The organism is Chryseobacterium sp. MMS23-Vi53 (genome assembly GCF_047651245.1).
In the GTDB taxonomy this organism is placed as follows: domain Bacteria; phylum Bacteroidota; class Bacteroidia; order Flavobacteriales; family Weeksellaceae; genus Chryseobacterium.
Genome location: NZ_CP180265.1, coordinates 921,970 through 1,152,655, shown reverse-complemented (window position 1 = coordinate 1,152,655; position 230,686 = coordinate 921,970). Strand labels below are relative to the sequence as shown.

Annotated in this window: 183 protein-coding genes and 1 tRNA gene (1 of these 184 cut by a window edge); 159 read left to right on the top strand and 25 right to left on the bottom strand. The window is 35.6% G+C overall.

Features of this window, described 5'->3' with window-relative positions; translation table 11 throughout:
* The first annotated feature begins 171 nt into the window (after window positions 1-171).
* From fucP to ACKX2A_RS05060, 9 genes are all read left to right on the top strand, one after another.
* The gene (gene fucP / locus ACKX2A_RS05100; protein ID WP_415328027.1) at window positions 172-1,452 is read left to right on the top strand and encodes an L-fucose:H+ symporter permease; all 1,281 of its coding nucleotides are present in this window, start codon (window positions 172-174) and stop codon (window positions 1,450-1,452) included.
* A gap of 124 nt (window positions 1,453-1,576) precedes the next feature.
* Entirely contained in the window at window positions 1,577-3,217 is a 1,641-nt protein-coding gene (locus ACKX2A_RS05095; protein WP_415328025.1) for a UxaA family hydrolase, read from the top strand.
* A gap of 204 nt (window positions 3,218-3,421) precedes the next feature.
* Entirely contained in the window at window positions 3,422-4,186 is a 765-nt protein-coding gene (locus ACKX2A_RS05090; RefSeq protein WP_415328023.1) for an SDR family NAD(P)-dependent oxidoreductase, read from the top strand.
* A 236-nt stretch (window positions 4,187-4,422) separates the two neighbouring features.
* A complete protein-coding gene (locus tag ACKX2A_RS05085; protein ID WP_415328021.1) occupies window positions 4,423-5,274 on the top strand; it encodes a fumarylacetoacetate hydrolase family protein in 852 nt (283 codons plus the stop codon).
* Window positions 5,271-5,600 (top strand): L-rhamnose mutarotase, encoded by a 330-nt coding sequence (locus tag ACKX2A_RS05080; RefSeq protein WP_415328019.1) that lies wholly within the window; start codon window positions 5,271-5,273, stop codon window positions 5,598-5,600. The genes ACKX2A_RS05085 and ACKX2A_RS05080 overlap by 4 nt, the downstream gene beginning before the upstream one ends.
* 27 nt (window positions 5,601-5,627) lie before the next feature.
* On the top strand, window positions 5,628-6,452 hold the full coding sequence (locus tag ACKX2A_RS05075; RefSeq protein ID WP_415328017.1) for an amidohydrolase family protein: 825 nt from the start codon (window positions 5,628-5,630) through the stop codon (window positions 6,450-6,452).
* A gap of 236 nt (window positions 6,453-6,688) precedes the next feature.
* Entirely contained in the window at window positions 6,689-7,471 is a 783-nt protein-coding gene (locus ACKX2A_RS05070) for an SDR family oxidoreductase (RefSeq protein WP_415328015.1), read from the top strand.
* A gap of 513 nt (window positions 7,472-7,984) precedes the next feature.
* Window positions 7,985-9,163 carry a hypothetical protein gene (locus ACKX2A_RS05065; RefSeq protein ID WP_415328013.1) on the top strand — a complete coding sequence of 393 codons (1,179 nt, stop codon included), beginning with the start codon at window positions 7,985-7,987 and terminating at the stop codon, window positions 9,161-9,163.
* An 18-nt stretch (window positions 9,164-9,181) separates the two neighbouring features.
* Entirely contained in the window at window positions 9,182-12,385 is a 3,204-nt protein-coding gene (locus ACKX2A_RS05060; protein WP_415328011.1) for a T9SS type A sorting domain-containing protein, read from the top strand.
* 137 nt (window positions 12,386-12,522) lie between these two features.
* On the opposite strand, the gene ACKX2A_RS05055 is transcribed toward ACKX2A_RS05060, so the two are convergent.
* Window positions 12,523-13,965, bottom strand: a complete 1,443-nt coding sequence (locus tag ACKX2A_RS05055; RefSeq protein WP_415328010.1) for a contractile injection system tape measure protein — start codon at window positions 13,963-13,965, stop codon at window positions 12,523-12,525.
* A 45-nt stretch (window positions 13,966-14,010) separates the two neighbouring features.
* On the bottom strand, window positions 14,011-14,253 hold the full coding sequence (locus ACKX2A_RS05050) for a hypothetical protein (protein ID WP_415328008.1): 243 nt from the start codon (window positions 14,251-14,253) through the stop codon (window positions 14,011-14,013).
* Window positions 14,254-14,887: 634 nt separating this feature from the next.
* Here ACKX2A_RS05050 and ACKX2A_RS05045 point away from each other — a divergent pair.
* The 17 genes from ACKX2A_RS05045 (at window position 14,888) to ACKX2A_RS04965 (ending at window position 38,411) form a co-directional block, all read left to right on the top strand.
* Window positions 14,888-15,475 (top strand): DUF4255 domain-containing protein, encoded by a 588-nt coding sequence (locus ACKX2A_RS05045; protein ID WP_415328007.1) that lies wholly within the window; start codon window positions 14,888-14,890, stop codon window positions 15,473-15,475.
* Window positions 15,476-15,528: 53 nt separating this feature from the next.
* Window positions 15,529-17,304 carry a phage tail sheath family protein gene (locus ACKX2A_RS05040; RefSeq protein ID WP_415328005.1) on the top strand — a complete coding sequence of 592 codons (1,776 nt, stop codon included), beginning with the start codon at window positions 15,529-15,531 and terminating at the stop codon, window positions 17,302-17,304.
* 78 nt (window positions 17,305-17,382) lie between these two features.
* Complete coding sequence (locus ACKX2A_RS05035; RefSeq protein ID WP_415328003.1) at window positions 17,383-19,119, top strand: phage tail sheath family protein; 1,737 nt, start codon at window positions 17,383-17,385, stop codon at window positions 19,117-19,119.
* A gap of 40 nt (window positions 19,120-19,159) precedes the next feature.
* A complete protein-coding gene (locus ACKX2A_RS05030; RefSeq protein ID WP_415327999.1) occupies window positions 19,160-19,591 on the top strand; it encodes a phage tail protein in 432 nt (143 codons plus the stop codon).
* A gap of 25 nt (window positions 19,592-19,616) precedes the next feature.
* Entirely contained in the window at window positions 19,617-20,957 is a 1,341-nt protein-coding gene (locus ACKX2A_RS05025) for a phage tail sheath family protein (protein WP_415328001.1), read from the top strand.
* Between the two features lie 40 nt (window positions 20,958-20,997).
* On the top strand, window positions 20,998-21,429 hold the full coding sequence (locus tag ACKX2A_RS05020; RefSeq protein ID WP_415327999.1) for a phage tail protein: 432 nt from the start codon (window positions 20,998-21,000) through the stop codon (window positions 21,427-21,429).
* A gap of 2 nt (window positions 21,430-21,431) precedes the next feature.
* Window positions 21,432-21,899 carry a phage tail protein gene (locus tag ACKX2A_RS05015; protein ID WP_415327997.1) on the top strand — a complete coding sequence of 156 codons (468 nt, stop codon included), beginning with the start codon at window positions 21,432-21,434 and terminating at the stop codon, window positions 21,897-21,899.
* A gap of 202 nt (window positions 21,900-22,101) precedes the next feature.
* On the top strand, window positions 22,102-22,263 hold the full coding sequence (locus ACKX2A_RS05010) for a DUF5908 family protein (protein ID WP_415327995.1): 162 nt from the start codon (window positions 22,102-22,104) through the stop codon (window positions 22,261-22,263).
* Window positions 22,263-22,976, top strand: coding sequence for a CIS tube protein (locus ACKX2A_RS05005; protein ID WP_415327993.1), 714 nt, complete (start codon window positions 22,263-22,265; stop codon window positions 22,974-22,976). Before ACKX2A_RS05010 ends, ACKX2A_RS05005 begins: the two co-directional genes overlap by 1 nt.
* Window position 22,977: 1 nt before the next feature.
* A complete protein-coding gene (gene vgrG / locus ACKX2A_RS05000) occupies window positions 22,978-24,723 on the top strand; it encodes a type VI secretion system tip protein VgrG (RefSeq protein ID WP_415327992.1) in 1,746 nt (581 codons plus the stop codon).
* 1 nt (window position 24,724) lies between these two features.
* Window positions 24,725-25,015 carry a PAAR domain-containing protein gene (locus tag ACKX2A_RS04995; RefSeq protein WP_415327990.1) on the top strand — a complete coding sequence of 97 codons (291 nt, stop codon included), beginning with the start codon at window positions 24,725-24,727 and terminating at the stop codon, window positions 25,013-25,015.
* A 156-nt stretch (window positions 25,016-25,171) separates the two neighbouring features.
* A complete protein-coding gene (locus tag ACKX2A_RS04990) occupies window positions 25,172-25,582 on the top strand; it encodes a GPW/gp25 family protein (RefSeq protein ID WP_415327988.1) in 411 nt (136 codons plus the stop codon).
* An 89-nt stretch (window positions 25,583-25,671) separates the two neighbouring features.
* Window positions 25,672-28,719: a baseplate J/gp47 family protein gene (locus tag ACKX2A_RS04985; RefSeq protein WP_415327986.1), complete on the top strand. Its 3,048-nt coding sequence runs from the start codon at window positions 25,672-25,674 to the stop codon at window positions 28,717-28,719.
* Window positions 28,720-28,744: 25 nt separating this feature from the next.
* Entirely contained in the window at window positions 28,745-31,591 is a 2,847-nt protein-coding gene (locus ACKX2A_RS04980; protein WP_415327985.1) for a hypothetical protein, read from the top strand.
* Between the two features lie 13 nt (window positions 31,592-31,604).
* The gene (locus ACKX2A_RS04975; RefSeq protein WP_415327983.1) at window positions 31,605-34,568 is read left to right on the top strand and encodes a PKD domain-containing protein; all 2,964 of its coding nucleotides are present in this window, start codon (window positions 31,605-31,607) and stop codon (window positions 34,566-34,568) included.
* A 101-nt stretch (window positions 34,569-34,669) separates the two neighbouring features.
* Entirely contained in the window at window positions 34,670-37,681 is a 3,012-nt protein-coding gene (locus ACKX2A_RS04970; RefSeq protein ID WP_415327981.1) for a PKD domain-containing protein, read from the top strand.
* Between the two features lie 49 nt (window positions 37,682-37,730).
* Entirely contained in the window at window positions 37,731-38,411 is a 681-nt protein-coding gene (locus tag ACKX2A_RS04965; protein ID WP_415327979.1) for a hypothetical protein, read from the top strand.
* Window positions 38,412-38,524: 113 nt separating this feature from the next.
* Here the strand turns inward: ACKX2A_RS04965 and ACKX2A_RS04960 are convergent, their stop codons facing one another.
* Window positions 38,525-39,187 (bottom strand): S24 family peptidase, encoded by a 663-nt coding sequence (locus ACKX2A_RS04960; protein ID WP_415327977.1) that lies wholly within the window; start codon window positions 39,185-39,187, stop codon window positions 38,525-38,527.
* Between the two features lie 840 nt (window positions 39,188-40,027).
* Between ACKX2A_RS04960 and ACKX2A_RS04955 the strand changes: the two genes are divergently transcribed.
* The 26 genes from ACKX2A_RS04955 (at window position 40,028) to ACKX2A_RS04830 (ending at window position 66,258) form a co-directional block, all read left to right on the top strand.
* On the top strand, window positions 40,028-40,186 hold the full coding sequence (locus ACKX2A_RS04955; RefSeq protein ID WP_415327975.1) for a hypothetical protein: 159 nt from the start codon (window positions 40,028-40,030) through the stop codon (window positions 40,184-40,186).
* Between the two features lie 339 nt (window positions 40,187-40,525).
* Window positions 40,526-40,693 (top strand): hypothetical protein, encoded by a 168-nt coding sequence (locus ACKX2A_RS04950; protein ID WP_415327974.1) that lies wholly within the window; start codon window positions 40,526-40,528, stop codon window positions 40,691-40,693.
* A gap of 58 nt (window positions 40,694-40,751) precedes the next feature.
* Window positions 40,752-41,138, top strand: coding sequence for a hypothetical protein (locus ACKX2A_RS04945; RefSeq protein WP_415327972.1), 387 nt, complete (start codon window positions 40,752-40,754; stop codon window positions 41,136-41,138).
* Between the two features lie 317 nt (window positions 41,139-41,455).
* The gene (locus ACKX2A_RS04940) at window positions 41,456-44,794 is read left to right on the top strand and encodes a hypothetical protein (protein ID WP_415327970.1); all 3,339 of its coding nucleotides are present in this window, start codon (window positions 41,456-41,458) and stop codon (window positions 44,792-44,794) included.
* 19 nt (window positions 44,795-44,813) lie between these two features.
* Window positions 44,814-45,140, top strand: coding sequence for a hypothetical protein (locus tag ACKX2A_RS04935; protein WP_415327969.1), 327 nt, complete (start codon window positions 44,814-44,816; stop codon window positions 45,138-45,140).
* Between the two features lie 203 nt (window positions 45,141-45,343).
* Window positions 45,344-45,967, top strand: a complete 624-nt coding sequence (locus ACKX2A_RS04930) for a hypothetical protein (protein WP_415327967.1) — start codon at window positions 45,344-45,346, stop codon at window positions 45,965-45,967.
* A gap of 91 nt (window positions 45,968-46,058) precedes the next feature.
* Complete coding sequence (locus tag ACKX2A_RS04925) at window positions 46,059-46,295, top strand: hypothetical protein (protein WP_415327966.1); 237 nt, start codon at window positions 46,059-46,061, stop codon at window positions 46,293-46,295.
* An 82-nt stretch (window positions 46,296-46,377) separates the two neighbouring features.
* Complete coding sequence (locus ACKX2A_RS04920; protein ID WP_415327964.1) at window positions 46,378-46,815, top strand: hypothetical protein; 438 nt, start codon at window positions 46,378-46,380, stop codon at window positions 46,813-46,815.
* Window positions 46,816-46,912: 97 nt separating this feature from the next.
* Complete coding sequence (locus tag ACKX2A_RS04915) at window positions 46,913-47,575, top strand: hypothetical protein (protein WP_415327963.1); 663 nt, start codon at window positions 46,913-46,915, stop codon at window positions 47,573-47,575.
* Between the two features lie 630 nt (window positions 47,576-48,205).
* Complete coding sequence (locus tag ACKX2A_RS04910) at window positions 48,206-50,989, top strand: hypothetical protein (protein ID WP_415327961.1); 2,784 nt, start codon at window positions 48,206-48,208, stop codon at window positions 50,987-50,989.
* Window position 50,990: 1 nt separating this feature from the next.
* Entirely contained in the window at window positions 50,991-51,551 is a 561-nt protein-coding gene (locus tag ACKX2A_RS04905) for a pentapeptide repeat-containing protein (protein WP_415327959.1), read from the top strand.
* A gap of 552 nt (window positions 51,552-52,103) precedes the next feature.
* The gene (locus ACKX2A_RS04900; protein WP_415327957.1) at window positions 52,104-52,448 is read left to right on the top strand and encodes a hypothetical protein; all 345 of its coding nucleotides are present in this window, start codon (window positions 52,104-52,106) and stop codon (window positions 52,446-52,448) included.
* 228 nt (window positions 52,449-52,676) lie between these two features.
* Window positions 52,677-53,447, top strand: coding sequence for a hypothetical protein (locus ACKX2A_RS04895; RefSeq protein WP_415327956.1), 771 nt, complete (start codon window positions 52,677-52,679; stop codon window positions 53,445-53,447).
* Window positions 53,448-53,728: 281 nt separating this feature from the next.
* Complete coding sequence (locus ACKX2A_RS04890; protein WP_415327955.1) at window positions 53,729-54,139, top strand: 5-fold beta-flower protein; 411 nt, start codon at window positions 53,729-53,731, stop codon at window positions 54,137-54,139.
* 289 nt (window positions 54,140-54,428) lie between these two features.
* Window positions 54,429-55,787: a hypothetical protein gene (locus ACKX2A_RS04885; protein ID WP_415327953.1), complete on the top strand. Its 1,359-nt coding sequence runs from the start codon at window positions 54,429-54,431 to the stop codon at window positions 55,785-55,787.
* Window positions 55,788-56,177: 390 nt separating this feature from the next.
* Window positions 56,178-57,023: a hypothetical protein gene (locus tag ACKX2A_RS04880; RefSeq protein ID WP_415327951.1), complete on the top strand. Its 846-nt coding sequence runs from the start codon at window positions 56,178-56,180 to the stop codon at window positions 57,021-57,023.
* A 228-nt stretch (window positions 57,024-57,251) separates the two neighbouring features.
* Window positions 57,252-59,471, top strand: a complete 2,220-nt coding sequence (locus ACKX2A_RS04875; protein ID WP_415327950.1) for a hypothetical protein — start codon at window positions 57,252-57,254, stop codon at window positions 59,469-59,471.
* Window positions 59,464-59,793, top strand: coding sequence for a hypothetical protein (locus ACKX2A_RS04870; RefSeq protein ID WP_415327948.1), 330 nt, complete (start codon window positions 59,464-59,466; stop codon window positions 59,791-59,793). The genes ACKX2A_RS04875 and ACKX2A_RS04870 overlap by 8 nt, the downstream gene beginning before the upstream one ends.
* Before the next feature lie 35 nt (window positions 59,794-59,828).
* The gene (locus ACKX2A_RS04865; RefSeq protein ID WP_415327946.1) at window positions 59,829-61,145 is read left to right on the top strand and encodes an ATP-binding protein; all 1,317 of its coding nucleotides are present in this window, start codon (window positions 59,829-59,831) and stop codon (window positions 61,143-61,145) included.
* Between the two features lie 92 nt (window positions 61,146-61,237).
* The gene (locus ACKX2A_RS04860; RefSeq protein WP_415327944.1) at window positions 61,238-61,801 is read left to right on the top strand and encodes a hypothetical protein; all 564 of its coding nucleotides are present in this window, start codon (window positions 61,238-61,240) and stop codon (window positions 61,799-61,801) included.
* Window positions 61,798-62,238, top strand: coding sequence for a lysozyme (locus tag ACKX2A_RS04855; protein WP_415327942.1), 441 nt, complete (start codon window positions 61,798-61,800; stop codon window positions 62,236-62,238). Before ACKX2A_RS04860 ends, ACKX2A_RS04855 begins: the two co-directional genes overlap by 4 nt.
* An 84-nt stretch (window positions 62,239-62,322) precedes the next feature.
* Entirely contained in the window at window positions 62,323-62,949 is a 627-nt protein-coding gene (locus ACKX2A_RS04850) for a leucine-rich repeat domain-containing protein (protein ID WP_415327940.1), read from the top strand.
* 12 nt (window positions 62,950-62,961) lie between these two features.
* A complete protein-coding gene (locus ACKX2A_RS04845) occupies window positions 62,962-63,591 on the top strand; it encodes a leucine-rich repeat domain-containing protein (RefSeq protein ID WP_415327938.1) in 630 nt (209 codons plus the stop codon).
* A gap of 12 nt (window positions 63,592-63,603) precedes the next feature.
* Window positions 63,604-64,236, top strand: coding sequence for a leucine-rich repeat domain-containing protein (locus ACKX2A_RS04840; RefSeq protein ID WP_415327937.1), 633 nt, complete (start codon window positions 63,604-63,606; stop codon window positions 64,234-64,236).
* An 11-nt stretch (window positions 64,237-64,247) separates the two neighbouring features.
* Window positions 64,248-64,889: a leucine-rich repeat domain-containing protein gene (locus ACKX2A_RS04835; RefSeq protein WP_415327935.1), complete on the top strand. Its 642-nt coding sequence runs from the start codon at window positions 64,248-64,250 to the stop codon at window positions 64,887-64,889.
* Between the two features lie 118 nt (window positions 64,890-65,007).
* A complete protein-coding gene (locus ACKX2A_RS04830) occupies window positions 65,008-66,258 on the top strand; it encodes a hypothetical protein (protein ID WP_415327934.1) in 1,251 nt (416 codons plus the stop codon).
* A 296-nt stretch (window positions 66,259-66,554) separates the two neighbouring features.
* On the opposite strand, the gene ACKX2A_RS04825 is transcribed toward ACKX2A_RS04830, so the two are convergent.
* The 4 genes from ACKX2A_RS04825 to ACKX2A_RS04810 all read right to left on the bottom strand — a co-directional run bounded on the left by ACKX2A_RS04825 (window position 66,555) and on the right by ACKX2A_RS04810 (window position 71,972).
* Entirely contained in the window at window positions 66,555-68,951 is a 2,397-nt protein-coding gene (locus tag ACKX2A_RS04825) for a hypothetical protein (protein WP_415327932.1), read from the bottom strand.
* A gap of 174 nt (window positions 68,952-69,125) precedes the next feature.
* Entirely contained in the window at window positions 69,126-69,398 is a 273-nt protein-coding gene (locus tag ACKX2A_RS04820) for a hypothetical protein (protein ID WP_415327930.1), read from the bottom strand.
* Between the two features lie 404 nt (window positions 69,399-69,802).
* Entirely contained in the window at window positions 69,803-70,345 is a 543-nt protein-coding gene (locus tag ACKX2A_RS04815) for a hypothetical protein (RefSeq protein WP_415327928.1), read from the bottom strand.
* A 118-nt stretch (window positions 70,346-70,463) separates the two neighbouring features.
* The gene (locus tag ACKX2A_RS04810) at window positions 70,464-71,972 is read right to left on the bottom strand and encodes a serine hydrolase (protein ID WP_415327926.1); all 1,509 of its coding nucleotides are present in this window, start codon (window positions 71,970-71,972) and stop codon (window positions 70,464-70,466) included.
* 196 nt (window positions 71,973-72,168) lie between these two features.
* Between ACKX2A_RS04810 and ACKX2A_RS04805 the strand changes: the two genes are divergently transcribed.
* The 30 genes from ACKX2A_RS04805 to ACKX2A_RS04660 all read left to right on the top strand — a co-directional run bounded on the left by ACKX2A_RS04805 (window position 72,169) and on the right by ACKX2A_RS04660 (window position 126,030).
* On the top strand, window positions 72,169-72,840 hold the full coding sequence (locus ACKX2A_RS04805) for a hypothetical protein (protein WP_415327924.1): 672 nt from the start codon (window positions 72,169-72,171) through the stop codon (window positions 72,838-72,840).
* A 217-nt stretch (window positions 72,841-73,057) separates the two neighbouring features.
* A complete protein-coding gene (locus ACKX2A_RS04800; RefSeq protein ID WP_415327922.1) occupies window positions 73,058-74,683 on the top strand; it encodes a DUF6119 family protein in 1,626 nt (541 codons plus the stop codon).
* 269 nt (window positions 74,684-74,952) lie between these two features.
* Complete coding sequence (locus ACKX2A_RS04795) at window positions 74,953-77,448, top strand: PIG-L family deacetylase (protein ID WP_415327920.1); 2,496 nt, start codon at window positions 74,953-74,955, stop codon at window positions 77,446-77,448.
* Between the two features lie 100 nt (window positions 77,449-77,548).
* Window positions 77,549-79,237, top strand: a complete 1,689-nt coding sequence (locus ACKX2A_RS04790; protein ID WP_415327919.1) for a sodium:solute symporter — start codon at window positions 77,549-77,551, stop codon at window positions 79,235-79,237.
* Between the two features lie 37 nt (window positions 79,238-79,274).
* A complete protein-coding gene (locus ACKX2A_RS04785; protein WP_415327918.1) occupies window positions 79,275-79,793 on the top strand; it encodes a DUF2911 domain-containing protein in 519 nt (172 codons plus the stop codon).
* 754 nt (window positions 79,794-80,547) lie between these two features.
* Window positions 80,548-81,264: an NUDIX hydrolase gene (locus tag ACKX2A_RS04780; RefSeq protein ID WP_415327916.1), complete on the top strand. Its 717-nt coding sequence runs from the start codon at window positions 80,548-80,550 to the stop codon at window positions 81,262-81,264.
* Window positions 81,265-81,280: 16 nt separating this feature from the next.
* Window positions 81,281-82,765 (top strand): xylulokinase, encoded by a 1,485-nt coding sequence (locus tag ACKX2A_RS04775; RefSeq protein ID WP_415327914.1) that lies wholly within the window; start codon window positions 81,281-81,283, stop codon window positions 82,763-82,765.
* Between the two features lie 111 nt (window positions 82,766-82,876).
* Window positions 82,877-84,205, top strand: a complete 1,329-nt coding sequence (gene xylA, locus ACKX2A_RS04770) for a xylose isomerase (protein ID WP_415327912.1) — start codon at window positions 82,877-82,879, stop codon at window positions 84,203-84,205.
* A gap of 95 nt (window positions 84,206-84,300) precedes the next feature.
* The gene (locus ACKX2A_RS04765) at window positions 84,301-87,210 is read left to right on the top strand and encodes a SusC/RagA family TonB-linked outer membrane protein (RefSeq protein ID WP_415327911.1); all 2,910 of its coding nucleotides are present in this window, start codon (window positions 84,301-84,303) and stop codon (window positions 87,208-87,210) included.
* A gap of 12 nt (window positions 87,211-87,222) precedes the next feature.
* The gene (locus ACKX2A_RS04760; protein WP_415327910.1) at window positions 87,223-89,178 is read left to right on the top strand and encodes a RagB/SusD family nutrient uptake outer membrane protein; all 1,956 of its coding nucleotides are present in this window, start codon (window positions 87,223-87,225) and stop codon (window positions 89,176-89,178) included.
* 85 nt (window positions 89,179-89,263) lie between these two features.
* The gene (gene uxuA / locus ACKX2A_RS04755) at window positions 89,264-90,433 is read left to right on the top strand and encodes a mannonate dehydratase (RefSeq protein WP_415327908.1); all 1,170 of its coding nucleotides are present in this window, start codon (window positions 89,264-89,266) and stop codon (window positions 90,431-90,433) included.
* Window positions 90,434-90,551: 118 nt separating this feature from the next.
* Window positions 90,552-91,367 (top strand): SDR family oxidoreductase, encoded by an 816-nt coding sequence (locus ACKX2A_RS04750; protein ID WP_415327906.1) that lies wholly within the window; start codon window positions 90,552-90,554, stop codon window positions 91,365-91,367.
* A gap of 139 nt (window positions 91,368-91,506) precedes the next feature.
* Entirely contained in the window at window positions 91,507-93,225 is a 1,719-nt protein-coding gene (locus ACKX2A_RS04745) for a glycoside hydrolase family 43 protein (protein ID WP_415327905.1), read from the top strand.
* A 117-nt stretch (window positions 93,226-93,342) separates the two neighbouring features.
* Window positions 93,343-94,959, top strand: a complete 1,617-nt coding sequence (locus tag ACKX2A_RS04740; protein ID WP_415327904.1) for a glycoside hydrolase 43 family protein — start codon at window positions 93,343-93,345, stop codon at window positions 94,957-94,959.
* Window positions 94,960-95,044: 85 nt separating this feature from the next.
* A complete protein-coding gene (locus tag ACKX2A_RS04735; protein ID WP_415327903.1) occupies window positions 95,045-96,970 on the top strand; it encodes an alpha/beta hydrolase-fold protein in 1,926 nt (641 codons plus the stop codon).
* A gap of 53 nt (window positions 96,971-97,023) precedes the next feature.
* The gene (locus ACKX2A_RS04730; RefSeq protein WP_415327902.1) at window positions 97,024-99,468 is read left to right on the top strand and encodes a TIM-barrel domain-containing protein; all 2,445 of its coding nucleotides are present in this window, start codon (window positions 97,024-97,026) and stop codon (window positions 99,466-99,468) included.
* A 16-nt stretch (window positions 99,469-99,484) separates the two neighbouring features.
* Window positions 99,485-100,852, top strand: coding sequence for a glycoside hydrolase family 43 protein (locus tag ACKX2A_RS04725; protein WP_415327900.1), 1,368 nt, complete (start codon window positions 99,485-99,487; stop codon window positions 100,850-100,852).
* 17 nt (window positions 100,853-100,869) lie between these two features.
* On the top strand, window positions 100,870-102,894 hold the full coding sequence (locus ACKX2A_RS04720) for an NPCBM/NEW2 domain-containing protein (protein ID WP_415327899.1): 2,025 nt from the start codon (window positions 100,870-100,872) through the stop codon (window positions 102,892-102,894).
* Between the two features lie 6 nt (window positions 102,895-102,900).
* Window positions 102,901-104,307 (top strand): glycoside hydrolase family 43 protein, encoded by a 1,407-nt coding sequence (locus tag ACKX2A_RS04715; protein ID WP_415327897.1) that lies wholly within the window; start codon window positions 102,901-102,903, stop codon window positions 104,305-104,307.
* A 123-nt stretch (window positions 104,308-104,430) separates the two neighbouring features.
* Window positions 104,431-105,798 carry a glycoside hydrolase family 43 protein gene (locus ACKX2A_RS04710; RefSeq protein ID WP_415327895.1) on the top strand — a complete coding sequence of 456 codons (1,368 nt, stop codon included), beginning with the start codon at window positions 104,431-104,433 and terminating at the stop codon, window positions 105,796-105,798.
* Between the two features lie 2 nt (window positions 105,799-105,800).
* On the top strand, window positions 105,801-107,744 hold the full coding sequence (locus ACKX2A_RS04705; RefSeq protein WP_415327893.1) for a glycoside hydrolase family 97 catalytic domain-containing protein: 1,944 nt from the start codon (window positions 105,801-105,803) through the stop codon (window positions 107,742-107,744).
* Window positions 107,745-107,960: 216 nt separating this feature from the next.
* Window positions 107,961-110,483, top strand: a complete 2,523-nt coding sequence (locus tag ACKX2A_RS04700; RefSeq protein ID WP_415327891.1) for a glycosyl hydrolase 115 family protein — start codon at window positions 107,961-107,963, stop codon at window positions 110,481-110,483.
* A 258-nt stretch (window positions 110,484-110,741) separates the two neighbouring features.
* Complete coding sequence (locus ACKX2A_RS04695; protein ID WP_415327890.1) at window positions 110,742-113,486, top strand: T9SS type A sorting domain-containing protein; 2,745 nt, start codon at window positions 110,742-110,744, stop codon at window positions 113,484-113,486.
* A 189-nt stretch (window positions 113,487-113,675) separates the two neighbouring features.
* The gene (locus ACKX2A_RS04690) at window positions 113,676-116,303 is read left to right on the top strand and encodes a beta-glucosidase H (RefSeq protein WP_415327889.1); all 2,628 of its coding nucleotides are present in this window, start codon (window positions 113,676-113,678) and stop codon (window positions 116,301-116,303) included.
* 218 nt (window positions 116,304-116,521) lie between these two features.
* Window positions 116,522-118,504 carry an alpha-L-arabinofuranosidase C-terminal domain-containing protein gene (locus ACKX2A_RS04685; RefSeq protein WP_415327887.1) on the top strand — a complete coding sequence of 661 codons (1,983 nt, stop codon included), beginning with the start codon at window positions 116,522-116,524 and terminating at the stop codon, window positions 118,502-118,504.
* Window positions 118,505-118,722: 218 nt separating this feature from the next.
* Window positions 118,723-120,420 (top strand): ribulokinase, encoded by a 1,698-nt coding sequence (locus ACKX2A_RS04680; RefSeq protein WP_415327885.1) that lies wholly within the window; start codon window positions 118,723-118,725, stop codon window positions 120,418-120,420.
* Window positions 120,421-120,770: 350 nt separating this feature from the next.
* Window positions 120,771-121,469, top strand: coding sequence for an L-ribulose-5-phosphate 4-epimerase (locus ACKX2A_RS04675; RefSeq protein ID WP_415329413.1), 699 nt, complete (start codon window positions 120,771-120,773; stop codon window positions 121,467-121,469).
* A gap of 152 nt (window positions 121,470-121,621) precedes the next feature.
* Window positions 121,622-123,118, top strand: a complete 1,497-nt coding sequence (gene araA, locus ACKX2A_RS04670; RefSeq protein ID WP_415327883.1) for an L-arabinose isomerase — start codon at window positions 121,622-121,624, stop codon at window positions 123,116-123,118.
* A 20-nt stretch (window positions 123,119-123,138) separates the two neighbouring features.
* Window positions 123,139-124,299: an aldose epimerase family protein gene (locus ACKX2A_RS04665; protein WP_415327881.1), complete on the top strand. Its 1,161-nt coding sequence runs from the start codon at window positions 123,139-123,141 to the stop codon at window positions 124,297-124,299.
* Between the two features lie 3 nt (window positions 124,300-124,302).
* Window positions 124,303-126,030: a sodium:solute symporter family transporter gene (locus ACKX2A_RS04660; protein WP_415327880.1), complete on the top strand. Its 1,728-nt coding sequence runs from the start codon at window positions 124,303-124,305 to the stop codon at window positions 126,028-126,030.
* Window positions 126,031-126,102: 72 nt separating this feature from the next.
* Here ACKX2A_RS04660 and ACKX2A_RS04655 read toward each other — a convergent pair whose 3' ends face one another.
* Window positions 126,103-126,789: an NUDIX hydrolase gene (locus tag ACKX2A_RS04655; protein WP_415327879.1), complete on the bottom strand. Its 687-nt coding sequence runs from the start codon at window positions 126,787-126,789 to the stop codon at window positions 126,103-126,105.
* Between the two features lie 540 nt (window positions 126,790-127,329).
* Here ACKX2A_RS04655 and ACKX2A_RS04650 point away from each other — a divergent pair.
* From ACKX2A_RS04650 to ACKX2A_RS04610, 9 genes are all read left to right on the top strand, one after another.
* On the top strand, window positions 127,330-129,699 hold the full coding sequence (locus tag ACKX2A_RS04650) for a beta-L-arabinofuranosidase domain-containing protein (protein WP_415327877.1): 2,370 nt from the start codon (window positions 127,330-127,332) through the stop codon (window positions 129,697-129,699).
* Window positions 129,700-129,706: 7 nt separating this feature from the next.
* Window positions 129,707-131,617, top strand: coding sequence for a sialate O-acetylesterase (locus tag ACKX2A_RS04645; RefSeq protein WP_415327876.1), 1,911 nt, complete (start codon window positions 129,707-129,709; stop codon window positions 131,615-131,617).
* Window positions 131,618-131,836: 219 nt separating this feature from the next.
* Entirely contained in the window at window positions 131,837-133,291 is a 1,455-nt protein-coding gene (locus tag ACKX2A_RS04640) for an MFS transporter (RefSeq protein WP_415327874.1), read from the top strand.
* A gap of 243 nt (window positions 133,292-133,534) precedes the next feature.
* Window positions 133,535-134,656, top strand: coding sequence for an endo-1,4-beta-xylanase (locus ACKX2A_RS04635; protein ID WP_415327872.1), 1,122 nt, complete (start codon window positions 133,535-133,537; stop codon window positions 134,654-134,656).
* Between the two features lie 185 nt (window positions 134,657-134,841).
* Window positions 134,842-135,816 carry a glycoside hydrolase family 43 protein gene (locus ACKX2A_RS04630; protein WP_415327871.1) on the top strand — a complete coding sequence of 325 codons (975 nt, stop codon included), beginning with the start codon at window positions 134,842-134,844 and terminating at the stop codon, window positions 135,814-135,816.
* 175 nt (window positions 135,817-135,991) lie between these two features.
* A complete protein-coding gene (locus ACKX2A_RS04625; protein WP_415327869.1) occupies window positions 135,992-138,022 on the top strand; it encodes an alpha-glucuronidase in 2,031 nt (676 codons plus the stop codon).
* A 112-nt stretch (window positions 138,023-138,134) separates the two neighbouring features.
* On the top strand, window positions 138,135-138,788 hold the full coding sequence (fsa, locus tag ACKX2A_RS04620) for a fructose-6-phosphate aldolase (RefSeq protein ID WP_415327867.1): 654 nt from the start codon (window positions 138,135-138,137) through the stop codon (window positions 138,786-138,788).
* 4 nt (window positions 138,789-138,792) lie between these two features.
* On the top strand, window positions 138,793-139,638 hold the full coding sequence (locus ACKX2A_RS04615; RefSeq protein WP_415327866.1) for a transketolase: 846 nt from the start codon (window positions 138,793-138,795) through the stop codon (window positions 139,636-139,638).
* 273 nt (window positions 139,639-139,911) lie between these two features.
* Window positions 139,912-140,865, top strand: coding sequence for a transketolase family protein (locus tag ACKX2A_RS04610; RefSeq protein WP_415327864.1), 954 nt, complete (start codon window positions 139,912-139,914; stop codon window positions 140,863-140,865).
* Window positions 140,866-141,266: 401 nt separating this feature from the next.
* On the opposite strand, the gene ACKX2A_RS04605 is transcribed toward ACKX2A_RS04610, so the two are convergent.
* The 8 genes from ACKX2A_RS04605 to ACKX2A_RS04570 form a co-directional block, all read right to left on the bottom strand.
* A complete protein-coding gene (locus ACKX2A_RS04605; RefSeq protein ID WP_415327863.1) occupies window positions 141,267-141,914 on the bottom strand; it encodes a MarR family winged helix-turn-helix transcriptional regulator in 648 nt (215 codons plus the stop codon).
* Window positions 141,915-141,938: 24 nt separating this feature from the next.
* Window positions 141,939-142,637 carry an SDR family NAD(P)-dependent oxidoreductase gene (locus ACKX2A_RS04600; RefSeq protein ID WP_415327861.1) on the bottom strand — a complete coding sequence of 233 codons (699 nt, stop codon included), beginning with the start codon at window positions 142,635-142,637 and terminating at the stop codon, window positions 141,939-141,941.
* A 100-nt stretch (window positions 142,638-142,737) separates the two neighbouring features.
* A complete protein-coding gene (locus ACKX2A_RS04595) occupies window positions 142,738-143,019 on the bottom strand; it encodes a TIGR03643 family protein (RefSeq protein WP_415327859.1) in 282 nt (93 codons plus the stop codon).
* A 113-nt stretch (window positions 143,020-143,132) separates the two neighbouring features.
* Window positions 143,133-144,614 (bottom strand): cryptochrome/photolyase family protein, encoded by a 1,482-nt coding sequence (locus ACKX2A_RS04590; RefSeq protein WP_415327857.1) that lies wholly within the window; start codon window positions 144,612-144,614, stop codon window positions 143,133-143,135.
* On the bottom strand, window positions 144,599-145,897 hold the full coding sequence (locus ACKX2A_RS04585) for a DASH family cryptochrome (RefSeq protein WP_415327855.1): 1,299 nt from the start codon (window positions 145,895-145,897) through the stop codon (window positions 144,599-144,601). Before ACKX2A_RS04585 ends, ACKX2A_RS04590 begins: the two co-directional genes overlap by 16 nt.
* Window positions 145,849-146,004, bottom strand: a complete 156-nt coding sequence (locus ACKX2A_RS04580) for a DUF2256 domain-containing protein (RefSeq protein WP_415327854.1) — start codon at window positions 146,002-146,004, stop codon at window positions 145,849-145,851. Before ACKX2A_RS04580 ends, ACKX2A_RS04585 begins: the two co-directional genes overlap by 49 nt.
* A gap of 286 nt (window positions 146,005-146,290) precedes the next feature.
* Window positions 146,291-147,607, bottom strand: coding sequence for an ABC1 kinase family protein (locus ACKX2A_RS04575; protein ID WP_415327852.1), 1,317 nt, complete (start codon window positions 147,605-147,607; stop codon window positions 146,291-146,293).
* 2 nt (window positions 147,608-147,609) lie between these two features.
* On the bottom strand, window positions 147,610-148,269 hold the full coding sequence (locus tag ACKX2A_RS04570) for a TetR family transcriptional regulator C-terminal domain-containing protein (protein WP_415327851.1): 660 nt from the start codon (window positions 148,267-148,269) through the stop codon (window positions 147,610-147,612).
* A 97-nt stretch (window positions 148,270-148,366) separates the two neighbouring features.
* Here ACKX2A_RS04570 and ribA point away from each other — a divergent pair, with 97 nt between their 5' ends.
* From ribA to ACKX2A_RS04465, 21 genes are all read left to right on the top strand, one after another.
* Window positions 148,367-148,957, top strand: coding sequence for a GTP cyclohydrolase II (ribA, locus tag ACKX2A_RS04565; protein ID WP_415327850.1), 591 nt, complete (start codon window positions 148,367-148,369; stop codon window positions 148,955-148,957).
* A 46-nt stretch (window positions 148,958-149,003) separates the two neighbouring features.
* The gene (locus tag ACKX2A_RS04560; RefSeq protein WP_415327849.1) at window positions 149,004-150,434 is read left to right on the top strand and encodes an SDR family oxidoreductase; all 1,431 of its coding nucleotides are present in this window, start codon (window positions 149,004-149,006) and stop codon (window positions 150,432-150,434) included.
* A 219-nt stretch (window positions 150,435-150,653) separates the two neighbouring features.
* On the top strand, window positions 150,654-151,043 hold the full coding sequence (locus ACKX2A_RS04555; RefSeq protein WP_415327848.1) for a hypothetical protein: 390 nt from the start codon (window positions 150,654-150,656) through the stop codon (window positions 151,041-151,043).
* A 67-nt stretch (window positions 151,044-151,110) separates the two neighbouring features.
* On the top strand, window positions 151,111-151,557 hold the full coding sequence (locus ACKX2A_RS04550; RefSeq protein WP_415327847.1) for a thioredoxin family protein: 447 nt from the start codon (window positions 151,111-151,113) through the stop codon (window positions 151,555-151,557).
* Between the two features lie 6 nt (window positions 151,558-151,563).
* Window positions 151,564-152,490 carry an FAD:protein FMN transferase gene (locus ACKX2A_RS04545; protein WP_415327846.1) on the top strand — a complete coding sequence of 309 codons (927 nt, stop codon included), beginning with the start codon at window positions 151,564-151,566 and terminating at the stop codon, window positions 152,488-152,490.
* A 26-nt stretch (window positions 152,491-152,516) separates the two neighbouring features.
* On the top strand, window positions 152,517-152,720 hold the full coding sequence (locus tag ACKX2A_RS04540) for a DUF4266 domain-containing protein (protein ID WP_415329411.1): 204 nt from the start codon (window positions 152,517-152,519) through the stop codon (window positions 152,718-152,720).
* Between the two features lie 35 nt (window positions 152,721-152,755).
* The gene (locus ACKX2A_RS04535) at window positions 152,756-153,946 is read left to right on the top strand and encodes a DUF3570 domain-containing protein (RefSeq protein WP_415327845.1); all 1,191 of its coding nucleotides are present in this window, start codon (window positions 152,756-152,758) and stop codon (window positions 153,944-153,946) included.
* Window positions 153,947-154,012: 66 nt separating this feature from the next.
* On the top strand, window positions 154,013-154,708 hold the full coding sequence (locus ACKX2A_RS04530) for a VIT1/CCC1 transporter family protein (RefSeq protein ID WP_415327844.1): 696 nt from the start codon (window positions 154,013-154,015) through the stop codon (window positions 154,706-154,708).
* Window positions 154,709-155,270: 562 nt separating this feature from the next.
* Window positions 155,271-156,092, top strand: coding sequence for an alpha/beta fold hydrolase (locus ACKX2A_RS04525; protein ID WP_415327843.1), 822 nt, complete (start codon window positions 155,271-155,273; stop codon window positions 156,090-156,092).
* A 25-nt stretch (window positions 156,093-156,117) separates the two neighbouring features.
* Window positions 156,118-156,603 (top strand): MaoC family dehydratase, encoded by a 486-nt coding sequence (locus ACKX2A_RS04520; RefSeq protein ID WP_415327842.1) that lies wholly within the window; start codon window positions 156,118-156,120, stop codon window positions 156,601-156,603.
* 118 nt (window positions 156,604-156,721) lie between these two features.
* The gene (locus ACKX2A_RS04515) at window positions 156,722-157,633 is read left to right on the top strand and encodes an alpha/beta fold hydrolase (RefSeq protein WP_415327841.1); all 912 of its coding nucleotides are present in this window, start codon (window positions 156,722-156,724) and stop codon (window positions 157,631-157,633) included.
* A gap of 42 nt (window positions 157,634-157,675) precedes the next feature.
* Window positions 157,676-158,308 carry a hydrolase gene (locus tag ACKX2A_RS04510; protein ID WP_415327840.1) on the top strand — a complete coding sequence of 211 codons (633 nt, stop codon included), beginning with the start codon at window positions 157,676-157,678 and terminating at the stop codon, window positions 158,306-158,308.
* 61 nt (window positions 158,309-158,369) lie between these two features.
* Window positions 158,370-159,710: an alginate export family protein gene (locus tag ACKX2A_RS04505; protein WP_415327839.1), complete on the top strand. Its 1,341-nt coding sequence runs from the start codon at window positions 158,370-158,372 to the stop codon at window positions 159,708-159,710.
* A gap of 21 nt (window positions 159,711-159,731) precedes the next feature.
* The gene (locus ACKX2A_RS04500; RefSeq protein WP_415327838.1) at window positions 159,732-160,481 is read left to right on the top strand and encodes a M17 family peptidase N-terminal domain-containing protein; all 750 of its coding nucleotides are present in this window, start codon (window positions 159,732-159,734) and stop codon (window positions 160,479-160,481) included.
* A 6-nt stretch (window positions 160,482-160,487) separates the two neighbouring features.
* Window positions 160,488-162,377: an amidohydrolase gene (locus ACKX2A_RS04495; protein WP_415327837.1), complete on the top strand. Its 1,890-nt coding sequence runs from the start codon at window positions 160,488-160,490 to the stop codon at window positions 162,375-162,377.
* A gap of 11 nt (window positions 162,378-162,388) precedes the next feature.
* On the top strand, window positions 162,389-162,814 hold the full coding sequence (locus ACKX2A_RS04490) for a DoxX family protein (protein WP_415327836.1): 426 nt from the start codon (window positions 162,389-162,391) through the stop codon (window positions 162,812-162,814).
* Window position 162,815: 1 nt separating this feature from the next.
* The gene (locus ACKX2A_RS04485) at window positions 162,816-163,289 is read left to right on the top strand and encodes a Dps family protein (RefSeq protein WP_415327835.1); all 474 of its coding nucleotides are present in this window, start codon (window positions 162,816-162,818) and stop codon (window positions 163,287-163,289) included.
* Between the two features lie 4 nt (window positions 163,290-163,293).
* Complete coding sequence (locus ACKX2A_RS04480) at window positions 163,294-163,959, top strand: YoaK family protein (protein ID WP_415327834.1); 666 nt, start codon at window positions 163,294-163,296, stop codon at window positions 163,957-163,959.
* A gap of 42 nt (window positions 163,960-164,001) precedes the next feature.
* Window positions 164,002-166,263: a histidine kinase dimerization/phosphoacceptor domain -containing protein gene (locus tag ACKX2A_RS04475; RefSeq protein WP_415327833.1), complete on the top strand. Its 2,262-nt coding sequence runs from the start codon at window positions 164,002-164,004 to the stop codon at window positions 166,261-166,263.
* Between the two features lie 22 nt (window positions 166,264-166,285).
* Window positions 166,286-167,641: a sigma-54-dependent transcriptional regulator gene (locus ACKX2A_RS04470; protein WP_415327832.1), complete on the top strand. Its 1,356-nt coding sequence runs from the start codon at window positions 166,286-166,288 to the stop codon at window positions 167,639-167,641.
* A 5-nt stretch (window positions 167,642-167,646) separates the two neighbouring features.
* Window positions 167,647-168,279, top strand: a complete 633-nt coding sequence (locus ACKX2A_RS04465; RefSeq protein ID WP_415327831.1) for a TMEM175 family protein — start codon at window positions 167,647-167,649, stop codon at window positions 168,277-168,279.
* An 11-nt stretch (window positions 168,280-168,290) separates the two neighbouring features.
* Here the strand turns inward: ACKX2A_RS04465 and ACKX2A_RS04460 are convergent, their stop codons facing one another.
* Window positions 168,291-169,859 (bottom strand): sigma-54 interaction domain-containing protein, encoded by a 1,569-nt coding sequence (locus ACKX2A_RS04460; protein WP_415327830.1) that lies wholly within the window; start codon window positions 169,857-169,859, stop codon window positions 168,291-168,293.
* A 479-nt stretch (window positions 169,860-170,338) separates the two neighbouring features.
* Between ACKX2A_RS04460 and ACKX2A_RS04455 the strand changes: the two genes are divergently transcribed.
* From ACKX2A_RS04455 to ACKX2A_RS04375, 17 genes are all read left to right on the top strand, one after another.
* Window positions 170,339-171,265: an SDR family oxidoreductase gene (locus ACKX2A_RS04455; RefSeq protein WP_415327829.1), complete on the top strand. Its 927-nt coding sequence runs from the start codon at window positions 170,339-170,341 to the stop codon at window positions 171,263-171,265.
* 61 nt (window positions 171,266-171,326) lie between these two features.
* Complete coding sequence (locus ACKX2A_RS04450; protein WP_415327828.1) at window positions 171,327-171,683, top strand: hypothetical protein; 357 nt, start codon at window positions 171,327-171,329, stop codon at window positions 171,681-171,683.
* A 13-nt stretch (window positions 171,684-171,696) separates the two neighbouring features.
* Window positions 171,697-172,602, top strand: coding sequence for a helix-turn-helix domain-containing protein (locus tag ACKX2A_RS04445; protein ID WP_415327827.1), 906 nt, complete (start codon window positions 171,697-171,699; stop codon window positions 172,600-172,602).
* A gap of 122 nt (window positions 172,603-172,724) precedes the next feature.
* On the top strand, window positions 172,725-173,483 hold the full coding sequence (locus ACKX2A_RS04440; protein ID WP_415327826.1) for an SDR family oxidoreductase: 759 nt from the start codon (window positions 172,725-172,727) through the stop codon (window positions 173,481-173,483).
* 20 nt (window positions 173,484-173,503) lie between these two features.
* Window positions 173,504-174,421: a helix-turn-helix domain-containing protein gene (locus tag ACKX2A_RS04435; protein WP_415327825.1), complete on the top strand. Its 918-nt coding sequence runs from the start codon at window positions 173,504-173,506 to the stop codon at window positions 174,419-174,421.
* A gap of 42 nt (window positions 174,422-174,463) precedes the next feature.
* The gene (locus ACKX2A_RS04430; protein ID WP_415327824.1) at window positions 174,464-174,997 is read left to right on the top strand and encodes a dihydrofolate reductase family protein; all 534 of its coding nucleotides are present in this window, start codon (window positions 174,464-174,466) and stop codon (window positions 174,995-174,997) included.
* Window positions 174,998-175,083: 86 nt separating this feature from the next.
* Window positions 175,084-176,661 carry a Na+/H+ antiporter gene (locus ACKX2A_RS04425; RefSeq protein ID WP_415327823.1) on the top strand — a complete coding sequence of 526 codons (1,578 nt, stop codon included), beginning with the start codon at window positions 175,084-175,086 and terminating at the stop codon, window positions 176,659-176,661.
* Between the two features lie 112 nt (window positions 176,662-176,773).
* On the top strand, window positions 176,774-176,950 hold the full coding sequence (locus ACKX2A_RS04420; protein ID WP_415327822.1) for a hypothetical protein: 177 nt from the start codon (window positions 176,774-176,776) through the stop codon (window positions 176,948-176,950).
* A 172-nt stretch (window positions 176,951-177,122) separates the two neighbouring features.
* Window positions 177,123-181,034, top strand: a complete 3,912-nt coding sequence (locus ACKX2A_RS04415) for a response regulator (RefSeq protein ID WP_415327821.1) — start codon at window positions 177,123-177,125, stop codon at window positions 181,032-181,034.
* 494 nt (window positions 181,035-181,528) lie between these two features.
* Window positions 181,529-182,071 (top strand): peptidoglycan-binding protein LysM, encoded by a 543-nt coding sequence (locus ACKX2A_RS04410; RefSeq protein ID WP_415327820.1) that lies wholly within the window; start codon window positions 181,529-181,531, stop codon window positions 182,069-182,071.
* A 202-nt stretch (window positions 182,072-182,273) separates the two neighbouring features.
* Window positions 182,274-182,819, top strand: a complete 546-nt coding sequence (locus ACKX2A_RS04405) for a peptidoglycan-binding protein LysM (RefSeq protein WP_415327819.1) — start codon at window positions 182,274-182,276, stop codon at window positions 182,817-182,819.
* Between the two features lie 393 nt (window positions 182,820-183,212).
* Complete coding sequence (locus ACKX2A_RS04400; protein ID WP_415327818.1) at window positions 183,213-183,758, top strand: peptidoglycan-binding protein LysM; 546 nt, start codon at window positions 183,213-183,215, stop codon at window positions 183,756-183,758.
* An 80-nt stretch (window positions 183,759-183,838) separates the two neighbouring features.
* Window positions 183,839-184,639 (top strand): Fn3-like domain-containing protein, encoded by an 801-nt coding sequence (locus ACKX2A_RS04395; protein ID WP_228420551.1) that lies wholly within the window; start codon window positions 183,839-183,841, stop codon window positions 184,637-184,639.
* A 10-nt stretch (window positions 184,640-184,649) separates the two neighbouring features.
* Window positions 184,650-187,451: a hypothetical protein gene (locus ACKX2A_RS04390; protein WP_415327817.1), complete on the top strand. Its 2,802-nt coding sequence runs from the start codon at window positions 184,650-184,652 to the stop codon at window positions 187,449-187,451.
* A 10-nt stretch (window positions 187,452-187,461) separates the two neighbouring features.
* Complete coding sequence (locus tag ACKX2A_RS04385; protein WP_415327816.1) at window positions 187,462-188,895, top strand: hypothetical protein; 1,434 nt, start codon at window positions 187,462-187,464, stop codon at window positions 188,893-188,895.
* Between the two features lie 456 nt (window positions 188,896-189,351).
* Complete coding sequence (locus ACKX2A_RS04380; protein WP_415327815.1) at window positions 189,352-190,086, top strand: sensor histidine kinase; 735 nt, start codon at window positions 189,352-189,354, stop codon at window positions 190,084-190,086.
* Entirely contained in the window at window positions 190,086-190,730 is a 645-nt protein-coding gene (locus tag ACKX2A_RS04375) for a response regulator (RefSeq protein WP_415327814.1), read from the top strand. Before ACKX2A_RS04380 ends, ACKX2A_RS04375 begins: the two co-directional genes overlap by 1 nt.
* A 40-nt stretch (window positions 190,731-190,770) precedes the next feature.
* Here the strand turns inward: ACKX2A_RS04375 and ACKX2A_RS04370 are convergent, their stop codons facing one another.
* Window positions 190,771-190,914, bottom strand: a complete 144-nt coding sequence (locus ACKX2A_RS04370; RefSeq protein ID WP_415329528.1) for a hypothetical protein — start codon at window positions 190,912-190,914, stop codon at window positions 190,771-190,773.
* A gap of 583 nt (window positions 190,915-191,497) precedes the next feature.
* Here ACKX2A_RS04370 and ACKX2A_RS04365 point away from each other — a divergent pair.
* The gene (locus ACKX2A_RS04365) at window positions 191,498-191,728 is read left to right on the top strand and encodes a hypothetical protein (protein WP_415327813.1); all 231 of its coding nucleotides are present in this window, start codon (window positions 191,498-191,500) and stop codon (window positions 191,726-191,728) included.
* Window positions 191,729-191,806: 78 nt separating this feature from the next.
* Here the strand turns inward: ACKX2A_RS04365 and ACKX2A_RS04360 are convergent.
* Window positions 191,807-191,883 (bottom strand) — tRNA-Arg (locus ACKX2A_RS04360).
* Between the two features lie 158 nt (window positions 191,884-192,041).
* Between ACKX2A_RS04360 and ACKX2A_RS04355 the strand changes: the two genes are divergently transcribed.
* The 3 genes from ACKX2A_RS04355 to ACKX2A_RS04345 are packed head-to-tail and all read left to right on the top strand — an operon-like array spanning window position 192,042 to window position 195,721.
* Complete coding sequence (locus tag ACKX2A_RS04355; protein ID WP_415327812.1) at window positions 192,042-192,989, top strand: ABC transporter substrate-binding protein; 948 nt, start codon at window positions 192,042-192,044, stop codon at window positions 192,987-192,989.
* A 43-nt stretch (window positions 192,990-193,032) separates the two neighbouring features.
* The gene (gene mtgA / locus ACKX2A_RS04350; RefSeq protein WP_415327811.1) at window positions 193,033-193,677 is read left to right on the top strand and encodes a monofunctional biosynthetic peptidoglycan transglycosylase; all 645 of its coding nucleotides are present in this window, start codon (window positions 193,033-193,035) and stop codon (window positions 193,675-193,677) included.
* Between the two features lie 13 nt (window positions 193,678-193,690).
* Complete coding sequence (locus ACKX2A_RS04345) at window positions 193,691-195,721, top strand: recombinase (RefSeq protein WP_415327810.1); 2,031 nt, start codon at window positions 193,691-193,693, stop codon at window positions 195,719-195,721.
* A gap of 38 nt (window positions 195,722-195,759) precedes the next feature.
* Here ACKX2A_RS04345 and ACKX2A_RS04340 read toward each other — a convergent pair whose 3' ends face one another.
* The 4 genes from ACKX2A_RS04340 to ACKX2A_RS04325 form a co-directional block, all read right to left on the bottom strand.
* Window positions 195,760-195,921: a bacteriocin-like protein gene (locus ACKX2A_RS04340; RefSeq protein ID WP_415327809.1), complete on the bottom strand. Its 162-nt coding sequence runs from the start codon at window positions 195,919-195,921 to the stop codon at window positions 195,760-195,762.
* Window positions 195,922-195,999: 78 nt separating this feature from the next.
* A complete protein-coding gene (locus tag ACKX2A_RS04335) occupies window positions 196,000-196,296 on the bottom strand; it encodes a hypothetical protein (RefSeq protein WP_415327808.1) in 297 nt (98 codons plus the stop codon).
* 1 nt (window position 196,297) lies between these two features.
* The gene (gene recF / locus ACKX2A_RS04330; protein ID WP_415327807.1) at window positions 196,298-197,377 is read right to left on the bottom strand and encodes a DNA replication/repair protein RecF; all 1,080 of its coding nucleotides are present in this window, start codon (window positions 197,375-197,377) and stop codon (window positions 196,298-196,300) included.
* A gap of 3 nt (window positions 197,378-197,380) precedes the next feature.
* Complete coding sequence (locus ACKX2A_RS04325) at window positions 197,381-198,136, bottom strand: hypothetical protein (RefSeq protein WP_415327806.1); 756 nt, start codon at window positions 198,134-198,136, stop codon at window positions 197,381-197,383.
* 19 nt (window positions 198,137-198,155) lie between these two features.
* On the opposite strand from ACKX2A_RS04325, the gene ACKX2A_RS04320 reads away from it, so the two are divergent.
* The 18 genes from ACKX2A_RS04320 (at window position 198,156) to ACKX2A_RS04235 (ending at window position 217,305) form a co-directional block, all read left to right on the top strand.
* Entirely contained in the window at window positions 198,156-204,062 is a 5,907-nt protein-coding gene (locus tag ACKX2A_RS04320; RefSeq protein WP_415327805.1) for an alpha-2-macroglobulin family protein, read from the top strand.
* Window positions 204,063-204,104: 42 nt separating this feature from the next.
* A complete protein-coding gene (gene eco, locus ACKX2A_RS04315; RefSeq protein ID WP_415327804.1) occupies window positions 204,105-204,590 on the top strand; it encodes a serine protease inhibitor ecotin in 486 nt (161 codons plus the stop codon).
* Window positions 204,591-204,856: 266 nt separating this feature from the next.
* Entirely contained in the window at window positions 204,857-205,312 is a 456-nt protein-coding gene (locus ACKX2A_RS04310) for a DUF1569 domain-containing protein (RefSeq protein WP_415327803.1), read from the top strand.
* A gap of 28 nt (window positions 205,313-205,340) precedes the next feature.
* Window positions 205,341-205,811 carry a hypothetical protein gene (locus tag ACKX2A_RS04305; RefSeq protein ID WP_415327802.1) on the top strand — a complete coding sequence of 157 codons (471 nt, stop codon included), beginning with the start codon at window positions 205,341-205,343 and terminating at the stop codon, window positions 205,809-205,811.
* Window positions 205,812-205,813: 2 nt separating this feature from the next.
* Window positions 205,814-206,119, top strand: a complete 306-nt coding sequence (locus tag ACKX2A_RS04300) for a hypothetical protein (RefSeq protein ID WP_415327801.1) — start codon at window positions 205,814-205,816, stop codon at window positions 206,117-206,119.
* Window positions 206,120-206,213: 94 nt separating this feature from the next.
* A complete protein-coding gene (locus tag ACKX2A_RS04295) occupies window positions 206,214-206,585 on the top strand; it encodes a VOC family protein (protein ID WP_415327800.1) in 372 nt (123 codons plus the stop codon).
* A gap of 17 nt (window positions 206,586-206,602) precedes the next feature.
* The gene (locus tag ACKX2A_RS04290; RefSeq protein WP_415327799.1) at window positions 206,603-207,145 is read left to right on the top strand and encodes an SRPBCC family protein; all 543 of its coding nucleotides are present in this window, start codon (window positions 206,603-206,605) and stop codon (window positions 207,143-207,145) included.
* A 41-nt stretch (window positions 207,146-207,186) separates the two neighbouring features.
* Complete coding sequence (locus tag ACKX2A_RS04285) at window positions 207,187-207,633, top strand: VOC family protein (protein ID WP_415327798.1); 447 nt, start codon at window positions 207,187-207,189, stop codon at window positions 207,631-207,633.
* 379 nt (window positions 207,634-208,012) lie between these two features.
* Window positions 208,013-208,690, top strand: a complete 678-nt coding sequence (locus ACKX2A_RS04280) for a DUF2490 domain-containing protein (RefSeq protein WP_415327797.1) — start codon at window positions 208,013-208,015, stop codon at window positions 208,688-208,690.
* Between the two features lie 120 nt (window positions 208,691-208,810).
* Window positions 208,811-209,815: a bestrophin family protein gene (locus ACKX2A_RS04275; protein WP_415327796.1), complete on the top strand. Its 1,005-nt coding sequence runs from the start codon at window positions 208,811-208,813 to the stop codon at window positions 209,813-209,815.
* Between the two features lie 164 nt (window positions 209,816-209,979).
* Window positions 209,980-211,593, top strand: coding sequence for a Na+/H+ antiporter (locus ACKX2A_RS04270; RefSeq protein ID WP_415327795.1), 1,614 nt, complete (start codon window positions 209,980-209,982; stop codon window positions 211,591-211,593).
* A 234-nt stretch (window positions 211,594-211,827) separates the two neighbouring features.
* Window positions 211,828-212,259: an SRPBCC family protein gene (locus ACKX2A_RS04265; protein WP_415327794.1), complete on the top strand. Its 432-nt coding sequence runs from the start codon at window positions 211,828-211,830 to the stop codon at window positions 212,257-212,259.
* Window positions 212,260-212,433: 174 nt separating this feature from the next.
* Complete coding sequence (locus ACKX2A_RS04260) at window positions 212,434-212,820, top strand: VOC family protein (RefSeq protein WP_415327793.1); 387 nt, start codon at window positions 212,434-212,436, stop codon at window positions 212,818-212,820.
* Window positions 212,821-212,856: 36 nt separating this feature from the next.
* Window positions 212,857-213,879, top strand: a complete 1,023-nt coding sequence (locus tag ACKX2A_RS04255; RefSeq protein ID WP_415327792.1) for a glutaminyl-peptide cyclotransferase — start codon at window positions 212,857-212,859, stop codon at window positions 213,877-213,879.
* Between the two features lie 257 nt (window positions 213,880-214,136).
* On the top strand, window positions 214,137-215,162 hold the full coding sequence (locus tag ACKX2A_RS04250; RefSeq protein ID WP_415327791.1) for a glutaminyl-peptide cyclotransferase: 1,026 nt from the start codon (window positions 214,137-214,139) through the stop codon (window positions 215,160-215,162).
* A gap of 153 nt (window positions 215,163-215,315) precedes the next feature.
* Window positions 215,316-216,215: a hypothetical protein gene (locus ACKX2A_RS04245; protein ID WP_415327790.1), complete on the top strand. Its 900-nt coding sequence runs from the start codon at window positions 215,316-215,318 to the stop codon at window positions 216,213-216,215.
* A gap of 36 nt (window positions 216,216-216,251) precedes the next feature.
* Window positions 216,252-216,866: a deoxynucleoside kinase gene (locus ACKX2A_RS04240; RefSeq protein WP_415327789.1), complete on the top strand. Its 615-nt coding sequence runs from the start codon at window positions 216,252-216,254 to the stop codon at window positions 216,864-216,866.
* Window positions 216,867-216,954: 88 nt separating this feature from the next.
* On the top strand, window positions 216,955-217,305 hold the full coding sequence (locus ACKX2A_RS04235) for an ArsC/Spx/MgsR family protein (protein ID WP_415327788.1): 351 nt from the start codon (window positions 216,955-216,957) through the stop codon (window positions 217,303-217,305).
* Window positions 217,306-217,370: 65 nt separating this feature from the next.
* On the opposite strand, the gene ACKX2A_RS04230 is transcribed toward ACKX2A_RS04235, so the two are convergent.
* Both ACKX2A_RS04230 and ACKX2A_RS04225 read right to left on the bottom strand, forming a co-directional pair.
* Complete coding sequence (locus ACKX2A_RS04230; protein WP_415327787.1) at window positions 217,371-217,676, bottom strand: DUF493 family protein; 306 nt, start codon at window positions 217,674-217,676, stop codon at window positions 217,371-217,373.
* 42 nt (window positions 217,677-217,718) lie between these two features.
* Complete coding sequence (locus ACKX2A_RS04225) at window positions 217,719-218,396, bottom strand: DUF4197 family protein (RefSeq protein ID WP_415327786.1); 678 nt, start codon at window positions 218,394-218,396, stop codon at window positions 217,719-217,721.
* A 377-nt stretch (window positions 218,397-218,773) separates the two neighbouring features.
* On the opposite strand from ACKX2A_RS04225, the gene ACKX2A_RS04220 reads away from it, so the two are divergent.
* The 8 genes from ACKX2A_RS04220 to ACKX2A_RS04185 all read left to right on the top strand — a co-directional run.
* Window positions 218,774-221,617, top strand: a complete 2,844-nt coding sequence (locus ACKX2A_RS04220) for a SusC/RagA family TonB-linked outer membrane protein (RefSeq protein WP_415327785.1) — start codon at window positions 218,774-218,776, stop codon at window positions 221,615-221,617.
* A gap of 4 nt (window positions 221,618-221,621) precedes the next feature.
* On the top strand, window positions 221,622-223,073 hold the full coding sequence (locus ACKX2A_RS04215; RefSeq protein ID WP_415327784.1) for a RagB/SusD family nutrient uptake outer membrane protein: 1,452 nt from the start codon (window positions 221,622-221,624) through the stop codon (window positions 223,071-223,073).
* Between the two features lie 79 nt (window positions 223,074-223,152).
* On the top strand, window positions 223,153-224,541 hold the full coding sequence (locus tag ACKX2A_RS04210; protein ID WP_415327783.1) for a glucoamylase family protein: 1,389 nt from the start codon (window positions 223,153-223,155) through the stop codon (window positions 224,539-224,541).
* Window positions 224,542-224,822: 281 nt separating this feature from the next.
* Window positions 224,823-225,530 (top strand): prolyl oligopeptidase family serine peptidase, encoded by a 708-nt coding sequence (locus tag ACKX2A_RS04205; protein WP_415327782.1) that lies wholly within the window; start codon window positions 224,823-224,825, stop codon window positions 225,528-225,530.
* 178 nt (window positions 225,531-225,708) lie between these two features.
* Window positions 225,709-228,036: a beta-glucosidase BglX gene (bglX, locus tag ACKX2A_RS04200; RefSeq protein ID WP_415327781.1), complete on the top strand. Its 2,328-nt coding sequence runs from the start codon at window positions 225,709-225,711 to the stop codon at window positions 228,034-228,036.
* Between the two features lie 116 nt (window positions 228,037-228,152).
* Entirely contained in the window at window positions 228,153-228,554 is a 402-nt protein-coding gene (locus tag ACKX2A_RS04195; RefSeq protein WP_415327780.1) for a hypothetical protein, read from the top strand.
* Window positions 228,555-228,867: 313 nt separating this feature from the next.
* Window positions 228,868-230,295, top strand: coding sequence for an adenylosuccinate lyase (gene purB, locus ACKX2A_RS04190; protein ID WP_415327779.1), 1,428 nt, complete (start codon window positions 228,868-228,870; stop codon window positions 230,293-230,295).
* Window positions 230,296-230,354: 59 nt separating this feature from the next.
* Window positions 230,355-230,686, top strand: the 5' portion of a protein-coding gene (locus ACKX2A_RS04185; protein ID WP_415327778.1) for a WG repeat-containing protein. 625 nt of this gene lie beyond the right edge of the window; only the first 332 of its 957 coding nucleotides appear in the window; it begins with the start codon at window positions 230,355-230,357; its stop codon lies off the right edge, out of view.

The following is a 230,686-nucleotide window of genomic DNA, read 5'->3' as shown; positions in this document are numbered from 1 at the left end:
ACACCCGGTTTTTATTTTGTAATTTTTTTATACATTTAAAAAATCAGAAAACGTTTGAATTTTAAGGAAGAATTGGTGAAATGTTGAGTTTAAAAAATTCATTGTACAATCGATTAACCTTTTTAATTTAAGCTAAGAAAAGGATAGTAATTTATAAAATAAACCAGATCAATGAATAATGCCCAAACTGAAAGCTCATTTTCTTCTGTTTCAAAAAAGAAAAACTATGGTCTTCCGCTCATTCTTATCACAAGTCTGTTCTTCTTTTGGGGATTCATCCATAATCTTGACCCTATTTTAATTAAACATTTAAGAAGTGCTTTCCAATTAAGTCATTTTCAGGCTTCACTGGTTGATTCATCGGTTTTTGCGGCGTACTTTTTACTTGCAATTCCCGCCGGAATCATTATTCAAAAATACGGTTACAAAACCGGAATTTTAACGGGTTTATTCTTTTTTGCAGCGGGTTGTTTTTTATTCATTCCCGCCGCGAATACAATCAGTTATCCGTTTTTTCTGGGAGCCTTGTTTGTGCTATCGTGCGGTTTGGCGATTTTGGAAACTGCAGCAAATCCTTATATTACGATTTTAGGCGAACCTGAAAAAGCAGCACAAAGATTAAATTTCGCTCAGTCTTTCAACGGTTTGGCAGCCTCTGTTGCTCCCATCATTGGCGGGATTTTTATTCTGGGCGAAGAACCAAAATCTCAGGAAGAACTTTCTACGCTTTCCGAATCTGCAAAATTAGCTTATATCCAAGCGGAAACATCTTTGGTAAAAGGACCTTACTTGATTTTAGGATTAATTCTTTTATTGGTAATGATTTTATTTCTCTTCATAAAACTTCCGGAAGTATCGGAAAATAAAGAAAAATCAACCAAGAATTTCTTACAGGTTCTGGGCGTAAAAAATGTCGGATGGGGAGTTTTGGCTCAGTTTTTTTACATTGGAGCACAAATTTATGTCTTCAGCTTTCTTTTGGTTTTCGCAGAAGATGCGGTCAATATGAAAGGTCAGGAAGCCAAATATTATGCAGGAGTCGCAGGATTGTTATTTATGATTGGACGTTTCGCAGGAACGTTTTTCATGAAATATATTTCGCCACAAAAATTATTGGGAATTTATAGTGTAATCAGCACTTTTTTAACCATTTGGATCGTTATAGGATCGGGAGTTTCAACGTTGTATGCACTTGTTGCACTAACATTTTTTATGTCGATCATGTTCCCGACAATTTTTGCTTTAGGAATCGAAGGAGCCGGTTCAGAAACAAAATCCGCATCAAGTTTATTAATTATGTCGATTGTGGGAGGTGCAATCATTCCGCCAATAGCAAGTAAAATCACTGATATTTCAGGAAATATTCATTTATCATATGTTGTTCCTGTCATCTGTTTTATCATCGTATTTCTGTTTTCATTAAGATTCAGAAATACAAATTCATCATCATAATTAATAGAAATACAATCGTTTTATGTCTTTGCTGAGCGAAGCGTCTTTGCGAACGAAAAGTATGCATAATAACATTAAAGAAGAATCTTTGCGCACTTTGCGTTTAAAGAAAATAAAGTTTAAAATGAGCAATTTAATTTTAAAAATAAATCAAAAAGACAATGTTTTGGTCGTTTTGCAGGATATTCCCGCAGAAACCGAAATCATTTTCGAAGGTGAAATATACAAGACTTTAGAAGCTATTCCTGCCAAGCATAAATTCTTCATGAACGACATGAAGCAAGGTGATGAAATCTTTATGTATGGCGTTTTGGTTGGTAAAGTTCAGTATGATTTGGGAGCAGGAACCCGAATGACTACAGATAACACAAAACACGCTGCCGAACCTTATTATTACCGTGAAGTCGATTATCACTGGACAAAACCTGATGTGAGCAGATTTCTACATAAAACTTTCAAAGGATATCACCGTTCAAATGGCGATGTCGGAACGGCCAATTACTGGCTTTTTATTCCAACCGTTTTTTGTGAAAACCGTAATTTGGATATCATCAAAGAATCCCTTTACAACGAACTCGGATATTCTGTTGATGCAAAATATAAAAGCTACACTCACCAATTGGTAGAAGCCATTTCAAAAGGAGAAAATTTGGATGATATTGATTTTTCACCATCCAATATTCCCTCCAAAGAAAGAATTTTTAAAAACGTTGACGGAATCAAATTTCTCAATCACACGGGCGGTTGCGGTGGAACAAGACAAGATGCAGATACACTCAGCAAATTGTTGGCTTCTTATGCCGATCATCCCAATGTTGCAGGGGTCACATTGCTAAGCTTGGGTTGTCAGCATCTTCAAATTGATAACTTTAAAAGAGATTTATACAACAGAAATCCTGACTTTGATAAACCTTTATTGATTTTTGAACAACAAAAAGCCGAAAGTGAAGAAACAATGCTTAAAAATGCAATTTTCGGAACATTAAAAGGACTTCTCGAAATTAATAAAATCGAACGTGAAGATGCACCGCTCAGCCAACTTTGTGTTGGCGTAAAATGTGGAGGAAGTGATGGTTTCAGCGGCATTTCAGCCAATCCAGCGGTTGGCCATCTTGCAGATATGCTTTCTGTTTTAGGAGCTAAAGTCTTACTCGCAGAATTCCCAGAATTATGTGGGGTTGAGCAGGAATTAATCGACCGTTCTGTAGATAAGGAAACTGCTGAAAAATTCATCAAATTAATGACGGAATATGATGAACTCGCTCATGCAGTCGGCTCAGGGTTTTACATGAATCCGTCACCGGGAAATATCAAAGACGGATTGATTACCGATGCCATAAAATCTGCTGGAGCAGCCAAGAAAGGAGGTTCATCACCTGTTGTCGATGTTTTGGATTACACAGAACCGGCAACTAAGCCAGGACTGAGTTTAGTTTGCACACCGGGAAATGATGTGGAAGCAACCACTGGAAAAGCAGCATCAGGAGCAACTTTAATTTTATTCACCACAGGTCTTGGAACACCAACAGGAAATCCGGTTTGTCCGGTTATCAAAGTGGCTACCAATACAGCGTTGGCAACAAAAATGTCCGATATTATTGATATTGATACCGGTGCAGTTGTCCGTGGTGAAAAAACGATTCAGGAAATGGGTGAAGATATTTTAGATTTCTGCATTGAAGTCGCAAGCGGAAATATTATTCCTAAAGCGGTCGCATTGAATCAGGATGATTTTATCCCGTGGAAAAGAGGAGTGAGTCTTTGATAGAAGAGCCAAGTAAAAAGAACCAAGGTAAAAGTAAAAAGAGCCAAGTTTGTTGGACTTCACATTAAGTTTGAAGAAAAAAAACAAAATCTAAGAGTAAGCCTTAGCTGAGTGAAACGCCTTTGCGAACGAAAAATATTCAGAACTATATTAAAAAGAAATCTTTGCGCACTTTGCGTTAAAAATTAAAAAATAATTACAAAAATGTTTTCATTAAAAAATAAAAAAGTCGTCGTGACAGGCGGAGGAAGCGGAATTGGACAAGCCATTGCCGTTCAGCTTGCCGCAAATGGCGCGGAAGTTCATATTCTCGAAATTACAGAACAAAACGGACAGGAAACTCTGCAAAAAATACAATCTGCCGGAGGAAATGTAAAAGTTTATGCCTGTGACGTTTCAAAACAGAAAGATGTTTTAGCTGTTTTCGAGCAAATTGGAGCGATTCATATTTTGATTAATAATGCCGGAATTGCACACATCGGAAAAGCGGACACCACCTCAGAAGAAGATTTCGATAAATTGTATAATGTCAATATCAAAGGTGTTTACAATTGTCTGTTTGCGGGAATTCCGCAGATGAGAAAATCTAATGGAGGTGTGATTATCAATATGGCTTCCATTGCAGCATTGGTTGGAATTCCTGACCGATTTGCGTACAGTACGGCAAAAGGTGCGGTAAAAGCAATGACGATGAGTGTTGCGAAAGATTATATCAATGAAAATATTCGTTGCAATTCTATTTCTCCGGCTCGTGTTCATACGCCTTTTGTTGATGGATTTTTACAAAAAAATTATCCGGATAATATCGACGAAATGTTTAAAAAATTATCTAAAACCCAACCGATTGGTAGAATGGCTCAACCGGAGGAAGTGGCTTCTTTGGCATTGTATTTATGCAGTGATGAAGCGTCATTCATTACGGGTGTAGATTATCCTATTGATGGTGGTTTTACAACTTTGAATAATTAAAAAATTATCTAAGAATTACTTTCTTTAACGCAATGCTCGCAAAGATCATAATTAAAACTGACAAAAAAATACGTTCGCAAAGGCACTTCGTTCAGCAAATGATAACAATTTGTCTTCGCTGAGTGAAACGCCTTTGCGAACGAAAAATATGCAGAATGATAATACAAAAATCTTAGCGTCATTTGCGTTAAAATAATTTTAGGCAAAAACAAAAATCAAATTAATATAATTTAAAAATGAAATTAATAAAATTCGGAAAACAGGGACAGGAAAAACCAGGAGTCATTATCGGTGAAAAAAGATATGACGTTTCTCATCTGATAAAAGATTACGATGAAAACTTCTTTTCCGGTGATGCCATTGAAAGATTAAAATCTGAAATACACACGCATAATTTACCCGAAATTTCTTCAGAAGAAAGATTGGGAGCCCCTTTGGCAAGACCTTCTAAAATTATTTGTGTAGGTTTAAATTATAAAGATCATGCTGCAGAAACTAACGCTCCGATTCCGCAGGAACCTATCCTATTTTTCAAGGCGACTTCTGCGATTGTCGGTCCGAATGATGATTTAATCATTCCTAAAAACAGTACAAAAACCGATTGGGAGGTTGAATTAGCCGTTGTGATTGGTAAAAAAGCGAGTTATGTTTCGGAAGAAAATGCACTTGAGCACGTTGCAGGATACGTTTTGCACAACGATTATAGCGAAAGAGCCTTTCAAATCGAGCGAAACGGACAATGGGTAAAAGGAAAAAGCTGCGATACGTTTGCACCAATCGGTCCTTTTATTGCGACGCCTGACGAAATTCAAGATGTTCATAATTTACGTCTTTGGCTGAAAGTGAACGGACAAATCTTACAGGATGGAAACACTTCTAATTTGATTTTCAACATCCCTTTTGTTGTGAGCTACATCAGCCAGTTTATGACGTTGCTTCCAGGAGATGTGATCACAACAGGAACGCCTGCTGGTGTAGGTTTGGGGCAAAAACCAGAACCTTGGTATTTGAAGCCGGGAGATGTTGTTGAATTAGGAATTGACGGTTTAGGAAGCAGTACACAGCAAGTAAAATCTTACGAAGGATGAAAAAATATTGTTTAGCCCTTGATATGGTTGATGATCCTGAATTGATCGCAGAGTACGAAAAATATCATCAAGATGTCTGGCCGGAGATCAAGCAAAGTATTTGGGATTCGGGAATTACCAATATGGAAATTTATCGTGTTCAAAATCGATTGATAATGATTATTGAGACCAATGAAAATTTTTCTTTCGAAACTAAAAATGAATTAGATAATAATAATCCAAAAGTTCAGGAATGGGAAGGGCTGATGTCCAAATTTCAACAGCAGTTGCCCAATTCGAAGCCGGGAGAGAAGTGGAAATTGATGGATAAAGTATTTTCGTTGTAGATTTTATTTTAGTTAAAATTAATTCAAATGATTATTGATTCTCACGTACATTTTTGGAAGTTTAATCCGATTCGTGATGCCTGGATTACAAATGAAATGGCTGCAATTCAGACAGATTTTCTGCCGGAAAACTTTTCGTTTTATGTCAATGAAAATCATGTTGAAGGTTGTGTTGCGGTTCAGGCAGATCAAAGTGATGAAGAAACTTCTTTTTTGTTGAATTTGGCTAAAGAAAATCCTTTTATTAAAGGAATTGTCGGTTGGATTGATTTGACCTCTGAAAAACTGGAAGAATCACTTCAAAATTATCAATCTGAAAAATTAATTAAAGGTTTCAGACATATTGCTGAAGGCGAAGAAGCAGGATTTTTATTGAAGGAAAGTATACTTAATGGAATCAGGAAACTTCATCAATTTAATTATACTTTTGATATTTTGTTAAGACAAAATCAGCTTTTTGATGCGGTAAAACTTTCTGAAAAATTACCAGACCAGCCTTTCATTTTAGATCATTGCGGAAAACCAAATTTAAAAATGAATGATTTAAAAGATTGGAAATCAAACCTATCAGAATTGGCTGAAAATCCGAATATGTATTGTAAAATTTCAGGACTTCTAACACAAGGAGATTGGAATTTATTTGACGAAAAATCAATTTTTAAGGCTTTGGATTTTGTTTTTGATCAATTTGGAATTGAGCGATTGGTTTTCGGAAGCGATTGGCCTGTCATGCTATTGGGCGGAAATTATGCATTGTGGCTGGAATTGGTTTCTAAATATGTCAATCAGTTTTCAAAGGAAGAACAGGAGCTTTTTTTCTCTGGAAATGCTATAAAGTTTTACAATTTATAATTTTTTTTCACCACAAAATTCACAAAAGATTTTAGTTAAATACTTTGAGAATATCTAGAACACCTAAGTTTTAAAAATCGAAGTTTTTTTCGGTGTGGTAAAACTATTATAAAACTTTTTAATCTTTGCTGAGTGAAATCGAAGATTCGACGTAGTCAAACGACTTTGCGGACGAAAAAATATGCATAACAATTTTAAAAAGAAAACTTTGCGCGCTTTGCGTTTAAAATAACACTATGAATTTAAATTTAGATCATAAAATAATCATCGTAAGCGGCGGTGCAAAAGGCATCGGAAACGGTATTGCCAAAATTTTAGCCGAGGAAAAAGCTTTTCCAATCATCATCGGAAGAAATGAAGAGGACAATAAAAAAGCCATTCAGGAAATCATCGAAAACGGTGGAAAAGCTGATTTTGTAACAGCTGAACTTTCTCAACCCGAAGAATGCAAAAAATCAATTGATGAAGTCATAAAAAAATATGGCAAAATTGATGGAATTGTGAATAACGCTGGAGTAAATGATGGTGTTGGTTTGGAAAATGGTTCTTATGAAGGATTTATGGCATCTTATCATAAGAATGTGGTGCATTATTACCTTTTGGTGCATCGCGCGCTTCCTTATCTTAAAGAAAGTAAAGGCTCAATCGTGAATATTGGTAGTAAAACTGCAGAAACTGGACAAGGTGGAACTTCCGGCTACGCTGCTGCGAATGGTGCCAGAAATGCGTTAACTAGAGAATGGGCGGTCGAACTTTTACCTTACGGTATTCGTGTAAATGCGGTTATTGTTGCCGAAGCATGGACTCCACTTTACCAATCTTGGATTTCTACTTTTGAAAATCCGGAGGAAAAATTGAAAACTATTACCTCAAAAATTCCATTAGAAAACAGAATGACAACTTCGGAAGAAATTGCGAATATGGTTGCATTTTTATTATCAGAAAAATCATCACATACAACAGGACAATTGATTCATGTGGATGGTGGATATGTACATTTGGATAGGAGCTTGGGATAGTTTTTTCAAAAATTTAAGATATGATAAAAATTTACCGTTGCCTAGATTATGGTGACGGTATTTAGTTATAATATAATCTCTTTTTGCTTCAAAAGGTAGATTATATAATTCTGAAAATTTACAGATACCACATGAAAAATTAAATCGCTGTTATTTTTTTCAACTATTTGATGATCTGTAAGAAAAACTATACTTTTGCATTCCGCAATATAAATCGTAAGTGATAAAATATTGTTAAAAAAACTAAAACCTATTTAAACCAAAACCATGAAAATCAAAAAAAATATCAGACATCTCATTAGTTCATCAAAACTAATTATTTCCTACAATTTAAAATAACATTGAATCTTTAATTTTCTTTAAAGATTTATGCACTATGAAAACGTTCTAAATTGGATCTATTCGTTGATGTAGACCCATATTTATTTTTAATTGTAAAATTTTTGTGTTCAGATCTAAAAAACAGATATCTAAAACCAAAGATATATTAAACCATTTAATCTTTTTACTATTATGACAAAAAAACTAGTGACCATTGCCTTGACAGGTCTATGCAGTACTATGGCTTTTGCAGCCGATCTTTATGTTAGAAATAACGGAGCAGGCGGAGCTTATTCTACCGTGAGTGCAGCCATTACGGCCGCTTCAGACGGAGATAGGATCATCATTCAACCCAAAACGAATGGAACTGCTTATGTAGAAAACATTACCATCAATAAATCCCTGACTTTTCTTTCTGAAACTATTTATAATAAATATTTTATTCAGGGAACTATTACGATCAATCCTGCAGCAGGAAGAGTGGTGAATATCAGTAGTTTGAGCTCAGGAGACTATAGTATTTATAATATAACAGCAAACGGACCTACAACGGGTGGAAGAACGACTATCAACCTGTATAACTGCTATCTGAATAATGTTTTTACTAATAAAACAAATACAACGACCAATATTTCAGGATCTATCGTTAGAGGAAGTTTGGTTTTTTCTCATGGAAGAATTACAGCTAATAAAGCACAGTCTATAGTTGCTAATACTATTGAGACAGATACCACTCCTGCAACGACAGATATAGAAGTCTATGGAAATAAATCTGATATTAGTATAGAGAACTCTCAGCCTAATTATAATTTCAAATTCTACAATAATTTTTGCTCCGGATTTTATGTGTTCTCCCTTAAACCGGGCAGTTCGAACGAAATTGTTAACAATACAGTCTACAAGCCGAATGCGGGTGATGTTGCTCCGTTTTTTATCAATTTGAACATTGCAAATTCTGGAAATATTAATATTATGAATAATGCAGCTTCCTTTGTGGTAGGTCAAACCAATGTCTGTATTCAAAATAATAGCAGCACTGCTAATGTGACAGCTACTTATAATGTATTTACCAACGCGTTTGTAACACAGGGTACAATGACGCAAAGCAACAATACAGGATCTGTAAATATGAATTTCAACAATACAGATTACACAATAAGCGGGATGAATGCAAATGCCGGAAATCCTGACGTGAATTACACCGATTTAGATTTAACAAGAAACGATGCGGGACACTATGGGGGTTCAAACAGCTGGTCAAATTACTGGCCGGCAGATAGCGGAGGTAAGCCTCAGGTAAATTATTTGCTAACACCAAGAACCATTAGCAGTGGTACCTTGAATATCACCGGATCTGGTTTTTCTAAATAATTATTAATTATAAGACAGATGAATAAATATATCTATAGTATCATCGCTTTGCTTATGATAATATTGTGCCCTGCACAAATGTTCGTAAGCCAGGCCGAGTATTTTTGGGACACCGACCCCGGCGCAGGAAACGGAACTTCTGTATCAGCTACAGACGGAAGCTTCAACAGTGCTTTTGAACAATTAACCAAAACAGGGATTGCTGCTCCTGGTAATGGTTTGCATAAACTATGTATTCGTATAAAAGACAACACAGGTGTTTGGGGACCTGTTTTTACCAATATTATTAATGTACAGCAGACTCCAACATCTACCATAATGGCTCTTGCACAAGCCGAATACTTTTGGGATACCGATCCGGGAGTAGGAAGTGGAACTCCTGTATTAGCTGCTGACGGAAATTTTGATAGTTCTTTTGAGCAATTAACCAAAACAGGAATCGCTTTACCAGCTCCTGGCTTACACATCTTTAATGTTCGTGTAAAAGATAACACAGGTGTATGGGGGCCTGTTTTTAAAAATGTAATTAATGTACAGAATCCAACATCTACAGGTTGCTGGGAAACTCTCAGTGCAGGTATTAGTCATTCAATAGGAATAAAAACAGACGGAACATTATGGGCATGGGGAGATAATTCTAGAGGACAGCTCGGAGACGGAACCATTGTGTCGACTAATGTTCCAACTCAAATCGGAACAGCGAATAATTGGTTAAAAGTATTTGCAGGAACTTACAATACCTTTGCTCTTAAAACAGATGGAACTTTATGGGCATGGGGACTTAATGAATACGGGCAATTGGGTGATGGAACTAAAATTGATAAACTTACACCCACTCAAATCGGAACAGCTGCAAACTGGAAAAATATTGCACCAGGCCAGTATCACACGGTAGCCCTAAGAAATGACGGAACACTTTGGAGTTGGGGGTATAATAGCTCCGGGCAATTAGGTATTGGTACAACTGTAGATAAACTTGTACCTACACAAATCGGAACAGAAACGAGCTGGCAAACTGTTACAGCAGGCTGGACTCATAGTGTTGCCATTAAAACAAACGGAACGCTTTGGGAATGGGGGTATAATGCCTATGCTCAGCCAATGGGTGTTGGTGTACCGTTAAAAACTAATCCAGTTCAAGTGGGAACAGCTACGAATTGGAAAAATGTAACTTCTGGCCGTGAGCATATTATTGGCATGAGAACAGACGGAACATTATGGGGTTGGGGATACAATGGATACGGACAATTGGGCGACGGAACAACAACAGATAGATATACTCCAGTTCAAATAGGAACGGATACCAATTGGCAAAATATATCTGCCGGAAGCGTTTTTACCTTTGCAATAAAAACAAACGGAACACTTTGGTCATGGGGCAATAGCTATTATGGGCAATTGGGTAATGGTACAAGTGGATCTACGCTTACTACAATACCTACTCAGGTGGGATCATCATCAGATAATGTTTTAATTTCTGCGGGAGGTTCTCATACGCTTCAAAAAAATGTCGATGGCTTTTTAAAAGTTTCTGGAGGAAATGAATTTGGTCAGCTGGGTGATGATACAAATATTCAGAAAACAGTGTTTAATTCTATTGCTTGTCCTTCAAGCTGTACTCCTCCGGCACAATTTTCAACAAGTAACATTACCTCTTCAACGGCTACTCTTAACTGGGCAACATCACAATCGGCAAATGGAGGTTATATGTATTTTTATAGTACAAATCCAATCGTTGGAGGTATCAATGGAACTTCCTTATCTAATACGGTAAATTTATCCAATTTATTACCGAATACCACTTATTATTGGTGGGTGGCTTCTGATTGTGGAACGAGCCAAGGAAATTGGATATCGGGAGGTACTTTTACTACACTTCCTTCATCTACAACAGGCTGCTGGCAAAGTGTAAGTGCCGGATATATTCATTCTGTAGGTCTAAAAGCAGACGGTACAATATGGGCATGGGGGAATAATAATTACGGACAATTGGGAATTGGATCTTTAAGTTCAAAAAGAATCCCGACACAGATTGGAACCGATAATAACTGGATAAAAATAGCAACTGGAAATTATCACTCTGTTGCATTAAAGGCTAATGGAACAATATGGACATGGGGACAAAATCTATATGGGCAACTAGGAGATGGAACGACAGCTAATAAAACGGCTCCGGTTCAGATCGGAACAGGAACCGACTGGGTAAGTGTTGCTAGTGGCGATAATTATATAGTAGCTTTGAAATCAAACGGAACTCTTTGGGCTTGGGGACGTAATTTACGCGGTCAGCTTGGTGACGGAACGACGATAGACAAATCTGCTCCAGTTCAAATAGGAACAGCAAATAACTGGAAAACCATCGCACCCGGATCAGAACATACTTTTGCTATAAAAACTGATGGAACATTATGGGGTTGGGGAGATAATACAGCTTTCCAATTAGGTGATGGAACTCAAGTAAGCAAAACCAGCCCAATACAAATAGGAACAGCTACGAATTGGAAAAGTGTTGCCGGAGGATCTGTGCATTCCTTAGGTATTAAAACAGATGGAACGCTTTGGGCATGGGGATATAATTTCTATGGACAATTGGGTAACGGAACTAAGACGAATAGTTATACTCCAATTCAAATTGGAACCGAAACCAACTGGCGAAGTATTGTTGCTAATTACGATTATTCTTCTGTCGCAATAAAAACAGATGGCACACTTTGGACATGGGGTAGAAATAATTCCGGACAATTGGGTGACGGAACAACGATAGACAGATTGATCCCAACAAAGATCGGGAATTCTACTGATAGACAGGTTATTGCTGCAAATGTAGATAATGTTCTTGTTGTGAATACGAGCGGACTTTTATCAAGTTGTGGTAGCAATACTTATGGTCAGTTAGGAGATGATACAAATATTAGTAAGAAAATTTTTGTTCCTGTCGGCTGTCCTATAACTAATTTAGCAGTAGATGAAACCTCAACAAGATCAAACAATGATAATTTAAAAGTTTTCCCGAATCCGGTACAGGATTATCTACATGTTTCTTACAATGAAAAGATTGTTTCGGTGACGGTTTACAGTGCAGCGGGACAATTGGTAACGACTAAAGTTATTAATGATACAAAAGGAACGGTTGATTTTTCAGGATTTGCATCAGGAGTTTATCTGGTTCAGGTAAATGGAATCAACAACACAGTGAAAACAGTAAAAGTAATCAAACGATAAGTTTAGAAAAACTTTAAACCAAATTGTTTTACAGAACATAAAAACGGCTCCGCTTGAATTAAGTGGAGCCGTTTGTTTTTTTATGATGGTTATTCAGTAAATTTGTTTAAACTGTAAGATATTAGAAAAGAAAACCATTACCAGTTTACAAGAATAAACTTTTCCTTCCATGGCAATTTCACAAGGCCGATTCCCCAACCAAGCTTATCCAGTAAAATATCTTGCGTTTTTCGTTCTACCGTAAGATTGTATTCATAATCTGTAATTACCAATTTCCCGGAACGCTGAAAAAACTCGTTCTGTAATAATGCAGCAGATGATTTTTTCATTGGAGCCCAGTTGTATTGCACACTTTCAATTACATTTTTTGCTTGTGTTTTATGTTTACGAGAAAGTTTTAGATGTCGGTTAATGGTTTGATTCAATGGAATATTGCATAAAAATTTTTCAAAAATCATATCATATTCTGGAGCTTTTGTATTTCCTGTGGCAATATAATGTAATAAATGAGCACACAATTCAGGATCCGTAAGTTGCATGGTTTTGAGGTCCAAAAGATCACAATATTCAAAAAGAGTTTTTATGAAAGGATGTATTAGAATAAGACCTGCATTTTGTACATATTGTCCTTCATTTTGGCTTGTTTCTTTACGAATTTCTTCGTTCTGTTGATGAATAATTTCTGTTGAATCTATTAAGTTTTCATGGTTATTGATTTTATTATTTTCTATAATTTCAAGAATTTCCTTTTTTTCAATAAAAGGGAATATCTCAACTAAAGTTATCCAGTTTTTACGGTTGTCTTTTACCTTCGACAATCCTGCTAGCGGAGCTTTTGATATTTGTTGTAAAAGATATTCCCTAAGATTATTATTTGATACAGCTAAATATTCTGATATTACACTTAGTACCAAACGCCATATGATAGTTCTGTTATCATAATTCAGTTTTGAAATATGGTGTATTACATCAGCTTCTAAGTTGATTTCTAATTCCTTATTTTTTAAAACTGCCAAACACAATTGAGAAATCTGTTCATCTGAAAGTTGATTGATGATTCGCTCCTGAACATTTTTCTTCGACAAAACAGGAACAATACTTTTGGAAAAATTATTATCCGAAATAAGACTTTCAAATACATTTGGTTCTAAAAATCTGACTCCTTTTTTCTCCGAATTCCACCAAGGCATATATCCATTTTCTAAAAAAAAGATAAATGTTTGTAGTATTTTCTCTTGGTTGCCAATTAAAGAAGCCTTAGAATAATCTTCTGATTCTTGATCTGATTTTCCCAACGGATTTGAAACCTCTGACAGTTCTTCCTTGAAGAGTTGAGCAATTTTATCTTTTAATTCAGCATTCAATTCACTGTTGTTCACATCCAGATTCAATTCTAATCGAGGAATTTGAAGGGTGCGACCTGCTAATTTATATTCTAATGAATTGAGATATTTTTCTATTTCCTGAAAAACATTCATAGATAAAAAACTGCTGATATCATCTTTTATACGATATGCTTTTTCTTTGCTGTTTACAGTAATTTCAACAAAAACTTTCTGAATTATATGATCTTGCTTCACTTCAAATAGGGTTAATTATAGAATATTATACTCGCTGCACCGTTTTTACTTTTTGTCGAATTCTCCTCCCCAGAAACCTGCAGGGCAAAGACTTAGCTTCGATCTTTGTTTGGCGCTCAATCTGCATCCGCAACCTCTGATAAAGCCGTCTTTCGGACCATCTGCAATTTCAAGTGTTTCGGGATTCATCCATTTCATAGCATTGCAGTTGTTGCCGTTTTTAAGAGGACAAGCGTTGCAAATTTCTTCTCTGATAGCGAAAACGGCTTCCTCATTTTGATTTGCCATGCCCATTTTTGAGCGGATTTCATTAAAATGGCCACCAATGATTTCATTGCGTTTGCCAAAAAGATTTTTAATATTCATGTGAATAGTTTTTAAAATTATTGGGGTCAAAATTAGAGGAAGACGAAGTTTTTTTACGAATAATTAGGGGCTTCTATTCTGTCTTTGCAGTAGATGATGAAACAGTTCGTAACAAAACAGGTTTGAAAATTTTAGACATTTTCCTGTATAAAGGAATATTACAATGAAGAATATTTTAAAGCAACAATTCATGATTAATCGGAATTTTTCATGATAAATATTGATTTCAAAAGCTAAACTTAAAATCATAAAAATTGATGATTAATTAATCATCAAATTCATATTTAAATAAAAGAATTTTCTACAAAAAATAAATACCAAATTTCCGCACACACATTTCACTAGGTTTGGATTAAGAGAGTTTTTATTAAAATTTTAATTCTTTATTTTTATTTTAAGTGTCTGATTATTATTGTTTTATTTGATTTCTTTTTTCATTGCTTATTGAAAAAAGAAAATTCTATTTACTGCAAAGACAGGTTTGACCCCTCAAAATATTTGTCTTTTGATTGGCGATGATTGTATGTTTGCACCATAATAATAAAGAACAGAAATTATGATTGATAACGTACTGAAAATTTTAGAAAGCAAACTAAATGATCCAATAAACGGATTAAAAGATGATGATGGTGAAGGTAATATAGCTATTGTTAATAATCTGGCAAAACATGATGACGAAGATTTCACAAATCTTAAAAATAAGGTTGTCATAACCCTGTTAACTGTCGAGGAAGAGTCTACAATGAAAAATACTCCAAGATATAATAGGATAAAAGAACAAAACCAGCCAATTCGCTATGAATTGGAAAGTGCTCCCGCTTATCTGAATTTATATGTAATGATTGCTGCCAATAGAGATGCTTATGATAAGTCATTAGCCAATATTTCGAAAGTTATTGAAATCTTTCAGACAAATAACGTATTGAAATATAATGATCCAAGTCCTGAAAAAAGTTTCGCCTTTAGAATCGAATTACATTCCATTCCTTTTGAGCAGCTAAGCTACGTTTGGGGATTATTAGGCGGAAAGGTAATGCCTTTTGCATTTTATAAGATAAGTGTAATAAAAATTGCTGCCGCTACAGATCCGGAAGATGTTGAATTAATTGATGTTGTAAATATTAAAAGCTTTAAAGTCGATTAATCATAAAAAGACAAAAATAAAAACTAATAACCTTTAACTTAAATTTTTAAAACATGCTAAATCCAACAACGCCGGGCGTTTCAGTTGAAGAAATTACCAAGCTTCCAAATTCTGTTGCATTAATAGATACGGCAATGCCTGTATTCATCGGGTACACAGATAAAATACCAGCAGGTTATGATATTAATAGTAGTATAAATAAAAAGCTTAAAATAAGCTCTCTTTTGGAATTTGAAGATAATTTTGGAAAAGCAAAAAAGGAAAATATTCAGCTAAAAGATATCAAAGATAAAGGAGTTACCCTAATAACGCCGGATGTACAGTTTTTAATGTACTATTCACTTCAAATGTATTTTGCCAATGGTGGCGGCCCATGCTACATTATTTCTGTAGGAACTTATGATTCTGCTTCTCAAGGAGTACAACTATCTTCTCTGAAAAACGGACTGGATAAGGTTGAAATCTTTGAAGCTATCAAAGAACCGATTCTTATCCTTTTCCCTGATGCTGTCTCACTAGACGAAACCGATTTTTATGATCTTTATAATTATACAATCGATGAAAAATTAGGAACAGAAGGAAAAAACAGGTTTGCCATCTTCGATACATATGAAGGACATTCTGCAATTACTTCAAACAATCTTAATACTATCGGACATTTCAGAGCTCAGGTTACCAATCCAACCAGCCATGCTGCAGCATATTTCCCTCATCTGACAACTATTTTGAATTATACTTTTGATGAGACCGATGTTGCTATAACACACACAGGCTTACAGCAACCAGAAGAGAGCAGCGCTACTTTTTACGAAGGCCAGCTTAATGCTTTAGAAGGATTAAAAACCTTAGCAAGCGCAGAAATATTAAGCGAATCTACAAATCCGGATGTACTTGCCGATCTGTTGAGTCATGCTGTTGCTATTGCAGAAGAAATTAATGAAACTGCTGATGATAATGGTCAGCCAGACGGTCCAAAGGCAGTTTTAGTTGATGCAATTGATGAAGCAAAACATGTCTTAAATGCTATACATGAAGGTATTATAGATAATTTTGATATTCCAGAGGATTTTAATGAAGGTTCACCTATTTTTAGTGGAGAATTTGAAGACTTAATCACTGCAATTAAAGCAGTAAGAGACGAAAAAGGGGATGCAGATGGAAAAATACTTAAAGATTTACAATCATCAAATTCAGCTTTATATAATCAGATAAAAAGAGAAATTGCTTCTCTACAAGTGGTTTTACCACCGTCATCGGCAATGGCAGGAGTATACGGCAGAATAGACAATACAAGAGGAGTATGGAAAGCACCTGCCAATTTAAGTCTAAATTATGTAGTTGCTCCGACAGAAAAAGTTTCAGAACAGGAACAGTCAGATTTAAACATCGACGACACTGGAAAATCAATCAATGCAATCAGAACTTTTACAGGAAAAGGTACTTTGGTGTGGGGAGCAAGAACGCTTGATGGAAAAGACAAAAAAGACAATATCGACAACGAGTGGAAGTATATACATGTACGACGTTATTATGATATGCTTGAACAATCGATAGGTACGGCACTTCGCTCATTTATTAATGAACCCAATATTCTCACTACATGGTTGAGAGCAAAAACAATGTTGGAAAATTTCCTTAATCAACAATGGATGGATGGCGCATTGGCGGGTAGTAATCCTAGTGAAGCTTACGAAGTAAAAGTTTACGGAGAAGAAGATCCCGATACTCATGTTATTACCAATACAATGATTGTAGAAATCAAAGTAGCATTAGTACGTCCTGCAGAATTTATCATCCTAAAATTCTCACACAAATTACAACAATCATAAAAAACAATCAATCACGAATAAAAATTCGGAGTTTTATTTCGAGATATAATTAATATTAATTTAAAATTTTTTAAACAAATGAATTACAAAACCCCTGGAGTCTACGTGGAGGAATTGGAAAAATTTCCGCCTTCCGTAGCGCAAGTTGAAACAGCTATCCCTGCTTTTATCGGGTACACTGCGGAAGGAGAGCAAATGAAGCCAACAAGAATTTCTTCCATGTTGGAGTACGAAGCTCTTTTTGGAAAAGCAAACCCTGAAATTTTTGCTGTAGCTTTCAAAGACGGTGTTGCCACTGCAATGCAGCCTAAAGTAAGCAACTACAAAATGTATTATGCGATGCAAATGTATTTTGCAAATGGTGGAGGTTCTTGTTATATTGTAGCAGTAGGAAATTATTCAGATGCTGTTCTTGTAACATCTACTACAACAAATAAAACTTTATTGAAAGGTCTTGAATTATTGAAGAAAGAAGACGAGCCTACCCTTATCGTTTTCCCGGATCTTCAAGGTTTGGTTCCTACTGCTGCTGATGTTGCTGCTGCTGATAGTGCTGCTGATGTTGCAGAAGATAATAAGGGATTAGCTACTAAAGCTAAAGCTGCTGCTGGAGTTGTTGCAGCTGCTGTAACAGCAACTGTTGACGAAGGTGGTGATATTTTAGCTGCTACTGATGCTGCTGTTTTGAAGCTAGATACTTATCCTATTACAAATCCAGCTAATCTTGATCAAGTTGTCGAAAATCAAGCTGCTAAAGCTGTGGTAGTTGCTACACAAGTTGCAGCGGATGCGGCTAATGCTACCGTTGGAACTGTTAAGATTGCTGCTCAAAATGCTGCTGCTTTTTTTACTACAGTTTCAACTACTGCGACAAATGCAGCCACAGCATCTGCTGCTTATGCTTTAGGTCTTGCTGAAATTGATGCTGCCGATATTACTATTGCTTATTCTGCATATAACACTGCTTTGAATCAGGCCGAATTAATGAAGGACAGATTCGTTATCATGGATGTTCTTGGAGATGATGCTGCTATTTTGAGAGAAGAAGTGACGGCAGAAGGTCTAAAATATGGCGCGGCTTATCATCCAAAATTAAAAACTGTTTTAAGCTATAGCTTTGATGAAGCTGATGTTTTAGTTACAGGTACATTTGGTCTTTCAACTTTAGCAGCATTGAAATCAACAAATTCTGATTTCTATAACCAAGCTAAAAAAGCAATTGAAGCTCAATCTGTAGTATTAGGTGCATCATCTGCAATGGCAGGAGTTTATGCTAAAGTAGACAGCACTTCCGGAGTATACAAAGCACCGGCTAATGTTGGTCTTAATTATGTTGTAGCTCCAACGGAAAAAATTTCTGATAGACAGCAAGATTTACTAAACGTAGATGCTACATCTGGAAAATCAATCAACGCAATCAGAACATTCACAGGAAAAGGAACATTGGTTTGGGGAGCAAGAACGCTGGACGGAAACAGCAACGAATGGAGATATGTTTCAGTACGTCGTTTCTTCAATATGGTGGAAGAGTCTGTGAAAAAAGCTACGGAACGTTTCGTTTTCGAACCAAACACAGCTAACACTTGGGTTCGTGTACAGACCATGATCGAGAACTTCCTTAATCAGCAATGGCAAGACGGAGCATTGGCAGGAAGCAAGCCTGAGGAAGCTTATTACGTAAGCGTGGGATTAAACAAAACAATGTCTGCTCAGGATATTTTAGAAGGAAGAATGATCGTTGAGGTTGGTATGGCAGCGGTACGTCCGGCAGAATTTATTGTATTGCGTTTTTCACACAAACTACAAGAAGCATAGAATAATTTAAACTAAATAACAATTAAATATAAATAAAATTATGAGTACATATCCATTAGTAAAGTTTGCCTTTGAAGTAGATTGGGGTGGAACAAAAGTAGGTTTTCAGGAAGTATCTGGTTTAAATATTGAAGCAGGTCTTATTGAATACAGACATGGAGCAAGCCCGGATTTCAGCAAAATCAAGATGCCTGGGTTGAGAGTTTTCAATAACATCACTTTAAAGAGAGGAACTTTCAAACAAGATAACGAGTTTTTCGATTGGTTCCAGTCAATTCAGTTGAATACTGTTGAAAGAAGATCAATCACGATTTCTCTTTTGGACGAAAACGGAGAGCCTGCAGTAACCTGGAAAGTGAAAAATGCATTCCCTCTTAAGCTGCAGTCAACAGATTTGAAAGCTGAAGGTAACGAGGTTGCTATTGAAACTTTGGAACTTGCGCACGAAGGATTAACTATTGAAAATAACTAATTATTAACTTAAAAAATTTAAAAAAATGAATTACAAAACACCTGGAGTTTACGTAGAGGAAATTGCAAAATTCCCACCATCTGTGGCACAAGTAGAAACAGCTATTCCTGCTTTTATCGGATATACTGAAAAAGGGCCAAAAAATGAGCCAACAAGAATCTCTTCTATGCTGGAATACGAAACACTTTTCGGAGGAGCAAAAAATGAAGACTTTACATTTACTGTAACTGCGGCGACTACAACTCCTGTAGCTAAACCTAGAACTGTTACTGCGACTTTAACACCTAGTCCTTTCAAAATGTATTATGCGATGCAAATGTATTTTGCAAACGGAGGAGGACCATGTTATATCGTTTCTGCAGGAAATGCAGCAGGATATCCAGCTTCAGTAGTGAAAGCTGATTTGGAAAAAGGTCTTAATACTCTAGAAAAAGAAGATGAGCCAACTCTTATTGTTTTCCCGGATGCTGAAGGTTTAACTTCGCAAGACGAAGCTTACGATTTATACGGTTTAGCTTTAGATCATGCTGGATTAATGAAAGACAGATTTGTTATCATGGATGTTGTAAGAGACGGATTAACAGCAGTTGCTGATTTTAGAGATAAATTAGACAATGTTGAGAACTTAAAATATGGCGCAGCTTATTATCCAAAATTGGAAACAGTTTTAACTTATAGCTATGATCCAAAGATTGTCGTTGAAAATAGTAAGACTCTGGAATCATTGAAAATTAGTGACTCAGAATTGTACAACTTGGCTAAAGCCGCAATCGAGTCTAATAAAGTTGTTATTGCTCCATCATCTGCAATGGCAGGAGTTTACGCTAAAGTAGACAGTACTTCCGGAGTATTTAAAGCACCGGCTAATGTTGGTCTTAATTATGTTGTAGCTCCTACAGAAAAAATCTCTCACGAAGATCAAGAGGGGTTAAACGTAGATGCTTCATATGGAAAATCAATCAACGCAATCAGAACATTCACAGGAAAAGGAACATTGGTTTGGGGAGCAAGAACGCTGGACGGAAACAGCAACGAATGGAGATATGTTTCAGTACGTCGTTTCTTCAATATGGTGGAAGAGTCTGTGAAAAAAGCTACGGAACGTTTCGTTTTCGAACCAAACACAGCTAACACTTGGGTTCGTGTACAGACCATGATCGAGAACTTCCTTAATCAGCAATGGCAAGACGGAGCATTGGCAGGAAGCAAGCCTGAGGAAGCTTATTACGTAAGCGTGGGATTAAACAAAACAATGTCTGCTCAGGATATTCTGGAAGGAAGAATGATCGTTGAGGTTGGTATGGCAGCGGTACGTCCGGCAGAATTTATTGTATTGCGTTTTTCACACAAACTACAAGAAGCATAGAATAATTTAAACTAAATAACAATTAAATATAAATAAAATTATGAGTACATATCCATTAGTAAAGTTTGCCTTTGAAGTAGATTGGGGTGGAACAAAAGTAGGTTTTCAGGAAGTATCTGGTTTAAATATTGAAGCAGGTCTTATTGAATACAGACATGGAGCAAGCCCGGATTTCAGCAAAATCAAGATGCCTGGGTTGAGAGTTTTCAATAACATCACTTTAAAGAGAGGAACTTTCAAACAAGATAACGAGTTTTTCGATTGGTTTCAGTCAATTCAGTTGAATACTGTTGAAAGAAGATCAATCACGATTTCTCTTTTGGACGAAAACGGAGAGCCTGCAGTAACCTGGAAAGTGAAAAATGCATTCCCTCTTAAGCTGCAGTCAACAGATCTGAAAGCTGAAGGTAACGAGGTTGCTATTGAAACTTTGGAACTTGCGCACGAAGGATTAACTATTGAAAATAACTAATCATGGCTCTTTTATATCCTCCAACCAGTTTCTCTTTTATTGTTAATGGGATTTCGACAACAGAGGGTATTGATTCCAGATTTCAGTCTATATCTGGTTTATCAACAGAAATTGCAACTGAAGAATATGCAGAAGGAGGCGAAAACAGATTTATGCATCAACTTCCTTTGAGACCAAAATATCCAAATTTAGTTCTTAAGCGTGGATTAATCGTAAGTTCCGGATTGATAAGCTGGTGTAGAAACGCGATGGAAAATTTCGAGTTCGAACCCAGAGATCTTATCGTTACTCTTTCAGGAGGGTTACAATCGACAGCACCTTTAATGGTTTGGAACGTAGTTGGAGCTTATCCCGTAAAATGGGAAGTATCCGAATTCAACGCAGAAGAAAGCAAACTTGCTATTGAAACAATAGAGCTGAAATATAGATATTTCACAATACCCTCATCGTTAGCAAGCCTTGGCTTGTAATTTCTAAATCAAATCTAAGCATTTGAAAGTGCTTTAGTCTAAAGATAACTTTTAGCAAAATAAATTTTTCATGAAAAAACAACAGATTAGTCTATCACAAGGCTAAACAGACTCTTCATGTGCTTAGATTTTTTAAAATAAATATGTTAAATCATTGGTTTTTAATGTTTTGAATATTAAAAATTAATTAAAAACAAACGAAATGCCAATAGAAATAAAAGAGCTTCACATTAAAATAAATGTGGACGAGAAAACAGCAGCAACGACAAGTGCAACATCAGTAGATGAGTCAAAAATCATGCGGGCAGTATGTGAAAGTGTAGAGCAGGTAGTAAATATTCAACAACGTAAAAAAGAAAGATAATGGCAGGAACAGGAAAAGTTACGATACAAACTTATAAGGATAACAAGTTTGGTGAAAAAGAGAGTGTAGTTTTTACAGCCCTTATTAATCCAACAGGTTATTCTTTGACACATAAAGTTGAGTATAATGCTGAAAACCCGGAAGGAGCAAATGCAACTAACTCACAATTTATCAAAAAATCTCCTCAAACCTTACAATTGGAATTTCTATTTGATGGTACAGGAGTAACAGAATCTAATCCGGGTAACAAGCTTTTAAATAAAATAAAAGGAAAAACTTTTAGTGAAACTACTGTAGAAAAGCAACTAGAGGATTTTTATAGTGCAACAGGAGATTTTAATGGAACGATTCACAAGCCATACACTGTTATTATTACTTGGGGGAAATTTAAATTTGAGGGATCACTTACTGAATTAACAATAGATTATAAATTATTCAATAAAGATGGATCTCCTTTAAGAGCCATAGGTAAAGCAACCTTCTTAGAATCGATTAGCAAAGAACTTGCTGCACTAATGGCCAAAAAAAGTTCCCCAGACCTTACTCACAAAAGAACAGTACAAGACGGAGATACATTACCATTAATGACTGAAAGAATCTATGGAGATTCCAAATACTATTTGGAAGTAGCTAAAGTAAACGGTATTGTGAATTTCAGACAATTAATTCCAGGGCAAGAATTATTCTTTCCGCCAATAGAAAAAGTTTCATAAAATGAATAACAGCGGATATATACAAACAGCAAAAAACCCGGATTTAGTTACTTTTAAAGTAATGTCCGGAGGAACAGAGCTGCCCGGAAAGTATGGTGTGAAAAGCATTGTTGTGGAAAAAGAGATCAACAGAATTTCTTATGCCCGCATTATTATTCTGGATGGAAGTGTACCGGAACAGGATTTCAAGCTAAGCAATGAAGATTTGTTAATTCCGGGAAAAGAAATCGAGATCACAGCAGGATATCATTCTGAAGAAGAAACCATTTTCAAAGGAGTTGTTGTAAAACATAATATAAAAGTCAGAAGTGGTTCTTCTTATCTCATCATCGAATGCAGAGATAAAGCTGTAAAAATGACTTTGGGAAGAAAAAGCAAATATTTCTACGAAAGTAAAGACAGCGATATCATCGAAGAACTGATTGGTAACAGCGGTGCAACAGCAGATGTGGAAGCGACTTCAAATTCACATAAAGAATTGATTCAGTACAGAGCATCCGATTGGGATTTTATGCTGACAAGAGCACAGGCAAATGGTAAGCTTTGTTTTGTTGACGACGGAACTGTTAAAGTAGCGAAACCCAATTTCAGTGGTGAAGCGGTAGAAACAGTGGTGTACGGCTCTTCTGTTCATGAATTTGACGGCGAAATTGATGCCAGAGATCAATTCAAAAAGATTACAGCCAAGACTTGGAGCTATACCGATCAGGAACTCACGGAAGTTGAAGCTCAGGATCCTGCGCTTAACCTTAATGGAAATCTTTCATCTGGTGATTTAGCAAAAGTTTTCGGGATTGAAGATCTGGAGCTTAATCATGGCGGAAATCTTACTCAGGGCGAACTTCAGGAGTGGGGCGATGCAAAAGCAACCTTTCAGCAATTAGCAAAAACAAGAGGAAGAGTAAAATTCCAGGGAATTCCATCTGTGAAACCTGGGGTTTCATTAACGCTACAAGGAGTAGGAAACAGATTCAATGGAAAGATTTACGTAACAGGTGTTCGTCACGAAATCGCCGAAGGAAATTGGTTGGTAGATGCTCAGTTTGGACTTTCTCCGACATGGTTTTCAGAAACATACGATGTAAGCGAAATGCCGGGTTCGGGAATTATTCCTGCAATTAGCGGATTACAAGTCGGTATCGTTTCTCAATTGGAATCTGATCCGGATGGCGAAGACAGAATTTTAGTACAAATTCCAATTATTAATAATGAGGAAGAAGGAATCTGGGCAAGAGTTGCAACACTTGATGCCGGAGAAAACAGAGGTTCATTCTTCAGACCGGAAATCGAAGATGAAGTCATTATCGGATTTATTAATGATGATCCAAACGATGCAGTGGTACTTGGAATGCTGAATAGCAGCACAAAACCTGCTCCCATTGTAGCTTCTGATGATAATAACGAAAAAGGATTCGTTACCCGAAGCGAGATGAAAATGATCTTTAATGATGATAAAATTTCGTATACGCTTGAAACTCCAAAAGGCAAAAAGGTGATTTTAGATGAAGATGCCGATATCATTAAAATTGAAGATGAGCATTCTAATATCATTACGCTTAATAAAGACGGCATTAGCATAGAAAGTGGGAAAGACATCAAGATGAAGGCAAAAGGTGACATTAAGATGGAAGGAACCAATATCAATATTAAAGCAAGTGCTCAGTTAAAAGCAGAAGGAAGCTCAGGTTCTGAACTTAAATCGGGAGCAGTAACAGTAGTGAAAGGTTCTCAAGTTAAAATTAATTAAGATGAAACCGGCAGCAAGAATTACAGATATGCACACCTGTCCTATGGTAACGGGAAATGTGCCTCACGTAGGCGGGCCTATAATTCCGGCAGGAGAACCGACTGTATTGATCGGAGGAAAACCTGCGGCCAGAGTAGGAGATAAAGCAGTATGCACGGGGCCACCAGACACCATTGCATCAGGATCGTCAAGCGTTATGATAGGCGGAAAACCAGCCGCAAGAATGGGAGATTCTACCGCTCATGGAGGCGTAATATCCGCTGGTGAAGCTACTGTTTTAATAGGTGGATGATATTTAAAGATAGATTTTGATGCATAATCATACCTGTCATTTAAATATTATCCAACTAAAATAAAAATGTAAAACATCAATAACAAAACGGTTATAACAATGGAAACTCTATGTTACAGATGCAAAGATGTTACAATTAAATATAACAAATAACGTATGAAAATAAATACAGATTTTTTAGGAATAGGCTGGAGCTTTCCGCCTGAGTTTAATGAGATCGAAGGAAAACTGGCAATGACAACAGATGTGGAAGACATCAACAATAGTCTGAAGATTTTATTGTCAACGCGTCCGGGTGAACGGGTAATGTTCCCCAACTACGGATGCGATTTGCAGGAAATGCTCTTTAAACCTCTAGACTTAACGTTGATCACCCAGATGAAGGGTATCGTTGAGCGTGCTATTTTATACCACGAACCTAGAATAAACATTTTAAATATTGAAATTGATACTCAGGACGAGCTTGAAGGAGAAATTTTAATAACAGTTGACTACGAAGTAAGAAATACGAATACAAGAAGCAATATGGTCTTTCCTTTCTACAAAGGAGAAGCTACCGAAATATAATGAATTACGGGATGTCTGTAGCCATTTTGAATACTACCAAACACTACAATAAGTATTGCATCTGACCATAGAAAGATAAATATAAACAAATGAAAAAAACAGATACATTTTCACATTATCGTGAAGGACAATCACAAATGCAGCGCTTTTTAGCAGAACTAGATCCTGGCAATCTCGAATTACACGATTTCGATTTGTTTGATTGGCTATTATTTGCAAACAATTTTGCGCAGCGTGTAAACTATTTTCACAAAGATGATAATACAACACCGCAAGGAAACTGGGGTAACTTGTTCTTGGGTGATGATACCGGCTCTATCCCGCGTAGGGAAAGCGTTGAGTACAAAAGTATGAAAAAACAGGTTACAGATCTTATTTCCCAGTTTGAACAGGATAGCAACTTAACGCCTCACCTTACATTATTTGTTTGCTTTTTAAAATTATTGGATTTCTCAAAAAAAGCCTTTAATAATTTAACGAAAAGGCATTTGGATTTTTATTACAATGAAATTCTTCAGATTGAAAAAAATGATGCCAAATCCGACAAAGTATATGTGATTTTTGAATTGGCAAAAAAGGCAATTCAGGAGAAAATTCCGAGTGGTACATTGCTGGATGGCGATAAGGATGCCAACGGAAAAAAACGAGTTTACAAAACAGACGATGAGCTTATTGCCAATCAGGCGAAAGTAGTTGAGATTAAAAGTTTGCTAAACGATGTCGAAAAAAGAGAGCTTAAAATGGCTCCAATCGCAAACTCAGCCGATGGCCTAGGAGATAAATTACCTGAGAACAGCAATTATTGGTGGCCTTTTGGATATAATTCAGATGAAACAATCTCGGATAAATCTATTTATAAAGAGCTTCCAGAAGCAAAATTAGGCTTCTCGATTGCATCTTCTTTATTTGATTTAAAGGAAGGTGAAAGAACAGTAACGATCACGATCGATTTTAATAAAAATTCGACTCAGAAATTACAAAACCTTTCAAGAGCTGATATCGAAAATAATATTAAAGTACTTTGCAGCGGAGAAAAAGAATGGTTGTCAGGAATTGTTCTAAGATGTGTACGAAATGTTGAGGAACAGTTGCAGCTTTCTTTTACATTATCTAAAGATTTCCCGGCGGTTGTACAATATAATAAGGAGGTGCTTTTGGAATCATTCCAGACCAGTTTCCCTGTTGTAAGATTTATGATCGAAGGAGATAAATACTATGATATTTACGAAGCTCTTTCAGAAAAATTAGTAAAAAACATAGAAGTTTCGGTAGATGTAAAAGGAATAAAATCTATTCAGCTTGAAAATGATAATGGTGAATTAAATTCAGAAAAACCTTTTTATCCGTTCACAGCACAACCCGTAAAAGGATCCAATTTTTATATCAATTGTCCTGAAATGTTTTCCAAAAAATGGCTGAGTGCAGACATTACCATCAATTGGAAAAATGCTCCGGGTTCTATCACAGATTTATACAATGCATATGTTATTAAGCCTAATCAAAATGTTAGTATTACAGAGTTTCAGGCATTAAAAACATCAATTGTTGGTTCTGATGCTTATTTTAAGGCAGATACAGCATTGTTGGAAAAAGAAGTTTGGTATGATAAAGCGAATGATATTGATGTATTTAAAAAAGTGAAAGGTGGTTATCAAACTCAATTCTCAATCAATAATACAAGCAATGAATCTGGAACGAGTGAGTCTATTCGATTAACATTCAACCAGTCAGCTTTACAGGATGTATATCCTAAATTGTATACATTGGCATTATCCAGTGATTCAAGATTAAGTAAAACAATTCCAAACGAACCATACATTCCTTTTGCCGAAGATATCGAACTGAATTACAGCGCAAGGGAAAATGCTTATTCTTATTTAAGAAAAGGTTCAGACGGAGAAGCTACAAAAAGTGATGGGGTACAAGTGTATCACGAAGATGCATTCGGGCAGTACGAAAAAGAAATTGATGCCAAAAGTATCGTTCCTGTACACCAAAACGGAGGCGAATTATACATCGGATTGGAAGCAACGCCAAGAATGACAGTTTCTTTATTGATCCAAATGTTGGAAGGGAGCGAAAACCCTTTAGTTGAAACTTTCCAGGAAAAAGAGTTTATCGAATGGCATATTCTTTCAAATAATACATGGATCGATCTTTCGGATTATATGTTGCAAAATGATACCAGAAGATTTTTGGAATCGGGTATTGTGAAGTTCAGCATTCCTAAAGATATCGATACAAATCATACAAGATTTACCGACGGATTATTCTGGATCAGAGCCAAATCAAGAAGAAGTTATGATGCGGTTTGTAAAGTTCAGGGAGTATATACTCAAGCTGTTTTAGCAACATTCCAGAATCAGGATAATGAATTGTCTCATCTAAATAACGGATTAGAGGCCAATACCATCAAAAAACTTATCACAAGAGTTCCGCAGGTAAAATCGGTAAGCCAGCCTTACAATTCGTTTGATGGAAAATACAAAGAAACGGATGCAGAGTTTTACAGACGTGTAAGTGAAAGATTAAGACATAAAAACAGAGCAGTTACACAATGGGATTACGAACATTTGGTACTACAGGAATTCCCGGAGGTTTATAAAGTAAAATGTTTGAATCATACTTCTGAAAATTCATACATGGCTCCAGGGCACGTAACCTTGATGGTTGTACCGAATATTAAAAATAAAAATGCTTTTGATGTTTATCAGCCAAGAGTAAGTAGAGCAAGCTTAGGCAAGATTCAGGATTATGTAAATGAATTGAATACGATGCATGTTACTGCTCAGGTAATTAATCCAAATTATAAAGAAGCAAGGGTAGATACAAAAGTGAAATTTTTTGAAAAGTATGATGAAACATTTTATGCCAAACAATTAGACGAAGATATTAAAAAATACATATCACCTTGGGCTTTTACAGATGCTAAGGATATTGATTTTAATATTAAACTAAATGTTAATCAGCTTATTAACTACTTAGAGCAATTGTATTATGTAGATTATGTTGATGGGGTAAAAATATTCGTGAACAATGTTTTACAAAGACAGTCTTTAATCGAAGTAGATCCAAAATCTATTTTGGTATCGGCTAAACAACACAAAGTTACTATTGCAGATCAGGTATGTATTTAATAACAAATAAGAAGAAAATATAATTATGTCAGAAAATAAGCACATTAGTATACCCAAAAATATAGAAACAGAGGATCAAAACGATTTTCATTTTCTACGAAAAACAGGTATTGAATACATAGAAGGGTTGGGAGGAAAACTTTGGACAGACTACAACTCTCACGATCCCGGTATTACCACTTTGGAGGTTCTAAGTTATGCCATTACAGATCTTGGTATGAGAATGAACCTGAATATGGAAGATATCTTAGCATCAGATGATGTAGACAAGGATATTCATACTCAGTTTCTGAAAGCTACAGAAGTTTTACCTTCAAGACCTTTGAATGAGCTGGATTACAGAAAACTGTTTATCGATATTACTTTAAAATCAGGTTCTCAAAGACCCATCCGTAATTGCTGGTTGGTTCCTAAAAACGAAACATTGTATGTCGATTGTAAAACAGGATTATTAGACTTTGAACCGATCGGGGAAAAAACACAACACTTCGACGTAAAAGGATTGTATGATCTTTACATAGATTATGATGAAGACATCGATAGTAATGAGGAATATGGAGACTGCGAAAAATCTGATACCAAAGTTAAAATCCTGGAACGTTATCATGCCAATAGAAGCCTTTGCGAAGATTTGGTTGATATTAAAGAAATCGAAACCCAAAAAGTGGCTGTCTGCGCCCGTATCGGACTTGTAAATAAAGCCAATGAAGAATTGGTACACGCTAAAGTATTGAGAGCGATTAATAATTATTTGTCTCCCGAAGTACATTTTTATTCATTAAAACAACAGCTTGAAAAAGGTCTTACGACAGATGAAATTTTCGATGGACCACTTTTGGACAACGGATTTATTGATACTGAAGAACTAAAAAACAGCCAACTAAGAAGAGAAGTTCGTCTTTCGGATATCATCAGCGAGCTTATGAAGATTGATGGTGTGAAAGAAATTCATGAAGTTTCCATTGCAGGTTGTGACAGCGTTGTAACACAGACAAACGACTGGTTGATCTGCATTGATAAAGGTAAAAAACCGGAACTATGTGATTTAAGCTCATTCAGCTATACCAAAGGTTCGCTTCCTTTGAATATCAATCAGAAAGAAGTTGAAGCTTATTTAGATACACTTAAAAAAGAAGAAGCTGCACTTAGAGACGATGCAAGGTTGAATAAAGAATTGGTTTTACCTCAGGGAACATCATATGATATTGCCAATTATGCAACTATTTTAAATGAATTTCCGGATACTTACGGAGTTGGAGTTTCAGGAATTATCGGAAATAAAAACCCGGAAAGAGAAGCTTTAGCCAAACAATTGAAAGGATATTTATTATTTTTTGATCAAATCCTTGCCAGTTATTTCAAACATCTTGAAAAAGTAAAAGAAGTATTAAGTATAAATGGCTCTTTAAAAAGAACATATTTTACACAGGCTCTTAAAAATATTAAAGGTTTTGATGAGTTGGTTTCGAATTATGACACCACTAGTGATGACAAACTTACAGATTCATTATACGAAGAACTGGATAACAGTGTAGAACGCCGAAACGAAATTTTAGATCATTTGATCTCTCGTTTTGCAGAAACATTCAGCGATTACACTTTTGTAATGAAATCACTGTACGGAAAATCTACCGACGAAATTGTCCTGAGTAACAAAGAAAGCTTCGTAAGCGAATATCAGTCATTAAGCAAAGATCATGGATTAGGCTATAATTACACATTAGATTCATCTGCAGATCTTTGGAATACCAATAATATTTCCGGAGTACAAAAAAGAATTGGCCGTTTGTTGGGAATTAAAAATTATACCCAAAGAAATTTATCCCAAACACCAGTTTCGATCATTGAATCAGAAGATAATGAGGGTAAACCAATGTATGCATGGAAAGTAAAAGATGGAAGCAGTAATATTATTTTATCGTCTGTAAATACCTTTAAAATTGAATACGCTGCAACAAAAAACTTGAATGAAGCAATTTATCAGACTATTCAAATAGATCAGGAAGATCTTGAAAATGCTTTGGAAGTATTAGTAGAAGCAGAAGCTGATTATGATTTAATTGGAAATATAAAAATTCGTTTTTCAGGAGGAGGAAATTATTATTTCGACATTTTAGATGATGAGAAAAATGTAATTGCCACGCACAAAAAGACCAATCCTTATCCAAATTTGCCGGAATTAATTATAGGAATTAGGAATACTGTAGGATATTTCAAATACAATTTTACAGAAGAAGGAATTTTTCTAGTTGAGCATTTATTACTGAAACCTGCATTCAAGGATTACCATCTTATAGGAGGAATCGGTTGTATGTCCATCGAAGATACTTTTAAAATATTTGAGGATATGGAAGGTATCGGTTATATGAGGATAGGACAGGATTTTGAAGTGTTTTCAAAGAGTGAAGGAGGATCTACAGGCGATCCTGTAAAATATGAAGATGCTCTTATGTCGTCTTGTGAGGAAGATTGCGAAACAGATGTTTTCGATCCTTATTCTTATCGAGTAAGTGTCGTTCTTCCGGGGTTTGCTTACCGCTTCCAGGATCCTGATTTTAGACGTTACGCAGAAACTGTCATCAGACAAGAAATACCAGCTCATATTTTGGCAAAAATTTGCTGGGTTGGAGATCGATTCGGAGACAAACAAACGGCTCAAAATGACTTGTCTGAATTTGAAATTGCCTTTAAAAAATATCTTTCGGATAAAGCTAAAAACAATATAAATAATTTAGGAAACAGCATTCACGATTTGCTGACAGCACTTAGTAATTTAAATAATATCTATCGACCGGGAAGACTTTTAGATTGTGCAATGGATGATAATGACGATCTAGACGGAAAAATAATTTTAGGACAATCAAACATATAAAAATTGAAAAATAATGAATGCTAAATTAGATAAAGTAACAACCCAATATAGAAAGTTCAACGAAAACCAGGCGTTAACTGAAGGGCAATTAAACGAATTTATAGACTACTTCGAGGATCAGGACAGATTATCAAGAACCCGTTTGAGTGGTGTAGGACTCGTTTGTGGTTTTCAATCGGAGTATATAGATTTAATCTTTACTCCTGAAGCTACACAAAATAAAAATAATCCCGGAGATCTGGGCGAGATCGATCTTAATCTTAATACGATTTCTATTACACAGGGTGTCGGAGTTACTACAGATGGTGATTTAATTACACTTCGTCACAAAGGAGCTTCGCCTTCTGAAGCTACAATAGATTTCCCTAATAATATTTACAAGTATTACAGAGATTATAGCGATACACTTGAATATGATTATTTTCGCATTGGAGGTGTGCAGGTTCCTCTTTTGGAATTAATTACAGAAGAAGAATATGATGAGCTGGGTACGAATGTCGGAGGTTTTAAAGAAGTAAAAGAAATCACTAATTTAACTGATAAAGTTATCATTCTGTATTTGGAAAGTTACTCCAATGAAGAAACTCCGTGCGAAGATGCAGATTGCGATAATACGGGAGCTGAACAGGTATCTAATCTTAAAGTACTTTTAGCAGATTCTACATCTGTTACAAATCTTATTGCTAATGGTGATGCAAAAGACACTCTTTATAAAACTCATAATGCTTATGAAGAACTCTTCGATCATTTACCTAAAATTGAGGCGAAAAGGGTCATTTTGGATCCTTCAGTTACAAGCGCAACGTTATTAAAAACAAAGTTTCGTAATGCAAGTAATGTAGTTGCAGATCTTAGCAATGGTTTTGGGGCAATAGCAGCCACTTTTAATATCAGTGTAAATTTAGGTGGGCAATCACTTTCTGATAAATTAAATTCTATATTGAATTATTCAGCATCAAGATTGGAGGATTACCAGTATCGATATGATTTATTTAAAGATTTAATTGATACTTATAATGAAATAAAAGGACTGGTATTGCATCTAAATGCTGAATGCTGTCCGAGTATTTCTTCATTCCCAAAACACCTTTTGTTGGGTCTTGTTGGAGCGACATTGGAACTGGGTGGATATGTTCCTTTCCGTCATGAATTTTATAATTCGCCGGTAACAACAACCGATGATGAGAATTATGAAAGAGTTGTCATGCTTGCCAATCGTTTTGTACAGAAAGTAAACGGATTCCAATCATATATCGGACCAATTAAAATTACGCCTTCAAATCTTTATGTAAGACTGGGAAATAAAGCGATTCCGTATTACTATAATGTAGATAAACCATTATTGTCGCAGTGGAATTACGAAAAAACAAAAACAGATAGAGAAGCTTACAACTTAAGTTATCACACAACCAATTTGGCGACCGATGATTTTGTTCAGGAACCATTGAATTATAATATTGATAATAATGACTTTTATAGAATTGAAGGTCATTTAGGAATGCCTTATAAAACGGCATTGCAAAACATCAACGATCTTAAAGCAAAATACGGATTGGCTTTTGATGTCATTGCATTGGTTTTGGATAAAGGCGAAAAACCGGGTGAAGAAGAACCGACTAAAGATAAAACAGTATCAATTGACGATCTTAGAAAACAATTGATATCGATTTCCAGTGATATTAGTAACCAGAAAGTTAGTTCACAAAGTACTTTACTGAACATTTCTAAGCTGGATGAAAAATTAAGATTACTAAACAAAGCAGAATTTGCAAAAGACGATTCATCAGATGCTGTTACTGTAGTAAGACAAGATCCTAAAAAAGATGACGTTGTAAGCGAACTTTTAAGTGAGTTCTTAGAGAGAAAATCAGGCTTAGAGCACGTTGCAGGTGTAGAACCGGGAGGAACTTTTGTTTTGATTTACGAATCAGAAACAAACAATCAGGTCTTAGCCGACTTCTCATTGCCTTATTTGTGCTGTTCTAAAAAGGATCCTGTATTCTTATCATTACCGGTAAGCAAATTATGTCAAAACGATAAAGCTGTAGTTATAACAATTGTTCCGTTGGATGCTCAGGTGAAAGCATTTGTAAATGGTGTGCAGATTCCTGCAGTTAAACAATCCGCAGGTCAAACGTTATTTGATCCTACTTTGGTTGATGCAGCTTATTTCGGACAGCCAATTACTTTCACCGTTAATGATGATGCTGTTGAAGCACAGTTAGTTGTATACGCAGAACCAACCGTAACTGTTTCTACTGGAAATGTAAGCTATGGCACAGATACATCAGATCCGGATGCTACCGTTGATTTCATTGTTTCTGTTCCACCTAATAGTACTGGTCTTACTTATACATTTAATTTTGGAGACGGAACAGCTCCGTTATCTTTAACTTCATTACCAAATAACGGAATTGTTAAACATAAATATGACCTTGTTGCAGGTCAGGAAGACGTCTTCAATCCAATACTTACTGTAACCAATGCAAATGGCTGTAGCAAAACAGTTGCTATAAACCCGGTAAAATTAAAAGGACAAATGACAGTTGTATGTTTAAATGGAATGAAAGTAGTGATTCAGTACAGACACGGTACTGATCCAGGGCATACTTGTAATGATGCTAATTTCAATTTAAAAGGAAACGGTATTTTAATACAAGGTTCAGATCCGTATTCACATCCAACAATTAAAGGAAATATTCATTTAAGTAATACTGGAGGAAGTCAAGATGCGCATAACGGAAGCGGCTATAGCAGATACAATGCAATTACTATAACCCAAGCTGAAGCACAGCAAATAGCATCATTATCACCTGATGGTTTTGTGAAATTCTCTTTGGAGTGTGCATTAAGTTATTGTCATACTGGTGTTGCATTTACTCAGATATTCCTGGCAAATGCTACAACGCCTATTTACTCTGGTTATCCAAATGGTAATTTCTTAGAAATCAACCCTTGTACAGGTGTAACAAGATAACCGTTCCTGAATTTAGGAATAAGTGTAATGACTTCATAGACAATATATTTGTCTATGAAGTTTATTAAAGATCTTAATAAATCATTAAAAAATTAATAATAATGAATAATCAATTAAGTGATATATTATCTCTAAGTAATATATCAACTCAATACCGCAAATTCAGTAAAGGACAATATGTAGAATTCACCCAGTTCAATGAATTTTTAGATTTTTTTGAAGATCAGGATCGTTTGTCCAGAGTGATGCTGCAGGGAGTAGGTATTGTATGCGGTCTCAAACCCAATTTTGTCTATACAAATAAAGTATTGAGCGGTATACAGCTTTCTCAAGGGGCTGCACTTACTACTGATGGAGATTTGCTGACCTTGAATAATACAAGCGAAGTAAGTGAAGATTTGTATGTGAGTGATTTGAAAACTATTAACCTAGAAAATAAAAACTATACTCATTTTAAAGTATACGATAATTTTAAAGTAAATTATCCTGCTTTTCATGAAAACAATGGAAAAGGAAACCAAGTCGAGCTTTGGGAACTGGCAACAGCTCAGGAAGCAACATCAAGTTTTCAGCCCATCAGTAATCTTTCAGATCTAGATGACAAGTATTTGTTGTTGTATTTGGAAAATTATGAAAAAGAAGTTAGACCTTGTAGAGGAGTAGACTGTGATAATCATGGCGTTCAGCAAATTCGAAATCTTAAAGTATTAGTTACAACAGAAGCAGGAATCAATAATATTATTGGAGACGATAGTGTTTTACTTCCGCCTGATCCTGTAACTGGGGAAGTTCCGACCAGAATAATAGATCGTATCCAGCCACATCCTTTGTTTATAGAAGATGTGTTAAGAGCTGAAAAGCAGGAGCGAGTAATTGTAGAACGACTTATTTTAGAAAATGGAGTTGATGCACATTTTTCTTCTAACGATATAAAAGATTTGTATAAAACTGCTCTTGAAAATAATAATTATGGTGAGTTTGTTTTCGACAAAATCAATAAAATAGTTGGAGTAATTGGAGGACAAAGCGTAAACCATGCCGCGTTTAAAAATGAACTGCAGCAATGTCTCGCTCTGCAAACAGGGTTTCAATATGCTTATGACGCGGTGAAAGATTTGATGGATACGTATTCTGAAATTATAAAATGGCTTCCTAAATCTTTTACTAAGGCTTTTCCGGATTTTGGTTCTTTTCCTAAACATATCTTGCTTGGAAAACTAACTTCAAATATCCAGTTAGATTCATTTAGACATCAGTTTTATAACTCGCCTGTCTTAGATGATGAAAAAGCAACCGAAAGAGTGAAAACATTAATTAGTCGTTTTTTTCAGCAGACGCAGAGTTTTAGATATTCGAATAGTTTTGAAGGACAAGCGCAAATTAAAATTACTCCATCTCAAAAATTGAATCCTCTAAGCAATAAAGCAGTTCCTTTTTATTACAAAATTACTAAAGAACTTCTAAAAGCATGGAATTTTGATAAAACAAGCAATCGATCAACTGGAGAAAATTTAGGATATGGAATCAACTTTTTTACGCCAAATACGCAATTGCCGGATGATCCTTTAAATTTTAATATAGATAAAAATTCGTTTTACAATATAGAAGGTCATCAAGGAATGCCTTACCAACAAGCTGTTCAGCAAATAAAAGATATTAAGGATAAGCTGCAGTTAGGATTTGATATTATGGTTTTGTCTTTAGAAGAGCTGAAAGATAATAAAGATCTATCTAAAGCTTACTTCAATGATTATCTGGAAGAGAACCCGGGACTAGAACATAAGCGTGGAGTGGAAAGAGGAGGAACCTTTGTAATGGTTTATGAAACCATCGGGACAGATGCCATAGTTATTGCAGATTTTTCAATACCGTATATCTGTTGTACACCAAAAGTTGATACTAAATTGAGCTTGCCAAGTTCTGTGGTTTGTTTAAAATCAGATATCATCCCTTTCACTGTATTCCCTACAAATGGAATTGTAAAAGCTGTTGTGGATGAAGGATTAGATGGAGGTGTAATAACCGTTAATGGATTATACTTCTTTGATCCGGGAGCAATATCTCAACAATTATATGGTAAGGAAATTACATTTACAGTAAACGGGAAACCGACAAATTGTAGTATTAAAGTTATTTTAGAACCTAATGTAGATATAGAGGTTAGTTCTGTTCATTATCAGGAATCTGGCTCAACAACAGCGACGGTAGTGTTTACTGTTTCAGGATCAAACTTTGCAGATTATGATTATAGTTGGGATTTCTTAGATACTGGAGGTTGGGTACCGCTAAATCCGGATGAAAATGGACATGTTAGTTATACTTTCGAAAATTTACCACCAACAAGAATTCCTACGATAAAGGTAAGAGTAAATGGTGGTGGATGTTCTCAAGACATCGCGATAAGTGATTGGTATGTGAAGCCTGAAGAGCCAACAGTAATAAAGAGTATTACTTTCACTGAAGGAGGAGATTGCTGTCATCAGGTAAACAGAGCGCCTGTTGCCGTAGCAAGGGCGTCTCAGACAACGATTCAATTACCTGTTACTGACATAGATTTAACAGCTAAGTTCAGTAGTGATCCGGATAATAATATAGATTCTTACTCATGGGCACAAGTAAGTCCACTACCGTCAACAGCAACCATTGAAACTCCGCTCAATAAAGAAACAAAGGTTTCAGGATTGGTAGAAGGAGTACATGTATTCAGGCTTAAAGTTGTAGATGTATATGGTGAGGTGGATACAGATGACGTTACAATTACCGTGCTTAGAGAAAATGAGCTTGTTCCTTCTCTTACAGAAACAAGTTATCAGATGACAGGTACAGAAACAATACAAGTGTTTAGGGTAGGGCCAAATGTGTCTGCGGGTAATAAATTTTGGGTTAAGGTTTATCAGGTTCAGCTGACAATATTAGCTACGTCTTCTGATACCCCAATTACAATTGCCACAAAATTAGCTAATATAATAAATAATACAACTGAAGCTCAATGGAGACAGTTTCAGTCTGATATAGCAAGTCCATTCCCTCCTAAGGCATCGGCATCAGGAGCGGAATTAACAATACATCTTGATACTAGAAATTCTTTTGTAGGTGATGCTTTGATTAGCTAATACCCAAAATTGTAGATAAAAAATAATATTAACAATAAAAAATAATATAATGGCAGGAAATTGCAGTATTTCATTTATGGTAGATTACACATCTTCGAAGCCAATAAAAAGTGCAACTTTTACCTATACACATATAGCTACCCAAGCAACAAAAAATTATCATATGGATCCTGCGCCATCTAGTAATGATGTAATAACGCTTTATCCAGAAATTCTAACTCTAGGAGATTATGAATTAACAGTAGACTTAGAAACTACAGATGGTTCTGTTGTAGCAACGAAAAAAAGCACTTTTAAAATTGGAGATTGTAAAGGGTCTGAAACTAGACAAATATTTTATAATCATGGGACTAGTAATGAAGTAACCACATATTCCGAGGCTGATTTTAAAATCGAAAGGAATGGTGTTCTGGTCATACCTAGTGAGCCTTCCAGGATTGAATATAATGACCCCTTGGAAAATTGGAAATCATTTACAGCGGAAGTCGGAGATACGATTACATTTACGACAAAATTGATAAAAAGTGGATCGAGTGGCAAAACACTAGGAGATATGTTTATCTATAGTACAACAGGAGCAAGTGGTACAGTTGTAGTAAATCCTACAGCTCCTAATTTATTACTCTTAGATTCTCAGAAAGTTGGAATGACTGAAGGAACCATAGCTACTTTTACTTTTACAGTAGGGTCAGGGTTGAATTATGCACTGGGAACGAATTATTATCAATAATTAATTTACATACAGTAATTAATTATAATATGTAAAGTATGGCAATCTAAAAAAGCCCAAATAAAATCCTCAATTTTTTGAGGATTTTATTCAGTCAAGCTGTTTTTTTAAGTTTATCTTCTGTTATTTTTGCGTCGGGTGCTTATAATATTGAAAAGCTTTGCGACGTCTTCCAGATGGATTTCAAAATCATCATAATACTCATTTAGAGAATGAAGCGTGATAATGCCTTTCTCAACATCATGGTTGATGATTCGTTTTACCAAAATCCCCTTCTCTTTGTGAACGATTACAAAATCCCACTTATCATAGTGCAGTTTACTCATCCAATAATCTTGTCTGATGTTTCTGCATAAGATAATGTCGCCTTCCAGATAGCTTTCATACGATCCGTTATCCATGCTGTCTCCCTTTACTTCAAAGCACATGTATTCGCCTCGGTGTTCTACATCGTCTGTAAAAGGAATTGTGGGTAGGCTTTCTATATACTCTTCATCCGCGAAATTATGCAAATAGCCGGCTTGTGCATATTGATTGGCAAGCGGAACATTCATAATCTTTAAATCTGAAAAAACAACAGGAGATGCTCCGTCATTCAGTTTCTTTTGCTGCTCCTGGAGTAAATTGGTTACAAAATAAGCAGTCGTTTCCGGAATTTTTCGTTCGCCTTTTTCCCAATATTGTACAGCTCTTGTACCAACTCCTATAGATTTTGCGATATCAGCCTGCTTCATTTTTAGTTTCTTCCTGATTTCTTTGAATTCTAAATAGTTCATTTTGATATGTTTATAGTTATTTGTTTAAAAAATGCGTAAAAAATTCATTTTTTATTTTAAAAAAACGAACATTGTTCGTATATTTGTTTCGTTGTTATGAAAGAATAGCACAAATATACAAAATTATATTTACAATTTAATATTGTTTTAATATTTAAAAACATTGATAATGTTGCGAATAGACGTTTAATCATAATGCTGAACAATAGTTTTGTACTTAGTGCGTTTTGTAATTAGATTTTACTTTTTTTGTTTTATATGGCGTCAATTAAAGCAAAAAGAACTTTTTTAATCTAATAAAAGCGGTAAAAATGCGTTATTAAATTGTTGTTTATGATATTTGTGCATGTTAATATGGGTTTTGTTTGCGAAATATGTTCGTTTGTTTTTTTAATTAAAAATAAGCTGAAAAAAATTAAATCAACATTACTGGCTAGTATATAAAATATCGATTAATTATAGCTATCAGTAAATCAGTTGATACATTTTAAAGACAAATAAAATCGATTAATTTTTGTCAATTAAAAAGACAAATAAATGTTGCGCTCTTTTACACATTACAAGAAGTAAACGCTAGCTATTGTGTAGATCATTATTTTTCACAAATAGTTGTAAAGCTTTTACAAGTAAAAATTTAAAACAAAGAAGTTGGGAGTTTTCTATAAAGATATCCAGTATCAACTTCTAAAAACCAAAATTAAATGCTGCAATCGGAAATTATGCAAAGGCTTAAAAAATGCCTTTGAGGTTTCTTGTTGCCTCAATTGAACAAGAATAACTTTAGAAATTGCTAACGCTTGTTTATAAAAAAACTAATAATATAAAAAACTGTAACCAAAAATGAAACGTAGTAAAGAATTAGTAGAGAAAAGAAAAGATTTTGTCCTTGAATATGTAAAACGTAATCAGAACAAACAAATGAAGGTGATTGTAAACGAATTAACGGAAATGTTGTTTTTATCCGAAAGAACAATATATAACATTCTTCTTCAAGCATAATTTATCAATATCAAAAATAATTTCAGCCATTGTTTTTAATATAATGTTATGCTAAATCTCATTTAGATAATCTTTTGGAGCTTATAAAAGCTTATGAAACAGATCTTAAATTAAATATTCTAAAAAGATAAAAGAGGATCCACAGTTATAATACCGTCACAATAACTAGCCTGCAATTCATACCAATTAAAGGCTGTCCGGATATCTTTCTCACATATTGATTTTTAGGTAAAATAGTAAGGTAAAAATGGTTTTTACTTTTAATTCTATTGTGAATAATTATAAAAATCAATTTTAAAAGATTAAAACAATTGCTGATTTAAAAAAAATTAAGAAACCATGAAAAAAAAGAGAAGAAAAAAAATAAAACGAAACAGAGAAAAACTGCAAAAACCCATTATAGACATCAGTGATCTTATCGATGAATTGGCCTATGTAAATGAAAATGAAAATATTCGAAAAAGCAAACGGTTTTTAGATGATATGTATATGCTGGATTTCGAATAAGTAAACATCCGAGAGATGTCGAAAGCTAGAATTTTTAATCAATAATATATAGGAAAGAATGAATTTAGATAGTATTAAAGCTCTTTTAATCGGAACTGCAATTGCATTTTCAGGAGGATTATTAAGAGTACTGGTCTCTATACAAAATAAAGAGAAAAAGCAACCATGGGAGCATTTTATTACACTTACGATAGTTGTAATTGTAGGTTTTACCATGAGTTATTTAATGAATAAAGCCGAGCTGCACGACAAGTGGTACTCAACCGGAGTATTATTTGTACTTGGTTATGGCTACGATAAATTCTTGAAAATGATCACAACAAATCTTCCCAATTGGATAGAGAGCGCGGTGAGCATTTTTATTGAAAATCGATATGGCGTAAAAACTGAAAGACAGCCATTGGAAGAAGAAAAAGAGAAGAAAGATGACGTAGTGCAGCCATAAGAATTTAAGTAATAAAATTATTACTGCACCTACAGAATCCCTAGCTCAAAAAACGATTGATTCTCCTCAAAAAAAGTGAATTTTGAACTAGAAAAAAACCATGAAAACTCAAATAAAACTATAGAGAAAATATAAGTGGCTCAGCATTACCTGTTTCTCATCACCAAGTTGAACAACCACTTTTGATTACTCAAATTCTTTAAAAAAATCTACCATTTCTGGACAGATTTTCACTTCAACAGGTAGGTATAAAGCGCAACAATATAAGTTGTGCTTTATATACCTTTTTAAATAATGTAATTAAAAACACCAAGTCAATGAAAGCAGCAAAACCTGTAGAAATAGACAATAAAGTCCACCAAAGACAAAAGCAAAAACAGAAAGCGAAAGAACCGGCTGTTGTTAATGCATCCGAGACAGAGGTTGCCAGTGTACAAATGCAAAGGTCGGAAGGCTCTGCCGTTGTGGCCGGTACAACAAATCCTAATAACAATGGACTTCTTGCCAATGGCAGTATTCCAGCCGTTCATGGTTCGGGGACCATTTACGATAAAGGATCAGAAGTAATGTATGAAAGACTTCAGGAAAGCTTGGCTGAAACCGGCGATATCAATCATCCTTATACTAAAGCTACTGAAAAAGACTATTTATCTACCCTGAATGTTAATCAGGTACAAGATTATAATAACCTTAAGACAGGTACTAATTTGCCCAAGACTATGCAGGAACAAGCTAAAGTTCATCAGATAGTAAAAAATCAGGAGGCTGTTGTAAAGAAAACAAAAGAAAAAGAGTCTCTAATAAAAATTAGTAATCAATCTGAAGTTCCTCAATCCATCGTAGCCCAAAATAAAAAGGAGAAAAAAATCGAAATTAAACAACCTACGATTAAACCAAGCTCTGTTGAAGCTAATGAAAGTAGCTTAAAAACAGTTTCTGAAAAAAATACAGTCACTCAGTCGGAGAATATTAGCATTAACGATAATAAAAAGTCAAATAATAAAAGATCAAATACAAAAAGCAAGGGAGAAAAAGATGACAATTTTGTCATTCCAAAAAATATTCAACCTGTTGTTACTCCAAGAATGGATAAGGCTGTTGATAGTGAACAAGCCGAAATCGCTCCCGATGCACAAACAACACTCAACATTGTTGGATTAGTTGCGGCTGCACAAGAATTTAGAGATCTGGGGGTAGAAGCCAGGTCTCAGGTGAAAACTCAAAATGAAGCAGCGAATACAATCAAAAACAAAATTAAAGAGGTTCAAAAAGAAATTCAAAAATCAGATGCTGATTTAGAGAAATCAGAAGATAGCATAGAAAGTAAAGAAGCTCTCATCCGTAAATTGGAAAAAGGACTGGAAACCTCAGTAAAAAGACAACAAAAAGTAGAACAGGAAGTTGGAATCTATCAACAAGAATATAATAAAAATAAGAACAAGGCAAGTGATTTCAATAGTGAAGCAAAAAATTTACTTAGTGGATCTCAAAAACATCAAGATCCCCAAAATGCTGATTCCGGAACCCTTACCAGAAAATTAAATGAATTAAGTACTAATGCAGGTACGATAAATCAAGCTGTAACTCAGGCAGGAAATACAACTCAAAAACTGTCTCAAGAAGCTCAACAATCTAAAGCTAAAAATGCAAAAATACAGAGCGAAATATTGTCTTCCAGAGCATCAATATTAAAATCAAAAGCTAAACTGGCATCAGATACTAAAAAGAATAAGGAAGCAAAAAGAGAGTTAGGAAAACTTACTCCTAAACTAAAACAGGTAGAATCGCAAAGTAAAAAATTAAACCAGGAAGCAGACGGATTAATAACGGATTCTTATGCTATCGAACGTGAGGTTATAAAAACTCAAAATGCTTACTACGCCAACATGGCAACAGTTGAGGGACGAAACAGCTTAATACAAAAAGAAAAAGATAAAATTCAAAAGGCTCCTAAAGAGCTTAATCAGGCAGAAAGTTTATTAATTGATTTTGCAAAATTAAAAACAGAAGAGCAACAAGTAGCTTTCTTAAGAAAATTAAGCCCAAGCGAACAAAATTTACTAAAAGATAAATTTGAAGAAGTAAATGCTAATTACGATAAAGATCAAGCAGAACATCAAGGTTTAATCGAGCAAAATGTTGAAAGCATTAGAAACGCTCAAATAGAAGTTTATAATAACAAACGTAAAGATGCCTTACAAAAACCATTAAACTTAGTCACTAAAAATCTGAACAGGATTACCGGTTTAAAAAGACTATGGATGTCTATTTCTATTGCGTTTTCAGATATTTGGAATGACGTTACGTCTATTACATGGACAGATGTGGGTAAATTCATCGAATCTATTTTTAGTCCAAAAGCGTGGTATGAGGCAATTTCAGGCTCTATAAGTGGAATCTGGGATGATTTAACAAACTGGAAAGGATTCTCACAAGATCCGGTAGGAATGATTCTTCAAAAAGCCGCGGGAATAGCCAATAAAGTGCTTGTTATAGCCGGTGTAATTACGGGAATATTAGGAATATTAACAGTAGCTGCTGCCGCAGGATCCTTCTTCACTCTTGGTGGTTTGGCGCCATTGGCTGCTTGGTTAGGAGGAGCTACAATAACCATGGGAACGATAACATTCTGGGTTGGAGCCATAGCATTAGGATTGAATATATTAAACGGAATAAAAAATATCTATGATATACATACCGCAAAAACGGCTGAAGTTTTATTCAAAAACTCCGGTGAGTTAAAAAGCGATATTGCCAATTCTGGAATGGCTATTTTGGCAATGCTCGGAGGAAAAGGCTCTAAAAAAGGAGGTGCTTCTATAAAAGATTTGGCAAAAAGAAACCCGAAAACTTTTGGTAAACGAATGTTTATTAATGCACGAAATGGTCTTAAAGCACAAATTTTATTTATACCTAGATTAATAGCCTCCGCTTTTAAAAAAGATACATGGATCAAATTATCTCAAAGTTTTAGAGCAGCTTATAAAAAAGCAAACAATTGGGTAGTTAAATCTTTCAAAAAAGAAAATATACTAGAAAAAAGAGAGGCTTTTTGGAAGAATCTTCAAGAAAGGTATTTTCCTGAAAATGATTGGAATAAAACAAAATTTGAAACAGCAGGCATTGATTACGATAAATTCAAATCAGGAAACAAAAAACTGCATGAAGAAATGTCATCGTTACATACAGATATAGCTTCAGCAGAAAGGCGTCTCCCATCAATAATTGAATCAGGAGCTAGTAAACCTAAGAAAATAGTCGTAGATAAAAATTATAAATTTTACAAACTAGTTCCTGAGGGTAGTAATATAAATTCTCCATCAGTTTATTATATTGATAAAATTCAATTTGAAAAATTGAAAATGGTTCCAGAAAGTATCGAACAAATATTAGGATTACCATTAAGTTCTGTTTCAAAAAAATATTCTGTTTTTGAAATAAGATCAAGGGTTGATGGAAATGTCGTTTTTTCTTCCGAAATTGCTCCAACAAAACAATTCAACTTCGAATCAGGTGTAGTTAGCAAAGATTTTTATGGAACAAAAGGTGGAGGAACACAAATTATAATTATAGACAATAGCGATCCATTGAAATGGCAAAAATCATCAACTCCTATAGGTGAAATAATTCCGAACACATTACCAAAAATTAAATAAAATCTATAAATTAATTATTATGAATAACAATTACGAAAACTTAGTAAAAAAATTTCAATTATTTCAAGAAAATGATCCTGTTAAAAATTATATGCAATTATTAAATATATGTGATGTATTATTAAATGATTTTCCAAATGAATTAAGACAAGAACCTTTTTACAGTTTTACCTTAGATGTAATAAATCAATTAATAGAGTTAAGAATTGATATTGGTTCAAGAAAGATGTATGATGGAACTGATTTAGATTTAGAAATCATTATAAGAGAAATGAGTTTATTAAAAAAAGTTGTCCCAAGTGATGAAAAAATGCAGAAAGTAATAAATCGTCTTTTCAGGGGATAATCATTTCTTAACTGCAATTGTCAGTACTCGTATTTATAAATATTATGATGTCATTCTACTCTCTATAATTGTACAAGAAGAAGTTCTTATGAATGAAGGATATTTCCTTCAAACCTCTGAACCAAAACTTGTGAAAGAAGTTAATGGAATAAAATATTATGAAATAGAATATAAAGAACTAGTTAAACCATTAAAATAAAAATATGATTTTTGCAGTATACGATTTCACACCCTTTAAAAATGAATTACCTGAGTTTAATTTAAAGGAATTATTAAACATAGAAGACTTAAATAGCTCTATTTTTGAAGAAGTATTTAATATACTTAAACCACACCAACAAGAACAATATATTGTTTTCAGGGAATCTGAAGAGGCTAAGAAGTACAGTAAAGAAAGAAATGCCAGACTCCCTTATATAGATTTCAACAATTTACCCGAAACTCTTGACGATATTTTATTGGAAAAAATTATGCTGTATCAAAAAGAAGGAGAGGTTCGAGACGCTATATATGATTTGTTATCAGAAGACCACAAAGGTCAAATTGCCAGATTCAACGCAAAAATATTTGAAGAAGAAAAAGCAAAAAGACGAGCTTTAATGACCGACGAGGAAAAAAGAAAAGAAAAGGAATGGTGGGATAAGTATGAGGCAGATCCAACCCCTCGTTTTATGGGTAACGTGGGAGAGCCTGATACCGTTACAGGTTATATTATAAAATACGGAGTAGATCCCAGAACTGGTAAGCCTGAAACCCTTGAAAGTTTTAATAAAAAGTATACCATTACTGAAACAGGAGAGATTGTTCCAAAGGAAAATAAGGAGTAACCATTAATTTTATATCTCTATAACAGAGTAATAAATAGTAACGAGGCTATCTCATTTTGAGATAGCCTCATTTTTATTAAACAAAATAAATATGAGTACAAAAAAAGAATTAGGAAAAAAAGATTGGTATTATTATGTTTATGAAGAAAACAATATTATAACCTTATCCGTACCAATTCCAAAACCAGCGCCAGGATTTGATGTTATTTATATTTTGAATGAATCCGAAAAAGAAAAATATCTAGAGATTGGAATTAAAGCCCTGGAAGAAAGAATTGATGATATGAATGTGAGCTTTTACGACTATCAAATGATTTCATGGAGATAATTTTCTATAAATTTCAAATGAAAACTTATAAAAGAAGTCGATAAACTAAATTATCAGATAGAAATGGTGCTAAAAAATAAATATGGAAACTATTAAAAATGAAACTATGAATAAAAAAGAAATAGATTTGAATATTTCATATAAATTTATAAACGATAATTTTATATTATATATTAATATAACAAACTTTAGTAATAAAGAAAAGAGATTTTACTTTTTAAATAATACTGGTGGATTAGCTAGAAATGGAATAAACCTTTTCAATGTAATGCACGAAAAATTAATTGCTTATGAAAAAACTTTTATTTCACCTGTGTATAATGAAGAGGAAATTAATGCTGATGTCTTACTACCAAATGAGAATAAGCAATTTGAATTATCAGCTTCGGTTTTAAAAGAAAATAATAACCTGATTTTATTTTTTAAAGGAATTTCGTTTAAAATTACAAAGGGCGAAAAATTTTATATCACCTTTGATTTTTTAGATACAACATCAAATATGTTAGAAGTAGTTATTTAATTCAAATTAAATAGTGAAATTTATTTATAAAATAATTATATCTAGATATTAAATTGAATATTTCTTTTAAAGTTAAAGAAATTATAAACCTGATAAAATGAACAACCAAATAAACGAAATCCTCTATCACTACAACGAAGAAGGATATGAAGGATACGATTTAAGCGAAGTACAACTTCTCAGAAACAAAGATGTAGACAGAATTGAAAAATTAAAATCGCTTCTTGATAATGATGATCAATATATTGCTTACCAAGCCATGCTTATTTTATTGGCGTGGGCAATTCCGGAAGGATTTCAACAGCTTGACCGGTTTATTTCCGAAAAATGGGATGAAAAAGAAAGTTTTGAATCCCATAGAATACACAGCGAAGATAATGTATATGATGTAATTACAGACGCTCTATATATTTCGACAATGAACGGAAAGACCGAAGAAGAACTTTATCCATATATAAAACATTTTTTGAGTATTTATGGAAATAAGTTTTTTGAATCTAATCTAAAAGATTTTCTTCTAAAGAAAAACTGCAGACCGCTGTTAAAAGAAATAGAACAGGCAACTCAAGACGCTTTACAAAATAAAAGATATTATCAGGCAAGTCAACTTTTTCCTGTGTTTGTTGATTATGACAAAAATTCTTTTAATCAATATGTAGATATTTTTAATTCTCTAATAAACGAAGATGACAGAATTTCATACAATATAGATGAAGCTCAAACAATTAAAACAAAAAAATCCAATCTAATTATTTTATAAAAATTTAGAAATATTATTTAAAAGACAATAGAAACTCCGCAATAATAAAAAATTGCGGAGTTTTTTATAACTTAAAATTTAAATCGGCACTTTAATTAAGACTTGGATTTTTACATTCCAAGTCTTTTTTTGTTTCAGAATATCCAGAATTTCTTCCTTTTCTTAATGATTCGATCCTGTTATTAAATGAATATTCAAGTAATCATTTACTAAATATTTTAAAGTTACTGCAACTACCGAACAGACAGAGCAAAAAACTTTAATAAAAACAAAAAAATAATGAATTTTGGACTTTCAAATTGAGTTTGAAATTAATTGATTAAGAGAAAATAATAGTTACTGCAACTATGAAATTCTAGGGCTAAAAACTTTCATAAGAATGAAGAAAGCAAAATTTTAGAACTGAAAACCCATGAAAACGCAAATAAAACAAGAGAGGAAAAATAAGTGGTTCCAGCATTACTGCTTCTCATCGCAAAGTTGATAACCACTATTAATTACTCAAATTCTTAAAAAAAATCTACCATTTCAGGTCAGATTTTCACTTCAACAAGTAAGTATAAAGGGCAACAATTTTAGTTGTGCTTTATATACCTTTTTAAAATATATGTAATTAAAAACACCAAGTCAATGAAAGCAGCAAAACCTGTAGAAAAAGACAATAAAGTCCACCAACAACAAAAGCAAAAAAAGAAAGAACCTGTGGTTATTCATCAATCTGAGACAGAGATGGCAGGTACACAAATACAAAGATCGGGTAGTCCGACTGTTGTGACCGGATCAGGAAATTCTAATAATAATTTGGTCGGTCGAAATGGTAATAATCCAATGACCCAAAATATTTATGATCAGGGTTCGGAGATAATGTATGGCAGATTTCAGGAAAGTCTTAAGCAAACCGGTGATGTTAACCATCCCGACACCAAAAAAGCTGAAAAAGATTATATGTCTGCCAAGAATATAAGCCAGGGACAAGATTATGACCATACATCGGGAACTTCTATTCCAAAAACGGCACAAGGTCAAACCGCTAAAAGCAAAGCTGAAAATCAAGAGGTCGTGTCTGAATTGATACTTCAAGCAGGGGGTAAAGGAAGAGTAACCCATCAAGGTGACGTATATACCTTGCATTTCGATACCTACAAAACGGATGAGTATAATCGTAGTATAAATACTAACTATAAGCTTGATCGTTATGCGGAAAGAATGATTTTTGGACAAGAGGTCAATCATTCTTGGATACCTAAATATGAAGATACATATGTGAAAACACTTGTAAGTTCAGGAGGAAGTGCAGATTACCGAAAATCTGACTACAAAGGAGTAGTAGGAGGTAAAGGTAAAGGAACTGGTGAAAAGTTAGGTAAAGGAGCAGGTGAAGAAAATATCCTTAAACCCAATCAGGGAAAAACACTTGAAGAATTGAAAAGCGAACTAGCTAAACTACCTGCTGAAATAAAAAAAATTATCGGAACAGAAAAAGGTAATCTTACTCTAGCAGATTATCAACGATTATTGGTGATTGCCGAAAAACTAAAACAACTTTCACCTGAAGATATTGTATTATTCCAACACCTGACAATAAAAGCTACAGATAATATCGAATTGTTTGAAAAAGCAGTAGATTTCTTTTTGGCAAAAAAAGAGGAATTGAAAGCATTAAGTGAGCAAGCGCAGGCAGCCAATGCTTCCGAATCTATGCAAGAAGCTATAGAAGGGTCTTGGCAGGGATTTGATGACACAAAAATAGGTAAAATATCTGAAAGCGACCAATATGATTTAGCTAGAGAGCAGACCGAAAAAGCGACCGCAGCACAACTGCAATACATGAAAGACCATCCAGGTGAAGTTGCAAAAGACTTTGTAAAAGCTGCTACGCTTATGAATACAACAGAAACTGCAGAAGCTATAGAAAAAGACATAAAAGAGGCAGCTAATGGAGATGTCAATGCATGGCAACGATTAGCAGCAGGTTTGGGAGCTGGGGCGAAAGTATCGGGTTGGTTGTTGGCTGCTGCTTGTGTAGTTGCTGTAATTTCTATGCTTACGGGTGTAGGGGAAGTAGCTGCAATTATAGAAGTATTGTTATACACTACGATTATTTTATCCATAGCAGAATCTGAAGCGCGTATAAAGGCTGCTTCACAGGCTAAAGATGCTGCTGTTTTTAAGGAAAATGTAAACCAAGCCGCTTCTGCACGTACCAACGTTATAGTAGCTTTAGCCATGCTAGGTTTTGCAAAAGCTGTAGGCTTTATTGCCAAAACATATTTTCCAAAAACACTGGCTCGTATAGGTGAAAGTGTAAAAAACTTTAGGAATAAGTTAAAAGAGATGATAGGACTTGATAATTTTGCTAAAATAAAGAGCGGGTTTTTGACAGGACTAGAAGCTGATAAACAAATCTTGATACAAAGTGGAGAACAAGCCAAACAGAGTATAGCGCAAACGGTAAATGAGTTGGCACAAATGGATACTCAAACTTTTATAGAAAACCTGGATAACGCAAGTAATGATTTTTACCACCAAGAAACTACTCAAAACGGACAGACTACAAATTGGAAAGCTATAAGCCAAACACCTGAAGGACTAAAAGGAATAGAAACTTATAAAGCAAACCTGCTGCAAGAGTTACGTACAAAAGTGCCACAACATATAGATGCATTAGTACAGGAGCAGGTGCAAGCGATAAACAAAATGCAAGAAGGAGTAAAGTTTGCAAAGGATGTCAAAGCTTGTGATGCTGCGCTAGAAGAATACGAAAAGTTTATTAGTCCAGAAGAAGTAACCAAACGTGCCCATGAAAAGCAAACAGAGATTATTAAAAACTCATCTGAAAAAGCTTTGCAAGAGATTGACGAGAATTTGAAGAAAAATGATACCAAACGTGCTCATGAAAAGCTAGCCGAGATTATTAAAAACTTATCTGAAAAAAAAGCTATGCAAGAGGCTAACGAGAATTTGAAGAAAAATGATATATTTAAAGATGAAAAATATAATCCAAGAGATGACTCTAGATTTGATGTATTAGCAAAAGAGGAAGGTAAAAATAGTTTAGGAGATATTGCAAAAGCTCAAAATGAAGCTGAAGCAATTCTTTTAGCGGAATATGAAAAGCATATACAAAATCCTAGAAGACCTAATGTGAAAAATGGAGAACCAGATTTAGATTTTAAGGTTGATGGACCTCCTCCATATAAATATGCAGATGTTAAAACTCCTGTAAATAGAGGGGATCTAGAGGCACAAGCTACTCATATTGGAAAGAAAATTACAATGCAAAAAGGGGGAACTAATGATGTAGCGCATATAGTTGATTTGAAAAATATACCTCAGACTCAAAAAACTATATTTATAAACAATGTAATTAATGCAGCAAATTCACCTAAAGGAATAATATTTATTAATAAGTAATATGGAAAATATAAAAATAAGATTACAGCAACATAAAGAGTGGCTAAATAATGGTGGCGGAAAACAATTGGATATAGAAAATGAAGAATTTAGTAATATAACTCTTAAAGATGAGAATTTAAATACATCAATATTTTATAATACAAAATTTGAATCAAGTATTTTTATAAATTTGAATTTAGGAGGTAGTTCATTTTTCAACTGTACTTTTTCTGCAGTAAATTTTGAAAAATCTTTTTTGCGAAAATGTGAGTTCCATCAGTGTAAATTTATTAATTGCAATTTTTCGGAAGATGAAATAACAAAAGCTGAGTTTTATGATACATCGATGGAATTTTGTACATTCAATAAAATTAAATTTGGATGGAGCTATTTTGGAGTTTGTTTTATATCAGATACAACTTTTAGTTTAATAGAATTAGATAGTTTAGCTTTTATGGATAGCAAATTTATGAATGTTACTTTTGAAGAAGCTAAATTTAATATTGAATATCCTGTAAAAATTAACGATCAATTAGATATTATCAATATAGATCAGTTGAAAATCGCAATTGAAAATTAATTATATATATTGGAAAAATTATATTAATTTTATTAAGATTAAAAAATAAATTCCCTTAACTACCACACGAATCTTTCGTGTGGTTTTTTATAAAAATATAATTGATGAGGGTATTACAGGTTTCGCAATTCTGCAAAGTTAATTTCTTAAGACTATTTATCTACCTTATGTGAAAAGCCCTGTAAAAGATTAATGAAAGTTTGAAGTGAAATAAACCTTTAAGGAACATGGCTAAATAGGTTACCAAAGTGGTTGGAGGAGTCCTGATAATGTAACCATAAATAATAAAGTAGTTATTAAATTTTTAAAAGAATAGATAATGAATAGAATCATAATTAGCAACGATAGTTTTTTTGATTAAAAATACAGTGAAGCAAATAATAGATATGCAATAAATTAGATGAAAACTTTTAAAGAATTAAATAGAACAGAGGTACTTGATAAAATGTTGAGTAGTGAGTATGGAACATTATATCATCATCTTGATGTACAATGTATGAGGCTGTATTACAGCATGTTGATGTTCACCCACAGATAAAAAAATATGTCTTCATGCCTCAATTAATAGAAGTAGGAGTAGATTATATTATTCGTCCTTTTTATGTTTATTTTGTATCTACTAGTAGATATTTTGATCCTGATGAACCATTAGAACCCTATCAAGAATATTATGAAATGCTTGGTGCTTTTTCAAAAGAAATGATGAATCAATTTTCGAATGAAGATATCGACAACCCAAACAAACTAAGTATTATAAAAAGAATCCTGAGAAAAAGTTTGATAAGACCAAGAGGAAAAACTTTTTTTGAAGGAAGAGATCTTAACAAATATATTATTGTAGAACCTGCCATTTCAATTGAAGATATTGAAAAATGGAAAACGATTGATAAAGAATAGTTTTTGAACGGATGTGTTTGTATTTCTATAAAGAAAATATACATAAAAAGAGCTTTAGTCATTCAAATAAAATAGAAATCCTCATATTGCCGCATGATTTATCGTGCGGCTATTATTTTAAATCATCCTTCAAAAAAATTATCTTTATAAAAATAAAATCAATAAGTCGTTATTGAAAATTCTACCCCCCCTGAATGTGTAGATAAAATCATTAAAAATACAATCTTATTGATTGATGAAATCATCAAAAAAATAAAAGAGAAAGGAAGTAAAACAGAGCTTCGGTATGGCGACGCTAGAGTTATTTTATCATTAGAAATTTTAAGGTTAGAAATTTCTATTTCACAAAAAATATCAATCAATAGTATTAAAGCATTTAATGAAATAAGTGCAATAACTTCTTATGAAAATTATAAAGATATTTACCCTGAAATTTATAACTTATTAGACTCTCTTAGCATAAAAATAGGAACATTAAATCCAGAGTTTTATAATGCAGATATTGGCATTGTTGGTTTCTCAAATGATAAATGGAAGAAACATTTTAGTAAATGGATAAACTCTTTAATGGATGATTTAGATCCATATAATCGAGCTAACAGAAATATTAGAATAGATGATGATACAGCATTATTTCTAACAATTGATAAAATACAAGAGATATCATCTAGACAAACATCAATATTTGATATCAATAATAGATACACACAAGGTGTATATTTTAATTTTAAAGATGTGTCTAAAAGGGATCCTATTTATTCGCAACTAAGAGATAGTATAGAAAGTTTCAAAGGAAAATATTCTTGGCTTATGGAATATGTGAAAAGTAGAAAAAGTTACATAATCATACCGAAGTATTTTTACGATAATGAGATACAAAGAATAATACCTGAAGAAGATGGACAGGTACTAATTTTTAAGCAAGAAGTAGATAACGCAATAGCTGATTTACCTCTTTTGGTAGAAAAAATTAAGCTGGATTTTCAATTAAATGATTAAGTAAGCTAAATAAAAAGAGAAACTTTATTGATTACTTTTTTATACATAAAGCAAATTCGAAATTATTTTTTTAGATAATGAATTTTAATAATTTTGTAACAATAAAAATATTTGCAAGTTCAAACTTTTAATGATATAATTTAATAGGCATATTATATTTCAGCAAAACTCGCTATATTTAATCAAAAATACAAAGACTTTGATGTGATTATAATCCAATTAATAACGCAACGGTCTAAAAATTTTTGATAAAATAATAATCATTAAAATTTTAAAAAACCATGAAAAAAACACTCTTCATTTGCTCCATTCTACTAAACCTTTCTCTTCTAAGTGCACAAACGATAGAATCAGGAAGCCATAAAACGGCAGGTTACATCAAATCGGACGGAACAATTGAAAACAGCAGCCATTCCACAGTAGGTTACATTAAAAGTGACGGAACGGTTGAAAATAAAAGTCATTCGACGATTGGTTACATCAAAAGTGATGGGACGATTGAAAACAGAAGTCATTCTACGGTGGGGTACGTCAAAAAAGACGGAACAGTCGAAAACAGCAGTCATTCAACCATTGGATATATTAAAGACAATGGAACGGTAGAAAACAGCAGCCACGGAACCATTGGATATGCCAGCGGAATTAAAAAAGAATGGGCTGCGGTGGCTTTCTTTTTCTTTAAGTTAGATTAAGATTAACTTTGCGAAAGAACTATTTCGCTAAATATAGTTTAAAAATGAAGGCTTGGATTTTTATAATCCGAGCCTTTTTTATTTAATGATATTTGGGAAATTTTTTTCTTTTTTTAATGATTGAATAAATATTCTAATAATTATTTGTAGCTATTTTAAAGTTACTGCAACTACCGAACAGACAGAGTAAAAAACTTTTATAAGAATGAAAAAATAAGGAATTTTGGATTTTAAAATGTAAAAAATAATTATTTCAAAAAAATTAAATCATTAGGATTATTTAAGGATTATGGAAGAAAATAAATTGCCCACAAAAGAGGAATTAAAAGGCTATTTCGGAAAAGGTAAATACCCCACGGAAAGTCAGTTTGCAGATTTTATAGATTCTTACTGGCATAAAGAGGAGGATAAGCTGCCAGAGGAAACCCTGACAACCGTTATTAACAGGGATAATAATGTTCCGGAACAGGGAATTAAATTAGTATATAGTGGATCATCGCCTTCAACCAAAATTGAGCTGAGAGTCAATCACAAAACCTGGTCTCCATGGATTGGAAACATGAATCCTGATCATACGGGAGTTTACAATCATTCATTTGGTTACGGTGCATTACAGGACGTTACCACCGGAGATGGAAATGTGGCATTAGGAAATCATGCCTTGTGGAAGCTCACAACGGGTATTAGAAATACGGTTGTAGGATCTAGCTCGATGATAGCGTTAAAGGAAGGATACTGGAATGTTGTGGTAGGACAGGCTGCGCTGTACTATTTTGCGACAGGTCACAATAATACTGCTGTCGGCAGAGTGGCGATGAATAATTTCATAGGAGGGTACGGTAATACGGCCTTGGGAAGCCACTCCGGATATGTTGATGGAGGAACCAGACATACTCAGGAGTATAATTATAATACTTTTTTAGGTTTTAGATCCGGTTACACATCCGATTTGCCGAACAATTTGAAAGGAAACAACAATGTGACCATAGGGGCCAATGCTCCGATAGGAGGGAATACCAATAACCGGCTGGTTATCCATTCTTCAGAAACTGTACTGGATCACAACACGGCTCTTCCTCTCATAGGAGGGGATTTTGCAGAAAAAACCTTAGATTTTGATTCTTCATTAAAGGTTCGCAGGCTCCCGCAGGCCGATTCCGCTTTTACCAAAAATATCGTTGCAAAACCGGACGGAACTTTTGGTGTCGAAAATAAGCAGACTACCATCGCTATTCCTTATATTCCGAAGGTGGATATTTCAACATTCAGTCAGGATAGTACGCATTATTATTTAAATGTGATGGTATCAGGAGTTGTCGGTACTTATAGTGGAAATAATCCATTCAGGGTATTTGTGGATGCTTTGGCAAATCCAATCGAAGCAGTTGATATATCCTACGAAATAAAATCTTCAGGCAGCGTACCGTTACCAGCTAATAATTCAGCCGGATTTGCCAGCTCATTAGGATTTATACTAAAATTTCCTAAAGCTTCCAATACCGGTTACATATGGCAGAATACTGTGGATTCTATATTTATAACAGCAATGTTTATGGGAAGCCACAATAATGATGTTCAGAACAATGTGGTTTATTCGGTTCCCAGAATAGGAATTGACTCAAAATATAAAAATAAAATATCGATCTAACTACAATATTAATGAAAAACACAAGGCTGTTTTTAGTTAACCATATTGTTGCTTTGATTTCATAAGCAATAAATAAGTATTTAATTTCTCAATCGCTCTACAGACCCTCAATATTTTAAAAACTGCTGCAACTACAGACTAGGGAGGCTCAAAAACTTTTACAGGAGTAAAAAAAGCGAGAATTTTGAACTCTGAAATATATTTCTGTTGCAATACTGATTTATTCAGGTCAGAAATTCATGCCATAAAAAGCTTATAAAGCTTCATTAATCATATTTATAAACAGGTACAAATGTTTCCAGTAACAATCTCCAAAGCTTGAATACGATGTTTAAAATGTGAAATAAATACAATAACTAAATAACATAAGGAAGTAAAGAATTAAATATTATGGAAAAAAACGAAATAACCCCAAGAGAACAACTAAAAACCTATTTCCAGAAAGGGAAATATCCGACACAAGGACAATTCTCGGAATTGATAGATTCTTTAAAACATAAAGAAGATCCTCTTACCCAAAAAGAAGCAGTTGCAATTGCCAACAGTTTTCTTTCACTTAATACCGGATATATTTATTATACGACAAACATTGGAAATCAAAAATTTTCGGTGGTGGTAAACTCAAGTGATGAAGACGAGCAGGAGATCGTAAGTACGACCCAAGGACAGGGAAAGGTGTTCTTCTACGGCAGTGCGCCTTACACAATTAAAGCAAAAAAGTTTCCTGTTGAAGGTTTAAATGGTAATGAATATTATGTATTAAGTTATCAGGTGAATTCAAGATTCTACAGGAATATGTTATTTGGAAATAACCTTCCCTCGATTCCGGATGGGTTTGAATTTGGAACGCTTGAGGATAATATGTTTAACCTTAGTATAGGCAAATTAGATATTGGACAACAGGTGAATATTGTAAATACCCAAATAAAATTTATCAATAACACTTCAGCATCCATTCAATACAGAGCACAGGCAGGATATTGGAGCGACAAATACAGGGCAGAAGATAGTGTTACCAATCATTATGACATTTCGGATACAGTGAGCTTTACCTATGATGGAGATCTTACCGAAATCCATCAAGGAATAGAATGTAAGATTTTTGATACAACCAATAATAATCTGTTGATGACAGCATTTTTATCTCCTACACAAAATAATCAGGGAGTTTGGGGCGGTGGCCAATTGCAGGGAATCAGAAATATAAGAATTGAATGTGATTATAAGATATTATAAAAACTTATATCTACTCACACTCACCTGAATACACAAAATTATTTTTAATAAAGATCAAACCATTTTAAAGATCTTTTCTTATGCAAAACAGTTTTAGTAAAAGAACAATGTTTTGCAGATTCTTTTTACCATACTTTACTTAAAGGAATTTCCTAATACCAAAATTATCAATTGCCACTATACTAAATAATAGGCAATGTCTCACTCTATAATTCTAAAAACAAAAAAATGGATAATAAAACGCCAATATCATTAGATACCATATACACCTATTTCCAAACCGGAGATCATCCCACACAGGATGAATTTCAGGCTTCCTGGTCGTCATTCTGGCACAAATTCGATTCTATTCCTACGAGCTCAATAACGGGATTAGATAATTCAATACAGAATAAAGCAGATAAAAATGCAGCAAATCTGGATAGCAATAATATTCAAGCATGGAAAACAACTTTAGGAGTTGGAGGATCCGATGAACTGCCGGAAAATCTTGCAACAATTGATGATGCCAATAATATCGGAAATGTTTTTACTAAAAACCAAAGTGATTCCAAGTATATGATTTTGAATGACTTTGTGAATAATGATAAAAAAATTCTAGCAGAAAAAATTGAAGCATTAGGCTTAACAACACTTATCGAGGCATCAGAAGCAAGTATTATTGATTTTGCAGGACACTCTTCAGCTTATACTTTTGAGAAAAATGATTTTATTGCCATTCCTGTAAATGCTGGAAATTATTCACTTTACATGTTTAAAGGAGGTGAAAAAACATATAAAAACAATTATCTGCCTACAGGAATCTCTAATGTTACCATCGGAATGGTAGAAGGACTTCAGACCGAATTGAATAAAAAACTTGAAAAACCTCTTACAGACGGAAAATTTTATATCAAAAGAGCATCCGGAGTTACTACAACAGAAGCACTGGCGGATGAAACGTTGGCTACAGTTGTCAATAGAGATGCTTATTCTCCTAAACCGATTGCTTTTCTAAATGGTGCACAAAGTACATACGGAGCAATAGGTGTTAACCCATCAACATATTCTTTCTTTTGGGGAAATATTAATCCAAATCATACAGGTATTTACAATCATACATTTGGCTACAATTGCTTGTCTAAAGTAACTACTGGAACAAATAATGTAGCTCTTGGAGCGGCTTCAGGACAGGAGCTTACAACGGGTTCATTTAATACTTTCGTAGGAGTAGTTGCAGGGCAAAACGCAGTATCTGGGAACTGCAACGTTATGCTTGGAGAAGAATCAGGAAACAAAGTAACGACAGGATTCAAAAATACATTAGTAGGAACAGCATCCGGATATAATACTACAACAGGAAATCTAAATACACTTATTGGCTACAAGGCTGCCAGTACCAGTGCTTTGGGTGACCGTAATATCGTAATTGGTGCGTCTTCAGGGCAAGGAGTAACAGGACAAAACAACATATTAATTGGTATTGGAGCAGGTATTAATGATGGCGCTTTGGCTAATAAACTTATTATCCACTCCAATAATACTTGGACGGGATATAATAATACCTCAGAAGGTGCTTTTGGAAGTTTTCAGCAGGGAACTTTGGCAATGGCTTTAATTACAGGAGATTTTCTTCAGAGATGGGTGAAGTTTAATGGTTCATTTTCTATTAATCCAGGGTATATTCCTGCGGGAGATGCTACTTATAATAAATCTTTTGTTGGAAACGCATCCGGACAATTTGGGTGGATCGATAGAGTAGAGGGTATTCCTTTATCCGGAACTGTCGCAGGGAAACCTGTTTCCGGAGAAATTGAATTTTCAACTGAAGGAGGAGGAGCTATAAAAAGCGGATCTGCTGTCATTACAGTTTCCGACGGATTTACAACGATGACTTCAGGAAATACATCAAATGGCGAAAGAAGTGAAGTTCTTATTAATCCATCACAAATAACAGTGTCCCAAGGCATGGGAGATAATGGAAAATATATTAACCTAACGGAATGGCAAGATAAAATTGATGTAAAAGCACCTACATACGGTCCCGGTATTGTTGGTTCTGATTATTATGGTGACAATTACGAAGACAATTCATTTGTACAAAAAAGATGGGTGGAAGACAGGCTTCAGGAGACGGGAAAAAACTATAAAATCTACAGAGCATTATTAAGAAATACAAGTTCAACTTTTGAGCCTGCATTTATAGAACTGGAAAATACGATAGGTAACATCCAATGGAATAGAACCGGAACAGGACGTATCGAAGGAAAGCTGCAGGGTGCATTTCCTGAAAACAGAGTTTGGATTAACAGCAAAATTAATACAAGTAGGAATGGAATGTATCCCGAATGTCATTCTGTAAGGGTATCAGATGATTCCTTGTCCATTAATATTTTTGATGTAGACAGTAAATCAGGGGTTGATTTTGAAGAGCAATTTGGAGTTATTGAAATCTATGTTTATGCTTAAAATTTACTTAAATAAAATGATTCAGTTGTTCAGAGAAAATATAAGAACCATCAGCCAAATAGTTTCTCTTTTTAAAAGCAGAATTGATTCAAATTCAAAAAAAAGCGATACGTATAATGAGGATGAAAAATCCGAGAATGATGGAATATTATTGATTTTCAGTAAGGAAGCCGATGATTTAGCCAATCTTTATCAGGAAAAGTTTAATGAATTTTCTGATGTTTTAGAGACAAAAATCAATCTTTTAAAAAAAGAAATTATTCTCCATAAGCGCATCAATAAACAATTGAGATCCGAAAATGCAAAGCTGAAGAAGATTTAAAATACGTCAAAAAAAATTATAAAACTAAAAAACCAATGGAATCAGAACAAATACAAAAATTATTTACACATTTAAAAGAAGTTATTACATGGCGTATCAACAATTCTTCAGAATATTTTAACATAGGAGCTCCTGAATTTAAAACTAATGACCATGAAGGCTTTCAATTAGGAGATTATATTGTGAAGAAGGGGCTTGCTCATCAGGAAGTTATCATTTTATTAATGGCATTATTACCAAGATTGGATTCATCATTGTTGAAACGCATTTATTTAGAATTTCCAAATAGTGTGTTGTTCGATTTCTGTTCAGTCAGTGACAATGGCAGACTGTTTTATCCTACGATTCAAACTGTTCAGTATATTTTAGGTGGAGATAATATTTCAGAAAGATTAAAATCATTAGAATTTTTCGATTCAAATTCAATTTTGATTAAAGAAGAACTCATCGTTTTTCCTAGCTCTCCTCATGATCATACACCAATGAACAGCCCATTAAGTGTTCATCAGGAGGCTTTTAATAAGATTATTTTCGGAATTGATTTATTACCGAAAATGAGCAACGACTTTCCTGCAGAGCAAATACATACCCGAAGATCATGGAGTGATTTAATACTTCCTCCAATTACATTAAATGAGCTCCAAGGAATTGAAGCTTGGTACAACAGCAGCCAGATTCTTATGAAAGATTGGGATATGCAGAAAAAACTAAAACCGGGTTTTAGAGTGTTGTTTTACGGTGAGCCTGGAACTGGAAAAACTTTGGCAGCCAGTCTTTTAGGGAAGTACACTAAACGCCCTGTTTTCAGAGTTGATGTTTCTATGTTGGTTTCAAAATACATCGGAGAAACAGAAAAGCAATTGGCTAAATTATTCGACAAAGCAGAAAATAAAAACTGGATTTTATTTTTTGATGAAGCAGATGCTATTTTCGGAAAAAGAACCAATGTGAAAGATGCCCACGATAAATATGCCAATCAGGAAGTTTCTTATTTGCTGCAAAAAATAGAATCTTTTTCAGGGCTTATTATTTTGGCATCCAATTTCAAAAATAATATGGATAAAGCCTTTACGCGACGCTTTCATAGCTGCATAAAATTCAATAATCCAAAGCATGAAGAGCGTCTGCGTATCTGGCAACAAAATCTTCCGGAACAATTGCAGCTTGTGGATATCGATTTAGACCAAATCGCCCAGCAATATGAGCTTTCAGGTTCCAATATTATGAACATCATTCAGGATGTAAGTTTAAAAGCAATTGCATTACAGGATCCGGAATATAAAGTGAGCTTGGAAATGTTGTTGGAAAGCATCAAAAAAGAATATGTGAAGGAAGATAAAATCTTTAAATAAAACATTGAATTTCAGTTAGCTTTTTTCTCGTGGCTAGTTAACGGGAGAAAAGCTTCGGAATTCGTTCAATTTTAAAAATAAAACTAATGAAAATGAAAACCTTAATACTGATCTCGCTAATGAGTATTGCATTTGGTTGTAGAAGTAAGCAGAAAATTACAACAGATCATAAAAAATATACAAAGGAAACCGAAAAAGTAAAAGTTGATTCTTCCGGCTTTCAAAGCTCAAAAGCTATTCAAAATGAATCGACTGATGCTTCTCTGCAGGAAGAGAAGAACGAAATATCCGGAAATATATCGATTAAAGGGCATTCTGATTTAGTTAATCCCTTTATTTTTCACAATATTGTTGGAAAAGATACTATCCAAAGTATTTCTATCCTGGGAAATGCGGAATATTTAATCAGTAATCGTTATGCAAAAGCAGACAACAAAAAATCGGAGATTGTAAAAAAAGAATCTATCCAAATCGTTCAGGATTCTATTCAAAAAGATTTTTCGAAAGAACAGATCAAAGAAGTGTCGTCTGCAATTTCTGAGGAAACCCAAAAGATAAAAGTAAACGGATTTGAACTTGCCGCCTGGATTTTCATCACCATTATCGGAATCACTTTAATCCTGATTTTTTTCACCTATAAATATTTAAAAAAATGAAAACATCACAAAAAGGAATCAATTTAATTTTATCGTTTGAAGGCTTCAGTGCCAAACCTTATCTGGATTCTGCGGGTATTCCGACAATTGGCTATGGAAATACCTATTATCCCGGTGGTAAAAAAGTAACGATGAAAGATCCGTCAATTACCAAAGAAAAAGGAGCCGAATTATTTTCATCTGTTTTACCGACTTATGAAAAAATTGTTGATAATAAGATTAAAGTTGCGCTTACCCAAAATCAGTTTGATGCGCTTGTATCTCATACCTATAACACAGGAGGGTCTGATACTTTATTTTCTTTAATCAATAAAAATGCAGCTGCAGCGGCCATTCTCGATTGGTTTACTTCGAGATATATTACAGCCGGAGGAAAAATTTTGAACGGTTTGATAAGAAGAAGAAAGGCGGAGGCAGATTTGTTTTTTACAAAATAGCATCTAAAAGTGTTGACTAAAAAGGCTGAAAAATTGCGAAAATAAAAGGCTTGAAACAATTAATAATTAATCAAAACAAAATTTATGAAAACAAAAGAAGAACTAAAACAATATTTTGAAAAAGGAGATAGACCAACACAAAGCCAGTTCTGGGAATGGATAGATTCTTATTGGCATAAGGAAGAAACTGTGGAAAGGATTATTCCTATGATGAGTGATGATATGCTGATTGGACATGCAATATCTGTTACTATTTCGAAAGATGTAAAAAAAATTAAACAAGGGGCTTTCCAATTTACTGGACTGAGTTATCAAATAAATGAAGTGAACTTTAATGAAGGTTTGGAAGAAATTGGAGGAGCATTTTTTGGACAAAATATAAGAAGGGTTCAAACTCCTTCTACACTAAAAGTTATAGGAAATAATGCTTTTGCTTACCAAGCAGATACAGTAAATGGAACAGGTACTTCTTTAGAAGAAATTATTCTGAATGAAGGATTAACTACTATTGAGGATTACGCATTCAATTGTCCAAGTTCTAAAGTTAAAGATTTATTTATTCCCAATTCTGTACAGACAGTTGGTCATAATGCTTTTGCACTTCCATCACTCGAAACAGTTTCCATACCATCAGGATTGGATGTAAGCAATGCCGGAATTCCTTCGACAGCAGTTATTATCGTTAGACCATCAGAACCACTTCCAAGCTAAAAATTGAATACAATGAAAACAAAAGAAGAACTAAAACAATATTTTGAAAAAGGAGATAGGCCAACGCAAAGTCAATTCTGGGAATGGATGGACTCTTATTGGCATAAAGAGGAACTTATAGAAAGGGTGATTCCTCTTTTTGATGGAGATAAATTTAAGGGATCTTCAATTGAGCTTACGATTCCTAAAAATGCAAAAAAAATTACCAGTGGATCCTACATTTATACAGGTATGTCATACCAAATTACAAGAGTAATTTTCAATGAAGGATTAGAAGAAATTGAAAGTGGGGTTTTTAATAGTCAAAATATTAAAAGCATTAAAACGCCGTCTACACTGAAGATTATTGGTATAGCAGCTTTTGCAAATCAAGGTAATATGATTAATGGATATGATTCTTTAGAAGAAATTATTCTAAATGAAGGATTAATAACTATTGGAAATTATGCTTTTAACTGTAATAGAGCAACCATTATAAAAGATTTATATATTCCTAATTCTGTACAAACTGTTGGAGAAAACGCCTTCGCTATTCCTTCTCTTGAAAACGTTTCTGTAAGAGCAGGATTAGATTTAAGCAACGCCGGAATTCCAGCAACCGCAGTTATTACGTATAGAACAACAGATTCTAATGATAGTTAAAAAATTGATACAATGAAAACAAGACAAGAATTAAAACCCTATTTTAAAAACGGAGAAAAGCCAACACAGGATGAATTCTGGGAGTGGATGGATTCTTATTGGCATATGGAAGATAAAATTTCTCTAGACTCTGTTGAATCTATTGAGAAAATAGTGCCATTTATCGTAAATGGAAATCTGCAAGGATCGTCAGTCGAGCTTACTATTCCCAAAAATATAAAAAAAATACTAGGATCTTCATATTCATACATGGGAATGTCCTATCAAATTACTAAAGTAAATTTTAATGAAGGTTTGGAGGTAATTGAAAACAGTGCTTTTAATACTCAAAATATAAAGAGTATTAAAACCCCTTCAACTCTTAAAATTATTGGTAGTTCAGCATTTGCAAATCAAGGAAATAATATCAATGGCAGTGATTCAGTGGAAGAGATTATCCTTAATGAAGGTTTAGAAACTATTGGAGATTATGCCTTTTCTATCGGTAGAGTTTCAAATGTTAAAGATTTATACATTCCTACTACTGTACAATCTGTTGGACAAAATGCATTTGCAATTTCATCACTTCAAACAGTCTCAGCTCCTGCAGGTTTAGATCTAAGTAACGCAGGAATTCCTGCGACAGCAACCATCACTTATAGATAAAAAAATAAATTATGATAACAAAAGAAAAACTAAAACTTTATTTTGAAGAAGGGGATAAACCCACACAGGATGAATTCTGGGAGTGGATGGATTCTTATTGGCATAAGGAAGAAAAAATTCCTCAGGAATCTTTGGGGATTTTAGCAACAGAAGAATTTATATATTCTTCTACAGACAATACTGAACTATTGGGGATGGCTAAAACCGTTATTATTCCGGAAGGTACAAAAGTTATTGGGACAAATAGTTTTAATTTTACTGGAATCGGTAAAAATTTTATCACAAAAATTGTATTTCCAAATTCCCTAGAAAAAATAAAAACTGGAGCTTTTTCACTACAGTATTTTAGAGGAAGTTTGAGAATTCCAGGGAGTTGTAAAACTATTGAATCAAGAGCGTTTCAAAGTAGTTCTATGAATATTTCCGAGCTAATTTTGGAAGAAGGTATAGAAACGATTGGTTCTTTAGCTTTTTCAATATATGGAAGTGCCAATTTATTACATTTAAACATTCCCAATTCTGTAAAATCTGTAGGACAGGATGGTTTTGCCATTTCCTCATTACAAACCGTTTCAGCTCCCGCAGGTTTAGATTTAAGTATTGCAGGAATTCCTTCAACAGCAGTCATTACTTACCGACAATTCAATCCATAATTGGGATATTTGAATCATAAATTTAATACATAATTCATAATATCGTGATCTGAATAAGAAAAGAATCCGATAGTTTCGCAAGCAATATAAAAGCTATTAAAAACAAACAAAATTAATTATGATTCAAAAAAAACTACTTGGATGGATGCTTATGCTTGCAGTAACCTCCATCGGATGCCAAAATGATGAATTTTCCTCAATTTCAGCAGAGAAAGAGATTTCATCAAAAAACAACACAGGTAAAGTCTCTGCTGCAGACGTAAGTGTAAATGCTTATGTAGATACAAGTAGCTACATCAACTCTGGATTCAGTTTCTTAAATCCATCTCAGGTTGATAAAAACCGTCAGGCTATTGGTGGAAGTGCTTACACCGAAGTTTACGGATTCAATATCCCTGAAGAAAACAGAGTAAGAGGAATCCGCTGGAATACCGATGATGAAACGACATCGATCTGGAGACCGCAAGGAATAGCAGGTTTTACCAAAGATGGTGTTCGTTATTTGTTGGTGAGCTGGTACGCCAAAGATGATGCAGAATTTAAAGGATCCCGTATTACTTTGATTGACATCAGTCCGAGTTCTCCGACTTATCTTACGTACCGTCATATTCTGTTGGTGCAGCAGGATGTTCCGACAAATGTAACAACTTATTCACAATATGGTTCTTACGCTCCATTGAATGTACACGCGGGTGGAATTGCTTATTTTAAAGGTAAAATATATCTAAGCAGTACAAATTTGGGCGTTCGAGTATTCGATTTAAATAAAATAATTGAAGTAAGCACAGGCGACATAACCAACGATAAATGTGGTAAAGATGCCAATGGGAATTTATATGCGTTCAATTATAGATATATTTTGCCACAGATCGGATATCAAAAGATCAACAACGCAAGTCCTTTCTCCACAATTCAGGTGAATGATGAGGGTACTCAGTTTTGGACAGGGCAATATTATGCAGGCAGTGCCGATGCAAGCATTGTTCCTCAGGTGTTTGGTTTCCCGGTTGATGCGAACGGAACACTTCAAAGCACAGGAATTGTTGCGGTAACTCCAAAGAATAGTCTTTTTGCGGATAATCACGCTCATGGAATACAAGGAGTATTCAGAAAAGGGAACAGAACTTGGCTTTCTTGTACCGGATCTCCAAGCGAATCTTATGGCTCGACTGCAAGATTGGCCCGTTATACCGATGGAGCAGATGATACTGTACGTTACCGTTGGCCGTATGGAGCAGAATCTCTTTACTATGAATCTCAGTATAATTATCTGTGGAGCCTGACGGAGTTTGAACCCAATGCAGGAGCAAAAAATGGAAGTCAGGTAAACAGATGTATTTTTGCAGTTGATTTTTCTAAATATGAATAATTCAAATTAGATTAAAAATAAAAAAGAGACTGTCTTTAGGGATAGTCTCTTTTGTTTATTGTAAAAAACTTGTTTAAGCTTTTTTTACCGCAAAAGGCACAAAAGATTTGGATAATATTTAAAGCTGACTATTAAATTTAAAAAAGTCCTCAAAAGAATAAAAATCTTTGATTTTTATTCTTTTGAGGACTTTTTATTAGATAATAAAAAAAACTTTTAAGATAGCTTTTGTATCTTTTGTGGTAAAATTTAAAACCAGTTTAAAAGGTTTTTTAAACAAATATATTAAGTCATTTTTACTTCATAATTTCCTGATCAAAAAGTAAATTATCATCCTCATCAAAACTTATAATCAAAACTTTATACTGTTTTGCCGTGTCATTATTGAAAAATTTAATTCTCGGCGGAATATTATCAGTGTCAAATAAATTAGGATTCCAATATAATGTTTCTCGAGTATCGCTTTCGATTTTCTTTGTAGAATCATCATTATCAATCATTTCAATTGGGAATTCCGAAGGTTTATCATAGCCTTTTATAACTGCTGCATTGTTTTTCTGTGTGGGCTTATCATTATTTTTCGATTTCATGTTGCCTTTCATGGTGTAAATGGCAACCGCATTCCCGATTAATCCGGATTCTTTAATGATTTTCACCATCGCAATATTGCTTATGGGTAGACTCGTAATCATTGTAGGATCAGTTTGTACTTCATCCAGATATAACTTGGCTTTCTGACCTCGAATGTAAGGTATATTCGCTCCTGAATTATCTCTCTGAAATGTTAATCCCGCCGCTCTCCCTTGCAGCCAATCTAAAATATTTGCCGATCCAAAAGCTTGCTGATCTTCATTTACAAAATCAAATATCGTAGAGTTCATAGAGCTAAACATTCCTGTAGACAACTGTTTGTCAAGTTCTTCTTTCGGATCTGCCTTTTTACCCGTTAATTTTACTTCTTCAATTTGAACATCAACATCCTCTGTTTTTTTATTATTTTTTTGAACATTAATGGCTCTTGCAATGGTTTGAGAAAGATTTTTACGATCAGCCGATTTTACCAGTTTGTATTTTGTGGTAGGTAAATTTCCTTTAAATGGCGTTGGATTTACCAAAGGTTCAGCCGTAACGAATAAATTATCGGTGTTTACCTCTTTACCCTTTTCTGAATTGATGAATAATGAAATATTCAAAGGTTCATCGAAGCTGATATTATTTAAATAAACATATCCATTTTGATCCGTTCTGAATGGATTGATAGAAGATTCATTTTCGCCCACTTTTAAGACTAAATTCACATTTGTATCCTTCATCAAAGCATTGTCTTTAAGAGGTTTTACCCTGTATGAAAGAAATTTTTGAGAATTTTTAATGGTCGGAGCTGTTCCGCTAAGTACGGAATTCCAATCAAATCTTTTCCAGTTCTCGGAAATAAGCAAAGCATCTAACGCTTCACTGTTGGCTGTTTTAGAAAAATATTGAGCCGGACTGTCAATTTTTGAAGTAAAATCTCCTGTCAGCCAAAGGGTACTCAGTAAATTTTCATCTTCTACATTATTTCCATCATCTTCGCTTACCAAAACCGTGTAATTCTTAAAATAAGTCTCAGGAGAAAGATCAATACTGTTGAAGGCTCTCGGAGTTTCCTTCAAACTTTGACCGATAATTGTCGCCTTTTCAATTTTTAAATTATTAGGTTTAATAAAACAAAGCCTTTTCGCTACAAGGTTGTCCTGGTCATCGAAGATAGCCAATTGCAATATACCATTATTTCCATTGCTGATTTTTACGGGAATAAGGCTCGAAACTTCATTTGTTAACTGTGAAATATTGGCTTTATAAGCAAGATGGTTGTTAATTGTTCCAACAATTTTATAATTTTGAAGCTGTTGCTTTAAATTGATTCCTTTTAAAGTATATTTAATTCCTTCTTTCGAACTCGAAACTTCCAGATTCGCGCCACTTTCCGCCACCGAAGGCAAATCTATTGTTTTATTTTTACCCGAATTATCCTGAACAATAACCTGATATTTTTTTCCTAAAGCCGGAGTTATTTTAAAAGAAGCAACATTTTTATCAAAAGATTTAAATGTAGTAATTGCTGTATTTGGATTTTGTGCGTCCACAACTTTTCCGCTCCAGTTTTCCGGCAAAGAGCCATCGCTAGATAATCTTACAGCAAATTTTGTAGGAATTCCGTCGATAAAATTTCCACTTTCAGGAAAAGCTTTGGCAGACCAATCAGAATTTTTAGAAACCTCCAGTTTTTCAATCGCATTAGGATTATAAATAGGAATGGTTTTTACAATCTGGAAATCTTCACTGAAATTATTCATATAAGGCGTGTAAGCCCTCACAAAATAAACCTGCTCCGGAAGATTTTCTTTAAGTTTAAAATCTCCGCTGCCTTCACCGTTGGTGAGAAGAATCATTTTCCAGTCGATTAGTTTTTTATCCGAATCGTATAATTCCACAAATAGAGTGGTAGAGAGTGTTGTACGATTATAGCCATCAAATACAAAACTTTTGAACCAAATCTGGTCACCGGCGACGTATTGCGGTTTGTCGGTAAGAAGGTATACTTTTTCCTGTTCGTAATTATTCTCAAGATTGGTGATTGCTTTTTCCAGTTTAGTTTGTGCCAATACAGGCTGTACCGATGAAAGAAGCAATAGGAAGAAGATATTTTTCATAGAAATCTCTGCGCATTTATAATCCAGTGCTAAATTACTTAATTAAAGACTTCAAAGATTGATAATTATCTTGTAATTTTAAATTTTAAGGAGATTTTAACTAAAATATTACCTAGTTCCTACAAATTAATTGAAAATAATATTTCCTTTTACGTTTTTCTAACTTTGATCTGGCTAAGAATTGAAATTTTTATCCGTTTTTTGTTTTATATTTTGCAAAATAGCTTCTAAAAATAGAATATATCTTCCGGGCTGATACTCGCCGTAAGAGAATAAAAAGATAAAATCATTCTTTTTCAGATAATAAATTTCCAATCCATTTTCAGAAGTATATTTTTCAATAAAATTATTGATGAGGTTAAATTTATTTTCCTTAATTATTAAATTAAAATTTTCTGCATCAATTTCCTTTTTTAGTTCTCTTAGTGGGTTGTTGTAAAAAATCAATTAATTTAATTTCCTGATTTCTAAATTTAAAAACTTCATATAAACATTTTCTTTCGTCTCCGTCGAATAATTTTTGCCTGATGATTTCAATTTTTTTAATCATGTTTAATTAGTTGTTTCTTTTAAATCTTTGTATATCTTAATTTATAAATAAAGCTTTAATAATTCTTTGTCTTGCTTTGCGTTTAAATAATTACTGCAAGGAAAACAAAGTTTTTTGAAAATTAAACTGTTTAATGATAAACAAAGGCGTTTCACTTATTTTAGAAATACAAAAGGAAATTAATATTTTTAATTATCAATTCTTTAGTGAAAAAAAAGAAGCTGATCATTCGAAACAGCTTCTTGTATTTAAAATTAAAATCGTTATAAAATCGCTTCTATATTCTGTAAAAATTTAATGATTATTTCGGAGCATTAAATGTTGAGTAATACAAATAAATAGGAAATTTCTCAAAAGTTCCATCTTTGCCCATCGTATATTCATTATGTGCATATACTTTGGAGAAATCAAGAATTGTAAACTTTTTTTCCGGAGAATTGTAAATCATTTTAATCAAGCTGCTCACAGCCGTTTCTCTTTCGTAGGTAAATAAAAGGGTCTTACCATCTGAGCTGTACACTTTGCAGTTGTAAATTCTTGCCTTCAGTTTTGTATCGACACCAGTGTCGTCTAATTTTGCTTTGTACATTAGCTTTTCTTTGCCGTTTTCGGTAATGTATACGTCTGCCTTTTTATAGTTTTCATCATATTTAAAAGTAACAAAATCATCCAGCTTGTAAAGACTATTTTTAAATTGTTCCTCTCCCGACATCACCTGAGTTTCTGTGTTTTTAGGCATTTCTATCGGACCTTTCGCCGGAGCAGATTTCTTTTTTTGTGCATTGATGTTAATGGCTGAGAATATCATTAAGACAGCCGTCAAAATTAGTTTTGAGTTTTTCATGGATTTTTTTTGCAATGTTAAATAAATTTTCGGTGTAAAAAAAATTACATCATGAAAAAACGCTACTCATATTCAAGTAAAGCTTTTAGTGCTATATAAAGACCTATTTTTAATTTAATTAATTTTTGGTGGATAGTATTTGATCAATCTTCAAAATCATTTCTTTTGCATTCTGATTGGTGGGATCAAGTTCCAATGATTTCTGATAATCGCTTTTTGACAAGGAATATTCTTTTTTATTAAAATAAGCTTCCCCACGACTGTCGTAAACGTTTCCCGATGTTGGAAATTCACTAACATTTAAACTGAAAATTTTAAGAGCTGCATCCAATTGATGATCTCTTAAAAACTGATAACCCAGTTCATTCAATTCGTTTTCGTTGGAAAAATTGTAATTATTTGGTTTATTCTTTTTAAGATCTCTATACAAAGCAATTCCTTTATCAATATTTTTCAAGCATTCTTTTCTGATGGTTAAACCAATAGATTCTTTTTGAGGCTCGACCGGATAATTTTTCCAATGGTTCAGACTGGCAATGCTCAAAAGAATTTCATCTATTAATTTAAAATTATTACCATTGGTCATTACAGCCAGACCGTTTCCGTCTTCAATACTTCCAATATAGTAGCAGACAAAACCTTCATTTCCCCCACTGTGGCTGAAGTATTTTGTGCCTTTGAAATCATTTAAAAATACACCCAAATTATTTTCAATTCTTTTTACAGACATTTCTTTGGTCAAAATTTTATTTGATTTTCCTAATAATGATAATTGCGTTTCAATAATATAACCGGCTAAATCTGTAGGATTTGTCCACAAACCTGCTGCCGCTTTTTCAGGATAAATATGGTATTTGCCTTTTACCTCATTACCATTAATATAAGCGGTTGCAAGCAAATTTTCTTTGTCTTTTGATGGAGGTTGATTAAAAGAACTTTCGTTCATTTGCAAAGGAATTAGAACATTATTCAGCATATAGTCTTCATACTTTTCTCCGGTCGTGTTTTCAAGGATTAATTGGGTAATTGTCGTTCCCCCGCCTGAATATTGGAATTTAAGGTTGGGCTCAAAAACAGACCGCACCGCAGGAGAATTAGCCGGTTTTATTCCATCAAGGATTTGATTAATCGTAGGCAGTTCTTTTCCTTTTTCATATCCTCCAAAACCATGTACAGACAATCCTGCTTTGTGAGATAACAAATTAGCAATAGAAATCTTCTGTCCTTTTGAAACATCATCGTAAGGGAATTTCCAGGTTTTCAAATAGTTATTGATGTCATTATCGAGATTTAATTTTCCTTCCTGAACCAATTTTAAAATCCCAAGGCTATTGATAGATTTACTGATAGAAGCTGCCTGAAAAAGTGTTTTGGTAGTGGCTGGTCTTTTTTCAGAAACATCTGCAAAACCGTAGGCTTTTACCCATTCAATTTTATAATCTTTAATGACGGCAATACTTACTGCATTGGCGTTGTAGAAAGCCATTCTATCTTTTAATGTTGATTTCTTTTTAGATTTGTCCCAATAGTTCAGGTCGTTTTCAAAGGTTTTTATTTTATCATTTACGCTTTGTGCGAATGTATTCAATGATAAATAAAGTAGTAAGATGAGGTTTAGTTTTTTCATTTGTAAATAATTGATTTGGTATTTAATAAACAATTTAAGGAAGAATATTATTACATTTTATTTTTTTATCACAGGATCAGTTAATGACATAATGAAATATTCAAAATGAAACAGCATTTGTTTTTAAGCTAATTGAGTTCGTAGTTAAGTTTTCAAATTATTTTTTTCTATATTTAGAAGTAATTTATTAAATAGGATGCCAATAAATCAATTACCTCCGGACGGGGGCATGTTATATAAAGAAACGGATATGACTCAGTTTTTTCCTGAGCCGTTAAATGCAATAACTGCTGTGCTTTTTTTAGCATTAGCCATTTTTTGGACCATTAAAATTAAAGGTAATTTTAAAGAATATCCCTTTATAACATACTGTTTGGTTTTATTATATATTGGAGCCATTGGGGGAACTATCTATCATTCATTCAGACAATGGCCGGTATTTATCATGATGGATTGGCTGCCCATTATGTTGCTTTGTTTGTCTGCCGGATTTTATTTTATAGCTAAAAGCACTAGATGGTACTTGGCTGTTGTAATGGTTTTCGTGTATTTACTGTTGATGTTCGCTTTGAGAAATTGGATTTTGATAGATAATACTTCTCTTTTTATCAACGTAAATTATGCAATCATGGCGTCGTTCGTGCTTTTCTCGGTATTACGTTATTTGATTTATACCCAATGGAAAGCCGGTAAATGGGTAGGTTTTGCTTTGTTGTCATTTGTTTTTGCATTAACTTTTCGCATTGCGGATAAATGGGAGTGGTTAGGCTTCGGGACACACTTTCTATGGCATACTTTTGGAGCAGTAGCAACATTTTGTATGTTCAATTATATCAATCTTACGCGGAATACAATTAGAAAAACATAACTGATTTTTAATTTCTTTGCTAGGTAAAGTCTTAAGTTTTTGATAGAGATTTTTATCTCTAACTTTATTTTACTTTTTTACTTACGGAAAACCGTAAAATTAATTTACTTTATATTATGATATTTGTATTATAATTTTTAATTTACAATATTAATCTTATTCATAAAGATTTTAATTTGTAGAATCATAATTTATAATCAATTAAATCAGTAATAAGATGGCTAAAAAGAAAATAAAATTAAATGTGGTTCTTTTAAAAAGTAATTTAAATATTACAGCTCCTGAGACATTTATTGAAAATTACACGCACGACAATGAAATCAACTTCAATAAAGGAAATCTGAATGCTATCCTTTATAAAAAGTTAGGTAGCTACAACGAACCTAAGTGGGTTGAGAATTTGAAAAATAAAATTATTGGAGATTTTACTAGTGATTTTCCATCTAATCAAAGCTCGGGTGTAACTTTATTTATTGAAGTACAAAATAGAATTTTTGCAATTAATTTTGGAACATTGGGACGTTTCAATATAATTAAATATGTAATAGAGAAGACATTTGGGATTTATACTGCTAATAAATTATTAAATAATGATATAACAGCAACGATAAAAAGTGCCTACAGTCGAGTAAATGAAACAAATCCTGTTAATAAGCAACGTCAATATGGAGCCGACATATCGAATAATCAACTTTTCCTTTCAATGGAAGATAATGAAGCTCTAAAAGAATTAGCGGTAATTAGTTCTACATCAGAAGATTTTTCAAGAATGATTGGAAAGTATAGTTCATTAAATGTTCAATTTCTTTTTAATGAAGCTGAAATACCTTGTTTTCAATATCTCCAACCAAAATTAAGCAGGCTTTTAGATATCTATAATTCTGTTTCCCATGATGATATTAAAAAACTATTTAAAGGGATTTATCCTCTTAATAGTACAGAAGCGGAAGTTTTGAATTTACTGTTGCCTAACAAATTAATTACATCAACAGATACATTCTTCTTATTTGAGCCGGAAATAGACTATGATTTTAGTCTTGTTGCAGACATTAGAATAGGAGATGAGTTATACGATGAATTATCCTTATCTTCCTATCTTGACAAGAATCCTCAGCCAACTTTTGAAATCCTCGCTGAAGAAAAGATTTGTTTTCTAAATGAAGATGATGATATAATTAAAGAATGGTCCATTCTGGAATGCTTGTATGGAGAAATTGAGGAAAACAATACAAATTATATCTTATCTGGTGGTGAGTGGTTCGAAGTTTCTAAAGATAAATATGATCGTGTAAATCGTGCAATTAATGGAATAATTGATACTGATTTTGTTATACCTGATCATATTAAAGAAAATATAAAAGAAGAGATTGAACAAGCTGTTGCTCAAAATCCAAATCAAAAGATTAATAAAGAAAATATCTTTAATACACATTTATCAAATCACATTCATGGTTATTTGTTTGATGAAACAGCTAAACAAATTAATCTTTACGAAGATAGATTTGAAGTTTGCGATGTCCTCCATCAAAATAGTTTTTTTCATGTAAAGTATAATTATGGTGCTTCGGCATTGAGTCATTTATTTAATCAGGGTTTTGTATCAGCTAAATCATATGCAGAATTTACGAGTAAATATGCAGATGCAGTCAATGTACACATACCTGATGTTGAAAATCATCTTTCTCCTCAGCCTGATAATGTTACAGTTCACTATCTTATCCTTAATGATAAGTCACAAGATAGATTAACATTTTTTTCGAAAATGGTTTTGGAAGATAAAATTAGAACTTTACAAGCTATGCAATTTAATGTGAACTTGACCTGGGTTCGAGATATGTATTAAGTTAACTTATTATGTAATTTTAATAAATAAATTGAATATAGATAATTCTAAATAGTTGTTATGTTAATTTATACCAAAAACTTATTTTGAAAAAAATAGAGATAGTTGAAGTACACTTTTATGGCATACTTTTGGAGCAGTAGCAACATTTTGTATGTTCAATTATATCAATCTTACGCGGAATACAATTAGAAAAACATAACTGATTTCTTTTAAGATCGAAATAAAACCGATTTACTTATATTTGCCACGCAACAAAGCAAATTCATATGTTCAAAAAAGTAAGCACTGTATTCATCCTTGGATTGTATACGGTTTTTTCGGCGCAACAAATTCGGCCTTCAAAGTCATCTGAAATTTACCGCGAACTCAAAACGCTTAAACACTTACCTAAAGTTTTATATCTTGCGGCTCATCCCGATGATGAAAATACAGGATTGCTCTCTTGGTTAATCAACGATCAAAATGTAGAAACGGGCTATTTATCTTTAACCAGAGGTGATGGTGGTCAGAATTTATTAGGCACAGAACAAGGCGCTGCGTTAGGATTAATCAGAACACATGAGCTTTTAGAAGCGAGAAAGTTAGACGGCGCACAACAATTTTTCACCCGTGCGATTGATTTCGGATTCTCTAAAAATACAACCGATACTTTTAAACAGTGGAATGCAGACAATATTACAGCAGATGTCGTTTGGGTCATCCGTCAATTCCGTCCGGATGTTATCATTTGTCGTTTTCCTCCAACTGCTGCGGCAGGTCACGGACAACATGCGGCTTCGGCGGTGGTTGCAGAGAAAGCTTTTATGTTGGCAGGCGACAAAACTGCGTTTCCAGATCAACTGAAATATGTGGATGTATGGCAACCAAAACGCATCATGTGGAATACTTTCCGATTTGGGAACAATAATGCGACCGCTGAAAATCAATTGAAAGTTACGGTTGGACAATATGATGCGCAATTGGGAATGGGTTATGGTGAATTGGCGGGATTAAGCAGAAGTTTACATAAAAGTCAGGGTGCAGGAACTCAGTCTGTAGCCGGTATAAAAACTGAATATTTTTCCCATGTTGCCGGAGAGCCTGCAAAATCAACGCTTTTTGATGGAATCAATAAGACATGGACAAAAGAAGGAAATTCTGACATTGACCAATCTTTAGATAAAATTATTTCCGCTTTCAATTTCAGTAATCCTGATCTTAGCTTACCTGCTTTGCTAGATTTGCGAAAAAAAGTTTTGGCTCTAAAAGATTCAGATTTAAAAAAGGATAAAATTAAATCACTTGACCATATTATTTTAAGCTGTGCCGGATTTATGGGCGAAGTTGTAACTAATCAGGCTGAAGCTGTTGCTGGTGATAATTATAATTTCAGATTAAATTTAATTTCAAGAGCTGCAAATCCTGTCGTTTTAGAAAATGTAAAATGGTTAAGTCAGTCAGAAAACTTTAACAGAAAATTATCAAAAGATTCTTTAATTACCATTCAGCATGATATTCAGATTCCTGCAGATGCCGCGCTTACAGAACCTTACTGGTTGGCAAAACCAGCTGTGAACGCAGCTACTTTCTCTGTTCCGAATGATACTTTAGTCGGATTACCCGAGGCAGAATCACCACTGAATGTTTTGCTTGATTTAAAAATTGGTTCGGAGAAGTTTCAGGTTAAACTTCCTTTATCGTTCAAGAAATTAGATCCGGTGCGTGGTGATGTGGTTGAAGCTTTGCGAATCGTTCCTGCATTGGAACTGAAATTTACACAGCCACTTTATTTAGTCAAAGAAAATGAAGATTTACATTTAAGTTTAAATTTTAAGGTAAATTCAAATAAACAGTTTAATAATGGAAAAGTAAACTTGTTATATAATGGAGATCGATTAGGCGGTGGTGATTTAAAATCAATTAATGGAAAAGATTTTACCGTTGATTATATTATTCCAAAAACCCAACTTGCTTCAATAAAATCAAATCAGTTGCAATTGGATGCTAATTTTGTTGCAGATGGAATCACGTATAACAAAAAACAGGTACTAATTCAATATCCTCATTTGCCTTCCTTACAATATTTTTCGCCTGCTACTGTATCTGTAATGAAAGGCGATATTCAGTCTAAGGTTAAAAAAGTTGGTTACATACAAGGAGCTGGTGATTTCATTCCTGAGTTTCTAAAAATTGCAGGTATTCAGGTAGATGTTTTAAAAGACGAAGATTTTTATGGCAATTTAGATGAATCTGGCGGAAGTCAAAATAAACTTTCACAATATGATGCGATCGTTCTTGGAGTTCGTGCCAATAATACAGAGAAAAAGCTTGGGCGCTGGATGCCTTTTTTATGGTCTTATGTAAAAGTTGGAGGTAATTTGGTGATGCAATATAACACCAATCAAGATACAACGGTTGAACAATTGGGAATGTACAATTTTACAATTGCTAATAAGCGTGTTACCGAAGAAAATGCTGAGGTTAAATTTTTAAATCCCAATCATAAATTACTGAACTATCCAAACAAAATTACTGCGGATGATTTTAAAGGTTGGGTACAGGAGCGTGGCGCCTATTTCCCAGACAAATGGGATGCCGTGTATGAACCGCTTTTTGAAATGCACGACACAGGAGAAGAACCTCTACAGGGATCAACTTTGTATGCAAAATACGGAAAGGGTAATTTTATTTATACTCCGTTGGCATTTTTCAGACAGTTACCTGCGGGAAATGTGGGTGCGGCACGATTATTTTTAAACTTCTTATCTGCACAAAAAAACTAATGAACAAGCAACTTAAAAATTGGAATATTTGGTATCTGCTTTTAGGATGTGCATTAGTAGCTCAGATCGTATTTTATTATTGGTTTACTAAATTCTGGGCATGAGTACAATAGATTGGGCAGTTCTTATTTTTACACTGGTTGCAGTGGTAGTTTACGGCGTATTCATCGGTCGTGGACAAAAAAGCAACGAATCTTACCTGAAAGCAGACAACAAAATGCCTTGGTACATTGTGTTGATCGGTATTATGGCGACTCAGGCAAGTGCGATTACTTTTCTTTCCGCACCGGGACAAGCCTATACAGACGGAATGCGATTCGTTCAATATTACTTTGGTCTGCCTTTGGCAATGATTGTGATCTGTATTACGTTTATCCCGATTTTTCAAAGGTTGAATGTTTATACTGCTTACGAATATTTAGAAAACCGTTTCGATAAAAAAACAAGGGTATTGACTTCACTTCTTTTTCTTTTTTCAAGGGGTTTATCGACAGGAATCAGTATTTACGCTCCGAGTATCATCTTGTCAAGTGTTTTAAACTGGAATATTTATTTAACCAATGTTTTAACGGGTGGTATTCTGTTGATTTATACCTATGTCGGCGGCGCGAAAGCAATCGCTCACACTCAAAAATTGCAGTTTCTGATTATTCTGGGAACAATGGCTTTTGCGGGGTATTTACTTATTGAAAATATGCCAAATGGAATTGGTTTTAATGATGCGCTGTATTTGGCAGGAAAATCAGGAAAGCTCAATGTCATCACCACAGAATTCGACTGGAAAGATAAATACAATATCTGGAGCGGATTAATTGGAGGTTTCTTTCTGGCACTTTCCTATTTCGGAACAGACCAGAGCCAGGTTGGGAGGTATATTACTGCGAAAGACAATACCAATGCTAAAATGGGTTTGCTGTTGAATGGATTGGTTAAAATCCCGATGCAGTTCGCGATTCTTCTGATTGGAGCTTTGCTTTTTGCCTTCTTTTCTTTGAAGCCAGCTCCGATTTATTTTAATGAAAGATCTTATCAGAATTTAAAAGAAAAACAACCTGAACAGGCTGCGGTTTTTGAAAAAGAGCATCAGGATTTACAAATAAAATTTAATGCAGAATCGAAAGAAATTTTAAAGTTGAAAGAAACTCAATCTCCTCAACTTACAAAAACAATTCAGGATTTTAAAAATACACAGGCTCAGGTAAAAGAGCTTCACAAAAGGGTAGAGGAAGCAATCAATCATTCAAATTTTAATGCTGAGAAAACAGATACCAATTACATTTTTCTGTATTTCGTGAAAAACACTTTGCCTGTAGGAATGATCGGTTTATTGTTTGCTGTTATTTTTCTGGCGAGTTGGGGTTCCATTTCCGCAGCGTTGAATTCCTTGGCGGCTTGTTCATTAAAAGATGTTCATTTGATATTCAGCAAAGAAATTCCTGATGAGAAAACCGAATTAAGGTATAGTCGGTTACATACTTTAGCTTGGGGGATTTTTTCCATTGGTGTAGCGATGTTTGCGACTCAAATGGGTTCTCTTATTGAAGCGGTGAATGTGTTGGGTTCTCTTTTCTACGGTCCGATATTGGGGATTTTTTTGGTCGCATTTTACTATAAAAAAATCGACGGCGCGAATGTGTTTATTGCTGCCATTTTATCTGAAATTGCGGTGATTGCCGTTTATCAGTTTGACATTGTTTCTTTCCTGTGGCTTAATGTGATTGGGGCAGAGGCAGTCATTATATTTTCTGCGATTGGATTGCTGTTTTATAAGCCGAAAGCCGTAAATTAGTAAACGAACAATAATAAAAACAAACAAATAAAATATTATGAAAGCAATCCTTAAATCTGCTACCGTCCTTGTTGCTGCAATGACGATTTCTGTAAACGCATTTGCTCAAGAAGCTAAAAAACCTGCGAGTCCACCGGCTACCGCTACAGGAAAAATTAAAGATGCAAACATTACAATTGCCTATAGCAGTCCTTCTGTGAAAGGACGTACAATCTGGGGTGGTTTAGAAGCTTATGATAAAGTTTGGCGTGCAGGTGCCAATGAAGCAACTACTTTCGAAACAGATAAAGACATTACCGTTCAGGGGAAAAAACTTCCTGCAGGTAAATACAGCTTTTTCCTAATTCCTAAACAAAGTGGAACATGGACTGCGATTTTTAATAAAGAGCCAAAACAATGGGGAGCTTATAAATACGAACAAGCTAAAGATGCTTTACGTGTTGATGTAAAAACAAAGGCTTTACCAGCAACACAGGAAGCTTTAGTTTATAAAATAAACAGTAATGGATTTACAATGGATTGGGATAAAATCTCAGTACCTGTAGAGATAAAATAAATTTATAAATAAGAATTAAATCCCGGTTAATCCGGGATTTTTTTAAATAGTTGTGAGAGCCCATCCGTTCCAGAATGATAAAAAAAGGCTCGTAGTAATAAGCATGATGATAATAATATTGGACTCTGACAAATGATTTGATTGAAATTGCGTAGGAATTAGTAAGTTCTTTTTATTAAGAAATTTTCTATAAATGTTTATGGAATTAAAATGTTTTAAATTTTATCGCAAAAGTGATATTTTATAGTATAAAGATAGTAATTCTTAGTCCTTATTTATTTTAGTTTCTGATTTTAAATTACCTCTGCAAATTGATGTTTTAGACCGTATTTTAAGGAGAAGAATTTTATATCAATTATGCATTGAAATCCTATTATTTATAATTTTATGATAGCTTACATGTAAAAACGGTAAAAAAAAATAATATTTTTTAACGTTTTTTTATTTAAAAGTGTTTTTTTTACACTTGTTTGTATTTTTTTTATAACTTTTTTTTTGTAATTCTTATCATAATATTTTTATAAAAAAATAAAATATTTTTCAATTATTATTTTCATTATAAATACTTGTTAAATGATATTTTATGATATTATTAAGTATAAATTTAATGATAACCTTATCATATTTTGTATGTGAATGTTTTCATATAAAATCGATATGTAAATTGTTGATATTTAGGTGTTAGTATGAAATTTATTTTTTTTATTCGATTGAATTTTTATATTTGTCATGTTACATAAATGTTAACGCTTACATGAGTCCTAATTTTATACATACATATGTTTCTGTTGATTGTGTGGTTTTTGGTTTTGACCATGAAAACAGATTAAATATTTTATTAGTAGAAAGACACCTTGATGAAGAAAGACAGATAAAGCTTCCCGGAAGTCTTATTTTTAGTGATGAAGATGTGGATGACGCTGCAGAAAGAGTATTGCATGAGCTTACTGGGATTAAAAAAATGGTTCTGAAACAATTCAAATGTTTTGCAGACCCTATGAGAGCAAATGATGAAAATGACATCAAATGGATGGGAATAGAGTATAAGCAGCACATCGAAAGGATTATCACTGTTGCCTACCTTTCTCTGTGTAAAATTGATCATAAGATTAACAGCACAAAGTATAGTACAGTAGATTGGTTTCCAATTGATGAGGTTCCTTCTCTGCCGTTTGATCATAATAAGATTATTAATGAGTCTTTAGTAGAGGTAAGAAAATGGATAGAGCTTGATTTTTCTATCATTTTTGAGCTTCTTCCAAAGAAATTTACCATCAGACAGCTCTATCAGTTATACAGTGCATTGAGCGAAAAACGGATTGATATTAAAAATTTTCATAAAAAAATTTCCTCATTCAATTACATTATTCCTTTGGAGGAGATTGAAAAAAATGTGTCACACCGTGCAGCAAGATATTATAAGTTTGATGCCAAAATTTATAAGAAAAACAATACTAAATTAATAAAATAATACTTTTTAAAACTATATGTACTTACTAGGCTATGATATCGGCAGTTCTTCTGTGAAAGTTTGTCTCATTGAGGCATCCAGCGGAAAAGTGATCGCCTCTGAATTTTCTCCTAAAAAAGAGATGAAAATCACTGCGATCCACCCTGGTTGGGCAGAGCAGAACCCTGTCGACTGGTGGACAAACCTGAAGCTTGCTCATGAAGCGGTAATGCACGAATCCGGAATCCATCCTGAAGACATCAAGGGAATCGGTATTACGTGGCAAATGCATGGTTTGATTTTGGTGGATAAAGATCAGAACTTATTAAGACCATCCATCATCTGGTGCGACAGCCGTGCTGTTCCTTATGGTGAAAAGGCTTTCAAAGAAATTGGGGAAGAAAAATGTTTATCACATTTACTGAATTCACCGGGAAATTTTACAGCTTCGAAATTAGCCTGGGTTAAAGAAAACGAACCGGAAATTTTTGAAAAAATTGATAAAATTATGCTTCCGGGAGATTACATCGCAATGAGACTTTCCGGAGAAATAGGAATAACGATTGAGGGCTTATCTGAAGGAATTTTCTGGGATTTTAAAAACAATTGTATTTCAGAAGATGTCATCAATTACTATGGAATTCCTAAAAGCTTTTTCCCTGAAATTATCCCGACTTTTGGGATTCAGGCAACAGTTTCAGCAACTGCAGCTCAGGAATTGGGTTTAAAAGAAGGAACACCAATTTCCTATAGAGCGGGAGATCAGCCGAATAACGCTTTATCATTAAATGTTTTCAATCCGGGAGAAATTGCATCTACAGCAGGTACTTCGGGCGTTGTTTATGGAGTTTTAGATAAATTAGATTACGATAAATTATCAAGAGTAAATACTTTTGCTCACGTTAATTATACCGAAGAGCTTACAAGACTTGGAGTTTTGCTTTGCATCAATGGAACAGGAATTTTAAATTCTTGGTTAAAGCACAACTTTGCAACCTCCCTATCTTCTTACGGGGACATGAATGACTTGGCATCACTTTCACCGGTTGGAGCCAAGGGTTTAAGCATCATTCCTTTTGGAAATGGAGCGGAAAGGGTATTAGAAAATAAAGAAACCAACTGTTCCATTCACGGAATTAATTTCAATATACATACAAAAGGAGATATCCTGCGTGCGGCACAAGAAGGAATTGTGTTCTCATACGAGTACGGAATGGATATCATGAGGAATATTGGGATGGATATCCAGGTAATCCGTGCAGGGAATGCCAATATGTTCTTAAGTTCAATTTTCAGGAAATCACTGGCCGGAGTGAGTAATGCTGTCATTGAGCTTTACGATACAGACGGAGCGGTAGGTGCGGCAAGAGCGGCAGGAATGGGAATCGGGTTTTATGCAGATTCTAAAGAGGCTTTCGCTTCACTTGAAAGAATTGCCGTTATAGAACCACAATTAGAAAAACGAGAACAATACTTAGAAGCCTATTCAAGATGGAAGCAGCATCTTAATGAAATAATATAATCCTAACAGCAACGGAGTTTTCCATTGTACTTATTGACCTTTTCCAGATCAGTGAGCAGGAATTTCTTATGCCAAATTTTAAAATTTAACTAAAAATTAAAACAAAAATATATGAACACTTTAACAGGTACAAAGGAGTTTTTTACAGGTATCGACAAAATTAAATTTGAAGGAAAAGAAAGCAGAAATCCATTAGCTTTCAGATATTATGACGCGGAAAGAATCGTCATGGGAAAACCAATGAAAGACTGGACTCGTTTTGCGATGGCTTGGTGGCATACATTATGTGCAAACGGAAGCGATCCATTCGGTGGACCTACCATTCACCATCCTTGGGACATCGGAAATGATGCTGTAACAAGAGCAATGCATAAAATGGATGCCGGTTTTGAATTTATGTCTAAAATGGGCTTCAACTACTATTGTTTCCACGATATTGATTTGGTTGATCCTGCCAGCAACTGGAAAGATTACGAAAAAAATCTTCAGACGGTAGTAGAATATGCAAAACAAAAGCAACAGGAAACAGGAATTAAGCTTTTATGGGGAACAGCAAATGTTTTTACTCATGAGAGATACATGAACGGAGCTTCTACAAATCCGAATTTTGATGTTGTAGCTTGTGCAGGGACTCAGGTTAAAAATTCTATTGATGCAACGATAGCTTTAGGTGGCGAAAACTATGTATTCTGGGGTGGTAGAGAAGGTTATATGAGTCTTTTAAACACAGACATGAAGCGTGAGAAAGATCATTTGGCGCGTTTCCTTTCAATGTCGAGAGATTATGCTCGTCAGCAAGGTTTTAAGGGAACTTTCCTTATTGAACCAAAACCGATGGAACCTACAAAACACCAGTACGACTACGATTCTGAAACAGTAATTGGTTTTTTAAGACATTACGGATTAGACAAAGATTTTAAATTAAATATTGAAGTGAACCATGCAACGTTAGCGGGTCACACATTCGAGCACGAGCTTCAGGCTGCAGTAGATGCAGGACTTTTAGGAAGTATCGATGCTAACAGGGGAGATTACCAAAATGGATGGGATACAGATCAGTTCCCGATAGATTATTATGACATGGTTCAAGCTTGGTTGGTGCTTCTTCCGGCAGGAGGTTTAGGAAATGGGGGTGTAAATTTCGATGCGAAGATTAGAAGAAATTCTATTGATGCGGAAGATTTATTCATCTCTCATATTTCAGGGATGGATGTTTTTGCTAAGGGACTTTTAGCCGCGGCAGATATTCTTGAAAATTCAGATTATAAAAAACTGAGAACAGACCGTTACGCTTCGTTCGACAACGGAAACGGAAAGGCTTTTGAAGAAGGAACGCTTACTTTGGAGGATCTTCAGAGAATTGCACATGAAATTGGGGAACCACAGCCAAAAAGCGGAAAGCAGGAGTTGTTTGAAGCTATTGTGAACATGTATATCTAAATAAACGTAAAAAGGCTGCTAAACACTAAGGATTATTCAAAACTATAATTATTAATAGCCTTTTTATTCAACCCTAATATTAAAACATAATAATTATGAACCGATCTTATTTAGCTAAAACTAATAAAGCCGCACTCTTTTTTGCGATGGCTTTATTACCTTCCGGCTTAGCATACTCTCAGACTAAAAAAGATACTCTTACCAAAGAGAAAAAAATAGAAGAAGTTGTGGTTATCGGATATGGTACACAAAGAAAAGAAGCCGTAACAGGGTCTGTTGCCACCGTAAAAGGTGATGTTCTTCGTGAGGTACCATCGGCAAACATTACTCAGGCATTACAAGGGAGAACTGCGGGCGTGGATATTGCTCAGACTTCAACAAAACCCGGCGCTACAATGCAGATCCGTATTAGAGGAACAAGATCTTTAACTGGAGATAACAACCCTTTGATCGTTTTGGATGGTATTCCTTTCGTAGGATCATTAGCAGACATCAGTTCTAGTGATATTAAAAGTTTAGATATCTTAAAAGATGCTTCAGCTACTGCAATCTATGGATCCAGAGGAGCAAACGGGGTAATTCTTGTTACAACAAACAGAGGATCTAAGGGGCAAAAACCCAGAGTTACTTACAATACGTTTACAGGGGTACAGACCTTATTTTCCAAATATCCCATGATGGACGGTCCTAAGTTTGCACAGCTTCGTGCATACGCTACACCGGCACCTACAAGTACACAGCCAACCACATCACCTCTTTACGCAACCAACGGTGATGAATCTCCTACTACCAATACAGACTGGCAAAGCTTATACTACAAACCCGCAATGATTACCAGCCATGACCTTGGAGTTTCCGGTGGAACAGAAGGGGGAAATTACAGTGTAGGTTTGTCTTATTTTAAGCAGGATGCATTAATTCCACTTCAGAATTATGAAAGATTTGCTTTAAGAATGGCAATCGATCAGCAAGTTGGTAAACTTTTTAAATTTGGTTTTACGACCAATACCAATTACTCTAAATCTGAAGGGAACGGTGTAAACCCAGGAGCTGTTTTGGGGTATTCTCCAATTGCTAATCCATACAATGCCGACGGAAGCTTTAAAAGAGTAATGGTTACTGCAGGAGGTATTGATCAGACATGGATTTATACACGCAAAACTTTAGAAGGTTTAGGAGATAAATACATAGATGAAACTAAATCTTTCGCATCTTATAATAATCTCTATGGTGAAGTTAATCTTCCTTTAAACGGATTAAAATACAGATTGAATGTTGGTTTAGATTATCGTACGGCAAATAATGGAAATTATACAGGAGTTGGAGTATTCAATACCAACGCACAGGGACCTTCCAACGCAGGTAGAGGAAACAACCAGACTTATCACTGGGTATTGGAAAATCTCCTTACTTATGACCGTACGTTCGGTAAGCATAAAGTGAACGCCGTAGGATTGTATTCTGCGGAAGGTAACAGATTTACAAGTTCATATATGAGCGCAAAGAATGTTCCTGCAGATTTTTTCCAATATTATAATCTAGGACAGTCTCCTCAAGCTGATATTACAGTAAATCCAAACGATCAGAGATATGAGCAAACAGGTTTGCTTTCAGCGATGGGAAGAGTAATGTATACATACGATAACAAATATATGTTGACAGCAACTCTTCGTGCAGATGGTTCTTCAAGATTGGCTCCTGGAAACAAATGGCATACCTATCCGGCATTATCATTAGGATGGAATGTAACCAATGAGTCTTTCATGAAGAATGTAAAAGCTCTGAACTTGTTTAAATTAAGAGCAGGTTGGGGGCAGACTTCCAACCAGGCAGTAGCGCCTTATTCTACATTAGGATCACTTACCGTTACACCATATAATTTTGGAAGTACAAACAGTACAGGGGTTTACGTAAATCAGGCTCCTAATCCTCAACTTGGATGGGAATATTCTAAAACACAAAACTATGGGGTGGATTTCGCATTGTTCAAAAATCGTATTACAGGTAGTGTAGAGTACTATAAGACACATACATATGATCTTTTATCCAATAAAACTCTTCCATCTTCGTCTGCTCTTCAATTCGTAACTAAAAATGTTGCTGAAACAGAAAATAAAGGTTGGGAATTTACATTAAACGGAACAATTCTGGATAATCCGGAAGGTTTTTCAATAGATGCGGGCGTAAACCTTTATACCAATAAAAACAAAATTCTATCACTTGCATCTGGAATCGATAAAGATATCAACAACCTTTGGTTTGTAGGACACAATATCAATTCTTTATATGATTATCAGTACATCGGTCTATGGCAGGCAGGAGATCCTTACCAGAATATTCTCGAGCCGGGAAGTGCTGCAGATGTAGTAGGATCTATAAAAGTTCTTTACACAGGAGGTTACAATGCTGATGGAACACCGGTAAGAGCAATTAATGCCGACGATAGACAGATTTTTGATACTGCTCCGAAATTCCAGGGAGGCTTCAACCTGCGTTTTGCATATAAAAACTTTGATTTGAGTACGGTAGGAGCATTCCAGAAAGGAGGTATTCTTATCAGTTCACTGTATGGATCTGCAAGTTATCTGAACAGATTAACCGGTAGAGGAAACAACGTGGATGTAGATTATTGGACAGAAAACAACACCGATGCTTATTTTCCGCGTCCTGGCCGTCACTTAAGTGGTGATAATCCCAAATATTCTTCTACCTTAGCCATGTTTGATGCTTCTTATCTTAAACTTAGAACGATTACTTTAGGATATAACGTTGATAAAGATGTATTAAAAGATTTGAAAATTACGAGCTTCAGAATTTACGTTACAGTTACAAACCCTGTTGTATTATTCTCACCTTATCACAAATTCTCAGGGATGGATCCGGAGCCGAACTCTACGGGAGATCAAAATCAGGCGGTTAGTGGATATCAAGCACGTCAGCTGATTATAGGAACTAATAATCCTTCAACAAGAAATTATTTAATGGGACTTAACTTAACTTTTTAAAACTGTACAGTCATGATAAATTTTAACAAAAAAATGATATTGGGAGCAATCTTTTTATCATTAACATTTACAGGATGTAATGAGATTCTTGACGAACAGCCAAGATCTGTCTACACTGTTGATTATTTCAGTACTCCGGACGGGATTAATCAGAGTTTTACATCTTTATACAGACAGTTACGTATGCTTTACGGCAACGGATATTTTATGAGCAACTGCCAGAACGGAACCGACGAATCTACCTGGGCGCAAAGTGCAGACGGTAATTTTAAAGAATTGGATATGTCTGGACAGGGGAACATCAATTCAAGCACTTTCCCTACAAGTATGATCTGGTCATCCGTTTTTCCTTATATCAATACAGCCAACGGGATTATCGAAAAAGGACCGGGATTCGGATTTGCAGAAAGCATGATCTCCGAAGCCAGATTTTTCAGAGGATTTGATTATTTTATGCTGGTTCAGACTTATGGCGGAGTACCGCTGGATCTTGGTATGGGAGAACTTACGTTTAATACTTCACCATCTACAACATCTATTAGAAATACGGTTCCTGAGGTATATACAAAAGCTATTTTTCCGGATTTTAAAAAAGCAATAGATAACCTTCCGTCTTCTCCTAGAGTTACCGGCGGGGTTACGAAAAATGTAGCGAGATTATTCTTGGCTAAAGCTTATTTAACTTACGGATGGTGGCTACAGAATCCAAACGGTATTCCTACCTATCCTGAAGTAGCAAGAACAGATCCGGATGGTCACAATGCACAGTGGTATTTCCAGCAAGCCTATGATATTGCTATGGCAGGTATTACAACTCCGGCTCCATACAGCTTACAACCTACTTTTTATGATGTAAATGTAGGGTCAAACGACAGAAATACTGAAAGCATGTTATATGCGGATCATACAGCATCCAGTACTTATTATAACGAAAGCGATCCTGTAGGATTTGGTTCGGGTTGGGCACCTGATAATTTTGCCGCGTGGATGCAGACTTGGAATTACACTGCAATTAAAAGCAGCAAGACAACATCATGGGCTTCTACAGATATCGTAAGTTCCGTACAGCGTGAGGCGGCGCAGTCTTTAGGCCGTCCTTGGGTTCGTATGTGTCCTACAATTGGTGTTATTAGAAATACTTTTGCAGATAAAACCAATGACTCACGTTACGACGGAACATTTGTAACGACTTACAGAGGAAACTGGAACAAAAACGGAACAGGGCTTACAACAGTTCCTGTTCTATATAATGCTAATAATTTACCGGTATCGCCTGGAGGCGCTATTTTAAGTTTCTTAAATGATGATTCACAACTTCCGGCATATCCTACAGGAGCTGGCGACAATGGAGTAGGAGCCGGAACATTGCCGGGAAGAGCAGACTGGGTAGTAGCACCAAACGGGATCAGCCGAATCGTTTATCCTGGCTTATGGAAAATAGGAACTTATCGTACCGATGATCCGAACGGTTTAGGATATCCGAATGCAGGTCTTACACGTCCTTTCAGTGTGGCAAAATTCTCAGAATTCTATTTCATTGCAGCGGAAGCGGCGGTAAAAGGAGCTTCAGGATCTATGTCGGCAAGGGATCTTCTAAATGTTATCCGTGCCCGTGCAGGAAAATGGAAATTTAACAACGCTCAGAATGTAACTTATGTAGCAGATAACAGTGCTGCCATGATTGCTGCAACTCCTGCTACCATTACAATCGATTATATCCTTGCAGAAAGATCTCGTGAATATTATGGAGAATTCTACAGATGGTACGATCTTGTTCGTACTCAGAAATGGGAACAATATGCTGCAACTTATCAGATTGGAGGGGCTTCTTATGGAGATCATACACCTCAAACGATAACCAGAACGATAAAACCTTTCCATTATCTGAGACCAATTCCTCAGGGACAGCTTGATGCAATGGAAGTTTCTGCAGATATTAAAGCAAAATATCAGAATCCTGGTTATTAGAAATTAGTTAATTTCACATTTCATATATAGTTGGCAGGGCAGATCCTAAAAATCTGCCTTGTTTTTAATTAAATTTTAAAAGATTATGGAAAAAACATGGCGTTGGTTTGGGAAGAACGATAAAATTAAATTACAGACACTTCGACAGATTGGTGTGGAAGGAATTGTTTCTGCGCTTCATAATGTTCCAAACGGAGAAATCTGGAGCTTAGAGGCTATTAATGATTATAAAAATTATATAGAAAATCACGGTCTTCGCTGGTCTGTCGTGGAAAGTCTTCCCGTAAGCGAAGCAATCAAATACGGAGGAGAAGACCGTGATTTTTTGATAGAAAATTATATCAAAAGTCTCGAAAACTTAGGAAAAGCAGGCGTAACTACGGTTTGTTACAACTTTATGCCGGTATTGGATTGGGCAAGAACAGATCTTTTTCACGAATGGGAAGACGGATCTTCGTCACTTTATTTTGATAAAGCAAGATTTGCGTATTTTGAAATTCATATTTTAAAAAGAGAGGGTGCTGAAAATGATTATAGTTCTGAGATTCTGCAAAAAGTGGAAGAATTAAAAAATACACTCACTGAAAAAGACAACAATGATCTGATAGATTCTGTTATTGTAAAAACACAGGGATTCGTTAACGGAAATATTAAAGAAGGCGATTTAAATCCTGTAGAAAAGTTCAATAATTTATTGGCTTTATATGATGGAATTGATAAAAACCAACTTCGGGAAAATCTGAAATATTTTCTCGAAAAAATAATGCCTGTGTGCGAAGAATGGAATATTCAAATGTGTGTGCATCCCGATGATCCGCCTTTCGCTTTATTAGGTTTACCGAGAATTGTAACCAACGAAGAAGATATCGATTGGTTCCTGAATGCTGTGGATAATCCTCATAACGGATTGACTTTCTGCGCAGGTTCTCTTAGTGCCAATCTTCAGAATGATGTTCCGAAACTAGCTCAAAAATTTGCTCACAGAACAAAGTTTGTTCATTTAAGAAGCACCAATGTTTTTGAAAACGGAGATTTTATCGAAGCCCATCATTTAGGCGGAAGAGGGAAATTAATCGACGTAATCCGTGTATTTGAAAAAGAAAATCCGGACCTGCCAATGCGAATCGACCATGGAAGATTGTTGTCAGAAGATATCTATAAAGGCTACAATCCAGGCTATTCTTTTCTGGGAAGAATGCTGGCTTTGGGACAGATTGAAGGAGTAATGGCAGCTGTCAATTCTGAATCAAGATAAGGAGAATCCGAAGGATTCAATATCAGTAACCGTAGGTTAACCTATGGAAAAAGAGCAAAAAAATCCAACGAACCTGAAGGGTTCAATATTATAAGTCATCATTTATCAATAATTAAAAATGAACGAAATATTCAGCATAAAAGATAAAATTGCAGTCATTACAGGTGCTTCCGGTGTTTTAGGAGGAAGCCTTGCCAAAAGTTTTATCGAAGCGGGGGCAAAAGTTGTGGTTTTGGGAAGAAGCCAAGAGACGCTGGATTCCCGTGTGAAGGAACTTACAGATCTAGGAGGTGATGCTTTTGCCGTTGAAGCCAACGTAATGAACATCGAAAGTCTCGAAAATGCATCAAAAAAAATCGTAGAAAAGTATGGTAAAATAGATATTTTGCTAAATATTGCCGGAGGAAATATCCCTTCAGCAACCTTATCACCGGATCAGTCATTTTTTGATATGAACATCAGCGGATGGGATGAGGTAACCGATCTTAACATCAACGGAACCGTTTACCCAAGCTATGTTTTCGGAAAAGTAATGGCAGAGCAGAAAAGTGGAAGTATCGTGAACATTTCTTCAATGGCAGCTTATTCGGCAATTACAAGAGTGGCGGGATATTCGGCGGCAAAGTCAGCAATCACCAATTTTACACAATGGCTGGCTTCTGATTTGGCTTTAAAATTCGGAGATAAAATCCGTGTCAATGCCGTTGCTCCCGGATTTTTCATAGGAGATCAGAACCGTGCCATTTTACTGAATCCTGATGGATCTTTAACAGACAGAAGCAAAAAAGTGATTGCCAAAACACCAATGCAAAGATTTGGTGAGGTGGAAGAATTAAATGGAACAGTTCAGTTTCTTTGTTCGGATGCTGCAAGCTTCATTACAGGAGCTTTAATTCCTGTTGATGGCGGTTTCAGTGCTTTCAGCGGGGTGTAATTTGTAGTTATTTTCTTCATATACTTAAGGCCTTAATGTATCATTTTAGGTTAAGGTCTTTTTCTAATATATAGCTAAAGAGAAATAATACTCTTGCTCTTACTAATTAAAACTAATAATAAATCTAAAAAATATAATAATGAAACAGAGACTAATGCAATCGATTTTTTCAGCACATAAAGCCGGCATTATTGCAGCAGCGGCTCTACTTTCTGTAAGCAATATTTCTGCCCAGACTTTTTCAGATTTCAATTACCGTGGAAACGATAAAATATATAACGATAACCCTCTGAAGCCGGACGAATTCTATTCCCCGATTCTTCAGGGCTGTTATCCCGATCCAAGTATCACCAAAAAAGGGGACGATTATTACTTGGTAAATTCTTCATTTTCAATGTTTCCGGGTGTTCCGATTTTCACCTCTAAAGATTTAGTGAATTGGAAACAGGTAGGGCATGTTCTCGACAGACCTTCTCAGCTAAAGGTTGAAAAAGGAGGCGTTTCTCAGGGAATTTATGCACCGGATATCAAATACAACAAGTACAACGACACTTTTTATATGATTACCACCCAAATCGCGGGCGGAGTCGGTAATATGGTCGTGAAAACAAAAGATCCATCAAAAGGCTGGAGCGAAGTCCAGAAGTTAAATTTTGACGGTATCGACCCTGCCATTTTCTTTGATGATGACGGAAAAGCTTACATCGTCCATAACGACGCTCCACCAAAAGGAACAGAGCAATATCAAGGTCACCGCGTCATCAAAATGTGGGATTACGATTTGGAAAAAGATCAGGTTGTCGAAGGTTCAGACAGAATTATCGTAAACGGTGGCGTTGACCTTTCTCAAAAACCGATTTGGATTGAAGGTCCGCATTTATACAAATACAAAGGAAAATATTACCTGATGTGTGCGGAAGGCGGAACCGGAGGCAACCACAGCGAAGTTATTTTTATGGCAGATTCTCCGAAAGGCCCTTTTATTCCTGCTAAAAACAATCCAATTCTTACCCAGAGATATTTTCCTAGAGACAGAAAAGAAAAGGTGGATTGGGCAGGTCATGCCGATTTGGTCGAAGGTCCGAACGGGCAATGGTACGGTGTATTTTTAGCCATTCGTCCGAACGTCAATAACCGTGTTAACAAAGGTCGTGAGACATTTATTTTACCCGTTGACTGGAGTGGAACATATCCTGTATTTCAAAACGGCTTGGTTCCGATGAAACCAAAATTAAAAATGCCACAAGGTGTTCAGAATCAAACCGGACAAAATGGATTTTTCCCGAACGGGAATTTTACATATAACGATAAATTAATAGATAAAAACCTCGATTTCCGCTGGATTGCGATGCGCGGACCGCGTGAGAATTTCATTACGGCTACGAAAACTGGTGTAAAAGTGAATCCTATGGAAACGAATATCAAAGCGTTGGCTCCAATTTCATCTTTGTTTCACAGATTACAGCACGAAGACTTCGAAACTTCCGTAACCTTAGATTATAAACCAAAATCTGAAAAAGAATTGGCTGGAATTACGCTGTATCAAAGCGAAACATTCAATTACGTTTTCGGTATTACGAAGAAAGACAAAGATTTCTACATTGTTCTGGAAAGAACTGAAAAAGGAAGTTCGAAACTCATTGCCAGCGAGAAAATTTCATTGGGTAAGACTATCAGATTCCAGGCTGTTGGTGAGAAAGATAACATTAGTTTTAATTATTCTGTAGACGGTAAAAACTTTAAAAATTTGGGCGGTCCGGTTTCCGGCGATATCCTTTCTACCGATGTTGCAGGCGGTTTCACAGGAAGTTTGATTGGATTGTATAGTACTTCTTCTAATGATATTGTGCCGAATTAATGACAATCTTTGTCATTCTGAACGAAACGAAGTAGAGTGAAGAATCTCCACTTAAATAAAGAATCCTCCTGTCGTCGGAATGACAATTTTCAAAAACCAAACCAAAATATCAAAACCGTGAAAATTAATAAATCATTTTATATAGTTTCTATTTTGGGATTTATCGGGCTGAATCATCTTTCAGCCCAGATAAATCACTCTGAAAAAGAGACAACAAAATTTACTAATCCAATCATTTGGGCAGATGCTCCGGATTTATCGATCACCAGAAACGGAGACGATTTTTATCTGATAAGCACTACAATGCATCTCATGCCGGGCGCTCCGGTAATGCATTCCAGAGATTTGGTTCATTGGGAAATGTCAAGTTATGTTTTTGATACGTTGAATGATAATTCTAAATATGATTTGATCGATGGAAGCGTTTACGGACGAGGACAATGGGCTTCTTCCATACGTTTTCACAAAGGAAAATATTACGTTTTGTTTTCCCCGAATGGTGAACCTTTCAAATCCTATTTTTATGTTACCGACGATCCTGAAAAAGGAAATTGGAAGCTTATCACGAGAACCAGACATTTTCACGATGCATCTTTGCTTTTCGATGATGATGATAGAGTTTACGTTTTTACTTCCAACAAAGTTTTTGAGCTGAGTCCTGATTTTAAAACCATTATCGGAAATCAGGATGGAACGGAAGTTTTTCAGAAAGATGCTTCGGAAACCGGACTTTTGGAAGGTAACCAAATCATTAAGAAAGACGGAAAATATTATATGATGATGATTTCTTGGCCGAGAGGCGGAAAACGTCGTCAGGAAGTGTATAGAGCTGATAAAGTCACCGGACCTTATGAGAAAAAAGTCATTCTTGAAGACAATTTTCTTGGATTTTCCTATGCCGGACAAGGCGCTTTGATTGACGATAAAAATGGTAATTGGTATTCACTGATTTTCCAAGACAGAAATGGAGTAGGACGAGTTCCGATTTTGCTTCCTGTGAAATGGGAAAACGACTGGCCAATTTTGGGCGACAATGGAAAAGTTCCCTTGAAAGATGAAGTTCCGCTTCCAACATTTAAACCAAAAAATCATTTAGTAGAAAGTGATGAATTCTCAGATAGAAAGATGAAAATCCAGTGGCAGTGGAATCATAATCCTGTCAATTCAGCTTGGTCATTGTCCGATAAAAAGGGATTTTTAAGATTGAAAACCAGTAGAGTAGTAGATAATCTCTACCTCGCTCCCAATACATTAACGCAAAGAATGGAAGGTCCGAAATCCAGTGGTATTGTTGCTCTGGATGTGAAGGGAATGAAAGACGGTGATGTTGCTGGTTTCAGTGCGTTTAACGGCGATTCCGGGATTTTGTCTGTTGTAATGGAAAATGGTAAGAAGTATATTGTCTTTTCAACCAATGAAGTCAGTTTAGATAATAAAACTAAGGCGGTTACAGGTGTTAAAAAAGATGAAAAAAAGAGAATTCCTCTGAATTCCGACAAAGTTTATTTTAGAATTGATGCCGATTTCAACCTTGGAAAAGATTTGGCCAATTTTTATTACAGCACCGACCAAAAAAACTGGACCGAAATGGCAAAAGATTACAAAATGATTTTCGATTACCGGAGATTTTTTATGGGTTCAAAGTTTGCGATTTTCAATTATGCAACCAAAAATCTGGGAGGTTTTGTAGATGTTGATTTTTTCAGATATACAAATTCTTCAACCATAAAATAAATTCTTTAATGATTGTTTAATTAAATCTTACATAAATAATTTTTTTATCTAAATTAATAAGTGTAAAAAATACAAATAAAAAATCATGAACAAATCCATTATATTAACAGTAAGTTTCATATTATCAGGAATGTTTGTTTCTGCGCAAACTCTTGATAAACAAGCTCCACAGAGTTTTGATGTTGAAAACTCTACGATTTCACACGGAAAAATTGACACCATTCAATATACATCAAAAACAGTTGGAACAATAAGAAAAGCTTTAGTTTACACACCGCCGGGATTCAAAAAAGGGGAAAAATATCCTGTTCTCTATCTTCTTCACGGCATTGGCGGAGACGAAAAAGAATGGTTTAAACAAGGAAAACCGAATGTTATTCTGGACAATCTGTACGCACAAGGAAAGCTGCAACCGATGATTGTCGTTCTGCCGAACGGCCGTGCAATGAAAGATGATAGGGCAACAGGAAATATTATGACTTCGGATAAAGTCGAAGCTTTCGCAACTTTTGAAAAAGATTTGCTTAACGACCTGATTCCGTTTGTAGAAAAAAAATATCCCGTCAAGAAAGACCGTGAAAACCGGGCTTTAGCTGGTCTGTCAATGGGAGGCGGGCAAACCCAGAATTTTGCTTTCGGAAACATCGATAAATTTGCATGGCTGGGCGCATTTTCTTCAGCACCCAACACGAAAGAACCGACTCAGCTTTTACCCAATCCACAAGATGCATTGAAGCTGAAGCTCATTTTTATTTCCTGCGGCGATGCAGACGGATTGATGCCTTTTAGCAAAAGAACCAGCGATTATCTGAAGAAAAATAAAATCCCGCATATTTTTTACATCGAACCGGGAGGTCACGATTTCAAGGTCTGGAAAAATGATTTGTACATCTTTTCACAGCTCTTATTTAAGCCTGTTGATAAAACTAAATTTGATGGATTTACCGTTTTGGGAACGCCTGCAGTAACCAATATCAGGAATGCGCAGTATCCTCAAATCCTTCCCGATGGAAGAGTGATGTTCAAGGTAAAAGCACCGGAAGCGCAAAAAGTTCAAATCGATTTAGGAAAAAAATATGACCTCAAAAAAGACGCAGATGGCTTCTGGACAGGAACGACGGATGCACAGAGCGGAAGTTTCCATTATTATTCTTTGCTAATTGATGGTGTTGCAGTTGCAGACCCGTCTAGCGAAACATTCTACGGAATGGGAAGATATGCCAGCGGAATCGATATTCCCTTTGATGGCGATGATTTCTATGCTTTAAAAGACGTTCCGCACGGCGATATCCGCATCAAAAATTTCTATTCCAAAGTTACTAATTCTTGGAGACGGGTTTTCATCTACACGCCACCGGGTTACGACCAAAATTCTTCTGAATCTTATCCCGCATTGTATATTTTACACGGCGGGGGCGAAGATGAAAGCGGTTGGGCGAATCAGGGTAAAACCAATCTGATTTTGGATAACCTGATTGCAGAAGGGAAAGCTAAAAAGATGGTCATCATTATGCCGGATGCCAACATCGGGCAAGGCGGACTCCGAAATTTTGGCGAGCGTAATCTTCAGGTGTTTGAAAAAGAGCTGAAAGAATCCATCATTCCCTTTGCCGAATCCAATTACAGAATTAAAAAAGGTAAAGAAAACCGTGCTTTAGCCGGACTTTCCATGGGCGGGATTTATACCTTGTATGCAGGAATTCAGAATTCGGATATGTTCTCAAGTCTGGGTGTTTTCAGTTCAGGATATATGTTGCCGATGCTTCAGGAAGTGGCTAACAAGCAGTATAAATTTTTAAATGAAAATAAATCTTCCTTTTCATCCAACATTAAAAATTTATGGATTTCAATGGGTGGAAAAGAAGATATCGCTTACGAAAATGGTCAGAAAATGCTGAAAGAACTGGATAAAATCGGAATTAAATATTCGTATAGGGATTATCCGGGAGGTCACAGCTGGCCAGTTTGGAGAGACAGTCTGTATCAGTTTGCACAGGAGATTTTTAAATAATAAAATTTAATCCGAACAGACTTTTAATATTTTAATCCAAAATCACACACCAAATGAATTTCAACAAAAAAAAGATTAAAGCAATAATTGTAACGATTGTTGTCACATCAGGAAATATCAATGCCCAATCTTATCAAAAAACAGATTCGGGATTGAAATTTTCTGCTGATAATAACATGAATGTTGAAGTAAAATTTTATGGAGAAAATACGATTAGAATTATTAAATATCCAGTCGGAAAATCATTTGTCAAAAATAGCTTATCGGTCATTAAACAGGAACAGAAAACTAAATTTTCAGTTTCAGAAAACAATCATATTATTTTATTAAAAACAAATGATTTAAATATTTTCATTGATGCTAAAAATGGCACGATTACTTACAAATCATCTTCCGGAAAAGAACTATTAAAAGAAACCGGAAGCGATTTCAAACCTTTTAATGATGCAGGAAACCCGACTTATTCGGTAACACAGTCTTTTCAACTAGAAAGAGAAGAACCTATTTATGGCTTAGGAATTTTGCAGAATGGTAAAATGTCCCAGCGAAATACGGATGTAAAAATGATACAGAATAACACTTGGGATTTTGTGCCGTTTTTTCAATCTGTGAAAGGATACGGCGTTTTTTGGGATAATTATTCTCCGACACAATTTACCGATAAACCGGACAAAACAATATTCTCTTCGGAAGTTGGCGAGGGTATAGATTATTATTTTATTTACGAAAAAAATGCGGATGGCGTAGTTGCAGGAATGCGAAATCTGACAGGAAAAGTGCCGATGATTCCTTTATGGACTTATGGTTATTGGCAAAGCAAAGAGCGCTACAAAAGTCAGGATGAACTGGTAGATATAGTGAAAAAATACAGGGAATTAAAAGTCCCTCTTGACGGAATTATTCAGGATTGGCAGTATTGGGGCAATAATTACCAGTGGAATGCGATGGATTTCATCAGTCCTGATTTTTCCGATGCCAAAAAAATGATACAGGATATTCACGATATGAATGTGCATCTTTCGGTTTCCATCTGGTCGTCTTTTGGACCGATGACCAATCCGTACCGTGAAATGGATAGAAAAGGAATGCTGTTCAATTTCAAAACCTGGCCGGAATCTGGCAGAGAAGTCTGGCCTCCTGACATGAATTATCCTTCAGGAGTCCGTGTTTACGATGCGTACAATCCCGAAGCCAGAAATATTTACTGGAAATATCTGAACAAAGGCGTTTTCAGTTTTGGCGTAGATTCTTGGTGGATGGATTCTACGGAACCCGACCATCTCAGCCAAAAACCGGAAGATTTAGATACCAAAACATACCTCGGTTCATTCCGAAAAGTGAGAAATGCATATCCGCTGATGACGATTGGTGGCGTTTACGACCATCAGCGTGAAACTACGAGTGATAAAAGGGTTTTTATTTTGACAAGGTCAGCTTTTGCAGGACAGCAAAGATATGCAGCCAATACTTGGTCGGGTGATGTCAACTCTTCGTGGGAAATGTTGCGCAATCAGGTTCCGGCAGGTTTAAATTTCAGCCTGACTGGAAATCCGAATTTCAACTCTGATATCGGCGGTTTCTTTGCCGGTGTTTATAAAAGAAACGGAGGCGCCAACAATCCGATGTTTCAGGAATTGTACGTGCGTTGGTTGCAATATGGAACTTTCACGCCAATGATGCGTTCGCACGGAACCGATGTTCCGAGGGAAATTTATCAGTTTGGAAAAAAGGGAGATGTGGTCTATGATGTAATAGAGAAATTCATCAACCTTCGTTACAGTATGTTGCCGTACATATATTCCGTTTCGTGGGATGTTTCTAAAAATAATACGAGTTTTTTGAGAGCTTTGTCGATGGATTTTTCATCAGACCAAAAAACCTGGAATATCAACAATGAATATCTTTTCGGAAAATCATTCTTAGTAGCACCAATTCTGAATGCTCAATATACTCCTGAAAAAATAGTAAAAACCGATGAAAATCAAGGTTGGGATAAAAAAAATGAAACAAAGGAAAATTCTCTTTCCAACATTGATTTTACAGAAAATAAAACCGTTAAAGTTTACCTTCCCGCAGGTTCAGACTGGTTTGATTTCTGGACGAATGAAAAATACAAAGGCGGTCAGGAAATTGAAAAATCCGTTAACCTTCAAAGCATTCCGTTGTATGTGAAAGCGGGAAGCATCATTCCGTTCGGCCCAGATGTACAATATGCAACGGAGAAAAAATGGGATAATCTTACCGTAAAAATCTATCCGGGAACTGACGCAGATTTTATCTTATACGAAGACGAATTCGATAATTACAATTACGAAAAAGGAGACTATACCGAAATCCCTTTCCACTGGAACGAAAAATCAAAAACCTTAACGATAGATTCCCGAAAAGGAAATTTTAAAGGAATGATTGAAAAACGGAATTTCAATATAATCCTTCCTGATGGTCAACAAAAATCGGTGAATTATTCCGGAAAGAAAGTGAATTTCAATTTTAAATAATCTTAAAATATTAACGATGAAATTTTTAAGTTTAATAATAGTTTTAGGATTTTTTCAGATTTCTTTCGCTCAAAATCCCATTATCCAAACCAAGTACACTGCAGACCCTGCACCCATGGTTTATAAGGATACGGTTTATCTTTACACAAGCCACGACGAGGACGATGCCTTCGGATTTAAAATGAAAGACTGGTTACTATACTCTTCCACAGATATGGTCAATTGGACAGACCACGGTGTAGTGGCTTCTCTCAAGGATTTTAAATGGGTAAATACCGACAACGGTGCCTGGGCGCCACAGGTTGTTGAAAGAAAAGGAAAATTCTATATGTATTGTCCAATGCCCAACAATATGGGGATTGGCGTTTTGGTGGCGGACAGTCCGTATGGTTCTTTCACCGATCCTATCGGCAAGCCTTTGATCAAAAATTCTCTGGATGACATCGATCCTACAGTTTTAATTGACGACGACGGGCAGGTTTATCTGTATTGGGGAAATCCGAATCTTTGGTATGCTAAACTCAACGAAGATATGATATCTCTTGCTGGCCCAATTACCAAAGACCCTTCGTTTGCGAAGGTCAAAGACCAGCCAGATCCTTTCAAATATCAGGAGGGACCTTGGGCGTGGAAACGAAACGGAATCTACTATATGGCTTACGCTTCTAAATGTTGTCCGGAAGGGATTGGTTATGCAATGGCAAAATCACCTACAGGTCCTTGGAATTATGGAGGCGTGATAATGGATGGCGACCAGAGATCCAGCGGAAATCATCCCGGTATCATTGATTTCAAAGGCAAATCTTATGTTTTCGGATTCAATCATATGCTTAGAATGCAGACCATGAGCAAGCATTACGAACGCCGTTCTGTTAGTGTCACAGAAATTACCTACAATGCAGATGGAACCATTCAGAAGCTTCCTTTCTGGACTACGGATGGTGCAAAAAGAGTGGGTACTCTGGACCCTTATAAAAAAGTTGAAGCAGAAACGATGGCTTACAGCGAAGGTCTGAAAACAGAAATGGTCACAGAATGGGAACGCAATCAACCATATAACAGAGGTAAAAAAATCACAGACCGTGTCATCGTTACCTCAATTAACAATGGTGATTATATTAAAATCCAGGGGATAGATTTTTCCAAAGGCGTAAAATCTTTGGACGTGAATGTCGCGTCTCTCTATGGAGGAAAAATAGAAGTGCGTTCAGATGCTCTTAATGGGCCATTGCTGGGAGTTGTTAACGTTACAGGAAAAGGTGAGGGCGACTTATATAAGACCATTAATACACCTCTGAAAAATATAAAAGGAATCCACGATTTATATTTTGTTTTTAAAGGTGAAAAGGATCTTTTCTATTTTGATTGGTGGAAATTTAATTAAATCCAAATTTTTAAATCATGTTGAAGACGAAAATACTTTTAATTGCTGTAACATTTTTGCTGTCGGGAAATATTTCCAAGGCGCAGTCAACCGTTTGGTTAGACCAGTTGGATTTGAGCGTGGCAACACAGGGACACGGAAAACCCGGCATCAATACTTCGGTGGACGGAAAACCTATGACGATTGCCGGCGAAGTTTTCAAAAGAGGTTTCGGAACGCACGCCGAAAGTTCTTTGTTGATTAAATTAAACGGCAAAGTAAAAAGCTTTTCCGCAATGGTGGGACTGGATGATGAAATGAAAGGCCACGAGCCCGCAGTGGAATTCGAGATTTATGGCGACAATAAAAAACTCTGGTCCAGCGGAATAATGAAATTAGGCGATAAAGCAAAGCCTGTTTCCGTTTCGCTGGAAGGTGTACAACAAGTAGAATTAGTCGTAACAGACGGCGGAAACGGACCTTATTATGACCACGCCGATTGGGCAGATGCCAAGTTTGAAACTTCAGACGGTGCAAAACTGATAACATTTAATCCGATTTCATCAGTACCTTATATTTTGACACCAAAACCTGCGGCAACGCCAAAAATTAATTCAGCAGGCGTTTATGGCGTTCGTCCCGGCTCACCTTTTTTGTTCAGGGTTGCAGCAACGGGTGACAGACCGATGACTTTTACGGCGAAAAATCTTCCGAAAGGTTTAACAATAGATTCCGAAACCGGAATTATCACTGGAAAAATAGATACGAAAGGAAGTTATGAAGTGATTTTGAATGCTAAAAATACAAAAGGGACAGTTTCAAAAAAGTTAAGAATCGAAAGCGGTGACAAAATAGCTTTAACACCCACAATGGGATGGAATAGCTGGAACTGTTTCGGACACGAAGTTTCTGCCGATAAAGTAAAACGCGCTGCCGATGCTTTGGTTAAAACAGGGCTTATAAACCACGGCTGGAATTATATCAATATCGATGATTCGTGGCAATTTAACAGAGACGGAAAAGACCCGTCTTTCAAAGGGAAAATGCGTGATGAAAACGGTTATATTCTGACCAACTCCAAATTCCCTGATATGAAGGAATTAACTGATTATTTTCATTCAAAAGGTTTAAAAGTGGGGATTTATTCTTCTCCCGGACCTTGGACTTGCGGTGGTTGTACAGGAAGCTACGGCTACGAAAGGCAGGATGCCGAAAGCTACGCCAAATGGGGAATTGATTATCTGAAATACGATTGGTGCAGTTACGGAGGTGTGATTGATGGTTTGCCCGATAATGACCCAAACAAAGTTTCTTCACTCAATTTTCAGGGTGGTGGAGATTTGGATAAAGGCGTGAAACCATTTAAACTGATGGGAGATTTATTAAAAAATCAGTCTCGTGATATTGTGTATAATCTTTGTCAATACGGAATGGGCGATGTCTGGAAATGGGGAAATGATGCCGATGCTCAATCCTGGCGAACAACCAATGACATCACCGATACCTGGGCGAGTGTTAAAAGTATTGCTTTAGCTCAAGACAAAGCCGCGCCCTACGCAAAACCCGGCAACTGGAACGACCCGGATATGTTGGTAGTAGGCGTGGTAGGTTGGGGAAATCCGCACCAGAGCCGATTGAAACCGGACGAACAATATCTGCATATCAGTCTTTGGAGCATATTTTCAGCACCATTACTGATTGGTTGCGACCTTGAGAAACTGGATGATTTTACTTTAAATCTTTTAACGAATGATGAAGTTATCGCAGTAAATCAAGATGCTTTAGGAAAACAGGGCATTTGTCTGCAGACCATTGGCGAATTGAAAATTTATGTAAAAGACCTTGAAGATGGTGGAAAAGCAGTGGCTTTTGCCAATTTCGGAAGGGAAAAAGTGGATATGTCTTACAATGATTTTAAAAAATTGGGAATTTCAGGAAATCAGGTAGTGAGAGATATCTGGAGACAGAAGGATATTGCCAAAATCAATACATCAAATCAGACATTATCACTTGATATTCCGGCGCACGGGGTGGCTTATTATAAATTTATTTCATCAAAATAATAAAATATGATTCAATTTAAATCAAAATATATCACCTTATCATTTTTGCTGGCAGGAATTTGTATTTCCGCCCAAAATCCCGTAATCCATACTCATTTTACACCGGACCCTGCACCGATGGTGTACAAAAACAAGATGTATGTCTACACCGGAGATGATATTCCCGGCTATGATTTTTATTATATGACGAAATGGAGGGTATATTCTTCTGATGATATGGCGAACTGGACCGACCACGGTTCTCCGCTTTCACTGGAATCTTTCAGTTGGGCTCGTGACAGAGCGTGGGCGGCGCAATGTATTGAACGTAACGGCAAATTCTATTGGTACATCTGCGTTCAGACCGTTGATAACAATATGGCGATTGGCGTTGCGGTATCAGACGGTCCGACAGGTTCTTTTAAAGATGCACTCGGAAAACCGCTGGTGACAACGGGAACCTGGGATAATATTGACCCGACGGTTTTTATTGATGATGATGGACAAGCCTATTTATATTGGGGAAACAGCAAATTATTTTATGTGAAGCTCAACAAAGATATGGTTTCCTATGAAGGAAAAATCACCGAAATTCCGCAATCGGTAGAAGCTTTTGGAGGATTGAGACGTCCCGGAAGAAGCGATGAGGTTTTGCAGAAACAGAAACAGTTTAAAGATGTTTTTGTGGAAGGTCCCTGGTTCTACAAACGCAACAAGCAATATTATATGATGTATGCCGGGATGACCGACCGAACCGAATGTCTGTCTTACTCCGTAAGCGATTCACCCACCGGACCGTGGAAGTATCAGGGAAAAATAATGTCCGGTCAACCAACTAACAGTTTCACCAACCACGGCGGAATTATCGATTTTAAAGGTAAATCCTACCTGTTCTATCACACAGGATTATTGCCCGGCGCAGGAAGTTACGGAAGGTCAACGTCTATTGAAGAATTCAAATACAATCCGGATGGAAGCATTCCGAAAATTACAATGACTAAAGAAGGCGTAAATCCCGTTGCAACCTTAAATCCCTACAAAAGAAACGAAGCGGAAACAATTGCCTGGTCAGAGAAATGCAGCACTTCCGAAAACAAAAAGACGGGAGTTTATGTTTCCGATGCCAGAGTGGGAGGTTATATCAAAGTTCGTTCGGTGGATTTTGAAAAAGGCGCCTCTGAATTTTCAGCTTCAATTGCCGCAGGTGTTGACGGTGGAATTTTAGAAGTCAGATTAGATAAATTGGACGGAAATAAAATTGCCGAGATTGAAGTTCCGAGAACCGGAGGCTGGGAAGAATTTAAAACCCTGACATCAAAGATTTCAGAATCGGTTTCCGGCGTTCACGATTTATATTTTGTCTTTAAAGGTAAAAACATTACAGCCGGAAGAGTGCTTTTCAATTTTGACCATTGGAGTTTTCAGAAAAAATAAATTAAATTCTTTTGTTATAATTAATAGCGTAAGACTTTTATAAGCGTTAGCGGCTTTGTGAAACTAAAGAAAATATTTATAAAAAACTTTGCGCACTTAGTGTTCAAAATCAAAAAATTAAATATGAAAAAAACAATACTCAATCTCTGTTTAATAGGCTATTCGGGAATATTATTTTCCCAGAATCCCATTATTCAGACCAATTATACGGCAGACCCTGCGCCGATGGTGTATAACGACAGGCTTTACGTCTACACCACTCACGATGAGGACGATTCCACCTGGTTTGTGATGAACGACTGGAAGGTCTATTCCACCAACGATATGGTGAACTGGACTGACCACGGAAGTATTCTGAGCTATAAAGATTTCGACTGGGCAAAACGCGATGCCTGGGCAGCACAATGCGTGGAAAGAAACGGCAAATTCTTTATGTATGTTCCGATGTGGTCCAAAACCAACAACAAAGGAGCGATTGGCGTTGCGGTGGGCGACAGTCCGTTTGGACCATTCCACGACCCGCTTGGAAAACCGTTGGTTCAGAGCGAATGGGGGGATATTGACCCGACGGTTTTTATTGATGACGACGGTCAGGCCTATATGTATTGGGGAAATCCTAAACTTAAAATGGTTAAGCTCAATCAGGATATGATTTCCTATTCCGGCGATATTATGGAAGTGCCAATGACCGCAGAATCTTTCGGAAAAAGGGACGGAAAAGAAAACCCAGAAAGACCTACAAAATACGAGGAAGGACCTTGGCTGTACAAGCGAAAAAATCTGTATTATCTATTCTGGCCGGGCGGTCCGCTTCCTGAATTCGTTGGATATTCTACCAGCAAAAGTGCACAGGGACCTTGGAAATACGGCGGAATTGTAATGCCAACCGAAGGAAAATCTTTTACCAATCATCCCGGAATTGTTGATTTCAGAGGGAAAACCTATTTCTTTTATCACAACGGTGCGTTGCCGGGAGGAAGCGGTTTCACAAGGTCGGTGAGTGTGGAAGAACTTAATTTTAATAAAGACGGTTCTATTTCACCCATCAAAATGACGAATGGAATTACCAAAGCCATTGCAACCATTAATCCTTATGCTTTTAATCAGGCGGAAATGATTGCGTGGTCGGAAAATGTAAAATCTTATCAGAACAAAGAAGCAGGCGTCTTTATCAAAGCTAAAAAAAGTGGCGCTTACACCAGTGTGAAAAATGTGGATTTTGGTAAAAAAGGAGCATCAATATTTTCAGCCAGAGTTGGAACGACACACAACAGCGATGTGACGATGGACGTTCATTTGGACAGTGTAAGCGGACCTATTATTGCCACGGTAAAAGTTCCGTTGACAGGCGGAGACGACCGTTGGGAAACTGTGAAAACTGAAGTTAAGGAAAAAATTTCCGGTGTTCACGATGTGTATTTTGTATGTAATGGAAAAGCAGCAAAAGATATTATGTTTTTCGATTATTGGACTTTTCTTGAAACTCATTAATTATGATTAAACTTTTTTTAAAACTATCACTCGCCTTTAGTATTCTCATTATGAATACTGTTTTTGCACAGGTTGCAGAAATCTCCAGTCCTGACGGAAAATCGAAACTGAATGTCTTTTCGGAAAATGGAAAAGTGCTTTATAATGTTACTTTTCAAGGAAAAATAATGTTGGAAAAATCACCATTGGGTTTAATCACCAATGAATCTGATTTCTCTAAAAATTTAAAATTCATTGACAGCAAAAAAGATAAGGTTTCCAAAAATTACACCAACGAAAAAATCAAAAAATCACAGGTTAGTTATACGGCTAATACTCTGATAGTCAATTTTACCAATGCAGATAACTTTAATATCGGAATTGAATTTCAGGTGAGCGATAATAATGTCGCTTTCAGATATGAGATTCAGCCGATGAAAGACCGTTTGAGCGCAGTAGTACAATCGGAAATTACGGGTTACAGATTTCCGCCTCAAACCACAACTTTCCTTTCTCCGATGATGAAGCCGATGACAGGTTTTGCCAGAACCGCTCCAAGCTACGAAAGCGGTTACAAAGCTGAAGCGGAATTAGGAACAAAAGCCGATTATGGTTACGTTTTCCCTGGACTATTTCATATTGGAAATGACGGCTGGATTTTATTGTCGGAAACAGGAGTGAACAGTTTGTATTGCGCTTCTCATTTGGATACGACTTCAGAAAAAAATCATTATCAGGTTGCTTATCCGAATATGGCAGAAAATAACGGTTTCGGAAGTACCGGAGCTGCCATTTCACTTCCCGGAAAAACGCCTTGGAGAACTATCACCATTGGAGATTCTCTGAAACCGATTGTTGAAACAACGATTCCTTTTGATGTCGTAGAACCGATGTATGAACCCTCACAAAAATACACTTTCGGAAAATCGACGTGGAGCTGGATTCTATGGCAGGACAACAGTATGAATTATGAAGATCAGAGTCTCTTTATTGATTTAGCATCAAAATTGGGTTATGAATATATTTTGATTGATGCGCTTTGGGACAAAAATATCGGAAAAGAAAGAATGAAAGGCCTCATTCAGTATGCGAAATCCAAAAATGTTGAGGTATTGCTTTGGTATAATTCCAACGGTGCTGCGAATGATGCACCGATGGGACCGAGAAATAAAATGAGCTCTTCCATCGAACGAAAAAAAGAAATGAAATGGCTGAAAGATATCGGTGTAAAAGGTCTGAAAGTCGACTTTTTCGGAGGCGACAAGCAGGAAACTATGCGTCTTTACGAAGATATTCTTTCCGATGCCAATGATTTTGGATTAAAAATTATTTTCCACGGCGCTACTTTGCCAAGAGGCTGGGAAGTAATGTACCCGAATTATGCCGGAAGCGAGGCTGTTTTAGCTTCAGAAATGCTGTATTTTTCAGAAGACGTCCGTAAGCAGGAAGCTTTTTTTGCGACTTTGCATCCGTTCATCAGAAATACGGTCGGAAGTATGGAGTTTGGCGGGACTTTCCTCAACAAATATTTAACAAAATCCAACAAGGATAAAAATAAAAGATATACAACAGATGGTTTCCAGTTGGCAACGGCGGTTCTGTTTCAAAATCCGGTTCAGATGTTTGGAATAATGCCGAATAACCTGACCGATGCTCCAAAATTCCAGCTCGATTTTATGAAAGAAGTTCCAACGCTTTGGGACGAAACATTGTTCATCGACGGATATCCGGGAAAATATTCTGTGATTGCCAGAAGACATCAGAATCAATGGTATGTGGCGGGAATCAATTCGGAAAAAACGGTTAAAAAACTGAAAATTAATCTTCCAATGCTTGCCGGTAAAATGATGAAATTCATGAATGATGATGCTAAGGGAAATTCATCAGAAAAAGAAGTTAAAGTCAATGCAAAAGGCGAGTTTAATGTGGAAATTCAGCCGAATGGAGGTTTTGTTTTGAGAAATTAAAATAATTATTTGGGCAGCTTAATCCGCCCTCCGTTCCCGCTTTTTTGCTCGTCGTTCCTCCTCACAAAAAGAGCTCCACTCAGGTCGGGCTGCGAGAGATTCACCGCAATAGAATCCTAAGGATTCAATATCAATAGCCGTAGGTGCAACCTAAGGAAAACGAAAAGGAAATAAAATCCGAACCCTTTAAAGAGTTCATTACATAAAACAAAAAATATGAATAAAATAAAAATATTTTTTCTCGTCATCATATTCGGACTTTGTTTGCAGCTCAAAGCGGCGCAACCATTCATCAGCACGGAAAAAAATTCAGAAACAATTGTTTTAAAAGAAAAATCGGTTACTCTTTCAATGTTCGTTAATTCCGGAACTGATAATGGAATTTTGAGAGCTGTTAAAAATTTGCAATCCGATTTTCAGAAAGTTACGGGAAGCCAGCCAAATATTTTAAATCAGATTTCCGGACAGCAATCTCCTTTGATTATCATTGGAACAGTCGGAACAAAATCTGTTGTTGATGATTTAATTAAACAGAAAAAAATTGATGGAAAATCTTTAACAGGAAAAAATGAAAAATACATCATTCAAAATATCAGCAATCCGTTTCCCGGCGTTTCCGAAGCGATTGTAATTGCAGGAAGCGACAAACGCGGAACAATTTACGGAATCTACGAAATGTCGCAGCAAATCGGGGTTTCACCTTGGTATTACTGGGCGGATGTTCCGGTTGAGAAAAAAGAAAATCTATACTTTAAAAAAGGAATTTACACCGACGGAGAACCTGCGGTAGAATATCGTGGCATTTTCCTGAATGATGAAGAACCTTCGCTGGGAGGATGGGCGAGAGCTACTTTTGGAGGAATTAATTCTAAATTTTACGAAAAAGTTTTTGAACTGATTTTACGAATGAAAGGCAATTATATCTGGCCTGCAATGTGGGGAAAGGCTTTTTATGATGATGACGTTTTGAACGGACCTTTAGCCAATGAAATGGGAATTGTGATGGGAACTTCGCACCACGAACCGATGGCTCAGGCTCAAACCGATTGGCATCGATACATCAAAAAAAATAATTTACCGAACGTCTGGGATTATTCCAAAAATGAGAAAGTTTTGCAGGAATTCTGGAAATTGGGGTTAGAAAGAAGCAAAAATTGGGAAAAATTAGTCACAATGGGAATGCGCGGCGACGGCGATGAAGCTATGGGAGAAGGAACCAATATTTCCTTACTTGAAAAAATCGTGAAAGACCAGCGAAAAATTATTGTAGATGTAACGGGAAAAAAAGCGGAGAAAACGCCTCAGGTCTGGGCTTTGTACAAAGAAGTTCAAGATTATTACGACAAAGGAATGCGCGTTCCGGACGATGTTATTCTGTTGTTCTGTGATGATAACTGGGGAAATGTGAGAAAACTTCCGGACCTTTCAAAACCTTTACATAAAGGCGGTTACGGGATGTATTACCACTTCGATTATGTTGGCGGACCGAGAAATTCAAAATGGATTAATATCAGTCCGATTCAGAGAGTTTGGGAACAGATGAATCTTTCTTACGAACATAAAGTGGATAAGGTTTGGGTCGTCAATGTCGGGGATTTAAAACCGATGGAATTCCCAATCAGCTTTTTCCTGGAAATGGCCTGGAATCCGAAACAATTCAATTCAAAAAATCTTTTAGAATATACCGAAAAATGGGCTGCGCAGCAATTTGGAGAAAAGCACGCCAAAGAAATTGCAGGAATGATTAATCTTTATTCAAAATATAACCGCCGCGTAACGCCAGAAACATTGGACTGGAAAACTTACAGTCTTCAAAATTATAATGAATTTGAAACGGTTTTAAATGATTACAGGTCTTTGGCATTAGAAGCTTTACGTTTGAAAGAGAAGATTCCGGCAGAATATCAGGACGCGTACTTTCAGCTGGTTTTATATCCGATTGATGCGTGCAGCAATCTGTATGAAATGTATTATGCGGTGGCAAAAAACAAAGAATTGGCAGCTAAAAAAGATGTTGAAGGTAATGTCTATGCGGATAAAGTCAAAGAATGTTTTGATAGAAATGCTTATCTCGACAATCAGTATAACAACGTCATTGCCGGCGGAAAATGGCAGCATATGATGGACCAGATGAGAATAGGATACAAAGCCTGGTTTGACGGGAAAGAAAATATAATGCCCGAAGTTACCCGTGTTTCTGAGTCTGAAGTTCCGAAAGATAAAGTGTTTCAGGAGAAAAACGGTTATATTTCCATTGAAGCTGAAAATTTTGCAAGAATGAACAATTCAGACCGAATCCATTGGGAAGTGATTCCTGATTTCGGGAAAACAAAATCCGGTGTAACAACCTTTCCACAAAATGCTTATCCGAAGCCTGATGAAAATATTTATCTGGAATATAATATGAATTTTGAATCAAAAGGCGAATTTGAAGTCCAGTTGTTATTAGCCCCAACTTTGAATTTTAATCATAATAAAGGTTTGCGTTATGAGATTTCATTTGATGGCGGAACTCCGCAGGTTGTCAATTTCAATGGTCATTACAGAGGAGAGTTAGGAAGATGGCAGTCTGAGCATATCATCAAATCAGCAACGAAACACCAGATTTCTCAACCCGGAAAACATACGTTACGATTCAGAGTGCTTGAGCCGGGAATCGTGCTTGAAAAAATATTGATCAATACAGGAGGTTTACAGCCTAATTATCTGGGTGCACCCGAAAGTGAAATTCTTCACTAAAAATCAGCAGAATATTAATAATAATCTACGTTTTGCCTATGAAACATTAATCTATTTCACCTCTGAATTCTAAGTATTGTTTTTCAACAAAATAATGTACAGGAAAGAGCTAAGGATCTTGTAGTATAACTTTATTTACGATAGCTGCCTGAAACTTTTCAGGGTATTTTCTTGATGGTTTTTAATCATAAACTGTCTTGAAGGGGATTGTATTATCCAAACTTTACTGAAAATTATCAAAATTAAAACTAGAACATTATGAGAAAAATTTTAAACCGGATGCTTGCTCTGGTGGTAGGCATCACCTGTACTCAATTTGCAGATGCACAGACAGTGTTGCCTGCAAAAGTAACAATCGACAAAAATATTGTGTATCAAAAGGTGACAGGCTATGGCGGTTTTGTATGCAGTCCGCAGTTTGCATACAATCACATGACCCCGGCGGAGATTCAGAAACTTTGGGGAACCGGCGCAACCGACGCAGGATACAATATTTTGAGGTTATATATTCCTGAAAATCAAGCGGACTGGCCGCAGGTTTTGGCAACTGCTCAACAGGCAAAAGCAATGGGACTGATCGTTTTCGCAAGTCCCTGGACAATGCCTGCAGCATGGAAAACAAATAATCATTCAAATGCCGTTTTTACGGATGCCAACGGTGTGCAACAGATCGGCTATCTAAAACCGGAACATTATCAGGATTACGCTTTGCATTTGAACAGTTTTGTAACCTATCTTGCAAATAATGGCGTGGCGCTGGATTATATTTCAATTCAAAACGAGCCGGATGAAATGGCGCAATACGCAGGCTGCATCTGGACACCAACTCAGATCGCAAATTTTGTAAGGGATTACGGCCAGCTCATCAATTGCAACGTCATCGCTCCCGAAAGTGTTGGGTTTACAGATAATTTTGCCAATGCCTTTTTAAATACGGCAACGATGGCCAATTTTGAAGTTTATGGCGGACACCAGTATGGAAGTATGCAGTCAGCATACAAACAATTTCAGGCGAATAATAAACAGATTTGGCAGACAGAATATCTGATCAACTGGAACTCTAATACAAGCGTTCCCGCACGTGATTTCAGTTGGTCGATTGATGGTTTTTCTTTTGCGAGAGCCGTCAATAATGCGATGCTCGGAAATGTGAACGCATGGGTACACTATGCATCCAAAAGATATTATGGAATGATGGGTGACGGTACAAACGGAACTGTTGCAGGTGAAATGACCAAACGCGGTTACATTTTATCTCAATATGCCAAAACAACCACCAACAAAAACAGAATTGATACCAAATGGGAAGTGGCAACAGGCAGTCTGGAAGGTTCTTCTTATATTTCTCTGGATGGAAATCAGGTGACGTTAATGGTAATAAATTCTTCCACAAACACTTATAATCTTAAGGTGGATCTTCCTTTTTATACCAATTCTGCGAACAGCATTACTACTTCTCAAACACAAAATATGACGTCGGCGCCGCTGACCTTTACTACCGATACATTCAGACCGCAGGTGTCTGTGGCACCGTCTAGTGTAATGACTTTTGTGTTTACAAAAAGTGGCGACCGACCCGTTTCTAACATGACCGGAACTGAAATTCATTACAATAAAATTGAAACTTTAACAACGACAAACTCGGCATTTGGTACAGCATACCAGATTTCGGGGCAGACCGTGACGTTTTATAATTCAACACCGCTTTTCAGCCAGAATATGACGGCGGCCAACGGATATATTGCTTTGAATGACCGATATAATAAATTGGTTTTGAATGTTTTAAGTTATACGACAACGCTTGGTCAGTCATCATCAAATACGACATTGTATTATGTTGATAATGATAATGTGGTAAGAAATTACAATTATGGAAGCGTGAATTTGCCTGCACCCGGATCTGGAAGCTTTAATCTGGTTTTTGATCTTTCGAGGGCAACACTTCCGTTCGGATGCAAAGGGATTTTAGGATTAAGAAGCGGAAATTACAGTTCGATCTTAACCTTAAATCTGGGTGATGTGTATTTTAATGTCGGAAATGAAAGAGCGGCAAAATTTACCGGAGCATATACCGAGACAGACAGCAGTCTTTTAGATGCGATGGAAAACAACCAGTATACTTCATTAGATTTCCGTACGGTAACCGGCATCACGCCGACTTCAAGCTGGATCGCTGGTTCTGAGAACAAGAACAGTATTTTTTATGTCAACAACAGTGTGGCAAACACCAATACCAATGTTATTTCAGGAACAAACTGCACGACACTGACGCTTTCAGATCAGGGCAAAGATTTCCAGGTTCCGTTTGATTTTACGGCGGCTTCGGCAACCTACACCAGAAATTTCAACGGCTACGGAGTTGTTTTGTTGCCATTTCAGGCAGCAGTTCCTGCGAATGTAACGGCTTACACGATGATTCCCGGCTCAGGCAGTGTGGCGTGTTCACCGGTAACAGGAATGATTCCGGCCAATACTCCGGTGTTGATCGCAGCGACAGGAACGGTCACTTTCACAGGAACCGGATCTGTATCAACCCCAAAAGCGATTACGGTAAACCAGGTGAATGGCGTTTATCACCAAATTAAAGTTTATGCAGGGGCGTATGTTTTAAAAACAGAAAACAATGTGACCGGATTTTATAAAGTGGTTGCAGGGAGCGAACCGATGATTGATCCTTTCCAAGGATATATTACAGAAGGAAATCCGTATACTGCAGCATTTTTACCGTTGAGTTTTGCTACTTTGGCCACCTCAGAATCTGCGGTTAATGCTGATGAGGTACAGGTATATCCCAATCCTGTTAAGACAGAGTTTTTCATTGATGTTAAAAAAGGTAATGCACTCTACACAATTTACGATGCGAAAGGAAGTGTGATTATTTCGAAAAGAGAGCTTTCTTCAGGAAAAAACAAAATTGAGGCATCAAATCTGCCTTCAGGTCTGTATTTAGTAGAAGTAACGGTTTCAGGAAATACATCTGTACATAAATTAATCAAAAAATAAAGATTTGATTTTTAATCAACAGATTAAGCCATCAGATTTTTCTGGTGGCTTTTTAGGTAATAAAAAATTAAATAAATTAAGTGTTAATTATACATTTATTAATTATATTATGATATATTTGCTTTTACCGAATTGAAATATCATTTTATAGTGATTCCACAATAAAATTGATTTAAAAAATTTTATCCCATGAAAAAACTCTTTTTCTCTCTTTCAATATTAATTTGTGCAATCTCTTCCGCACAGAATTTCAAATATCCCTTCCAGAACCCCAAACTTCCGGTCGAGCAGAGAATCGAAAATCTTCTCGGATTATTGACGGTTGATGAAAAAATCGGGATGATGATGGACAATTCCAAAGCAGTTCCGAGGTTGGATATTCCCGGTTATGGTTGGTGGAACGAGGCGCTTCACGGTGTCGCAAGGGCAGGAACAGCAACGGTTTTTCCTCAAGCCATCGGAATGGCAGCGACTTGGGATGTCCCGGAACATCTCAAAACGTTTGAAATGATTTCCGACGAAGCCCGTGCAAAATACAATAGATCTTTTGATGAATCTCAAAAAACCGGACGTTACGAAGGTCTTACATTCTGGACACCGAATATCAATATTTTCCGCGATCCGAGATGGGGAAGAGGTCAGGAAACATACGGTGAAGACCCGTATCTGACTTCTGTTTTGGGCGTTGCAGCCGTAAAAGGCTTGCAGGGAAATGACCCGAAATATTTTAAAACGCACGCCTGCGCCAAACACTTCGCCGTTCACAGCGGTCCGGAATGGAACCGTCATTCTTACAACGCCGAAGTTTCAAAACGAGATTTGTACGAAACCTATCTTCCGGCTTTCAAAGCATTGGTTCTGGAAGGAAATGTAAGGGAAGTGATGTGCGCTTACAATGCCTTTGACGGTCAGCCTTGCTGTGCTAACAATACTTTATTGACAGAAATTCTTCGCGGAAAATGGAACTATGACGGAATGGTCGTTTCCGATTGCTGGGCATTGGCAGATTTCTATCAGAAACAGTACCACGGAACACATCCCGACGAAAAAAGTACTGCTGCGGATGCTTTGAAACATTCGACAGATTTAGAGTGTGGCGATACTTATAATAACTTAAACAAATCTCTCGCAAGCGGATTAATCACTGAAAAAGACCTCGATATTTCGATGCGAAGAATTCTGAAAGGTTGGTTTGAATTAGGAATGCTCGACCCAAAATCTTCAGTTCACTGGAACTCCATTCCATATACTGTTGTGGATTCTGAAGAGCATAAAAAACAGGCTTTAAAAATGGCTCAGAAATCTATTGTTCTGATGAAAAATGAGAATAATATTTTGCCTTTAAATAAAAACATCAAAAAAATTGCCGTTGTCGGTCCGAATGCTGATGACGGATTGATGCAGTTGGGAAATTATAACGGAACACCTTCATTTATTGTAACGATTTTGGACGGAATCAAAACCAAATTTCCAAACGCAGAAATCATTTATGAGAAAGGAACTGAAGTCGCAGACCCATCTTCCAGAACTTCGCTTTATCAAAACTTTTTAAGCCAGAAAAATGGTGAAAAAGGAATGAAAGTAGCGTTTTTCAACAATAATGAATTCAAAGGAACTCCCGCTAATGTATCTGTAAATAAAAGCGGAATCAATTACAACAGTTTTGGCGGGACTCAGCTTGCCCCGAACGTGGGAAGAGAAAATACGTCGGCCATCATTTCCGGTGTTTTCAAAAGTTCTTACACGGGCGATGTGATTCTTTCGCCATCAACTTCCGATGTTTACACACTTTTTGTTGACGGTAAAGAAATCGCCACCAGAAAAGGCCCCGATGCGAGACATCCTTCAGAATTTCCTGTGAAAATGGAAAAAGGCAAGGAATACAATATTGAATTACGTCACACCCAAAAAGGAAAATATGTAAGCATCACTTTTGATGTGTACAGAAAAGATCCTGTTAATTTTGCTGCCGTAAATGAAAAAGTGAAAGATGCGGACGTTATTGTCTTCGCAGGCGGACTTTCTCCAAGTCTGGAAGGCGAAGAAATGATGGTGAATGCAGAAGGTTTCAAAGGCGGCGATAAAACGTCTATCGATCTACCAAAAGTTCAACGCGAATTGCTGGCTGAATTAAGAAAAACAGGAAAACCAGTTATTTTTGTTCTGTGTACAGGAAGTTCATTAGGTTTAGCGCAGGATGAAAAAAATTATGATGCGCTGATTAGCGCTTGGTATGGCGGACAATCCGGCGGAACTGCCGTTGCAGACGTTCTGGCGGGAGATTACAATCCATCAGGAAGATTACCGATTACATTCTATAAAAATCTGGAACAGCTTGATAATAATTTGTCTACAACCAGCAAACATCAGGGTTTTGAAAACTATGATATGCAGGGAAGAACCTATCGTTATATGACGGAAAAGCCATTGTATGCTTTCGGTCACGGGTTGAGTTATTCAAAATTTGCTTACGGAAATGCTAGGCTGAACAAAAACACCATCAATGCTAATGAAAATCTGACGATTACAATTCCTGTTACCAATAATTCGGAAAGAGATGGTGAGGAAGTGATTCAGATTTATGTCAAAAGAAACAATGATACATCAGCCCCTGTAAAGACTTTGAGAGCCTTTGAAAGGGTTTTGATTAAATCTAAGGAAACAAAAAATATTCAATTAACGATTTCTAAAGATTCATTTAAATTTTATGATGAAAAAGTAGATGATTTGGCTCCGAAAGCAGGAGATTACACGATTTTTTACGGCGGAACTTCCGATGAATCCGGATTGAAAAGTCTTCAATTGAAAGTAAACTAATCTTTACTGTTAAAACTAATTTTAAATTAACCTCAAATCGAAGATTCGGCAGAGCTAAAAGAGGCAAAAAAATTAGACCTCAAAAGTCTGCAAAGTAAAAAATCAAAGATTTTTTTAAGCTTATGTATTCTTTTTTATACCCCATTATTAAGCTTAAAAAATAAAGTACTAAAATCTTTTGTGCCTTTTGTGGTTAAAAACTATTCAAAAATCAATCAATGAAAACAAGATCTAAAATATTTGCAACCGCATTTTCTTTAAGCTTAGCCTTCTTTTCAGCCCAAAATAAAACTATCAAAACCCATTTCCTCGATTTGGACGGAACTTCTACCAACATCAAAATCCAACCCACTATGTACGGGATTTTCTTCGAGGACATCAACTTTGCGGCAGACGGCGGATTATATGCTGAACTGATTAAAAACCGCAGTTTCGAGTTCGATGAGCCTTTAACCGGCTGGAAACAACCCAACACAAAAACATTGTCTCCCAATTTAGATTCCGGTTTTTTGACAATCATCACTGACAAATCCAAAACTAATAAAAACTACGCAAGAATTACAGTTTGGAATGACAAAAATTATATTCTTGAGAACGAAGGTTTGAGAGGAATCGGTCTGCATCAAGGGGAGAAATATGATTTAAGTTTCAATTTAGAAAACATTTCAGGCAATATTTCTGCCATCAATACAAATCTGATTGATGAAAATGGAACATTGATTTCTTCAGTTTCTACAATTATAAAAGGTGGAGGATGGCAAAAATACAATGCTGTTTTCTCACCTTCCAAAACCGTTGAAAAAGCGAAGCTTGAAATCACTTTTACCGGAAAAGGAATTGTGAATATGGATATGATTTCACTGTTCCCGCAAGAAACTTGGAAAGGCAGAAAAGGCGGTTTAAGAAAGGATTTGGTTCAAAAATTATACGATTTGCAGCCGGGATTTTTACGTTTTCCGGGCGGTTGTATTGTCGAAGGAAGAACTTTAGCAGAACGTTATCAATGGAAAAAAACAATTGTTAAAGTAGAAGACCGCGAAAATCTTATCAATAAATGGAACAATGGATTTGCCCACCGTCTTACGCCTGATTATTGGCAGTCTTTCGGACTTGGCTTTTTTGAATATTTCCAATTGGCGGAAGATTTAGGCGCAGAACCACTTCCTATTTTAAGCTGTGGAATGGCTTGTCAATTCAACACTGCAGAACTCGTAAAAATGGAAGATTTAGACCCTTACGTTCAGGATGCTTTGGATTTGATTGAATTTGCAAACGGCGATTCCAACACGAAATGGGGAAAAATTCGTACAGAAATAGGACATTCGAAACCCTTTAATATGAAATTCATCGGTGTTGGAAATGAACAATGGGGAGCGGATTATATCGAACGTTACAAAGTTTTTGAAAAAGCGATTCACGCTAAATATCCCGATATCAAAATCATTTCCGGAAGCGGACCGTCTCCCGATGGCGAATTTTTCGATTACGGCTGGAAAGAACTTAAAAAACTGAATGCTCAGATTGTGGACGAACATTACTACAATTCCCCGGAATGGTTCTTAAAAAATGCCGATCGATATGATAAATACGACCGAAGAGGACCAAAAGTTTTTGCCGGAGAATATGCCGCGCAATCGGTTGGCGTTGTAAAACCAGATAACAAAAACAATTGGCTGACCGCGCTTTCGGAAGCCGCTTTTATGACCGGACTGGAACGCAACGCAGATGTTGTGACAATGACTTCCTATGCACCGCTTTTCGCCCACGCAGACGGTTGGCAATGGACGCCGGATTTGATTTGGTTCAATAATTTAAAATCTTACGCTACTCCAAATTATTACGTTCAGAAATTATTCTCCAACAACAAAGGAACAGATTTAATTAAAATCTCCGAAAACGGAAATCCATTGAAAGGTGAGAATAATCTCTATGCATCGGCAGTTCGTGACCTTAAAAAGGAAGAAACCATTATTAAAATTGTTAATTCCAGTTCTCAGGAAACTTCAGTTGAAATCAATCCGAAAAACATCAAAACTGACAATCGATTAACCAAAATTGTACTGACTTCTGCGGGACTTTCCGATGAAAATAATTTCCAATCAGAAACCATTATACCGAAAGAAGAAGTGCAGACGATTAAAAAGGGAAAAATTTCTGTTGAAATTCCGGCAAATTCTTTAGTTGTTTTAAAAATTAAATAGCTTCAAACCATCATTAACAAAGGAAAAATTAAAATTAAGTGTAAATATTACATTTATTTAAAATAGAATGTTATATTTGTTTTATCTCTAAAACAGAAAAGTTGAGATTTCTTTAAGATTAATTAAAACTTATTGTTAAATCTTTGATGAATGTAATCCATTGCATTTGTTATTTTGAAAAGAGCTAAAAAAAATAATCAAATAAATCACTTTTGTTAATGAAAAAGTACGTTATCGGCTTAGACTACGGAACAGATTCTGTTCGGGCCGTTTTGATTGATACGGAAAACGGGGCAGAACTGACAACTTCCGTAAGCTATTACCAAAGATGGAAAGAAGGAAAGTTCTGCAAGCCGGAAGAAAATCAATTTCGTCAGCATCCGCTCGACCATATCGAAGGTTTGGAGAAAACCATTTCAACCGTTGTGAAAGAAAGTGGTGTTGCGCCGGAAAGTATCGCCAGTATTTGTATAGATACGACGGGTTCGTCACCGCTTCCTGTGAACAAAGAAGGAATTGCCTTATCCCTTTTGCCAGAATTTTCAGAAAATCCGAATGCAATGATGGTGCTATGGAAAGACCATACTTCCATCAACGAAGCCGAAGAAATCAACCATCTGGCAAGAAACTGGGGCGGTGAAGATTATACAAAATTTGAAGGCGGAATCTATTCTTCTGAATGGTTTTGGGCAAAAATTCTCCATATCAACAGAGAAGATGAAGCCGTTAAAAATGCAGCATACAGCTGGATGGAGCATTGCGATTATCTTACATTTTTACTTTCCGACAACGCGGATTTAGCGTCTTTTAAAAGAAGCCGTTGTGCAGCCGGTCACAAAGCAATGTGGCACGAATCGTGGAACGGATTGCCTTCTAAAGAATTTCTTGGTCAGTTGGATCCTTCATTAGCAGAACTTCGCGACAGACTGTACGATAAAACCTACACGTCTGATGAAGTTGCCGGAAATCTGAACGAAGAATGGGCAACAAAATTAGGCTTAACGACCAACACCGTAATGGCTGTCGGAACTTTCGATGCTCATTCCGGAGCGGTCGGCGCAAAAGTAGAGGAGAATACGCTAATCAGAATTATGGGAACGTCAACCTGCGATATTATGGTGGCTCCCAACGAAATCATCGGCGACAAAACAGTTAAAGGAATCTGCGGACAGGTCGATGGTTCCGTGATTCCGGGATTGATGGGGTTAGAAGCGGGGCAATCTGCATTTGGTGATGTTTTGGCGTGGTACAAAGATATTCTGACTTGGCCTACACACCATATTCTGATGAATTCCAATGTCATTGATGAAAATCAAAAACAGTTGCTGAAAGAAGATATAGAAAACAATCTTATTCGCAATCTCACTTTGGAAGCGGAAAAAATTCCACTTTCGGAGGTTGTTCCGGTTGCCTTGGATTGGATTAACGGACGAAGAACACCAGACGCCAATCAGGAACTGAAAATGGCGATCAGCAACCTTTCATTGGGAACAAAAGCACCGCATATTTTCAAAGCTTTGGTGAATGCAATTTGCTTTGGAGCCAAAAAAATAGTCGACCGTTTCGAAGAAGAAGGCGTAAAAATCGAAAAAGTGATAGGAATTGGTGGCGTTGCCAGAAAATCACCGTTCATTATGCAGACGTTGGCCAACGTTCTTAATATGCCGATTGTAGTGGCAGCTTCAGACCAGGCTCCGGCCTTGGGCGCAGCTGTTTATGCAGCCGTTGCAGCGGGAATTTACCCGACTGTTCAGGAAGCCAGCCAAAAAATGGGCTCCGATTTCGAAGCAGAATATTTTCCACAAGTGGAAAAAGTAGAAAAATATGCAGAATTTATGAAACAGTATCAGGTTCTCGCAGATTTTACAGAAAATAATATCAAGTCTAAGAAAAAGTTAACGGTTGACAGTTTATAGTTGATAGAAGTTAAAGCAGAAAAGCTCCGTAGGAGCGCCCTGTTAATAGCAAACATGTACATATTATCATCACAAAGAGAGCCTCGTAGAGGCGACCTGTTAAATAATTACAATCATTTAAAAACTATCAACCAACAACTATCAACCAATAACTAAAATTATTATGGCAGCTTTATCCGTCTTCCGCTCCCAATCTTTTTTGCCAAAGCATTTCCCAATGCAAAAAAAGGATTTCCGCTCAAGCCGGGCTGCGATTGATTCGTTGGAGAGAACCCGAAGGGTTCAATATAAATAGCCGTAGGTGAAACCTATGGATGAAAGAACAGATTTTCAAAAAATATGCAAATAAGATGAGCATCTATAAAGAATTAAAACGAGAATGTTACGAAGCCAATATGCAGCTCGATGCATTGAAGCTGGTCGTTTACACATTCGGAAACGTGAGCGCCGTTGACCGTGACAAAGGAATCTTTGCCATCAAACCGAGTGGTGTTCCTTACGAATTATTGAAACCGGAAGACATCGTGATTTTAGATTACGATGCCAATGTGGTGGAAGGAAATTTAAGACCATCTTCCGATACCAAAACCCACGCTTATCTCTATAAAAACTGGGACAAAATCGGCGGAATCTCACATACACATGCCATCTATTCCGTAGCTTGGGCACAGGCACAGTTGGACATCCCGATTTTCGGAACCACGCACGCAGACCATCTGACAACAGATATTCCTTGCGCACCGCCAATGCGTGATGATTTAATCGAAGGAAATTACGAATATAACACTGGAATCCAGATTTTGGATTGTTTCAAAGAAAAGAACTTGTCTTACGAAGAAGTGGAAATGGTACTCATCGGAAATCATGGACCATTCACCTGGGGAAAAAATGCTGAAAAAGCCGTTTACAACAGCAAAGTCCTTGAAACTATCGCCGAGATGGCTTATCTCACAAGGCAAATTAATCCAAACGCACCCCGTTTGAAAGATTCATTAATCAAAAAACATTACGAACGGAAACACGGAAAAAATGCCTATTACGGACAGTAGTTTGACTTCTGGCGATGGCTTTTAGCTTTTGGCAATTGTCATCGTTCCATAGAAGACTACGAACCCGAAGGGTTCAACATTAGTAACCGTAGGTGAAACCTATGGAAAAAAATAAAAATCAATTATCAATCATAAATCATCATTTATAAAATATGTTAACACCTCTCAATACGAAAGAAATCTGGTTCATCACCGGAAGCCAGCATTTATACGGCCCTGAACCATTAGCGCAGGTTGCAGAACATTCAGCGAAAATCGTGGAAGCATTCAATGCCTCATCACAGATTCCTGTGAAAGTCGTTTTAAAGCCAACCGTAAAAACGACAGAAGAAATTTTTGAAACACTTACGGCTGCCAATTTCGCAAAAGACTGTATCGGAATCGTAACCTGGATGCACACGTTTTCACCTGCAAAAATGTGGATTCGTGGACTAACCGCTTTACAAAAACCTTTGTTGCATCTTCACACGCAGTTCAACCAGGATATTCCTTGGTCTACAATGGATATGGACTTTATGAACCTGAATCAGGCTGCGCACGGCGACCGTGAATTCGGATTTATGGTAAGCCGTCTTCGCAAAAACAGAAAAGTAGTTGTAGGACATTGGGCTGAAGAAAGAGTTCAGAAACAGATTGGAGAATGGAGTAGAGTTGCGGCTGGTTGGGATGATTGGCAAGGTGCGAAGTTTGCCCGTTTTGGTGATAATATGAGATTTGTAGCCGTTACGGATGGCGATAAAGTGGAAGCGGAAACGAAATTTGGATTTTCAGTCAATACTTGGGGAATTGGAGATTTGGTAAGCGTTGTCAATTCGATTGGTGATGGTGAAATCAAAACATTGATTGAAGAATATGAAGCTTCATATAAAATGACAGAATCTCTTCTTTCCGGAGGTTCAAACAGAAAATCTCTGGAAGTTGCCGCAAGAATAGAATTAGGTTTAGAAAAATTCCTGAAAGACGGAAATTTCAAAGGTTTTTCCGATACTTTTGAAGACCTTCACGGTTTAGAACAATTGCCTGGAATTGCCGTTCAAAGATTGATGGAAAAAGGGTATGGATTTGCCGGAGAAGGCGATTGGAAAACGGCTGCCTTAGTTCGCGCAATGAAGACAATGGGACAAGGTCTGGAAGGTGGAAATGCCTTTATGGAAGACTATACTTATCATTTAAATCCTTCAAATCCTTCAATTTTAGGTTCACATATGTTGGAAGTTGACCCTGTTTTGGCGATTGACAAACCATCTTGTGAAATTCATCCACTGGGAATTGGCGGAAAAGCTGATCCGGTTCGTCTGGTTTTCAATTCGAGAGGAAATATCGATTCTTTAAATGCAGCCTTAATGGATTTCGGAAATCATTTCAGACTTTTAATCAACAAAACAAAAGCATTGGAAATCACCGAAGAGTTGCCGAAACTTCCTGTTGCGAGAGTTCTTTGGAAACCGCTTCCTGACCTGTACACAGCAGCTGAAGCGTGGATTTTGGCAGGTGGAGCGCATCACACGTGTTACAGTGAGAACATCAGCGTTGAACAATTGGAAGATTTTGCAGAGATTGCAGGTATCGAATCGCTTGTTATTGATGAAGATACGAAAATCCGTGATTTTAAGAACACACTTCGCTGGAATGAAATATATTATCGTTAAACTTGCAAAACTTCTAAAAAATGAGAAAAACAAGTATCAACCTGATAATTCTTTTTGCCGTTTTATGTATTTTCGGGTGCAATAAAAAAGAAAATCAATCAAAAACTCAACCGGAAACAATGGAAAACATACAGGTTTCAGATTACGGAGTCACGCCAAAAGGCGATTCCATCAAAAAATATACTTTGACCAACAAAAACGGGATGAAGCTGGAAGTCATTAACTTCGGTGGAATTATTACTTCACTTACAGCTCCCGATAAAAACGGAAAATACGAAGATGTGGTTTTAGGTTTCACAAAGCCTGAAGATTATTTCAACGGAAATCCATATTATTTTGGAGCATTAATTGGCCGTTACGGAAACAGGATTGCCAATGCCAAATTCACTTTGGAAGGTAAAACCTATGACATCGACAAAAATGACGGTCCGAACAGTCTTCACGGTGGAAAAGAAGGATTCCATACCAAATTCTGGAATATTGAACCAGTGAAAGATGCTAAATTCTCAACTTTGAAACTGACTTACACAAGCGCAGACGGTGAAGAAGGCTATCCTGGAAAATTAACTACAACCGTTTTGTATACTTTGACGGACGACAACGCGCTTGAAATTTCTTACGAAGCGGAAACCGATAAACCGACTGTTGTTAATTTAACTCAGCATTCGTATTTCAATCTTTCTGGGAATTTCTCAAAAACAATTCTTGACCACGAATTACAAATCAACGCGGATAAATTCTTACCGGTGAATGAAACTCTAATTCCTACGGGTGAGCAAAAAGTGGTGAAAGGAAGTGCATTCGATTTCACAGCTTCAAAAGCAATTGGAAAAGATATCAATGCTGATGACAACCAACTGAAAAAAGGAAAAGGTTACGACCACAACTGGATTCTGAACGGAAGCGGATTGAGAAGCATTGCCAAAGTTTATCATCCTGAATCAAGAAGAGTAATGGAAGTTTTGACCGATGAACCGGGTGTTCAGTTTTATTCCGGAAATTTCCTTGATGGAAAATTCGATACCAAAACGGGTGGAAAAAATGAATTTAGAACAGGCTTTTGCTTAGAAACACAACATTTTCCGGATTCTCCAAACCAGACTTCGTTCCCTTCTACAGAATTAAAGCCGGGACAGAAGTATCATTCAAAAACAATTTATAAATTCTCAGTTAAGAAGTAGAGTATGGGAAATTTAGCAACTATAGATATCATCATATTTCTTATTTATTTTGTGGTGGTAGCGTCTTACGGAATCTGGATTTACAGAAAGAAAAAATCCGCAGCAACAGGCAGTAAAGATTATTTTCTTGCAGAAGGTTCACTCACTTGGTGGGCGATTGGAGCGAGCTTAATTGCTTCTAATATTTCAGCAGAACAATTTATTGGAATGTCCGGGGAAGGATTTTTTGTTGGAGTAGCCGTTGCTGCTTATGAATGGATTGCCGCGCTTGCACTTATTATCATAGCCATTTGGTTTATTCCTATTTATCTTAAAAATAAGATTTATACGATGCCTCAATTTCTCGAAACCCGTTACAACAAATCGGTTTCCCTGATTATGGCGGTGTTCTGGCTGTTTTTATATGTGATTGTCAACCTGACTTCCATTCTTTATTTGGGTGCTTTGGCAATCGATACTTTATTGGGTGGCGGTCATCTTCATATCATTATGATTGGATTGCTTTTAATGGCATTATTAATCGGTCTTGGCGGTATGAAAGTAATCGGTTACACCGATGTAATTCAGGTGGCGGTTTTGATTATCGGAGGCTTTGCAACAGTTTATATGGCGCTTCAGATTGTTGACCAGAGAATCAATGGAGCGGCTGTAGGAAATGCTTTTGCAGGTTTTCAGACCTTGATGAAGGAAGCTCCACAACATTTCAAATTGATGCTTGAAAAACCGGTTAAAACAACGACAACTTTAGCAATGCCTGAAAATCTAGATGTTCAGAAATATGTTGTCCTTCCGGGATTGGCAATGTATTTTGCAGGACAGTGGATTGTTAATTTAAATTATTGGGGTTGTAACCAGTACATCACGCAAAGAGCTTTGGGAGCTGATTTGAAAACAGCAAGAACCGGGATTTTATTCGCAGGATTCTTGAAATTATTTATGCCGATTATCGTAATGCTTCCAGGAATTGCAGCTTACGTTTTGTATACAAAAGGTCACTTACCTGGCTTTAACGGAGTGAAAGACGGAGCATATTCTGCAATATTAGGATTTTTGCCGGTTGGTCTGAAAGGTCTTGCTGTAGCGGCTTTGACGGCGGCAATTGTTGCTTCTTTGGCAGGGAAAGTAAACAGTATCTCAACGATTTTCACATTAGACATTTATAAAAAATATTTGAAGGCTGATGCAACGGAAATACAGATGGTAAGAACCGGAAGATGGGCGATTATTATTGCAATGTTTGTAGCTTTGGCATTTACCTGGACAGATGTTTTAGGTATTGGTGGTGAAGGTGGATTTACATTTATTCAGAAATACACAGGATTTATCAGTCCGGGCGTTTTTGCGATGTTCCTTTTGGGAATGTTCTGGAAAAGAACAACCGGAACTGCAGCTTTGGTAGGCGTAATTTTAGGATTTGTTCTGGCGATTTTCTTCAACAGTTTTGCTGTGGGTATTTTCGGAAAGGAGACTTGGTTGTACACGGCTTTTACGTATGAAAAACTGGAAAACGGGGTAGTTCACACAATTACTGAAATTCCATTCCTGATTAATATGGGTTGGTCATTCTTTTTCACAATTGTAGCAATGATCCTCATCAGTCTTGCCGGACCGAAAGTGAATCCGAAAGCTTTTGTTATCGATGCAACGATGTTTAAGGTCGATAACAGAACGTTGGTTTTAATTGTTGTTACTTTACTTTTACTGACTGCACTTTACGTCAGATTTTGGTAAATTTTAAGCATAATAAAGTAAAAAAACAGGATATCGATTTGATATCCTGTTTTTATTTATATGATCGGAGGCTTAAATTCGAAACATAAATCCTTCCGCAATTTTTTTATTATATTTTTCTTCATCGAAAGTATAGAGAAAAGAGCCTTTTTTAGAAGAGCTCATATCTTTTTCCGTGGTCTTTACCAAGACATCCAATGCATTGATTTTGCTGGTGAAATTTCTCTTGTCATATTTTTCATCAAAAATAGCTTCATAAAGATTTTGCAAATCTTTCATGGTGAATTTTTCTGTCAGCAGCTCGAAGCCGATGGGTCTTGTCGTTGCTCTTCTTCTCAGTCTCAGAACTGCATCTTTTACCATATCATTGTGGTCGAAAATCAGTTCAGGGCGGTCTTTCAGGTCAAACCATTTGGCGCTGTATCTATCATTAATCTGAATGTCTTTTTCAATATTAATCAATGCATAATATGAAATCGACATGATTCTAGCAGTCGGTTCACGGTCTATTTCGGTATAAGCATTCAGTTGCTCAAGATAAATATTTTCCAACCCCGTTAATGTATGCAAAACACGGGTGGCAGCCTGGTCAGAACTTTCTTTATCATCAATAAAACCACCCATTAGAGACCATTCTCCTTTTTTCGGTTCAAGATTTCTTTTTATCAAAAGAATTTTAAGATTTTCACCGTCAAAACCGAAAATTATACAGTCAACAGCTACCAAATGTCGTGGATATTGAGAATAGTCCTGAGTCATCTATTATATTTTTTACAAAGTTAAAGTTTTTATTGGTTGATTACATGATGGATAGCATATAAATGTTTTTTTTACACTTTATTTTTCTTAATTATTAATTTAATTTTTAAAATTTTGTATTTAAGCTAATATTTTGGGAGTAATAATGAGCTGAATTCATTAAATTTTATTCATAAACAAGATTAAAAATGAGTGAATTTAATGTTAAAAATATGTTAAAATTATCAATCCTCATATTTCAGATTTGTTTTAATTATTTGCCAAGGCTTAGCTTAAAAAATACGATAACCCTTTCAGTGAATTTAAAATAATATCATTTCAAAGTTCTTGATTGATATTGATTATAAGTAATTTCAAGCTATATGTCTGATTTTCGCGATTTTTAATAATCTTATTTTTTATGATAAGCCTTTGGTTTTTGTTTATTTTTTCTTTGACTTTAAAATAAGAATTTTTTTGATTTTATCCTTATATACTGCAAAATTCTTTGCCATATAGATTCTTTCTTTTATTTTAGAAATGTTGAAATAACATTTATTAATGAATCGAAAATCGCTGATAGTATTTTTAAGTTTGGGAACACTTGCTTTCGGGCAGGTGAAAAAAAACATCACTTATTTTCCTCTGAATAAGGTCGCTCTATCGGAAAGCGTTTTCAGCAGGGCGATGCAGACGGATAAAAACTATATCATGTCGATGGATGCCGACCGTTTGTTGGCTCCATATCTGAAAGAAGCGGGACTCAATCCTAAAAAACCAAATTATCCCAACTGGGAAAACACTGGATTGGATGGTCATATCGGCGGTCATTATATTTCAGCTTTGGCATTGATGTATGCTTCTACAGGCGATACAAAGGTAAAACAGCGCCTCGATTATATGATCGATGAGCTGGAGCGTTGCCAGAATCTTTCAGAAAACGGCTATCTTTCGGGTGTTCCGAATGGCAAAAAAATCTGGAAGGAAATCTCAGATGGCAATATTCGTGCATCCGCTTTCGGACTGAATGATCGTTGGGTTCCGTTATATAATATTCACAAAATATATTCGGGTTTGCGAGATGCCTATTGGTATGCAGACAGTGAAAAAGCAAAGAAAATGCTCATCAAGCTTACCGATTGGATGGCGGATGAAGTTTCAGGACTTTCTGATGAGCAGATCCAGGAGATGTTGAGAAGCGAACACGGCGGACTGAACGAAGTTTTTGCTGATGTTTACGACATTACAAAAAATCAAAAATACTTAAAGCTTGCCCATCGATTTTCGCATTTGGCTATTTTGAATCCTTTGCTAATTCATGAAGACAAACTGACGGGAATTCACGCCAATACACAGATTCCGAAAGTGATTGGCTTCAAAAGGATTGCCGATTTGGAACATAATAAAGAGTGGAACAGTGCGGCAGATTTTTTCTGGACGAATGTTACGCAAAAACGTTCAGCAATTATCGGTGGAAACAGTGTGAGTGAACATTTTAATCCAACAACCGATTTCAGCGGAATGATTAAAAGTATTGAAGGTCCCGAAACCTGCAATACCTACAATATGCTGAAGCTGACCAAAGAGCTTTTCGCCACCAATCCAAAATCATCTTACCTAGATTATTACGAAAGAGCTTTGTACAATCATATTCTTTCCACGCAAAACCCTGAAAAGGGTGGTTTTGTGTATTTCACGCCGATGCGTCCCGGTCATTACAGAGTGTATTCTCAACCAGAAACGAGCTTCTGGTGCTGTGTTGGTTCGGGAATGGAAAACCATGCCAAATATGGTGAAATGATTTATGCACATTCGGATAACGATTTGTATGTCAATTTGTTTATTCCGTCTGTTTTAAAATGGTCGGAGAAAAAATTAGTTTTAAGACAGGAAAATAATTTCCCACAGACACCTTCCACAAAATTAGTATTCGATCTTGCGCCAAAATCTGAAATCAATTTAAAATTAAGAGCTCCGGAATGGACGAATGCTTCACAGATAAGTGTTTCCATTAATTCAAAAAATATCAATATTCCTGTCAATTCCGAAGGGTATATCAATATCAAAAAGAAATGGAAAAAAGGCGATGTCATTGAAATGAAAATGCCGATGCATCTTTCTGCGGAACAGCTTCCGGATAATTCCGATTATTATGCATTCAGATACGGACCTATCGTTTTGGCAGCAAAATATGGTAAAGAAAATCAGCAGGGATTGTTTGCCGATGACAGCCGAGGCGGACACATTGCGGACGGACCACAAATTCCGTTGAATGATATTCCGACGATTTTGGGATCTTCAACAAATGTTTTGGATCATTTAAAAATTGTTAATGAGAAAGATTTGACATTTAAAATTAATGGTCTTTATCCTCAGAATAAATTCAGCAACGGGTTGGAACTTGTTCCATTTTATCAGGTTCAGGAAGAGCGATATATCATCTATTTTCCTCAGGCAACTCAGGATAAAATCGAAATCATTCAGCAGAAAAAAACTCAGGAAGAAGAAGCTGTACGAAAACTGGATAATATCACAACGGACAAAATTCAGTTAGGCGAGCAACAGCCGGAATCCGACCACTTTTATGACAGCAAAGATGCCTACGATGGCTATATGGAAGACCGTCATTTCCGAGATGCTAAAGGCTGGTTCAGCTATCAGATGAGAAACAAGGATAAAAATGCAAAATACCTTTACCTATTGTATTTCGATGCCAATAACAATCGTACATTGAATGTTGAAATCAACGGAATTAAAGTATTTTCAAAAGATTTTGAAGGAAAAATGGGAAGTTCACCGCAATCATTATTAATTCCTGTTCCTGAATCGGAAAAGAAAAAAGAAACACTCACCATAAAATTTATTTCGGGCGAAAAATCTCTTACTCCAAAAATTATTGAAGTGAGATTACTGAACGAATTACCAAAATAAAACTAATATGTCAAATAATATTTTTACTAGAATTCTAGGATTGTTCCTGTTGATTTTCAGTCTTTGTGTTGAGGCTAGAATTAAACTTCCTGCATTGGTTTCAGATGGTATGGTTTTACAACGAAATCAGAAATTAAATCTCTGGGGAAAAGCCGATGCCAATGAAAAAGTAGAAGTTAAGTTTCTCAATAAAAGTTACAAAACCACTGCAGACCAAAACGGAAGCTGGAAAATCATTCTTCCGGAACAGAAAGCAGGTGGTCCGTACACAATGACAATCAACGAAATTACTTTGAAAGATATTCTTATTGGCGATGTTTGGCTGGCTTCCGGACAGTCGAATATGGAATTGCCTATGCGCAGACTGACGCCGCTTTATTCAAACGAAATCAAAAATGCAAACAATCAGAATATCCGTTTTTTCACAGTTCCTCAGAAATATAATTTCAAATCGCAACAGACTGAATTAGACGGTGGGAAATGGGAAGCTACAAATTCTCAAACCATTCTGAATTTCTCTGGTGTTGCTTATTTTTTTGCTAAAGATTTAAGTGAAAAAAATAAAGTTCCTGTAGGAATCATTCACTCCAGTTTGGGTGGTTCGCCAATTCAGGCTTGGATGGATGAAAATTCTTTGAAAAAATATCCTGAATACCTCGACGAAGCAAAAAAATGGCAGAACGATGATTTGATAAAATCTACAGAATCTTCAGAACAGGCGCTCAGCAAGGCTTGGTATGCGGAATTAGACCAAAGCGATATTGGACTCAATCAACACTGGGAAAAATTTGATTTAAATGATTCGGACTGGAAAACGATGAAAATTCCCGGTTCTTGGGAAGATAAAGAAGGTTCTTTCGATGGTTCTGTTTGGTTTAGAAAAGAAATTATTTTAACAAAAAATCAGGCAGGAAAAGCAGCATTTTTGAATCTTGGAAGAATTAAAGACGCTGATGTAACCTACATCAACGGAACAAAAGTCGGAAATGTAACTTATGAATATCCGCCACGTTGGTATGACGTTCCAGCCGGAATTTTGAAAGAAGGTAAAAATATAATTGCCGTAAGAGTTTCCAACGGGAGCGGAAAAGGGCAGTTTATTGCAGACAAGCCGTATTACCTTGAAATCGACGGACAAAAAATAGATTTAAAATCCGAATGGAAATATAAAATCGGAGCAAAAGTCGACAGAATGGCTCCCGGACAAACCTTTATACGTTGGAAACCGACGGGATTGTACAATGCGATGATTAATCCTTTAATTAATTATAACATCAAAGGTACACTTTGGTATCAGGGCGAAAGCAACACCGGAAAACCTAAAGAATACGGCGATTTATTAACAACGATGATTACAGACTGGAGAAACAAATTCAATAACAAAGAAATGCCGTTTATCACTGTTCAGCTGGCTAATTTTATGGAGTCAAAAGCACAGCCGATAGAAAGCAACTGGGCGGAACTCAGAGACCAGCAACGTAAAGTGTCATTACAAGTTCCGAATGCCGGACTTGCCGTAATCATCGACATCGGCGAGTGGAATGACATTCATCCGCTGGATAAAAAAACAGTGGGAGACAGGCTGGCTTTGCAGGCGATGAAACTGGCTTACGGAAAAAACATCGTTGCAGACGGCCCGGTTTATCAGTCGATGAAAGTTGACGGAAATAAAATCGTTCTTACTTTCAAAAAAGGAACCGATGATTTTGCTCCGATTGCTGAACTGAAAGGTTTCGCCATCAAAAATGCCGATGGAAAATGGGCTTGGGCAAAAGCAAAAATCGAAGGAAAAACAATTGTGGTTTGGAATGACTCGGTAACAAATCCTGTTGCAGTCCGTTACGACTGGGCAGACAATCCCGATGGAAACCTGAAAAACAAAACCGGACTTCCCGCATCACCTTTCACAACGGAATAACTCAAGGCTTAAATTCCTTAATTTAAATAAACTTGTTTATTTCTAATTTATTTAAACATTAAGGATTTAAGAAATTTAATAATAAGTGAAAATTTTAAGAAATTAACAAGTCAATTTTATTTAAGAAAAATTAAGCCTCTTAAATTCTTAATGTTTAAAAAATCTTTCATCTATCAGTCTATTATCTATCTATCTAAATAAAAAACAACCATAAACTATATGAACAATCCATCTCAGAAAATATCTGTCGTTGAAAAAATCGGCTACAGTTTGGGAGATTTAGCGGCCAATCTGGTGTTCCAGACTTTGGTGACTTACTTAGCTTATTTTTACACCGATATCTACGGATTAAAGCCGGAAGACGCCTCCATTATTACTTTGATTGTCGGACTCGTTGCCGGTTTCGGGTTCAATCCGATGGTAGGTGCTTTGGCAGACAGAACCCGAACCAAATGGGGGAAATTCCGTCCGTGGATTTTATTTTCTGCCGTTCCGTTGGGTGCAGCAGCACTTTTTGCATTCAGCACGCCCAATTTTTCGTATCAGGGGAAAATGATTTATGCAGCAGCAACTTACACAATTTTATTACTCTTGTACGCGGCTAATAATTTACCTTACGCAGCACTGAGCGGCGTGATTACAGGCGATATGGGCGAGCGAAACAGCATTTCCTCTTACCGTTTTGTGGCGGTGATGTTTGCACAGTTTTTCGTTCAGGTATTTATGTTGCCCATAATTTTATCGGCAGGGAAAGGTGACAAAGCAGCCGGAATCGAAATTGTGATGACCTGGTTAGCGATTATCGGAACGATTATGTTGCTCATCACATTTTTCACTACCAAAGAAAGAGTCATTCCAAAACCGGAGCAGGAATCCTCTTTGGGAGCCGATTTAAAAGACTTAAAGAAAAACAAGCCTTGGATAATAATGTTGGTAGTTACAGCCTTGATTTTCATTACTTTGGCAATGAAAGGCGGTTCATACGTTTATTATTTCAACAATTATGTCGATGAAACTTCTTTGAAAAATTTCATTTCGCCGATTACCGCATTTTTCAGTTCCATCGGAATGAATTTCTTCGGTGAAGACCCTCGTTCAGCAGGTTTCGGGCTCTTCAATGCAGGCGGAATCATTATGATGATTGTTGGGATTACCTTCTCAAAAAGATTTGCCGATAAATACGGGAAAAGAGATGCGTTCATCGCTTCTTTGTTTATTTCAACTTTATTTATTGTTGCATTCATCTTTTATCCGCCGAAATCGGTAGGATTAATGTTCCTTTCCCAGATTCTGCACGGCTTTTTCTACGGAATCAGTACACCGTTGCTTTGGGCAATGATTGCGGATGTAGCCGACTATTCCGAGTGGAAAAACAACAGGCGCGCCACAGCCATTATTTTTTCCGCGATGATGGTTGGATTAAAAGTAGGTTTGAGCATCGGAAGCTCGTTGGTTTCTTCCATTATCGGGCATTACGGCTACATTTCATCCGAAGGAACCGAAAACGTTATCCAGCCGGAATCCGTTGCAAACGGCGCTCAGATGCTGGTCAGTATTTTTCCGGCCATTCCGTTCTTTGCGGCGTGTGGATTATTAATGTTCTACGAAATCAACAAAAAAATGGAAACCCAAATCGAACAAGAACTCAAAGAAAGAAGGAAAAAAGAAGATTAGTATTGGTTTAATTGTTTGGGCAGCTTAATCCGTCTTCCACTCCCGCTTTTTTGTTCCGCTTTGCTCCACAAAAAGAGCTCCGTTCAAGCCGGGCTGCGAGAGATTCGACTTTTTAATTTAATGATGATTAAAAAATTAAGTTCTGTATTTCTTAGCTGAGTGTAACGCCTTTGCGAACCTTAAAAAAGTATAGTAGTCAAAAAATCTTTGTGCTCTTTGCGTTTAAAATTTAAAAAATTAACAATGAAAAAAATAGCTGCATTATTAGGAATTTTAGCCTTGACCGTTTCCTGCAAAACAGCAAGTTCGGCATCCTCAAAAGATTCCCTGAAAGATTCCTACAAAAATAAATTCTACATCGGAACCGCAATGAGCCTTCCGCAAATTGACGGTACTGATGTAAAATCGGATGAAATCATCAAGAAGCAATTTAGCTCCATTGTTGCGGAAAATTGTATGAAATCAATGTTTATCCAACCTCAGGAAGGAAAATTCTTCTTTGGTGATGCTGATAAATTCGTAGAATTCGGAGAGAAAAACAAAATGTTCATCATCGGTCATACCTTGATTTGGCATTCACAATTACCAAGATGGTTTTTCGTGGACAAAGACGGAAAAGATGTTTCTCCCGACGTTCTGAAACAAAGAATGAAAAGTCATATTTCAACGTTGGTCGGCAGATACAAAGGCCGTATAAAAGGTTGGGATGTCGTAAACGAAGCGATTATGGAAGACGGAACGTACCGCAAAAGCAAATTTTACGAAATTCTCGGCGAAGAATTTATTCCGCTTGCTTTCCAATATGCGCAGGAAGCTGACCCGAATGCCGAACTCTATTACAACGATTACAACGAATGGTTTCCGGAAAAAGTAAAAACCGTTACCAAAGTTGTTAAAAATCTAAAATCCAGAGGAATCAGAATCGATGGAGTCGGAATGCAGACCCACGTAGGATTAGACAATCCAAAACTGGAAGAATACGAAAAAGCAATCGTCGATTACGCAGCAGCCGGAGTAAAAATCAATGTTACCGAAATGGAAATAAGTGCTCTTCCTTCACCGTGGGGAACTTCTGCGAATGTCTCCGACAAAGTAGAATATGAGGCGAAAATGAATCCTTACACCAAAGGATTACCTGAAAATGTGACAAAAGAATGGGAAAACCGCTATCTGGATTTTTTCAGACTATTCATTAAACATCAGGATAAAATCAGACGAGTGACATTGTGGGGCGTTACCGACAATCAATCCTGGAAAAACGATTTCCCGGTAAAAGGCAGAACAGATTATCCGCTGCCATTCGACAGAAATTATCAGGCAAAACCAGTTGTAGAGAAATTAATTCAATTAACGAAAGAAAAATAATTATTAAACCACAAAAGTAACAAAAGACTTACTTTACAGTTAAGAGCATCAAAAGAACAAAAAAGCAAAACGTCTACTGCGGCTTCCTTTTTTGAACTTTTGATTAGCTAAAATTTTCAATCATTTCTTTTGTGCCTTTTGTGGTTAAAAAACAAAATCTATTACCTAAAAATCAAAACTATAAAATGAACAAAGCAAAATACCTTTTCCCGAAAGATTATATGGCAGACCCTTCCGTACACGTTTTTGAAGGAAAACTTTACATTTATCCATCACACGACCGTGAAAGCGGCATCGAAGAAAACGACAACGGCGACCATTTCGATATGAATGATTACCACGTTTTCTCCCTTGATGATGTGGAAAATGGCGAAGTTACGGACCACGGTGTTGTTCTTTCGGTAAAAGATATTCCTTGGTCGGGAAGACAGTTATGGGATTGCGATGTGGCTTTCAAAAATGGCAAATATTATATGTATTTTCCGCTGAAGGACAAAAATGATATTTTCAGAATCGGGGTTGCGGTGAGCGATAAATCTTATGGTCCGTTTGTTCCGGAAAAACATCCGATGATGGGAAGTTACAGCATCGACCCTTGTCTTTTTGAGGATAACGGAAAGCATTATATGTATTTCGGTGGAATCTGGGGTGGGCAATTGCAGCGCTATAGAAATAACAAGGCTTTAGAATCTGCCATTCTTCCTAACGATAATGAGCCCGCCATTTCATCAAAAGTCGTAGCTTTAAGTGATGATATGCTGGAATTTGGTGAAGAACCGAAAGATGTTGTGATTTTGGACGAAAACGGAAATCCTTTGCTTCACGGTGACAAACACCGTTTTTTTGAAGCATCCTGGATGCACAAATACAACGATAAATATTACTTTTCATATTCCACAGGAGACACGCATTTGATTTGTTATGCGGTGGGCGATAATCTTTATGGTCCGTTTACTTTCCAGGGTGAAATTTTGACACCTGTTGTGGGTTGGACCACGCATCACAGTATTGTGGAATTTAAAGGGAAATGGTATCTGTTTTTCCACGATTCTGTTCCGAGTGGCGGAAGAACGTGGCTAAGAAGTATGAAGGTTGTTGAAATTGAATACGATAACGACGGTAAAATCAAAACCATTGAAGGACTGGAAGACAGTAAGTAAATCTTTAGTTTGTTATTGATGCTTAAATTGTTTTCATTAAAGAGAACCCGAAGGGTTCAACAAAAGTAGCCGTAGGTGAAACCTATGGAATATTAACGATAAAAACCGAACCTGAAGGGTTCATATCAATAGGCGTAGGTAGAACCTATGGAATTTAAAGCAAAAATTTAAAATAATGCAACATTTCCGACATTACATATTACTGTTTCTAATCCTTCCGTTAATGGCTTTTGCTGAAGACGGAAGTCAGTTATGGCTGAGATATCCGGTTAATCCAAAGCTAAGAAATATTGTGAATTCAAACAGTAAAAGTCCGACTATTGAAATCGCCAAAAAAGAACTGAACCAACATTGGGCAGGACAAGCCGTTGATTTGAAGATTGACAGATTTCCGGAAAATTTTAAAGACGGATACAAAATCGTTTCTACTCCAAAAAAAATCAGCGTTTTGGCAAAAACAGATTTAGGATTGCTGTACGGAAGTTATCATATCTTGAATTTACAACAACAGAAAGCCAATTTTTCTAATCTGAAACTTGAAGAAAAACCTTCCTACGACGTAAGAATTCTTAACCATTGGGACAATCTCGACGGAACCATTGAACGCGGTTATGCTGGTCATTCGCTTTGGAAGTGGGAAGACTTACCTAATAAACTTTCGCCGAGATACGAAGAATATGCAAGAGCCAACGCATCCATCGGAATCAACGCAACGGTATTAAATAATGTGAATGCATCACCAAATATGCTTCGTGAAGATTATCTTAAAAAAGTCAAAATTTTAGCCGATATTTTCAGACCTTACGGAATCAAAGTTTATCTGTCTGTCAATTTTTCTTCACCAAAAGTTTTGGGTGGATTACAGAATTCAGACCCGTTGAATGAGGATGTTCAGAAATGGTGGAAAGATAAAGCGGCTGAAATTTACAAACTGATTCCTGATTTCGGAGGATTTTTGGTAAAAGCCAATTCCGAAGGACAGCCCGGACCGCAGGATTACGGAAGAACCCACGCAGACGGAGCCAATATGATGGCAGATGTTTTGAAACCTTATGGCGGAATCGTGATGTGGAGAGCATTTGTTTACAGCCCGAGCAAAGAAGACCGTGCGAAACAGGCACATCTGGAATTTGTTCCTTTAGATGGAAAATTCAGAGACAATGTCATTATTCAGATTAAAAACGGACCCATAGATTTTCAGCCTAGAGAAGCCTTCAACCCGCTATTCGGGGCATTGAGAAAAACTTCTGAAATGGTCGAATTTCAAATTACCCAGGAATATTTAGGACAGGCTAATCATCTGGTTTTTCTGGCGCCGTTATTCAAAGAAACTTTAGACAGCGATACATTTTCGGATGGAAAAGGTTCTACGATTGCTAAAATCACGGATGGAACTTTACGACCTGCAAAATTAACGGCGATTTCCGCTGTTGCCAATATAGGAGAAGATCAAAACTGGACGGGACATCACTTTGCACAGGCTAATTGGTACGCTTTCGGACGTTTGGCCTGGAATCACGATCTAACCTCGGAACAGATTGCAGATGAATGGATTAAAATGACTTTTACTAATAATAAAGACTTCGTAAATCCAGTCAAAGAAATAATGCTTACTTCACGTGAAACTGCCGTAGATTATATGATGCCGCTTGGTCTTCACCACATTTTTGCCGGCGGTCACCATTACGGTCCGGAACCGTGGGGCGATTACAAAGGCGGAAGACCCGATTGGTCACCGGTGTATTATCATCAGGCTAATGCAGAAGGAATCGGATTCGATAGAACAAAAACGGGAAGCGATGCTGCTTCGCAATATTTTCCGCCACTTAACGAAATCTATGGAAACATCAAGACAACTCCTGAAAGCCTGATTCTTTGGTTCCACCACGTTCCTTGGGATTATAAAATGAGTGATGGAAAAACACTTTGGGATGAGTTGTGTTACAAATATGATTCTGGAGTTCACGAAGTGAGAGATTATCAGAAAACCTGGGACAAAATGCAACCTTATGTTGATCCGCAAAGATTCTCAGATGTTCAGGATAAACTGAAAATTCAGGCAAAAGATGCCGTTTGGTGGAAAGATGCGTGCCTGTTGTATTTTCAAACTTTTTCCCAAAAGCCAATTCCGTCTGACATTGAAAAACCTGTTCAACAGCTTGAAGATCTAAAGAAAATCAAGCTCAATATGGGGCATCACAATTAATCAACCTATTTAAATTTAAACAAATAACTTCTAAATCTTTTGAGACAGGAAGTTGTTTGTTTTGTGAATTAAGTGTAAATTTAACACTTAAATAAAATTAACAATATAATCTATGAAATTTTTTATCGACACTGCCAACTTGGAGCAGATAAGAGAAGCTCAGAATTTGGGAATCCTTGATGGCGTTACAACCAATCCGTCTCTAATGGCAAAAGAAGGAATCAGCGGAAAAGAAGCTATTTTGCAACATTACAAAGATATTTGCGAAATTGTAGACGGCGATATTTCAGCGGAGGTTCTTTCCACAACCTATGAAGAAATGATCAAAGAAGGCGAGGAGTTGGCAGCCATTCATCCAAATATAGTGGTAAAAGTTCCCATCATCAAAGACGGAATCAAGGCGATCAAATATTTTTCCCAAAAAGGAATCCGCACCAATTGCACCCTAATTTTCTCAGCCGGACAGGCTCTTTTAGCGGCAAAAGCAGGAGCAACTTATGTTTCTCCGTTCTTAGGCAGACTGGATGATGTTTCCACAGACGGTCTTCATTTAATCCAGGAAATCAGAACCATTTTCGATAATTATGGATATGAAACTGAGATTTTAGCAGCCTCCGTTCGTCACTCGATGCACATCATCAACTGCGCAAAAATTGGTGCTGATGTCGTGACTTGTCCTTTGCCTCCGATTTTGTCATTGCTGAAGCATCCTTTAACGGATTCTGGCTTGGAGCAGTTTATCAAAGACTCACAAAAAATGCAATAAAAATATGCACGATATTTCAAAACTAAAAAGTATCGCTTCTCAGGTCAGAAGAGATATTGTAAGAATGGTTCACGCCTGCCAGTCGGGACACCCGGGAGGTTCATTAGGATGTACAGATTTTCTCGTAGCCCTTTATTTTGATGCGATGAAAAGAAAAGAAGGATTTGATATGACGGGGAAAGGCGAAGATGTCTTTTATCTTTCCAATGGTCATATTTCTCCTGTTTTTTATAGTGTTTTGGCGCACGCAGGATATTTCGACAAATCTGAGCTGGCAACATTCAGAAAACTGAATTCCAGATTGCAGGGACATCCCACTACGCATGAGCATCTTCCCGGAGTTCGAATTGCATCCGGTTCGCTTGGACAGGGATTGTCTGTAGCAGTCGGTCACGCGGTCGGAAAGAAATTAGATAAAGATCCGAATCTTGTTTTCAGTCTTCACGGTGACGGCGAATTGCAGGAAGGGCAAAACTGGGAAGCGATTATGTATGCCTCCCACAACAAAGTTGATAATCTCATCGCCACCGTAGATTATAACGGACAGCAGATTGACGGTCCGACTTCCAAAGTACTATCTCTTGGAAATCTTAAAACCAAGTTTCAAGCTTTTGACTGGAAGGTTCTTGAAGTAGAAAACGGAAATGATATGGAAGAAATTCTGAACGTTCTGAACGAAGCCAAATCATTAGCAGGGAAAGGTCAGCCGATTTGTATCCTGTTGAAAACAGGAATGGGCTACGGTGTCGATTATATGATGGGAAGTCATACATGGCATGGAAAAGCACCGAATGACGAGCAACTGGCAAAAGCATTAGACCAATTAGAAGAAACTTTGGGTGATTATTAAAATAATTTGGGGCAGCTTAGAACTTCGTTCGTAGATTTCGATAAAAGCCTTCACTTTTCTCTCATCTATGTCTTCCGCTCCCGCTTTTTTGCAAATTTCCCAATGCTTGTTCCTACAACCGAAATTTGCAAAAAGAGCTCCACTCAAGCCGGGCTGCGAGAGATTCGCTGTTTAAATTAATGTTTTTAAAGAACCCGAAGGGTTCAATATTAATAGCCATAGGTAAAACCTATGGAAATGTAATGAATGGTAATCCATCAACAGATATAAAAAATGAAAAAATATACCTACACAGAAAAAAAAGACACCCGAAGCGGCTTCGGAGCGGGAATGGCAGAATTGGCGGATAAAAATCCCAATGTTGTCGGACTTTGCGCAGACCTTATCGGTTCTTTAAAATTCGAAAAATTCATTGAAAAAGCACCGGAACGTTTTTTCCAGGTCGGAATTGCAGAAGCCAATATGATTGGAATGGCAGCAGGTCTGGCAATAGAAGGTAAAATTCCGTTTACCGGAACTTTTGCTAACTTTTCTACGGGAAGAGTGTACGACCAGATTCGTCAGTCGGTGGCTTATTCAGGGAAAAATGTTAAGATTTGTGCATCTCACGCTGGTTTAACTTTAGGCGAAGACGGTGCTACTCACCAAATTCTCGAAGACATCGGATTAATGAAAATGCTTCCCGGAATGACGGTTATCAATACCTGTGATTACAACCAGACCAAAGCGGCAACCATTGCCATTGCCGATTACGAAGGTCCGGTTTATTTACGTTTTGGACGTCCTGTAATTCCTGTTTTTACCGATGAAAATCAAAAGTTCGAAATCGGAAAAGCGTGGATGGTGAATGAAGGAAAAGATGTCACGATTGTTGCAACAGGGCATTTGGTTTGGGAAGCCATTAAAGCCGGAGAAATTCTTGAAGAGCAGGGCATTGACGCAGAAATTATCAATATCCACACTATCAAACCTTTAGATTCGGAATCAATTCTTACTTCCGTTAAAAAAACGGGTTGTGTAGTAACTGCGGAAGAACATAACAGATTAGGAGGATTAGGCGACAGCGTTGCGCAGCTTCTCATTACAGAACATCTTGCGCCTCAGGAATACGTTGCCGTCAAAGACAGTTTCGGGGAAAGCGGAACACCCGATCAACTGATGGAAAAATACGGATTGACTGCCAATGATATTGTTGAAGCAGTGAAAAAAGTGATGAGTAGAAAATAATTTCAAATTAAATTATGGTTTTGAAGCATTAAATTTTCATCAAAAAATTATGAAAAAATAAGATAGAAAATTTTGAACGAGAACCATTGCGAGTAAATTTGCAGCAGATCTAAAATTGGTAAGCTACTCCAGATTGGTCGCGGTCGGTTCTCGCTCATTGCTAACTGCAAACCTTTTCCTAATTGTCTAAGGAATTATTGATCGAAATTTAAATGTACTAATTGATAATTTTGAAATTTAAAAAAGCAATAATGTTTTTGTAAACTGAATCAAAGTGTTAGGTTATCTTGTATAATTAAAATTCGGCAGTTTCTTAAAATAGCATATATTTTCGTATTTCCAATATTTTAGTTCATCACTAGCGGATCTATTAATACTTTACATTTTACGATTAGCTTTTTTTATTTAACCAATTCTGAGATTTGAGATAATTCGGAATTTTTATATTGATCGTAGATGTGCGAGTGAAAATCATTCAGCTTCTTTAGCAATTCTAAAAGTTCGGCCTTTTCCTTATTGTCGAGTTTTCCTGCCAGAATTCTAGAGGTCAGATTCACTTTTTCAACGGAGCGGTGGAAATAATCTTCACCTTTTCGGGTAATGTTGAGACGCTTGCTTCTTTTGTCTTCTATATCATTTTTTTCTTCAATTAGACCATACTCCAAAAGCCGCTTGATTATTTGAGTTCCGGTTTGTTTTTCATGCCCGTTTCTTTCAATCAGCTGAATTTTAGTTAGATTCGGTTCGTCTTTAAGCCGATAGAGATAAGTAAATTCTTCGTTAGCCAGTTCAGGAAAATCATTAAGTCCTTTTCTTATCAGCTGTTTAGAATAACGTCCCAAAAGCAAAACCTGCTTACATATTTCATTTTCCGTGAATGATACCTGATGCTGTTCATTTTTAAAAAGTTTTGTCGGACTCTCTTTTCTGTATTTTTGATCGTTGATCCAAAGACGGAAATCCTCCAGTGTTGAGTGAGGTTTATAAGCTTCGGAATTTTCAAATTCTTTTACCTGATGAAGCAAATCAATGAAAAAGTCAGTATTCATAGCGCAAATTTAACTTAATTTTTTTTACAGTCTTATACTTCCAAGTCCACCGTCGATTCCAAATATTTGTCCGGTAATCCACGCCGATTTATCCGAAACCAAAAATGCCGTCATCTCAGCAATTTCTTCAGCTGTTCCGACTCTCTGCAGCGGATGTCTTTTCGCGGAAGCTTCTCTTTTTTCAGGGGTTGCTAAAAGTTGTGATGCTAAGTTTGTGTCCGTCAAAGAAGGCGCAATTGTGTTCACCCTGATTTTCTGTGCCGAAAATTCTGCTGCCAAACTTTTGGTCAACCCTTCCACCGCGTTTTTACTCGCTGCAATCGAAGCGTGAAAAGGCATTCCCAATTTTGCTGCCACTGAACTAAAAAGCACAACTGAAGAACTTTCCGATTTTTTTAGATTCGGCAATAGTTTCTGAATAATTTTCACCGCTCCCAAAACATTGATTTCAAAATCATTCTTAAAATCCTCCACAGAAAACCGGTTAAAAGGTTTTAAATTAATACTTCCCGGCGCATAAACCAGTCCGTCCACCACTTCAGGGAACGTAATTTCATCTAAATTTCCTGAAAGAATATCCATTGTATGGAATTCAATATTGGGGTGATTCAATTCTGGATTTTCCGTTCTTGAAATTCCGATAATCTTATTTTCTTCTGCAAGAATTTTTGTCGTTGCTAATCCGATTCCTTTTCCGCAACCGATGATGACGATATTTTTCATAATAATTTATATTAATGTTTTTGAACACGAAGCCCACAAATACTTTTTTACTTTGAATATCTTTATCTTCAGGAAGATTTTATGCATTTGTGGTAAAAAATTACCTTTTTGAGATTTTATTATTGCTGATAATTCTTTGTCTGCTACATCTAAAGCGGTCGATTTCTTCACTTCTCTTCTTCAGATGTTTCTTACTGACTCCGGAATTTACTCTCTTTCTCCAAAGCTTAAAACTTGATTCTTTCAATTCCGAACGCATCAGTTCAATCACTTCCGCTTCACTGATTTCAAACTGAAACTTTATCGCTTCAAACGGCGTTCTGTCTTCCCAGCCCATTTCGATGACTCTGTCGATTTCTTTTATGTTGAGGTTTTTATTCATTGTATTTATCTTTTAACACAGAATTCATTAAGATTTTACTTATTTGAATATTTTATTGTTTTGCTGAGAGAATCGAAGATTTGATATAATAAATAATATTTAAAAATCTTTACTTATTTTTTTAAACTTCCAATAAACTCTTTCGCAGTTTTAAAATGCTGTTTTCGCTTTTCTTCCGGCATTTTTTCCAGTGTTTTCAACATCATTCCCAATCTTGGATTTTGGACAAAAAAATCTTTATTGTCATTAATAAAGTTCCAAAACAGCGCATCCCATTGTTCCACCCATTTTCCGTCGGGATAATCACTCATTTTTTTAATATAATTGCTTCCGCTGATGTACGGTTTCGTGCTCATTTTTCCGCCGTCCGAAAAACTGCTCATTCCGTAAACATTCGGAACCATTACCCAATCATAAGAATCAATGAACATTTCCATAAACCATTGGTACACTTCATCAGGATCAAACAGACAAAGATTCATAAAATTCGCAAAAATCATCAGTCTTTCTATGTGATGTGCATAGCCGGTTTTCAGAATTTTCTGAAGCGAACTGTCAATCGGTCGTATTCCCGTTTTGGCAGTGTAAAAATATTGCGGAAGTTTTTGCTTGTGGTTCCAGTAATTTTTATTTCGCTGATACGTTCCCTGATAAACATAAACCCCACGAACAAATTCTCTCCAACCCAAAATCTGTCGCACAAAACCTTCCAGAGAATTCACCGGAATATCATTCTCTTTTGCAAACGAAATCGCTTTTTCCAAAACATATTCAGGTGTTAAGAGTCCTACATTCATCAATGGAGAAAGTACGCTGTGATGGAGAAAATGTTCCTTCTCTACAATACTGTCTTCATAAACGCCAAATTCATGAAAACGATTTTCCAGAAACTGTTCCAGCCATTTTTCAGCTTCTCTGAAAGTGGTCGGATAGAGCTGTTCATCAGTAAGTGTTCCGTAATTTTTTGGAAAATGCTTCTCGGTGTATTTTTTTGCTTCCTCATAATATTCATTATTTTTCGGGAAATGAATCGCAGGAGCTTTTTTATTTTTCGGATATTTCTTCCGGTTTTCCGTGTCGTACGTCCACTTTCCGCCCAATGGTTTTCCGGCTTTCATCAGAATATTTCGGGTGATTCTCTGCTGTTTGTAAAAATCGGTCTGATGATAAGATTTTTTATCTTTAAAATAATCTTTAAGGTCTTCTTTCGTATTGATGAAAAGCGGACTGTCTAAAATTTCGAGTTTCAATTTTGTTTTCTTTAATCTTTTTTCCAGCCAATTGTCGCAAACATCATTTGTTTTTATCGTTTTAAAGCCTTCTTTTTCAATTTTTTGAATCAAATTTCGGAGGTCTGAAAATTCCGAAGAACTTTCAATATATCTAACTTCAAATCCTGAATTTTTTAATTCATCTTCATAAAATTTCATGGTTGTACGGTGAAATGCAATCTTCTGTTTATGAAATGAATATTGTCTGAAAAACAGAAATTCCTCTACCAAAAAGACAGGCTGTTCTTTATCCAGATAATCTTTATCCTCAAAAAGCTGATGAGGAAAAATAAATTGGGCGGTATGTTTTACTGTTTTAGCCATAAACTTCTGAATTTTTGATTCGGATCATATATTTCTGCTTGTTTTTCAGGATTAAAAGTCCGGTCACGATTATCGTTTCCGACTCCGGCGAGATACATCCAGTTGCCGTAATTGCTGTGAACATCGTAATCGATCAGCATTTCCTCAAAATAAGCGGCTCCAATCCTCCAGTCCTGTTTCAGAATCTTGCAGAAATAGGAAGCCACATTCTGACGACCTCTGTTGCTCATCCAGCCGGTATTTTTCAGTTCGAACATATTGGCATTGATGAAATCGGAATCAGTTTCTCCATCTTTCCATTTTTGAATCAATGTTTTATTATTTTCAAAGAAATATTTTTGATGGTTGATTCCATTTTTCCAAAAAATAAAATCTTTGTGCTGTAAAGAAACGTACCTGAAAAAATCCCTCCAAAGCAATTCAAAAATCAGCCAATAAGTGGATTCATTGCTTCCGAATTCCTCTTCATATTTTTTTATTTCGTGGTAAATGGTTACAGCAGAAAGGCTTCCATCAGACAACCAAACGGAAAACTTTGAACTGTAATCTTTTCCCACCAAACCGTTTCGGGTTTGCTTGTATTGACTCAAATTTTGCGTTTCCGAGAAATAATAATGCAATCTTTTTAAAGCTTCATTTTCACTGCCGGAAAAAGGAAAAGCCGTTCTTTCATCAGTTTCAAAATCTTCAAACCCGAGCAATTTCAATGAAATGGTATCACTTTTAAAATGAATTGCCAATTTATTGTACATCAAATCTTTCGACTCAAATTCAGGGCGAATCAATAGATTCTTTTCGATTTTCTGCCTGAACGTAGTAAAAAGCATCGGAATTTTATCTAACGTTTTAAAAACAAAAAGCGGATGAACCAGAAACTGCGAATACGATTTTTCCCAAATGGCTGTAGGAACAGTTTTTTCAATTTTAGATTGTAAATAAACTTCTTCCTTGGTCCATTCGTTCTGACAGAAAATCTTTACCACTTCAAATTCTTCGGAAATTTTCTTAAAAACATCTTCCGTTTTGCCATATTTGACTAAAAAGGGAATATTCTGTTTCGCTAAATTTTGCTTTAAATCTTTTACACTTTCCAACAGAAATTTAGTGCGGTATTTTCCGATTTTTTTGAAGCCGAACTGCTGTTGTGCAAAAAGCTCAGCATCAAAAACATAAACGGCAAGAAAAGGCAATTCCTCCTGCATGATTCTGTATAATGATTCTGAATCTCTGGTTCTCAAGTCTTTGGTAAACCAGATGATGTTGATTTTTTGTTTTTTCGACATCTTTCGCTGCAATATTTTATTTCGTCCCAGTTTTTCTTCCATTTTTTCCGCCAATTGAAAGGCAATCCGCAGACTTCACAGATTTTTGAGGGTAATCCAGATGGCATATTTTTATATTAACTTTTAATTCAGATATAATTGAAATGTTAACAGGTCGCTCCTATGGAGCTTCCTTTTGCGGCTTTCTATCGTCTATTAACAGTCAATTCCCACGGAATCTAACAATGCTCCAATAAGAGCTAACTGTTATTAGAAAAAAATTTTTAAGATGAGAGCTCCGTAGGAGCGACCTGTTAATGATTCATTTATTCCAACACAATCGTTTCAAACCTTTTTAGCACTTTTGATGACTTATAAAACGTCGAAAATCTTTTGTGACTTTTGCGGTTAAACCTATTTACAATAATTTTTAAAATTATTAATTATTACATCCTTCGCTTTCAGGTCGTGCATCATATTGTACAATCCGAAAAACGTTCGGTTCAGGTAAATGAAATGTCTGGAACCACGGTTGGTGTTCATTCCTTTCATGTCGCTTATTTTAGAATAGCGTTGCCCGAGGTCGGCAATTTCCTGGAAAAATGATTCATCTGAAAAATTGAATTTCTCCTGATTGAAAGGTCTCGTAAAAAGTTCAAGCAATTCATAGAAAAGATTTGAGAAAAATTCGACTTCTTTTGGCGAATCTTCTTTCCGAAGAATTTCCAATGTAAATAATTTCTCACGGAAAATCTCAGGATTTTTAAGATTTTCTTCTTTTGCCAGTTCAAAGTACGGAATATAAAAATCTTCCGGAATCTCTTTAATACAGCCAAAGTCAATCACCAGAAGCTCCTTGTTTTCAGAGATCAGGAAATTTCCGGGATGTGGATCTGCATGAACTTTCTTCAGGATATGCATCTGGTACATATAAAAATCCCAAAGGGTTTGCCCAATTTTGTTAACATTTTCCTGAGAATTTTGTTTTTTAGTAAATTCTGAAAAATGAATTCCCGCCATCCAGTCCATGGTAATAATTTTTTCGCAGGAATATTCAGGGTAATAATGCGGAAATTTTACATTCGGAAGATGTTTACATTCCTCTGCAAAGTGCTGACTGCGATTAAGTTCGAGATTATAGTCAGTTTCTTCAAACAGTTTATCTTCGACTTCCTGAAAATAAGATTCAGAACCTTCTTTTTTGATGTTGAACATCTTCATGGCAATCGGTTTTACCATTTTGAGGTCACTGGAAATACTTTCTCTGACTCCGGGATACTGAATTTTAACTGCAAGTTTCTGATACCCTTTTCTCGCCGTGTGAACCTGACCGATACTCGCAGCATTTACCGATTCCGAAGAAAATTCATCAAAAATATCTTCCGGATTTTTACCGAAATATTTCCTGAAGGTCTTCTTCACCAAAGCTCCCGACAAAGCTGGAACCGAAAACTGCGAAAGCGAAAATTTTTCTACATATTCTACAGGAAGGATATTTTTTTCCATACTCAGCATTTGTGCGACCTTCAGGGCAGAGCCTTTTAGCTCCTTCAGAGAGTCATAAATATCTGTTGCGTTGTCTTCGTTTAGAATTTTACGGGCTTCTTCTTCATCTTTGGTGATTTTGTTTCCATAATATTTGAGATAATTGACCCCGACTTTGGCACCTGCTTTAAGAAGGCTGCTCGTTCGTTCAATTTTTCCGGTAGGAATTTTATCTAATGTTTTCATTCTTAGCTCATTTTAAATTTTTCTTTCCAAAGAAATTTCCCTAGGTCAAAGACTTTTCTGAGTGGTTCGTTATCCATTAATTCGAAACCGGTATCGATTGTTTTTTCAATGAAAATATCTGTCTTTTCAAAATCGGGAGAGGTATCTTTTTTCCAGAATTCAATAGCCGAAACCAGATGCAGCCAAAGCACTTCCTGTCTGGATTTTTCATTGAATTTTCTAATGTCCTGCTTCGCCTTTTCAATCATTTCCCATTCATTGAAATCCAAAGTACTAATAAATTTTCTATGGGTTTCACGAAGATTCTGAAGCATTTTGATGGATTGGAATCGATGAGATCCCAAAATTGATAACACTAAGGAACGGTTCATGGTGAGATTTTCAAAGAAAATATAATATGCATTCAGGATCTTTTCTTTCGTGGTTACCTCATCTGAAGAATTAACTTCCGAAGCGAGTTCCAAAGATTTTGTAAAAAGATGATTCAGCATTTCTTTTTCAATCTGCTCGAATCCTGAGAAATAATGATAAAATTCTTTTTCCTCGAAATCATTTTCTTTAGCAAAAAGATAAACATTTTTGGGCTTTGCACCGTAATTCAAGAGATAATCACCGTACAATTCAAATATTTTTTCTTTAGTGATATTGGCTTGTTCTTGCATGATAGAATTTATTTATGAACAAATTTAGTAATTAATTTTATCTTTAATTAAAATAAAGTATAAATTTGTACTATGTAAACTATTTAATTTTTGAATTATGTTGACAATACAAGCACAATCGAATATACCTACAGATTTTGGAATGTTCGCTGTCTATGCATTTTCAGAGCGTGAAAATGACTGGAATCCGCACTTGGTTTGGGTGGCAGAAAATACAGATTTCAGCAAGACCGTGAATGTTCGTTTTCATTCTGAATGCATTACCGGCGAAGTTTTTCATTCAAAAAAATGCGAATGTGGACAACAGTTGGATGCAGCAATGAAATATATGTCTGAAAAAGGAGGAATGATTATTTATCTTCGTCAGGAAGGAAGAAATATCGGTATCATTAATAAATTACGGGCATATGCGCTTCAGGAGAAAGGTTTTGATACGGTAGAGGCTAATCTAAAGCTAGGCTTACCTGCAGACGGAAGAAATTTTGATGTGGCAGTTGAAATGCTGAAGATTCTGAATGTAAAAGAAATTAATTTGCTCACCAATAATCCGGATAAGCTTAAGTCTTTGGAAAACAGTGGAATTAAGCTGAATCAAAGAATTCCTCTGGAAATAGAATCCAATGATGTAAACGAAAGTTATCTTTCAAAAAAGAAAGATTATTTCGGTCATCTTTTAGAAAAGGTATAATTTTCTCATTCTCTGAGAAATATTTCAGACACCAAACTCAAATCTTATGGAAAAAATTCTGCTTACCGGAGCCACCGGATACATCGGAAAACGAATGATCAACGTAATCGCTGCGCAGGGTTATCAGGTGATTTGCTGTTGCAGGGATAAAAACCGTTTCTCCAAAAGTGTTGATATTGATGATACTCAGATTGAAGTGGTGGAAGTGGATTTTCTGAAGCCTGAAACGTTGGAAAATATACCCAAAGATATTTCTGGTGCATATTATCTGATGCATTCCATGAGCAACAGCAACGATTATGCAGAAATTGAACGACAGTGCGCCATAAATTTTTCTAATTTTATTGAAACTACTGATTGTAAACATATCATTTATCTTTCGGGTTTGGCGAATGAAAAAGACTTATCAAAACATTTAAGCTCAAGATTTGAAGTTGAAAAAATTCTGATGAATTGTAAAGTTCCGGCAACGGTTTTGAGAGCAGGAATTATCATTGGCTCAGGAAGCGCTTCTTTCGAAATCATCAGAGATTTGGTAGAAAAACTACCGGTGATGATTGCTCCAAAATGGCTTCACACCAAATGTCAGCCAATTGGAATTGCCAATGTTCTGGATTTTCTGATTTTTACCTTATTTAAAGAACAAACATATAAAAAAAACTTTGACATCGGGTGTGATAATGTTTTGACATACAAAGAAATGCTCTTGGAGTTTGCCAAAATAAGAGGACTGAAAAGAAAAATTTTTACTGTTCCTGTCATGACTCCGAAATTGTCTTCTTATTGGCTTTATTTCATTACTTCGACGTCCTATAACTTAGCTTCTGCTTTGGTCGGAAGTATGAAGATTGAAGTGATATGTCGAACGGAAAGCCTTTCAGAGATCAAACAGATTACGGGAGTTCAGCCATTTTCTTATGATACGGCGTTAAGAAGAACCTTAGCTAAAATTCAGGACAACGAAATTGCCTCAAGCTGGAAAGATAGTTTTATCAGCAGCAGAAGCGATTCCAGCCTGAAAGATTATCTTGACGTCCCCAAATATGGCTGTTTTACAGATTTAAGAACTGAAGAATATGATGACCGCGAAAAATGTCTCGACAGAGTTTTTTCTTTGGGGGGTGCAAACGGTTGGTACGGTCAAAGTCTTTGGAAAATTCGCGGATTTATGGATTTATTGGTTGGCGGACCTGGTTTAAGACGAGGTAGAACACATCCGACAAAACTTCACGAAGGTGATGCATTGGATTTCTGGAGAGTACTTTACGCCAACAAAGAAGAAGGAAAACTGATTCTCTTTGCTGAAATGAAACTTCCTGGTGAAGCATGGCTGATGTTTAAAATTTACAAAGGAAAGCTTTGGCAAAAAGCGGTTTTCCGACCTCACGGATTAACGGGGAGATTATACTGGTATTCTGTTTTGCCGTTTCATGGGATTATTTTTAGGGGAATGTTAAGGCAGCTGGCTGGAAAGTAATATAATTTTAAAAAATTTAACCGAAAATGATCTTTAGAAGATTTTAGAAAAGACTTGTAACTTGAAGATGGAATATAGGCAGCAATAAGCATCAACGATAATTATTATTAAAATTTTTAAATTATTCCTGATTGCCCTTTAACTTGGATACTATAGATTTCTATATAATATACACTTATTTGAAATCGTTCTTAATGAAACATTGTTTAAATTTGATCAGTGAAAAAGTTGATTTCCATAATATTGCTTTCTTTGTTTTTGGTTTGTACAACCGAACTATATCAGCTTTTGAAAATTCCTACACTTGTAGAACATTACTTTGAGCATAAAGAACTCAATCCGGAAATGTCTTTAGTGGCTTTCCTCAAAACCCATTACCAGCATCCTGCAAAAGACGGAGATTATGGTAAAGACCAAAAACTTCCTTTCGTGATGCATTCGCAGCCACTGGTTTTGGTTTTTACAGTTAATCAAAATTTCAATTTTGAAATAAAAAAGGATTTTCTGAATCCTTTGAAATCGCCTAAAATTCCGTCTAAAGACGAAGATTTTTGCTATAAAGGATTTGCCGGTTCCGTTTGGGAGCCACCAAGAATTTTGTTTGCATAAGATTTATTAAAACAGTTTTTTATATGACAAACTGTATTCTGTTAAACAAAATTTCATTTAAAATTCCATGAAAATAATATTTTCAACCCTGTTTTTGGTTGTGTTTTCAGTCGTTTCCAATGCTCAAAACAGATTGGAAACTGCAAAAAAAATTGCCACAGAAAAAAACGAACTTATTCTGCTCAATTTTTCCGGTTCTGATTGGTGTATTCCATGTATCAAGCTTCATAAAAATATTATCGAAACTGATGATTTCAAGAAGTTGGAAAACGATAATATAATCGTTTATATCAATGCAGATTTTCCGAGAAATAAAAAGAACCAGCTTTCGTTAGAACTCAAGAAAGAAAATGCTTCACTTGCCGACCAGTATAATCAAAAAGGGATGTTTCCGTATACGATTTTACTGAATTCTGAAGGTAAAATCCTGAAAACATGGGAAGGTCTTATTTCTGGCGATGCTTTGGCATTTAGTAAAGAAATTAGAGACATTAAAAACAATCAAAAACCTTAGACGAATATGTTAAGAGAATTCAAAAGACCTCAAAAACTAATGGGGAATGCTTTTGAAATTACCGTTGTTGACGAAAATGAAACTTCGGCAAACCTTCATATCGATGTCGCCATTGAAGAAATTCGCAGAATTGAAAGGCTTTTAACGACCTTTAATGAAGAAAGTCAAACCAATCTTATCAACCAAAATGCAGGAATAAAACCAGTAAAAGTTGATATTGAGATTTTTGATTTGATTGAAAGAAGCATCAGAATCAGTAAGATTACTGATGGATATTTCGATATTTCTTACGGCGGAATTGATAAAAGCTTTTGGAATTTTGACCGTGAAATGAAGCAACTTCCAAATCCTGAATTGATAAAAAATCATCTGAAATTGGTCAATTATCAAAATATTATTTTGGATTCGGTCCATCAAAGCGTTTTTCTTAAAGAAAAAGGAATGCGCATTGGTTTTGGAGGAATCGGGAAAGGCTATGCCGCAGAAATGGCGAAAAGACTTCTTCAGCAAAGAGGTGTGGTTTCCGGGATTGTGAATGCTTCCGGAGATTTAACGACTTGGGGAAATCAAGCCAACAGAAAACCCTGGACGGTCGGGATTGCAGACCCGGACAACTCAAAGCAGCCGTTTTCTTATATGAATATTACGGATATGGCGGTTGCAACTTCCGGAAATTATGAAAAATTTGTTTTCATCAATGGTAAAAAATACTCTCACACCATCAATCCAAAAACAGGAATGCCGGTTTCGGGCGTAAAGAGCGTTACTATTTTCTGTCCAAACGCAGAAATTGCCGATGCGATGGCAACTCCTGTAAGCATTATGGGGGTCGATGCTGCACTGAATATGGTAAATCAAATCAATCATTTAGAATGCGTCATCATCGATGATAACAACAAGATTTATTCATCTCAAAACATTAATTTAAAATGATAAAAAATAATAAAACTAAAATAAAAATGGTGGTGTGTTACTTAGCTATTGTTGCTTCAACGCAATCTTGCACTACCGTAAAAGAATACGAAAAAAATAAATTAAACGATGCTGAAATGGTTCTCGGAAACAGAACGATTGAAAAAACCGAATTGAGCTTTCAATCCTACAGAGAAGGATCTTCGGGCGCGAATGCCGGAAAAGTGGGCGGTGGTTGTGGATGTAATTAAAAAGAGTAATCGTAAAATTTAATTGTGATTCAAAAATGAAAAAATTGATCGTAAGTGTTATTGCTCTTTTCGGAATTTTCAACGTAAAAGCACAGGAGAGCACAAACAATGAACAACCTAAAAAGCTGACCTTTGATGAAGCTAATTTAGTTTCAAGCTATTATAAACAAAACGGGAACAACTCTGCAGTTACGGGAGGAATCGGTACGGAAAAACTGACCGATATTTCCAATACTATTGACGTAACTATGGTAAAATACGACAAGAAAGACAGGAAAAATAAATTCGATTTCAGTGTCGGGATTGATCATTATACATCCGCTTCATCGGATATGATCGATCTGAAAGCCAATTCATCAGCTTCCCACGCAGACAACAGAATTTATCCTGCATTAAGCTGGAGTCGTGAAAATACAGAAAAAGGCACGACTTTAATGGCGGGTGTTTCCACTTCCTTCGAGTTCGATTATACATCTTACGGTGCAAACATCGGGTTTTCGCAAAAAACAAAAAACAGAATGGGAGAATTTACCGCAAAATTTCAGGCTTATCTGGATCAGGTAAAACTGATTGCTCCGATTGAGCTTAGAACAAACGGAAGCACAGGAGGTGAAAATGAGAACTATGGCACAAGCGGAAGAAATACTTATGCTTTATCTTTGTCTTATTCGCAGATCATCAATCAGAATTTCCAGATGGAATTTCTTACTGATGCTGTCCAACAGACAGGTTATTTGAGTTTGCCGTTTCATAGGGTTTATTTTAATGATAATTCCGTTCATCAGGAAACATTACCGGATAAAAGATTTAAACTTCCGATTGGCGTTAGAGCGAATTATTTTCTGGGAGATAAAGTGATTCTGAGAGCATATTACAGATATTACACCGACGATTGGGGGTTGAAATCTAATACTATAAGCTTAGAGACGCCTGTTAAAATTTCGCCGTTTGTTTCTGTGACGCCTTTTTACAGGTATTACTCACAAACTGCAGCGAAATATTTTTCACCTTATCAACAACATACGGCTTTCGACGATTATTATACGAGTAATTATGATCTGTCTAAGTTCAACAGTAATTTTTACGGAGCAGAAATTAGATTTAATCCTAAAAATGGGTTGTTTGGAGTAGAAAGACTGAATATGCTGGAAATCAGGTACGGACATTACACGAAATCTGTCGGGATGACTTCTGATATTATTTCGCTAAATTTAAGATTTAAATAAAATTGTAATACTTGACTTGTTGAATGCTATTTGGCAAGTCAAGTTTTTTTTAACTAAAAACGTATTATGCATCATCAATTAGAAAAACATTACGTCAATAGAGTAGGATGGCTTCGTGCAGCGGTTTTAGGAGCGAATGATGGTTTACTTTCAACAACAAGTATTGTAATTGGCGTTGCCGCTGCTTCTCCGGATAGGAATACGATAATTCTTGCCGCATTAGCCGGAATGATTGCCGGTGCAATGTCGATGGCTGCAGGTGAATATGTATCGGTAAGTTCTCAGGAAGACACAGAAAAAGCAGATTTGATAAGGGAACAACGTGAGCTTGAAGAAATGCCTGAGATAGAACTAAGAGAACTTGCAAAAATCTATGAAAGGAGAGGGGTAAGTAAAGAAACTGCTTTGCAAGTGGCGACCGAACTTACGAATCACGATGCTTTAGCAGCTCACGCACACGATGAATTGGGAATTAATGAAATCACACAGGCAAAACCTTTACAGGCGGCGATGGCTTCATTTGCTTCTTTTGGTTTAGGTGCTTTGCTTCCTTTTGTAGTTTCACTTTTGGCACCTATCAAACAAATGGTCTATTTCCAATACGGATTTTCCATAGTGTTTTTAATGATTTTGGGAGCGATTTCTGCGAAAACAGGTGGTTCAAAAATGGGAATTGCAGTATTGAGAATTTGTTTCTGGGGAACAGTAGCAATGGGGATTACTGCTTTAATTGGACATCTTTTCGGAGTTTCTGTGGCGTAATTATTATTAAGAAATAATATCTTCAGTGTACCAAGAAATGTTTTTTACGCCAAAGTGGATCAAATAAAATATTAAGCGCCTATGATGAAGCTAGTTCATTTTATGTTTAATAGTAAATTCATAATTTAAGATAAGGATGCTACTGGTCAATTAAATATATTATTACATAAAAAAAGATATCGAAGAGTAAAATCTTCAAATGTCGGTTTTATGAGCTCGAAGAGCATATCTTCAAACACTTTTATCGATGATTTGGTTCGTTTGAGCCAAATTAAACAAGAATTGCAAAATTCATTTTTACCAAATTTCTTTAGTTTACTATTATCACAAATTATTTTAAGGATTAAAAATCTATTGAAATCTTAAATTTGCTGTTTATCTTTTGTTAAAAGTTATAAAAAATATTATAATTTTAAAAATGCAGTTTCATAAAATTACGATATATCGTAATTTTATTTCATTAATATTTTAATTAAATATTTGTTAATCAAGTGGTTATGATTTTGGGTTGTTTTTTGAAATTAATATGATGAACTTAATTATTAATCAAAAAATAACAACAATGAGCACACTAAAATTAAAAGACGGAACAGAAATTTTTTACAAAGATCAGGGAGAAGGACCAGTATTGATGTTTCACCACGGATGGCCTTTATCATCAGACGATTGGGACGCACAGGTTATTTTCTTTTTAAAGAAAGGTTACAGAGTGGTAACTCACGACAGAAGAGGACACGGAAGATCCAGCCAGAATATTTACAACCACACCATCGAACAGTACGCTTCTGATGCTGCAGAACTAGTAGAATTTCTGGATTTAAAGGATGTAATTCACATCGGTCATTCAACAGGAGGTGGTGAAGTAATCCGTTATGTAAATAAATATGCCAACGGAAGAGCTAAAAAAGCAGTTTTGATCAGTGCGATTCCACCGGTAATGGTTCAGAGTGAAAACAATCCGGATGGTGTTCCGATGTCAGTTTTCGATGATATCAGAGACCAGACCATGAACAACAGAAATCAATTTTATTATGATTTAACTTTTCCTTTTTACGGCTACAACAGAGAAGGTGCGAATGTAAAAGACGGAGTACAAAGAAACTGGTGGAGACAAGGATTGATGGGAGGAATTGTGGCACATTATGACGGAATCAAAGCATTCTCTGAAACGGACCTAACAGAAGATTTAAAAGCTGTGGATATTCCTGTTTTAGTAATGCATGGCGAAGATGATCAGATCGTTCCTATTGCCAACGCTGCATTAAAATCTATCAAATTACTAAAAAACGGAAAACTGATTACTTATCCTGGTTTCCCTCACGGAATGCCGACTACGGAGCATCAAACCATCAATAAGGACCTTTTGGAATTTATTACTGAATAATTTTTATCCATTTAAATCTAAACTTATGGAAAATTCAAATTCAGAATCAGCATTTAATCCGGAAGATTTTGCCATCGTTAAAGCCCGCACTTTCGATGAATTGGTTGTCGGAGAGGTTTTTCGAGCGCCAAGCCGAACTTTGACGGATGCACACGCTTCAGCTTTCCAAACGGTATCATGTGATAACCACCCGATTCATTATGACGCAGAATATGCAAAGAGATTCGGTCACAAAGCACCAGTGGTTCACGGTTTACAGGTTTTGGCATTCACTGCCCCTGGTGCAACGTTGCTTCCTCATTATTTCGGGAATGTTTTTATTGCTTTTTTAGAATTATCATGCAATTTTTTACAGGAAGTTCATTCCGGCGATACATTATATTCTTCATTGACTATTACTGATCTAACGCCGCAAGGAGATAAGGGAGTCGTCACAACAAAAGTGACTGTTTACAACCAAAAATCTGAATTGGTGCTGGAAGGTCAGCATAAATATCTGCTGAAAAGATAAATTCTATTGAATCAGCTGTCTTTGATATTGAAAAACAGCTGATTCAAATTTCATCATTATTTAATTCATTAACCCGACATTTTTAAAATTAAATCTGTCAAAAAAACTATATCCTATTATGAAACTAAAATCAATTCTCGGAACTGCGGCTTTATTATCAGCCGTGTTCTTTACCAGCATCAACGCACAAAATACAGCGAAATCTCCAAAAGCAAGAGCGGAATATATAGAAGTGGAACCCAATGTAAAGCTTCATGTTATCGACCTTGGTGAAGGTAAACCTGTTGTTTTAATTCACGGATATCCGTTGAATGATGCTTCCTGGGAATACCAATATCTTCCTTTAGTAAAGGCAGGTTACCGTGTTATTGCCATCACTTTGAGGGGTTTCGGACAGTCAGATAAACCGTATGGCAAATACAATTATGACCAGTTTGCTTCTGATATCAAAACTGTTTTAGACAAACTGGATATCAAAGATGCCACTTTGGGAGGACATTCGATGGGAGGAGCAATCGCTTTACATTATGTGGCAAAATACAACGCTGCACACGTTAGCAAATTGGCATTATTCGCAGCTGCGGCACCTGTTCATACCAAAAAACCGGATTATCCTTATCCATTATTTACAAAAGAAGAAATCACGCAATGGGTAGACCGTGTTAGCGTAGACAGACCCGGATTACTGAATACGATCGGCGAGAGATTCGTTTTATCAGCAACTTCAGTTCCGGCGGGAATCGGAGCGTGGTTAGGCGGAATCGAGATGCAGTCATCTGCGTACGCAATGGAACAGGCTTTAATCGCTTTACGAGACGAAGATTTGAGAGGCGATTTGCCTAAAATCAAGATTCCGACACTTATTATGCAGGCAAAGCAGGACAGAATCGTGGCATATGCTTTAGCAGAACAAATGAATAAAGCTATCAAAGGCTCTAAATTAATTCCTTTTGAAAACAGCGGACATGCCTTATTTATTGAAGAAAAAGACAAATTCAACGAAGAATTATTAAAATTTTTAAAGCAATAATTTCTTTAAAACTTAAAAAATCAACAACTAAAATAAACTTTTATGAAACCATCACCTAAATTATTATCTCCTGATAATCATGCACTTGTTCTGATTGATTTTGAAGGTCAAATGGCATTTGCAACAAAAAGCATTTCGATGAATGAACTGCGAAACAATGTTGCCGTAATTTGCGGAGCTTCCAAAATATTCAATGTTCCGACGATTGTAACAACCGTTGCTGAGGAAAACTTTTCGGGACCCGTTTTCCCGGAAATTGAAGAAGCATATCCGATGGCAACTTCGGGCTATATCGACAGAACGACAATGAACACCTGGGAAGACGAAAACGCTTACAAAGCCATTATAGGAACTCAAAAGAAAAAATTGGTTTTTGCAGGCTTGTGGACAGGCGTTTGTATAGTCGGACCGGCTTTATCGGCATTGGAAGAAAATTATGATGTTTATGTAATTACCGATGCCTGCGGAGATGTAAGTGATGAAGCACACGAAAGAGCCATCCAGAGAATGATTCATGCCGGGGTAAAACCGATGACTTCGATTCAATATATTTTAGAATTGCAGAGAGATTGGGCGCGTCAGGAAACATATGTTGCGGTAACCGATTTGATGAAGAAATACGGCAGTTCTTATGGGTTGGGAATTCACTATGCTCACAAAATGATCAAACATTAATCTAAAATTTTCAATGTTGAAATCTGCACGCTCCATATCGTTTTTAAAAATTATCACTCTCTTGATTTTTATATATTCTGAAAATGTATCGGCTCAGAGCTTCAAACTTCTGCGTTACGATGAAAATTATGAATATTTAAAAGATTCTGCTGATACTTTCTATAATAAGGTTAAATTTCTTCCGCTCAATGAAAAGAAAGATGTTTATCTGTCTTTCGGTGGCGAAGCCAGGTTCGAATATGTGGATTTCAACAACGAAGATTGGGGTAGACTCAATATCGGTCACAATAACTTCTTTCTGCAACGGTACGATGTTCACGCAGATTTGCATTTAGGAAAAAACATTCGGGTATTTTCACAGTTAAGAAGTGCTTTGCAAAACGGAAGAAAAAACGGTTCGAGGGGAATTGATGAAGATCAGCTGAGTATTCAGAATCTATTTATTGACGCTAATGTGATTAATCAATCTGAACAAAAACTGGCTTTCAGACTTGGACGGCAAGAACTGGATTACGGTTCCGGAAGATTAATTTCGGTAAGAGAAGGTCCGAATGCAAGGCTTTCATTTACAGGAGCAAAAGTAATGTATTCGTACAAAAATATTTCGGTCGATGCTTTTGCAATGATGGCAGACAGCATCAATACAGGAGTTTTCGATAATACAATTTCAAAACAGCTCAACCTTTGGGGAGCGTATTCTAAAATCATTATTCCTAAAGCGGGGAACCTCGATTTGTATTATATCGGAATCCTTAGAGACGAATCTGTTTTTGAAGTCGGAACGGCCAAAGAAAAACGCCATACCATCGGCGGAAGACTGTGGAAATACGGTGGCGGATTCATTTACAATCTGGAAGCGGCCTATCAGTTCGGAACATTTGGAGATGAAGATATTTCTGCATGGACAGGTTCGGTTGATATTGGATATTTATTTGAAAATGTAAAGTTTAAGCCGAGTATCAACCTTCGGAACGATTACATTTCCGGAGACAAATCCAAAGAAGACGGGAAACTGAATACTTTCAATCCATTATATCCGAAAGGCGGTTATTTTGGTTTCAGCCCGCAGGTCGGTCCGGTCAATCTCATCGATATTCATCCGTATGCAACGTTAGATTTAACTTCTAAATTAAAAATGCAGGTTGATGTTGTTTTCAACTGGCGATATTCTTTGAATGACGGGGTTTATCGACCAAGTGGCGTATTAAACCGTCCTGGAAGCAGCTCACACAAAAGATATATCGGGACAGCCTATCTAACCAATTTTACCTACAGTTTCAGCAAATATATCTCGTTGGTGAGCGGACTTCAATATTTTCAGAAAGGAGAATTTATCGAAGATATTATTCCGAATGCGAAAAGTGGAGTTTTTTATAACATCCGTTTAGGATTCAAATTTTAATTATTACTAAAATCATTTATTATGCAACATTCAATTTCAAAATATTTCAATTGGTCTAAAGCAATGCTTGCTGCATTTGTTTTAACAACTTCAGCAACCAATTTCATTTCAGCACAGACAGCAACTGTCGAAACAAAAACGGCTGTCGAAACTTCAAAAAATTGGGGAACCGTCGACGGTGTTTCCATCGTAGGATTGGTGCAGGGACCTTCTGCCGCAGTGGCAGATCTACAAATTGCCTGTGTTTTCGAATATACTGACGGTGATATTTTTAATCCGCCTGCGCTTCCTAAAGATTTGAACGGAATGGTTCACTTGGATGAAGCTTTGAAAGGAATTATTACCGATGTCAGAAAAAGCGGAAAATTCCAAGGTCACGCTTTGGAAACTTTGTTGATTGCTCCTCCAAAAGGAAGTTTAGCTTCAAAAAAATTATTATTAATCGGATTGGGAGACAGAAATGCTTTCAACGCAGACTTAATGAAAGAAGTTGGAAGCGTTGCAATGAGAGAGGCTTTAAAATTACAAGTAGCAACTGCCTCTTTTGCTAGTGACTTAAAAGATGCAGGAATAGACTCACCAACGGCTTTAGTAGCAGAAAATGTGGTTTTGGGAGCTTTTGATGCTTATCGTGCTCAGTCGTATCTTAAAGGTAAAAATTATTCGGATGAGCTAAAATTAAAGAAACTTATTTTACTAGCCGGACCATCATTTTTCGCCGTTGCAGGAGGAGGAATTCAGGATGCTATTTCAAAATTGAACGCTAAATAATTGATTGTGAAGGCAGATTTAATTTTATTTAACGGAAAAATCCACAGTTTCAACAAAGAAAAGCCGGATATTTCTGCAGTTGCTATTAAAGACGGAAAAATCATAGCCGTTGGAAATGACGGTTTGGTTGACCAGTTTTCTGAAGAATCTACAAAAATTATCGATTTAAAAAAGAGAAGAGTAGTTCCCGGAATAAATGATTCTCACATCCATTTAATCCGTGGCGGACTCAATTATAATTTGGAATTACGATGGGATGGTGTTCCTTCCTTAGCCGATGCTTTGAGAATGCTGAAAGACCAGGTAGACCGCACACCTTCTCCACAGTGGATTCGAGTCGTTGGTGGCTGGTCAGAATTCCAGTTTGCGGAAAGAAGAATGCCGACATTGGAAGAGATTAATTCGATTGCTCCCGAAACTCCGGTTTTTATTCTTCATTTGTACGACAGGGCGTTGATGAACAGAGCAGCATTGAAAGCCGTAGGTTTTACCAAAGATACTCCGGCTCCGGCAGGTGGTTATATCGAAAGAGATGCCAATGGCGAGCCTACAGGTTTGATCATCGCGACGCCAAACGCCATGATTTTATATTCAACGCTGGCGCAAGGCCCGAAGTTATCTTATGAACATCAGTTGAATTCTACAAGACACTTTATGACTGAGCTGAATCGTTTCGGAATCACTAGTGTGATTGATGCGGGTGGTGGTTTCCAGAATTTTCCGGATGATTATAAAGTGGTCAATGAACTGAATGAAAAGAAACAGTTAACCGTAAGAATTGCCTACAATTTATTTACACAAAAGCCAAAGCACGAATTTGAAGATTTCAGCGATTGGATCGATACCGTAAAATTGTATCAGGGCGACGATATGTACCGTCACAACGGGGCAGGAGAGATGTTGGTATTTTCGGCAGCAGATTTTGAAGATTTTATTCAGCCAAGACCCGATTTGCCGGAAAATATGGAGGCAGATTTGGAAAAAGTCGTGAGATTATTGGTGGAAAACCGTTGGCCTTTCAGACTTCATGCGACATACAACGAAAGTATTACCAGATTTTTAAATGTTTTTGAAAAAGTAAATCAAGATATTCCATTCAATGGACTTCCATGGATTTTTGACCACGCAGAAACGATTGATGAAAAAAATATCGAACGTGTAAAAATGCTCGGCGGTGGAATCGCTATTCAAAGCAGAATGGCATATCAGGGTGAATATTTTACTGACCGATACGGAAAAAATGCCGCTGAAAATACACCGCCAGTTAAAAAAATGCTGGAAATGGGAGTACCTGTTGGTGGTGGCTCGGATGCGACAAGAGTCAGCAGTTATAATCCATGGGTTTCGATGTACTGGCTAACGGTCGGAAAAACGGTTGGCGGACTTCAATTGTATTCCGATACAAGATTGGACAGAAATGTTGCGTTGGAACTTTATACGAAAGGAAGCGCGTGGTTTTCTCAGGAACAGCAGAAGAAAGGTGACATTCAAGTGGGTATGTTTGCGGATCTGGCAGTTTTAGACAAAGATTATTTCACGGTGGATGATGAAGATATTAAAAATATCGAAGCCGAGATGACCGTTGTAGACGGAAAAATTGTTTACGCCAAAGGTGAATTTTCTTCATTCGCACCACCTTCGATTCCTGTATTGCCGGATTGGTCGCCGACAAATCTTTACAACGGTTATTATCCTATTGGAGGACATGTTCAGATGAAAATTGAGAAAAATTCAAAATCGCAATTAAAATCACCTTTAACTTCTCAGATTCACAGTTGTGTGGGAAGTTGTGATGTTCACAATCATAATCATGATGCGGCAAGACTGAGCAGTGTTCCTGTGAATAATTACCATTCATTTTGGGGAGCGCTAGGATGTTCTTGTTTCGCTTTTTAAACAGATAAATTATGGAAATTTTAAAACAGATTCTTTCATCAGATGTAGGATCATCATTTAATGATGTTGCAATTCTGATATTCAGAATACTTTTGGGAATTGAATTGTTCCGTGTTCACGGTCTAAAGAAGTTTAGAGTGGAAAACGGGAAAAAAGAAGTAATCCCGAATCCGCTCGGGCTTCCCGATAAAATGAATGCTCTGGTTGCTTCACTTGCCGATACGGTAGTTCCTTTTTTAATTATTTTAGGGTTAGGAACTCGAATCGCTGTATTACCGACGATTGGTGTGACAGCCATTGGTTATTTTGTCGTTCACAGAAAAGATTCGCTAGAAGTACGCGACGTTCCTTATATGTACACCTTATCTTTATTATTAATTTTTGCTTTAGGCGCAGGAAAATATTCACTTGATTATTATTTATTAAATCTTATTTAACATGAAAAATTCAATCGGAATTAAAAACGAAAATCTGGCAAAAGTGGCTGAATTATTAATTAAAACTTTAGCAGACGAATTTGTTTTATACACCAAAACCAGAAAAGCACACTGGAATGTGGAAGGTCCGGATTTTTACAACAAACATCTTTTCTTTGAAGCACAATATCAGCAACTGGATGAAATTATTGATAATTTAGCGGAAAGAATAAGAACATTGGATCATTACGCACCGGCGACTCTGAAAGAATATCTTGAACTTACCCATCTTTCTGAATCTCCTTTACAGTCTAATGACAGCCTGACGTATATGAAAGAGCTTCTATCGGACCACGACAGCATTATTATTCACCTGCGTGAAAATATTGAAAATTTTGAAGACGAATTTAAAGATGCAGGAACAAGCGATTATATTACAGGACTTATGGAAACGCACGAGAAAATGGCTTGGATGCTTCGTTCTCATTTAAAATAAAAATATGGAGTTAAAACATAGTATTAGCTTCGTCACTTTATTGCTGGCGATGATTGCAGGATATTGTGACACGGTAACTTTTGTGGCGGCGGAATCTATTTTCTCCGCCCATGTTACAGGTAACTTTATTGTCTTTGCTTATCAGTTTGTAAAGGGTTCAGATATAAATGCTTGGGTAAAGCTTTTAACGTTCCCCGTATTTATTCTGGCAATCATTACGGGAGGACGGATTTCGGGAAAAGTGGCAAATCATTACATCATTTTATTATTAGAAGGAGTATTGCTTTTGTTGGCGGGAATCTTAGTTGCTGTTTTAGATTGTAATGGAATGTTTTCTCATGTAATGATGTATTTTGTTGCGATGATAACGGTTTTTGCAATGGGACTTCAGAACGCTTTCGGAAAATTATATGCCAAAGAAACATACGGCCCAACTACCATGATGACAGGTAATGTAACCCAGGCTTCTCTGGATTTTGGAAAACTTATGTACAGTGGTTTTCATCATCCGGAGGCGTTGGAAAGCTTAAAGAAACAGCTTTTTTTAATTTTAGGCTTTTTGGTGGGATGTTTTCTAGGTGCTTATGCAGGAAAGCAATTCGGTTTGATGACCTTGATTTTTCCGGGTCTCGGTATGATTATTTGCTATCTTTATCACCGCAAAAATTAATGTTAATTCCAACATAATAACACAATAATGTATTTTTAAATCATGAATTCCAGCGCTTTTTCCATTTTCAGAAATTCATTGAACGCGATGTATTCGATGGTTTTGCTTATGCTTGCCAACACTTCTGTGGTAGCGCAGACAAATGAGGATCCTGGAAAATTGGAAAACCAGATTTCAAAAGCAGCAAACAGTAATCAAAAAGTTGAATTAATGATCCGACTAAGCAGTTATTATCTGAATAAACAGGGAGAACTGAAAGAAGATCTTGAAAAGGCAGAAAAAATAAATTACAAAGCTGAAAATTTAAGCAAAACATTAGATTACAAAACAGGATTTGGAAAATCCTTGCTTTTAGAAGCCCAGATTCTGAGGGAAGGAGGAGATCCCAAAAAAGCACAGAAAAAAGCGAATGAGGCATTGAAATATTCAAAAAGCAATAATCTGGAAATTATTTCCGCGGATATTTATCGGGAACTTTGCACTTATGGTGGTATGGAAAAGGCAGATATTGAACGCAAAATAAAATATCTGGAAGCTGCAGTGTCGCTTTATAAAAAAAATAAGGCATTCAAGAAACAGGCAGACGCTATGAAAGATCTTGCGGATTACTACGGTCTTATACAGGAAAATCAAAAAGCTCTGGCCATTCTTGAAAATGCAGTAGCGATTTATAAATCAATAGGATTCAGGGAGCTGCAGGGTGTTTATACGTTAATGTCAGGAAATTATGGCGTACTGCAAAATCCACAACTGTCACTGAAATATGCATTGCTGGCAGAAAAAATAGCAGAAGAAGTAAATGATACAAGTTATCAACTTTGTACGATTTACAATCACATTGGTCTGGCCTATTATGACCTTCTTAAATTTGATATTGCCTTCAATTATTTTGAAAAGTCTTTAAACATTGCCCTAAAAAACAAGAATGTAAATGATATTAATACTTTAAGCTATAACCTAGCCTCACTCTATTGCCACAAAAAGAATTACGATGCAGCGCTAAGAACTCTGAAAAGAATTCAGAAAAATTATCCTCCGCTGGATGAGATTACCAGAATAAGACAACTCTTTTTGTTTACAGTTTGTTATTCCATGACCAAAAGAACGGAGCAAGCAAAACCGTATTATGAGCAGCTTGTCAAAAAATACAAAGAATCTCAAGAAGGGCTTTTCTATAAATTAACAGGAATAATTATTTATTTACAGCGTTCTGGACAAGCTGAAAAAACTTATGCTTATCTAAAAAAATTTAAAGAATATGCTAAAAAATCAGATAAACTTGTATTCTATTCACAGGTAGAACTTCTGGCTTTCCAGTCTGATCATGCGAGTAAAAAATATGAATCTGCGATTTCGCATTTGAAACAGCATCAGGTATATAAAGATTCGATTTTTAATTTAGAAAAACTGAAACAATCCACTGCACTGGAACTTCAATTCGAAACTGAAAAAAAGGATAAAAATATCAAATTACTTAAACAGCAGGCAAAACTGCAAGCTGTAAAAATTGAAAATGAAAAAGTAGTTCGTTACGTTTTTATTGGTAGTGTGGTTGCGCTGGTACTTTTTCTCGCATTGCTATACAACCGTGCCAGACTTAAAAGCAATGCCAACAAAAATCTGGAAATCAAACGAAAACAAATTGATGAACAAAACGAACAGCTTAAAAAACTGCTTGCAGAAAAGGAGTGGCTGTTAAAAGAAATTCATCATCGGGTAAAAAATAACTTACAGATTGTCATCAGTCTCTTAAATACTCAGTCTGCTTATCTGGAAAATGAAGATGCATTAAAGGCTATACAAAACAGTCAGCACAGGATGCACGCGATGTCTCTGATTCATCAAAAATTATATCAGTCTGATAACCTCTCGATGATCGATATGGCTTGGTATACGAATGAACTGATTGATTACATCAAAGATTGTTATTCCTCCGAAAAATCAATCAAATTTAATTTGGATGTCGATAAAATTTTCCTGGATGTAGCGCAAGCCGTTCCGATGGGATTAATCATCAATGAAGCAATCAATAATACCGTAAAATATGCATTTCCTAAAGATGAAAAAGGTGAAGTAAGTGTTTCGTTCAAAAATATAGAGAAAGATTTTTATCAGTTAATTATTTCAGATAACGGAATAGGTTTGCCCGAAAATTTTAATATTGATGAAACCGAATCTTTAGGAATGAATCTGATGAGAGGATTAGCCGATCAGCTCGACGGAACATTCTCTCTCGAAAATAAAAATGGTCTGAAGATCATGGTCACATTTAGAAAAAAAACAGAAATTGAAGCTTCGAACTGACAAGTGGAAATTCTAACGAAAAATGAAAGAAAAAATTTTAATTGTAGAAGATGAATTTATTGTTGCTAATGATTTGAAAATCATGCTCAAGAAAGCGGGATATCAGGTCACAGACATTGCATCTTCTGTTGTACAGGCAAGAAAATCAATTGTCGAGAAAAAGCCGGATTGGGTACTGCTTGATATTATGCTGAAAGGTGATCTTACCGGCATTGATCTGGCATGGGAGCTTCGTGAAATCAATTTGCCTTTTCTCTATATTTCTGCCAACACCAATCAAACGATTTTGGAAGCGGTAAAAGAAACCCAACCTTACGGATTTATGGTAAAGCCTTTCCGCGAGCGTGATCTGATGGTAATGCTGGATATTGCCAAATACCGTTTTGATGTCGAAAAAAATACTGAAGTTCAGGAAATTGAGAATCATCATCAGATTGAAGGAATTATTGGAAAAAGTCCATTACTTCAGGATGTTGTAGAGAAAGTAAAAGTAGTTTCACCAACAGATACCTCGGTTTTAGTGGTTGGAGAAAGCGGAACCGGTAAGGAAAAAATTGCTCATTCCGTACATCTGCTTTCAGGCAGAAAAAACAGCAAAATTGTGGTAGTCAACTGTGCCGCATTGCCTCATTCTTTAATTGAATCTGAATTATTCGGGCACGAAAAAGGCAGTTTCACCGGAGCCAACACGCAGAGAATTGGCAAATTTGAACAGGCAAATGGGGGAACTGTATTTTTAGACGAAATTGGCGAGTTGCCATTGGATTCCCAGGTTAAATTATTGAGAGTTCTTCAGGAAAAAGAAATTGAGAGGTTAGGCGGAAATAAAACGATCAAAGTCGATGTCAGAATTGTTGCTGCTACCAACCGTTCGCTCGAAAAAGAAGTTGCAGAAGGCAGATTCAGATTGGATTTATATTACAGATTAAATGTTTTTCCTATTGAACTGCCATCTTTAAAGGAAAGAAAAGAAGATATTGATTTACTTGCAAAGTACTTTTTGAATAAATATGCAAGCGCTTCCAAAAGAAATATAACTTCAATCAGTGAAGATGCTTTGAAGCAGCTTCAGCAATATAACTGGCCGGGAAATATCCGTGAATTAGAACATTTGATTGAAAGAACGGTTCTTTTAACGAAAACATCAGAAGTCACCCATTTTGAACTTCCAAAAAGTATTGAAAAATCTACTTTAGAAGAATCAAACAGCGAAATCAAATCACTGGAAGAAATAGAAAGAGACCATATTATGAAAGCACTCCAAAGCTCAAACGGAAAAGTTTCAGGCACTGGCGGCGCTGCCGAAGTATTAAAAATTCAGGCGCAGACACTTTATTCCAAAATGAAAAAACTAGGAATCGATAAAGGCTACAAATAAATGTTATGGAAAAGGAAACAGGCAGAATGGAAGGATTCAGCGACGGTGTTTTTGCCATTGCGATTACGCTTTTGGTTTTAGATCTTCACGTTCCCGACGAGAATTCCATAAAAAAGGGGAGTGATTTAATCATTTTTCTTAAAAATCAGTGGCCTGCATTTTTGGCTTTTGTTCTGTCTTTTTTCAGCATTTTCATTATGTGGGTAAACCATCATAAGATATTTAAACAGATTTACAGGAGGAATTCAGCAATTACTTTTGCTAATGGCTTAATACTTTTCTTAGTTTCTGCAGTTTCATATCCAACAGCTTTACTGGCGAGGTATTTCGATGGTGAAGCTTCATCCATTGTAGTAGCTATCTATACAGGAATTTTTGTTTTAATCAATATTTCTTATAACTTACTCTGGTATCTTGCCAGTAAAAATAAAGAATTGCTGCGTCCCGGAATTACCAATATTGCCATTAAAAAAATCCACAATAATTATCTTTATGGTTTACCTATATATTTAACAGCCTTAATTTTATCGTTTTGGATTCCAACTATTTCGCTGATCATCATTTTAGGATTATGGATTTATTGGGCGGTTTCTTCCGGAAAAATTGAAATGCATTTCAATAACAGCCATAAACATTAGTAAAAAAGAATTTATTCTGATTTTTTAAACAGATAATTCTTTTTAATTCCCAGCTTCTGCATCTTCGAAATAAGTGTTGTAGCGGGCAATCCCAATAATTTTGCAGCACCAGATTCACCGGAGATTTTACCATTGCATTTTTCTACAACTTTTAAAATGTATTCTTTCTCCATTTGATGCAGTGTTTTGATTTCTAAATCTTCAACAGGCTTTTTAAGATCAGTAATTTTTGGAAAATCCATTTCCTTTATCAATTCGTCTTTCGTGGTAATAATACTTCGTTCAATTAAATTTTCGAGCTCACGAATGTTTCCAAGCCAAGAATTTTCACACAATTTGTTCATTATTTTTTGAGAAAAACCCTTGATTTTTTTATTGTATTTTACCGCGTGTTCTTGGAGAAAATAATTGGCAAGCAAAGGAATGTCACTTTTTCTGTCACGCAACGCCGGAAGATGAATTGGGAAAACATTGAGACGATAAAACAGATCACTGCGAAAATTCCCATTGGCAACCTCTTCCTGAAGATTTCGATTGGTTGCGGCAATTACTCTTGCATTTACTTTTATAGATTTATTACTGCCAATTCGCTGAATCTCTTTTTCCTGTAAAACCCGCAACAATCTTCCCTGTAATTCTAAGGGTAATTCGCCAATTTCATCCAAAAAAATGGTACTGTTCTGAGCCTGTTCAAACTTTCCGATTCTTAATTCCGTGGCTCCTGTAAAACTACCTTTTTCGTGACCAAACAGCTCACTTTCAACCAAATGTTTTGGGATAGAAGCGCAATTTATTTTAATCATCTCCTTTTTTGAGGCCGAAGATAAATTATGAATAGCTTGTGCAATCAATTCTTTTCCAGTACCGGTTTCCCCATCAATCAAAACATTAGAAGATGATGGGGCAACTTGTAAAATCTGATCAAATATATCCTTTATCTCATCACTTTCTCCGATAATCCCTTGAAATCCTTCTTCCTTTTTTTTCTCGTCAACCGGCTCTTGGATTTTTTCATGGACCAGATTAGGTCTTTTTTTCATCTGTTTACCAATCAGTATATTCCTGATGGTAATGGATATTTGAGTGCCAATTCCCAATAAAATTCTTTCCGGAAAATCATTTGCCGTAATGTAATTTTTATAAAAAAGATACAGCACATTTTGATCATTTAAAATGGAAGGCAAACAAAATCCTACCACGATCCGCATTCCTGCTTTTTTAGCATTTGAAAAATAGGATGGTGTAGATGAATTGTCAGTCAGTTCCTTCAAATCCATGAATAAAGGTTCCGCGGAATTCATACATTTTTCAAAATAAGCGTCGCAACTGCTTTTGTGAGTTTTAACGTTAATATTTAAACTGGTGAGAAAAGTCTCAATATCTACATTTGATTTTCTAAGTAATAGAAAATCATTAAAATGAAATTCAGCTTTTAAACTTTGAGTAAAAACAGTTTGAAAATCGATTTCATCAAGGATAGTAGCCAATGACTTATTCAGCGTTGAAATGAGAGACCATTCTTTCTGCATACTTTGCAGTCGCTGGATCATTTCGGTATTTTGGCTGTCGGATTTGCTCATCAAAGATTTATTGAAAGCTAAAGATATGGAAAGTGTTTTATTAAATAAAAGCTTTTGTCTGAATGATATTTTATCAAAACAAATATGAAACTAGAGATTATGCCAAAAAATCTGTGTTTGAATATAGAAACACTTTACATTACGCAGAGAAGGCATTTACTCTCTCTTAGAAAATTTAACCATAAAAGAGTATCAAAATTTAATGTTTAATCAATCAAAAAATGTAGCATAGAGAATATATAAATTTTGTTTCAAAATAATTGCAAGTTCATTTAGATTCTTCTGGCATTTCTAAATCATTTAATTATAATTCATTTCATTTTTCATCATTTTTTGAGATTTCAGTAGCCCACTTGCGTTATGCGACAGTGTTAGCCTTACAAATAGTTAGCATTTGGTTTTTGACTACATCAACAGTCGTTTTGGATAAATCCAACCTTTAACTTTATGTCATCTTTGTATCAACAAAATAATTTAAGATGGAAAACGATATTAAAAATTGGACAGCTTCAAATATTCCTCAAAGAAATAACGGTTTAGCTGTTATCACAGGAAGTACAGAAGGTATTGGTTACGAAGATGCATTGGCATTATCTTCTGCCGGTTGGAAAGTGATTGTAATGGGTCGAAACGCTCAAAAAGGAGCTGATGCAATTACTAAGATCCAACAAATTAATCCGAAAGCAAAAGTCAGTTTTGAAAAAATAGACCTTGCTGACTTATCTTCCGTCAAATCCTTTGCTTCGAGAATGGTAGCAAGAGGTGAACCCATCCATCTGCTCATCAACAATGCTGGTGTAATGACACCACCCAAAAGGCTCGAAACAGCCGATGGCTTTGAATTGCAATTCGGTACAAATCATATAGGGCATTTTGCATTGACAGCCCAATTGCTTCCTTTGCTTCGTAAAGCACTTGGCGCTCGTGTAGTCACCGTTTCAAGCATAGCCAATCGTAATGGGCAAATTAATTTTGATGACCTTCAGTCAACAGTTTCGTATATTCCGGGGAAAGCATACAGCCAGGCAAAAATTGCAAACTTAATGTTTGCTTTAGAATTTCAGCGACAAAGTGAAAAGCACGGTTGGGGCATTACAAGTATTGCTTCACATCCGGGTGTTTCCCGAACAAATCTATTGATAAACGGTGCCGGAAAATGGAGTATTCCGGGAATTATGCGAAGATTTTTCCCGTTTTTGTTTCAGCCACAAGCACAAGGAGCGTTACCCACTTTATTTGCGGCCACTTCGCCGGAAGCGAAAGGGGGAATGTACTATGGACCTAACAGAATGAGTGAAACACGTGGTTTTCCATCGATCGCAAAAATCCCTGAACAAGCACATGATAAAGAAGTTGCTAAAAAATTATGGGAAGTATCGCAAAAGCTAGCAAAAGTTGAGTTTTAGTATTTTGATATAGTTTAAAAGAATTCAATAAATTAGTAAAGTAAGTTTTAAAAACAAAACGATGGTAAAAAGTATAATTTCTTTGGTATTGTTATTAGTGTCGGTTTTTCTGGCATTCAAACACGGTTGGGAAACATTTAATTACAAAAAAAATCCTGAAGCGATGAAAATGATGGGCGAATTGGGCATTACCGATACAATGATACCCATTTTTGGTGCGGTGACATTATTAGTTGGCATCCTGTTACTCATTCCCAGAACATTTTTCTTGGGAAATATGCTCAATGCTATTTCCATATTAATAATTATGGCATTGGCAATGAGAGTCGGGGATTTTAAAATGGTGTTGCTGGAAATTCCGTTTTTAATGATGCCTTTGGTGTTGATTTGGTTGAAATACCCGTTTTTAAAAAATTAATCAAATCTGCATTATGGAGAAACCAGTCCGAATAAAAACTATTTCTGAGTTGCACCAAATAATGGGTTTGCCTAAACCGCATCATCCTTTGATTGAACTCATTGACTTATCCAAACAAAAAAAAGATACAGGAATTTTTGCTGTACTATTTGATTTGTATGTGATTACTTTAAAGAGAGGTTGCGATAAATTGATTTACGGACAGCAACAATACGATTTTGATGAGGGAGTGATGGCATTTTTATCACCTGGGCAAATTTTACGTGGAGAAAGTGATAACATTCCAGAAAATATTGAAGGGTGGATGTTGTTTATCCATCCCGATTTTTTATGGAATACTTCTTTGTCTAAAAAAATAAAACAATACGATTTTTTTGCCTATACTACCAATGAAGCCTTGTTTTTATCGGATAAGGAAGAAACTATTATCAACGGAATTGTAGAAAATATTAAAAATGAATATCAAACAAACATCGACCAGTTTAGCCAGGACATCATCATTTCACATGTAGAAACATTGTTGAATTATTCGGAACGGTTTTACCAGCGACAATTTATCACACGTAAGAAAACCAACCATCAAATCCTCGACCGGTTGGAAGTATTACTTTCAGATTATTTCAACAGTGATGATTTGGTTTCAAAAGGATTGCCGACCGTTCAATACATTTCAGACAACTTAAATGTTTCGCCAACCTATTTGCGTAGTTTACTCAAAACATTAACGGGCTTGAATACCCAACAGCACATTCACGAAAAACTGATTGAAAAAGCAAAGGAAAAATTGTCGACAACGGATTTAACGATAAGTGAGATTGCTTATGAATTAGGCTTTGAACATATCCAATCATTCAGCAAACTGTTTAAAGAAAAGACCAGTCAAAGTCCCCTGGAGTTTAGAGCCAGTTTCAATAAATAAACATCACTCAAATTTTACTGAACTAAAGACGTCTACGATTTTGTTATAAGAAACCTCACTTGGGTTACAAATAGCATTTTAGATATAATGATCTTTGCTTCAAATATTTTAAAATTTGAGAAATGAAAAAGGCATTAATTACAGGTGCAAATAAAGGCATCGGTTTAGAGGTAGCAAAACAATTGATACAAAAGGGATATTATGTTTATTTGGGGAGCAGAGATTTAAATAATGGTAAACAAGCCATCGAAAAATTAAAAAATGAAGGTCTGAACAATGTTGAATTATTAGAAATAGATGTTACCAAACAGCATTCGGTAAACAATGCCCGGATTGAATTGGGTAAGAAAACACAGGTATTGGATGTACTGATCAATAATGCCGGTATCAATGGAATAGAATTTAGCGATGGCAAACCGGTGATGCATACTGCTATAGAGACAAGTGTTGATGTCTACAAGAAAGTCTATGAGGTTAATGTGTATGGTGTGATAAGAGTTACCCAGGCATTTTTGGATCTATTGCGCAATTCTCCGGCACCCAGAATTGTCAATGTAAGTTCAAGCCAAGGGTCACTCACTTTGCACAGCGATCCACACTTTATTCACTACAATCATAAAGGCTCGGTATATCAATCATCAAAATCAGCCTTAAATATGTACTCCATTGTATTGGCGTATGAATTAAAAGACACGCCTTTCAAGGTAAACGCAGTAAGCCCGGGTTCTACAAAAACAGATTTTAACCATAATTTAGGGCAAGGTTCTGTTGAAGACGCCGGTAAAAGGATTGTAAAATATGCGGTTGTTGGTGATGATGGACCTACAGGTAAATTTTTCTCGGAAGATATGAATACAGACAGCGGCGAAATTCCGTGGTAGAAAATCACTAAATTTACGAGATGAAAAAGGACAAAAATATTCCTTACCATTACAATTCACTTACAGAGTTGCACCGGATGCTTGGGTTACCTAAACCCTTGCACCCGTTGATTAGTTTTTTTGACAATACCAATAGAAAGATAGATTACAGCAGCATAGCGGATCTGCGAACTTCGGCATTTTATAAGATCTCTTATAAATCAAATCTTACCGGGCAGCTAAAATACGGACAACATTATTACGACTTTGATGAAGGCGGACTGTTTTTTGTATCGCCTAATCAGATTACTGCAAATAGCGATAATAATGGCGACCATTCTGGTTACACTTTATTAATTCATCCTGATTTTTTATTATCTTATCCTTTGACAAATAAGATAAAGCAATATGGCTTTTTCTCTTATTCTGCGGATGAAGCATTGCATCTTTCAGATAAGGAAAAAGATACTATTATTTCAATTTTCAAAAATATTGATGAAGAATTACAAAGCAGAATTGATGATTTCAGTCAAGATGTCATGATCTCACAGATTGAAACTTTGCTTAATTACAGCAACCGATTTTACAAGAGACAATTCATAACCCGAAAACAAGTAAATAACGACCTGTTGCTAAAAATGGAGGAAATTTTAGAAGAAATTTTTAAAGATGAGAATCTGACTGCCCAAGGTATCCCGACCGTCCAGCATCTTTCAGAAAGTCTCCATCTTTCGCCAAGCTATTTGAGTGATATGTTACGCTCTTTAACAGGACAAAATGCACAACAGCACATCCAAAACAAGATCATTGAAAAAGCAAAAGAAAAATTATCTACCACTAATTTATCAATTTCAGAAATAGCCTACGAATTAGGTTTTGAATATTCACAGTCATTCAGTCGATTATTTAAAGCTAAAACCAGTCAAAGTCCGCTAAAGTTTAGGGCTGGCTTCAATTAGTTGTGTAAAAGTAAATTTGCAGAAATATTAAAATTAAAATCAATGAGAAAATTATCACTTTTCATTGCTATGAGTTTAGATGGCTACATAGCAAAACCAAACGATGACCTCAGTTTTTTGAAAATGGTAGAAAAAGAAGGGGAAGATTACGGTTACGCGGACTTTACTTCACAAATTGATACAATAATTATTGGCAGAAAAACCTACGATTATGTACTTAAAGAAATCGGCCCGTCTCACTATGACAATGGCCAAAGGGATGTTTACGTTATCACAGGAACCGAAAGATCAAAAGTAGGCAGAACGACTTTCTATACAGGAGATATAGCAGAATTAATCAACCATCTAAAATCTGGAAAAGGAAAAAATATATATTGTGACGGTGGTGCCGAAATTATAAATGAACTGCTGAAACATCATCTGATCGACGAGTTTACAATTTCAGTGATCCCGATTTTATTAGGTAACGGAACAAAGCTTTTCAAAGACGGAAGACCGGAGCAGGCGCTTGAATTCATTACGGCAAAAACATTTGAAACAGGATTGGTACAGCTAAAGTATGAACGAAAAAAATAATTAGTTTTTTAAAGGGGAAAATTCCGTAGAAGTGTAAAATTTTTTAAGAATTTAATATATATATTTAAGTATCTAAAATTTTGTATATGCTTAAAGACTTTGAATTTTATCTTTTCTTGGTTTTCTTAATTACGATGCTCATCATGCTGGCCAATAAGATTAAAGTCGCATATCCGGTATTACTGGTGTTGGCAGGACTTGTCATAAGTTTTATTCCCGGAGTACCACCCATTAAGATAGAACCCGAATTATTATTTATTATTTTTTTACCTCCGTTATTGTATGAAGCGGCATGGTCAACCTCTTGGAAAGAGCTATGGCGATGGCGCAGGATTATCTTCAGCTTTGCCTTTGTAGTGGTTTTCTTTACAGCGCTCTCAGTTGCTGTTTTTGCCAATTATTTTATTCCGGGATTTTCTCTTGCCCTTGGTTTTTTGTTGGGAGGTATTGTTTCGCCGCCTGATGCAGTGAGCGCCGGAGCAATTTTAAAGTTTGTAAAAGTTCCGAAAAGGCTGGCTTCCATTCTTGAGGGCGAAAGTTTGCTGAATGATGCTTCTTCGTTGATCATTTTCAGGTTTGCGATGATTGCTGCTGCAACAGGACAGTTTGTCTGGCATGAAGCGGCGGGAAGTTTTGTATGGATGTGCTTCGGAGGTTTAGGAATCGGACTTAGTATTGCGTATGTTTTTTTGAAAATACATAAAATATTGCCTACTGACGCCAATATAGATATACTGCTAACCTTTATTGCACCATTCTCCATGTATTTGGCGGCAGAACAGCTTCATGCGTCCGGAGTTTTGGCAGTGGTTACTGGCGGACTATTTCTTTCTTACCGTAGTCATGATTTTTTAAGCAGTGCGTCGCGAATACGTACGGTAACCGTTTGGGAAAGTTTTTGTTTTCTGTTGAACGGGATTGTTTTCATGCTGATCGGTTTAGACCTACCGGAAATTGTTTCAGGCTTGGGCGACACAGATATTTACACTGCCATCGGTTACGGAATTGTAGTCACCGTAGTGCTTATTATTGTCAGGATTTTAGCAGGGTATGGGGCACTCATTACAACCTTAGTGATGAGAAATTTTATTACTGTTGCCGATCCGCAGTCACCTGGGTGGCAGACTCCTTTAATTATTGGATGGACCGGGATGAGAGGGGTGGTTTCCTTAGCGGCGGCGCTTTCCATTCCCCTGACGTTAGATGATGGCTCTCCGTTTCCACAAAGAAATATGATTCTTTTCATTACATTTATTGTGATTCTGTTGACGCTGCTATTACAGGGGCTTACTCTTCCTTTTTTACTTAAAAGATTTCCGCCGGTAGACAGAGATTTTACAAGAAGTGCAAAAGAGATCGATTATGAAATTCTAAACAATCTGGCAAAAGTAGCCATTGATAAAATCCGAAGTGACTATGCAGATAAAATAGAAAGTTTTCCGGCTTTGAAAGATCAATTGCAGAAATACGAAAACCAGTTGAGCAGTTCTGAAATCATTCTGAATTATGAGGAATACAGACGTATTTATATTGACATACTCGACGCTCAAAGAAGCTGGCTTATCAATAAAAACCGTGAAGAACTCTTACTGGACGAGAATATTATCAGGAAACATCTGAGACTATTGGATTTGCAGGAGGAAAGATTGAATATGAAAGGTTAATTTCGTTGTAATATTATTTAAGTTTTGAATAAAAAGAGTCCGTCTCACCACTCATGGTAACGGACTTTTTTTGATTTTAGATCCTTACTTTCAGAGAAAAGTTTTCTGATAAATGATTCCCAGACTTACACCATTAGATTTTAGAAATACATTTCGTGAAAATGTGTTTGTGATCACCTCATTTCATGCAAAAACTACATCTGTACTCGTTTCTAAGATTCGTTTTTTTATTATTAAAATACTGGAAATGAATATTTTATATTTGGTTTCTGATGTCGGTTCTGTTTAATTCTATGATTTAATAGATTTTTGAATTATCAAATGACTCAATGAAATTGCTTTAAGCAAATTTTCTATAAATAGTGATATATAATATTTGTAATTTTGCAGTATCTATAAAATGATATTTTTAAAAATATTGTAATGATATTTATTTTATTTTAAATATTTTAGTCGTTATTATGACAAAGTATATCATTCCTGATAATGAGATAGGAAGATTGAAAAAATTAGAATTTTTCGATCTCCTGAATTTTGGTAAAGACCCTCAATTTGATGTTTTTGTAGAAACCGCATGTCTTATCGCCGATTGTCCCGCATCTTTAATTTCGATCATGGAAAGCGAGACACAGACTATCCAAAGTTGTATAGGCATGGAGATCGATTCTGTAGAACGGGAAAATACGGTTTGCCAGTATTCAATAGCAAGCGGAGAGGTTGTGATTATTAATGATACCCTGTTGGATGACAGATCCAGAAACAACCCTTTAATTCTTGAAGGAGGAATACGGTTCTATGCAGGGATACCATTTATTGATGACGAAGGTTTTGCGCTGGGAACAATCTGTGTGATTGACTATAAACCCAGAACTATAACAGACAGTCAGATTACAGCACTTAAAAAACTTGCAGATGTTATTGGTAAGCTTTTAACAGCCAAGAGAAAGACCATTTATGCAGAATATTTTCAGCAGCTCTTTAATATATCGAATAATCTGATCTGTGTTTTGGATGAAGAATTGAAGCTTAAAGATTTCAATCCCGTAGTCGAAAAAATATTCTCGTTGCAAAAAGAAGATGCGTTCGGGCTGGATTTTAGCCAAATTTTCGGTGAAGACAATAACGAACAACTTTCAAAGCTTAAAGATTTTCCGAAAAGTTCCAACGAAGTATCTTTTACTACCTCTACAATCATTGAAGACGGCAGTTCTGTGATTGTAGAGTGGGTATTGAAACCCAATAAAGAACTTTCTGAGATTTTCTGCTTCGGAATCAATATTACTGAGCAAACGGAAGAAAAACGTCAGTTGGAAAGCTCCGAAAGACGTTTCAGGAGTTTCTTTGAAAATGCCATCGGTTTGATGAGTATGCATGATATGGAAGGCAATATTCTGGCTGTTAATCAAAAAGGAAGAGAAACATTGCATTATTCTGAGAATGAAGTTAAATATCTTAATCTTAAAGATCTGGTTCCCGAACAGAACTGGCCGGCTTTACAACAATATCTGGAGCGCATCAAACAGAACGGAGAGGATTTTGGAAATATGATTCTGAAAACCAAAGAAGGGGAAGAACTGATTTGGATGTATCATAACCTTGTTGAGCTGGATGAGGAAGGTAAATCTTATGTTGTAAGCACAGCACTGAATGTCACCGAAAGGATGACTCTTGAAAAGGATTTGATATATACTAAGAAAATGTTGGAGCAGACCAGCTCGGTAGCACAGGTAGGCGGCTGGGAAGTCAATCTTGTAAAAAACACGGTGTTCTGGTCTCAAAGTACAAAAGAGATTCATAAAATAAAAGATAATTTTCAGCCGAATTTCGAAAATGCTATCGGTTTCTATGAAGAAGAAAGCAGAGAAAGGGTAAGGTTCTTATTCAACAGGGCGGTGACAGAGGGAATTCCGTATGATGAGGAATTTCAGCTTATTCGTAACGACGGCGTTATGATCTGGGTAAGGGTGAAAGCAATTCCGGAGTTCGAAAATGGAGTCTGCAACAGGGTTTTTGGTATTATTCAGGATATAGATGTTTTCAAAAAAATGTTCCTTGAAATTACCAAAAATGAAGCGATGATGCAGTCGTTTGTTACGTATGTTCCGGTTGCTGTGGCTATGTTTGATAAAGATCTTAATTATATTTCTGCAAGCAGTAAATGGAGAGATGATTTCAACATGAATGAAAAGGATATTATCGGAAAGAATCTTTTTGTAATATCTCCCAATGTTCCTGAAGAACGAAAAGAAATTTATCGAGCGGCTTTGCAGGGAAAAACTTACATTAATGAAGATTTTGCAATCAGTGTTGATGGTAAGGAAGAAATACAGCATTTTGATCTTAAGGTGGGCCCTTGGTATCTTTCGGATAATGAAATAGGAGGGGTCATTGTCTCTGTACAGAATATTACCAACGCTGTACATATTAATGAAGAGCTTAAAAATGCAAAAAAAACCGCTGATACCGCAAGCAAGGCAAAATCAGAGTTTCTTGCGAATATGAGCCATGAAATCCGAACTCCTTTAAACGGAATCATAGGATTCTCTGATCTTCTTTTAAGAACTCCACTCAATGAAATTCAGAATCAATATCTTAACTATATTAATGAATCCGGGGAAAATCTTCTCAGTATTATTAATGATATTCTGGATTTTTCTAAAATAGAATCCGGTAAAATGGATCTTCTGATAGAGAAAAGCGATGTTTACGATATGGTGAGTCAGGTTATTAATGTCATTCTGTACCAATCTCAGAAAAAAGATATTGAGCTTCTTCTTAATATAGAACCCGGACTTCCGAAAGCACTGTTACTCGATGAATCCAGATTAAAGCAAATCCTCATTAACCTTCTCGGCAATGCTGTTAAATTTACACAAGAGGGCGAAATTGAGCTGAAAGTCGAAAAGCTGCGTATGGATAATCAAAATATTACTCTGCGGTTTTCTGTAAGAGATACCGGAATAGGCATCCCTGTCGAGAAACAGAAACATATTTTTGATGCTTTTACTCAGGAAAACAGTTCTATCAGCAAACGTTACGGCGGAACCGGTCTTGGTCTTACCATATCAAACAATATTCTGGGCTATATGGGAAGTCAACTGTCGCTGATCAGTACACCTGAAAAAGGTTCTGTGTTTTTCTTCGACATTGAAATTCCTTACGAAATATCAGAAATAAAAGAAGATGATGATCTCACAATAAAGAAAGTGCTGGTGGTGGATGATAATGAAGCCAATAGAGTCATTCTTCAGCATATGCTTATCTATAAAAATATAGAAGCTACATTGGCTTCCAATGGAATGGAAGCTTTACATATATTGCTTAAAGGGGAACGTTTTGATGTCATTCTGATGGATTATCATATGCCGGTGATTTCCGGTCTGGAGACAATTGAGAAGATCAGAACATTGTTTCAAGAACGAAATGAGACTGCACCATTGGTAATTCTTCACACTTCTTCGGAGGAGCATGATGTCATTAATTCTTTCCGTAAAGAAGACAATTCTTATTTTCTCTTAAAACCCATAAAATCTGATGATTTGTATAAAACACTTAAACGTGTGGCACAGAGTAGCGTAACAGAAGTTCTTGTTAAAAAATATTCTGAAAAAGACCAGTTCACTTTTATGAAAGATCTGGACATTCTTTTGGTAGATGATAATCCGGTAAATATGATTCTGAATAACAGAATGATGAAATCTCTTGTGCCCGATGCAAATTTAACGGAAGCTGTCAATGGTCTTGAAGCACTGGAAATGTGTAAGAATAAGAATTTCTCTATAATCCTGATGGATGTGCAGATGCCTGTAATGAACGGTATTGAGGCTACGCGGCAGATTCGTCTCTTACCGGGATATAAAAATGTACCAATCATTGGTGTTACAGCCGGAAACGTGTTGGGAGAAAAAGAAAAATGTATAGACTCGGGAATGAATGATTTCCTTCCAAAACCTCTCAGACAAGCAGATCTCTCAGAAATGCTCAAAAAATATATTGCTGTTGAAGAAAATAAAGATATAATTGAAGAATCTGAAGTAGTAAAGGAGAAATATATCGATATGGATATGCTGAATGATCAGATTGGTGGTGATGAAGATTTTAAAGAAATATTTTTAAATCTTGTGAGTAATGAGCTGATCCAGACAAAGGATAATATTGGGAATGTGGCGGCAGAAAAAAATACAGCCGATGCCAAGATGGTTCTTCACAAGCTTAAAGGTACTGCCGGAACTGCCGGTCTTTTCAGACTTTCAGAATGTGCATTGAAATGGGAGAAAAAAGCTGATGAAAATATAGATTTTTCAGCCATGGAAAAAGAAATTAAGGAAGAGATCACAATAGGATTGGATATAATAAAAAGTTTAATACAATAAAAAAAATAAAAAAGAGGATACCATAGATCAGTAAACACAAAGAGCAGGGAATATAAAATCACTTATCTTACGGAATAGAACGGTTTTTCTTCCAGAGAGGTGTTTGCCAATGCATTTAAAAAGGAAACAGAGGTTACCCCTTCATACTTTATCAATCAGTTAAGAAATAGTGAACAAAATAAAGGAAGCTAAAAGATGTAAATTTTTATTATAATCAAATTAAAATCCATCCCTCCCAGCTCCAATGAGATTTACGGACTGCAGGTATTTCTACTGTATAGAGTCTGATAGGTATTTTTGCAATTTGAAAACCGGATGTAGGATTAACTATTAAATTGAAATATTCGTAGATTTTATGATGATAATACTAAGTCAATGATTAAAAAGGCTTTGGTCATGTCACATAATGTTATTAAATTTGATTTTAATGATATTTGTCAAGCTAATTAATTTTAAATGATAATATTATATCACAAATCTTCAAATTGCCAATCATGAAAAAACGAGTCTTTATCACAACTTTATCTTTGGGAGCAATCGCTTTAGGAACCGACCTGTTTCTGGCACAAAATTCGGGACAGGTCAGTTCAACAGTAAATATTATTTTAGGAGATGTTATTTCAATGGATGCAGGATCTGTTGCTTCGGGAAGTACTGTAGATTTTAATTATGTGAATACATCAGATTATAATTCTTCAAAAAATGTGACAGTCCCCAATAGTTTAGTCATTATTTCTTCCAAAAATTTTGATGTAAAAGTAAAATCTGAGGGCGCGCACTTTGTAAGTGGTACCAACGCAATTCCGGTAGATATATTACAGGTAAAAGCGATACCGGGCGGAAGTTTAACAGGAACCCTGAATCAAGTCACTTTATCTACAACCGATCAGGTCCTGGTAGGTAATGCAAGTTCAGGTGCCAAACAATCTTTAAATATTGCCTATTCTATTTCGGCAGAAAAAGCATCAAACATACTTCTTGGAAAACCTAAGGGAACCTACACACAGACAGTAACTTATACTGCCACTGCATTGTAGGTAAACAAAACAATTTTATATAAGCCCTCAACATTTAAAAAGTGTTGAGGGTTTTTTATTTAAACCGGATGAATCATCCGTGTAGTTATTTTACTACATGAACTTCCATGTTCCACTACAAAGAAACTTTTTTCACCGCTGTAGATTTGTAATGTCAAAAGAGGACAATTAAAAAAGAATAAAAATTAAAAATAATATTATCATGAAAAAACAAATCGTAATCGCAGCCTTAACTTTCGGAGCCATCATATTAGGAACTAGCAATGTTCAGGCTCAGAATACTACCGCTACAACAACCGTAAATATCACCCTGAACGATGTAATTTCTATCGATGCGGGAAGTACAGCAATCGGAAACACAGTTGACTTTAACTATGTAACTGCAGCGGATTATAACTCTGATCAGACCATCACTAAAGCCAACTCTTTGAAAGTGACTTCAACAAAAAACTTTAATGTAAAAGTAAAAGCAGGAGGTGCAAATTTCATGAATGGAACCAACTTAATTCCCGTAAATGTATTGACAATCAAAGCAGCTACAGCTTCAGGAACCATGGGAGGAACAAAAAGCGCTGTTGTTCTATCTGCAACGGATCAGACTTTGGTGTCAAACGCTCCGCTAGGAAGTGCCTTAACACTGAATTTGGACTACATGATTCCAGCGTCAAAATCGTCATCTTCTGATATCTTAGGTAAACCGGCCGGAACGTATACTCAAACAGTAACTTATACAGCAACAGCTTTATAAATAAATTTTTCATATTAATATTTTGTGATTTGGTGTTTCGAAGGCTTCCTGCGGGAGGCCTTTGATTTTGTTTGTATTGATTCCGCTATAGAGAAAATTCAAAAAGTTGGTAACAAATTTACCAATCCATAAATATTTTTTGTAAAATCTAAAGATAAATTATAAGCAAACGGTAATTTATATTACGACAGCTTTATAATAGAAATAACAGCAGTTTATATACGTCCTCAACACTTAGCAAGTGTTGAGGTCTTTTCTATTAACTGATACGTGTAGTTATTTTACTACATGAACTTACATTTTCTCCTACAAAGAAACTTTTACCGCCGCTGTAGATTTGTAATGTCAAAAGAAGACAATTAAACAAGAATAAAAATTAAAAATAATATTATCATGACAAAACAAATCGTAATCGCAGCCTTAACTTTCGGAGCCATCATATTAGGAACTAGCAATGTTCAGGCTCAGAACACTACCGCAACAACAACGGTAAATATTACCCTTAACGATGTTATTTCCATCGACGCGGGAAGTACTGCAATCGGGAATACAGTTGACTTTAACTATGTAACTGCAGCGGATTATAACTCTGACCAGACCATCACTAAAGCCAACTCTTTGAAAGTGACTTCAACAAAAAACTTTAATGTAAAAGTAAAAGCAGGAGGTGCAAATTTCATAAATGGAATCAATTTGATCCCAGTTAACGTGCTGACCATCAAGGCAGCTACAGCTTCAGGAACCATGGGAGGAACAAAAAACGCTGTTGTTTTATCTGCAACGGATCAGACTTTAGTATCAAATGCTCCGCTTGGAAGTGCCTTAACACTGAATTTGGACTACATGATTCCAGCGTCAAAATCGTCATCTTCTGATATCTTAGGTAAACCAGCCGGAACGTATACGCAAACAGTTACTTATACCGCGACCGCTTTATAATAAATTTTTTTAGTTGTAAAGGTTCCTTTTGCTACGTTTTCAGTAGTTTTGGGAATCTTTTATTTTAAATAATTTACACCATGCACAAGTTTATTTACCTTTTCATTTTCTTCATCCTTACAGGATCTTCTTCAATTTTGGCTCAAAGCATTTCTATGTCTCCTACACGTTTGTTTTTTACCGGTAATCCGGGAGAAAAAGTGACACAGACAGTCACACTTCAAAACAGCTCGGACAAGGATTATGTTTTTAATCTCAACTATAAAGATTGGATGAGAGAAGAAGATGGAAATAAGGTTTATCTTGATGCTGGCAGTTCAAAAACTTCCAATGCTTCCTGGATCTCGACTTTGGAAAACGTTGTAACAGTTCCTGCGAAAAGTACGAAGGAGATTGTAGTAACCATGCAGATTCCCGCAAATGCATCAAAGTCTGCCGTTACCAACAGCATGTTGTTTTTCACCCAGCTACCTCAGCAGGCAGATAAAGCACGTATTCAGAATGGTATTGGTATTATCACCTTATTTGAAGTGGGACTTCACATCTTTTATACGCCACCGGGAAACCATGTAAAAAGTCTGGATATTACGAATATTTCAGAAGTAAGTAATAACAACGCAGCGGACAGAAAAGTTGCAGTAAGTATTCATAATGATGGAAACACCATCAATGATGCCACAGTTACGTTTGAATTAACCGACACAGATAGTGGTAAGGAAATAAAATTACCCGCCATTTCCATTTCGATGCTTCCTGATACCAATCAGACCGTTCAATTTTCTTTGCCAGAGAATCTTTCAGGAAACTTCCTTGGTGTGGCGATTATCAAAATGGCAGAATCCAATGATTTACGTGTAGGCGAAAAAAACTTTAAATTTTAAAAATTACATCTTGAAACCACAGAATGGAATATCGATATCAGTCCTAAGAAGAACAATCTTATTTTTTGCTTTTGTTCTTCTGAACTTTTCGCTTGCTTTTGCGCAGGAAAAGAAGGACATCCAAATCCATTTTGAGAATGAAAGTGTAGCAGTTGAAAAAGGCTCTACTTTTACTGACTTTTTGGTTATTGAGAATAAAAGTTCCGAAACGATTACCATTCAGAATATTATCCCTGCAGAAAAATATCCGGGATTGCTTTTTTATCCTAAAAATGAATTTACCTTAGATGCAGGTCAGTCTAAAAGTCTTCCTGTGAAGCTTATTGCCAACGTGGATTTTATGAAACTGAGATCCAATGAGATCAAATTTAACATTTCATACACCACGCCAACCGTAACCAAGACTGAAAGCGCTTCATTTTTTGTTGTAAAGGAAGAAAACAAAAACGTCGCAATTTATACGGCAACTTATGAAAATTTTATTAATCCTGCGCTACCTGAATCCTCAATTCAGCTAATTGTAGAAAACCAGGGGTATAGTCAAAAAAACGTTAAGATTGATTTGCAGTCCATTCCTGATGGTTTAGAGATGATGCCCAAACAACAAACCGTATCTCTGGAAGGTTTGGAAAAACAAATAATTGAAATTAAAATCAGAGTCAGACAACAGAATACGCTTTATCCTGAATTTAATATTAATGCAATTGCCACAGATTTGCTTGATAATAAAATCGTGGGAAGTAACACGCTCTACTTAGTTATTTTATCACACAACAGGCAAGTTTCTCGCGGAAACGAAGCGGTAAGCGGAAGTAATTTTGCGGAATTGAGCTATAATGAAAACAGTTCAGGCTTTAATTACCTTCAATTGAGGGGAAACACAGCATTTCGGGTAACTGAAAATTTGAAATCGCGCTTCAATTTGGGTGCAGATTACTATCTTGACGGCCGTTATAATCTGTATGATACCTGGTTAGAATTGGAGAGAAAGAATACGCTATTAAGGGTCGGAAATATTAATAGTAATGACTACGATTACCCGGTTTTCGGAAGAGGCGGGAAAGTTTCTGCGAAATTTGGTCAAAATAATCAGGTTGAAATTCTTGGACTGGAAAGCAATTATAATCTTTATGGTACTTATTTCCAGCAAACAAAAGGGTCTACCATGGCGGGTGCAAAATATGCTTTTGGAAATGCTAAATCTTTCAATGGAAAGGTGTCTTATATCTTCGACCATGATCCGCGCTTTAACATAGATACGCAGGTAGCGAACGCGACAGCATCATATTTAATTAACGATAAACATGCTATCCGTACTGAGCTGGGGCTGAGCCAAGAAAAAGGTCTTTCAAACAGAGATGAAAACACGGGAGCTTTAATAGGAGCTAATTACGAAGGAAAAATAGGGAAATGGGATATCCAGTCTTTTAATTCTTTTGCTACCAAAAGTTATGCAGGAATTAGAAGGGGATCTTTAATCTCAAATCAACGAATCAGCCGCCAGTTTTCTGATTCACAGCGTGCTTTTATACAATATCAGAATTCGCAGGTAGATCCTGAGTTCCTGAGTTTCCAGAGCGCGCCCATCCAGCCTGAAAATAGTGCAAATCTTCGCTATTATTTCAACAGTACAGAATCTTTGGGATCAGGTTACCAGTTTTCTTTAAATAAGTGGAATTTTCTGCTGGCTCCAAAGGTTGAAAGGCAGAAAACAGCTAATTTTTATACATCGCAGGAACTTTTTTCTTATCGGTTAGAAACCAACATAAGTGCTACGTTTGGTGCTCACGGATTGAATTTCACGGCGGAATATTCTTATTCAAAAGAGAAAAATCATACCGATTGGTTCAACAGTCTGAAAACAACTTTGTCTTACAGATATAAATCTTTTTCCCTAAACGGAACTGCTCAATGGAACGCGACAAGTGTCTTCGATTTAACTTCTTATTATAATACTGACCGTAATTTCGCCAACTATAATGTATATGCTTCGTATAATTTTCAGATACTTAATCATAATCTGATCGGATCTTTTTCAGCCGGAACTTCCTATTCGGAACTTTATCGAAACTTAAACAGCAATGTGAGCGGTAATCTGGAATACAAAATTTCGCCTTCCTGGTCTACTACAGGTTATTTTAACCTATCAGGTTATAAATCTACCGCTGAATATACAAGCAGTGACAGTTATTATCAGTTCAGAGTGGGGATTAAAAAATATTTTACTGCAGCTACGACTCTTGGAAATCATAAAGTGACGTTCCAGTTCTTTGAAGATAAAAATTTCAATGGACTTCTGGAGCCTGGTGAATCGGTACTTGCCAATGAAATAGTGAAACTTGACAATTTTGTCGCATTGACAGATAAAAATGGAAAAGTTGTTTTTCAGAATGTGCCAGAAGGTAATTATACGCTGAAGGTAAACGAAAATTCGGGTGCCCAACTGATGATGGATCCTGTCATTATGGTAAATAAAAATATCAACCGCAAAGTGGGATTGGTAAAAAACATCAGGGTAAGTGGGAAATTAACGGAAATCAAACAAGCTTACGATACTGTAGAAACGGATGTAACTGGAATTATGGTGTATGCAAAAGGTGAAGATAGTAAAATTTATACCGCAGTGGTTAATCAAAAAAATGAGTTTGAGTTTTTCCTGAAAGACGGAAAATACGATCTCTATATTGAGAATGACAAATACAGCTACACACACCCAATCCAAACTATTAAGGTGACAAAAGAAGGTTATGCGGAAACCGTAATTTTTGAATATAAGAAGAAAGACACCAATATTAAGGTGAAAAAGTTTTAAATTTAAAAGTATGAAAACGAAGAGGGCTTTTTTAACAGGAATTTTTATTGTGTTTTCCGGGTCTACGATCACGAAAGCTCAGGATGTGTACCTGTCGGTTCCTGAAAATAATATTTTTAACAGGGTTGAATTTACCTCAGTACCTACAAGAGTAATGTCGAATGCCAACAGAACAAACTGGGATTATGCCTTTTTGGGATTACTTCCAACAGCTCCTACATTTACCTCTGTATCCGGACCCACTTTTACGCACTCCACTTCCTCATCCACCTTACCCAGTTCTACGCTTCTATGGCAGTTGGAAAGTATGGGAGGACAGTTGCCATCTACAGGATATTCAGGTTCTTTACCAGGTTTTCAGTCGTTCAGTACAAGTGCTGTAAAATGGTTTGAACCGCCATCGATCAGTGTCGGAGGAGGATTTAACAAAGGAAATATCAATTTTACGTTTAAAATACCAGCTGCTCAGTTTACAGCCAATGCATTCCGGGCTGGGAATTATTTCATGGATATTACTCAGAATTATAATGATTTTACACCGCGTAATTTTAAAACAATTTTAGTTATTCCTTCATCCATCAGATGGATTACAACATCTTTAACGAAATACATAGAAGTATCTTCTTTAAACGACTACCGCAATACGAGCACGAAGGTGTGGGATTTGGGGAATACAGAAATTGCACATACAGTTGATTTTAATTTTTGGGCGAAAACTGCTGCTGCCAATATTCAGTTCACTTCTTCAAAGGGTGTTCCGGGAACCAGAAGTATAGCATCCATTAAATTAGGTAGCAGTGGAGCTGCACTTACGACCAAGGCTTTGTCTGCCGATTTTCAGAATTTTTCCGCAGCTAATTTCAATGTCGTAGCAGGAAACAGAAATAACTTCACTCCGGGGCTTTATGTGAATGCAGACGATTTTCAAAACCTTTTTTTTGAAGCCGGAACGTATACATTTGAACTGAACTTCAATGCTAAAAGTACAGATAATACAATTAACAGTTTACAAAATACGGCTGTTCAGTTAAAGGTGCTTCCTCTGTCGGAGATCATCATCCCCAGTTCCGGGAGAAATGTAAACTTCAATTTCAATACTGCTGCCCAGTACAACAATGGCCAGTCACAAATGATCCCCAACCAGATTATTTTATCCAATAATGAAAGTTTTGAGGTTTATGTAAAATCGGACGAAAATTATTTCAAGAAAGGTGGTCTCCAGACCGACATCAATTCCAATATACTACAAATTGGCTTGGATGGAAGTTCCGTAAATGTTCCTCTATCCAAAACTCCCCAAAAAATACTCTTAAACGGAACACCTGTTTTGGATCGCGGACTCAACGTAAGATACACCATACCGGCTGCGGGTGCCCAAAGTTTGGTTGGAAAGGAGAATACCACTTACTCTATTAATGTTTATTATAGCTTTACCGCAATTTAACAGTAGCTTTAAAGTTTTTATTTTAGATGATATAAACTGAAATCAATCATAGGAATAGAATAATATCTGGATCTCATTGCTGGGAAAAATCAATATAACGTTGTATTATAAATACTACGTCTATCTTTCTGTGTTCCAGTACTTCGTCTTCATCTCAGAAGTATGCTCAGGTGCCAACACTAGCTTATATAATCAGCCTCGTCCGTCTTTTTGATATCAAATCAAAAAATAGTCTTGGAAAAAACAATCGAATTACCTATTATTGCAGTATTGATATTAAATCCTCTTTGTGAGAAAAAAATGTCTGCAAACCTGAATCAGAGATTTAATCAACCTTAATTATACCAAAAATACAGTCTGATGATTCAAGAATGGTTTGGCATAGAATAAAAAAATAATAGTTAACCGTGCTTTAAAAAGGCAGTAGTAGATTTTTTAAGCATTAATACTAGATTTATGGATGATGTTGTCAACGAACTGCAGTTAAAAATCGAAAGACTGGAAAACGAAATCAATTTCAAAAACGGACTAATTTCGATATTGTCTCATGACTCAAAAGAACTGTTTGGAACATTTTTGTTCCTTATAGAAGAGCTAGAGCAAAAAAACATAAGTGAGGAAGATTTTTTTACGTTGTTGCCGCAGGTAAGGAATGATGCAAAAAAAAATTTGCAAACTGTCCAGGACAGCATTGCCTGGCTAAAAACACAATACGGGGAATTTAAGATTAAGCCCGTTAAAGTTGGGGTGATGGATCTTTTTCACTATTTAGAAGAAAGATATGCTGCTCAGTTAAAAGAAAAAAACATTAATTTTTATTTTAAAGGAGATCCCAATACCTTTGTCACAAGCGATCGCATCTTGCTCGAATATATTTTAGACAAAATTTTCAACAATGCGGCAAAATACTCCCTTCCCGGACAAGATGTTTATTTACAGGTGATTACAGAAGGTGATCAGGTAGTGTTTTCTGTAACTGATTTCGGAACGGGAATGAATGAAAAATATTTATCTGGGATCTACACTTATAATATTCCTATATTCCTGGGAACTTCTGGCGAGAAAGGAGTTGGACTAAGTTTGAAAATTGTAAAAAATTTTATATCCTTGCTGCATGGAAACATCCAAATCATTTCCGCTGAAAATAAAGGCACAACGGTTTCCATTTTTTTAAGTAAATTTATAGAGTGATGGGTTCAAAAATAAAAGTTCATATTGCAGTAGCAGATGATCATGGTATCGTCCGTATGGGTTTGATACAAACAATCAAACGACTCATGCCCGATGCCATAATTTTTGAAGTAGAGGATTACAAATCGTTGTACAAACTTATTCTGAAAGAAGAATTGGATCTGGTCATTATGGATGTTAACATGCCTAATGGGACTGTTCAGGAAGCAATAGATTACATAAAAATTCACCGACCTGAACTAAAAATTCTAATATTTTCTTCACAGGATGAAGAATTGTATGGCATACGCTACCTAAAAATGGGTGCTGGTGGCTATTTAAGCAAGCAAAGCTCTACTGAAGTCATTGAAACTGCTTTAACTGCAATGCTCAGCAAAGGCCGATATGTAAGTGATAGTGTAAAGGAAGCTATTTTTTTAGAATCATTAAATGGCACAGCCAAAAATTCTCCCTTTGAAGCACTATCAGACCGCGAATTGCAAATTGCCAATAAGCTTGCGGAAGGTCTTCCTCTTAAAGAAATTTCTAATCAATTGAATCTCCATTCATCGACGATCAGTACCTATAAAAACAGATTGTTTGAGAAGCTGAAAATACGGTCCATACCCGAATTGGTAGAGATTCTTAGGCTATATAATCAGTAAAGTCTCAATCACAAAAAATTTGATTGAGATTCTAATGAGATTATGCAGTATGCTGCTTTTCTTTTACCTCTCTGATTCTTCGTACCGACCCGAAATCAGTTATAAGTGATATCATAATGATGCTCACTGTTCTCATGAATGCCATGATTTTGGCAAGACCTTTTAGATCGTCCTCTCCCTGCATTTTTAAATTTTTTTAACAATTTTATTAACATAATTATTTAGAGTGATTACGAAATGCATCAAGCGTACTTATTTATTTGGAATTGTCTTATTAAAATATCTTTCAATTGAACCCGTCCTAACAAAGTTGCTGCTTCGTACTGCGGAGCTTTAAAATTAGTTTAGATAGAAAAAATTAATTATCAATTTTAATTTGTTATAACAAATAGTAGAATTCAATTTGGTTTAATAAAATGTCTTTAGTTTTTATTTAATGATAAGCAGAAGAGGTTAATTCCAGTTTTAAAATATCAATATTCCATAAGGGCTCATTTTGTTGATTACCATAAGTGAGCGGTCAGTCAGATCAAATTTTTTGACAAAACAATAATACCGATATTTGTTCAGTCTTATTTATATCCGTTTTGCCTTTATGACTTAAATTGGTCTAAAATAATAATATTCATGTTAAATCCTATTCATAGATCTTTATGTGGTGATGTAAAAGAGATACTTTTGTACAATTAAAAAATTAATAATAACAACTCAAAATAAACACTAAGTATGAAGAAATTCTACCTATTGCATTATCCTTATGTTCCCTCTTGAGCGTATCTGCTCAGGAAGTGATTTGGCAGAAAGACATCAAATCCTCGACACAGGACTTTTTAAACCAGATTACAACAACCATTGACGGGCAGTATTTAATTACAGGAAGCTCTATCCAGTCCTCAGTTGAATTCTTCTATAGCAGTAGTGGCTCTGGAAGCAGACCGTCGTCTGTAGCAGTTGAAATCAGCAAGAAAATAGCAGGTTTACTTAACAGCAATAAGTAAGGCAATTATATACTTTAGTGTACATAATTTTTAAATAAAAAAGACGCCAACTGAAGACAGTTGGCGCCTTTTGGATCTTGGTGAGCTCGACAGGATTCAAACCTGTAACCTTCTGAGCCGTAATCAGATGCGCTATTCAGTTGCGCCACGAGCCCGTTGTTTCCTTGTTGTTTAAAGGTTTGCAAATATAGCACTTTTTTCTTTTCTTTGAAAGATGAAACAAAGAATTTTCCTATTAATCGCGATTTTCGTGCTAATTGCTTGTAAAAGAGAGCAAAAAAAATCACCCTCAGAATCAGTATCCATCTCAAATTTGGTTAAATATGATGAGAAGAATGATGCTTTACATTTAAAATCGGGAAATTTCACGTATGATTTTAAGAAAAATCAGATTCCATTTAAGAAAATTATTTTGCTAAATGCAAGTATGGCGGGATATATTTCCGAGTTAGAAGCAGAAAATTTAGTGATCGGAGTTTCAAGTCCGGAATATATTTATTCTGAAAAAATTCAAAATTTAATCAAAGAAGGGAAAATTCAGAACGTCGGAAATGAACAGAAATATGATGTTGAGAAAATTATTTCATTACGACCGGATGCTATTTTCACGAACCATATTTCAAGTTTTGATAACACTTACCAGTTATTAAAAAATAATGGAATTCAGGTGATTTTTCTGGATGAGTACATGGAGCAAAAACCTTTGGAAAAAACGGCTTATATCAAACTTTTTGGAAAACTTTTAGCGAAAGATCAGGAAGCACAAACCAAATATCAAGAAATTGAGAAAAATTATAATGAATTAAAGAAATTAGCTTTAAAATCAAAAGAAAAACCAACTGTTTTGGCGAATGAAATGTATGGAGATGTTTGGTATCTTCCGGGTGGAAAAACTTCTGTTGCAAATTTTATTGCTGATGCCAATGCCAATTATATTTTAAATAATAATACTGATGAAAAAGCTGTAACAATGAGTTTTGAGGAGGTTTTTGCAAAGTCAAATAACGTAAATATTTGGGTAAATGCAGGAAATCATCATTCTAAAAAAGAGATGCTTGGGATGAATGCTTTTTATAGTAAATTAAACGTTTTTAATAAAGGTAAAATCTATGTAATTACAGGGAAAGAAAAAGCTCAGGCAAATGATTTCTTTGAAGGTGGAATTGTAAGATCTGATCTTGTTTTGAAGGATTATATCAAGATTTTTCATCCGGAATTGTTGCCAAATTATCAGCTGACTTACATGAAAGAATTGCAATAACTCAGACTTATTGCTATTTTTGTCATTCCTTTTTACAAAAGTTATGTGGAAAAAAATTAAACAGATTATATTTATTGTTCTGATTCTGAATGTGGTATTTATTGTTTGGGGGAGATTTTTCAACCCGCCAATAACGCTTACACAAATCGGAGGACTTTTCGAATATGGAAGATTGCAGAGAGATTATATTTCCTATGATGAGATGGGAAATAATGTAAAAAAAGCTGTAATTGCCTCAGAAGACCAAAAATTTTTCATTCACGATGGTTTCGATTATACAGCGATCGAAAAGGCGATGAAGAATAATGAAAAGGGCAAAAAATTGAGAGGCGGAAGTACAATTTCTCAGCAAACAGCAAAAAATATTTTTCTTTGGCAAGGCAGAAGTTGGCTGAGAAAAGGTTTGGAAGCGGTTTACACATTCATCATCGAGAAAGTTTGGAGCAAAGATATTATTCTGGAAAGATACCTGAATTCTATCGAAATGGGACAAGGTGTTTTTGGTATAGAAGCCGCTGCGAATTATTATTTTGGAAAGTCTTCGAAAGATCTTACAACCTCAGAAGCAGCATGGATTGCAGCTGTTTTGCCCAATCCAAAGAAGTATGATCCTAAAAATCCATCGGCATATTTAAGAAAGAAGCACAATTGGATCATGAGACAAATGAGGAATGTGAGTTTGAAATAGTATCTTTGTACTAATGAAACTCTTTAATTCCAGCACAAATTTTGAGTCTGTCCTTAAAAAATATTTTTCTTTTAAGAACGAAACACTTTCTTTGGATCCGTTTGCGGAATTTTTAGATGGTGTAAAAAGAGCTGACTTTACAGATGTGCTTAATTTTTTTAGGAATAATCCTCAATATGTTGAAAATTTTAAATATTACATTCACAATATTTTTAAAGGAAGACCTTTCAATCTTTCTTTAACAGAAGCAAATATTCTTTCAGAAAACGCCTTTATTCCAGAGTTTAAAAAAAGAATTCTGAATAAAATTTTACCACCTGTTGTAAATGAAAAGACAGTTTGGTATATGATTGATAATGTAAGTTTCAGACCAAAATCTGATTTGAAATATCTTCATAATCTTCCTGAAAATGAGATTGATGAACTTTTTTCTCTTTTAGATATCTCCGATTTTATTATTAGTCCAAATGTGAAAAAGGAAATGATTTTCTCAATGAATATTCTTTCCTGGAGGGTTACTGGTGCAGCGATGGAAGTTGAGGTTGTAAGAATGGCCCCTGAATATCGAAATTTCGACAATCCTTTTTTGGCATTACAAAATGAATTGGAAGATCTCGCAGAGGAATTTGAAAAAAATCCTGAACTTCAGTTGCATTCCAAAGACAGCAGATATAAGCAGATCAAAATTTATATAGGGCAATGTTTGGAATTTGTAAATCTTTCCTTTAAAAATTCATCTAAATATGGGATTTCAGGGAAAATTAATCAGTCTCTTTTAAAAATTCGTCAACAGGTTCAGAGAATTTATGAAATTGTTCAGTTGTTGGTGATTGATAATGAAAAAGATGTTTTAATTAATTCTAAGCAGTTGATTTTTAATATTATAAATTATAAATCTCATAAAAACAATATTTCAGAACTTATTAACGATAGCACAAGATTAATTTCACATTTAATCACCAATCATACCGCAGAAACAGGGTCACACTATATCACTTCAACCCGTAAAGAATACATGACGATGTTCTATAAAGCAAGTGGTGGAGGGATTATCGTAGGTGCTCTTTGTGTTTTGAAAATGCTTTACGGTTACGTCCCCGGAAGCGATTTCTCACATGCATTTTTGTACTCGATGAATTATGCGATGGGCTTTGTAATGATCTATTTGATGGGTTTTACTCTTGCTACAAAACAACCTGCAATGACTGCTGCGACAATGACGAAAGTTTTAGCAGAAGAAGGAAATATTAGAAGCAATAATACCGAATTTGCACATTTGGTTTCAAAATTATTCAGGAGTCAGTTTATTGCGTTTGTTGGGAATGTTTTACTATCTTTTCCTATTGCTTTGTTAATAATTTACGGTTTAGATGTTTTTTTCTCACAAAATTTAGCGATAGAAAGATCGGATAAATTGTTGAAAGATTTAGATCCTTTCAAATCTAAAGCGATTCTTCATGCGAGTATTGCGGGATTTTATCTTTTTATTTCTGGAATTATTTCAGGAAATATAGGTAACAATTCTGTTTTTTATCAGATACCGGAAAGGATTGCAAAAAATTTATCTATAAGAAGACTTTTTGGAAAAAAATTCGCAAAAGGTTTGTCCAAATATTATGCTAAAAATTGGCCGGGAATAGTTTCAAATTTTTGGTTTGGGGTTTTTCTTGGGGCTACAGCTCCTGTTGGATTATTTTTGGGATTAGATCTTGATATTCGGCATATTACCTTTGCTGCCGGAAATTTGGCGTTAGGACTTTATGGTAAAGACTTTTCTGTAGATTCTTACACGTTTTGGATTTCTTTCGTAACGGTTTTCTTAATTGGATTCTTCAATTTCTTAGTAAGTTTTTCACTTTCGATGTTCCTTGCATTTAGATCAAGAAAAATGAATTTTGGACAGGTAAGCGAAATTTATAAAGAAATTTTCCGGTATTTTATGAAAAACCCATTGAAATTTTTCATTCCTATTCGTTCTGGTTTAGATAAAAAAGCTGATGAACTGATGAGCAGTACAATTTCTACAAAATCAGAAGATCATTAATGAAAATATAAAAAGCTACATTTCTGTAGCTTTATTTTTTACACGCAATCAGGTAAAAGTGGGCATTGTACCTTTGGCTCAGTCCAAACTGCACATTCATTAGTTCCGCAAAAATTTACACAGCAAATTTGACCTGTACCGCCATTTATTTGCTTTAAATTTTGTCTGGATAACTTCTTTGTGGAAAGTAATTTTTTCATGTTGATTTGATTATTTAGTTAACAAATCAAATATAAAAATATTTTTCACAAATAAATGAATAATTTAAAAAAGAAAAATTATAGAATCAGAAGATCATTAAATTTATCTTCACCAAACTTATCCTGAAATTTTTTCAAATAAAAACTTTTACGCAATTTAAAATCATGCTTTAAAAGGGGAGAGCTGATTTTAATGATAATTGTCTTTTCTTTCAGATCAACACTCTGAATCTCACTGAAAAGGCTTTCATCTAGATACTCTTCAAGGAAGTCTTTAATTTCAAATGCAATCAGCTTATCTTCAAAACCATGAATTCTTGCAAAAGATTTCACAAGATCTGAAGATTGAAATTCACGTCGTTTATTCTTCTTCATATTAAATTTCAAAAATTATGCTTTCCTCATTAATTTTTTTTACAACACTTTCTGTACGTTCTCTGTGGGTGTCCGTAATAAAAATCTGTCCGAAATTTTCCTGATTTACCAACTCAATTAATTGAGCAACTCTATGATCATCTAATTTGTCAAAAATATCGTCCAATAAAAGTATCGGAGTCTTATTCGTTAATTCTTTTACCAAACTCATTTGAGCTAATTTTAAAGAAATTAAGAAAGATTTTTGCTGCCCCTGCGAACCAATTTTCTTGATTAAAACAGAATCCATTTCAAAAAGAAGATCATCTTTGTGAATTCCCTTTGAAGTGTATGTTAACATTCTGTCTCTTTCTAAACTTTCTTTTAACAAATTTTCAAAAGTATCTTCCAGTAAATGAGATTCATAAATTACAGAAACCGATTCTTTTCCTCCTGAAATAATCTGATAAAAACTCTGAACAATAGGATTTAATTTTTCAACAAAAGTTTGTCTTTTCTCGAAAATTTTAGTTCCGAATTTAGTGATCGGATCATCATAGATTTCTAATGAATCTTTATCCCAAACACGGTTTTTAGCGAAATATTTTAATAATGCATTTCTCTGTTGAACAGTTTTTTGATACTGAATTAAATCAAAAAGATACTGAGAATCTGTCTGAGAAATCATTGAATCCAAAAATTTTCTTCTGCTTTCCCCGGAATCTGAAATTAAATTTGAATCGTAAGGAGAAATCATTACACTTGGCAAATATCCGATGTGATCTGCCATTCGATCATAGCTTTTGTCATTTTTTTTAATGACTTTTTTAGCTTCTTTGGGTTGAAGTATTTTAATATTATCTTCACTGTCATCATTCTGAATTTCAGCGTCGATCGTGAAAAAATCTTCATCGATTTTGATATTGTTAAGATCCGTATTTCCCAAAAAACTTTTCCCCACGGAAAGATAGTGGAGGGCATCAAGAATATTGGTTTTTCCCACACCATTATTCCCTACAAAACAGTTGATCTGCGGAGAAAATTCGAATTTTTTCTCTAAATGGTTCTTAAAATTGTATAGGGAAAGCTTCTTGATAATCATTCGTCAAAAATACTCCATTATTATCAGAAATAAAAAAGGAAGTGCTGAACAAGTTTCGACCCCGAATGAAAAATATACATCATTTCTTTCGTTTTCAGAAAAATAAATCAAAATAAAAGTGATAATACCTGAAAGAAAAAATGCAATTGAATAATTTAAATCTAAATAAATGATCGAAAGAATATTACTAATAAAAACAAATAAATAAGCTAAATATTTTGTGTTTTGAATTCCAATAATTGTCGGAAAAGTTTTCACAGTATCAACATTCATATCACGAATATCGAAAGGTAAGACTAATGCTGTAATGAAGAAAAAACTGATGAAAAATATAGGAAAATTGAATTCAGAAAGGGTAAGCCAACAATTCACCAAAGCCCAAACCAATCCAACATAAAATACTTTCAATAAAGGAATTTTTCGAATATAAACATCTAAAAAGAAACTATTGTAGAGTAATCCTAAAACAACAATGATAAACCATTTAATCAATCGTATTTCATTATGATTGTGAATAATTAAAAATGCGCAAATTAAACCAGCAACAGCATTTAGAATTAAAATTTTAAAGAAATGCCTTGTTTTCTGATATTTCGTGTAAAGATAACCGCTGAAATAAGTAATGAAAATGAGAAAAAATGTCGGAAAGCGGAATGTGTTTTGCTCTTCCATGAAAAATACTGCAAAAAGGGTTCCCATTAAGGATACATAAAGTTGACTGTCGATGACAGATTTTTTCAGTATTTTTAAGAAATTCATTTATACAAAAATAATATATATGAAAAGATTTTCCAAGATTTTTGTGCTTTTGCTGTTTCTGCTGAATTTTTCGGTGATTTTTGCTCAGAAATATTACGATGAGCAATGGAGAAAAATAGCTGCAAATTCTCAGAAAGGCACTTATAAATCTAATCTTCCTATTGTTTTGAACATACAAAACCAAGCTATGAAAGAAAATAATACATTAGAATTAATCCGTTCTCTGAAAGCAGAATTCAGTATTATGAACATGATTTCTGACGATGACCAAAATGATCATGCTTCGAAATTTTTCAACAAACTTCAAACGGTAGACAGTAAATTGAAAGGTGAAGAAAAGTTGATGTTCGATGTATTAATGAAAGGCTTTTTCCTTGATTATTATAGCATGAATTCGTGGGAAATAGATGAACGTACCAACATCAATTCTCAAGATATTTCACAAATTGAAACTTGGAGTAAGCTCGATTTTAAGAATTATCTGATTAAAAATTTTCAGGAACTAGATCAGCAAAAAGCTGAGATGAAAAAAATTTCGTTAAAGAAATATCAGGAAATTTTTTCGGATACCAAAAATATCGAATATTTTCCGACACTGTTGGATTGGTATCTTTTGAGAAAAAATACATTTCTTTCAGATAGTGGACTTTTTACAAAAAATGAAATTGCGGAGAATCGTATTAAGATTAATGCAGTTTACGACGAATTAATTTCTCAAAATACAGGAAACTCTAAACTGTATTTTATGAATGAAAAACTGAATGCCAATTGTAATTATAATCTTTGTAAGGATAGACTTGAGCAACTTCAAAATCTTTTAAATACAGATACGGAAGGAGATTATAAGGTTTTGATTATGAGTCAGATCGTTGAAGAGCTGATTTCCAAAAAGAAGCAAAACGAAGCTTTGGCAATTATTTCACAGGCAAAGAATAAATATCCAAAATCATCCTTTATTGAGAGTATAAAATATCAGGAAAATCAGATTATAAACCCTTCTCTTACGATAAGTTATGAGCAGCAGACACAAAATAATGTACCCATTCATTTGGTTGCGGATTATAAAAATGTTTCTGAGTTTTCATTAAATATTTATGAAGTAAAAGAAAATTTTTCTACGTTTCTTTCTTATTTAAATAATTCTTACGGAGACAGTTTTCAAAAAATTAAAAAAAGTTTGGTGAGAAAAGAAGTCTTTCAATTAAACGATCCAAAAGATTATCATTCTCATAAAACTTCTTTAGATATAAAACCGCTTCCTTCAGGTGTTTATCTAGCTGAATACTCGATTGCAGGAGTTGATCTGAAAGAATTTGATTCTAGGCAAAATTTCTACTTTTTGGTTTCAGGAAATAAAATTATTTATCAGTATAAAAGTGAAAAAAATCAACTTGCAGATGATTTAAAATTGGTAAGTTCAGAAAATGGAAAACCAATAATTAATGAAAATCTTACATTTTACGAATTTGTTTCTGGTAAAATATTAAGTAAAGTCGACGGAAAGACGAATGAAGATGGAGTTTTTAAATTTCCGGCGACCACAAATAAAGAATATTACAGAACTTTACTAATCCAACAGCCAAAAACGAATGATTTTCAGATCATGCAGATTTATGGCAATAGATATTCAGATGATTATAACCCAAATAAACAAACCCGTACAAAGGCTCAGATTTTTACAGATAGAGGAATTTACAGACCAGGGCAAACTGTTTATTTTAAAGTAATTAATACGAAAATCGATAAAGAAATTGAATCTGTTGCATCTTCGATAAAGCAAAAAATCACATTGGTTGATACCAATGGACAGGAAATTTCTTCACAGGATTTTACAACCAATGAATTTGGCTCATATCACGGAAGTTTTACTCTTCCAAAAGGCAAATTAAATGGACAATTTTTGTTAAAAACTGATAATGGGACAGACGGTTATAAGAATTTCAGTGTTGAGGAATATAAAAGACCAAAATTCGAAATCACATTTGAGCCTGTTAAAGATGAATACAAATACGGTCAAACTATCGAATTGAAAGGAAAAGCCATGATGTTTTCCGGAGTTGCATTGAGCAATACCAGTGTAAGTTATGAAATCAAAAAACATGATATTCGCTGGATTTATTTTAAATGGTATCCTCAAAATTTCACCGTTGAAAATTCGATTTTAGGAAATGTAAAAACAAATGAAAAAGGTGAGTTTACCATTAAATTAGATCTTAAAAAAGATGAAAAAATTGAAGGAATTCAGGTTGACAATTACGAAATTAATGCGTCGGTGACGGACATTAACGGTGAAACACAAACGGCAGATACCCAATTGAAAGTGGCTTCTGTTTCTCATTATATTAAAGCTGATGTTTTAAATAATATATTTACCGATGAAAATGTAAAATTGAAAGTTGAAACCAAAAACTATAATGATCAGAATCTTAAAAAATCTTATCAGGTAAAACTTTCAAAATTAGAATCACCAAATAGAATTTTTAGAGATAACTTTAAAACAAAAATTCAGAATTTACCGAAATATTCAAAAGAAGAATTTATAGCAAAATTCCCGCACGATTTTTACGATAAAAATGAGGAATCTGAAAATTTAAAAGCTTCGTCTATTATTTTAAATGGAAAGACATTTAACGAAGAATCTCTTGATCTTGGAAAGCTTGAGACCGGAAATTATAAGCTTGAATTGTATAATATTGAAGGGAAAGACACGATAAAAACTACACAGAATTTCAGTGTTTGGAATAAGAATTCTTTAAGTTCAAATCAGAAAACTTTCTTAACGGTTATTGATCCCAAAAAAGAGTTTTCAAGAGGTGAAAAGGCGAAAATTTATGTTTATTCTGCAATTCCGAATGCATTGGCGAACATTTTTGTACAGGATGGCTCAGGAAAAACGACTTCTGAAGTTCATCAGTTTAAAAACGGAGTTTTAGAATACAGTGTGGATGTTCCGAAAGATAAAAGTGTTTTAACTTTAAATCTTCAATTTCAGGTGGTTGCTTTTAATGATGTTCAGACAGAATCTGTTAATTTAAAAATAAAAGAATCAGAATCTCCTTTAAAAATCGAGACGATCACCTTTAGAGACAAAATAGAACCGAATTCTAAGGAAAAATGGACGGTAAAAGTTACAGGAAATGATAAAGAAAGGATCAATGCGGAAGTTTTGGCAAATATGTATGACATGTCGCTCGATCAGTTTGAACCGAATAATTTTGTATGGCAAAACCTTTATACTCCTTTTTCCATTGTAACATCTTATGAACTTAGGCAAAATCTTGTAGAAAGATATTTTCAAAAAAGATTGGAATATTACAGAGGGAACAGAATTGAAGAGCCGAGATTCGATTGGTTTGATAACATGATTTTCGCGGAAAATAATCTTGTTCTTAATGAATTGCAGGGAAATGTTGCCGGAGTTGCTATAGCCGGAAGAGCTTTACCGGCTCCAATGGCAGAAGCAAAAAGTGCATCACCAAGAATGAAATTGCAGTCCATGAGAATGAATGATGAGGCTGTAAATATTCTAAATTCCGGCAGACAATTGACTGAACAAGAGAAAAAAGAGTTGATGGATGTTGATGATAATCCAGAAGAAAAATTAAATAAAGTTCCGGTACGTCAAAATCTTAATGAAACAGCGTTCTTCTATCCGGATTTAAAAACCGATTCTGAAGGAAACGTAAACTTCGAATTCACTTCACCGGAAGCTTTGACAAAATGGAAATTAATGTTCTTAGCTCACACCAAAGATGCAAGAGCAGCGACGTTGGAAAAAGAAGTTGTGACACAAAAAGAATTTTCGGTAACACCAAATTATCCGAGATTTTTGAGAGAAGGCGATGAATTGAATTTACAGTCAAAATTGTCGAACTTAACGAGCAAAAAACTCAATGGTTCAGCAAGTTTACAGATTTTGGATGCCTTTACCAATGAAGATATTTCTTCAAAATTTGGTTTAAATTCAAGTGTGCAGAATTTTGACCTAAATGAAAACGAGAACTCCGCGTTGACATGGAAATTAAAAGTTCCGAATAATGTATCTTCAATTATTCTAAAAGTGGTTGCAAAAGCCGGTCAGTATTCCGATGGTGAGCAAAAAGCGGTTGCAGTATTGCCAAACAGAATGCTCGTAACAGATGCACTTCCGATTTTCGTGAAAGAAGGTGAAACGAAAACTTTCGAACTGGAAAATCTTAAAAATGCAACGTCAACGACAATTTCTAATGTTTCTAATACTTTGGAATTGACAACAAATCCGATTTGGGAAATCATGTTTGCGCTTCCGAACCTTAAAAATGATCAGAACAATTCTGCCGATGTGATCTTCAATAAATGGTTTGCCGATGTTTTGGCTTCTGAAATTTTCAGAGCCAACCCGAAAATGAAAACGATTTTCGAAGAATATCAGAATAAAGGTTTATTGAATTCAAATCTTGAAAAAAATCAGGAATTAAAACAATTGTTGTTGGACGAAACACCGTGGGTTTTAGAAAGTAAAAATGAGCAGGAGCAAATGCAGAAACTTGCCTTGTTGTTTGATGTTAATTCAATGAAAAATTCCATCAGTCAGGATTGGGACGATTTCAAAAAACTGCAAAATCCGGATGGTGGATTCTCTTGGTATCAAGGTTATCCGAGCTCGTATTCGACTTCGTTGTACATTTTGAAAAATTTAGGAAAAATCAATTCTTGGTTAAAAGATAATGTGAAAGATTATCAAAGTTCAGAACAAAAAGAATTGGTTGAAAATTTAGTGAAGTATGTTGATAATGAAATTGGAAAATATTGGGATGTAAAGAAAGAAAACGTTTGGAACAATTGGGCGATTGATTATCTCGACACCAGAAATTACTGGGAAAAACAATATCCGTTAAAAGGAAAAGGGGCAACTTTAAAATCATTAGTAAAACAAAAAGCAAAAACCGCAAAAATTACGGATTTTACGTTTTTCGGATTGCACAGAGTGGCTTTATTAATGAATGATTATGGATTAAAAGATGTTTCAGATAAATTGATGACTTATTTAAAGGAAACCTCTGTAGATTCAAAAACTCAAGGTGTTTATTGGAAACAAAACCTTGATGATTGGGGATGGTTTAGTTCAAAAGTTGTGAATCATGCAGGTGCTTTGGAAGCTTTTAATAAGTTGAAACCCAACGATCAGAAATTCATCGAAGACATGAAAATCTGGTTAATCACACAGAAAGAAGTGAACTCTTGGGGAAGTTCAAGAGGAACATCGGAAGTTATTTTCACGATTTTAAATTCAGGAAAATCCTGGACAAGTGCAGAAAGCGATAAAGCAACCATAATTTGGGATGGCAAAGAATTAAAGCCGGAAACTCAGGCAACAGGATATGTAAAATCTTCTGTAAAAACGGATGTTTTAGATAAGAATTTAGCTACAGTTACAGTAACAAAACCAGGACCGGGGATTGTTCAGGGAGGATTATTTTGGCAATATTACGAAGATTTGGATAAAATAAAATCTTCTGAAAATTACATATCCATAACGAAAGAATTGTATAAAAAAATCAAAACGGTAAATGGAGAAGAATTACAACAAATCTCTCCTGAAACTCCATTAAAAGTTGGAGATAAAGTTACCGTAAGAATGATTTTGAATACCGACCGCCCTATGGAATTTATTCATATTAAAGATATGAGAGCTGCCGGATTTGAGCCTGTAGATGTGCTTTCTGGTTATCAGTGGAAAAATAATTTAGGCTATTATCAGTCGACGAAAGATGCTTCGACAAATTTCTACATCGAACATATGCCGAAAGGAAAATATGTTTTTGAATATGATTATGTTGCCAATGCATCCGGAAAATTCTCCAATGGAATGACAACGATGCAAAACTATTATGCGCCGCAGATGAATGCTCATACAAAAGGAACAAATGTGCAGATTTTGGAATGATTTTTGGCTTTAGAGAATCAGTAAAAAATAAATACAAAAATTATGAAATTTTCAAAAACAATTATTGCAGGGTTGATCATGTTTGTAGGAGCAAATGCTTTCGCACAGAAGAAGGCAGAAAAGTTTGAGAAATTACAGATTGAAATGTTCCCAAAAGCGAAAGAGGGTTTTAAACAAGTTTACATTCAGCTTCCGATCGCAAAAAACGAAAGCGATCTTAAAGTGGAATTCTTTGTCGGAGCAGAAAAAATGTTAGACTGTAACAAGCATTTCCTAATCGGAAAAGTGAATAATAAGGATCTTCAGGGCTGGGGCTATAATTATTATGAAGTAGAGTCAAAAGGTGAAACGGGGGGAACTTTGATGGCTTGTCCGGATCAAAAATTGACGAAAAAATTCGTTTCACTTCAACCAGAAACGGTAAGATATAATAGTAAATTACCCCTTGTTTTCTACGTTCCGAAAGATATGGAAGTTCGTTACAGGATCTTACGTCCGGATGTAATGAAGAAAGCTGTTCAAAGATAATTTGAAAATGATTTTTAAATAGAAAAGCTCCTCGATTTTGAGGAGTTTTTTGTTTTTAAGACATTAAAAATCAATAGAAGAAATCAATCAAAAATAAATTTCCAATTCATACAATCACAAAATTTTACCAATTGACAATTCACCATTCATTATAAAAAATATATTTCCTAATCTTTTCGTTTTTAACGAATTAAATTCTTTTTAATAAATGGTTGAAAATGATAAGAAAAAACTGATATATTTGTTTTTTAACAATTAAATAAGCTATGGAAAACGTTTTTGATGCAAAAGATGCTCAGAATTACATTGATAGGATAAATAATCTTACCTTTGAAACGAAAGGTTTGTGGGGAAAAATGACAGTCGATCAGATGTTGGCTCACTGTAACGTATCTTATGAAATGGTTTACGAGCCGGAAAAACACAAAAAACCGGGCGCTATTGCAAAGTTTATTTTAAAATCTTTTGTGAAATCTAAGGTGGTTGGCGAAAAAGCATATCCTCAAAACGGACCGACTGCGCCACAGTTCATCGTTTCAGAAAGAAAGAATTTTGATGAAGAAAAGAAAAGACTGATTGGGTTTATCCAAAAAACTCAACAATTAGGTGCTTCTGCTTTTGATGGTAAAGAATCTTTTTCTTTCGGAAAATTGAAGGCAAATGAATGGAACAATATGTTTGCAAAGCACCTGAATCATCATTTGGCACAATTCGGAGTTTAAAAAAGATCAATAAAAACTAAACTCAATTATGAAAAAAATTTTATTACTCCTCATTCTCATTTCCAATTTTGCATGGGCTCAAATGCCAAATATCTCTAATGTTTGGTTAAACAACAGTAAGGCATACACCGGAACGATTGGTAATAAAAATCAGGAAATAAAACTGAAAATCAATATTTCAGAACAAAATAAGAAAAATGATCAGGAATATTTTGTTTCCGGATATACGCTTGTCGATAAAAATTATACCAAATTTGAAGGCAAGCTAACGATCACCAAATATAAAGATGCCAAGAGAAAAGGGACTGTGTATGGCGAGTACGAACTGGCTGAGGAAAATAAAGGAAAACATTCCGGGCTTTTCAAAGGAAGATTTATCTACACTTTCAAATGGAATAAAGATTCTGAGAAAGTTGAAGCTCAATACATAGAATTTATAGGGGATTGGAAGAGCTATGATAACACCCTGGATTTTAAAACACGGATAAAAAATCAATAATCATGTTAAGACGAGTTTTAGCTGTGATAGCCGGCATTATCGTTGGTTCTCTAGGCGTTTGGATGATGGAAAGAGTAGGGCATTCTCTCTATCCTTTTCCCGAAGGTTTACGACCGGACGATCTGGAAGGATTCAAAAATTATGTTGAAAATCTGCCTTTTATGGGCAAATTCATTGTTATTATCGGTTATGCTTTAGGCGCTTTTCTTTCAGGATTTGTGGCGACAAAAGTGGCGAATAATAACAAGCCGACAGCCGCAATTATTTGTGGAGTTTTCTTTCTATTGGCGACGATTACAATCTGGTAATGTTACCGACTCCAGCTTGGTTTTAGGTTTTAGGAATCGCGGTTTGGGGATTGGTTTTAATAGGATACAAATTAGCATTAAATAAAAAAACAGCATGAAACTAGGTGCATTTTCAATTAGTTTAAGTGTAAAAAATCTTCAGAAGTCTAAAGATTTTTACGAAAAATTAGGGTTCAGTCATATGGGGGGAGCGATGGAGCAGAATTATCTCATCATGAAAAACGGAGATCACATTATCGGTCTTTTTCAGGCAATGTTTGATGGTAATATGTTGACTTTTAATCCGGGATGGGATCAAAATGCACAAAACCTGGAGTCTTTTGATGACGTTCGCGATATTCAGAAACATTTGAAGGAGCAAGGTGTTGAAATTCAGAAAGAAGCAGACGAAACAACTTCCGGTCCTGAACATATTTATTTGAAAGATCCGGATGGAAATATGATTTTAATCGATCAACACAGATAATTTTAAAAACATCAATTATGAAAATTTTAAAGTGGACAATCATTGTTTTAGCATCAATTTTAATCTTTTGGTTGATTGTGGCATTCTTTATTTCGGGAGATTGTAAGTATGAAAAATCAATTACAATCAATGCTCCCGTTGAAAAAGTTTGGCAGAATACCAACACATTGAAAGCAATGGATCAGTGGAGTCCGTGGAACGATCTTGATCCGAATATGAAAAAAGATTGGACAGGAACGACTGGTCAACCGGGAGAAAAAGTGTGCTGGAAAAGTACAAAAAAGGAAGCGGGAGAAGGTTGTCAGGAAGTGAAAAAAGTTGACGCGACAAACAAAAGAATCGATACAGATATTGTATTTTTAACACCTTATAAAAGTGAAGCGAAAGCTTATGTAACAGTTGTTCCGGAAGGAAATGGCAGCAAGGCAACCTGGGGATTTATGTCTACAATTCCTTATCCTTTTACTGTTATGAAATTATTCATGAATATGGAAGGAGCTATTGGAAAAGATTATCAGGAAGGACTTTCACGATTGAAAAGCTTATCCGAAAAACAATAAACACAGAAAATTAAACTTAAAACTTTAAACTAAAAAAAATTATGGCATCAGTAAACGTTTATTTAACATTCAACGGAAATTGTAAAGAGGTATTCGATTTTTACAAATCAGTTTTCGGAGGTGAATATCAATACATCGGAACTTTCGGGGAAATGCCTCCAATGGAAGGTCAGGAAGCAAAAGAAGAAGATAAAGACAAAATTATGCACGTTTCTCTTCCGATTTCAAAGGAAACTACTTTAATGGGAAGCGACGTGGGTTGCGATTATGCTACTCATTTCAAAACGGGTAACAACTTTTCAATTTCTATCAGCGCAGCATCTAAAGAAGAAGCTGACAAATTATTCGCCGGACTTTCTGCAGACGGAACAGTTACAATGCCAATGGCAGACACTTTTTGGGGAGCTTATTTCGGAATGTTTACCGATAAATTTGGAATCAACTGGATGGTAAACTATGACGATCCTGCGAAAATGCAACATTCTTAAAATTAATATTTTAAATAAATATTAGACAAAACAAACCGGCAAATATTCTGTCGGTTTTTATTTTGAAATAGATTGGCATTCCAAAATTTTTTAAATTTAACAAAAGGAATTTTTTAAATTTTAATTTTTACAAATATAGAAGCGCTATCATTCGCTGAGTGTCAACGCCTTTGCGAACAAAAAGTATAAAATTTTAAATAAAAAAATCTTAGCAAACTTTGCGTTAAGAATAAACATTTTAAACTAAAAATTTAAATTTTCATAAAAACTAAATTTTCCTTATTATTGATAATCGAAATCACTTTTTAAAATGTGATAGATTTTAATAATAAAATTAAATATTTGTTTAAGAAAAATATTTAAGTTAAAACTAAAGATTATGAGAATTTTAAGATCATTGGCTTTAATGATTTTTGGCTTCACGGCAACGACAACTTACGCACAGAAAAACGATTTAGGAGCTTGGTACATGTATTTCGGAAATAATAAAATCAGTAAAAAACTGAATTTCCATAATGAGATCCAATACCGAAATTTTGATGCAGTCGGAGATCTCGAACAATTGTTGATTCGTACCGGAATCGGATATGATTTAACGGAAAATAATAACAATATTTTATTAGGTTACGGATTTATTTTAAGCAAACCATACATAAATGGTGAAAAAACAGAAAATATAGAACATCGAATTTTCCAGCAATATATTACAAAACAGAAGTTCGGACGTTTTAATATCCAACATCGTTATCGACTGGAAGAGAGGTTTTTGCAGGATGATTTCAGGATGAGGTTTCGTTATTTTTTAGGACTGAATATACCGATCAATAACAAGGAAATGTTGCCGAAAACTTTTTACGGATCTGTTTACAATGAGATTTTTCTTCATTTCAACAGTCCGACCTTCGATAGAAACAGAGTATATGGAGCTTTGGGATATATAATCAATAAAAATATGAGGATCGAAGCTGGTTATATGAATCAGATTCAGGAAAATAGAAACCGTGGACAGATTCAGATTGGTTTTTACAACAATATTCCTTTTACAAAGCTAGATTAGAAGGTAAAGAGTGAATTGTCAATATGTGAATAGTGAATTTTTTACATTCTTAAATTGACAATAAAATGAATTGACCATTCACACATTGACTATTTAATAAAAAACTAAAAATCAACGCTCATGCACGCAGGAAAAAAATTTGGAGCAGCAGAATTTATCGTCTGGACAAGAAGAAGCATCTATTGTCTCACTGTTTTGGCAACAATCCCGACAGTTATGTACTTTTTTGGATGGAAATTTCTTTCTTTTCCGTGGCAGCCGATTGCGATTATGGGAACTGCGGTGGCTTTTATTGTTGGTTTTAAAAACAATGCGAGCTACAGCCGATTGTGGGAAGCAAGACAGATTTACGGAGCGATCATCAATGACAGCCGTACTTTCGGATATATTTTAAGAGATTCGCTTTCTGAAAAAAATTCTGGAAAAGTAAAAGATATGTTTTTGCGTCATTATGCATGGTTGACTGCTCTTCGTTTTCAACTTCGGGAGCCAAGAGCATGGGAAAATATGAATACACCTCAATATGAGGAATATGCAAGAAAATATGATATTTGCGAAAAGCTTTTAAAATTAGATGATGAGTTGAAAAACTATCTTTCAGATGACGAACTTCAATATATTTTAAGTAAAAAAAATCGTGCGACACAATTGATGGCAAGTCAGAGTAAGGAATTGTCGGAAGCTTATAAAAATGGCGAAATTAATGATTTTCAATGGACTCAGATTAATCAGCAATTGATAAAATTTACCGATCATCAGGGAAGAGCAGAAAGAATTAAAAACTTTCCATATCCAAGAAATTTTTCATCAATTACAACTTATTTGTTGCTTTTATTCATTGTTTTCGTACCTTTTGGTTTATTAAAAGAGTTTGATAAATTAGGTGACGGAACAATCATCCAAGGCTATACTTTGTGGTTCAATATTCCGTTTTCTTTGCTGGTGACTTGGTGTTTTCATACTCTGGATAGTGTAGGAGAGGCTTCTGTCAACCCTTTTGAAGGAAGTCCGAATGACGTTCCGATCACACAAATCAGCCGAACCATTGAAATTGATATGAGAGATATGCTGGATGAAACCGATCTTCCGCCGGCAATTGCTCCAAAACACAATATTGTTCTCTAAAATATTAAACAAGATTAATGTAAAGATTAAATTAAAACCCAATCTTTGCTTAATAAAATTCTCATGAATATTTTGTAAATGAAACAAGGAAGTCTGCATAATCTGCAAAATCAGTGAGAGAAAAAAAATCATTAAAAAATTAACATTATTAAAAAAATAAATAAATGATTCACAATTACGTCATAATATCAATCGCGGTATTGTTGTCTGTGATGATATTGGTAATGATAGGACAAAAACTGAAAGTTGCATACCCTATCTTCCTTGTGATTGCAGGACTTTTGATAAGCCTGGTTCCGGGAATGCCGCATATTGAGATAGAACCCGATTTGGTATTTTTAATTTTCCTTCCGCCAATCTTATTCGAAGCGGCTTGGTTCACTTCGTGGCAGGATTTTCATAAGTGGAGAAAACAGATTTTTTCGATGGCTTTCGGACTGGTTTTTCTCACCTCAATTGTCGTTGCATACCTTTCTTCATCAATTATCCCGGGATTGACGGTCGCGATGGGATTCTTATTGGGAGGAGTAAATTCTCCGCCGGATGCTGTTGCCGCAACTTCGGTTTTAAAACACATGAAAATTCCGAAAAAAATCACTACGATTTTGGAAGGAGAAAGTTTGATCAATGATGCATCGAGTTTAATTGTATTTAAATTTGCCTTAGCTGCAGTCATTTCAGGGCAATTCATTTTTGGAGAAGCCGTGAAGGATTTCTTTACAATGGCAATCGGCGGAATCGCAATCGGAGCAGGAGCCGGATTACTTTTCGGAACATTATTAAAATGGATTCCATCGAACTCAAATATCGACACAATTATCACATTAATAGTTCCTTACATTATGTACATTGGTGCAGAACATTTCCATTTTTCAGGTGTTTTGGCGGTAGTGGTAGGAGGTTTGCTAATGTCTTATAATTCACATTGTTACTTGAGCCACACCTCAAGAATCCAGTCTGGAAATGTTTGGAGTGTTTTAATATTTTTAATGAATACCATCATTTTCATTTTGATTGGTCTTGAATTACCCGTTGTTGTTGCTGCGATGAAAGATTACACCATTTCAGAAGGAATTTTTTACAGTGTTGTGATTGGGGGAGCAATTATCGGAACACGAATTTTGTACAGTTATGCCTTAATGTATTTTCCTAGAATTTGTTCAAAAGAATTGAGATTAAAATCACCGAAACCCGACTGGCGAGAACCTTTCATCATTAGTTTTGCGGCGATGAGGGGAGTGGTTTCATTAGCTGCGGCGTTATCAATTCCTGCATTTTTACCCAACGGAGAAGCATTTCCACACCGAAATATCATTCTATTTGTAACCTTTGTAATCATTTTAATTACGTTGGTCGGACAAGGATTGTTATTAACTCCAATTTTGAAATTTTTAAAAGTAAGTGATGCAGGTAGCGAACTTCCGGAAGAAAAGCAGGAAGTAATTTTAATGAGAAAATTGAAAGAAACGGCATTACATAAATTGGAAAATGATTTCTCAGATTTAGCGGAAAGAAACAGCCTGGTTCAGCACCAAAAACATAAGCTTGAAAATGAAATGATGATGATGGCAGACAAAGCCCAATGTATGGCTTCAACGGGTGATTACGTAACGGCAATGAGCGAAAATAAAGACGTCATGAGGCAGATTATTCAAGCTCAGAGAAACGAACTTCACCGGATGAAACGTGAAAAGATTTTCGACGATCATGTAATGAGAACGATCGAAATGCAGTTGGATTTTGATGAAGCAAAAATCACTGGATTTGCGCACGGATAGGCTTTATTGAATTTAAACCACAAAAGTCACAAAAGATTTTAATGTTTTATTATTTAAGTTAAATTAAAACAAAAACAGGAATACATAATTTAGAAAATCTTTGATTTTCATTTTGTGAACTTTTGAAAAGTTTTAAATTAATCTTAAATTTAGCATAAATCTTTTGTGACTTTTGTGGTTTAGAATAATTAACCATACATTTCCGTTTAAAGATTAAAATAAAAAACATCAAATATGAGCAATCCGATTATCTTAGAATACAAAGTAAATGCGCCTGTTCATAAGGTTTGGAAAGCATTAACCGACAAAACAGAAATGAGATCCTGGTATTTCGATATTTATGATTTTGAACCTGAACATGGAAAGATTTTCAATTTTTACGAACCTGGTGAAGAGAAAAAATATCATCATCAGGGAGAAATTTTAGAAATAATTCCTAATCAGAAATTGAAACATTCTTGGGCTTATCCTGAATTTTCGGACAAGAAAACGACCGTAAGCTGGGAACTTCAGCCTGAAGGAAATAATGAAACTTTAGTAAAACTAATTCATGATGATATTGACAATTTTAATGATTTAGGAGAAAATTTTTCACGAGATTCTTTTACAGAAGGTTGGAACGGAATTATTGGTCAAAGTTTGAAACCTTATCTGGAAAATAAATAAAAATTTGTTTAAACTTTTATTTCAAAGTTTGTCATCCTGACAGGATCTAAGCATAATATAAGAAAGCAGTATGCACTTCGACAAGCTCAGTGTAAATTCCAAGAGGGATTAAGCTACTAAAAAAGTTTAAAGAAGTTCAAAGATTTAAGTTGATATTTTAAATAAAAAATATAAATGATGGCAAAATTTAATTCCCTTCGTCCGATTTTATGGACAGAAAAACTAGACGATACAATTGGGTTTTATACTCAGATTTTAGGCTTTACTTTGCAGGAAAGAGATGACGATTGGCAATGGGCTTCATTGGAAAAAAATGGAGTAGAAATTATGTTAACAAAACCTAATCAGCATGAAAATTTTAATGGAGTTGGTTTTACAGGTTCATTTTATTTTAATGTTGATGATGTCAATGGACTTTGGGAAGATCTGAGTACAAAGGCGAAAATCTGTTATGAAATCGAAACTTTCGACTGGGAAATGAGAGAATTTGCGATCTATGACAACAACGGCTACATATTACAATTTGGTCAACATATCGATGAAATTAGCAAAGCGGAATAAATTTTGCTAATTTTGGGGAAATATTTAGAAATATCAATGAAAAAAAATATTATAGTTGGTTTTGCAGCAATTTTGTTGTTGGCATCTTGTAAGAATGATAAAAAGGTTTTGGATTCTTTAGCGGATTACAACAATTCTATGACGGAGAAAGGGTATCATTTCGGAGATAAATTAACGCTTCCAAAAGAGGTTACGGACGATGCAGAAACGATTTCAATCAGCTTTGGTGACAAGGAAACTTCGGATCTTACGATCGATCCAAAATTCTTCACTTTAGGTGACAATGCTGTTACTTTTAATATCAAAACAAAAGGTGGTGAAACTTTAACTCAGGATGCAACCATCAACGTTTTTGCGAAAAATCCTGAACAAAAAATCAATTACGAAATCGTTGCAGAATATCCTCATGATCCTAAAAATTTTGTACAGGGTTTCCAGATTGAAGGAAATACAATCTACGAAAGTGACGGACAAAACGGTTCTTCCCAGATTTTAAAATATACTTTAGGAACAACAACTCCTTTGGCTTCTACGAAACAGGCTCAGGAAGATTTTTCTGAAGGAAGTACAATTGTGGGTGATAAAGTTTATCAATTGACGTGGCAAAGTAAAAAAGGTTACGTGTATGATAAAAGTTCATTAAAATTATTAAAAGAATTTGCATATCCGAATGTTCTTGGAGAAGGTTGGGGATTGACTTATGATGGTAAAAATCTAATCGCATCAGACGGAAGTAAATTATTATATTTCCTTGATGTAAATGATCCGTCCAAAATGGTAAAATACATTGCTGTTGCGGGAAGTTCTCAGGCTTACGATCAGTTAAATGAATTAGAATTCCATAACGGATTTATTTATGCAAATGTCTGGCAGAAACCGATTATTTTGAAAATTAATCCTGCAAACGGAGAGGTTGTCGGAACGTTCGACTTTACTGATATTGCAAAACAAAATACAAAAGGAAGCGACGATGTGTTGAACGGAATTGCTTTCAAAGGCGAAAATATGTTGGTGACCGGGAAAAACTGGTCTAAAATTTATGAAGTTGCCATCAAATAATTTTTTGATTAAAAAAAAACTTTGTATTACTTAAATAAACGAAGTGCCTTTGTTTATCTTTAAATAAGTAATTTTATTTCAAAAAACTTTGTTTAACCTTGCGATAATTAAACGCCAAGTAAGACAAAGAATCATTTAATTATATTTTTAAATTAAGATAAACAAAGGCGTTTCACTTATTTTTGAAAAACAAAGTATTAGAAATATATAATAAATAATCTTTTGTCCCTTTTGTGGTTAAAATAAAAATCTAAAACGTGAAGAAAAGTCTGATAACAGGTTTTGCAGCGATTTTGTTGCTTACATCTTGTAAAAACGATAAAGATATCATGAACTCTTTGGCGGATTACAACAATTCGATGACGGAAAAAGGATATCATTTTGGAGATAAACTGAATCTTCCGAAAGAGGTGACAGATTTTGCAGAAAGTATTTCCATCAGCTTTGGCGACAAGCAAACTTCCAGCATGACGATTGATCCTAAGTTTTTTAGTTATGGTGATAATGAAGTTACTTTTAATATTAAAACTAAAAGTGGCGAAACCTTGACTCAAGACGCGACGATCAATGTTTTTTCTAAAACTCCTGAGCAGAATATTCCGTTTGAAATTGTTGCAGAATATCCCCACGATCCGAATAATTTTGTGGAAGGTTTTCTTCTTGAAGGGAATATGATCTACGAAAGTGATGGATTAAAAAATGACTCACAACTAATAAAGTACACCTTAGGAAGCACAACTCCGACTGTAGTTGAAAAACAATCTCCTGAAATATTTTCCGAAGGTTGCGCGATTGTAGGAGATAAAATTTATCAGTTAACTTATCAGAATAAAATCGGATTTATTTACGATAAAAAAACATTAAAGAAAATCTCAGAATTTACTATGCCTGTTGAGTTTAATGAAGGTTGGGGTATGACTTATGACGGGAAAAACTTAATTGCAGATGACGGATCCAACAATCTGTTTTTTCTTGATCCGAATAATCCTTCAAAAATAGTGAAAACTGTTTCTGTAGGAGGAAATAAAGATATTTACAATCAAATCAACGAGCTGGAATATTATAACGGATTTATTTACGCTAATGTTTGGCATCAACCGTATATTTTAAAGATAAATCCAATAACAGGCGAAACTGTTGGAAAGTTTGATTTCTCAAAAATTACAGAAGAAAATACCAAAAACGATACTGAACATGTTTTAAACGGAATCGCTTTTAAAGGAAATAATATGTTGGTGACAGGTAAAAACTGGGCGAAAATTTATGAAGTTGCTATTAAATAAGTTAAAATTAATCGTAACTTCTTTCGAAACAAAATAAATTAATTAAATTGGTAGCGTTCCTCGGGAGCGCTATCTTAGTGAAAGAATTTGAGACTATTACACGTTATATTTATATTGATTTTCTGTTCGTTATCCGCACAGAAAGCACTTCCTTTGGATACTTTAAAATTGAAGGAATCTAAGGATATGCTTGCCGATGATTACGGAAATTTATATATCTACAAAAACAAAGATTTCAGCCTTACAAAATACGATTCACTGGGAAAACAGATCGGGAGACTGATGTTGACGGTTCCCTATAAAATTCAGACAGTTCAAAATCCGTTGAGCGTGCCTTTATTTTCGGAAAATGCTCAGGAAATGAAGTTTGTAGATCAAAATATGAATGAAATTCAAAAGGTTGATTTTAAGCAGAAATTTGGTTTCATTAAAATGGCTTATGCCGAAGATTTGCAGCAGTTGTGGCTGTTGGACGACAGTACAAAACGACTTATACAGTATAATTTCAGAAACGAATCGACGATAAATTCTTACCCTTTTGATGCAAGTTTCGACGAACTGATGGATCTCTTGGTGTATGAAAATAAGGTCTATATTTTAACAAAAAAGCACATCAGAGTTTATACTTTTAAATTTGAAAAAATCTTTGAAGCGCCGATTGAGAACGGAAAACGTTTCAGAAGAGAGAACGAATTTATTTTAGTCATAACAAATAATTCTATTTTAAAGTACGTTCCGGAAAAAGAAATGGTTACGGTTTTTGGTGATGCCGATGCGCAAATTGTGGATAAAAACACCCTTTCTTATTTTGAAATCAAAGCTAACAAACTCTATCTTTACAGCCTTGAAAAAGGTGTAGAAACTAAACCCAAGACTGAGCCGGAACCACAGCAGAAAGTTCCGGAACAAGAAGTTGAAAAACCTGCCGAACCAGACAGTCCGGAAGGAAAACTGGAAAAGAAAACTCAGGAAATCGAACAGAAAAATCCTGCAGAAAGCTCTTTACAGAAGCTGATTGAGGAGACTTCGGATGTACAGTCTGTCGGTGTTTAGTTTGTTTATTAATCTATCAAAACATTAAGGAAAAATATGCATATTGCAGTTACAGGAAATATTGGAGCAGGGAAAACTACGTTGACGACGATGCTTTCGAAGCATTACGGATGGGATGCACAGTTTGAAGATGTAGATCACAATCCTTATCTGGAGGATTTTTATGCCGACATGAGCAAATGGAGTTTTGCTTTGCAGATTTACTTTTTGGGAAGTAGATTCCGTCAGGTGAAGGAGATTAGGGAGAGTGGGAAAAACATCATTCAGGATCGTACAATTTATGAGGATGCCCATATTTTTGCGGAGAACTTAAATGACATGAACCTTCTTTCTGACCGTGATTTTAAAAATTACGATGCTGTATTTACTTTAATGAAATCTTTCGTTTCTGCACCTGATTTATTGATTTATCTTAAATCTGATGTGCCGAATTTGGTTAAAAAGATTTACAAAAGAGGTAGAGAGTACGAAGCATCAATCAGTATCGAATATCTTTCTAAACTGAACCAAAAATATGAAAAGTGGATTTCCAATTACACGGAAGGAAAGCTGTTGATTATCGAGGTTGATGATTTAGATTTTGTTGAAAAACCTGAAGATTTCGGATTTATTTTAGAAAAAATTGAGGCAGAATTGAATGGTCTGTTTTAACAAATTTTTATTATAAATTAAGATTCACGTAAGTTCATTTCTTTTTAAATTTGTTAAGAACAAGTTTAATTTTTAAATATAATTAAAGATGTTAGTTAAGGTTTTACATAATGGAAATTGTTCAAAATCGAATGCGGTTTTAGAATATCTGGACGAAAATGGGGTGCCGTTTGAGATCATTAATATTGTGGAAGATCCGCTAAGTATTCTTGAAATTAAAACTGTTTTAAAGAAATTGAACCAAAGTGTTTTTCATATCATCCGAAAAACAGAAAAATTATATCTGGAAAATTTTGCGAGTAAAAATTTATCCGAAGATGAGTGGATAAAGGTTTTATCTGAAAATCCGTCGCTGATCCAAAGACCGATTTTAATAAAAGGTTCGGTAGCGATGTTGGGAAGACCTATTGAGAACGTTAAGTATTTTATTGAAAAATAATAAATACATTAAAATTATAAGCTAAAAAAACCGTTGACTTCAAGAACCTCAGTCAACGGTTTTTTTTACAATAGAATTACGCCTTCTATTTTTGCGACTTCTTTATAAATTCTTACTACCTGATCTGCATCTAAAACAAATGCATTGATATTGCAGGCTGTATATTTTCCGTTTTTGCTTTCACGGTTTCCTAATGTAAACTTAATTCCGTCGAATACCTTATAAATTTCAGTCAATTTAGACTGATCCGTCGGAATGATAAATTTGAATAAATAGTCTTCCGGAAAATCGTGGTGACCTTCCAGTTTTTCCCTTAAAGAATTATAAAAATCCTCTGGGCTTGCATGTTGATTTCCTTGTAATATATCCATCTACAAATTTTAATTATCTATATAAATATAGCGAAAATTTTTCTATTTTCCAAGAGGTCCAAGAAGAGACTTAGAGTTTTGGATTTCGTAATCTTCGATAATATTAAAAATTCCGTTTACCAGTTGTTCAGAAGCCAATTGGCTTAAACCTCCTGAATTTACGCTGGTTTTATTTCCACCTAAAAGGCTCCCCAACAAATTGCTTCCCGATAAAGCTGTGTTAATGCTTTTTACGATGCCATACTGATTAAGCTGCTCTTCAACTTTCGGAGTGATCGCAGCAATTAATTGTTGAGACGTTTTTTCTTTCAAAATCAACGTTGCCGTACCTTTTTCGCCTTGAATGATTCGTGTTACATCTTGTGCATTCAGGCTATTCACGGCATTTGTTAGAATCGGTTTTGAAATGTTTACTGTATAAACTGCCGCATCAGCAATATATTCTCTTTCTTTCTGTACCAAAGACGGAGCGATTTTTTCCAACATAGAATTGATATCTCTCAATTGTTTTGGAAGCGCTTTGTCTACCATATTATTTTGAAGAAAAGCATCTCTGTTACTATAAATATTTACACCTTTATCAATTCCGTTTAAAAGGAATTTTTTGATGATTGATAATCCCAAATCCGATGTTGCCAATGAAGTACAGGACTGCATTGTGGTATTGATAACAGCTCCTGTTCCGATAAGCAAAGCAGCAGCAATAATGTATTTTTTCATTGATATTGATTAAACTTTATAAACTTTCAAATAGCGAACCAAATTTACTTACAATTATTAATTTAACAAAATCTTAAACGTATAAGCCATTTTTGGGTATTTTTTTATGATAAGTGTCAGGAAAATCGATTGCATTATTTTATTTAAAAATCGGCTAATATTAAAAAAATGCTGTTAAAATCTAAAAATTATTAATTTTTTAATAATTACTTCGTCTTTTTGAAGAATTTTTAAGAAAATTTAACGATATTACATATAATTTTATAATTTTGGCTAATGTCTTTTTTTGAGAAATACATTATGATCAAAATAAAGGCATAAAAAAAAGGTGTACGAAACCTATTTTGAATTTGATTGTACGAATAAAATTAAACTATATGAAACAAAGTGATTTAAAGTATTCATGTCTCATTGCTGTTCTATACTTTGGTATGAATGTCAATGCGCAGGTTACTCCAAAAGACTCTGTGACGAAGGAACAGAAAATAGAGGAGGTTGTAATGATTGGGTATGGTAGCAGAAAGAAGGTTGATAATACAACAGCTATTAGTTCAATTAATGCTGATGAGGTAACAAAAACAAAAGTATTAAATGCGTCACAGGCTATTCAAGGGAAGGCAGCAGGTGTTCAGGTTACAGCTTCAGATGCCCCAGGATCTACACCTACAGTAATGATCAGAGGTCTTGGAACAGTATTAGGTGGAAGAACTCCTCTATATGTAGTAGACGGAATGTTTACTGATAATATTAATAACATCAATTCAAATGATATCTTAACCTATGATATTCTGAAAGATGCTGCTGCCTTAGCAATCTATGGTAATAGGGCTGCGAACGGGGTAATTATTATTACAACGAAATCAGGTAAAGGAAAATTAAGTGTTTCTTATGATGGCCTTATTGGGATTAGAAATCCATTGAAGACAATTGAAATGGCAAATGCTTCTGAGTTTGCCACTTACAATAATGCCGGTAAAAAGAGTACATATCTAAATCCTAATCAACCTTATGATACAGATTGGTTTAAAGAAATTACCAGAACCGGTATTTATAACCAGCATAACGTATCGATTTCTGGTTCTTCGGAAACTGCAAAATATTTTCTTAGTTTAGGAAATTATGATGAGCAATCTATTTTAAAAGGGTCTAATTATAATAGAACAACAATAAGAACTAATAATGAATTTAGAATTACTAAAGGTATTAGATTGGCTCAGACTTTAAGTGCTACTTTTACAAATGATACACCTAAATCATTTGGTGCTTTTACAAACGCATATAAACAATCACCATTAGTCCCGGTCTATTATCCAAATGGTAAATACGGGCAGCCAATTTATGATTCCAATGGTAATATCAGCTATACAGGAGGACGTTTTAATAATGTACCAAATCCTGTAATGCAACTTGCATATGATAATCAACAAGGAAAAAATTTCTTATTGCAAGGAGGATTAAAACTTGATATTGATATTGTTAAAGATTTAAAATTTACTTCTCAGTTTAGTGGTGAATATAACAATTATAAGTATTATAATTTTGTAAATTCTAAAGGGTTGTGGTTAGATAACGATCCGACGAGAGTTGAAAGTGGGTTTGATACAACTACACCATTAACAAGATTAACAAATAGAAACCAAAATTACTACAATTGGTTACTAAATAATTATTTAACATATACTAAAAAAGTAGGGAATCATGATATTGAAGTTGTTGCTGGTACTGAAGCTTCTGTAAAAAATGGTCTTGAGACTTTGGTTATAAACAGAAAGAATGTTCCTGTCTCAAAAGATTATTGGAATCTTAGCGGAGTTGATTATTATGGAAATTTATATAGCGACAATGATACAAAAGCTATTGAGTCCATACAAGGAAATAGAAATACAACAATTTCTTATTTTGGAAGATTACAATATAAGTTTATGAACCGCTACTTACTAAGCGGTACCATCAGAAGGGATGGCTCTTCTCAGTTTGCAGATGGTAATAAATGGGGAACTTTCCCATCGTTTGGATTAGGCTGGGTGGTCTCTGAAGAAGAGTTCTTAAAAGGAGGATTCTTTAATCTATTAAAAATAAGAGGAGGATGGGGTAAAATTGGTAACCAAAATGTACCATTGAATTATTTACCACTTTCTTCTGGATCCACTTACAATTATGCATTTGGAAGCTCTCCTGTTAGTAATGGAGTTACAGTCAATAAAGGTTACGATCCAGATTTGGGATGGGAAGTTACAGAAGAATCTTCACTAGGATTAGATTTTGGTATCTTAAATAATAGATTAACAGGTACTTTTGATGTATATAATAGAAAAACTGAAAACCTTATTTTAGGTGTTGTACCGTACTTAGCAACAGGAATTTCAGAAATAAACTACTCTCACATGGGAAGCGTTCAGAATAAAGGAGCTGAGTTAAGTTTAAATTGGGCGGACAAAGTGGGTGAAGATTTCACATATTCAATTGGTGCAAATTATTCTTATAATAAAAACAAACTTGCAAGCATAGATCTTTCTAAACCTGTCTCTCAAATCGTAGGGGGAAATCTTGGAAATGGAGTAGATACAAAACTTTTTAATGCATCTGCTGTGGGGTATGCTTTAGGAAGTTTTTATTTATATGAAGCAGATGGTTACGATGCAAATGGTAATCTGAAGTTTAAAGATTTGAATGGTAATGGTATTACCGATGGAGGAGACAGACGTTTCTTTGATTCTTATATTCCTAAATCAACATTAGGTGTAAATGTTTCTATGTCTTATAAAAATTGGGATTTTGCAGTGAGTGGATATGGTGCGTTTGGATTTAAAGTATATAATGGTAAAAAAGCACAGAGAAATGGAGGTGAAAATGTAGAGGCTTCTGTAGCTAACAATTTTTGGTCTCCTACAAATACAAATGCAGCAAATCCTATAAATCCTGAAAATATTCCTGTTGCATCTACTTTTTATTTAGAAGATGGAGATTATTTCAGAATTAATAATATTTCGGTAGGATATACTTTTAAGAATATAACTAATTATATGAAGTCAATTAAACTTTATGTAAGTGCAATTAATCCTTTTGTATTTCAAAAATACTCAGGATTTACTTCGGAATTATCAGGATATAATCCTGCAGATTCTACAGCAGAAGGAGATCCATATAAACGTGCGGGGATAGAATTAGATGCCTATCCTACATTGAGATCTTTTGTATTTGGTGTTAACCTAAATTTTTAAAAAAATGAATAAGAAATATATCATAGCAGCTGCGTTTTTAATTTTGGGAGCTGCAAATCAAAGTTGTAGCAATGACTTTATTGATGTGCAACCTACAGAAGCAATTCCAGAATCTGCATTTGGAGAAATATATAATAACGATGAGGGTGCTAATAATTTAGTAACAGCTATTTATGCTAAGTTCTTGGATTGGAATATGAGTACTTTTGCATGGATTGGGGTAACATCTATTGTATCAGATGATGCAGATAAAGGTTCTAGCCCAAGTGATTCTGGTTCTGATAAAGATATTTTAGATGCCTTAAACTTTACACCGGCAACCCCTTCATTTAAGGAGTTGTTTGCGTCTAATTATCAGGGAATTAATAGATGTAATCAAGCATTAAAATATCTTCCACAATTAGATAAAGCTGATCTCCAATTACGTGAAAGATTAGCTGGAGAGGCTAAATTTTTAAGAGCTTTTATGTATTTTACTTTAGTGAGATCTTTTGGCGGGGTTCCTTTGGTGGATCATGTTCCTGTAACAGGGGTTGAAGCTGATAAGTTAATGACACTTACAAGAAAAAGTAAAGAAGATATTTATGCTTTTATAGAAAAAGATCTTAAAGAAGCTGCTCAGGTTTTGCCGACAGGAACGGGAGGACAAAGAGCAACAAAAGGAGCGGCTCATGCACTTTTAGCTAAAGTTTACTTATATCAGAAAAAATGGCAATTGGCTGTAGATGAGTGTAACTTGGTAACAGGTTATTCATTGACTTCTAATTTCCAAGATATTTATAAAGTTTCAGGAGAAAATAATGCAGAATCTATCTTTGAAATTAATGGAAGTGGAGGAACAGCAGGAAGAGCTATTCAACAATACAGCCAAGTACAAGGTGCAAGAGGTACAACCGGTTGGGGTTGGGGATTCGCAACTCCTACTCAAAGTTTGTACGATGCCTACTCCGCAACAGATACAAGAAGAGATGCTACAATTATCCATAGAGATATGACTTTGTATGATGGGTATTATGTAGGTCCAAATACAGAAAATAAATTTTACAATTATAAAGCATATTCATCTAACTACAGAGATCAAGCTTCAACGGATGTAAACATTCGTTATTTAAGATACGCCGAAGTTCTTTTGATAAAAGCTGAAGCAATGAATGAATTAGGACAAACTTCTGCCGCGATCCCTTTCTTAAACCAAGTAAGAAACAGAGCAAATATCGGAAATACTCCGGCGGCGTCTCAGGCAGATGTAAGAGCAGATATTTGGAAACAAAGAAGGCTAGAGCTAGCTTTCGAGCATGATAGATGGTTCGATTTAGTAAGAACCGGTCAGGCTCAGGCGGCTATGGCGGCTGATGGTGGAAAAGTATTCAAGGTGGGAACACATGAATTATTCCCATTACCGCAAGATTTTATATCAGAAGCAGGTGGCTTATCAGCTCAAAACCCAGGCTATTAAAATTTAATCAATAAAAAACTTTAGAGGAGAATGAAAGTTCTCCTCTTCTTTTAGGGATGAATTTTAAAATATTTGAATTATGAAAAGGACACTACTGTCAATCGCAATTGCGGCATTATTTGTGGCTTCCTGCAAAAACTCGCAAGCCCTCAAACCTTCAGACTCGCAAACTCAAGTTGTAAAAAGTAATATTACTGACGAACAATTGATGGACAGAGTCCAAAAAGATGCATTGAAATACTTTTGGGATTATGCAGAACCAAACTCAATGTTGGGAAGAGAGCGCTACCACGAAGACAATATCTATCCCGATAATGATAAGCATGTGATTACCACAGGTGGATCAGGATTTGGATTAGCTACAATATTGGTTGGAGTCGAGAGAGGATTTGTTCCGAGAAAAGATGCGGTGAAACGATTGACTACCATGATGGATTTCCTTGCAAAGGCCGATCGTCACAAAGGAGCTTGGTCGCACTGGATCAATGGAGAGACCGGAAAAACTGTTCCTTTCGGGAAGAAAGACAACGGAGGAGATTTGGTAGAAACGGCATTCTTGACTTCAGGAATTTTGATGGTTCGTGAATATTTCAAAAACGGAAATGCAGAAGAAAAAGCACTTGCCAAAAAATGCGACGAGCTTTGGAAAGGAATTCAATGGAATTGGTATACAAAAGGCGGCGAAAAAGTTTTGTACTGGCACTGGTCACCAGAATATCAGTGGGAAATGAACTTCCCATTGGAAGGCTACAACGAATGTTTAATTACCTACATTTTAGCCGCTTCATCACCAACGTATTCTATCGATGCAGAAACCTATTACAAAGGGTGGACTAGAAACGGAACTTATCTTTCAGACAAAGAAAAATACGGACTTCCAATGTACGTAAAGCACAATGGTGCAGAGGAATACGGAGGACCATTATTCTGGACTCAATATTCTTACATTGGTTTGGATCCAACAAATTTATCGGATAAATTAATCAAAAATTATTTTGATTTAAATAAAAATCAGGTTCTTATCGATTACAAATACTGTGTCGAAAATCCAAAAGGATGGAAAGGTTACGGACCAAATTATTGGGGACTTACAGCAAGTTATTCCAGAAATAAAGACGGTGGAGTAGGCTACGACGCACATTTTCCGCAAAATGACCACGGCGTAATTACTCCGACAGCAGCGTTGAGCAGTTTCCCGTATTCTCCAAAAGAATCTATGGATTTCCTGAGGTTTATTTACACTCAAAAACCAGAGTTTATCGGTTCTGCAGGACCTTACGATGCTACTTCGATTAATTATGATAATTGGACGACGCCAAGATATTTAGCAATCGATCAGGGAACCATTGCTCCAATGATTGAAAATTACCGAACACGATTTTTATGGAAATTATTCATGAATGCGCCTGAAATCCAACAAGGATTAAAGAAATTAAGCTTCAAATCAGAAAAATATAACATCAAATAATTGTTTTTATTAATGATGGATTTTTAATAAATAGTTTGTTAAGCCAATAGCAAAAAGCCAATTACCAGATGTTGTTTAGGAGCTTAATCCCGCTTTCCGTTATATCTTTTTTATTCCGATCTCCGCTTTGCTCCGATCGCAACAAAAAAGGATGCCACTTCAATCGGGGCTATTTTAGAAAGAGAAAGTCCCGAAGGGATGACTTAAAACACGATAGGATGAAATCCTATTAACTAAAAAAACAAACGAAGAACTAAAAAACCAAAACCTAAATATTAAAAATGAAATTAAAGCTAAACCATTTACCACTTTTATTTCTGCCATTTTCATTGAGTTTACAGGCTCAGGAAATCAAAGCAGAATTAAATAAAGAAATTAAAAGACAGGAAAAAATTTCCTACATTCTCGATTACCCTCAAAAAGTAAAAGGAAATGTTCCGTTAATCGTGTTTCTGCACGGTTCGGGCGAAAGAGGAAATAATTTGGAGGTCGTAAAAGCGCACAGTCCGTTCACGTATAAAAACCTGATTAAGGAGCCTGTTGCAATTTTAGCCCCTCAATGTCCGGAAAATACTTGGTGGGATACGGTGACGGTTTATAATTTAATTAAAGAAATTCAGAAAAAGTATAAAATCGATGCTTCCAGAATTTACCTTACAGGACTTTCAATGGGAGGTTGGGGAACGCTGAAACTGGCAATGGAGCATCCCGAAATGTTTGCTGCAGTGGTTTCAGTTTGTGCACCAACCGACAGAGTTATGTATGCGAACATCGATCAATACAAGAATTTAAACATGAAAATTTTTCATGGCGGAATGGACGACGTAGTTTTACCCGAAAATGCATTCAATTTTTATCAGAAACTACACCCGGTCAATCCATCTGCAGAATTAACAATCTTTCCGAACGACAACCACAATTCATGGGATTCCACGTATTCAAATCCCGGTTTATACGAATGGATGTTGTCAAAAAGAAAAGAGAAGTAATTTAATAATGTTAGAAAATTTTAAAAAGTCGCTATCATTTGCTGAGTGAAACGCCCTTGCGAACAAAAATATGCAGGACAATTTTAAAGAAAAAACTTAGCGAACCTAGCGTTAAAATTAACTCATTATTAAAAAATTAAAACAAAAAAATAGAACTATAATTAAAGAAGATAGATTTATGAAAAAGTTAATTGTAATCGCCACTTTAGCATTGGCACCTGTGTTTTCGGCGCAGGAAATGGTAACGAAGTCCGTTCAGTCTTATCAGACGGCTCAATATCAGGCTAAAAAGAAAGCTTTTGTAGATAATCTTTTGTCGAAAATGACATTAGACGAGAAAATCGGACAGTTGAATTTACCAAGTTCAGGAGATTTTACTACAGGTTTGGCTAAAAGTTCCGACATTGGAAAAAAAGTTGAACAAGGCTTAGTCGGTGGACTATTTAACATAAAAGGAGCTGATAAAATTAAAGCAGTTCAAAAAGTGGCAGTAGAAAACAGCCGTCTGAAAATTCCTTTGATTTTCGGAATGGATGTTATTCACGGTTACGAAACAACTTTCCCGATTCCATTAGGCTTGGCAGCTTCTTGGGATATGAATTTGGTTCAGCAGTCGGCTAGAATTGCAGCTAAAGAAGCAGCTTCTGACGGTATCAACTGGACATTCTCTCCAATGGTCGACATTTCCCGCGAACCAAGATGGGGAAGGGTTTCCGAAGGTTCCGGTGAAGATCCGTATTTAGGAAGCGAGATCGCTAAAAATATGGTGTACGGTTATCAAGGAAAAGACTTGGCAAACGGAACGAATATTTTGGCTTGTGTAAAGCACTTTGCATTATATGGAGCAGGTGAAGCGGGTAGAGATTACAACACGGTTGACATGAGCCATGTGAGAATGTTCAACGAATATTTCCCACCATACAAAGCCGCTGTTGATGCAGGTGTAGCTTCCGTAATGGCTTCATTCAATGAAGTTGATGGCGTCCCTGCAACGGGAAACAGATGGCTTCAAACTGAGGTGTTAAGAAACAAATGGAATTTCAAAGGTTTCGTAGTGACCGATTACACAGGAATCAACGAAATGGTGGACCACGGAATGGGCAATCTTCAGGAAGTTTCTGCATTGGCTTTAAAAGCAGGTGTTGACATGGATATGGTTGGTGAAGGTTTTTTAACAACATTAAAAAAATCTTTAGCTGAAGGAAAAGTAACTCAGGCTGAAATTGATTTGGCAGCAAAAAGAATTCTTGAAGCAAAATATGACTTAGGATTATTTACCGATCCTTACAAGTTTGGAGATGCAAAATTAGCAGCGAAAGAAGTTTTCAGCATGGAAAACAGAAATATTGCAAGAAACGCTGCAGCTCAGTCAATGGTTTTAATGAAAAACGAAAATCAGGTTCTTCCTTTGAAAAAAGCGGGAACGGTTGCAGTTATAGGACCATTGGTGAACAATTCATTGAATATGCCAGGAACTTGGAGCGTTGCTGCAAAGCATGATAAAGCGGTTAATTTAATGCAAGGTCTTCAGGCAAATTACGGAAAAGAGGTGAAATTCCTTTCTGCTAAAGGCGCGAACATCGATTATGATGCTAAATTAGAAGATATTTATGCGGCTCACGGTAAGAAAACCGACAGAGACAACCGTTCAAAAGAAGCTTTGTTAAAAGAGGCAGTAGACGTTGCCAATAAAGCAGACGTTATTGTTCTGGCAATCGGAGAATCAGCTGAAATGAGTGGCGAATCGTCTTCAAGAACTGAAATTACAATTCCTCAGTCTCAGGTTGATTTATTAAATGAATTAAAAAAGACAGGGAAACCAATCGCAATGGTACTTTTCACAGGTCGTCCGTTAGCTTTAACGAATGTAAAAGACGCTCCTGATGCTATCTTAAACGCTTGGTTTGCAGGTTCTGAAGCTGGAAACGCAATTGCAGACGTTCTTTTCGGAAAAGTAAATCCTTCCGGAAAATTACCAATGACGTTCCCGAGAAGTTTAGGACAAGTTCCGATTTATTATAATGCTAAAAATACAGGTCGCCCATTAGATCAGAAATTGGTTGACAAATGCGAATATCAAAGATTCCGTTCAAACTATATGGATGAATGTAATACACCGCTTTATCCGTTTGGATTTGGTTTGAGTTATTCTAAATTCAATTATTCTGATGTTACAGTTTCTAATGCAAATCCGAAAGGAAATCAGACGATTCAGGCTTCTGTAACAGTTACCAACTCTGGAAACTATGACGGAGCTGAGGTTGTTCAATTATACATAAGAGATATGGTGGGAAGCATCACAAGACCGGTAAAAGAATTGAAAGGTTTCCAGAAAGTAATGTTGAAAAAAGGTGAATCTAAAAAGGTTACTTTCGACATCACACCTGAAAACTTAAAATTCTACAACGGAGACTTGAAGTATGACTGGGAATCCGGAGAATTTGATATCATGATCGGTACCAATTCCGAAGAGGTGAAACATTCAAAAATCAACTGGACAAAATAAATTTTATTTAAGCCGCTCAAAATGAGTGGCTTTTTTTGTATCTTAGAATTTATTAAACTGATACCAAATTTTTGGCACACTTTTTACCAAATTGAAAACATTAAAAAAATTTAAATATGAAAAAAACTATTTTATTAGGAGCAATGTTCCTTGGAGCAATAACTTTTGCACAAAAAGTCGGAGGTGACAGAGATGTTCACGGATGCATCGGTTCGGCTGGATATACATATTCTCAATTGAGAAATAATTGTGTAAGAGTTTTCGAACAAAAAATCAAACTGAATGAAGTAAGCTCAGATAAAAGTTATTCGACAATGACTGCCGTCATTTTCAGTAAAAATATGAAAAAAGCGGAAATTTTTATTCCCGACGGAAACGCAAAAAGCATCATTCTCGACAGACAGGGTAAAGGCAAAATCTGGAAAAGTGGAAGTCACATCAAAGATACTTATGTTTTAGTTCCGTATAAAAAAACGGGTTATCAGATTAAGAAAAATGATGTTGTAATCTATCAGTAAAAATATTTTTTAAATAAATTCATTCAAAGCCATTCATAAGAGTGGCTTTGATTTTTTAGCAAATAAAATATTTAGTATAAAAATTCACCTCCTTTGAAAGGGGGACGAAAATTTCAAAGAATTTTGACAGGTGGTTAAAAATACACATGACAATCAAAAACATTTTCTTTTTAAAATAACAAACAAAGCAAAAGACAAAGTAAATTATTAGTGATATTAGTGCAAAATTAGTGCAATTTGTGTTTAAAAAAAGCATTTTTATCTCTCATTTAAAAACCGTATTTTTGCATATCTAAAAAAGTAAAAGAAAAGAATGAATTCCTACAAAAATCCTTTGGAAGAACGCTATTCAAGCGAAGAAATGTTGTTTAACTTTTCTCACAACAATAAATTCCAGAACTGGAGAAAGCTTTGGATTGCCCTTGCTGAAATCGAAAAAGACCTTGGTCTTGAAATCACAGACGATCAAATCGCTGAATTGAAAGCCAATGCCGAAAACATCGATTATGAAAAAGCGGCTGAATATGAAAAAAAATTCAGACATGATGTAATGGCTCACGTTCATGCTTATGGTGATGTGGCGCCTTCAGCAAAAGGAATTATTCACTTGGGAGCAACTTCGGCGTTTGTAGGAGATAATACAGATTTAATTCAGATTCGTGACGGACTTTTAATTTTAAAGAAAAAGTTGGTGAACGTAATGAAAAATTTATCTGATTTTGCTATTCAGTATAAAGATTTACCGACTTTAGGATTTACGCATTTCCAACCGGCTCAGTTAACGACTGTAGGAAAAAGAGCAACACTTTGGTTACAGAGTTTAGTTCTTGATATCGAAGAGCTTGATTTCTTCTTAGGAACATTAAGATTCAGAGGAGTAAAAGGAACTACGGGAACTGCTGCAAGTTTCTTGGAACTTTTCAACGGGGATTATTCTAAAGTTAAGCATTTAGATAAAGAATTGTCAAAAAGATTCGGTTTCGAAAAAGTTTTCGGAGTTTCCGGACAGACTTATGACAGAAAAATCGATGCTAAAGTAGTAGCATTATTAGGAAATATTGCACAATCTGCACATAAATTCACAAACGATTTACGTCTTCTTCAAAACCTTAAGGAAATTGAAGAACCATTCGAAAAAAACCAAATCGGTTCATCTGCAATGGCTTACAAACGTAATCCAATGAGAAGTGAAAGAATCGGAGCATTGGCAAAATATGTAATGTCTTTAACGACAAGTTCTGCAATGGTTGCTTCAACACAATGGTTTGAAAGAACATTGGATGATTCTGCAAACAAGAGATTAACAATTCCTCAGGCTTTCTTAGCTGTTGATGCCATCCTATTAATTTGGAACAACATCATGAACGGAATCGTGGTTTATCCAAACAGAATCAACAAACATATTATGGAAGAACTTCCTTTCATGGCGACAGAATACATCATCATGGAAGAAGTGAAGGCTGGTGGCGACCGTCAGGAAATCCACGAAGTGATCAGAGTTCATTCTATGGAAGCGTCTAAAAAAGTGAAAGAAGAAGGTAAGGAAAACGACCTTATCGAAAGAATCTTAAACGACGATTCATTAAAACTAGATAAATCAAAATTAAAAGAAGTTCTTGATCCTAAAAACTTCATCGGTTTTGCACCCATTCAGACGGAGGAATTCATCGCAAATGAAGTTCAGCCGATTATAGATGCAAACAAAGATTTAATAGGACTGGAAGCTGATCTTAAAGTATAATATAATGTATGCAGTCTTTTCGGCTGCATATTTTATTTTTAACCCAATCAAATTAATTCATGAACAAAATACTTTTAGTCATATTATTAATGCCCATGCTTTCTTTTTCTCAGGAAAAGGAAGTGTTAAAGTATTTTAAATCAAAAGATTCGTTGGTCGGAGTTAAAAATCAAAATGGTAAAATCATCGTTCCTGCACAATTCAAAGTTTTTTCTTATTTGCAAGACGGAGAATTGGTAAAAGGAGAAACGATCTATTTTGATGGTTTTAAAAACGATGAAAAACCTGGAAAAAATGAATGGGGCTATGTCTATGACAAAAAAGGAAATTTCCTGTACAAACCTTTCTTTTACGACAACGGAGTCGATTATTTCTCTGAAGGCGTAAGAAG

Coding starts and splice junctions, on each gene's coding strand:
- fucP (WP_415328027.1), top strand. CDS start 172: ATGAATAATGCCCAAACTGAAAGCTCATTTTCTTCTGTTTCAAAAAAG.
- ACKX2A_RS05095 (WP_415328025.1), top strand. CDS start 1,577: ATGAGCAATTTAATTTTAAAAATAAATCAAAAAGACAATGTTTTGGTC.
- ACKX2A_RS05090 (WP_415328023.1), top strand. CDS start 3,422: ATGTTTTCATTAAAAAATAAAAAAGTCGTCGTGACAGGCGGAGGAAGC.
- ACKX2A_RS05085 (WP_415328021.1), top strand. CDS start 4,423: ATGAAATTAATAAAATTCGGAAAACAGGGACAGGAAAAACCAGGAGTC.
- ACKX2A_RS05080 (WP_415328019.1), top strand. CDS start 5,271: ATGAAAAAATATTGTTTAGCCCTTGATATGGTTGATGATCCTGAATTG.
- ACKX2A_RS05075 (WP_415328017.1), top strand. CDS start 5,628: ATGATTATTGATTCTCACGTACATTTTTGGAAGTTTAATCCGATTCGT.
- ACKX2A_RS05070 (WP_415328015.1), top strand. CDS start 6,689: ATGAATTTAAATTTAGATCATAAAATAATCATCGTAAGCGGCGGTGCA.
- ACKX2A_RS05065 (WP_415328013.1), top strand. CDS start 7,985: ATGACAAAAAAACTAGTGACCATTGCCTTGACAGGTCTATGCAGTACT.
- ACKX2A_RS05060 (WP_415328011.1), top strand. CDS start 9,182: ATGAATAAATATATCTATAGTATCATCGCTTTGCTTATGATAATATTG.
- ACKX2A_RS05050 (WP_415328008.1), bottom strand. CDS start 14,253: ATGGCAAATCAAAATGAGGAAGCCGTTTTCGCTATCAGAGAAGAAATT.
- ACKX2A_RS05045 (WP_415328007.1), top strand. CDS start 14,888: ATGATTGATAACGTACTGAAAATTTTAGAAAGCAAACTAAATGATCCA.
- ACKX2A_RS05040 (WP_415328005.1), top strand. CDS start 15,529: ATGCTAAATCCAACAACGCCGGGCGTTTCAGTTGAAGAAATTACCAAG.
- ACKX2A_RS05035 (WP_415328003.1), top strand. CDS start 17,383: ATGAATTACAAAACCCCTGGAGTCTACGTGGAGGAATTGGAAAAATTT.
- ACKX2A_RS05030 (WP_415327999.1), top strand. CDS start 19,160: ATGAGTACATATCCATTAGTAAAGTTTGCCTTTGAAGTAGATTGGGGT.
- ACKX2A_RS05025 (WP_415328001.1), top strand. CDS start 19,617: ATGAATTACAAAACACCTGGAGTTTACGTAGAGGAAATTGCAAAATTC.
- ACKX2A_RS05020 (WP_415327999.1), top strand. CDS start 20,998: ATGAGTACATATCCATTAGTAAAGTTTGCCTTTGAAGTAGATTGGGGT.
- ACKX2A_RS05015 (WP_415327997.1), top strand. CDS start 21,432: ATGGCTCTTTTATATCCTCCAACCAGTTTCTCTTTTATTGTTAATGGG.
- ACKX2A_RS05010 (WP_415327995.1), top strand. CDS start 22,102: ATGCCAATAGAAATAAAAGAGCTTCACATTAAAATAAATGTGGACGAG.
- ACKX2A_RS05005 (WP_415327993.1), top strand. CDS start 22,263: ATGGCAGGAACAGGAAAAGTTACGATACAAACTTATAAGGATAACAAG.
- vgrG (WP_415327992.1), top strand. CDS start 22,978: ATGAATAACAGCGGATATATACAAACAGCAAAAAACCCGGATTTAGTT.
- ACKX2A_RS04995 (WP_415327990.1), top strand. CDS start 24,725: ATGAAACCGGCAGCAAGAATTACAGATATGCACACCTGTCCTATGGTA.
- ACKX2A_RS04990 (WP_415327988.1), top strand. CDS start 25,172: ATGAAAATAAATACAGATTTTTTAGGAATAGGCTGGAGCTTTCCGCCT.
- ACKX2A_RS04985 (WP_415327986.1), top strand. CDS start 25,672: ATGAAAAAAACAGATACATTTTCACATTATCGTGAAGGACAATCACAA.
- ACKX2A_RS04980 (WP_415327985.1), top strand. CDS start 28,745: ATGTCAGAAAATAAGCACATTAGTATACCCAAAAATATAGAAACAGAG.
- ACKX2A_RS04975 (WP_415327983.1), top strand. CDS start 31,605: ATGAATGCTAAATTAGATAAAGTAACAACCCAATATAGAAAGTTCAAC.
- ACKX2A_RS04970 (WP_415327981.1), top strand. CDS start 34,670: ATGAATAATCAATTAAGTGATATATTATCTCTAAGTAATATATCAACT.
- ACKX2A_RS04965 (WP_415327979.1), top strand. CDS start 37,731: ATGGCAGGAAATTGCAGTATTTCATTTATGGTAGATTACACATCTTCG.
- ACKX2A_RS04960 (WP_415327977.1), bottom strand. CDS start 39,187: ATGAACTATTTAGAATTCAAAGAAATCAGGAAGAAACTAAAAATGAAG.
- ACKX2A_RS04955 (WP_415327975.1), top strand. CDS start 40,028: ATGAAACGTAGTAAAGAATTAGTAGAGAAAAGAAAAGATTTTGTCCTT.
- ACKX2A_RS04950 (WP_415327974.1), top strand. CDS start 40,526: ATGAAAAAAAAGAGAAGAAAAAAAATAAAACGAAACAGAGAAAAACTG.
- ACKX2A_RS04945 (WP_415327972.1), top strand. CDS start 40,752: ATGAATTTAGATAGTATTAAAGCTCTTTTAATCGGAACTGCAATTGCA.
- ACKX2A_RS04940 (WP_415327970.1), top strand. CDS start 41,456: ATGAAAGCAGCAAAACCTGTAGAAATAGACAATAAAGTCCACCAAAGA.
- ACKX2A_RS04935 (WP_415327969.1), top strand. CDS start 44,814: ATGAATAACAATTACGAAAACTTAGTAAAAAAATTTCAATTATTTCAA.
- ACKX2A_RS04930 (WP_415327967.1), top strand. CDS start 45,344: ATGATTTTTGCAGTATACGATTTCACACCCTTTAAAAATGAATTACCT.
- ACKX2A_RS04925 (WP_415327966.1), top strand. CDS start 46,059: ATGAGTACAAAAAAAGAATTAGGAAAAAAAGATTGGTATTATTATGTT.
- ACKX2A_RS04920 (WP_415327964.1), top strand. CDS start 46,378: ATGGAAACTATTAAAAATGAAACTATGAATAAAAAAGAAATAGATTTG.
- ACKX2A_RS04915 (WP_415327963.1), top strand. CDS start 46,913: ATGAACAACCAAATAAACGAAATCCTCTATCACTACAACGAAGAAGGA.
- ACKX2A_RS04910 (WP_415327961.1), top strand. CDS start 48,206: ATGAAAGCAGCAAAACCTGTAGAAAAAGACAATAAAGTCCACCAACAA.
- ACKX2A_RS04905 (WP_415327959.1), top strand. CDS start 50,991: ATGGAAAATATAAAAATAAGATTACAGCAACATAAAGAGTGGCTAAAT.
- ACKX2A_RS04900 (WP_415327957.1), top strand. CDS start 52,104: ATGCCTCAATTAATAGAAGTAGGAGTAGATTATATTATTCGTCCTTTT.
- ACKX2A_RS04890 (WP_415327955.1), top strand. CDS start 53,729: ATGAAAAAAACACTCTTCATTTGCTCCATTCTACTAAACCTTTCTCTT.
- ACKX2A_RS04885 (WP_415327953.1), top strand. CDS start 54,429: ATGGAAGAAAATAAATTGCCCACAAAAGAGGAATTAAAAGGCTATTTC.
- ACKX2A_RS04880 (WP_415327951.1), top strand. CDS start 56,178: ATGGAAAAAAACGAAATAACCCCAAGAGAACAACTAAAAACCTATTTC.
- ACKX2A_RS04875 (WP_415327950.1), top strand. CDS start 57,252: ATGGATAATAAAACGCCAATATCATTAGATACCATATACACCTATTTC.
- ACKX2A_RS04870 (WP_415327948.1), top strand. CDS start 59,464: ATGCTTAAAATTTACTTAAATAAAATGATTCAGTTGTTCAGAGAAAAT.
- ACKX2A_RS04865 (WP_415327946.1), top strand. CDS start 59,829: ATGGAATCAGAACAAATACAAAAATTATTTACACATTTAAAAGAAGTT.
- ACKX2A_RS04860 (WP_415327944.1), top strand. CDS start 61,238: ATGAAAACCTTAATACTGATCTCGCTAATGAGTATTGCATTTGGTTGT.
- ACKX2A_RS04855 (WP_415327942.1), top strand. CDS start 61,798: ATGAAAACATCACAAAAAGGAATCAATTTAATTTTATCGTTTGAAGGC.
- ACKX2A_RS04850 (WP_415327940.1), top strand. CDS start 62,323: ATGAAAACAAAAGAAGAACTAAAACAATATTTTGAAAAAGGAGATAGA.
- ACKX2A_RS04845 (WP_415327938.1), top strand. CDS start 62,962: ATGAAAACAAAAGAAGAACTAAAACAATATTTTGAAAAAGGAGATAGG.
- ACKX2A_RS04840 (WP_415327937.1), top strand. CDS start 63,604: ATGAAAACAAGACAAGAATTAAAACCCTATTTTAAAAACGGAGAAAAG.
- ACKX2A_RS04835 (WP_415327935.1), top strand. CDS start 64,248: ATGATAACAAAAGAAAAACTAAAACTTTATTTTGAAGAAGGGGATAAA.
- ACKX2A_RS04830 (WP_415327934.1), top strand. CDS start 65,008: ATGATTCAAAAAAAACTACTTGGATGGATGCTTATGCTTGCAGTAACC.
- ACKX2A_RS04825 (WP_415327932.1), bottom strand. CDS start 68,951: ATGAAAAATATCTTCTTCCTATTGCTTCTTTCATCGGTACAGCCTGTA.
- ACKX2A_RS04815 (WP_415327928.1), bottom strand. CDS start 70,345: ATGAAAAACTCAAAACTAATTTTGACGGCTGTCTTAATGATATTCTCA.
- ACKX2A_RS04810 (WP_415327926.1), bottom strand. CDS start 71,972: ATGAAAAAACTAAACCTCATCTTACTACTTTATTTATCATTGAATACA.
- ACKX2A_RS04805 (WP_415327924.1), top strand. CDS start 72,169: ATGCCAATAAATCAATTACCTCCGGACGGGGGCATGTTATATAAAGAA.
- ACKX2A_RS04800 (WP_415327922.1), top strand. CDS start 73,058: ATGGCTAAAAAGAAAATAAAATTAAATGTGGTTCTTTTAAAAAGTAAT.
- ACKX2A_RS04795 (WP_415327920.1), top strand. CDS start 74,953: ATGTTCAAAAAAGTAAGCACTGTATTCATCCTTGGATTGTATACGGTT.
- ACKX2A_RS04790 (WP_415327919.1), top strand. CDS start 77,549: ATGAGTACAATAGATTGGGCAGTTCTTATTTTTACACTGGTTGCAGTG.
- ACKX2A_RS04785 (WP_415327918.1), top strand. CDS start 79,275: ATGAAAGCAATCCTTAAATCTGCTACCGTCCTTGTTGCTGCAATGACG.
- ACKX2A_RS04780 (WP_415327916.1), top strand. CDS start 80,548: ATGAGTCCTAATTTTATACATACATATGTTTCTGTTGATTGTGTGGTT.
- ACKX2A_RS04775 (WP_415327914.1), top strand. CDS start 81,281: ATGTACTTACTAGGCTATGATATCGGCAGTTCTTCTGTGAAAGTTTGT.
- xylA (WP_415327912.1), top strand. CDS start 82,877: ATGAACACTTTAACAGGTACAAAGGAGTTTTTTACAGGTATCGACAAA.
- ACKX2A_RS04765 (WP_415327911.1), top strand. CDS start 84,301: ATGAACCGATCTTATTTAGCTAAAACTAATAAAGCCGCACTCTTTTTT.
- ACKX2A_RS04760 (WP_415327910.1), top strand. CDS start 87,223: ATGATAAATTTTAACAAAAAAATGATATTGGGAGCAATCTTTTTATCA.
- uxuA (WP_415327908.1), top strand. CDS start 89,264: ATGGAAAAAACATGGCGTTGGTTTGGGAAGAACGATAAAATTAAATTA.
- ACKX2A_RS04750 (WP_415327906.1), top strand. CDS start 90,552: ATGAACGAAATATTCAGCATAAAAGATAAAATTGCAGTCATTACAGGT.
- ACKX2A_RS04745 (WP_415327905.1), top strand. CDS start 91,507: ATGAAACAGAGACTAATGCAATCGATTTTTTCAGCACATAAAGCCGGC.
- ACKX2A_RS04735 (WP_415327903.1), top strand. CDS start 95,045: ATGAACAAATCCATTATATTAACAGTAAGTTTCATATTATCAGGAATG.
- ACKX2A_RS04730 (WP_415327902.1), top strand. CDS start 97,024: ATGAATTTCAACAAAAAAAAGATTAAAGCAATAATTGTAACGATTGTT.
- ACKX2A_RS04725 (WP_415327900.1), top strand. CDS start 99,485: ATGAAATTTTTAAGTTTAATAATAGTTTTAGGATTTTTTCAGATTTCT.
- ACKX2A_RS04720 (WP_415327899.1), top strand. CDS start 100,870: ATGTTGAAGACGAAAATACTTTTAATTGCTGTAACATTTTTGCTGTCG.
- ACKX2A_RS04715 (WP_415327897.1), top strand. CDS start 102,901: ATGATTCAATTTAAATCAAAATATATCACCTTATCATTTTTGCTGGCA.
- ACKX2A_RS04710 (WP_415327895.1), top strand. CDS start 104,431: ATGAAAAAAACAATACTCAATCTCTGTTTAATAGGCTATTCGGGAATA.
- ACKX2A_RS04705 (WP_415327893.1), top strand. CDS start 105,801: ATGATTAAACTTTTTTTAAAACTATCACTCGCCTTTAGTATTCTCATT.
- ACKX2A_RS04700 (WP_415327891.1), top strand. CDS start 107,961: ATGAATAAAATAAAAATATTTTTTCTCGTCATCATATTCGGACTTTGT.
- ACKX2A_RS04695 (WP_415327890.1), top strand. CDS start 110,742: ATGAGAAAAATTTTAAACCGGATGCTTGCTCTGGTGGTAGGCATCACC.
- ACKX2A_RS04690 (WP_415327889.1), top strand. CDS start 113,676: ATGAAAAAACTCTTTTTCTCTCTTTCAATATTAATTTGTGCAATCTCT.
- ACKX2A_RS04685 (WP_415327887.1), top strand. CDS start 116,522: ATGAAAACAAGATCTAAAATATTTGCAACCGCATTTTCTTTAAGCTTA.
- ACKX2A_RS04680 (WP_415327885.1), top strand. CDS start 118,723: ATGAAAAAGTACGTTATCGGCTTAGACTACGGAACAGATTCTGTTCGG.
- ACKX2A_RS04675 (WP_415329413.1), top strand. CDS start 120,771: ATGAGCATCTATAAAGAATTAAAACGAGAATGTTACGAAGCCAATATG.
- araA (WP_415327883.1), top strand. CDS start 121,622: ATGTTAACACCTCTCAATACGAAAGAAATCTGGTTCATCACCGGAAGC.
- ACKX2A_RS04665 (WP_415327881.1), top strand. CDS start 123,139: ATGAGAAAAACAAGTATCAACCTGATAATTCTTTTTGCCGTTTTATGT.
- ACKX2A_RS04660 (WP_415327880.1), top strand. CDS start 124,303: ATGGGAAATTTAGCAACTATAGATATCATCATATTTCTTATTTATTTT.
- ACKX2A_RS04655 (WP_415327879.1), bottom strand. CDS start 126,789: ATGACTCAGGACTATTCTCAATATCCACGACATTTGGTAGCTGTTGAC.
- ACKX2A_RS04650 (WP_415327877.1), top strand. CDS start 127,330: ATGAATCGAAAATCGCTGATAGTATTTTTAAGTTTGGGAACACTTGCT.
- ACKX2A_RS04645 (WP_415327876.1), top strand. CDS start 129,707: ATGTCAAATAATATTTTTACTAGAATTCTAGGATTGTTCCTGTTGATT.
- ACKX2A_RS04640 (WP_415327874.1), top strand. CDS start 131,837: ATGAACAATCCATCTCAGAAAATATCTGTCGTTGAAAAAATCGGCTAC.
- ACKX2A_RS04635 (WP_415327872.1), top strand. CDS start 133,535: ATGAAAAAAATAGCTGCATTATTAGGAATTTTAGCCTTGACCGTTTCC.
- ACKX2A_RS04630 (WP_415327871.1), top strand. CDS start 134,842: ATGAACAAAGCAAAATACCTTTTCCCGAAAGATTATATGGCAGACCCT.
- ACKX2A_RS04625 (WP_415327869.1), top strand. CDS start 135,992: ATGCAACATTTCCGACATTACATATTACTGTTTCTAATCCTTCCGTTA.
- fsa (WP_415327867.1), top strand. CDS start 138,135: ATGAAATTTTTTATCGACACTGCCAACTTGGAGCAGATAAGAGAAGCT.
- ACKX2A_RS04615 (WP_415327866.1), top strand. CDS start 138,793: ATGCACGATATTTCAAAACTAAAAAGTATCGCTTCTCAGGTCAGAAGA.
- ACKX2A_RS04610 (WP_415327864.1), top strand. CDS start 139,912: ATGAAAAAATATACCTACACAGAAAAAAAAGACACCCGAAGCGGCTTC.
- ACKX2A_RS04605 (WP_415327863.1), bottom strand. CDS start 141,914: ATGAATACTGACTTTTTCATTGATTTGCTTCATCAGGTAAAAGAATTT.
- ACKX2A_RS04600 (WP_415327861.1), bottom strand. CDS start 142,637: ATGAAAAATATCGTCATCATCGGTTGCGGAAAAGGAATCGGATTAGCA.
- ACKX2A_RS04595 (WP_415327859.1), bottom strand. CDS start 143,019: ATGAATAAAAACCTCAACATAAAAGAAATCGACAGAGTCATCGAAATG.
- ACKX2A_RS04590 (WP_415327857.1), bottom strand. CDS start 144,614: ATGGCTAAAACAGTAAAACATACCGCCCAATTTATTTTTCCTCATCAG.
- ACKX2A_RS04585 (WP_415327855.1), bottom strand. CDS start 145,897: ATGTCGAAAAAACAAAAAATCAACATCATCTGGTTTACCAAAGACTTG.
- ACKX2A_RS04580 (WP_415327854.1), bottom strand. CDS start 146,004: ATGCCATCTGGATTACCCTCAAAAATCTGTGAAGTCTGCGGATTGCCT.
- ACKX2A_RS04575 (WP_415327852.1), bottom strand. CDS start 147,607: ATGAAAACATTAGATAAAATTCCTACCGGAAAAATTGAACGAACGAGC.
- ACKX2A_RS04570 (WP_415327851.1), bottom strand. CDS start 148,269: ATGCAAGAACAAGCCAATATCACTAAAGAAAAAATATTTGAATTGTAC.
- ribA (WP_415327850.1), top strand. CDS start 148,367: ATGTTGACAATACAAGCACAATCGAATATACCTACAGATTTTGGAATG.
- ACKX2A_RS04560 (WP_415327849.1), top strand. CDS start 149,004: ATGGAAAAAATTCTGCTTACCGGAGCCACCGGATACATCGGAAAACGA.
- ACKX2A_RS04550 (WP_415327847.1), top strand. CDS start 151,111: ATGAAAATAATATTTTCAACCCTGTTTTTGGTTGTGTTTTCAGTCGTT.
- ACKX2A_RS04545 (WP_415327846.1), top strand. CDS start 151,564: ATGTTAAGAGAATTCAAAAGACCTCAAAAACTAATGGGGAATGCTTTT.
- ACKX2A_RS04540 (WP_415329411.1), top strand. CDS start 152,517: ATGGTGGTGTGTTACTTAGCTATTGTTGCTTCAACGCAATCTTGCACT.
- ACKX2A_RS04535 (WP_415327845.1), top strand. CDS start 152,756: ATGAAAAAATTGATCGTAAGTGTTATTGCTCTTTTCGGAATTTTCAAC.
- ACKX2A_RS04530 (WP_415327844.1), top strand. CDS start 154,013: ATGCATCATCAATTAGAAAAACATTACGTCAATAGAGTAGGATGGCTT.
- ACKX2A_RS04525 (WP_415327843.1), top strand. CDS start 155,271: ATGAGCACACTAAAATTAAAAGACGGAACAGAAATTTTTTACAAAGAT.
- ACKX2A_RS04520 (WP_415327842.1), top strand. CDS start 156,118: ATGGAAAATTCAAATTCAGAATCAGCATTTAATCCGGAAGATTTTGCC.
- ACKX2A_RS04515 (WP_415327841.1), top strand. CDS start 156,722: ATGAAACTAAAATCAATTCTCGGAACTGCGGCTTTATTATCAGCCGTG.
- ACKX2A_RS04510 (WP_415327840.1), top strand. CDS start 157,676: ATGAAACCATCACCTAAATTATTATCTCCTGATAATCATGCACTTGTT.
- ACKX2A_RS04500 (WP_415327838.1), top strand. CDS start 159,732: ATGCAACATTCAATTTCAAAATATTTCAATTGGTCTAAAGCAATGCTT.
- ACKX2A_RS04490 (WP_415327836.1), top strand. CDS start 162,389: ATGGAAATTTTAAAACAGATTCTTTCATCAGATGTAGGATCATCATTT.
- ACKX2A_RS04485 (WP_415327835.1), top strand. CDS start 162,816: ATGAAAAATTCAATCGGAATTAAAAACGAAAATCTGGCAAAAGTGGCT.
- ACKX2A_RS04480 (WP_415327834.1), top strand. CDS start 163,294: ATGGAGTTAAAACATAGTATTAGCTTCGTCACTTTATTGCTGGCGATG.
- ACKX2A_RS04475 (WP_415327833.1), top strand. CDS start 164,002: ATGAATTCCAGCGCTTTTTCCATTTTCAGAAATTCATTGAACGCGATG.
- ACKX2A_RS04470 (WP_415327832.1), top strand. CDS start 166,286: ATGAAAGAAAAAATTTTAATTGTAGAAGATGAATTTATTGTTGCTAAT.
- ACKX2A_RS04465 (WP_415327831.1), top strand. CDS start 167,647: ATGGAAAAGGAAACAGGCAGAATGGAAGGATTCAGCGACGGTGTTTTT.
- ACKX2A_RS04460 (WP_415327830.1), bottom strand. CDS start 169,859: ATGAGCAAATCCGACAGCCAAAATACCGAAATGATCCAGCGACTGCAA.
- ACKX2A_RS04455 (WP_415327829.1), top strand. CDS start 170,339: ATGGAAAACGATATTAAAAATTGGACAGCTTCAAATATTCCTCAAAGA.
- ACKX2A_RS04450 (WP_415327828.1), top strand. CDS start 171,327: ATGGTAAAAAGTATAATTTCTTTGGTATTGTTATTAGTGTCGGTTTTT.
- ACKX2A_RS04445 (WP_415327827.1), top strand. CDS start 171,697: ATGGAGAAACCAGTCCGAATAAAAACTATTTCTGAGTTGCACCAAATA.
- ACKX2A_RS04440 (WP_415327826.1), top strand. CDS start 172,725: ATGAAAAAGGCATTAATTACAGGTGCAAATAAAGGCATCGGTTTAGAG.
- ACKX2A_RS04435 (WP_415327825.1), top strand. CDS start 173,504: ATGAAAAAGGACAAAAATATTCCTTACCATTACAATTCACTTACAGAG.
- ACKX2A_RS04430 (WP_415327824.1), top strand. CDS start 174,464: ATGAGAAAATTATCACTTTTCATTGCTATGAGTTTAGATGGCTACATA.
- ACKX2A_RS04425 (WP_415327823.1), top strand. CDS start 175,084: ATGCTTAAAGACTTTGAATTTTATCTTTTCTTGGTTTTCTTAATTACG.
- ACKX2A_RS04420 (WP_415327822.1), top strand. CDS start 176,774: ATGATTCCCAGACTTACACCATTAGATTTTAGAAATACATTTCGTGAA.
- ACKX2A_RS04415 (WP_415327821.1), top strand. CDS start 177,123: ATGACAAAGTATATCATTCCTGATAATGAGATAGGAAGATTGAAAAAA.
- ACKX2A_RS04410 (WP_415327820.1), top strand. CDS start 181,529: ATGAAAAAACGAGTCTTTATCACAACTTTATCTTTGGGAGCAATCGCT.
- ACKX2A_RS04405 (WP_415327819.1), top strand. CDS start 182,274: ATGAAAAAACAAATCGTAATCGCAGCCTTAACTTTCGGAGCCATCATA.
- ACKX2A_RS04400 (WP_415327818.1), top strand. CDS start 183,213: ATGACAAAACAAATCGTAATCGCAGCCTTAACTTTCGGAGCCATCATA.
- ACKX2A_RS04395 (WP_228420551.1), top strand. CDS start 183,839: ATGCACAAGTTTATTTACCTTTTCATTTTCTTCATCCTTACAGGATCT.
- ACKX2A_RS04385 (WP_415327816.1), top strand. CDS start 187,462: ATGAAAACGAAGAGGGCTTTTTTAACAGGAATTTTTATTGTGTTTTCC.
- ACKX2A_RS04380 (WP_415327815.1), top strand. CDS start 189,352: ATGGATGATGTTGTCAACGAACTGCAGTTAAAAATCGAAAGACTGGAA.
- ACKX2A_RS04375 (WP_415327814.1), top strand. CDS start 190,086: ATGGGTTCAAAAATAAAAGTTCATATTGCAGTAGCAGATGATCATGGT.
- ACKX2A_RS04370 (WP_415329528.1), bottom strand. CDS start 190,914: ATGCAGGGAGAGGACGATCTAAAAGGTCTTGCCAAAATCATGGCATTC.
- mtgA (WP_415327811.1), top strand. CDS start 193,033: ATGTGGAAAAAAATTAAACAGATTATATTTATTGTTCTGATTCTGAAT.
- ACKX2A_RS04345 (WP_415327810.1), top strand. CDS start 193,691: ATGAAACTCTTTAATTCCAGCACAAATTTTGAGTCTGTCCTTAAAAAA.
- ACKX2A_RS04340 (WP_415327809.1), bottom strand. CDS start 195,921: ATGAAAAAATTACTTTCCACAAAGAAGTTATCCAGACAAAATTTAAAG.
- ACKX2A_RS04335 (WP_415327808.1), bottom strand. CDS start 196,296: ATGAAGAAGAATAAACGACGTGAATTTCAATCTTCAGATCTTGTGAAA.
- recF (WP_415327807.1), bottom strand. CDS start 197,377: ATGATTATCAAGAAGCTTTCCCTATACAATTTTAAGAACCATTTAGAG.
- ACKX2A_RS04325 (WP_415327806.1), bottom strand. CDS start 198,136: ATGAATTTCTTAAAAATACTGAAAAAATCTGTCATCGACAGTCAACTT.
- ACKX2A_RS04320 (WP_415327805.1), top strand. CDS start 198,156: ATGAAAAGATTTTCCAAGATTTTTGTGCTTTTGCTGTTTCTGCTGAAT.
- eco (WP_415327804.1), top strand. CDS start 204,105: ATGAAATTTTCAAAAACAATTATTGCAGGGTTGATCATGTTTGTAGGA.
- ACKX2A_RS04310 (WP_415327803.1), top strand. CDS start 204,857: ATGGAAAACGTTTTTGATGCAAAAGATGCTCAGAATTACATTGATAGG.
- ACKX2A_RS04305 (WP_415327802.1), top strand. CDS start 205,341: ATGAAAAAAATTTTATTACTCCTCATTCTCATTTCCAATTTTGCATGG.
- ACKX2A_RS04300 (WP_415327801.1), top strand. CDS start 205,814: ATGTTAAGACGAGTTTTAGCTGTGATAGCCGGCATTATCGTTGGTTCT.
- ACKX2A_RS04295 (WP_415327800.1), top strand. CDS start 206,214: ATGAAACTAGGTGCATTTTCAATTAGTTTAAGTGTAAAAAATCTTCAG.
- ACKX2A_RS04290 (WP_415327799.1), top strand. CDS start 206,603: ATGAAAATTTTAAAGTGGACAATCATTGTTTTAGCATCAATTTTAATC.
- ACKX2A_RS04285 (WP_415327798.1), top strand. CDS start 207,187: ATGGCATCAGTAAACGTTTATTTAACATTCAACGGAAATTGTAAAGAG.
- ACKX2A_RS04280 (WP_415327797.1), top strand. CDS start 208,013: ATGAGAATTTTAAGATCATTGGCTTTAATGATTTTTGGCTTCACGGCA.
- ACKX2A_RS04275 (WP_415327796.1), top strand. CDS start 208,811: ATGCACGCAGGAAAAAAATTTGGAGCAGCAGAATTTATCGTCTGGACA.
- ACKX2A_RS04270 (WP_415327795.1), top strand. CDS start 209,980: ATGATTCACAATTACGTCATAATATCAATCGCGGTATTGTTGTCTGTG.
- ACKX2A_RS04265 (WP_415327794.1), top strand. CDS start 211,828: ATGAGCAATCCGATTATCTTAGAATACAAAGTAAATGCGCCTGTTCAT.
- ACKX2A_RS04260 (WP_415327793.1), top strand. CDS start 212,434: ATGATGGCAAAATTTAATTCCCTTCGTCCGATTTTATGGACAGAAAAA.
- ACKX2A_RS04255 (WP_415327792.1), top strand. CDS start 212,857: ATGAAAAAAAATATTATAGTTGGTTTTGCAGCAATTTTGTTGTTGGCA.
- ACKX2A_RS04240 (WP_415327789.1), top strand. CDS start 216,252: ATGCATATTGCAGTTACAGGAAATATTGGAGCAGGGAAAACTACGTTG.
- ACKX2A_RS04235 (WP_415327788.1), top strand. CDS start 216,955: ATGTTAGTTAAGGTTTTACATAATGGAAATTGTTCAAAATCGAATGCG.
- ACKX2A_RS04230 (WP_415327787.1), bottom strand. CDS start 217,676: ATGGATATATTACAAGGAAATCAACATGCAAGCCCAGAGGATTTTTAT.
- ACKX2A_RS04225 (WP_415327786.1), bottom strand. CDS start 218,396: ATGAAAAAATACATTATTGCTGCTGCTTTGCTTATCGGAACAGGAGCT.
- ACKX2A_RS04220 (WP_415327785.1), top strand. CDS start 218,774: ATGAAACAAAGTGATTTAAAGTATTCATGTCTCATTGCTGTTCTATAC.
- ACKX2A_RS04215 (WP_415327784.1), top strand. CDS start 221,622: ATGAATAAGAAATATATCATAGCAGCTGCGTTTTTAATTTTGGGAGCT.
- ACKX2A_RS04210 (WP_415327783.1), top strand. CDS start 223,153: ATGAAAAGGACACTACTGTCAATCGCAATTGCGGCATTATTTGTGGCT.
- ACKX2A_RS04205 (WP_415327782.1), top strand. CDS start 224,823: ATGAAATTAAAGCTAAACCATTTACCACTTTTATTTCTGCCATTTTCA.
- bglX (WP_415327781.1), top strand. CDS start 225,709: ATGAAAAAGTTAATTGTAATCGCCACTTTAGCATTGGCACCTGTGTTT.
- ACKX2A_RS04195 (WP_415327780.1), top strand. CDS start 228,153: ATGAAAAAAACTATTTTATTAGGAGCAATGTTCCTTGGAGCAATAACT.
- purB (WP_415327779.1), top strand. CDS start 228,868: ATGAATTCCTACAAAAATCCTTTGGAAGAACGCTATTCAAGCGAAGAA.